This is a genomic window from Streptomyces sp. NPDC034099, from assembly GCF_055575415.1.
Map to the genome: position 1 here is coordinate 901928 of NZ_JBVISR010000001.1, position 172813 is coordinate 1074740.

Annotated in this window: 171 protein-coding genes, 1 rRNA gene and 5 pseudogenes (1 of these 177 only partly in view); 72 read left to right on the plus strand and 105 right to left on the minus strand. The window is 71.3% G+C overall.

The genetic code is table 11. The annotated features are described in order from the left end of the window. A protein-coding gene (locus ACZ56V_RS04270; RefSeq protein WP_468939026.1) for a hypothetical protein crosses the window boundary here: on the minus strand, positions 1 to 11 show its beginning. The gene continues 658 nt to the left of window position 1, outside the view; the window shows 11 of its 669 coding nt (coding positions 1-11); the start codon lies at positions 9 to 11; its stop codon lies off the left edge, out of view. After that, positions 1 to 591, minus strand: coding sequence for a hypothetical protein (locus ACZ56V_RS04275; RefSeq protein ID WP_468939029.1), 591 nt, complete (start codon positions 589 to 591; stop codon positions 1 to 3). Before ACZ56V_RS04275 ends, ACZ56V_RS04270 begins: the two co-directional genes overlap by 11 nt. 26 nt (positions 592 to 617) lie before the next feature. Further along, entirely contained in the window at positions 618 to 1859 is a 1242-nt protein-coding gene (locus tag ACZ56V_RS04280; RefSeq protein WP_468939032.1) for a putative T7SS-secreted protein, read from the minus strand. After that, entirely contained in the window at positions 1856 to 2167 is a 312-nt protein-coding gene (locus ACZ56V_RS04285; protein WP_468939034.1) for a WXG100 family type VII secretion target, read from the minus strand. The genes ACZ56V_RS04280 and ACZ56V_RS04285 overlap by 4 nt, the downstream gene beginning before the upstream one ends. 145 nt (positions 2168 to 2312) lie before the next feature. Here ACZ56V_RS04285 and ACZ56V_RS04290 point away from each other — a divergent pair, with 145 nt between their 5' ends. Next, a complete protein-coding gene (locus tag ACZ56V_RS04290) occupies positions 2313 to 2993 on the plus strand; it encodes a hypothetical protein (protein WP_468939037.1) in 681 nt (226 codons plus the stop codon). Positions 2994 to 3071: 78 nt separating this feature from the next. On the opposite strand, the gene ACZ56V_RS04295 is transcribed toward ACZ56V_RS04290, so the two are convergent. Next, positions 3072 to 3374, minus strand: coding sequence for a WXG100 family type VII secretion target (locus ACZ56V_RS04295; protein ID WP_016326975.1), 303 nt, complete (start codon positions 3372 to 3374; stop codon positions 3072 to 3074). A 286-nt stretch (positions 3375 to 3660) separates the two neighbouring features. On the opposite strand from ACZ56V_RS04295, the gene ACZ56V_RS04300 reads away from it, so the two are divergent. Beyond that, a complete protein-coding gene (locus ACZ56V_RS04300; protein WP_467382526.1) occupies positions 3661 to 8235 on the plus strand; it encodes an FtsK/SpoIIIE domain-containing protein in 4575 nt (1524 codons plus the stop codon). A 75-nt stretch (positions 8236 to 8310) separates the two neighbouring features. Here ACZ56V_RS04300 and ACZ56V_RS04305 read toward each other — a convergent pair whose 3' ends face one another. Both ACZ56V_RS04305 and ACZ56V_RS04310 read right to left on the minus strand, forming a co-directional pair. Further along, the gene (locus ACZ56V_RS04305) at positions 8311 to 10026 is read right to left on the minus strand and encodes a serine/threonine-protein kinase (RefSeq protein ID WP_468939043.1); all 1716 of its coding nucleotides are present in this window, start codon (positions 10024 to 10026) and stop codon (positions 8311 to 8313) included. Positions 10027 to 10118: 92 nt separating this feature from the next. Continuing rightward, complete coding sequence (locus ACZ56V_RS04310; protein ID WP_104632399.1) at positions 10119 to 10967, minus strand: menaquinone biosynthetic enzyme MqnA/MqnD family protein; 849 nt, start codon at positions 10965 to 10967, stop codon at positions 10119 to 10121. A 292-nt stretch (positions 10968 to 11259) separates the two neighbouring features. On the opposite strand from ACZ56V_RS04310, the gene ACZ56V_RS04315 reads away from it, so the two are divergent. Both ACZ56V_RS04315 and ACZ56V_RS04320 read left to right on the plus strand, forming a co-directional pair. Beyond that, positions 11260 to 11463, plus strand: a complete 204-nt coding sequence (locus tag ACZ56V_RS04315; protein ID WP_003974443.1) for a cold-shock protein — start codon at positions 11260 to 11262, stop codon at positions 11461 to 11463. A gap of 100 nt (positions 11464 to 11563) precedes the next feature. Then, a complete protein-coding gene (locus tag ACZ56V_RS04320) occupies positions 11564 to 12208 on the plus strand; it encodes a class I SAM-dependent DNA methyltransferase (protein WP_467382530.1) in 645 nt (214 codons plus the stop codon). 34 nt (positions 12209 to 12242) lie between these two features. Here the strand turns inward: ACZ56V_RS04320 and ACZ56V_RS04325 are convergent, their stop codons facing one another. Both ACZ56V_RS04325 and ACZ56V_RS04330 read right to left on the minus strand, forming a co-directional pair. Next, entirely contained in the window at positions 12243 to 14171 is a 1929-nt protein-coding gene (locus ACZ56V_RS04325; RefSeq protein ID WP_398912159.1) for an AMP-dependent synthetase/ligase, read from the minus strand. 225 nt (positions 14172 to 14396) lie between these two features. Next, positions 14397 to 15683, minus strand: coding sequence for an acetyl-CoA C-acetyltransferase (locus ACZ56V_RS04330; protein ID WP_468939050.1), 1287 nt, complete (start codon positions 15681 to 15683; stop codon positions 14397 to 14399). A 127-nt stretch (positions 15684 to 15810) separates the two neighbouring features. On the opposite strand from ACZ56V_RS04330, the gene ACZ56V_RS04335 reads away from it, so the two are divergent. Further along, on the plus strand, positions 15811 to 17103 hold the full coding sequence (locus ACZ56V_RS04335) for a 3-oxoacyl-ACP reductase (RefSeq protein WP_468939053.1): 1293 nt from the start codon (positions 15811 to 15813) through the stop codon (positions 17101 to 17103). Continuing rightward, complete coding sequence (locus ACZ56V_RS04340) at positions 17103 to 17975, plus strand: MaoC family dehydratase (RefSeq protein WP_468939055.1); 873 nt, start codon at positions 17103 to 17105, stop codon at positions 17973 to 17975. Before ACZ56V_RS04335 ends, ACZ56V_RS04340 begins: the two co-directional genes overlap by 1 nt. Here the strand turns inward: ACZ56V_RS04340 and ACZ56V_RS04345 are convergent. From ACZ56V_RS04345 to ACZ56V_RS04395, 11 genes are all read right to left on the minus strand, one after another. Further along, positions 17960 to 18649, minus strand: a complete 690-nt coding sequence (locus ACZ56V_RS04345; RefSeq protein WP_398912155.1) for a TetR/AcrR family transcriptional regulator — start codon at positions 18647 to 18649, stop codon at positions 17960 to 17962. The two genes, ACZ56V_RS04340 and ACZ56V_RS04345, sit on opposite strands and share 16 nt — an antisense overlap. 71 nt (positions 18650 to 18720) lie before the next feature. Beyond that, the gene (locus ACZ56V_RS04350; protein ID WP_356368124.1) at positions 18721 to 20043 is read right to left on the minus strand and encodes a dicarboxylate/amino acid:cation symporter; all 1323 of its coding nucleotides are present in this window, start codon (positions 20041 to 20043) and stop codon (positions 18721 to 18723) included. A 72-nt stretch (positions 20044 to 20115) separates the two neighbouring features. Beyond that, positions 20116 to 20217 carry a putative leader peptide gene (locus ACZ56V_RS04355; RefSeq protein WP_309546884.1) on the minus strand — a complete coding sequence of 34 codons (102 nt, stop codon included), beginning with the start codon at positions 20215 to 20217 and terminating at the stop codon, positions 20116 to 20118. A gap of 138 nt (positions 20218 to 20355) precedes the next feature. After that, on the minus strand, positions 20356 to 20655 hold the full coding sequence (locus ACZ56V_RS04360) for a DUF4229 domain-containing protein (RefSeq protein WP_076975721.1): 300 nt from the start codon (positions 20653 to 20655) through the stop codon (positions 20356 to 20358). Positions 20656 to 20744: 89 nt separating this feature from the next. Beyond that, positions 20745 to 21269: a GNAT family N-acetyltransferase gene (locus ACZ56V_RS04365; RefSeq protein ID WP_398912154.1), complete on the minus strand. Its 525-nt coding sequence runs from the start codon at positions 21267 to 21269 to the stop codon at positions 20745 to 20747. 16 nt (positions 21270 to 21285) lie between these two features. Beyond that, positions 21286 to 21924, minus strand: a complete 639-nt coding sequence (locus ACZ56V_RS04370) for a UdgX family uracil-DNA binding protein (protein ID WP_398912153.1) — start codon at positions 21922 to 21924, stop codon at positions 21286 to 21288. A 183-nt stretch (positions 21925 to 22107) separates the two neighbouring features. Then, complete coding sequence (gene mqnE / locus ACZ56V_RS04375) at positions 22108 to 23271, minus strand: aminofutalosine synthase MqnE (protein ID WP_087789939.1); 1164 nt, start codon at positions 23269 to 23271, stop codon at positions 22108 to 22110. A gap of 44 nt (positions 23272 to 23315) precedes the next feature. Beyond that, positions 23316 to 23774, minus strand: a complete 459-nt coding sequence (locus ACZ56V_RS04380; RefSeq protein WP_007443788.1) for an Lrp/AsnC family transcriptional regulator — start codon at positions 23772 to 23774, stop codon at positions 23316 to 23318. Positions 23775 to 23841: 67 nt separating this feature from the next. After that, positions 23842 to 24492 (minus strand): UbiX family flavin prenyltransferase, encoded by a 651-nt coding sequence (locus tag ACZ56V_RS04385; RefSeq protein ID WP_398912152.1) that lies wholly within the window; start codon positions 24490 to 24492, stop codon positions 23842 to 23844. A gap of 113 nt (positions 24493 to 24605) precedes the next feature. Then, complete coding sequence (mqnP, locus tag ACZ56V_RS04390; RefSeq protein WP_468939063.1) at positions 24606 to 25511, minus strand: menaquinone biosynthesis prenyltransferase MqnP; 906 nt, start codon at positions 25509 to 25511, stop codon at positions 24606 to 24608. Beyond that, positions 25508 to 26965 (minus strand): menaquinone biosynthesis decarboxylase, encoded by a 1458-nt coding sequence (locus ACZ56V_RS04395; protein WP_398912150.1) that lies wholly within the window; start codon positions 26963 to 26965, stop codon positions 25508 to 25510. The genes mqnP and ACZ56V_RS04395 overlap by 4 nt, the downstream gene beginning before the upstream one ends. A gap of 87 nt (positions 26966 to 27052) precedes the next feature. Between ACZ56V_RS04395 and ACZ56V_RS04400 the strand changes: the two genes are divergently transcribed. Further along, positions 27053 to 27358: a PLD nuclease N-terminal domain-containing protein gene (locus ACZ56V_RS04400; RefSeq protein WP_398912149.1), complete on the plus strand. Its 306-nt coding sequence runs from the start codon at positions 27053 to 27055 to the stop codon at positions 27356 to 27358. A gap of 219 nt (positions 27359 to 27577) precedes the next feature. Here ACZ56V_RS04400 and ACZ56V_RS04405 read toward each other — a convergent pair whose 3' ends face one another. Next, positions 27578 to 29356 (minus strand): protein kinase domain-containing protein, encoded by a 1779-nt coding sequence (locus tag ACZ56V_RS04405; RefSeq protein ID WP_468939066.1) that lies wholly within the window; start codon positions 29354 to 29356, stop codon positions 27578 to 27580. Positions 29357 to 29424: 68 nt separating this feature from the next. Beyond that, on the minus strand, positions 29425 to 29832 hold the full coding sequence (locus ACZ56V_RS04410; RefSeq protein ID WP_104633570.1) for a VOC family protein: 408 nt from the start codon (positions 29830 to 29832) through the stop codon (positions 29425 to 29427). Between the two features lie 90 nt (positions 29833 to 29922). Here ACZ56V_RS04410 and ACZ56V_RS04415 point away from each other — a divergent pair, with 90 nt between their 5' ends. Continuing rightward, positions 29923 to 30939 carry a helix-turn-helix transcriptional regulator gene (locus ACZ56V_RS04415; RefSeq protein WP_467382542.1) on the plus strand — a complete coding sequence of 339 codons (1017 nt, stop codon included), beginning with the start codon at positions 29923 to 29925 and terminating at the stop codon, positions 30937 to 30939. Between the two features lie 7 nt (positions 30940 to 30946). On the opposite strand, the gene ACZ56V_RS04420 is transcribed toward ACZ56V_RS04415, so the two are convergent. Both ACZ56V_RS04420 and ACZ56V_RS04425 read right to left on the minus strand, forming a co-directional pair. Next, a complete protein-coding gene (locus ACZ56V_RS04420; protein ID WP_467382544.1) occupies positions 30947 to 31309 on the minus strand; it encodes a DoxX family protein in 363 nt (120 codons plus the stop codon). Next, positions 31306 to 31830 carry a cupin domain-containing protein gene (locus tag ACZ56V_RS04425; RefSeq protein WP_398917676.1) on the minus strand — a complete coding sequence of 175 codons (525 nt, stop codon included), beginning with the start codon at positions 31828 to 31830 and terminating at the stop codon, positions 31306 to 31308. Before ACZ56V_RS04425 ends, ACZ56V_RS04420 begins: the two co-directional genes overlap by 4 nt. Positions 31831 to 31910: 80 nt before the next feature. Here ACZ56V_RS04425 and ACZ56V_RS04430 point away from each other — a divergent pair, with 80 nt between their 5' ends. Then, positions 31911 to 32774: a LysR family transcriptional regulator gene (locus ACZ56V_RS04430; RefSeq protein WP_468939072.1), complete on the plus strand. Its 864-nt coding sequence runs from the start codon at positions 31911 to 31913 to the stop codon at positions 32772 to 32774. Here ACZ56V_RS04430 and ACZ56V_RS04435 read toward each other — a convergent pair. Continuing rightward, positions 32771 to 32899, minus strand: a complete 129-nt coding sequence (locus tag ACZ56V_RS04435; RefSeq protein ID WP_467382689.1) for a hypothetical protein — start codon at positions 32897 to 32899, stop codon at positions 32771 to 32773. The genes ACZ56V_RS04430 and ACZ56V_RS04435 overlap by 4 nt on opposite strands. A gap of 323 nt (positions 32900 to 33222) precedes the next feature. Beyond that, a pseudogene (locus ACZ56V_RS04440) lies at positions 33223 to 33417 on the minus strand (serine/threonine protein kinase); the annotation flags it as partial. Positions 33418 to 33827: 410 nt separating this feature from the next. Between ACZ56V_RS04440 and ACZ56V_RS04445 the strand changes: the two are divergent. Beyond that, positions 33828 to 34733, plus strand: a complete 906-nt coding sequence (locus tag ACZ56V_RS04445; protein WP_468939075.1) for an alpha/beta fold hydrolase — start codon at positions 33828 to 33830, stop codon at positions 34731 to 34733. Between the two features lie 196 nt (positions 34734 to 34929). Then, positions 34930 to 36168, plus strand: coding sequence for a hypothetical protein (locus ACZ56V_RS04450; RefSeq protein WP_468939078.1), 1239 nt, complete (start codon positions 34930 to 34932; stop codon positions 36166 to 36168). Between the two features lie 2 nt (positions 36169 to 36170). Here the strand turns inward: ACZ56V_RS04450 and ACZ56V_RS04455 are convergent. Next, a pseudogene (locus ACZ56V_RS04455) lies at positions 36171 to 36784 on the minus strand (O-methyltransferase). Between the two features lie 42 nt (positions 36785 to 36826). Here ACZ56V_RS04455 and ACZ56V_RS04460 point away from each other — a divergent pair. Then, positions 36827 to 37582 carry a TioE family transcriptional regulator gene (locus ACZ56V_RS04460; protein ID WP_467382552.1) on the plus strand — a complete coding sequence of 252 codons (756 nt, stop codon included), beginning with the start codon at positions 36827 to 36829 and terminating at the stop codon, positions 37580 to 37582. Positions 37583 to 37742: 160 nt separating this feature from the next. Beyond that, positions 37743 to 39146 (plus strand): condensation domain-containing protein, encoded by a 1404-nt coding sequence (locus tag ACZ56V_RS04465; protein ID WP_398917662.1) that lies wholly within the window; start codon positions 37743 to 37745, stop codon positions 39144 to 39146. Here ACZ56V_RS04465 and ccsB read toward each other — a convergent pair. From ccsB to hemL, 7 genes are all read right to left on the minus strand, one after another. After that, the gene (gene ccsB / locus ACZ56V_RS04470) at positions 39128 to 40270 is read right to left on the minus strand and encodes a c-type cytochrome biogenesis protein CcsB (RefSeq protein ID WP_468939083.1); all 1143 of its coding nucleotides are present in this window, start codon (positions 40268 to 40270) and stop codon (positions 39128 to 39130) included. The genes ACZ56V_RS04465 and ccsB overlap by 19 nt on opposite strands. Beyond that, entirely contained in the window at positions 40267 to 42003 is a 1737-nt protein-coding gene (gene resB / locus ACZ56V_RS04475) for a cytochrome c biogenesis protein ResB (RefSeq protein ID WP_398917658.1), read from the minus strand. The genes ccsB and resB overlap by 4 nt, the downstream gene beginning before the upstream one ends. Positions 42004 to 42006: 3 nt before the next feature. Then, positions 42007 to 42777: a cytochrome c biogenesis CcdA family protein gene (locus ACZ56V_RS04480; protein ID WP_052839381.1), complete on the minus strand. Its 771-nt coding sequence runs from the start codon at positions 42775 to 42777 to the stop codon at positions 42007 to 42009. Between the two features lies 1 nt (position 42778). Continuing rightward, positions 42779 to 43435: a TlpA family protein disulfide reductase gene (locus ACZ56V_RS04485; RefSeq protein ID WP_398917656.1), complete on the minus strand. Its 657-nt coding sequence runs from the start codon at positions 43433 to 43435 to the stop codon at positions 42779 to 42781. A 66-nt stretch (positions 43436 to 43501) separates the two neighbouring features. Further along, on the minus strand, positions 43502 to 44803 hold the full coding sequence (locus ACZ56V_RS04490; protein ID WP_468939087.1) for a polysaccharide deacetylase family protein: 1302 nt from the start codon (positions 44801 to 44803) through the stop codon (positions 43502 to 43504). Positions 44804 to 44984: 181 nt separating this feature from the next. Then, on the minus strand, positions 44985 to 45686 hold the full coding sequence (locus tag ACZ56V_RS04495) for a histidine phosphatase family protein (RefSeq protein ID WP_398917652.1): 702 nt from the start codon (positions 45684 to 45686) through the stop codon (positions 44985 to 44987). After that, entirely contained in the window at positions 45683 to 46999 is a 1317-nt protein-coding gene (hemL, locus tag ACZ56V_RS04500; RefSeq protein ID WP_468939090.1) for a glutamate-1-semialdehyde 2,1-aminomutase, read from the minus strand. The genes ACZ56V_RS04495 and hemL overlap by 4 nt, the downstream gene beginning before the upstream one ends. Before the next feature lie 307 nt (positions 47000 to 47306). Between hemL and ACZ56V_RS04505 the strand changes: the two genes are divergently transcribed. Then, positions 47307 to 47933: a hypothetical protein gene (locus ACZ56V_RS04505; protein WP_171987336.1), complete on the plus strand. Its 627-nt coding sequence runs from the start codon at positions 47307 to 47309 to the stop codon at positions 47931 to 47933. Positions 47934 to 48256: 323 nt separating this feature from the next. Continuing rightward, positions 48257 to 48928 (plus strand): SCO family protein, encoded by a 672-nt coding sequence (locus ACZ56V_RS04510; protein WP_468939094.1) that lies wholly within the window; start codon positions 48257 to 48259, stop codon positions 48926 to 48928. Between the two features lie 70 nt (positions 48929 to 48998). Here the strand turns inward: ACZ56V_RS04510 and ACZ56V_RS04515 are convergent, their stop codons facing one another. The 4 genes from ACZ56V_RS04515 to ACZ56V_RS04530 form a co-directional block, all read right to left on the minus strand. Further along, positions 48999 to 49724 carry a cation efflux transmembrane domain-containing protein gene (locus tag ACZ56V_RS04515; RefSeq protein ID WP_468939097.1) on the minus strand — a complete coding sequence of 242 codons (726 nt, stop codon included), beginning with the start codon at positions 49722 to 49724 and terminating at the stop codon, positions 48999 to 49001. Next, entirely contained in the window at positions 49724 to 50059 is a 336-nt protein-coding gene (locus ACZ56V_RS04520) for an ArsR/SmtB family transcription factor (RefSeq protein WP_468939100.1), read from the minus strand. The genes ACZ56V_RS04515 and ACZ56V_RS04520 overlap by 1 nt, the downstream gene beginning before the upstream one ends. Before the next feature lie 169 nt (positions 50060 to 50228). Continuing rightward, positions 50229 to 51491 (minus strand): tyrosine-type recombinase/integrase, encoded by a 1263-nt coding sequence (locus ACZ56V_RS04525; protein WP_468939370.1) that lies wholly within the window; start codon positions 51489 to 51491, stop codon positions 50229 to 50231. Position 51492: 1 nt separating this feature from the next. Then, positions 51493 to 51774 carry a helix-turn-helix domain-containing protein gene (locus ACZ56V_RS04530; RefSeq protein ID WP_468939103.1) on the minus strand — a complete coding sequence of 94 codons (282 nt, stop codon included), beginning with the start codon at positions 51772 to 51774 and terminating at the stop codon, positions 51493 to 51495. A 420-nt stretch (positions 51775 to 52194) separates the two neighbouring features. Between ACZ56V_RS04530 and ACZ56V_RS04535 the strand changes: the two genes are divergently transcribed. From ACZ56V_RS04535 to ACZ56V_RS04555, 5 genes and pseudogenes are all read left to right on the plus strand, one after another. Then, positions 52195 to 52431, plus strand: a complete 237-nt coding sequence (locus tag ACZ56V_RS04535) for a helix-turn-helix transcriptional regulator (RefSeq protein ID WP_468939106.1) — start codon at positions 52195 to 52197, stop codon at positions 52429 to 52431. A gap of 146 nt (positions 52432 to 52577) precedes the next feature. Continuing rightward, complete coding sequence (locus ACZ56V_RS04540; RefSeq protein ID WP_468939109.1) at positions 52578 to 53834, plus strand: DUF3631 domain-containing protein; 1257 nt, start codon at positions 52578 to 52580, stop codon at positions 53832 to 53834. 207 nt (positions 53835 to 54041) lie between these two features. Continuing rightward, a complete protein-coding gene (locus ACZ56V_RS04545) occupies positions 54042 to 54848 on the plus strand; it encodes a DUF2637 domain-containing protein (RefSeq protein ID WP_468939373.1) in 807 nt (268 codons plus the stop codon). Positions 54849 to 54962: 114 nt separating this feature from the next. Further along, positions 54963 to 55622, plus strand: coding sequence for a plasmid mobilization relaxosome protein MobC (gene mobC / locus ACZ56V_RS04550; protein WP_468939111.1), 660 nt, complete (start codon positions 54963 to 54965; stop codon positions 55620 to 55622). After that, positions 55619 to 57327, plus strand: a pseudogene (locus tag ACZ56V_RS04555) (relaxase/mobilization nuclease domain-containing protein). Before mobC ends, ACZ56V_RS04555 begins: the two are co-directional and overlap by 4 nt. On the opposite strand, the gene ACZ56V_RS04560 reads toward ACZ56V_RS04555, so the two are convergent. The 3 genes from ACZ56V_RS04560 to ACZ56V_RS04570 are packed head-to-tail and all read right to left on the minus strand — an operon-like array spanning position 57328 to position 59035. Then, positions 57328 to 57873: a flavoprotein gene (locus tag ACZ56V_RS04560; RefSeq protein WP_468939114.1), complete on the minus strand. Its 546-nt coding sequence runs from the start codon at positions 57871 to 57873 to the stop codon at positions 57328 to 57330. 53 nt (positions 57874 to 57926) lie between these two features. Beyond that, entirely contained in the window at positions 57927 to 58157 is a 231-nt protein-coding gene (locus ACZ56V_RS04565) for a DUF397 domain-containing protein (protein ID WP_468939117.1), read from the minus strand. After that, on the minus strand, positions 58154 to 59035 hold the full coding sequence (locus ACZ56V_RS04570) for a helix-turn-helix domain-containing protein (protein WP_468939119.1): 882 nt from the start codon (positions 59033 to 59035) through the stop codon (positions 58154 to 58156). The genes ACZ56V_RS04565 and ACZ56V_RS04570 overlap by 4 nt, the downstream gene beginning before the upstream one ends. A gap of 183 nt (positions 59036 to 59218) precedes the next feature. On the opposite strand from ACZ56V_RS04570, the gene ACZ56V_RS04575 reads away from it, so the two are divergent. Both ACZ56V_RS04575 and ACZ56V_RS04580 read left to right on the plus strand, forming a co-directional pair. Beyond that, on the plus strand, positions 59219 to 60541 hold the full coding sequence (locus ACZ56V_RS04575; RefSeq protein ID WP_468939122.1) for a hypothetical protein: 1323 nt from the start codon (positions 59219 to 59221) through the stop codon (positions 60539 to 60541). Positions 60542 to 60560: 19 nt separating this feature from the next. Next, positions 60561 to 61277, plus strand: coding sequence for a 2'-5' RNA ligase family protein (locus ACZ56V_RS04580; protein WP_468939124.1), 717 nt, complete (start codon positions 60561 to 60563; stop codon positions 61275 to 61277). On the opposite strand, the gene ACZ56V_RS04585 is transcribed toward ACZ56V_RS04580, so the two are convergent. Then, positions 61255 to 61698, minus strand: coding sequence for an ATP-binding protein (locus ACZ56V_RS04585; protein WP_468939127.1), 444 nt, complete (start codon positions 61696 to 61698; stop codon positions 61255 to 61257). The two genes, ACZ56V_RS04580 and ACZ56V_RS04585, sit on opposite strands and share 23 nt — an antisense overlap. 285 nt (positions 61699 to 61983) lie before the next feature. On the opposite strand from ACZ56V_RS04585, the gene ACZ56V_RS04590 reads away from it, so the two are divergent. The 5 genes from ACZ56V_RS04590 (at position 61984) to ACZ56V_RS04610 (ending at position 65479) form a co-directional block, all read left to right on the plus strand. Further along, positions 61984 to 62412 carry a DUF6415 family natural product biosynthesis protein gene (locus tag ACZ56V_RS04590; protein ID WP_468939130.1) on the plus strand — a complete coding sequence of 143 codons (429 nt, stop codon included), beginning with the start codon at positions 61984 to 61986 and terminating at the stop codon, positions 62410 to 62412. Next, entirely contained in the window at positions 62409 to 63110 is a 702-nt protein-coding gene (locus ACZ56V_RS04595) for a hypothetical protein (protein ID WP_468939133.1), read from the plus strand. Before ACZ56V_RS04590 ends, ACZ56V_RS04595 begins: the two co-directional genes overlap by 4 nt. 146 nt (positions 63111 to 63256) lie before the next feature. Beyond that, positions 63257 to 64375 carry a radical SAM protein gene (locus ACZ56V_RS04600; protein ID WP_468939136.1) on the plus strand — a complete coding sequence of 373 codons (1119 nt, stop codon included), beginning with the start codon at positions 63257 to 63259 and terminating at the stop codon, positions 64373 to 64375. Beyond that, the gene (locus ACZ56V_RS04605; protein ID WP_468939139.1) at positions 64372 to 64584 is read left to right on the plus strand and encodes a hypothetical protein; all 213 of its coding nucleotides are present in this window, start codon (positions 64372 to 64374) and stop codon (positions 64582 to 64584) included. Before ACZ56V_RS04600 ends, ACZ56V_RS04605 begins: the two co-directional genes overlap by 4 nt. Before the next feature lie 85 nt (positions 64585 to 64669). Continuing rightward, entirely contained in the window at positions 64670 to 65479 is an 810-nt protein-coding gene (locus tag ACZ56V_RS04610) for a protein kinase family protein (RefSeq protein WP_468939375.1), read from the plus strand. A gap of 117 nt (positions 65480 to 65596) precedes the next feature. Here the strand turns inward: ACZ56V_RS04610 and ACZ56V_RS04615 are convergent, their stop codons facing one another. Both ACZ56V_RS04615 and ACZ56V_RS04620 read right to left on the minus strand, forming a co-directional pair. Next, entirely contained in the window at positions 65597 to 66850 is a 1254-nt protein-coding gene (locus ACZ56V_RS04615) for an MFS transporter (RefSeq protein WP_468939141.1), read from the minus strand. Continuing rightward, positions 66847 to 67998: a PLP-dependent cysteine synthase family protein gene (locus tag ACZ56V_RS04620; protein ID WP_468939144.1), complete on the minus strand. Its 1152-nt coding sequence runs from the start codon at positions 67996 to 67998 to the stop codon at positions 66847 to 66849. Before ACZ56V_RS04620 ends, ACZ56V_RS04615 begins: the two co-directional genes overlap by 4 nt. 837 nt (positions 67999 to 68835) lie before the next feature. Here ACZ56V_RS04620 and ACZ56V_RS04625 point away from each other — a divergent pair. The 4 genes from ACZ56V_RS04625 (at position 68836) to ACZ56V_RS04640 (ending at position 71614) form a co-directional block, all read left to right on the plus strand. Beyond that, positions 68836 to 69237 carry a DUF6153 family protein gene (locus tag ACZ56V_RS04625; protein WP_468939147.1) on the plus strand — a complete coding sequence of 134 codons (402 nt, stop codon included), beginning with the start codon at positions 68836 to 68838 and terminating at the stop codon, positions 69235 to 69237. Positions 69238 to 69357: 120 nt separating this feature from the next. Next, entirely contained in the window at positions 69358 to 69999 is a 642-nt protein-coding gene (locus tag ACZ56V_RS04630) for a DUF305 domain-containing protein (RefSeq protein ID WP_468939150.1), read from the plus strand. 92 nt (positions 70000 to 70091) lie between these two features. Next, on the plus strand, positions 70092 to 70991 hold the full coding sequence (locus ACZ56V_RS04635; protein ID WP_468939152.1) for a F510_1955 family glycosylhydrolase: 900 nt from the start codon (positions 70092 to 70094) through the stop codon (positions 70989 to 70991). An 80-nt stretch (positions 70992 to 71071) separates the two neighbouring features. Beyond that, positions 71072 to 71614, plus strand: coding sequence for a DUF4396 domain-containing protein (locus tag ACZ56V_RS04640; RefSeq protein WP_468939154.1), 543 nt, complete (start codon positions 71072 to 71074; stop codon positions 71612 to 71614). Between the two features lie 66 nt (positions 71615 to 71680). On the opposite strand, the gene ACZ56V_RS04645 is transcribed toward ACZ56V_RS04640, so the two are convergent. After that, positions 71681 to 72091, minus strand: coding sequence for a four-helix bundle copper-binding protein (locus ACZ56V_RS04645; RefSeq protein WP_468939156.1), 411 nt, complete (start codon positions 72089 to 72091; stop codon positions 71681 to 71683). A gap of 147 nt (positions 72092 to 72238) precedes the next feature. Next, complete coding sequence (locus tag ACZ56V_RS04650) at positions 72239 to 73672, minus strand: MFS transporter (protein ID WP_468939159.1); 1434 nt, start codon at positions 73670 to 73672, stop codon at positions 72239 to 72241. 209 nt (positions 73673 to 73881) lie between these two features. Here ACZ56V_RS04650 and ACZ56V_RS04655 point away from each other — a divergent pair, with 209 nt between their 5' ends. Together ACZ56V_RS04655 and ACZ56V_RS04660 are read left to right on the plus strand one after the other, a co-directional pair. Next, complete coding sequence (locus ACZ56V_RS04655; protein WP_468939162.1) at positions 73882 to 74529, plus strand: TetR/AcrR family transcriptional regulator; 648 nt, start codon at positions 73882 to 73884, stop codon at positions 74527 to 74529. Between the two features lie 284 nt (positions 74530 to 74813). Beyond that, a complete protein-coding gene (locus tag ACZ56V_RS04660) occupies positions 74814 to 76250 on the plus strand; it encodes an MFS transporter (protein WP_468939164.1) in 1437 nt (478 codons plus the stop codon). A 106-nt stretch (positions 76251 to 76356) separates the two neighbouring features. Here the strand turns inward: ACZ56V_RS04660 and ACZ56V_RS04665 are convergent, their stop codons facing one another. The 3 genes from ACZ56V_RS04665 to ACZ56V_RS04675 form a co-directional block, all read right to left on the minus strand. Continuing rightward, positions 76357 to 76602, minus strand: a complete 246-nt coding sequence (locus tag ACZ56V_RS04665; RefSeq protein ID WP_468939167.1) for a hypothetical protein — start codon at positions 76600 to 76602, stop codon at positions 76357 to 76359. A 760-nt stretch (positions 76603 to 77362) separates the two neighbouring features. Beyond that, on the minus strand, positions 77363 to 79624 hold the full coding sequence (locus ACZ56V_RS04670; RefSeq protein ID WP_468939170.1) for a heavy metal translocating P-type ATPase: 2262 nt from the start codon (positions 79622 to 79624) through the stop codon (positions 77363 to 77365). A gap of 89 nt (positions 79625 to 79713) precedes the next feature. Next, complete coding sequence (locus ACZ56V_RS04675; protein ID WP_468939173.1) at positions 79714 to 79992, minus strand: heavy-metal-associated domain-containing protein; 279 nt, start codon at positions 79990 to 79992, stop codon at positions 79714 to 79716. 177 nt (positions 79993 to 80169) lie between these two features. Between ACZ56V_RS04675 and ACZ56V_RS04680 the strand changes: the two genes are divergently transcribed. The 4 genes from ACZ56V_RS04680 (at position 80170) to ACZ56V_RS04695 (ending at position 83934) form a co-directional block, all read left to right on the plus strand. After that, positions 80170 to 81126, plus strand: a complete 957-nt coding sequence (locus ACZ56V_RS04680; protein ID WP_468939176.1) for a hypothetical protein — start codon at positions 80170 to 80172, stop codon at positions 81124 to 81126. A gap of 28 nt (positions 81127 to 81154) precedes the next feature. Next, complete coding sequence (locus ACZ56V_RS04685) at positions 81155 to 81436, plus strand: metal-sensitive transcriptional regulator (RefSeq protein ID WP_468939179.1); 282 nt, start codon at positions 81155 to 81157, stop codon at positions 81434 to 81436. 514 nt (positions 81437 to 81950) lie between these two features. Further along, complete coding sequence (locus tag ACZ56V_RS04690; protein ID WP_468939182.1) at positions 81951 to 82706, plus strand: DUF5131 family protein; 756 nt, start codon at positions 81951 to 81953, stop codon at positions 82704 to 82706. Between the two features lie 100 nt (positions 82707 to 82806). Further along, entirely contained in the window at positions 82807 to 83934 is a 1128-nt protein-coding gene (locus ACZ56V_RS04695) for a three-Cys-motif partner protein TcmP (protein WP_468939185.1), read from the plus strand. Between the two features lie 540 nt (positions 83935 to 84474). Here the strand turns inward: ACZ56V_RS04695 and ACZ56V_RS04700 are convergent. Continuing rightward, the gene (locus ACZ56V_RS04700; protein WP_468939187.1) at positions 84475 to 86994 is read right to left on the minus strand and encodes a hypothetical protein; all 2520 of its coding nucleotides are present in this window, start codon (positions 86992 to 86994) and stop codon (positions 84475 to 84477) included. Between the two features lie 872 nt (positions 86995 to 87866). On the opposite strand from ACZ56V_RS04700, the gene ACZ56V_RS04705 reads away from it, so the two are divergent. Continuing rightward, positions 87867 to 88925 (plus strand): CHAT domain-containing protein, encoded by a 1059-nt coding sequence (locus tag ACZ56V_RS04705; protein ID WP_468939189.1) that lies wholly within the window; start codon positions 87867 to 87869, stop codon positions 88923 to 88925. Between the two features lie 694 nt (positions 88926 to 89619). Here the strand turns inward: ACZ56V_RS04705 and ACZ56V_RS04710 are convergent. The 3 genes and pseudogenes from ACZ56V_RS04710 to ACZ56V_RS04720 form a co-directional block, all read right to left on the minus strand. Beyond that, positions 89620 to 90021: pseudogene (locus tag ACZ56V_RS04710) on the minus strand (helix-turn-helix domain-containing protein); the annotation flags it as partial. A gap of 297 nt (positions 90022 to 90318) precedes the next feature. Then, positions 90319 to 90993, minus strand: coding sequence for an HD domain-containing protein (locus tag ACZ56V_RS04715; protein ID WP_467382564.1), 675 nt, complete (start codon positions 90991 to 90993; stop codon positions 90319 to 90321). Between the two features lie 94 nt (positions 90994 to 91087). Beyond that, positions 91088 to 91561, minus strand: a complete 474-nt coding sequence (locus ACZ56V_RS04720; protein WP_467382566.1) for a hypothetical protein — start codon at positions 91559 to 91561, stop codon at positions 91088 to 91090. A gap of 84 nt (positions 91562 to 91645) precedes the next feature. On the opposite strand from ACZ56V_RS04720, the gene ACZ56V_RS04725 reads away from it, so the two are divergent. After that, on the plus strand, positions 91646 to 91987 hold the full coding sequence (locus ACZ56V_RS04725) for a PadR family transcriptional regulator (RefSeq protein ID WP_467382568.1): 342 nt from the start codon (positions 91646 to 91648) through the stop codon (positions 91985 to 91987). After that, positions 91984 to 92682 carry a permease prefix domain 1-containing protein gene (locus tag ACZ56V_RS04730; RefSeq protein WP_468939194.1) on the plus strand — a complete coding sequence of 233 codons (699 nt, stop codon included), beginning with the start codon at positions 91984 to 91986 and terminating at the stop codon, positions 92680 to 92682. The genes ACZ56V_RS04725 and ACZ56V_RS04730 overlap by 4 nt, the downstream gene beginning before the upstream one ends. Positions 92683 to 92955: 273 nt before the next feature. On the opposite strand, the gene ACZ56V_RS04735 is transcribed toward ACZ56V_RS04730, so the two are convergent. Together ACZ56V_RS04735 and ACZ56V_RS04740 are read right to left on the minus strand one after the other, a co-directional pair. Then, entirely contained in the window at positions 92956 to 93927 is a 972-nt protein-coding gene (locus ACZ56V_RS04735; RefSeq protein WP_468939196.1) for a COX15/CtaA family protein, read from the minus strand. Further along, complete coding sequence (locus tag ACZ56V_RS04740) at positions 93924 to 94547, minus strand: TetR/AcrR family transcriptional regulator (RefSeq protein WP_468939199.1); 624 nt, start codon at positions 94545 to 94547, stop codon at positions 93924 to 93926. Before ACZ56V_RS04740 ends, ACZ56V_RS04735 begins: the two co-directional genes overlap by 4 nt. Before the next feature lie 84 nt (positions 94548 to 94631). Between ACZ56V_RS04740 and ACZ56V_RS04745 the strand changes: the two genes are divergently transcribed. Next, positions 94632 to 95333: an NAD(P)-dependent oxidoreductase gene (locus ACZ56V_RS04745; protein ID WP_468939202.1), complete on the plus strand. Its 702-nt coding sequence runs from the start codon at positions 94632 to 94634 to the stop codon at positions 95331 to 95333. A gap of 163 nt (positions 95334 to 95496) precedes the next feature. Here the strand turns inward: ACZ56V_RS04745 and ACZ56V_RS04750 are convergent, their stop codons facing one another. From ACZ56V_RS04750 to ACZ56V_RS04775, 6 genes are all read right to left on the minus strand, one after another. Beyond that, the gene (locus tag ACZ56V_RS04750; protein ID WP_468939204.1) at positions 95497 to 95979 is read right to left on the minus strand and encodes a DUF5994 family protein; all 483 of its coding nucleotides are present in this window, start codon (positions 95977 to 95979) and stop codon (positions 95497 to 95499) included. 5 nt (positions 95980 to 95984) lie between these two features. Next, positions 95985 to 96197 carry a hypothetical protein gene (locus tag ACZ56V_RS04755; protein WP_468939378.1) on the minus strand — a complete coding sequence of 71 codons (213 nt, stop codon included), beginning with the start codon at positions 96195 to 96197 and terminating at the stop codon, positions 95985 to 95987. A 5-nt stretch (positions 96198 to 96202) separates the two neighbouring features. Next, positions 96203 to 96790: a DUF5994 family protein gene (locus ACZ56V_RS04760; protein WP_468939207.1), complete on the minus strand. Its 588-nt coding sequence runs from the start codon at positions 96788 to 96790 to the stop codon at positions 96203 to 96205. A gap of 213 nt (positions 96791 to 97003) precedes the next feature. After that, positions 97004 to 97831 (minus strand): YhjD/YihY/BrkB family envelope integrity protein, encoded by an 828-nt coding sequence (locus tag ACZ56V_RS04765; protein ID WP_468939380.1) that lies wholly within the window; start codon positions 97829 to 97831, stop codon positions 97004 to 97006. 218 nt (positions 97832 to 98049) lie between these two features. Next, positions 98050 to 98277: a hypothetical protein gene (locus tag ACZ56V_RS04770; protein WP_467382580.1), complete on the minus strand. Its 228-nt coding sequence runs from the start codon at positions 98275 to 98277 to the stop codon at positions 98050 to 98052. Between the two features lie 38 nt (positions 98278 to 98315). Next, complete coding sequence (locus ACZ56V_RS04775) at positions 98316 to 98753, minus strand: Asp23/Gls24 family envelope stress response protein (RefSeq protein WP_468939212.1); 438 nt, start codon at positions 98751 to 98753, stop codon at positions 98316 to 98318. 347 nt (positions 98754 to 99100) lie between these two features. Between ACZ56V_RS04775 and ACZ56V_RS04780 the strand changes: the two genes are divergently transcribed. The 3 genes from ACZ56V_RS04780 (at position 99101) to ACZ56V_RS04790 (ending at position 102328) form a co-directional block, all read left to right on the plus strand. After that, the gene (locus ACZ56V_RS04780; protein WP_468939214.1) at positions 99101 to 100384 is read left to right on the plus strand and encodes an ice-binding family protein; all 1284 of its coding nucleotides are present in this window, start codon (positions 99101 to 99103) and stop codon (positions 100382 to 100384) included. A 242-nt stretch (positions 100385 to 100626) separates the two neighbouring features. Then, positions 100627 to 101244 carry a DUF5819 family protein gene (locus ACZ56V_RS04785; protein ID WP_468939382.1) on the plus strand — a complete coding sequence of 206 codons (618 nt, stop codon included), beginning with the start codon at positions 100627 to 100629 and terminating at the stop codon, positions 101242 to 101244. Beyond that, entirely contained in the window at positions 101234 to 102328 is a 1095-nt protein-coding gene (locus ACZ56V_RS04790; RefSeq protein ID WP_468939217.1) for an HTTM domain-containing protein, read from the plus strand. The genes ACZ56V_RS04785 and ACZ56V_RS04790 overlap by 11 nt, the downstream gene beginning before the upstream one ends. A gap of 52 nt (positions 102329 to 102380) precedes the next feature. Here ACZ56V_RS04790 and ACZ56V_RS04795 read toward each other — a convergent pair whose 3' ends face one another. From ACZ56V_RS04795 to ACZ56V_RS04805, 3 genes are all read right to left on the minus strand, one after another. Further along, entirely contained in the window at positions 102381 to 102761 is a 381-nt protein-coding gene (locus tag ACZ56V_RS04795) for a thiol-disulfide oxidoreductase DCC family protein (protein ID WP_467382588.1), read from the minus strand. 199 nt (positions 102762 to 102960) lie between these two features. Next, complete coding sequence (locus ACZ56V_RS04800) at positions 102961 to 103134, minus strand: hypothetical protein (protein ID WP_191854923.1); 174 nt, start codon at positions 103132 to 103134, stop codon at positions 102961 to 102963. A gap of 34 nt (positions 103135 to 103168) precedes the next feature. After that, entirely contained in the window at positions 103169 to 103525 is a 357-nt protein-coding gene (locus ACZ56V_RS04805; protein ID WP_467382590.1) for a PRC-barrel domain-containing protein, read from the minus strand. Positions 103526 to 103866: 341 nt separating this feature from the next. Between ACZ56V_RS04805 and ACZ56V_RS04810 the strand changes: the two genes are divergently transcribed. Next, positions 103867 to 105102: a PP2C family protein-serine/threonine phosphatase gene (locus ACZ56V_RS04810; RefSeq protein WP_467382687.1), complete on the plus strand. Its 1236-nt coding sequence runs from the start codon at positions 103867 to 103869 to the stop codon at positions 105100 to 105102. 216 nt (positions 105103 to 105318) lie between these two features. Here the strand turns inward: ACZ56V_RS04810 and ACZ56V_RS04815 are convergent. After that, a pseudogene (locus tag ACZ56V_RS04815) lies at positions 105319 to 105420 on the minus strand (PAQR family membrane homeostasis protein TrhA); the annotation flags it as partial. 169 nt (positions 105421 to 105589) lie between these two features. Further along, positions 105590 to 105793 carry a cold-shock protein gene (locus tag ACZ56V_RS04820; protein ID WP_356367851.1) on the minus strand — a complete coding sequence of 68 codons (204 nt, stop codon included), beginning with the start codon at positions 105791 to 105793 and terminating at the stop codon, positions 105590 to 105592. A 208-nt stretch (positions 105794 to 106001) separates the two neighbouring features. Between ACZ56V_RS04820 and ACZ56V_RS04825 the strand changes: the two genes are divergently transcribed. The 4 genes from ACZ56V_RS04825 to ACZ56V_RS04840 all read left to right on the plus strand — a co-directional run bounded on the left by ACZ56V_RS04825 (position 106002) and on the right by ACZ56V_RS04840 (position 108729). After that, positions 106002 to 106805: an alpha/beta fold hydrolase gene (locus ACZ56V_RS04825; RefSeq protein WP_398917635.1), complete on the plus strand. Its 804-nt coding sequence runs from the start codon at positions 106002 to 106004 to the stop codon at positions 106803 to 106805. Continuing rightward, a complete protein-coding gene (locus ACZ56V_RS04830; protein WP_467382593.1) occupies positions 106805 to 108076 on the plus strand; it encodes a PP2C family protein-serine/threonine phosphatase in 1272 nt (423 codons plus the stop codon). The genes ACZ56V_RS04825 and ACZ56V_RS04830 overlap by 1 nt, the downstream gene beginning before the upstream one ends. Continuing rightward, positions 108073 to 108411: an STAS domain-containing protein gene (locus tag ACZ56V_RS04835; protein ID WP_468939224.1), complete on the plus strand. Its 339-nt coding sequence runs from the start codon at positions 108073 to 108075 to the stop codon at positions 108409 to 108411. Before ACZ56V_RS04830 ends, ACZ56V_RS04835 begins: the two co-directional genes overlap by 4 nt. Positions 108412 to 108558: 147 nt before the next feature. After that, on the plus strand, positions 108559 to 108729 hold the full coding sequence (locus ACZ56V_RS04840) for a hydrophobic protein (RefSeq protein WP_398917629.1): 171 nt from the start codon (positions 108559 to 108561) through the stop codon (positions 108727 to 108729). Positions 108730 to 108802: 73 nt separating this feature from the next. On the opposite strand, the gene ACZ56V_RS04845 is transcribed toward ACZ56V_RS04840, so the two are convergent. From ACZ56V_RS04845 to ACZ56V_RS04865, 5 genes are all read right to left on the minus strand, one after another. Continuing rightward, positions 108803 to 109312, minus strand: coding sequence for a copper chaperone PCu(A)C (locus tag ACZ56V_RS04845; RefSeq protein ID WP_468939227.1), 510 nt, complete (start codon positions 109310 to 109312; stop codon positions 108803 to 108805). Then, positions 109309 to 111588 (minus strand): heavy metal translocating P-type ATPase, encoded by a 2280-nt coding sequence (locus tag ACZ56V_RS04850; RefSeq protein ID WP_468939230.1) that lies wholly within the window; start codon positions 111586 to 111588, stop codon positions 109309 to 109311. The genes ACZ56V_RS04845 and ACZ56V_RS04850 overlap by 4 nt, the downstream gene beginning before the upstream one ends. Beyond that, positions 111588 to 111842 carry a hypothetical protein gene (locus tag ACZ56V_RS04855; protein WP_398917622.1) on the minus strand — a complete coding sequence of 85 codons (255 nt, stop codon included), beginning with the start codon at positions 111840 to 111842 and terminating at the stop codon, positions 111588 to 111590. Before ACZ56V_RS04855 ends, ACZ56V_RS04850 begins: the two co-directional genes overlap by 1 nt. A 325-nt stretch (positions 111843 to 112167) precedes the next feature. Further along, positions 112168 to 112764 carry a sigma-70 family RNA polymerase sigma factor gene (locus ACZ56V_RS04860; RefSeq protein ID WP_356367842.1) on the minus strand — a complete coding sequence of 199 codons (597 nt, stop codon included), beginning with the start codon at positions 112762 to 112764 and terminating at the stop codon, positions 112168 to 112170. Positions 112765 to 112917: 153 nt separating this feature from the next. Next, the gene (locus tag ACZ56V_RS04865) at positions 112918 to 113688 is read right to left on the minus strand and encodes a hypothetical protein (protein WP_398917620.1); all 771 of its coding nucleotides are present in this window, start codon (positions 113686 to 113688) and stop codon (positions 112918 to 112920) included. A 256-nt stretch (positions 113689 to 113944) separates the two neighbouring features. Here ACZ56V_RS04865 and ACZ56V_RS04870 point away from each other — a divergent pair, with 256 nt between their 5' ends. After that, positions 113945 to 115063, plus strand: coding sequence for an MFS transporter (locus ACZ56V_RS04870; protein WP_468939385.1), 1119 nt, complete (start codon positions 113945 to 113947; stop codon positions 115061 to 115063). Further along, positions 115060 to 116112, plus strand: coding sequence for a sugar ABC transporter permease (locus ACZ56V_RS04875; RefSeq protein ID WP_467382603.1), 1053 nt, complete (start codon positions 115060 to 115062; stop codon positions 116110 to 116112). Before ACZ56V_RS04870 ends, ACZ56V_RS04875 begins: the two co-directional genes overlap by 4 nt. Here ACZ56V_RS04875 and ACZ56V_RS04880 read toward each other — a convergent pair. After that, on the minus strand, positions 116064 to 117287 hold the full coding sequence (locus ACZ56V_RS04880; protein ID WP_468939235.1) for an acyl-CoA dehydrogenase family protein: 1224 nt from the start codon (positions 117285 to 117287) through the stop codon (positions 116064 to 116066). The two genes, ACZ56V_RS04875 and ACZ56V_RS04880, sit on opposite strands and share 49 nt — an antisense overlap. A gap of 110 nt (positions 117288 to 117397) precedes the next feature. On the opposite strand from ACZ56V_RS04880, the gene ACZ56V_RS04885 reads away from it, so the two are divergent. Both ACZ56V_RS04885 and ACZ56V_RS04890 read left to right on the plus strand, forming a co-directional pair. Further along, positions 117398 to 119140: a CoA transferase gene (locus tag ACZ56V_RS04885; protein WP_468939237.1), complete on the plus strand. Its 1743-nt coding sequence runs from the start codon at positions 117398 to 117400 to the stop codon at positions 119138 to 119140. Next, positions 119137 to 120819, plus strand: coding sequence for a class I adenylate-forming enzyme family protein (locus ACZ56V_RS04890; RefSeq protein WP_468939240.1), 1683 nt, complete (start codon positions 119137 to 119139; stop codon positions 120817 to 120819). The genes ACZ56V_RS04885 and ACZ56V_RS04890 overlap by 4 nt, the downstream gene beginning before the upstream one ends. A 127-nt stretch (positions 120820 to 120946) precedes the next feature. Here the strand turns inward: ACZ56V_RS04890 and ACZ56V_RS04895 are convergent, their stop codons facing one another. Genes ACZ56V_RS04895 through ACZ56V_RS04905 form a run of 3 tightly spaced genes read right to left on the minus strand, consistent with a single transcriptional unit; the run spans position 120947 to position 123257 of the window. Beyond that, a complete protein-coding gene (locus ACZ56V_RS04895) occupies positions 120947 to 121798 on the minus strand; it encodes a metal ABC transporter solute-binding protein, Zn/Mn family (protein WP_468939243.1) in 852 nt (283 codons plus the stop codon). Further along, complete coding sequence (locus tag ACZ56V_RS04900) at positions 121756 to 122625, minus strand: metal ABC transporter permease (RefSeq protein WP_398917606.1); 870 nt, start codon at positions 122623 to 122625, stop codon at positions 121756 to 121758. Before ACZ56V_RS04900 ends, ACZ56V_RS04895 begins: the two co-directional genes overlap by 43 nt. Continuing rightward, positions 122622 to 123257, minus strand: coding sequence for a metal ABC transporter ATP-binding protein (locus ACZ56V_RS04905; RefSeq protein ID WP_398917604.1), 636 nt, complete (start codon positions 123255 to 123257; stop codon positions 122622 to 122624). Before ACZ56V_RS04905 ends, ACZ56V_RS04900 begins: the two co-directional genes overlap by 4 nt. Positions 123258 to 123394: 137 nt before the next feature. Here ACZ56V_RS04905 and ACZ56V_RS04910 point away from each other — a divergent pair, with 137 nt between their 5' ends. Both ACZ56V_RS04910 and ACZ56V_RS04915 read left to right on the plus strand, forming a co-directional pair. Further along, positions 123395 to 123874, plus strand: coding sequence for a DUF4396 domain-containing protein (locus tag ACZ56V_RS04910; RefSeq protein ID WP_468939246.1), 480 nt, complete (start codon positions 123395 to 123397; stop codon positions 123872 to 123874). A gap of 64 nt (positions 123875 to 123938) precedes the next feature. Continuing rightward, positions 123939 to 124586, plus strand: coding sequence for a precorrin-8X methylmutase (locus tag ACZ56V_RS04915; protein ID WP_467382614.1), 648 nt, complete (start codon positions 123939 to 123941; stop codon positions 124584 to 124586). 29 nt (positions 124587 to 124615) lie between these two features. Here the strand turns inward: ACZ56V_RS04915 and ACZ56V_RS04920 are convergent, their stop codons facing one another. Beyond that, a complete protein-coding gene (locus ACZ56V_RS04920) occupies positions 124616 to 125398 on the minus strand; it encodes a cobalt-precorrin-6A reductase (protein ID WP_468939249.1) in 783 nt (260 codons plus the stop codon). 303 nt (positions 125399 to 125701) lie between these two features. Here ACZ56V_RS04920 and ACZ56V_RS04925 point away from each other — a divergent pair, with 303 nt between their 5' ends. The 3 genes from ACZ56V_RS04925 to ACZ56V_RS04935 are packed head-to-tail and all read left to right on the plus strand — an operon-like array spanning position 125702 to position 128767. Beyond that, complete coding sequence (locus tag ACZ56V_RS04925) at positions 125702 to 126421, plus strand: hypothetical protein (RefSeq protein WP_467382618.1); 720 nt, start codon at positions 125702 to 125704, stop codon at positions 126419 to 126421. 7 nt (positions 126422 to 126428) lie between these two features. After that, positions 126429 to 128021, plus strand: a complete 1593-nt coding sequence (locus ACZ56V_RS04930) for a hypothetical protein (protein ID WP_398917594.1) — start codon at positions 126429 to 126431, stop codon at positions 128019 to 128021. After that, positions 128018 to 128767: a TIR domain-containing protein gene (locus tag ACZ56V_RS04935; protein WP_398917592.1), complete on the plus strand. Its 750-nt coding sequence runs from the start codon at positions 128018 to 128020 to the stop codon at positions 128765 to 128767. The genes ACZ56V_RS04930 and ACZ56V_RS04935 overlap by 4 nt, the downstream gene beginning before the upstream one ends. 111 nt (positions 128768 to 128878) lie before the next feature. On the opposite strand, the gene ACZ56V_RS04940 is transcribed toward ACZ56V_RS04935, so the two are convergent. Then, the gene (locus ACZ56V_RS04940) at positions 128879 to 129676 is read right to left on the minus strand and encodes a macro domain-containing protein (RefSeq protein WP_468939254.1); all 798 of its coding nucleotides are present in this window, start codon (positions 129674 to 129676) and stop codon (positions 128879 to 128881) included. A 248-nt stretch (positions 129677 to 129924) separates the two neighbouring features. Here ACZ56V_RS04940 and ACZ56V_RS04945 point away from each other — a divergent pair, with 248 nt between their 5' ends. After that, entirely contained in the window at positions 129925 to 131400 is a 1476-nt protein-coding gene (locus tag ACZ56V_RS04945; RefSeq protein ID WP_467382622.1) for a macro domain-containing protein, read from the plus strand. 158 nt (positions 131401 to 131558) lie between these two features. Here ACZ56V_RS04945 and ACZ56V_RS04950 read toward each other — a convergent pair whose 3' ends face one another. The 5 genes from ACZ56V_RS04950 to ACZ56V_RS04970 form a co-directional block, all read right to left on the minus strand. Continuing rightward, a complete protein-coding gene (locus ACZ56V_RS04950; RefSeq protein ID WP_468939258.1) occupies positions 131559 to 132077 on the minus strand; it encodes a hypothetical protein in 519 nt (172 codons plus the stop codon). 59 nt (positions 132078 to 132136) lie between these two features. After that, positions 132137 to 132649: a RipA family octameric membrane protein gene (locus tag ACZ56V_RS04955; RefSeq protein ID WP_356367805.1), complete on the minus strand. Its 513-nt coding sequence runs from the start codon at positions 132647 to 132649 to the stop codon at positions 132137 to 132139. Continuing rightward, positions 132646 to 133989, minus strand: a complete 1344-nt coding sequence (locus tag ACZ56V_RS04960) for a transferase (protein WP_468939261.1) — start codon at positions 133987 to 133989, stop codon at positions 132646 to 132648. The genes ACZ56V_RS04955 and ACZ56V_RS04960 overlap by 4 nt, the downstream gene beginning before the upstream one ends. A 101-nt stretch (positions 133990 to 134090) precedes the next feature. Then, complete coding sequence (locus tag ACZ56V_RS04965; protein ID WP_468939264.1) at positions 134091 to 134744, minus strand: CE1759 family FMN reductase; 654 nt, start codon at positions 134742 to 134744, stop codon at positions 134091 to 134093. After that, entirely contained in the window at positions 134741 to 135844 is a 1104-nt protein-coding gene (locus tag ACZ56V_RS04970; protein ID WP_467382629.1) for an LLM class flavin-dependent oxidoreductase, read from the minus strand. Before ACZ56V_RS04970 ends, ACZ56V_RS04965 begins: the two co-directional genes overlap by 4 nt. Positions 135845 to 135962: 118 nt before the next feature. Here ACZ56V_RS04970 and ACZ56V_RS04975 point away from each other — a divergent pair, with 118 nt between their 5' ends. Together ACZ56V_RS04975 and ACZ56V_RS04980 are read left to right on the plus strand one after the other, a co-directional pair. Next, positions 135963 to 136301 carry a YnfA family protein gene (locus ACZ56V_RS04975; protein ID WP_356367797.1) on the plus strand — a complete coding sequence of 113 codons (339 nt, stop codon included), beginning with the start codon at positions 135963 to 135965 and terminating at the stop codon, positions 136299 to 136301. 55 nt (positions 136302 to 136356) lie between these two features. Beyond that, complete coding sequence (locus ACZ56V_RS04980; protein ID WP_468939268.1) at positions 136357 to 137139, plus strand: SDR family NAD(P)-dependent oxidoreductase; 783 nt, start codon at positions 136357 to 136359, stop codon at positions 137137 to 137139. A 21-nt stretch (positions 137140 to 137160) separates the two neighbouring features. Here the strand turns inward: ACZ56V_RS04980 and ACZ56V_RS04985 are convergent, their stop codons facing one another. Beyond that, a complete protein-coding gene (locus ACZ56V_RS04985; RefSeq protein ID WP_398917577.1) occupies positions 137161 to 138354 on the minus strand; it encodes an RtcB family protein in 1194 nt (397 codons plus the stop codon). A gap of 204 nt (positions 138355 to 138558) precedes the next feature. On the opposite strand from ACZ56V_RS04985, the gene ACZ56V_RS04990 reads away from it, so the two are divergent. The 3 genes from ACZ56V_RS04990 (at position 138559) to ACZ56V_RS05000 (ending at position 141787) form a co-directional block, all read left to right on the plus strand. Next, positions 138559 to 139431, plus strand: coding sequence for a DUF3558 domain-containing protein (locus ACZ56V_RS04990; protein WP_468939271.1), 873 nt, complete (start codon positions 138559 to 138561; stop codon positions 139429 to 139431). A gap of 117 nt (positions 139432 to 139548) precedes the next feature. Continuing rightward, positions 139549 to 140427 carry a DUF3558 family protein gene (locus tag ACZ56V_RS04995; RefSeq protein ID WP_468939274.1) on the plus strand — a complete coding sequence of 293 codons (879 nt, stop codon included), beginning with the start codon at positions 139549 to 139551 and terminating at the stop codon, positions 140425 to 140427. Positions 140428 to 140515: 88 nt separating this feature from the next. Beyond that, complete coding sequence (locus ACZ56V_RS05000) at positions 140516 to 141787, plus strand: DUF2637 domain-containing protein (protein WP_356367787.1); 1272 nt, start codon at positions 140516 to 140518, stop codon at positions 141785 to 141787. Positions 141788 to 141854: 67 nt separating this feature from the next. On the opposite strand, the gene lysS is transcribed toward ACZ56V_RS05000, so the two are convergent. Further along, entirely contained in the window at positions 141855 to 143603 is a 1749-nt protein-coding gene (lysS, locus tag ACZ56V_RS05005) for a lysine--tRNA ligase (RefSeq protein ID WP_468939278.1), read from the minus strand. A 153-nt stretch (positions 143604 to 143756) separates the two neighbouring features. Between lysS and argS the strand changes: the two genes are divergently transcribed. Further along, entirely contained in the window at positions 143757 to 145517 is a 1761-nt protein-coding gene (gene argS, locus ACZ56V_RS05010; RefSeq protein ID WP_468939281.1) for an arginine--tRNA ligase, read from the plus strand. Positions 145518 to 145553: 36 nt separating this feature from the next. Here argS and ACZ56V_RS05015 read toward each other — a convergent pair whose 3' ends face one another. The 4 genes from ACZ56V_RS05015 to ACZ56V_RS05030 form a co-directional block, all read right to left on the minus strand. Next, a complete protein-coding gene (locus tag ACZ56V_RS05015; RefSeq protein ID WP_468939284.1) occupies positions 145554 to 146396 on the minus strand; it encodes an arylamine N-acetyltransferase family protein in 843 nt (280 codons plus the stop codon). Between the two features lie 49 nt (positions 146397 to 146445). Then, positions 146446 to 147690, minus strand: a complete 1245-nt coding sequence (locus ACZ56V_RS05020) for an aminotransferase-like domain-containing protein (RefSeq protein WP_468939287.1) — start codon at positions 147688 to 147690, stop codon at positions 146446 to 146448. A 78-nt stretch (positions 147691 to 147768) separates the two neighbouring features. Continuing rightward, positions 147769 to 148671, minus strand: coding sequence for an SAM-dependent methyltransferase (locus tag ACZ56V_RS05025; RefSeq protein ID WP_467382647.1), 903 nt, complete (start codon positions 148669 to 148671; stop codon positions 147769 to 147771). Between the two features lie 123 nt (positions 148672 to 148794). Then, complete coding sequence (locus tag ACZ56V_RS05030) at positions 148795 to 150186, minus strand: helix-turn-helix domain-containing protein (RefSeq protein WP_468939291.1); 1392 nt, start codon at positions 150184 to 150186, stop codon at positions 148795 to 148797. Positions 150187 to 150398: 212 nt separating this feature from the next. Here ACZ56V_RS05030 and ACZ56V_RS05035 point away from each other — a divergent pair, with 212 nt between their 5' ends. After that, positions 150399 to 151133 (plus strand): DUF4232 domain-containing protein, encoded by a 735-nt coding sequence (locus ACZ56V_RS05035; protein ID WP_468939294.1) that lies wholly within the window; start codon positions 150399 to 150401, stop codon positions 151131 to 151133. Between the two features lie 49 nt (positions 151134 to 151182). Here the strand turns inward: ACZ56V_RS05035 and hemB are convergent, their stop codons facing one another. Next, complete coding sequence (gene hemB, locus ACZ56V_RS05040; protein ID WP_104633521.1) at positions 151183 to 152175, minus strand: porphobilinogen synthase; 993 nt, start codon at positions 152173 to 152175, stop codon at positions 151183 to 151185. Positions 152176 to 152287: 112 nt separating this feature from the next. On the opposite strand from hemB, the gene ACZ56V_RS05045 reads away from it, so the two are divergent. Both ACZ56V_RS05045 and ACZ56V_RS05050 read left to right on the plus strand, forming a co-directional pair. Further along, the gene (locus ACZ56V_RS05045; RefSeq protein WP_398917557.1) at positions 152288 to 152749 is read left to right on the plus strand and encodes a MarR family winged helix-turn-helix transcriptional regulator; all 462 of its coding nucleotides are present in this window, start codon (positions 152288 to 152290) and stop codon (positions 152747 to 152749) included. An 81-nt stretch (positions 152750 to 152830) separates the two neighbouring features. Next, a complete protein-coding gene (locus ACZ56V_RS05050; RefSeq protein ID WP_398917555.1) occupies positions 152831 to 153241 on the plus strand; it encodes an SRPBCC family protein in 411 nt (136 codons plus the stop codon). On the opposite strand, the gene ACZ56V_RS05055 is transcribed toward ACZ56V_RS05050, so the two are convergent. Continuing rightward, the gene (locus ACZ56V_RS05055) at positions 153238 to 154221 is read right to left on the minus strand and encodes an NAD(P)-dependent alcohol dehydrogenase (RefSeq protein WP_398917553.1); all 984 of its coding nucleotides are present in this window, start codon (positions 154219 to 154221) and stop codon (positions 153238 to 153240) included. The genes ACZ56V_RS05050 and ACZ56V_RS05055 overlap by 4 nt on opposite strands. A 115-nt stretch (positions 154222 to 154336) precedes the next feature. On the opposite strand from ACZ56V_RS05055, the gene ACZ56V_RS05060 reads away from it, so the two are divergent. Next, entirely contained in the window at positions 154337 to 155023 is a 687-nt protein-coding gene (locus ACZ56V_RS05060; protein WP_468939300.1) for a TetR/AcrR family transcriptional regulator, read from the plus strand. Between the two features lie 42 nt (positions 155024 to 155065). Here ACZ56V_RS05060 and ACZ56V_RS05065 read toward each other — a convergent pair whose 3' ends face one another. From ACZ56V_RS05065 to ACZ56V_RS05085, 5 genes are all read right to left on the minus strand, one after another. Then, positions 155066 to 156763 (minus strand): bifunctional uroporphyrinogen-III C-methyltransferase/uroporphyrinogen-III synthase, encoded by a 1698-nt coding sequence (locus ACZ56V_RS05065; RefSeq protein ID WP_104633515.1) that lies wholly within the window; start codon positions 156761 to 156763, stop codon positions 155066 to 155068. Continuing rightward, entirely contained in the window at positions 156760 to 157719 is a 960-nt protein-coding gene (gene hemC / locus ACZ56V_RS05070; protein ID WP_356367763.1) for a hydroxymethylbilane synthase, read from the minus strand. The genes ACZ56V_RS05065 and hemC overlap by 4 nt, the downstream gene beginning before the upstream one ends. Next, entirely contained in the window at positions 157716 to 159455 is a 1740-nt protein-coding gene (locus tag ACZ56V_RS05075; RefSeq protein WP_468939305.1) for a glutamyl-tRNA reductase, read from the minus strand. Before ACZ56V_RS05075 ends, hemC begins: the two co-directional genes overlap by 4 nt. Further along, positions 159452 to 160222: a redox-sensing transcriptional repressor Rex gene (locus ACZ56V_RS05080; protein ID WP_104633512.1), complete on the minus strand. Its 771-nt coding sequence runs from the start codon at positions 160220 to 160222 to the stop codon at positions 159452 to 159454. The genes ACZ56V_RS05075 and ACZ56V_RS05080 overlap by 4 nt, the downstream gene beginning before the upstream one ends. A 274-nt stretch (positions 160223 to 160496) precedes the next feature. Continuing rightward, positions 160497 to 160802: a glutaredoxin family protein gene (locus tag ACZ56V_RS05085; protein ID WP_467382660.1), complete on the minus strand. Its 306-nt coding sequence runs from the start codon at positions 160800 to 160802 to the stop codon at positions 160497 to 160499. Between the two features lie 120 nt (positions 160803 to 160922). Between ACZ56V_RS05085 and ACZ56V_RS05090 the strand changes: the two genes are divergently transcribed. The 3 genes from ACZ56V_RS05090 to ACZ56V_RS05100 all read left to right on the plus strand — a co-directional run bounded on the left by ACZ56V_RS05090 (position 160923) and on the right by ACZ56V_RS05100 (position 164479). Next, complete coding sequence (locus ACZ56V_RS05090) at positions 160923 to 161873, plus strand: HAD family hydrolase (RefSeq protein WP_398917524.1); 951 nt, start codon at positions 160923 to 160925, stop codon at positions 161871 to 161873. 314 nt (positions 161874 to 162187) lie between these two features. Further along, positions 162188 to 162982, plus strand: coding sequence for an ECF subfamily RNA polymerase sigma factor, BldN family (locus ACZ56V_RS05095; RefSeq protein ID WP_356367754.1), 795 nt, complete (start codon positions 162188 to 162190; stop codon positions 162980 to 162982). Positions 162983 to 163231: 249 nt separating this feature from the next. Next, a complete protein-coding gene (locus tag ACZ56V_RS05100) occupies positions 163232 to 164479 on the plus strand; it encodes a DUF5667 domain-containing protein (RefSeq protein WP_467382662.1) in 1248 nt (415 codons plus the stop codon). A 216-nt stretch (positions 164480 to 164695) separates the two neighbouring features. Here ACZ56V_RS05100 and ACZ56V_RS05105 read toward each other — a convergent pair whose 3' ends face one another. The 10 genes from ACZ56V_RS05105 to rrf all read right to left on the minus strand — a co-directional run bounded on the left by ACZ56V_RS05105 (position 164696) and on the right by rrf (position 172655). Continuing rightward, entirely contained in the window at positions 164696 to 165763 is a 1068-nt protein-coding gene (locus tag ACZ56V_RS05105) for a lysophospholipid acyltransferase family protein (RefSeq protein WP_468939310.1), read from the minus strand. A 14-nt stretch (positions 165764 to 165777) separates the two neighbouring features. Beyond that, positions 165778 to 166839 carry an NAD-dependent epimerase/dehydratase family protein gene (locus ACZ56V_RS05110; RefSeq protein WP_467382665.1) on the minus strand — a complete coding sequence of 354 codons (1062 nt, stop codon included), beginning with the start codon at positions 166837 to 166839 and terminating at the stop codon, positions 165778 to 165780. 164 nt (positions 166840 to 167003) lie between these two features. Continuing rightward, positions 167004 to 167102, minus strand: coding sequence for a 30S ribosomal protein bS22 (locus tag ACZ56V_RS05115; protein WP_003948845.1), 99 nt, complete (start codon positions 167100 to 167102; stop codon positions 167004 to 167006). Positions 167103 to 167211: 109 nt separating this feature from the next. Continuing rightward, positions 167212 to 167424 carry a helix-turn-helix domain-containing protein gene (locus tag ACZ56V_RS05120; RefSeq protein WP_398917688.1) on the minus strand — a complete coding sequence of 71 codons (213 nt, stop codon included), beginning with the start codon at positions 167422 to 167424 and terminating at the stop codon, positions 167212 to 167214. Between the two features lie 129 nt (positions 167425 to 167553). Next, positions 167554 to 168369 carry a phosphatase gene (locus tag ACZ56V_RS05125; protein WP_398917516.1) on the minus strand — a complete coding sequence of 272 codons (816 nt, stop codon included), beginning with the start codon at positions 168367 to 168369 and terminating at the stop codon, positions 167554 to 167556. A gap of 280 nt (positions 168370 to 168649) precedes the next feature. Next, entirely contained in the window at positions 168650 to 169822 is a 1173-nt protein-coding gene (locus ACZ56V_RS05130; protein WP_468939315.1) for an acetoin utilization protein AcuC, read from the minus strand. After that, the gene (locus ACZ56V_RS05135) at positions 169773 to 171011 is read right to left on the minus strand and encodes an MFS transporter (RefSeq protein WP_468939318.1); all 1239 of its coding nucleotides are present in this window, start codon (positions 171009 to 171011) and stop codon (positions 169773 to 169775) included. The genes ACZ56V_RS05130 and ACZ56V_RS05135 overlap by 50 nt, the downstream gene beginning before the upstream one ends. 23 nt (positions 171012 to 171034) lie before the next feature. After that, on the minus strand, positions 171035 to 171751 hold the full coding sequence (locus tag ACZ56V_RS05140; RefSeq protein WP_468939321.1) for a VC0807 family protein: 717 nt from the start codon (positions 171749 to 171751) through the stop codon (positions 171035 to 171037). Between the two features lie 76 nt (positions 171752 to 171827). Next, the gene (locus ACZ56V_RS05145; protein WP_398917508.1) at positions 171828 to 172475 is read right to left on the minus strand and encodes an HAD family hydrolase; all 648 of its coding nucleotides are present in this window, start codon (positions 172473 to 172475) and stop codon (positions 171828 to 171830) included. Positions 172476 to 172538: 63 nt separating this feature from the next. Then, positions 172539 to 172655, minus strand: a 5S ribosomal RNA gene (gene rrf, locus ACZ56V_RS05150). Positions 172656 to 172813: the final 158 nt, after the last annotated feature.

Consider the following 172813-nt stretch of genomic DNA (forward strand, 5'->3'; position numbering starts at 1 on the left):
TCAGTGCTCATCTCTACCTTCGCTCTCGGACCGTACGACGGTGTCTGCTTCCGGGTGGAACTTCGCCGCGAAGGGGTAGGGTCCGTAATGCGGATAGTGCGCCGGTACCCCAGCTCCCCCCCGGCGTGCGATGTGGGCGATCTCCCGGTATTTTCGCGCTCTTGCCCTCAGGTTCTGGCGCACCGGATCGCCCCAGTGGCTCATGGCGCTCCGCAGGAAGAAGAAGAGCTGGGCACCGACCACGGCCGCTGCTACCGCCAGATAGACGGTGCGGTTGGCAGCCGTCTCCCAGTACTGAGCCACACCACCCCAGTACAGGACGGCGCCCAGGCCCACGAAGGCCAGGGGAACGCCGTGCGCGAACCCTGCTCTGAACATGTCCTCTTCGTCTTCGTGGCGGCTGCGCAGAAGCGCGAGCACGGCGTCGTCGTCCAAGAAGTCGAAACGGAGCTCGTCCCCGGCCCTCTCGGCCGCCTGCCTGGCCTCCGGCACGGCAGCGATCACCGAGCCGCGGACCAGGGTGACGACGTCCCCGCCCCGGCGGCCGATGAACTCCCACGCGCCCAGGTCGCGATTTTCACTCGTGTCCATGTGGCCTCCCTCGCCGTTCCATCTCACTAAGCGGCCAAAGCCGTCTTGAACGCCTTCGGCGAGACACTCGGTACGGGGCCCGGCGACGGCGACGGCGTGGGACCGGCCGGGGCAGGTTCCTGGTAGCCCGTCTTCTCACCGTTCTCACCGCTGAGCATTCTGTTCAAGGCGCTCGCGAGTCCGGTTCCCTTGATCACGGCGGTGATCTTCTTGCCGTCGATCAGCTCCTTCCGGGCCGTCCTGCCGAGCACCTTGTTGACCAGCGACACGCTGACTCCATTAAGGAAGTTGTGCCCGATTCCGTCGACCGCGTCCAGACCCTTGAATGATCCCCAGGTCTTCAGTTTCCCGAACGCCTTGAGTTTCGCCAGTCCCTTGAGACCGGTGAGGGCCCGGAACCCCTTCAGCGCCCCTAGGCCGGGCAGTACACCGAGCGCATCGGCACCCAGTTTCAGCCAGTCAACCTTCCCCCCGCGCACACTCATGTCGTACGCGTGTCCTGCGAGGGCGGCAGCACTGGTCAGTACGGCGAGCGCGGCGAAAATGGGTGCCAGGAACTGCAGGGGTGGGACGAAGGCGCATATCACCGCGAGCACCGACAGCACGGCCGAGATGTTCGACAGCATGTCTGCCCAGTCCGCAAGGAAGTTCATGAATCCGCCAGGATCCCGAACGGCATCATGATGCACGATGTTCTTGATGTGACGAGCAGCCTTGTCACCTGCGTCGTCATAGATGTCTCGTGCATCTTTCACGGCCTTGCGTGCACTTCCGATGTCATGCAGGGCATCGGCCCGCTTTTTCACCCACCGGTCATACTCTTCCTTCTCTGCCGCCGGTATGTCGCCTAGGGGATGCTTGTCAGTGATCTTCTTGACTTCTCGGTCGGCCAAGTCGTGCTCCTCCTTGGCCGCGCGATAGTCACTCAGCGCCTTATCTGCTTTCCGCTGAGCGCGCCGCATCTCACTGGCGAACTTGTCGGAACTGCCCTCGCTCACATCTTCGCCGATGGCTTTGGCGGCCTCGTCATAGCGCTCGAAGGACTTCTTCAGCTTGTCCGCAGTGCCACCGGCCAGTTCATGGAATCCCTTGCCGGCTTCGCTGTCCCACCCCTCCACGGAAGCAAGGGCGTCGATGACGCGTGACTGTTCGTCGATCATCTCAGCCATCTTGCGCAACTTGCGACCGAGTTCCGCCACTTCCTCCGGATCTCCCGGCGTCGGGTCGTCGTGCCACAGAGGGGGCCAGTCGGCGTCCGTCCTGCTCATTTCGCCCCCTTGTTCTTGGCCTTGGCTTCCCTGATGGCCTTCGCCAACTCCTGGTCTATCTGGTCGTACGCCTTCGCAGCGGTGGCCGTGAACTCGGCCAGAGATTCAAGTTCCTTCATGAGTTTCTTCCGAGTCTTCTTCCAGGTGTCTCCGAATTCCTCGAAGGCATCCTTCAGCCCGCCATGACCAACCGCGTGCCCGTAGTCTTCCGCCGGATTGCCGTTCCGCTCGAACTCACCATGGATCTTGCCTAGATCACGTGAACACTTCTTGATCGTGGCAAGATCTGCCTTGATATGGTCCCCCATGAGTTCTTCCTCTCTGTGACGATATCGGTGAAATACCCCAAGTAGGGGTGCGATTGGGGCCGTTCCCACTGCTCGTGACGACTGGGACCCGATACGCTCTCGTGAAAGTGAATCCGTCCCGCGTAGAGCTTAAGGAGACCCTGCCGTGACATCCAGGAGCGAGCAGCGCGTGATCGCGGACCGCCTCGGTGTTCACGCCGAGGCCTGCGAGTGGTGCACGATCGACAAGGTCCCACAGCCACCGACGGACGTGCTCAAGACCGCGGGCAACCCCCGGCTCCGCCCCGGAAGGCTGCGGCCGCTGGGCATGGTCGGAGCGGCACTCGCGGTGGTGTTCACGCCCCTCCTCATGGTGTTGACCCTCCTGTCCAATGCGGAGGAAGCGCTCAAGCGGGCACTCGCCACCAAAGAGGAGAAGGAACGACTGCGGGCCAAGGACGAGGACGACAGACGTCGGGACGCCATCACCGCCGAGCGCGGGTTCGACCAGGTCTTCGACGGAAACTGGCACGGCAGTGCCGGTCGGTTCCTGCTGCGCTGGTACAGCCACTCCACCCACCATCAGCGACTGGTCGTCGTCACCGACGACGGCATCGTCCTCGCGGCTCCGCCTCAGCGCGTCACCATGGGCAGGGAGAAGCGGATGGAGATCGTCGCTCGTCTCCCCACCGCCGAGGCTGTGCTGGTGGACCCCTTCAATGGTGAGTTCGACACACGCATGGTGCTGATCCGCTTCCGGGACGGCTCCTGGCTGCGCCTCGACACGGAGGAGCCTCGCAGCAGCCTCCACACCTACCTGCTCCGCCAGCCCCTGGCCGACAACTGACGTTTCCCTCTGGCGCCGCTGCGTCGCGAGGGACGCCCGGCGCATGGGCTCACGCCACTGCGCCGGGCGTCCAGGGCGCTACTTGCTCCGCGCCTGCTTGGCCAGTTCGTCGTCGATCTGCTCGAACTTGTCGGCCGCCATGGTGAGGTAGTCGCCCATGCCGTCGAGGCCGTCGAGGGTGTCCTTGGCACCGCGGGTGAACTCGTCGAAGTTGTCGTCGAAGGCCTTGGAGGAGGACTTCGTGACGTAGCCCGACTCGACCAGGTTCGCGATGTACTTGCGGAGCCCGTCGAGCTTCTCCTGGAGCTTTTCCTTCTCCTTCACGACATGCTTGGCGGCATCCCGCATGTCCTGATATGTGATGTCAAGGTCTTTGGGCATGAAGCCGCTTCCTCTCACAACGCCGCAGGGCCAGCCCCCGTGGCTCCTCGTTTGCGGATCGAACCGGCGCACCGGTCACACCGGTCGGATGTAACGACCGGTGTGATCGTCCGCTCTTGAGGCAGCAGCTTACGGGGGAGGCCACTGATGTCACATCCCTGCGTTGCCAACGGGAACGTCCGGTCACCGCCCTGTTGCAGGACCGCGACACCCAGCGGATATCGTCGCCTGGACTGTGAGCCGTGGTGTGGAAGCGGCCGCAGGGGCTCGCCTGGGGAGGACAAGCGTGCGACTGACTCTGACCGTCGTCGATCCGTACGGCGGGGGCTCCGCCGACGTCGTGCTCGACGCGGACCCCGAGTCCACCGTCGGGGACATCGCCGAGGAGCTGGCCAAGCAGGTCGGGGTCGCGGGCGCGCAGGTCATTCCCATCGGGCATCAGGGCCAGGCGGGCGCCGGCGGTGCGCCGCTCGTCTACGTCGACGGGTACGCCGTCGATCCGTCCGCCACGGTCGTCGGGTCGCCGTTGCGCGAGGGCGCGGTCGTCAGTCTGCAGGATCCGTCGGGGTGTCTGCCCGGGGAGCCCACCGGGCTCGTGGAGTTGCGGGTCGTCGGCGGGCCGGGGGCCGGGTTCGTGCACCGGCTCGGGGTGGGGAAGTACGACATCGGGAGCGGTCCGGCCGCGTACGTCCGCATCGAGGATCCCGAGGTCGACGCCCGCGCCCTCACCCTCTCCGTCGCCACCGACGGGACCTGCAAGGTCGCCGTGCACGGGGACAAGGAGGGCGTCACCCTCGACGGGGAGCCCGTCAAGGACCGGGACGGGGACGACTGGCCGCTCGGGGGGCAGATAGCGGTCGGGAACTCGCTGGTCGAGCTGGCCCGGTACGCGCCGCCCAATGCCGCGCTCAAGTGGTCCGAGGACGGGGTGGGACTGGATTACAACCGGCCGCCCCGGCTGCGTCCGGCCGAGCGGCAGACCAACTTCCGGCTGCCCTCTCCGCCCCGCGAGTACGAGGCCCGGCCGCTGCCCTGGCTGATGGCGCTGACGCCGCTCGTGGGTGCCGTGGTGGCCGTGGCGGTGTTCGGGCGCTGGTACTACCTGATCATGGCGGGGCTCAGCCCGATCCTGCTGTTCGCCAACTACTTCAACGACAAGAAGCACGGGCGCAAGTCCCATGCCAAGCAGGTCAAGGAGTACGAGGAGCAGAAGGCGCGGATCGAGAAGGACGCGCAGGACGCGCTGGTCGCCGAGCGGGACGACCGGCGGCAGGCCATTCCCGACCCGGCGGTCGTCCTGTCCATCGGGACCGGGCCGCGGACGCGGCTGTGGGAGCGACGGCGGACCGATCGTGATCACCTGTTGCTCCGGGTGGGGACCGGGCGACTGCCGTCCGAGGTCGTGCTCGACGACCCGGAGCAGGACGACCACCGGCGCCAGGTCACCTGGAAGATCGAGGACGCGCCCGTCGCGCTGTCGCTGCGCGGCCTCGGGGTCGTCGGCATCGCGGGGCCCGGGGACTCGGCGCGGGCTCTGGGGCGGTGGGCCGTCGCGCAGACGGCCGCGCTGCACAGCCCGATGGACGTGCAGTTCTACGTGCTGAGCGAGAACTCCGCGCAGAGCGAGTGGGACTGGGTGCGGTGGCTGCCGCACGCGCGGCCCTCCGGGGGCCAGGACGTCAACATCCTCATCGGCACCGACGCCGAGACCGTCGGCGCCCGCATCGGCGAGCTGACGCAGATCCTCGACGCCCGCAAGAAGGCCGCCGAGCAGAAGGGCGGCGGCGCGCAGGGATCGAGTTTCGCCGATCCGGACATCGTGGTGGTGTGGGACGGCTCGCGGCGGTTGCGGTCGCTGCCCGGCGTCGTACGGCTGTTGCGCGAGGGGCCGGCGGTGTCGATGTTCGCCGTCTGCCTCGACGCCGAGGAGCGGTTCCTGCCGGGCGAGTGCCAGGCGTTCGTCGTCGCCGAGCCCAAGGCCGAGGAGGACGGGGGCCGGCGGCAGGACGAGCAGCAGCCCGCGCGACAGGTCGCCGGAGGGTTCCCGTCCTTCCAGGCGTGGCACGCCAACTCCCCCGCCGAGACCGAGCAGCGGGCCCGTACCGAGAAGCTGCGGCTGCGGGTCGAGGAGGCGGGGGTCGAGCGGATCACGGACGTACGGCCCGACTTCGTCACGCCCGCCTGGTGTCTGCGGCTGGCGCGTTCGCTGTCCGCGCTGCGCGACATCAGCGGCGAGACCGAGGACTCGGCGCTGCCCGGCTCCAGCCGGCTGCTCGACGTGCTCCAGCTGGAGCCGCCGACGGCCGACGCGATCGGCGCGCGGTGGCGGATGGGCGGCCAGTCGACGATGGCCGTCATCGGCGAGTCGTACGACGGACCGTTCGGCATCGACATGCGCAAGGACGGGCCGCACGGCCTCATCGCCGGTACGACCGGTTCCGGCAAGTCGGAGCTGCTGCAGACCATCGTGGCGGCCCTCGCCGTCGCGAACACGCCCGAGAACATGACCTTCGTGCTCGTCGACTACAAGGGCGGGTCCGCGTTCAAGGACTGCGTGAAGCTGCCGCACACCGTCGGCATGGTGACCGACCTCGACGCGCACCTGGTCGAGCGGGCGCTGGAGTCGCTGGGGGCCGAGCTGAAGCGGCGCGAGCACATCCTCGCCGCCGCCGACGCCAAGGACATCGAGGACTACCAGGATCTCGTCAGGCGCGATCCCTCGCACGCTCCGGTGCCCCGGCTGCTCATCGTCATCGACGAGTTCGCCTCCATGGTGCGGGACCTGCCGGACTTCGTGACCGGGCTCGTCAACATCGCCCAGCGAGGGCGTTCGCTCGGCATCCACCTGCTGCTCGCCACGCAGCGGCCCAGCGGTGTGGTCTCCCCCGAGATCCGCGCCAACACCAACCTCCGGATCGCGCTGCGCGTGACCGACGGCGGCGAGTCGTCGGACGTCATCGACTCGCCCGAGGCCGGGCACATCTCCAAGAACACCCCGGGCCGCGCCTACGTGCGCCTCGGCCACTCCTCCCTGGTCCCCTTCCAGTCGGGGCGCGTCGGTGGCCGTCGGCCCGGCGCCGCCGACCCCGCCGCGCTCGCCCCCTGGGTCGGCCCGCTGGGCTGGGAGGACCTGGGCCGGGCGGCGCTGACCAAGCCGAAGACCGAGTCCCGCGAGGACGACGAGATCACCGACCTCAAGGTGCTGGTCGACGCGGTGCGCGAGGCCAACCGGACCATGGGCATCCCCGCCCAGCACAGCCCCTGGCTGCCGGCGCTGGACGAGAAGCTGCTGCTGGACGAGATCGAGGTCCCGGCGCTCGCCGGTGCCGCCCCGGGCAAGCTGCCGCCCGCCCCGTACGGCATCGAGGACCTGCCCTCCGACCAGGCCCGCCGCCCGGTCGTCGTCGACTTCGCGAGCTTCGGGCACCTGATGATCGGCGGTGCTCCGCGCAGCGGCCGTTCCCAGGTGCTGCGCACCATCGCGGGGTCGCTGGCCCGCACCCACTCCACCGCCGACGTCCACCTGTACGGCATCGACTGCGGCAACGGCGCCCTGAACGCGCTGACCCGGCTGCCGCACTGCGGCGCGGTCGTGGGCCGCAACCAGACCGAGCGGGTCGTACGGCTCGTCAACCGGCTCAAGGGCGAGCTGTCGCGCCGTCAGGACCTGCTGGCGGACGCCGGGTTCGCGGACATCGGTGAGCAGCGGGCCTCCGTGCAGGAGAGCGAGCGGCTGCCGCACATCGTCGTGCTCCTCGACCGCTGGGAGGGGTGGGTGCCCACCCTCGGAGAGGTCGACCACGGGTCGCTGACCGACGAGTTGCAGACGATGATGCGCGAGGGTGCCAGCGTCGGCATCCACCTGGTCCTGACCGGTGACCGCACGCTGCTCGTGGGCCGCATCGCGACCCTCACCGAGGACAAGTACGGCCTGCGGCTGGCCGACCGCAGCGACTTCGCCTCGCTCGGCATCCCGACCCGCAAGGTGCCCGAGGAGATCCCGCCGGGCCGCGCCTTCCGCAACGAGGCGGGTACGGAGACGCAGTTCGCGCTGCTCTCCGAGGACACCACCGGCCAGGGACAGGCGGCGGCGATCTCCGCGATCGGCGAGGCGGCCACGGCGCGCGACGCCGATGTCCCGCGGTCCCGGCGTCCGTTCCGCGTCGACAGCCTGCCCAGCCGGATCTCCTTCCCCGAGGCCTGGGAGATGCGCGACCCGGAGGCGTCCCGTTCCAAGCTGTGGGCGCTGATCGGCATCGGCGGCGACGAGATCGTCGGCTTCGGCCCCGACCTCGCCGACGGCGTGCCGTCCTTCGTCATCGCGGGACCGGCCAAGTCGGGCCGCTCCACGGTGCTGATGAACGTCGCCCAGTCGCTCCTCGCCCAGGGCACCCGCCTGGTCGTGGCGGCGCCCCGCCAGTCGCCGGTGCGCCAACTGGACGGCACGGAGGGCGTGCTGAAGGTCTTCACCGGGGACGACATCGACGAGGACGAGTTCGAGGAGCTGATCGACGGGGCGAGCCCGGAGCAGCCCATCGCCGTCCTCGTCGACGACGGCGAGATCCTCGAGGACTGCGACGCCGAGAGCCAGATGAAGAAGATCGTCTCCCGGGGAGCCGAACGCGGCCTCGCCCTGGTCATCGCCGGTGACGAGGAGGACGTGTGCAGCGGCTTCTCCGGCTGGCAGGTGGACGCCAAGAAGGCCCGCCGCGGCATCCTGCTCTCCCCGCAGGAGTCCTCCAGCGGCGACCTCATCGGCCTGCGCGTCTCGCGCCAGATGGTCGGCGGCCAGGTCACGCCGGGCAAGGGCATGCTGCACCTGGGCGACGGGGAGCTGCGCACGGTCGTGGTGCCGGGCTGAGCGGGTGGAAGGCGGGGCCCTCGCGTCCCACGGGCGGGGGCCCTCACCGCGGTCCTCGCCCTCCTGCCGCCCCGGCTACTCGATCTTCGACAGCCGTGCCTCCGGCCGGCCCGACTCCTCGCTCTTCGAGGCGTAGTCGAGGTCGTCGCCGACCGGGGTGAAGGTGACGGTGGTGGGGGCGGGGTTGCAGCCGTCGTGGTTGCCCTCGGCGCCGACGGACCCGGCGACGATCTGCTTCTCCGTCACCTCCTTGAGGGTGATCACGTCGACGCAGACGCCGCCCAGCGGGTCGGTCTGGTGGAGCCTGCCCAGTTCCTGGCCGGCCTTCGCCTGCTTGATGGTGATCCGGAAGGTGCCCAGCGGCAGCTTGCCGTCCAGGGCGGCGGCCTGTCCCTCCCAGGTGCCGACGTAGCGCGCGGGCAGCCCGCCGGGGGTGGCGGCGGGCGGCTCGTGGGAGCCGTCGTCGCTGCCCGCGTTGTGCCCGTCGTCGCCCGAGCCCGGCAGCAGGTCCAGGACGAACACCGAGCCCACCGTCACCGCCGCCAGCGCTCCCGCCACCGCCAGCGCCACGGTGCAGCTGATCCGCCGCCCGCGTCCCTGGGCGCCCCGCGTCGAGGTCGCCGCGACGGAGAGGGCGAGCCTGCCGGACGGGTGACCCGCGCCCGGCTCCGGATCCCTCGGGCCGGGAACGGACGCGGAGGAGGGGGACGCCGGGGACGGGGGCGACGTCGACGGCGCCGTGGGCGTCGGCATCACCGGCGGGGGGCCGAAGGCGCCGGCGGTCGTGGGTGTCGCCACGCCCTCCCCCGGCCTCTGCGAAGCACCGGCCCCGTCCTCTGCGCCCGCCGTGACCGACGGCCGGCTGAACCCCACCGGGCCCGACGCCTCGCCCTCGGACGCCTCCAGGTTCAGCAGCTGTACGGCGCTCCGGCTGACCCGCTCGACCAGTGGCCCCGGCAGCCAGCCGCCGCTCACCAGGCGGGCCGCGCCCTCGGGGGCCAGGCGCCGGGCCACCTCACCGGGGGCCGGGCGGGCGGCCGGGTCCTTGGCGAGGCAGGAGGCGACCAGCTCGCGCAGTTCCCCGTCCAGGCCGTCGAGGCTCGGCTCCTCGTGAACGACCTTGTAGAGGAGCGCGGCCGAGGAGTCCCCGGGGAAGGGCGGCCGCCCCGTCGTCGCGTACGCCAGCACGGCGCCCAGCGAGAAGACGTCCGCCGCCCCGGTCACGCCCTTGCCGAGGATCTGCTCGGGGGACATGTAGCCGGGCGAGCCGATGGACACGCCCGTCGAGGTCAGGGAGGCGGTGCCCTCCGTGGCGCGGGCGATGCCGAAGTCGATCAGGAGGGGGCCGTCGAGGGTGAGCAGGACATTGGACGGCTTCACGTCACGGTGGACGAGGCCCAGCTCGTGCACCGCGGCCAGCGCCTCGCCGAGGCCCGCGCCGAGCGCCCGTACCGAGTGGGCGGGCAGCGGGCCGCCGTCCGCCACGGCCGCCGTCAGGGACGGACCGGCCGCGTACGCCGTGGCGACCCACGGCACGCGCGCCTCGGGGTCCGCGTCCAGTACGGGCGCGGTCCAGGCGCCGCCGACCCGGCGCGCGGCGGCCACCTCGCGCCGGAACCGGGCCCGGAACTCCTCGTCCAGCGCGAAGTGCGGGTGCACGATCTTCACCGCGACCGTGCGGCCGCCGGCGCTGCGCCCCAGGTAGACCCGGCCCATGCCGCCGGAGCCCAGCCGGCCGAGCAGCCGGTAGGGCCCCACCACGGTGGGCTCGTCGACTTCGAGCGGCCGCATGGCGTCCACCCCTCCCCCGTACGCCGATACCTGTCAGCAGGGTAGTGGGCCCCCTGCGGAAGGCCCCGGGGACAAGGTGCGCCGACTGCGGATCAGGGCCGCAGCAGCTCCACCTTCACGTCCGCCGGGAAGCCGGTGGTCGGTCCGACCCGGCGGGCGAACTCGGTGACCGCCTCCAGCTGCGGGGCGCCGAAGCGGAAGTCGAGCGTGGTGAAGTACTTCGCGAGGGTCTGCTCGTCGAAGGCCTCCCAGCGGGCGGCCTGCTCCGCGACCTTCTCCACCTCCTCCAGGGAGAGGTTGCGGGAGGCGAGGAAGGCCTCGTGCACCTTGCGGGTGATGACCGGCTCGCGCTCGGCGTAGTCCCGCCGGGCCGCCCAGACCGCGAAGACGAACGGCAGGCCGGTCCACTCCTTCCACAGGGCGCCCAGGTCGTGCACGTCGAGGCCGTAGCGCGGGCCGTCGATCATGTTGGCGCGCAGGGCCGCGTCCCCGATGAGGACGGCCGCGTCGGCCTCCTGCATCATCAGGCTCAGGTCCGGCGGGCAGGTGTAGTAGTCCGGCTGGACGCCGAAGCGTTCCGCCAGGAGGAGCTGGGCGAGGCGTACGGAGGTGCGCGAGGTCGACCCGAGGGCGACCCGGGCGCCGTCCAGGCGGTCCAGCGGGACCTGGGAGACGATCACGCACGACATCACCGGGCCGTCGCAGCCGACGGCGATGTCGGGGAAGGCGACGAGGTCGTCGGCGTTCTTGAGGAATTCGACCAGGGTGACGGGACCGATGTCGAGATCGCCGCGCACCAGCTGCTCGCTGAGCTTCTCCGGGGTGTCCTTCGTCAGCTCGAAGTCGAGGAGCGTGCCTGTTCTCGCGAGCCCCCAGTACAGGGGCAGGCAGTTCAGGAACTGGATGTGGCCGACGCGCGGCCGGGTGCGAGAATTGTCCACATCGCGAGGCTAGCCCTCCCCCGAGGTCCCCCCGTCGCCGACCCCCGGCGTCAGCCGAACGGCGCAGGTGTTCAAACGTCCGAGTGAAGTGATCTTGACCTCTGTTGCGCTCGGGGGCCTGCGTGCTACGCTCACAGCAAGTTGCAGTTTGGTTTCCCTTGCAGTACAGAGCCTGCGGAGCATGTGACCGCGGGCTCTCGTCGTTCTCAGACGTATGCAGTTGTGCAGCATTCAAAGTCTTCACACTTGCTGGTTCTGGAGCAGGGCAACCCTTTGGGCCCAAGGAGGGCTTATGGCTACCGGAACCGTGAAGTGGTTCAACGCCGAAAAGGGCTTTGGTTTCATCGCCCAGGAAGGCGGCGGCCCGGACGTCTTCGTCCACTACTCCGCGATCAACGCTCAGGGATTCCGTTCCCTCGAGGAGAACCAGCAGGTGTCCTTCGACGTCACGCAGGGCCCCAAGGGTCCGCAGGCGGAGAATGTCACTCCTGTCTGATTGACAGCAGTACCCAAGGAGCCCCGCGCCGTTCTCGGCGACGGGGCTCCTGCCCTTTCCGCCCGCCCCGGCTGTCAGTGGCCGCCACTAGGGTCCGTCCATGACCACCGACCCCGCCTTCGTGGCCACCACCCGGACCTTCTACGACGCCGTCGCCGAGGACTACCACGCCCGGTTCCGCGCCGTGCTCGACGACAGCCCGCTCGACCGGGCGCTGATGGGCGCCTTCGCCGAGCTGGTGGGGCCCGAGGGGCAGGTGGCCGACCTCGGCTGCGGGCCCGGTATGGTCACCGCGCACCTGGCCTCGCTGGGCCTGCGGGTCTTCGGCCTGGACCTGTCCTCCTCGATGCTGGCGATCGCGCGCCGCGAGCACCCCGGGCTGCGGTTCGAGCAGGGGTCGATGCTGGACCTCGACCTGCCGGACGGCGCCCTCGCGGGGGCGGTCTCCTGGTACTCGTCGATCCACACGCCGTGGGAGAGGCTGCCGGACCTCTTCGGCGAGGTGCGGCGCGTGCTGGCCCCGGGCGGGCATCTGCTGCTGGGCTTCCAGGTCGGCGACGAACCCCTCCACCACGACCGTCCCTGGGGCCATCCGGTCGCCCTGGGCTTCGAACGGCGGCAGCCCGAGCAGATGGCTCAGCTGCTGGAGCAGGCCGGCTTCACCGTGCTGTCCCGGACGGTGCGTGTACAGGAGGCGAGCACGTCCTCGCAGGTCCCGCAGGCCTGCCTCATCGCCCGCCGCTGACCACCGCCGGCCGCCGACGGCCACCGACGCCGTCCTACCCCTCGTACAACCCCTCCACCGCCGCCGCGAAGTCCCGCATGATCACCTCGCGCCGGAGCTTCATGGAGGGGGTCAGATGGCCCTCCCACTCGGTGAAGTCCCTGGGCAGGACGGCGAAGCGGCGAATGGACTCCGGGCGGGAGACCAGCTTGTTGGCCTCGTCGACGGCGCGCTGGAGCACCGCGTGGACTTCCTCGTCGTCCACCAGCAGCTCCGGCGGGACCGGGTGCTTGCCGTTCATGCGGCGCCAGTGGCTGACGCCGTCGGGGTCGAGGGTGAACAGGGCGGAGACGTAGGGCCGGCGGTCGCCCAGGACGATGCACTGGGAGATCAGGGGGTGGGAGCGCAGCCAGTTCTCCAGCGGGGCCGGGGCGACGCTCTTGCCGCCCGCGGTGATCAGCAGCTCCTTCTTGCGGCCGGTGATGGTCAGATAGCCCTCGTCGTCCAGGCTGCCGAGGTCGCCGGTGGCGAACCAGCCGTCGGGTGCGGCCTGGACGACGCCGCCGGCCTGCGGGTCCCAGTAGCCGTGCAGGACCTGCTCGCCGGCGACCAGGATCTCGCCGTCGGCGGCGATGCGGATGCGGGTGCCGGGCAGCGGCCAGCCGACCGTGCCCAGGCGCGGCTTGAGCGGGGGCGTGACGGTGGCCGCGGCGGTGGTCTCGGTGAGGCCGTAGCCCTCGAAGATCTCGATGCCGGCCCCGGCGTAGAAGGCGGCCAGGCGGCGGCCGAGCGGGGAGCCGCCGCAGATGGCGTACTTGACCCGGCCGCCCATGGCGTTGCGGATCTTCCGGTAGACGAGCGGGTCGTAGAAGGAGCGGGCGGTCTTCAGGCCGCGGCCGGGGCCGCCGCCCGCGCCGGTCTGGCGGGCCTCCTTGGCCTCGCCGTAGCGCACCGCCACCGAGACGGCGCGGTCGAAGGCCGAGGCCCGGCCGCCGGACTCGGCCTTGGCGCGGGCGCTGTTGAAGACCTTCTCCAGCATGTACGGGATGGTCAGCAGGCAGGTGGGGCGGAAGGCCGCCAGGTCGGGGAGCAGGTCCTCGGGCTTCAGGCTCGGCGCGTGGCCGAGGCGCACCCGGGCCCGGACGCAGGCCACGGCGACCATGCGGCCGAAGACGTGGGACATCGGCAGGAAGAGCAGGATCGAGGGCTCCTCGCCGGTCTCCGCCTTGAAGACGGGGTAGAGCAGCTCGATCGCGTTGTCGACCTCGGCGAAGAAGTTGCCGTGGGTCAGCACGCAGCCCTTGGGGCGGCCGGTGGTGCCGGAGGTGTAGATGAGGGTGGCCAGGGTGGACGGGCCGAGCATGCCGCGGCGCACCTCCACCTCCGCGTCCGGCAGTCGCGCGCCCAGCTCCGCCAGCCGCTCCACGTGCCCCTTCTCCATGACCCACAGGTGCCCCAGGTCGGGTATGCGGTCCAGCTCGGGTCCGAGGGCGGCGGCCTGCGCGGTGGTCTCGGTGACCAGGGTGACGGCGCCGGAGTCCTGGAGGATCCAGCGGGTCTGGAAGAGGGAGGAGGTGGGGTAGATCGGGACGGTGACCAGTCCCGCCGCCCACGCGGCGAAGTCCAGCAGCGTCCACTCGTACGTCGTCCGCGCCATGATCGCGATGCGGTCGCCCGGCATCAGCCCCTCGGAGATCATGCCCTTGGCCACCGCCAGCACCTGCGCGGCGAACTCTGCCGCCGTGACGTCGCTCCAGTCGCCCTCCCGCGACCTGCGGCTGAGGACGACCTGGCCCGGGACCGCCGCCGCGTTGTCGAAGGGCAGGTCGGCGAGGGACCCGCGGGGCACCGGCGGCGCGAACGGCGGTACGTACGCCTCCCGGACGGCCCCGTCCAGCATCCGCGTCTCGGGCGCCACCAGGGTGGGGCCGGGTGAGTCGGCGTAGGCGGCGGACGCGGCGAAGGACGGAAGCGGGGTGGACACGGGCGGCTCCTGGGACGTGCAGCAAAGACACTGCTTCTGCTGTCGCTGCTCTGCTGCATGACGTACGTGCCTCGCGCGCCGAGGCGTTCATCGCCGGTTCCGCGGACAGGGGTGTTACCGGCGGTCAGTGACGGGATCGTACGGGCCCCACGTGAGGAGTTGGTGCGCGTTCGGGGACGGTCCCGCGCCGGACGTGTGCAGTCTTGGGGGTTACCTGAGGGTAAGTCACGTTCTTTCCAGTATGGCCGTGACGCCCTGGCCGCCCGCCGCGCAGACGGAGATCAGGCCGCGCCCCGGTCCTTCCCGCTCGGCCAGCAGGGTGGCCAGGGTCGCCACGATCCGGGCGCCGGTCGCGGCGAAGGGGTGGCCGGTGGCGAGGGAGGAGCCGGCCACGTTCAGGCGGGCCCGGTCCACGGGGGCCAGGCCGCGCTTCTCCCAGGCGGCCAGCGTGGCCAGCACCTGGGACGCGAACGCCTCGTGGATCTCGACGAGGTCGAAGTCCCCGGTCCCGAGCCCGGCCCGCTCCAGCATCCGCGGGACCGCGTACGCGGGCGCCATCAGCAGCCCGTCCTCGCCTCCGGCCACGTCCCCGCCGACGAAGTCCACGGCCGCCGTCTCGTACGCGGTGAGGTAGGCGAGGGGTTCGATGCCCCGGGCCTCGGCCCAGTCCTCGCTCGCCAGGAACACCGTCGCGGCGCCGTCCGTCAGGGGCGTGGAGTTGCCCGCCGTCATGGTGGGATCGGGGGCGTCGAGGCCGAACACCGGCTTGAGCGCGGCCAGTTTCTCCACAGTCGAGCCGGGGCGCAGGTTCTGGTCGCGGGCCAGGCCGCGGAAGGGGATCACCAGGTCCTGGAAGAGGCCGCGTTCGTACGCCGCCGCCAGCCGCTGGTGGCTCGCGGCGGCCAACGCGTCCTGTTCCTCACGGGAGATGCCCCAGGCCCGTGCGGTGACCGCGGCGTGCTCGCCCATGGACAGGCCGGTGCGCGGCTCGGCGTTGCGGGGGATGTCGGGGACCAGGTGGCCCGGACGGATCCTGGCCAGCGCCTTCAGCCGGGCGCCGGTGGACTTGGCCCGGCGGGCCTCCAGCAGGATGCGGCGCAGCCGGTCGTTGACGCCGAGCGGCGCGTCGCTCGCGGTGTCGGCGCCGCCCGCGATCGCCGACTCGGTCTGACCGAGGGCGATCTTGTTGGCGGCGGCGATCACGGCCTGGAGTCCGGTGCCGCAGGCCTGCTGGATGTCGTAGGCGGGGGTGCGCGGGTCGAGTGCCGAGCCGAGGACCGTCTCGCGGGCGAGGTTGAAGTCCCGGCTGTGCTTGAGGACCGCGCCGGCCACGAACTCGCCGACCGCGCCCGGCTCCTGGAGGCCGTGCCGCTCGACCAGGCCGTCGAGGGCCGCGGTGAGCATCTCCTGGTTGGAGGCGGTGGCGTACGGCCCGTCGGAGCGGGCGAAGGGGACGCGGGCGCCGCCGAGGACCGCGACGCGGCGCGTGGACTGCGCTGCCAGAGGGCTCATCTCGACCTGCTCCTCACCCGTGACATAGGCTTACCTCCGGTAACCTTACTCCAGAGTAAGCAGTTGTGTGCAGGACCGGCCTCTGGAGGACCTGCTGGACACGTCGCAGTCGTTGGGGAGACAGGACATGGCCGACCGCTATCTCAGCTTCACCGGCACCGCACCCGGCCGTTTCCTCACCCGGAGGCTGGGCCTGCCACAACCCGCCGAGCTGCGGCGGGACGCGCTCGACGGCGGCCTGCTGCACCTCACGGCCGGCACACCGGACCCCGGCCTCGCGCCCGTCCTGGACCGCACGGGCCTGCCCCGGGACGAGGACGGCCGGCCCGCCGCCGTCGTCCTGGACGCCACCGGCGTACGGGACGTCGACACGCTCGCCGAGGTGCACGCCGCACTGCACCCCGTCGTACGGTCCGTCGCCGCGAGCGGCCGCGTGGTGGTGCTCGGCGCCCCGCTCGACCCGGCCGACCACCACCAGGCCGCCGCCCAGCAGGCGTTGGAGGGGTTCACACGCTCGCTCGGCAAGGAGATCGGGCGGGGCAGGACGGTCAACCTCGTACGGCTCACCGACCCGGCACCCGCCGAGTCCACCCTCCGCTTCCTCCTCTCCCCCGCCTCCGCCTACGTCAGCGGCCAGGTGATCGAGGTCGGGACGGAGGGCGAGGGCGCCGCCCCCGACGACTGGGCCCTCCCCCTCGCCGGGCGCACCGCCCTGGTCACCGGCGCCGCACGGGGCATCGGCGCGGCGGTCGCCGAGACGCTGGCCGGGCAGGGCGCCCAGGTCGTCGTCCTGGACGTGCCGCAGGCCGAGGACGCGGCGCGCCGGGCCGCCGAACGCCTCGGCGGCACCGCCCTCGCGCTGGACATCACGGCCGCCGACGCGGGCGAGCGCATCGCCGCCGCGCTGCCCGGCGGGCTCGACATCCTGATCCACAACGCGGGCGTCACCCGCGACCGGCGCCTGGTCAACATGCCCGCCGAACGATGGAGTTCCGTGCTCGACGTCAACCTGGCGAGCGTCCTGCGCACCACGGACGCGCTGCTCGCGGCGGGCGCCGTCAACCGGGGCGGCAGGATCGTGGCGACGGCCTCCATCGCCGGGCTCGCGGGCAACGCGGGCCAGACCAACTACGGCGCGAGCAAGGCGGGGATCGTCGGCCTGGTCCGCTCGCTGGCGCCCCGCGCGCTCGCCGGGCACGGGGTGACGGTGAACGCGGTGGCGCCGGGCTTCATCGAGACGAAGATGACGGCGGCGGTCCCCCTCTTCATCCGCGAGGCCGGGCGCCGCATGAACTCCCTCGCCCAGGGCGGCCTGCCCGTCGACGTCGCCGAGACCACCGCCTGGCTCGCCCACCCGGCCTCCGGCGCCGTCAACGGCCAGGTCGTACGGGTCTGCGGCCAGAGCCTGCTGGGGGCGTGATGACCACCGCGGCCCCGACCACCAGCACCCTGACCGGCGTCCCCGCCCTCGCGCCGCTCCTCGCCCGCGGCGCGCTGCTGTCGCCCCTCAAGCGCCCCCGCCCGGACGCGGACTTCCCCCGCACCCGGCTGGTGCTGCCCGGCCTGCGCGTCGACCTCGCGCGGCTCGCGGCGTACGAGCGGGTGTGCGGGTTCGCGACCGGCGCGGACGCGCTTCCGGTGACGTATCCGCACGTGCTGGGCTTCCCGATGGCCATGCGCCTGATGAGCGCCCGGGACTTCCCGCTGCCCCTGCTCGGGCTCGTCCACACCTCCATCGGCATCACCCGGCGCGCCGCCATGCCCGCCACCGGCGCGTACGAACTCGCCGTGCACGTCGAGGGGCTGGCCCCGCACCGGCGCGGCACCGAGGCGTCGGTGGTCACGGAGCTGCGCGCCGGGGCCGACGTCGTGTGGGAGTCCCGCAGCACCTACCTGGCCCGGCACCGGACCACCGCTCCGGCCGCCGCCGGGGAAACCTCCCCGGAAGACCGGCAGCCCCTCCCCACGCGCGCCGAATGGCGGCTGGCCGGTGACGTCGGACGCCGCTACGCCGCCGCGTCCGGTGACCGCAACCCGATCCACCTGCACCCGCTCACCGCCCGCCTGTTCGGCTTCCCGCGAGCCATCGCGCACGGCATGTGGACCGTGGCCCGGTGCCTCGCCGAGCACGGGACACCGGACGCGGCCGTGGTGCGCGCGGAGTTCCGGGCACCGGTGCTGCTGCCGGGGACGGTGGCGTACGGGGCCGAGGACGGGCGGTTCGAACTGCGCGGCGCCCGCGACGGACGGCTCCACCTGTCCGGCGGGGCCGGGCCCTATCCGGCGGCCTGAGCCACCGGCGCCGGGTCCGGCACCGGGTCCGGCTCCTCCGGCGGGGACCACGGCCGCCCCGTCATCAGGTCGCCCAGGCCCGCCCAGGCGAAGTTCATCAGGGTCGCCGCCGCCTGCTTCGCGGTGACGCCCTCGGTGGCGCCCGCCCAGTCGGCGAGCGACTCCGCGGCGCCGACCAGCGCCTCGGCCAGCCCGGCGACCTCGCCCTCGGGCAGATGCGGGTCCCGGTGCGCGTCCCGTGCCGCGGCGGCGATCAGCTGCGTCACGAACGCGACGATCTCCTCGCGCATCACCGCCACCTCGGCCGCGAACCGCTCCCCGTGCGTACGGGCGTGCAGGTGCAGCACCCGCCAGGCGTCCGGGTGCCGCGCGGTGTGGCTGAAGAACGCCCGCAGCCCCGACCAGAGCTGCCCGTCCGCGGAGAGCCCCGGACGCACACCGGCCCGCACCGCCTCGGTGAGGGCGCGGGCCTCGCGGTTGATGCAGGCGCTGAAGAGGTCGTCCTTCGAGTTCAGGTACAGATACACCAACGGCTTGGACACGCCCGCCAGTTCGGCGATCTCGTCCATCGACGCCGCCATGTACCCGCGCCGCCCGAAGACGCTCACGGCGGCGTCCAGCATCTGCTGCTCACGGACCGCACGCGGCATCCGCTTGGTCTTCCCAGCACCCATGCGAATCAGCGTACGGTCCGTGCGGCGGTGATCAGGACGTCAGCACGGCGCCGACCCCTCGATCACGACGGTCAGGCGGCGACCGGAACCGGCTCCGCGTCCTGCTTCTCCCGCTCGGGCTCGTCGATCGGCGAGGCGTGCGCCTCGTCGTACGCCTTGCGGTCGAGCAGCCCCTCGCGGGCCGAGACGATGACCGGCACGAGGGCTTGGCCCGCGACGTTGGTGGCGGTGCGCATCATGTCCAGGATCGGGTCGATGGCGAGGAGGAGGCCGACGCCCTCCATGGGCAGGCCCAGGGTGGACAGGGTCAGGGTGAGCATGACCGTGGCGCCGGTGAGGCCGGCCGTGGCGGCGGAGCCGACCACCGAGACGAAGGCGATCAGCAGGTAGTCGCCGACGCCGAGCTGGATGTCGAAGATCTGCGCGACGAAGATCGCGGCGATCGCCGGGTAGATCGCGGCGCAGCCGTCCATCTTGGTCGTCGCGCCGAACGGCACGGCGAAGGACGCGTACTCCTTCGGGACGCCGAGGCGCTCGGTGACCTTCTGGGTCAGCGGCATGGTGCCGACCGAGGAGCGGGAGACGAAGGCCAGCTGGATGGCGGGCCAGGCGCCCTTGAAGAACTGGAGCGGGCTGGCCTTGGCGACGGTGGCGAGCAGTGTCGGGTAGACCACGAACATCACGAGGGCGCAGCCGACGTAGATGTCGGCGGTGAAGGTGGCGTACTTGCCGATGAGGTCCCAGCCGTAGGTGGCGATGGCCTTGCCGATGAGGCCCACGGTGCCGAGCGGGGCGAGGCGGATGACCCACCACAGGGCCTTCTGGAGGAGTTCGAGGACCGACTCGCTCAGGTTCAGGATCGGCTGGGCCTTCTCGCCGAGCTGGAGGGCGGCGATACCGGCGACGGCGGCCATGAAGACGATCTGCAGGACGTTCAGCTCGGTGAACGGCGTGATGACGTCGGTCGGCACGATGCCGGTCAGGAAGTCGATCCAGGAACCGGTGTGCTCGGGCTTGGCGCCGTCGGCCGGGGTGAGGCCGGTGCCGGAGCCGGGGTTGGTGACCAGGCCGATGACGAGGCCGATGGCCACCGCGATCAGCGACGTGATCATGAACCAGAGGAGGGTGCGGGACGCCAGGCGGGCGGCGTTGTTGACCTTCCGCAGGTTGGTGATCGAGACGAGGATCGCGAAGAAGACCAGCGGTGCGACGGCGAGCTTCAGCAGGCCGATGAAGGTGTCACCGACCTTCTCCAGGGTGGTGACCAGCCACGATATGTCCTGGCTGCGGGCCAGCCAGCCCAGCAGGACGCCGAGGACGAGGCCGGCGAGTATCTGGGCCCAGAAGGGCACCTTGAGGTACTTCGTAAAAGAAGACGGTGAAGACACGGACATGCTCCGTAGGGGGACGGGACGCGGGATGGGACGCGCTGAGCTGACGTGGGGACGACTGGTGAGGGGGGAACGTCAGGGGCGACAGTTCGCGGACGCGCACCGGCAGAGGTCCACGTGCAGGCGCGCCACGAGCGCGAGGCGCTGTGGTGTGGTGGGCGCGGCTGCTTGCTTCATGCACACGACTTTAACACCCATGCTTTGAGACACTCAAAGCCATACTTTGAGAGGCAGGAGTGCCCTAATGCCCGCAAAACGCAAAGCGCCCCGGTTTCCGATGAATTCGGAAGCCGGGGCGTACGTGTGTGACGGACGTTACGAGGTCTGGCCCTGCGCCCGCGCGGTGTCGTCGGCGCCGTCCTCCTGGCCGCGGTTGGCCTCCAGGTTGGCCTTCATGCGGGTCACCCGACCCGCGACCTGGACCGAGGCACGGTCTCGCTCCTTGCGCAGCGCGACGTAGCTGATGGGGGCGGAGATCAGCAGGGAGAGCAGCAGGATCCACATGCCGTTGGAGTCGCCGAGACCGCGCGGGAAGACTCCGGCGTAGACGAGCCCCCAGACGACTACGAGGCAGCCTGCGAAGATCCCGAGGCGCATCAGCGTGTAGCGGAGCATCTCAATCCACTCTTCCGTTTCTGGCACAAAGAGGCACTGCCCAGTGAAACATGCCGGGCCGTCGATCTTGCAGGGGGGTCGGACGGCGGTCAGCCCAGGGGCAGCAGCATGAAGACGTCGTCCCGGTCGTCGCCGGGCGCGACCCGGATCGCACCGGGGACCCGGCCGACCTCCTTGTAGCCGCAGGACTCGTAGAACCGCTCCAGGCCGAGCCCGCCGCGGCAGGTGAGCCGTATCGCCTCGATGCCGTCGCAGGCGCGGGCGGCGTCCGCGGCGGCGGCCATCAGGTCCCGGCCGTAGCCCCGGCCCTGGTGGCGCGGGTGGACCATGACCGTGTAGAGCCACAGCCAGTGCCGCATCAGGCGGTGGGTGTTGAGGGCGAGGAACGCGGTGGCGGCCAACTGCCCCTCTTCGTCGTGGCCGACGAGCAGGCGGGTGCGCCCTTCGGCCATGCCCGTCATGTGCTTGACCAGCTCGGGGCGGATGTCCTCGCGCGTCACCGGCGGCACGAAGCCCACGGAGCCGCCGGCGTTGGAGACGTCGGTCCACAGGTCGAGGACGCCGTCGCGGAGGTCGGGGGTGACGGCCGGATCGAAAGTGAAAGTAAGGGACACCGGGCCATAGTAGCCATTACCCGAGTGCTCGTGCGGCGGTTTTCAGGTCCGAGACCAGTCCCCGGTAGGCACCCTCGCGGTCGTCGGACCGCAGCACGGCCGACGGGTGCACGGTCGGTACCAGCCGTTCCGGCCGCCCGTGGATCTCCTCCTCCAGCACCGTGCCGCGCACCCGGGTGACCCGGAAGGAGGAGCCGAGCAGCGCCTTCCCGGCCGTGGCGCCCAGCACCACGATCAGCTCGGGCTCCACCTGTGCCAGTTCGGCGGCCAGCCAGGGGCCGCAGGCCGTCATTTCGCGCAGGGTGGGCGCCTTGTGGATACGGCGCTTGCGGGGCTCGGCCCGGGTGAACTTGAAGTGCTTGACGGCGTTGGTGACGTACGCGTCCGCCGGGTCGAGGCCGGCGTCCGCCAGCGCCCGGTCGAGGAGGTGCCCGGCGGGGCCGACGAAGGGCTTGCCCTGCCGGTCCTCCTGGTCGCCGGGCTGCTCACCGACGAGCATGAGGCGGGCGGTCGCCTTGCCGGCGCCGAAGACGGTCTGGGTGGCGTCGCGGTGCAGGGGACAGCCTCGGCAGTCGGCCGCCGCCCGGCGCAGGGCGGGGAGGCCGCCGCGTGTGGGAACGAAGGGTCGTGCGGTGTAGTCGTCCTCGGTGGCCATGGGGGTGCGGGTACCCGCCGTGGACGGTTCGGATCCGATGCCGGGTGCGGGTGGTCTGTGGCTGGTCGCGCAGTTCCCCGCGCCCCTTTCAGGGGCGCGCAGTGCACGCACCTCAAGGGGCGCGGGGAACTGCGCGACCAGCCCCCACCGGCCCGCACCCGGCGAACAACCGAACCGCCCGTGTCAGACCCGCATCGGCTGCGGCGACTCCCGCCGCGCCGGGTCGGGACCCTCGTACTCCCGGAGGATCTCGTACCGCGTGTTCCGCTCGACCGGCCGGAACCCGGCGTCGCGGATGAGGTCCAGCAGATCCTCACGCGTCAGCTTGTTCGGCGTGCCGAAGTCGTCCGCGTCGTGCGTGATCTTGTACTCGACGACCGAGCCGTCCATGTCGTCCGCACCGTGCTGGAGGGCCAGCTGGGCCGTCTGGACGCCGTGCATGACCCAGAAGACCTTGACGTGCGGGACGTTGTCGAAGAGGAGACGCGAGACGGCGAAGGTCTTCAGGGCCTCCGCACCGGTCGCCATCTGCGTACGCGCCTGGAGGCGGTTCCTGACCTTGCCGTCCTTCATGTCCACGAAGTCGTGCTGGTAGCGCAGCGGGATGAAGACCTGGAAGCCGCCCGTCTCGTCCTGCAGCTCACGCAGGCGCAGCACGTGGTCCACGCGGTGGCGGGGCTCCTCGATGTGACCGTAGAGCATGGTGCACGGGGTCTTCAGGCCCTTCTCGTGGGCCAGGCGGTGGATGCGGGACCAGTCCTCCCAGTGGGTGCGGTGGTCGACGATGTGCTGCCGCACCTCCCAGTCGAAGATCTCCGCGCCGCCGCCGGTGAGGGACTCCAGGCCGGCGTCGATCAGCTCGTCCAGGATGTCGGAGGCGGACATCCCGGAGATGGTCTCGAAGTGGTGGATCTCGGTGGCCGTGAACGCCTTCAGCGAGACGTCCGGCAGCGCGGCCTTCAGTTCGCGCAGCGAGCGCGGGTAGTAGCGCCACGGCAGGTTCGGATGCAGGCCGTTGACGATGTGCAGCTCGGTGAGGTTCTCACCCTCCATCGCCTTGGCGAGCTTCACCGCCTCCTCGATGCGCATCGTGTACGCGTCCTTCTCCCCCGGCTTGCGCTGGAAGGAGCAGTACGCGCAGGAGGCGGTGCACACGTTGGTCATGTTGAGGTGGCGGTTGACGTTGAAGTGGACGACGTCGCCGTTCTTCCGCGTCCGCACCTCGTGCGCGAGGCCGCCGAGCCAGGCGAGATCGTCCGACTCGTACAGCGCGATGCCGTCCTCGCGGGTCAGCCGCTCACCGGAGCGGACCTTCTGCTCCAGCTCGCGCTTGAGCCCGGCGTCCATGCGATACCTCTTTCTGAGACAGACGGGTCAACCGTACGCCCCGGCTACTGGACCTCTTCCGGCAGCTCGCCCACCCGGTTCTCCCACTTGGTGGAGAGAACGATGGTGGTACGGGTCCGGGACACGCCCTTGGTGCCCGACAGCCGCCGGATGATGCTCTCCAGGCCGTCCACGTCGGCGGCGCGCACCTTCAGCATGTAGGAGTCGTCGCCGGCGATGAACCAGCAGTCCTCGATCTCCCGCAGCTCCTTGAGGCGCTGGGCCACGTCCTCGTGGTCGGCGGCGTCGGAGAGCGAGACGCCGATCAGGGCGGTGACGCCGAGGCCGAGCGAGGCAGCGTCCACGGTGGCCCGGTAGCCGGTGATGACACCGGCCGCCTCCAGCCGGTTGATGCGGTCGGTGACGCTGGGTCCGGAGAGTCCGACCAGGCGCCCCAGCTCCGCGTAGGAGGCCCGGCCGTTCTCCCTCAGGGCCTGGATGAGCTGCCTGTCCACCGCGTCCATGCGATCGAAGCCTTCCACTGAAGAATTCTGAAGATGTGGGTAACAAACGTGTGGGGGGAGGTGGTGCTCAGGTGGTGGGGCGGGCCCCGCCGAGGTCACCGCGCCAGCGGCGGTAGAGGTCGTGCCCGACGCCCGCCGCGTCGAGGACGCGTCCGGCGACGAAGTCCACCAGGTCCTGGATGTGCGTCGCCCCCGCGTAGAAGGCCGGGGAGGCGGGCACCACGCTCGCGCCGGCGTCGTCCAGGGTCACCAGGTGCCGCAGCGTCCGGCCGTCCAGGGGGGTCTCCCGTACGGCGACGACCAGCCTGCGGCGCTCCTTGAGGGTCACGCTCGCGGCGCGCTGGAGCAGGTCCTTCGACAGCCCGAGCGCGACACCGGCCACGCAGGCCGTCGACGCGGGCACGATCAGCATGCCCTTCGTCGCGTACGACCCCGAGGACGGCCCGGCCGCGAGGTCGCCCGCGCTCCAGTGCCGTACGCCCGAGACGTCCGCGTCGAAGGTGTCCGGTTTTCCGTCGGCTCCGCGGGCCAGCCATTCGCGCAGGTCCTGCTGCCAGTGGGCGTCGCGGAAGGGGATGCCGGTCTCGTCGAGCAGGGTGAGCCGCGAGGCCCGGCTGACCACCAGGTCGACGCTCTCGCCGGCGGCGAGCAGCGCACGCAGCACGGCGGCGGCGTACGGGGTGCCGGACGCCCCGGACACCCCCACGATCCAAGGCACGCGCTGCGAATCTCCTGGGTTCACATCTTGAGCCTACCGGTGGACGGGGCAGTCCTCAGGACCGGTCCGCCGCCTCGGGATCGGCGGGGAGCCGAAGCGTGTCGGCACCGTGCTCAGACGCTCAGGCCCCGCACGAGCAGATCCAGCAGGGCGCACACGAACAGGGCGATGCCGATGAAGCCGTTGACCGAGAAGAACGCCCTGTTGAGGCGGGACAGGTCGGTGGGGCGCACGATGGTGTGCTCGTAGAGGAACGCGCCCGCGACGATCAGCAGACCGAGCCAGAAGAAGACACCGGCGTCGGTGGCGACGGCGTACCAGGCGAACAGGGCGGTGGTGACGGTGTGGCAGGCGCGGGCGCCCCAGATCGCGGCCGGGACGCCGAAGCGGGCCGGGACGGACTTCACGCCGACCTGCCGGTCGGTCTCGACGTCCTGGCAGGCGTAGATCAGGTCGAAGCCGCCGATCCAGATGCCGACCGCGAGGCCGAGGATCACGGCCTCCCAGGACCACTCGCCGCTGATCGCCAGCCAGCCGCCGACGGGGCCCATGGCCTGGGCGAGGCCGAGGATGGCCTGCGGGAAGTTCGTGAACCGCTTGCCGTACGGGTAGACCACCATCGGGATCACCGCGATGGGGGCCAGGGCCAGACAGAGGGGGTTGAGCAGGGCCGCCGCGCCGAGGAAGACGACCAGGGCGATCAGCGCGCCGGTCCAGGCGTGCTTGACCGACATGGCACCGGTGACCAGTTCGCGGTGGGCGGTGCGCGGGTTGCGGGCGTCGATCTCGCGGTCGATGATCCGGTTGACCGCCATCGCGAAGGTGCGCAGGCCCACCATGGCGACGGTGACGAGGAGCAGCCGGCCCCAGTGGATGTTCTCGTCCCACAGGTACATCGCGGTCAGCGCGGCGATGTAGGCGAAGGGCAGCGCGAACACCGAGTGCTCGATCATCACCAGGCGCAGGAACGCCTTGGTGCGCCCCGGCTGCTGCGGCAGGGCGGCGGAAGCCGACGTCACAGTCCGTACTCCTTCCAGCGGCGGTCGACCTTCGCCGCCGTCTCCGGGTCGGACAGCACCATGTCCGGCCACCCCCCGTCGCGCGTGTACCCCTCCTCGGGCAGCTTCTTCGTGGCGTCGATGCCCGCCTTGCCGCCCCAGAACTGCTGGTAGGAGGCGTGGTCGAGGTGGTCGACCGGGCCTTCCACGACGGTGAGGTCACGGGCGTAGTCGGTGTTGCCGAGCGCCCGCCAGGCGACCTCGTGCAGGTCGTGGACGTCGCAGTCGGAGTCGACGACCACGATCAGCTTGGTCAGGGACATCATGTGCGCGCCCCAGATGGCGTGCATCACCTTCTGGGCGTGCTTGGGGTACTTCTTGTCGATCGAGACGATCGCGCAGTTGTGGAAGCCGCCGGCCTCGGGGAGGTGGTAGTCCACGATGTCCGGGACGATGATCTTGAGGAGCGGGAGGAAGAAGCGTTCCGTGGCCTTCCCCAGCGGGCCGTCCTCCGTCGGGGGGCGGCCGACCACGATCGACTGGAGCAGCGGGCGCTTCCGCATCGTCACGCAGTCGATCTTCAGGGCGGGGAAGGGCTCCTGCGGGGTGTAGAAACCGGTGTGGTCGCCGAAGGGGCCCTCGGGGAGCATCTCGCCGGGCTCCAGCCAGCCCTCGATGACGACCTCCGCCTGCGCCGGGACCTGGAGCGGGACCGTCTTGCAGTCGACCATCTCGATGCGCTTGCCCTGGAGGAAACCGGCGAACAGGTACTCGTCGATGTCACCGGGGAGGGGCGCGGTGGAGGCGTACGTCACGGCGGGCGGGCAGCCGAAGGCGATGGCGACCGGCAGCCGCTCACCGCGACGGGCGGCCACCTGGTAGTGGTTGCGGCTGTCCTTGTGGATCTGCCAGTGCATGCCGATGGTGCGCTTGTCGTGGCGCTGGAGCCGGTACAGACCCAGGTTCCGGATGCCCGTGTCCGGGTCCTTGGTGTGGGTCAGGCCCAGGTTGAAGAAGGAACCGCCGTCGTCCGGCCAGGTGAAGAGGGCGGGGAGCCGGTCCAGGTCCACGTCGTCGCCGGTGAGGACGACCTCCTGGACGGGGGCGCTGCCCGGCTTCACCTTCTTCGGCGGTACGTGCGTCATCGTGCCGAGCTTCCCGAAGGCCTCGCGCACGCCGACGAAGCCCTGGGGCAGCTCGGGACGGAGCAGTCCGCCGATCTTGTCCGAGATGTCGGAGTACGACTTGAGGCCGAGGGCCTTGAGCAGGCGGCGGTCGGTGCCGAAGACGTTCATCGCGAGGGGCATGTCGGAGCCCTTCACGTTCTCGAAGAGCAGCGCCGGGCCGCCCGCCTTGTTCACCCGGTCGACGATCTCCCCGACCTCCAGGTACGGATCCACCTCGGCCTTGATGCGCTTGAGGTCGCCCTCGCGCTCCAGCGCCCTGAGCAGGGAGCGAAGATCGTCGTAAGCCATGCGGTCCAGTATCCCCGAGCGGCTACCCTGGCCCTGTACCTGGGGGCCCTGACACGTCCCCACCCCTCGCTTGAGCTGGAGAGGCCCATGCTCCGGGTGCTGATGTTCCTCGTGCCACTGGCACTGAGCGTCTACGCGTTCATCGACTGCATCAGCACGAAGGACGCCGACATCCGCCACATGCCCAAGCCGCTGTGGGCGATCCTCGTGCTGCTCTTCCCGCTGGTCGGCTCGATCTCCTGGATCATCGCCGGAAAGAAGCGGCAGCCCGCCGGCTCCTCGCCCTGGCAGGGCGGCGGGCGGCGGCAGTGGGTGGCGCCGGACGACAACCCCGACTTCCTGAAGTCCCTGGAGAAGGACGACGAGAAGGACAAGGACGGGGACAAGGACTAGGGCCTGTCGTTTGGATCATGCCGGTGTCGCGGGGCGTGACACGCGCATCTGCGGCGTTGTCGTCGGTTGCCAGGGCTCCGCCCTGTCGCCCTCCTCCGCCTTGCAGCTGCACGCACCACGCCCCGCTCGGCTGGGCTGAAAGCGCAGTAACTCTCAGCCGACCTGATCCAAACGACAGGCCCTAGGACGCGGAACGCGGGTGACTTCCCGTCAGCCGCATCACGCGAGCTTCGCGACCCGGGCCGGGCTCAGTGCCCGGTCGAAGGCCCGTACGTCGCGGATGGCGCCGGGGAAGAAGTCGCGGGGCTGCCCGTCGAAGGAGGCCCGCCCGATGATGAAGGCGCCGGTGGCGGGCGCGGGGCCGGTGTCCTCGACGACCGCCTCCTCGACACCGTTGACGTACAGGCGCAGCTTGCGGACGCGGCCGTCGCAGACGCCGGTCAGGTGGGTCCAGACCTGCGCGGCGGGAGCGGTACGGCCGACGGCGCGCAGGCCGGGGCGGGAGAAGGCCCAGCCCTGGTCCTCGCTGGAGTACTGGAGGTAGAAGCCGCTGGCGTCGGCGCTGTCCTGGCTGACGGCGGTGGCGAAGGTGCCCGGCAGGACGGAGAGGCGGACCCAGGCGGCGACGGTGAAGCTGCGGCCCGCGCCGGTCTGCAGCACCGGGCCGTCGGTCACGATCTGGCTGCCGGTCCCGTCGAAGGCGGCGCCTTCCCCCGCGCCCTGCCAGGCGACGCCGGTCACGGTGCCGTCGTGGCCGCCCGCGGTGTCCCGCGCGACCTGGCCGGAGGCCTCGTCGAGGGGCCACAGCCCGACCGGTCCCGGGGGCGGCGGCGACGCGGAGGAGGGCGACGGCGAGGGTGCGGCACCGTCCGGCGCGCCCGACGCGTCCGAGGCCGCCGGGCGGTTGAGCCAGAACCCGGTCCCGACACCGAGGGCGGCGAGCGCGCCCGCGCCGGACAGCAGGAAGGCCCGGCGACCGCGGCGGCCGCCGTCCCCGGTCGCCGTCGGGCGTACGTCCGCCGGTGCGGGCGTCGCCGCGTGCGCGGGCGGACGGGTGGGGTCGACGCGGGTCCGCGCATGCGTCGGGGGCGCGGCGGGCGGCGGGACGATCCGGGTGGGCACGGCGTCCGCGCGGGTCGGACGGACGGCCGGCGTCCACTGCTGGGCGTGCGGCAGGGCCGTCGCGCTCTCGCCGCCCAGCGGGCCGATGCGGGCGAGGATCTCGCGCGGGGCGGGCCGGTGGGCCGGGTCCTTGGCGAGGCAGTCGGCGATCAGGGAACGCAGCGCCGGGTCGGCGACGGCGTCCACGTCCGGGGCGTTGTGCACCACGCGGTAGAGCAGCGCGGGCGTCGGTCCGGCGCCGAAGGGGTTGGCGCCGGTCGCCGCGAAGGCCAGCACCGCGCCCAGGCAGAACACGTCGCTGGCCCAGGTGACCTCGTCCCCGTTGACCTGCTCCGGGGACATGAAGCCCGGGGAGCCCGCCATGTGCCCGGTGCCGGTGAGGGAGTCGGCGTCGACGCTGCGCACGATGCCGAAGTCGATGACGCGCGGCCCGTCCTCGGCGAGCAGCACGTTGGAGGGCTTGAGGTCGCGGTGGACGAGGTGCGCGGCGTGGATGGACACCAGCGCCTCGGCCAGCCCGGCGGCCAGTGTGAGCACCGCCTGCGGTTCGAACGGCCCCCGCTCGGCCACCGCCTGCTCCAGGGACGGTCCGGCGATGTAGCTGGTGACCAGCCAGGGCAGCGGCGCGTCCGGGTCGGCGTCGACGACCGGGGCGGTGAAGGCGCCGCTGACCATCCGGGCCGCCTGGACCTCGCGTCGGAAGCGGTCGCGGAACTCAGGCCGGCGCAGCAGTTCGGCGTGCACCACCTTGACCGCGACGAGCCGGCCTCCCGGGGACCGGCCGAGGAAGACCCGGCCCATGCCGCCCACACCCAGCCGGCTCAGCAGCCGGTACTCCCCGACGGAGCGCGGGTCGTCCGGCTCCAGCGCTGACACAGATCCCTCCCGGTCGCTCCCCGCGTGCGGTCCTCGCCCCTGCGGGCGGGTCCAGCATAGGGGGGCGGTCAGCGGGCGACGTCGGCGAACTTCTCGACGGCGGCCGGGGTGACCGGGGTGAAGAAGTTGACCAGGTTGCCGTCGGGGTCGCGGAAGAGGAGCGCGCGGTTGCCCCAGGGCATGGTCGTGGGCTCCTTGACGAACTCCGCCACGAGGCCGGTCAGGTTCCGGTGCACGGCGTCCACGTCGTCCACCAGGAACTCGATGATCACGCTGCGGTTGGCGGCGGGGTGGGCGGAGCCGGGGGCGAAGAGCGGCACGGTGCGGGTGCTGCCGATCGCGAGGGTGCCCGAGGGCGTGCGCAGTTCCGCGAAGTCCTCGGTGGCCCAGGTCGCGCGCAGCCCGGTGGCACGCTCGTAGAAGTCGACGAGGCGGGCGACGTCGCCCGTGATGACGCGGATCGAGACGAGATTCATCGGTTCACTCCTGTTCGGCGGGTGCTGTCCCCCTCACGCTAGGAGCAATACCGGTCACAATCCGGCCGGTATCGGCGGCAGACTTGGGGCATGTCCCGTCCCGTGTCCCGTGTGCTCACCCTGCTCGAACTGCTCCAGGCGGGCGGGGTGCGCACCGTGGCCGAACTCGCCGACCGGCTCGGTGTCGGCGAGCGCACGGTGCGCCGGTACGTCGACCACCTCGTCGACCTCGACGTCCCGGTGGAGTCGGTGCGTGGCCGCTACGGCGGCTACCGGCTCGCCCCCGGCCACCGCATGCCCCCGCTGATGCTGACCGACGACGAGGCGCTGGCCGTACTGCTGGGCCTGGTCGCCGGGCGGCGGACGGGGATCACCGCGGCGGCGGGCACGGCGGGCGAGACGGCGGCGGCGAAGGTCCGACGGGTGCTGCCGGAGCGGCTCCGCCACCGCCTGGACGCGGTGCTCGACTCCCTCACCTTCACGACCGCGCCGGCCGGGTCCGCCGCCCCGGAGGCCGCCGTCCTGCTTCCGATCGCCGACGCGGTGCGCCATCACCGGCCGGTGGCGATCCGGTACACCGGCGGCCGCGGCGGGGGCGGCGAACGCACCGTGTATCCCTACGGGCTGGTCGCGCACGCGGGCCGGTGGTACATCACGGGCCGGGACCTCTCGGCCGGTGCGGAGCGCACGTTCCGCCTCGACCGCGTCAGCGGCGCGAGGATCCTGCCCGGCACCTTCGAACCGCCGCCCGGACCGGGCCCGGCGGAGCGCGTACTGACCGCGCTGGCCACCGCGCCCTACCGGCACGCCGTGACGGTGCGGATCCAGGGCACGGCCGAGGAGATCCGCACCCGCCTGCCGCCCGGCGTGGCGATCGTGACCGCGGATGACGGCGGGGGCGACGCCTCCGGGAGCGGAGGGCCGGGCGGTGACGAACCCTGGTGCCGGGTGGAGATGCGGGTCGAGCGGCTCGACTGGGTGCCGGGGGTGCTCGCCTCGCTGGACCGCCCGTTCGTCGTCGAACGGCCGGACGAGCTGCGCGGTCTCGTCGCCGACCTCGCGGGCCGGCTCCTGGAGGCGGCCCGGCACACCCCGCCGCATGGCTGACGCCGGGTCACAGCCAGGTCGTGGCGAGCCCGACGGTGACCGCGGCGGTGGCCAGGAGGGTGAGGTTGAGGGCGACCCGCCGGTCCCCGAGGCGCAGGTGGACCCCGGTCGCGCCGATCTGCAGGACGACGAACCCGACGGCCGCGGCCAGGGCCAGCCAGGGCGCGACGCCGGTCAGCGGCGGGAGGACCAGCCCGGCCGCGCCGAGCATCTCGGCCATCCCGACGGCGCGGACGGCGGGCATCGGTGTGCTGTCCACCCAGGCCATCATCGGCCGGAGCCCCTCCCGGCTGCGCAGCGCCTTCAACGCGCCCCCGTACAGGTAGAAGGCGGCCAGGAGCCCGGCGACGATCCAGTACGCGGCGGTCACGACTCCGCGCCCGGGGCGAAGTCGGTGGCGGGCTCGGTCGCGTAGCGGCTCATCGTCCGCAGGCCCTCCCGCGGGGTCGGGGTACGGCCGTCGGCGTAGAGCTCGCCGAGGTCGCGGAAGTACTGGACGTACAGGTCCGGCGTGAAGGTGCTGAGCATGCGGGCCGGTTCATCGGTGGTGTTGGCGAAGGTGTGCGGTGCGCCGGGCGGGACCATCACGAGCGTGCCCGCCGCCGCGTCGACGTCCTCGTCCCCCACGGTGAACCGCACCGTGCCGGAGATGACGTAGAAGCCCTCGTCGTGCCGGGCGTGGCGGTGCTGGGGCGGACCGGGGGTGTGCGGGGCGAGCACGGACTCGGCCATGCCGAGGCGGTGGCCGGTGTGGCTGCCGTCCTCCAGGACGCGCATGCGGGTGGTGCCCAGCAGGATCGTCTCACCGTCGTCCGGTCCCACCACGGAGACGGCTGGGTCCGCGCCCGGACGGGGCGGCTGGGGCTCACTGCTGAGCGGTGCGTCGGTCATGGCCCGATTCCACCGCCGGAGCACCGCGAGGGTCCAAGACCCGTTCCGCGCACGCGATACCGCACGGGTATCGTCGCAGGATGGACCGGTTGGAGCTGCGTACGCTGCGCTACTTCGTGGCGGTCGCCGAGGAACTCCACTTCGGCCGGGCGGCCGTCCGGCTGCACATGAGCCAGCCGCCGCTGAGCCGGGCGATCAGGGCGCTGGAGACGGAACTCGGCGCCACGCTGCTCCACCGCACCTCCACCGGCGTCACCCTCACCGGGGCGGGGTCGGTGCTGCTCGACGAGGCCCGCGCCCTGCTCGACCGGGCCGACCGGGTACGCGCGCGCGTGGCCACCGCGGCCGGTGCCGCGACCCTCACCGTCGGCATCCTCGGCGACAGCGCCGACCCGGACGTGGTCCGGCTGGCCGACGCCTACCGCCGGCGCCACCCGCACGCCGAGGTCACCGTCCGAGAGACCGACCTGACCGACCCCACCTGCGGGCTGCACGCCGGACTGGTCGACGTGGCCCTCACCCGCGGCCCCTTCGACCCGACCGGCCTGACCACGCGCACCTTGCGCGCCGACCCGGTGGGCGCCCTGCTGCGGGCCGACGATCCACTGGCCGGACGCGCGAGCCTGACCCCGGCCGAGCTGGCCGACCGCCGCTGGTTCCGGTTCCCGGAGGGCACGGACCCCCGGTGGCAGGCGTACTGGCACGGCGGGGAGCCGCGCACCGGGCCCGTGGTGCGTACCGTCCGCGAGTGCCGGCAGGCCGTCCTGTGGAACGGCACGGTCGGCATGACCCTCGTCGGCCACGTCCCCGCCGAGGGGCTCGCCGTGGTCCCGCTGACGGGCCTGCCGCCGAGCCCGGTGGTGCTGGCCTGGCCGCGGACCGGCCCGAACCCACTGGTCCGCTCGTTCGTCCGGACCGCGATCGCGGCGTACGACACTCCCTAGGTGCGCGTCCAGCGCTGGGCCGCCGACTGGTCGCAGGCCTTGTTGCGCACGCCGGTGCCGCTCATCGCGCCGACGGTGACGCAGCCGCCGGTCGCGACGTTCTTGAGGGTGCCGCCGGACCCCACCCGCCACTCCTGCCCGGTCCGCCACCACGACCGGGACGACGGCGAAAAGGACGCGGTGGCGGTGTCGCCGTTCGGACCGGCCCGGATCCGGCCGCCGGGTGGCCGCGGACTCGCGTCCGGGCACGGACTCGGGTTCGGGTTCGGGGAGGTCCGCCTCCTCCGGCAGCTTCGTGACGATGGCCGCCCGTTCGGCCAGCCGCTCGGTGAGGGCCTCCCGGCCACGGCGGCGGCTCGTACGGCCCGTGCCGCTCGGCGGTCTCCGGCAGTTCGGCGGCGGTGGGGCGGCCCTCGTGGTCCTTGTCGAGGCAGGCGGCGACGACGTCGGCGAGTTCGGGCTCCAGGTCCCGCAGCGGCTGGAGGTCGGGCTCCTCGTGCACGATGCGGTACAGCACCGCGTGCCCCGACTCGTCGCCGAGGGGCGGACGGCCCGACGCCGCGTACGCCAGCACCGGCCCCAGCGCGAAGACGTCGACGACACCGCTGGACGCGCGACTCCCCGAAGCCTGTTCCGGCGACATGTACGCGGAACGCGCAGGAGCCGACCGCCTCGGCGACGGCCCGGTGGATCCGGCCCCGGATCGACGCGGGCGAAGTGGCCCCGCTCCCCATGCCGTTGCTGGAGACGCTGATCCTGGGGCCTGGTCGTGGCCGTCGCCCGGCGCCGCCTGTCCGGGGCCGGGACGTCGACCTGGACGAGGCCGCGCGGACCCTGCCGGAGCGGATCTGGCGGTCGGTCAGCGCAGACGGGACGTAGGGCGGGAGCGGTTGTCCCCCGGGGGAGCTACGGACAGGTGTCCACCGCGGGGTGACGATCCGGGACCGGCGGATCCATAGAGTCCTTCTCAGTCGCCGAGCACGACAGGCCGACCGAGAAGGCTCCTCCCGACACCGCGTCCCCACCCCACCCTTGCCCGCTGGAGGCCCCCCCATGTTCCGCACCCTCGCCAAGGCGACCGCCGTGATCGCCGTCGTCTGCACCGTGGCCGGCGCGGGACTCGTCCTCCACGAGGAGTACGGCGACAACGACTCCGACGCGAAGGACACCACCGCGTCGGCGGGGGCCTCCTTCACCGGTACGAAGAAGATCCGCGTCGACGGCCACTCGGTCAACGTCTCCTGCTCCGGCCACTCGGACGCCGACCGGCCCCTGGTGCTGCTGATGCCCGGCGGCGGCGAGGGCCTGGCCGACATGGCCCCCTTGCAGAAGTCGCTGAGCGAGTCGGACCGGGTCTGCTCCTACGACCGCCTCGGCGAGGGCGGCAGCGACAAGCCCGCCCCCGACGCCCTGCAGACCGCCAACGACGCCGGGGTCCTGCTCACCAAGCTCCTCGACCGGCTCGCGGGCGACCGCACGGTCGTCCTGGCCGGGCACTCCCTGGGCGGTTACCTCGCCGCCCGCTACACCCCCGACCACACCGACCGCGTCAAGGGCCTGGTGCTCCTGGACGCCACCGTCCCCCACCTGACCCGCGACATGAACCGCACCATCCCCGCCGACGTCACCGGCCCGGCGGCCCAGGTTAGGGACGGCGCGATCGCGGCCAACGAGGGCCAGAACCCGGAGCGGTTCGTCATCGCCGACGGCCCGGTCCACTCCGCCGGGGACATCCCCGTCGAGATCCTCAAGCACGAGTCCCAGTACGCCGAGGTCCCCGACTACGGTCCCGCGCTGGAGAAGATGTGGGCCAAGGGCCAGCAGGAGTGGCGGCAGCTCGCCACCGACGCCGGGCTCACCACCGCCAAGGGCAGCGGCCACTACATCCACACCGACCGCCCCGACCTCGCCCTCAAGGCCGTCCAGAACGTCACCGCCCGCGCCGCCGAGGCCCACTGACTCCCGCCGGGCGAACACCGCCCCACAAACCGGCCCCGGGCCGTGGCTTCCCCCTGCCACGGCCCGGGGCCTCCGTCGTATTACCGGAAGCCGATCCGGTGCCGGGGTTGCCGGTCTCTGTCCTTGCTGACGTGGCGGGGCACGGACACACTTGGCGGGCGGCGGGAACCGCCGCGAGGGCGAGAGGCGGCGGGGCGTGAAGCATGTGCCTTTTTTCCGGTGGGTCGTCGCCGTGGGTGTGCTGCTGATCGGCTGCTCGGCGGGCCTCTACAAGGCCACGGACTACCCCGAGTTGAAGCAGGTCGACCTGACCGTCCTGCGCGAGGAGCCCGACGGCACGTGCACGGTGCGCTGGACGGACCCCTTCGATCTCGTCGAGCGCACGGGACCGTACCAGTGCGACCCGGAGCGGGATCCCGTGCTCAAGGCCCCGGACTACGAGCCGGGAACCGACCTCGGTTGGGAGACGGGCTTCGTGCTCGCCGAGGGCCCGGACAAGGGGGCGTTGCATTCCCTGGACGAGGACGACGACATCGGCGATTCGCTCGACGTGGCCGACGAACTGCTGCTCGTCGGACTGCTCTTGACGGTCGTCGGCCTCTTCGGCGGGAACATCCGCTCGCTGGCGCGCCTGAGCGGCATGAACCCGGCGGTCGTGCGCCGGGCCGAGCAGCTGAGGGAAACGGCGGTTCGGACCGCGCAGGACCATGCCCGAGCCGTGGAGGCTGTGCGCAGGGCGTGGAGGCCGCTGCACGACGAGCTGGTGCGGGAGCGTATCGGCCGGCTCCCGATCGCCGAGCTGCCGGGGGCCGCGGCGGATCACCTGCCGGTGACGGAACTGGAGCGCAACGGCATCGGCAGCGTGCGGGACGTTCTCGATGAAGGGGCATGGGGTGTGGCCCACGCGTCGGGCCTGGGGCGGCGCGAGGCCGAGAAGGTGTGGGCGGCCGCACGGCGGGCGGCAGACGAGGTGGGCCAGGACACCACGCTGCGGCTGGACGCGGACCGGCCCGATGCGCGCACCGCGGAACTGCTCAACGCGCTTCGGGTACTGGTGGAGGCCGGACCTGCGGCGCGTGACGCGGCGGAGGCGGGCGACCGGCTGGCCGCGGCCCTGGAGGAAGGACTGTCCGATGCGGCGCCCGCCGCCGGATGGAGGCAGATGCTGAACGCGGGACCGGAGGAACGCCGGTGCGTGCCGAGGGCCGTGGCCGAGTTGCGCAAGCTGCTCAAGGAGGCCGAGCGGGAGGGTCTCGCCGAGCGGTTGAACCAGACATCCGTCGACCTGTTGAGAGTGGCGGACGACGATCCGGTCGGCCTGTCCGCGCGGGTCGACTTCGCCATCCGTCCCCAGGAGTACTACGCCCTCCTCTCGGAAGTGGCTGACGACGCCCTGCGCACGACGACCGAGCCCGGCACCGACCGCAACCGCTGATCTCACCCGACGGGGCCGCCCGCCAGCCGGGTGCCGACGATCGCGGCCAGGTCCGGGGCGAGGCGGAGTTCCGTGGAGTGCAGGGCCGGGTGCTCCAGCCAGTGCAGCCGGGGCCGGTCGGGGGCGCCGTCGAAGCGGGGCGGCCAGGTGGTGGCGGGGGTGAAGTCGTCGACCACCAGGGTGCCGCCGGGGGTCAGCAGACGGGCGGGGTCGGCGGCGCCGTCGCCCTTGGCCCGGCCTCCGCCGTCCAGCACCAGCAGGTCGTACGGGCCGAGTTCCTCGACGCGGCGCCAGTCTCCGTGGAGGATCTCGACCTCCGGGTGCTCCCGGAAGACCTCCCGGGCGACGCCGACCCGCTCCGCGTCGCGTTCGACGCCGACCAGCCGGGTTCCCGGGCGGGCGCCGGAGGCCGGCCAGGCCAGGCCCACGCCGCAGCCCGTGCCGGTCTCGGCGATGGTCCGCGGTGCTCCCGCGGCCAGCAGGTGGAGCAGGCGGCCCTGTTCGGGCGGCACGAGTGGGCGAAGCCGTGCGCACGGGCCGCCGCCACGGCCCGGACGACCAGCGCCGGCAGGGTGCCGTCGCCGTCCCGGTAGGCGTCCGTCCCCCGAAGCGACATGCCCGCATCATGGTTCCGCCGTCCCCGCATAGGCTGCGCCGGATGAGGAACGGCGAGCGGCGTCTGCGCACCGTCGACCTGGCCCGTACGGCCGGACTGTCGACACAGCAGGTCCGCAACTACGAGGTCGCCGGTGTCCTGCCCCCGGCCGGGCGGACCGACGCCGGGTACCGGGTCTTCGGCGAGCGGCACCGGGACGCGCTGCTGACGTACCGGGCGTTGCAGCCGGGCTACGGGGCGGTGACGGCGACGCGGGTCATGCGGGCGGTGCACGACGGGGACGTGGCCGCCGCTCTCGCCCTGGTGGACGCCGCGCACGCCGCGCTGCACGAGGAGCGGGTGTCGCTGCGGGCCGCCGGCGAGGCGCTGGAGGCGCTGACGGGCAGCCGGGAAACCGCCGCGCCACCACCCCGTTCCGGCGACGGGCCGCACGGGCTGCGCATCGGCGAGGTGGCCGCCCTGATCGGCGTACGGACGTCGGCGCTGCGGGTGTGGGAGGAGGCGGGGCTGCTCGTGCCCGGGCGGGAACACGGCACCGGGTACCGCGTGTACGGGCCCGCCGACGTGCGGGACGCTCGGGTGGTGCGCGCACTGCGCCGCAGTCACCACCTCTTCGACCGGATCCGGCCCGTCCTCGAGGACCTGCGGCGGGCGGGGAGCAGCGAGGCGCTGCGGGCCGCGGTCGAGGCACGCGGACGGGCCCTCACGGCGCGGACGCGGTCGATGCTGGCCGGTGCGGGCGCCCTGCACGCGTACCTGGACCGGAGTGACGAGTGGAGACCGGAGACCCAAGGGTGAAGGCCGCACGGGGGAAGGGTGAAGGGCCCCCCGCCCCGGGGCCGGATCGGCGTTCGAGAGGCCATCCGTTCCGTTGAACAGTGCCGACACACCAGGTGCGCGGTCGCGGAGACGGCATTCCCTTGGTCGGGTCTGTACATCTGCGAACGGAGACCTCCTCGTGCGAATGACCGACATCCAGCGTTGCGAGATCCGGCCCGGACGCCTCGTCGAGTGGACGCTCAGTCCCGCGACGCTCGACACCGCCGCGGCGCTGCCCGAGGACACGCGGCCGCCCGCGTACATCCAGGAGTCGCACATCCGGACGGCACGGTCGGTGCGCGAGGACGGGCTGTTCGTGCCGACCTGGCTCGGCGCGGCCTTCGACATCCCGGGCCCGGTCGACCTCGACGTGCTCCAGGAGGCGCTGCGCGCCTGGACCCTGCGGCACGAGACGCTGCGCAGCGGGTTCCGGTGGGGCGGCGAAGGCGGGGACACGATGCGCCGGTTCACGCTGGACCCGGACGCGGTGGCCCTGCACCGCGAGGACGTCGGTGACTTCCCGGACGCGGCGGACCTCGCCCGGCACCTCCAGGACCGCTTCGACCTGGTCGCGGACGCGCTGCGCTGGCCCAACCTCATCTACACGGCGGTGGTCCGCGACGACGGCGTCAGCGTCTACATGGCCTTCGACCACAGCAACGTCGACGCGTACTCGATCTACCGCATCCCCGCCGAGGTCGGCGAGCTGTACGCCGCGGGGGTCGCGGGGCGGACCGTACCGCGGCCCCGGGTCGGCTCCTACGTCGACTTCTGCGAGGCCGAGCGGGCGGACGCGGACCGGATCGACGGCGGCCACGACATCGTCGCCCGGTGGCGGGAGTTCATCCGGCGCTGCGACGGGCGGCTGCCGTCCTTCCCCGTCGACCTCGGCGTCCGGCCCGGAGGCGCGCTGCCCGAGCAGCGGCTGCTGCGGGAGCCGTTGGTGGACGCGGCCGACGCCGCCGCGTTCGAGGCGTACTGCCGTCCCTACGGCGGCAGCCTGGTCGGTGTCCTGGCCGCGACCGCGCTGATCGTCCACGAGATCGGCGGCGAGCCGGTCTACCGCACCGTGGTGCCCTTCCACACCCGGTCGCGCTCCCAGTGGGCGGAGTCCGTCGGCTGGTACGTGGGCGGCGCGCCGATCGAGGTCCCGGCGGACCGGGCCCACGACTTCCCCGGCGCGCTGCGCACGGTCCGCGCCGAACTCCAGGCCAACCGGCGGATGTCCCGCATGCCGATCGACCGGGTGCTGCGCCTGCTCGGCACGGACTTCCGGCCGACCTCACCCGACCTGTACTCGATCGTGTCGTACGTCGACGCCCGTGACGTGCCCGGCGCGGACAGCTGGCCGGACCGGACGGCGTACGCGTTGCTCCGGGTCTCCTACGGCGACCAGGTGTGCGCCTGGGTGACCCGGCTCCCGGAGGGCCTGTGGTTCGCCAGCCGCTACCCGGACACCGACGTCGCCCACAAGAACCTGCGGCTGTACGTCGAGCGGCTGCGGGACGTCGTCAGGAGCGTCGGTCAGAAGCCCACCGACTGAAGGGCGCCCAGGCCCACGTCCGCGTAGGAGTGCTTGCCGGAGACGAAGATGTTGACGCCGTAGTAGTTGAACAGCCAGCAGCCGAAGGCGACCAGGGCCAGGTAGGCGGCCTTGCGGCCCTTCCAGCCGGCGGTGGCGCGGGCGTGCAGGTAGCCGGCGTAGGCGACCCAGGTGATGAAGGACCAGGTCTCCTTGGGGTCCCAGCCCCAGTAGCGGCCCCAGGCGTCGCCCGCCCAGATCGCGCCCGCGATGATCGTGAAGGTCCACAGCGGGAAGACGGCGGCGTTGACGCGGTAGGCGAACTTGTCGAGGGAGGCGGCGGCGGGCAGCCGGTCCAGGACGGAGCTGGCGAAGCGGCCCGGGGTGCCGCCGGAGGCGAGCTTGTTCTCGAAGCTGTCCTTGAAGAGGTACAGGATCGTGGCGACCGCGCCGACGTAGAAGACCGCGCCGCAGAAGATCGCCGTGGAGACGTGGATGTACAGCCAGTACGAGTGCAGGGCCGGGACGAGCTGGTCGCTGGCGGTGTAGAGGACCGTGACGGCCAGGCCGAGGTCGAGCAGGACCGTGGTGGTCAGGGGCAGGCCGAGCCAGCGGACGTTCTTCTTCAGGGCGAGCAGCGCGAGGTACACGCCGACGGCGACCGTCGTGAACGTGATGTTGAACTCGTACATGTTGCCCCACGGCGCCCGCTCCACCGACAGGGCGCGGGTGAGGACGCCGCCCGCCTCGATGGCGAAGGCGAGCACCGTGAGCGAGATGGCGACCCGCCCGTACAGGTCGCCCTTCTCGGTGCCGCCGTGCGCGCCGGGACCGTCGGGCACGTCGCGGGTGCCGCTCGCGGACCGTACGACGACCGCGGGGCGCTCCAGTACGGCGGTGCCGCCGGCCTTCTTCACGGTGACGGCCGGACCGGCCTTGGCGCCGGCCTTGGCCGCGGCCGTCTCGTCGGTGAGCGCGGCGGCGGTGCGGCCGACCTTGCTGCGGCTGCCGAAGAGCCACTCGGCGATGTACGCGAAGAAGGCCAGTGTGTAGACGGCCATCGAGGAGTAGATCAGCGTGTTGCTGACGTTCGCGAGATGCTCGTTGGTCGCGGCGGCCAACTCGGTTGCGGCGGCGAGAGTCACTTCTCAGCCCCTTCGGCAGGTACGACGTGGGTGTCGGGGGAATCGGGGGTGTCGTCGTTGTCGGGAGCGTCGGAGGAGTCGGGCGCGGCGGGTGCCCGGTCGTACAGGACGCCGGCGAGGTCGCCCAGCTCCTCGGGGACCTTCGCGGACTCGCTGCGGCCGAGGCCGGCCATCTCCACGACGGTGACGCCGTCGGCGCCGCGCACGGCCCGCACCCAGACGCGGCGGCGCTGGATGAACAGGGAGCCGGCCAGGCCGAAGATGGCGACGACGGCACCGCCGAGCGCCCAGCCGCTGCCGGGCTGCTCCGTGACCTGGAAGCCGGCCCACTCCTGGACGCCGTTGAAGGTGACCGAGCCGGCACCGTTCGGGAGGGTCATGGTGTCGCCGACCTTGAGCTGCTGCTTGAACAGCTTGCCGTCGGAGCCCTTGAACTCCTCCAGGTTGGTCTTGTCGAGCTGGTAGACGCTCTGCGGGATGCCCGCGTCGACGCCGAGGTCCCCGTGGTAGGCGGAGAGCGCGAGCATCGGGTTGAGCAGCGCCGGGAAGGTGGAGAGCATCGTGCTGCCCTTGCCGCCGTAGGTCGGCAGGAAGAACGCGTTGAAGCCGAGCTGCTCCTTCTCGCCCTTGGCGTTGCGGTAGCCGTCCATGACCTTGACGGCACCGGAGGAGGTGACGTTGCCGTCCAGCGGCAGCAGGGCCACCGCCTGCTTGTCCATCACCACGTCGCCCTTGGCGTCCTTGACGGTGAGGATGGGGGCGTAGCCGTGGCTGACGAGGTACACCTTGGAGCCGTCGATGTGCAGCGGCTTGTTGACCTCGACGGTCTTCGACTTCTCGGCGCCGTCGGCACCCTCGCTGTAGGTGACCTTGGCCTCGTAGATGCGCGGGGTGCCGCGGTTGGGGCCGGTCGCCTCGTAGGTGCCGTGGAAGTCCTTCAGGGTGAAGCTGAAGGGTGCCAGGTCGTGGTCCGCGTCGAAGAGGTTCCCGGACTTGAAGTCGTCGTACTGGGTGAGGGTGTTGGAGAAGCCGTCGCCCTCCAGGACCAGCTTGTTGCCCTCGTACTTGAACAGCTGGCCCCAGGCGAAGGAGGTCAGCAGCACGATCAGCGCGATGTGGAAGGCGAGGTTGCCGACCTCCCGCAGGTAGCCCTTCTCGGCCGCGACGGCGTCCCCGGCGGCGTCCGCGCGGAAGTGGCGCTTCTTCAGCAGCTTCAGCGCGGCCTCGCGGACCTCCTCGGGCTCGGCGCCGGTGCGCCAGGTGGTGTAGGCGGGCAGCCGGTCCAGGCGCCGGGGGGCGCGGGGCGGGCGGCCGCGGAGCTGGCCGACGAACTGCCAGGTGCGCGGGACGATGCAGCCGATGAGGGAGACGAACAGCAGGATGTAGATCGCGGAGAACCACACCGAGCTGTAGACGTGGAAGAGGCCGAGCTTGTCGTAGACCGGCGCCAGGATGTCGTGGTTCTGGCGGAACTCCTCGACCTTCATGGCGTCGATGCCGTCCTGCGGGATCAGCGACCCCGGGATCGCGCCCAGCGACACCAGCAGGAGCAGGATCAGCGCGACGCGCATCGAGGTGAGCTGGCGCCAGAACCAGCGGGCCCAGCCGATCACGCCGAGCGAGGGGAGGTTCGGGGCCTCCTCCGCGGGGGCGGTGGACAGCTGGGAGCCGGCGGCGCCGAGGTTCTGTTCCTCGTCGGTCGTCGGGGTCTTGCCCGCGGTGGTGTTGCTCATCGGTCAGATCCCTACAGTGAAGCCGTTGGACCAGGTCTGCATGTCCTGCACGATGCTGTCCCACGCGCCGGTCAGCAGCAGCACGCCGGTCGCGATCATCATGGCGCCGCCGATCCGCATCACCCAGACATAGTGGCGCTTGATCCAGCCGAAGGCGCCGAGCGCCTTGCGGAAGGCGATCGCGGCGAGCACGAAGGGCACGCCGAGGCCGACGCAGTACGCGACGGTCAGTATGGCGCCGCGGCCGGCGGTGCCCTGGTCGGCGGAGAGCGCGAGGACGGACGCGAGGGTCGGACCGATGCAGGGCGTCCAGCCGATGCCGAACAGCGCGCCCAGCAGCGGCGCGCCGACCAGGCCGGTCACGGGGCGCTTGTGGAAGCGGAACTCGCGCTGGGTGAACCAGGGCATGAGGCCGACGAAGAAGACGCCCATGAGGATCATGAGCACGCCGAGCACCTTGGTCAGGGTGCCGCGTTCCTCCTGGAGCGTGGAGCCGAAGTAGCCGAAGAGCGCACCGCTGGAGACGAAGACGGCGGTGAAGCCGAGGACGAAGAGGGAGGCGCCGGCGACCATCCGGCCGCGCCGGGCCTCGCCGAGGTCCGTGCCGGTGACGCCGGTCACGTAGGAGAGGTAGCCGGGGACGAGCGGCAGGACGCAGGGCGAGAAGAAGGAGACCAGGCCGCCGAGCAGCGCGATGGGGAGGGCCACGAGGAGGGCGCCGTTCAGCACCGTGCCGTTGTAGCCCTCGGCGGCGAGGGTGGTCACTGCGGACACGTCACTTCTCCGGCTGGAGGTACGGGGCGAGCATCTTGCGCAGCTTCTCCTCGCTGAGCGCCTGGAGCGTGCGCGCGGCGACCTTGCCGTCCCGGTCGATGATGAGCGTGGAGGGGACGGCCTGGGGGTTGAGGGTGCCCTTCTCGAAGCGGAGCATCAGCCTGCCCGCCGGGTCGTACAGGCTCGGGTAGGTGACCCCGTAGTCCTTCTCGAAGGCGCGGGCCGGGCCGGTGGAGGTGTCGCGGGTGTTGATGCCGACGAACTGGACGCCCTGGTCCTTGACGTCCTGGTACACCTTCTCGAAGTTCTTGGCCTCGGCGCGGCAGGGCGGGCACCACGAGCCCCAGACGTTGAGGACGACGACCTTGCCCCGGTAGTCGGCGACGTCGAGCTGTCCCCCGTCGACGGTCTTGCCGGACAGCTCGGGGGCGTCGGCGCGCTCGCCCTTCTTCGCGGTGGCGATGCCGTCCGAGCCGGTGATGAAGCCCGTCTGGCCGCCGCCGCCCGAGGTGCCGCCGGAGCTGCACGCGGACACCAGCAGCGCCGCGGCGGCCGCGCCGACGGCGGCCCGGACGGCCCGGCTACGGGCGCGGACGCGGGCGTCGGCGGTGCGGTTCGAGCGGTTCGAGCGCAGGGGGGCGCGGCTGGCGGCACTCATGTGAAAAGTTTCGCATGTCCGTTCCGAGGATCTTGCGCACCCCCCTCGCGGCCGGAAACCCGCATTTCAGGCGGCGTTCCCGGAGGGTGTCGAGCCCGCGGAGGAGGTGTCCTTGAGGAAGGCGTTCCAGCCGCCGGTGGGCCGCTGCCCGACCTCGACGGTCCGCAGCTTGGCGAGCACTTCCGGCTTCTGCACGTCCATCCAGCCGCTGAACTGGCGGAAGGAGACCAGCCGGATGTCCTCGCCCTTCTCCTTCTCCCGCGCGATGTGCTTGAGGGCGTTCTCCACGGCGTCCATGTAGATGCCGCCGTTCCACTCCTCGAAGTGGTTGCCGATGAAGAAGGGCGCCCGGTTCGTCTCGTACGCCCGCTTGAAGCCGGATATGTACGCGTTCGTGGCCTGCTCGCGCCAGCCCGGGTAGTTGTGGGCGGGGGCCTTGGTGGAGTTCACCGACTGGTTGGCGAGGATGTTGTAGTCCATCGAGAGGACCTCGAAGGAGTGGCCGGGGAACGGTATCTGCTGCAACGGGAAGTCCCAGATGCCGTCCTTCTTCACCGGCCACACCTGGCGGCCGCCGGGCGAGGAGGCGTCGTAGCGCCAGCCCAGCTCGCGGGCGGTGGGCAGCAGGTTGTCCTGGCCGAGCAGACAGGGCGTGCGGCCGCCGACGAGTTCCTTGTCGTAGTCGAAGGGCAGGGCGGGCAGGTCGGTCCAGCCGCTGTTGGTCTTCCACTCCTTGACGAAGGATTTCGCCTGGTCGATCTCGCTGCGCCACTGCGCGGGCGTCCAGTTGCCGACACTGCCGCCGCCCCCGCAGAAGTGGCCGTTGAAGTGGGTGCCGATCTCGTGGCCGTCCAGCCAGGCACGGTGGACGTTCTTCAGCGTCGCCTTGATGTGCTCGTCGGTGAGGTAGCCGATGTCGGAGGCGCCGCGCGGGTTGTTCGGCGGGTCGTAAAGGCGCTTCTTCGACTCGGGCAGCAGGTACAGGCCCGAGAGGAAGAACGTCATGTGCGCGCCGTGCTCCTGGGCGAGGTCGAGGAAGCGCGGGAAGAGTCCGTTGCCGACCTCCCCCGCCCCGTCCCAGGAGAAGACGACGAACTGCGGCGGCGTCTGGCCGGGCTCCAGCGGCACGGGCGCGTCCGGCTGGTGCGGCTGCTTGCCGGTGTACGAGGTGGAACCGTCGCCGATGGGCTTCGCCGGGGCCTTGCTGCTGCCGGAGGGCGACGGTTTCCCGGCGTCCCCGGCCTGGTGCGAGCCGCCCGACGCGGAGTGGGAACCGGTGCCGCAGCCCGCGAGCCCGGCCGCCGCCGCGGCTCCCGCGCCGAGTCCGAGTATCCCCCTGCGGGTGAGAGTGCGGTTGGAAGTGCGCATCGCAACCTCGTTCGTCGCGTCCTTGGTGGTCACTGGGTGAGAGGACGCGACGAACGGGCGGGTTCCGTAAATTTGTGCGGGTTGGGTAACAGCCGACCGCGGCCGGCGGCCCACAGGAACGATTCCGCGGCGGCGGAACGGACCGGGTGGAGCGGACCGGGGTGGTGCGGCCGTCAGCCCCTCAGGCCCCGTACGCCTTTCCCTGCCCCTTCACGGGCCTGGCCCCCGCGAGGAGGTGGGCCGGGACGAGGTCGCGGGCGGGCTCGGTGTAGCCGACGGACACGATCCGGTCGCCCCGGTAGGTGAACGTCGTCAGGGACGCCAGCGTGCACTGCCGCTTGCGCGGGTCGTGCCACAGCCGCCGCCGCTCGACGTACGACCGCAGGATCCAGATCGGCAGCTGGTGGCTGACGACCACGGCCTCGTGCCCGCGGGCCCGGTCGCGGGCGGCGTCGATCGCGCCCTTCATCCGCACGACCTGGTCGACGTACGGCTCGCCCCAGGACGGCTTGAACGGGTTGACCACGTGCTTCCAGTTGGCGGGCCGGCGCAGGGCGCCGTCGCCGATGCCGAAGGTCTTGCCCTGGAACACGTTGGCGGCCTCGATGAGCCGCGTGTCGGTGTCGAGGTCGAGCCCGTGCGTCTTGGCGATCGGGGTCGCCGTCTCCTGCGCCCGCTCCAGGGGGGAGGCGACGACATAGGTCACGTCGCGGGGCGCGAGGTGCTCGGCGACCCGCTCGGCCATGCGCCGGCCCAGCTCGGAGAGGTGGTAGCCGGGGAGCCGCCCGTAGAGGACGCCGGTGGGGTTCTCGACCTCGCCGTGCCGCATGACGTGGACGACGGTCAGTTCCTCGTCGCGGTCGTGGGTGTTGTTGTCGCTCATGCCGTCGCCTCCGCGGCCGCGCGGGCCGCCGCCGGAAGGGCGTCGGCGATGCGCTGGACGGCCCGCTCGTCGTGGGCGGTGGACACGAACCAGGACTCGAAGGAGGACGGCGGCAGGTAGACGCCGCTGGAGAGGAGGGAGTGGAAGAAGGCGGTGAACCGGAACGACTCCTGCGCCTTGGCGTCCTCGTAGTCGCGCACCGGCCGGTCGGTGAAGAACACGGAGAACATGTTGGAGGCCGTCTGCACCGTGTGCGCGACGCCCTCCTTGGCGAGCGCCTCGGTCACGAGCGACTGGATCCGCGCGGACACGGCGTTGACGGTGTCGTACGCGGCGTCGTCGAGGAGCCGCAGCTGGGCCAGCCCGGCGGCGGTGGCGACCGGGTTCCCGGAGAGGGTGCCGGCCTGGTAGACGGGCCCGGCCGGGGCGAGGTGCGCCATGACGTCGGCGCGCCCGCCGAACGCGGCGGCGGGGAACCCGCCCCCCATCACCTTCCCGAAGGTCATCAGGTCGGGAACGACCCCCTCCACCCCGTACCACCCGGCGCGGCTGGTCCGGAAGCCGGTCATCACCTCGTCGGACACGAACAGCGCGCCGTTGGCGGCGCAGGCGTCCTTGAGCCCCTGGTTGAACCCGGGCAGTGGCGGTACGACGCCCATGTTGCCGGGCGACGCCTCCGTGATCACGCAGGCGATCTCGCCGGGGTGGGCGGCGAAGGCGGCGTGCACGGCCTCCAGGTCGTTGTACGGCAGCACGATCGTGTCGCTCGCCTGGGCGCCGGTGACGCCGGGGGTGTCGGGCAGCGCGAAGGTGGCGACCCCGGAACCCGCGGCGGCGAGCAGCGAGTCGACGTGACCGTGGTAACACCCGGCGAACTTGATCACCTTGGTGCGCTGCGTGAACCCGCGGGCGAGCCGGATGGCGGACATGGTGGCCTCGGTCCCGCTGGACACGAGCCGCACCTCCTCCAGCGGCGCGACCCGCTCGACCATCGCCTCGGCGAGCGCGACCTCGCCCTCGGCGGGCGTACCGAAGGACGTACCGCGGGCCACGGCCTCCTGCACGGCGGCGATCACCTCGGGGTGCGCGTGCCCGAGGATCATCGGCCCCCAGGAGCACACGAGGTCGACGTACTCACGCCCGTCCGCGTCCGTCAGGTACGGCCCGGTGCCGGACACCATGAACCGGGGCGTGCCGCCGACGGCGCGGAAGGCGCGCACCGGGGAGTTCACGCCGCCGGGCGTGACGGCCGCCGCGCGGTCGAACAGAGCCTGCGAGGCCGGTGCTTCGTATGGATATGCCAGTTCGCTCATGACCTGCGACTTCTCCGACCTTCTCGACCTTCTCCGACGTATCGGACCCTGCGCGGCGTCAGGTTGCCCAGGGTGACTTCGACAAGGGTAGACAACCGCCCCGAACGCCGTGCCGTCTGCCAGACTGGGGCCCATCCACGCAGCTCACCGGGACGGCGCGGGCGCGGCTCCCGGCCGTCCCGCACACACATGACGGACATATGTTTCAGCGCACGTTTCGGCGAGCGGCCGTGGGGGAGGTCACTGACACGATGATCGGGTTGCGCGGCGGGGGCCACGCGTCCTAGAAAAGCAGTCGGGTGGAGATATGCATCGCGGTGGCGGACTGGGCGAGGGGACCGATGACCTGGGTCCTCGACGTGCCCGGCGGGGAAGGCACCGACGCGAGGCGGAGGAAGCGTCCGAAGCACGTCAGACACACGGCACACCGGGTGAGCCCGACCGGCTCGACGGGCGGGCCGGCCGGCTGGGGGCGGGGAGCAGGAATGGTGGTCGGGTGGGGGTGACCTACAAGTACTTCGGCGCGCCCGACGGCGCGACCGCGGCCCGCGTCCCGATCTCGATGCGCCCCGAGGAGCTGGGCGGCGACGAGCTCGGGATGAACGGCATGTTCACCAAGATCAAGCCGGAGACCATGGCCGCCATGGTCCTCACCGGCATCGAGGGCGTCCCCCTGCACAAGGTCCCCCCGCTGGAGCTGGTCGTCCTGCACCCCGACTACGCGGTCGTGAAGCTCCCGATGACCGTCGTCGACCCCCTGCGCGGCATCGGCGAGGAGGCGGTCGGCGCGGCGGCCTTCATATGGTCCACGGTCCCGGACCGCGGCGGCCCACGCGACGCGTTCAACGTGTACCAGCTGCTGCACGAGTGGCAGGACTTCAGCCACCGACTGCACGAGGCAGGGCACCAGCCGTACTGCCTGGTGTGGCCCTGAGCTGTGGTTTCGTGAGAGTCGGGCGGGGTCTTCGGGCCTCGCCCTTTTGCGTGCCGGGGAGGGGGCGTCAGGCGGCCAGGGCACATTGAGGGCACATTGGTTTTGCCCGGGGCGCCGATGTGCCCCGGGGAGAGGCGGGGGTGCGGCGAGGTTCCGCATCCATGTCCGTTAGCTTGTTGCTTCGGGCGTGTCCTGACCGTCCTTGTTCGAGCGCCGGTGCGCTGTGGAACACACGGGGACGACGCCTGCGACCTGTTGTATCTGGAGCTGCCGGTGGCGGAGCCCATCCGCGGCCGAGTCCGAAGAGAACTGAGAAGCCGACCATGCAGCACCGCACGCGTCCGATCCGCCTGACGGCCGCCGCTCTTGCCACCGCCGCCGCTATGCTCCTGGCCGGCTGCGGCGCCTCCGAAGAGCACCACGCCGACGGGGAGCCCGCGGCCGTGGTCTCCCAGGCGGACGACTCCCCCTACCGGGGCACCGCGCTGGACAGCGGCTTCACCAAGCCCGACCTGGCACTCACCGACACCGCCGGCAAGCCGTTCGATCTGCGCAAGCAGACCGCCGGCAAGACGACGCTGATGTTCTTCGGCTACACCAACTGCCCTGATGTGTGCCCCACCACCATGGGCGACATCTCCCTCGCCCTGTCCAAGCAGCCGAAGACGGTCAAGGACAGCGTGGAAGTCGTCTTCGTCACCACCGACCCCGAGCGCGACACCCCGAAGAGTCTGGGCAAGTGGCTCAAGACGTTCGGGCCGAACTTCACCGGCCTGTCCGGTGACCTGGACAAGGTGAAGAAGGCCGCGTTCAGCCTCGGCATCTCCGTCGAGGAGCCCAAGAAGCACCACGACGGCACCGTCACCTCCGACCACGGCGCCCAGGTCGCCGCCTTCCTGCCCGCCGACGACATGGTCCACGTCGTCTACACCGCCGGCACCACCAGCGACGACTACGCCCACGACCTGCCGCTGCTCGTCAAGAGCACCCGCTGACCACGAGAAAAGGGCTCCGTCTCCCGCATCACGCGGGGGCCGGAGCCCTCTCTCGTTCGACCGATGCCGGTCAGCAGCAGTCGCAGCCAGGGCCGCAGCTGCCGCAGGCGTCCGCCTCGGCCTTGCCCGCACCGGCGCTCACGGCAGCGGCGTTCGGCGCGCAACAGCCCTTGCCCTGCCACGCCTCAATGCCCTCCTTGACCGCGATGGCGGCGATGACGAGGGCGGCGATCGGGTCGGCCCAGGACCAGCCGAGGGTGGCGTTGAGGACCAGGCCGACCAGCAGCACCGCGGAGAGGTAGGTGCACAGCAGGGTCTGCTTGGAGTCCGCCACCGCCGAGGCGGAGCCGAGTTCGCGCCCGGCCTTGCGCTGGGCGTAGGACAGGAACGGCATGATCGCCAGGGACAGGGCGGCGATGACGATGCCGGGGATGGAGCGCTCGGCCTCACCCGTGCCGGCCAGCGCGCGGACGGCGTCGAAGGAGACGTAGGCGGCGAGCGCGAAGAAGGAGACGGCGATGATCCGCAGGGTGACCTTCTCGCGGGCGTCGCGCAGGTCGTGGTCGCGGGCGGAGAACTGCCAGGCGACCGCCGCGGCCGAGGAGACCTCGATGACCGAATCCAGGCCAAAGCCGATCAGCGCAGTGGAGGAAGCCATGGTGCCGGCGGTGATGGCGACGACCGCCTCGATCACGTTGTAGGTGATCGTCGCGGCCACCAGCAGCCGTATCCGCTTGGCCAGGACGTCACAGCGGGCCGGGGGCGGGCCGAGGGACAGGGAGACGTCCGCTGCCATCAGCAGCAGCCCTTTTCGTCGGCATCCACGCAGGTCCTGTCGGCCTCGACGGCGACCACAGCGGTGCGCAGGTCGTCCAGCGCGTGCCCCAACCGCTCGTCCGCCAGCTCGTAGCGCACCCGGCGTCCCTCCGGCACGGCGACGACCAATCCGCAGTCCCGCAGACAGGCCAGATGGTTCGACAGCCGGGTGCGGGAGATCTCCAGCAGGTCGGCCAGCGTGGCCGGGTGGGCCGGCTCCTCGCGCAGAGCGAGCAGGATGCGACAGCGGATCGGGTCGGCCAGCGCCCGCCCGAACCGGGTCAGCGCATCAAGGTCGGTGGCGAGACTCAGCATGGACGTCACGATACACGAACGCCTGAATCCAGGGAATCCTGGATCATCCGGAGGCTCCTGCCGCGCCTGGCCGCAAGTGCTCAGACAGCTCGTGCGCTTAATGGTCGCCGCCCCGGCTCAGCGGCCGGGAATCACCCGGACGGCAACACCGGCCGCACCCGGGCCTGCCTCACCGCGTAGCGGCCGCGCTGCGGGTGGCTGCCAAGGCATCGTCGATCGCCTTGCGCGTGCGGGTCTCGCTGGACGGCAACAGGTGCGTGTACGTCCGGAGCGTGAAGCCCGGGTCTGAGTGGCCGAGGTACTCGGAGAGCGCCTTGATGCTCTCCCCCGCGTCCAGGAGCACGGAGGCATACGCGTGCCGGAGGGCGTGCATGCCGTCCTCCGGGGCCGCCTGGAGGTACCTCGCCCCGCGCTCGCGGGGAGGGATCACGCCGGCGGCGACCAGGGCTCGCTTCCAGGCGCCCATGTTGAAGACGCTGCGGTTGTACGCTCGGCCCTTCTCGTCGACGAAGAGCAGCCGGAAGGTCTTGGGCTCGCCGTCGGGCTTCGCCCAGGGCAGCGTGACCGCCGTCGGCGGGAATCGCCTCATGTGGGCCTTGAGGGCAGTGGCCAGCTGAGCCGACAGCGGCACTGACCGGATCCTGTTGCCCTTGGGCAGGGCGAAGACGGGCTTCGTGCCGACGAGCCGCACCTGGCGGTTGACGTGGATCCAGCCGCCCTTGAAGTCGATGTCCTCCACGGCGAAGCCGAAGATCTCTCCCTGCCGCAGGCCGCAGCCGAAGGCGAGCTTGCCGCCGGCCCGGAAGCGTTCGGGCAGCCCGGCGATGACCGCGCGCACGCGCTCCAGGGACCAGGGGATGATCTTCTTCTTGGTCGCGGTCGGCAGCTTGACCGACTTCGACTTGCACGGGTTCTTCGGCAGCAGCCCGTCCTCCACGGCCATGCCGAGGATGCTGGAGAGGATGTCGAAGATGCCCTCGATCGTCGACACCTCGAAGCCGCCATCCTGCAGCGTGCGAATCCAGCCCTGAATGACCGAGGGCTTGTTCAGGGACCGCAGCTCGCGCCGGCCGAGGTGGGCGACGATGTGGTTGCGGACGGTGGCCTCGTAGCGGAGGGCCGTGGTCGGGCCGACCGAGTGCGCGTCGAGCCACTTCTGGGCGTAAGCGCCGAGCGTCTGCTTCGTCTCGGCGGGAACGACGTAGCTGCCGCTCCGGATCTCGACGTCGACCTCGGCCGCCCGCTTGTCGGCTTCGGCCCTCGTGTGGAAGTTCTCCTTGCGCTGGTGGTTGTCCAGGTCCCGGTACCGGACCTGCCAGCGCTTCCCGGTCCCGTGGTCAGAGGTCGGGACCATCCGCCGGGTGCGGCTCTTGTGCTCGCTGCACTGGGTCTCGTCCGGCTTGGGATGGGACTTGTGCCAGCGGTCGTACACATCAGCCAAGGAGGACCCCCTGGGCACGGCAGCAGAGGTCTGCTTCGGTGTGGCGAGGGTGGGCGGGGCAGACGCCGGCAGGCAGCAGAGCCGTCGCACGAACACCGAGGGCTTCGGCGATCACGACGAGGTCGTCGATGTCGCAACGTCGGTGGGCGCGCTCGGTGCGGCTGAGCGCGGTGTTGGTCATCGGGCGGCCCATCGCGGTGCAGTGGGCAGCCAGTTGATGCTGGGTGAGGCCGAGCGCCAGCCGCGTGCGCTCGATGGCGCGGGCGGTATGCAAGCCGGCGGGGCCTATTTCGAGAGGTCGAGTTGCCATAACAGGTAGCTGTAACTTGCAGCCGAAGCCTTTGGCAAGAGTTGGTTCTTAAACTCTACAGAAGTCGCGTCCCGCCGGATCAATAATTCTCCCGACCAATTCATGACACACGGCACCGGAAGGCTGCGCCACCGATTCCACGCGCCGGAAGCGAGCGCAGTGTAGCTGACTGCACCCCTCACCGATGGGTCACCACCTGGGCTTACGAACAGCCCGTCACCCTGGCACCGATTTTTTGGTCAACCGCCAATTCACCCTTACGGTATTTCCTCCCGTGCTCACCAACGGGAACTTCTGGCGTCTTCTAGAACCAACTCTGGACTTCTCCGCCCAGGATGTGGCTGTGTTGTCCACGCAGTTGTCCGAAACCGAAAAGGGAGCCCTATGCCGAGCCTTTCCCCCCGCCCTGCCCACACCACTGCCGACGCCAACCGACGCGGCCCCCTCGCCACCCCGGCGGAAGTCGCCGAGTACCTCGGGGTGCCGGTCAAGACGCTCTACCAGTGGAAGTACCGGGGCATCGGCCCGAACGTGCACAAGGTCGGCCGCCACCTGCGCTACCGCTGGGCCGAGGTGGACGCCTGGCTCAACGCCCAGGCCGCGTACGACCTCGCCGTCTGAGACCACCCCACAGGGAAAGCGAAGCGGCTCCCGGCGAGCCACCGCCGGGAGCCGCGCGGTCCCTGCCCTCATCGCCCCTTGCCAAAAAACGATCTGTCTCGGTGAGTCCGGACCTTGCCCGTCCGGCCCACCAGGGAGGAACGCCTGTGGACGAATCTACGACCTCTCCGACCCCCACCGCACCCGCCAGCCCTCTGCCTTGGCCACCCGTGGCCGTCCCCGGCCAGGGCGATGCGACCGAGCCCCCGTCCTCCGGGGGTGACCAGCCGGACAGCGCCAACGAGGGCGCAGCACTGCTGGACGAGCTCCGGGCGGCGATCGCCCGATACGTCATCCTGCCCAGCGGTGACGCGCTGACCGCCGTCACGCTGTGGGTGGCGGCCACGCACATCCAGCCGGCACTGCAGCACGCACCGCGCCTGGCGGTGGTCGGACCGGCGAAGCGGTGCGGCAAATCCCGCCTGCTGGACGTGATCACGGAGACGGCGCACGACCCGTTGATCACCGTGAACACCAGCCCTGCTGTCGTCTTCCGCGCCATCGGTGACGACCCGCCCACTCTGCTGGTGGACGAGGCCGACACCATCTTCGGCAGCGTCAAGGCCGCAGAGAAGAACGAGGAACTGCGCGGCCTGCTCAACGCCGGCCATCAGCGCAACCGGCCCGCCCTGCGGATCTCCGGTCCCGAGCACAAGACGCGGAAGTTCCCCACCTTCGCCATGGCGGCGCTGGCCGGCATCGGCGCCCTGCCGGACACCGTCATGGACCGGGCGGTGGTGATCCGCATGCAGCGCCGCAAGGACGGAGAGCGCGTCGAACAGTTCCGCTCCCGCCGCGACATCCCAGCCTTGCACGCTCTGCGGGACCGCTTGGAAGCATGGCTCCGTCCGCTCCTGGACACCGCCGAGGACCTGGTACCGCGGATGCCGGTACAGGACCGCGCGGCGGACACCTGGGAACCGCTCGTGATCGTCGCGGAGCTGGCGGGCGGCACCTGGCCCGAGGACGCGCGCGCAGCCTGCGCGGCCATGTGCGCCGCCGAGGCGGACAAGGACGACGAGTCCAATCTCAAGACCCGCCTGCTGCAGGACATCCGGCGCGCCTTCGCCCGCGGCGGCGACCCGGACATCATGCGCACCCGGGACCTGCTGGAGGAGCTTCTCAAGGACCAGGAGGCTCCGTGGGCCGAGTACGGCACCACCGGCCTCAGCCCACGTCATCTTGGGCTCCTCCTGAAGGACTTCGACATCAAGGCCGCCACCCTCCGCTTCGAGGGCGGCAGGCAGGCCAAGGGCTTCGCACGCCTCCGCTTCACCGACGCCTGGGCGCGGTACTGCCCAGAGGAGTCCGCCTCCGAGAACGGTGACGAGAGCGCCCGGACAGGCCCGGACCCGCACCCGTAAAGACTCGTCGCACCCGTCGCATCGCAGGTCAACCCCGTGACGGGTGTCGTCGCTGCGACGAGTCGTCTCGTACCACGACGATCACCCGTACCTGCTCTGACCAGCCGTGCGACGGGTGTGACGGGTCCGCCACCTCTCTGCCCACCAGCCCTTCCCGCTTGGAGCACCCGCTTGCCTGTGCGCACCACCGCGAGCCCAGTACCGATGATGACCGCCGCGATCCGCCTGGGGGTCGCTCTGGTCGGCACGATCGGTTTCGCTCTCTCGTACGACGCCCTGCGGCAGATGGCAGTGGCCATCCACATCCGCGGAGTGCTGACGTACGCCTTCCCGCTCGTGATCGACGGGTTCATCGCCATCGGCGTCGCGGCTCTGCTCATCCTGCGAGCCGCCCCCTGGCGATCTCGCCTCTACGTCTGGGCCCTGGTTGGCATCGCCACCATCACGAGCATCTGGGCGAACGCCCTGCACGCCGTCCGTCTCAACCAGGAGAGCGACGCCGCCGGGCTCCACCTGGACGACGTCACCGTCGGCGCCCTGTCGGCCATCGCCCCGCTCGCGCTCGCCGGAGCCGTCCACCTGGATCTCGTCATACGCCGTCATCCCACCGGACGCCACTCGACTGAACCGGTCGGCGCTCAGCGCCACACTCACGTGGAGAACGTGCTGCGGCCCGCTCTGAGCAGCGACACGGCCGATGCCTCGAAGGGCGCGGCACAAGCACGGCCCGGAGTTGTGGCGGAAGACATCGCGGACGTGGCGGACCCTCCGGCCGAAGTGGCGGAGGCGCGTCAGCCCCACAGCCCGATCAAGGGCCGGCAGCCCAGCGTCTCCACGGAAACGCTCCTGGCTCTCGGCCGCGCCGCGCCTCTGGGCCGCCAAGGACGTATCTCCCGCCGCCACGTCGAAGCGGCGATCCGAGCGCAGGGACACCCCGTCGGCAAAGACCGCCTCACCGAGATCACACGCCGCCTGCAGGCCGAACTCGACCGTAGGCCCGAGCGCGTCTCCTAGCGCGCTGACCCGGTCGGTACCGCCCGGCATCGCGCTGCTCAGCGAGTGGACAGAGGGCGGATCCGACCACCCCAGGCACTTCCCGTCCGCCGACTCCTAGTAAGGACTGCCCCTATGCGTGAAACCCGGCGTGAGCTGCCCCTCGGACAGCGGGAGATGACCACAAGCGTCACCCAGCCAGCAAGCGTCACCCAGCCAGCAAGGTATGCCGTTGGACCGTCCAAGGGGCGGTCCAACGGGAGTTCCGCCCCGGGGGTGGCGGAGACCCACGGGCGCCAGGGGGCACCCGAGGAAGGACAACGCATCCAGGCCACCCCCATCGTTCTGCCTCGTGCCGCCGAAACCGCCGCCCTGCATCGCATCGCCCGCCGCCGCAAGCGCAAAGACACCCAGCGCAAGGAACGCGTCGACGTGCGCTACAGCGTCGAAGAGAAGAGCGCCATCCTCGCCAAGGCCCGCTCTCTCAACATCGCCGGCGCCCACTACGTCGGCGCCGTCGTCATGGCCCACATCCACGGCGACCTCGCCCTGCCCGGCCAGCGCACCCCGCTGGACGACTACATCGACGAGCTGACCGCCCTGCGCGAGCAGATCGCCAAGATCGGCAACAACGCCAACCAGATCGCCCGGAAACTCAACTCCGGCGGCCATCCACACCCTGGGGATACCGCCGCCCTCGCCCAGACCGAACGCACCCTGAACGCGGTCCGTGCTGCCATCAGCGAGATCGCGGCAGCGGCAAACCAGACCGTCACCAGGAAGGCAGCCCGGTGATCGCCAAGATCAGCAGCGGCAAGGACACGGCCGGCCTGATCCGCTACTTGTTCGACACCAAGAAGGCCAAAGACCACACCGACCCCCACCTCGTCGCTTCCTGGGACGGCTTCGCTCCCGACCCCGGCCGCACCGACGACTTCACCGCCACAAAGAGGCTCCTGGTGGCCGACCTCGACCTGCGCGTCAAGCAAGCCCGCCGACTCGGCCGCGCACCCGAACGACACGTCTGGCACTGCTCCCTCCGCGCCGCCACGACCGACCGCCACCTCAGCGACGAGGAGTGGGCCGACATAGCCCGCCGCGTCGTGGCCGCCACCGGTCTCGCGCCACAAGACGACCCGGACGGCTGCCGCTGGGTCGCCGTTCGCCATGCCCCCGACCACATCCACATCGCCGCCACCAAGGTCCGCGGCGACCTGAGCACCGCACGCCACTGGAACGACTACCTCACCGCCGACCGCGAACTCGCCGTCATCGAGAAGGAATACGGCCTCTTCCAAGTCGCTCGCGGAGACCGCACCGCCGCCAAGCGCCCCACCCGCGCCGAACAGGAAAAGGCACACCGCCAAGGCCAGGAGAGGCCGGCTCGCGAACGCCTGCGCGCCATCGTCCGCACCGCCGTGGCCGTCACCACCAGCACCGACGAGTTCATCCGCCTGCTCAGTCACACCGACGGCGTGCTGGTCGAAGTCGTGTACTTCGCTTCTGGCGACGTACGCGGCTACAAGATCGCCAGCGAAGACACCACCACGGCAGGCAGGCAACCGATCTGGTTCTCCGGCTCCGAACTCGCGCCGGACCTGTCCTTCCCCAAGATCCGAGCACGCCTGGAGGCCACCGACTCGCACCCGCCAACCGGCCGAGCAGGCACAGGCCCAATCCGTGGCACCAGGCAACCACGGCCGCCGAACGCATACCCCACCACCTCACCGGACACGACGATCGAGCCTCCCAGGCCCACCTCGCCGCCTTCGGTGAAGCCCTCGACGCCCTGCCCCTTCTCGCTCCCGCACCCATCCGCGCCCAGCTCCGCGAGGCAGCCTCCGCTTTCGAGCGCGCCACCCGATCCCGCGTCCAGGCCGAACACCATCACGCCCACACCCTGCGAAGCGCCGCACGGGCGATGCTCCGCGAGCCCGCCCCCGGGGACGGCACGGCTCTGGCGATGCTCCTCGATGCCGCGATCCTCGTCACCGTCGCGGCCACTCGCTGGCACCAGCTCCGCCACCACGACCAGCAGGTCACCGCCGCGCAGCAGGCCCTTCTCCACCTCCAAGCCGCCTACGACGAGGCAGCAGGCGCGCCCCTGACCGCTCTTGTCCAGCATCGACCGCACCAACAGGCGGCGAACCGGTACATGCGCCACATCCGCCGGGCCCTGCCCGAGCACGCGGAACAGGTCCTGTCAGATCCCGCTGTCGACGCCCTCACCGCCGCACTCGCCGAAGCGGAAGCACTCGGCCACAACCCGGAGCGACTCCTCAAGCAGGCGGTCGATCAACGAACCCTGGACGACGCCCGCTCCCCCGCCAGGACCTTGATCTGGAGAACGCAGCGCCTTATCGCACGACCCGCGCCCAGCGACCGTGCAGTACAGGACCGCAGCACAGTGCAGGCCGATAGGACACCACAGCCCAGCACGCCGGCCCACGAAGCATCCGCGGTCTCGCCCCCTCCACCCCCGCAAGTACGGAGGCGCTGATCACGACCGCAGGGACAGCCTGGGGGCGAGCAGCTCCAGCACTTCCTCCCAGCGATAGCGGTCGGCCCCACCGCCTGTCTTGGGCCGGTGAGGCTCGTAGGAGCCGATCAGGACTCCCATCTCGCGCAGCACGCCCAGATTCCGGCGGTATGCAGGGTGGGCGGCCTGGGCGGAGTTCAGGTACGGCAGCACGGCGACGGGAACGCCCATGGCGGGTGCCTCGCACAGGATGCCCAGCGCGAGGTTGTCCGAGATCCCGGCGGCCCACTTGTTGACCGTGTTGAAGGTGGCCGGGGCGACCGCGATCGCATCCGCAGCCCGGCTCGGGCGTGGCTCGCCCGGTGATCGCCAGGCTGAGCGGATGGGGCGGCCGGCCTGGGCCTCGATGGTCGCCGCGTCCAGGAAGCCGAGTCCCTGCGGTGTGGCGACGACGCCGACGTCCCAGTGCCGCTCCTGTGCTGCCGTGATCAGTCGGCCGACGTCGGCGGCGACCCCGGCCGCGCAGACCACGATCTGGAGGAACGGCTTGTCGTGCTGGTCACTCACGCGGGCACTCCCGTTGGCTGTTGACAGCGTGCACGTGTGGATTGGGCAGGGTCTCAGCCGACGCGAGACTCGCCGTCGGTGTAATGGCCCAGCAGCTCATCCAGGGCGGAGCGGCTGAGAATCACCGGTGACAGGTCGAGGTCTTTTGAGTCGCGTACCGCTGCGTACACACCGAGGTCGGCGATCTCGACGCAGTCGTTGGCGCCCCCGCTGTAGGAGCTCTTGCGCCAGCGCGCCTTCTCAAGTTCCGCGGCGTGGGGGCGGCGGGGCGGGGTCGTGCTCACGGTTCGAGCTCCTCGGCGGTGCGGGTGAGGTGGGTACGGGTCTCGGCCGGGCTGAGGGCGGAGGCCCTGAGCTGGTCGAAGATGTCGTTGTAGTTCTGGATGTCGCTCTCGGACTCCAGGTACACGGAGTTGTTGGGGTTCTCCAGCCAGACCAACGGGGCCGTGGGCTGGGGGAAGGTGAGGATGACGAAGGGGCCGTAGAGGCCGGGATGGGCGCCGAGGGCGAACGGGAGGAGCTGGATGGTGATGTTGCGCTGCTCGCCGGCCCGGACAAGGTGGGCGAACTGCTGGCGCATCACGGCGGGAGAGCCGATGACTCGGCGGAGGACGGCTTCGTCCAGGACGGCCCACAGGTCGGTGGGACGCTCGCCGGACAGGCGGCTCTCCTGGCGTTCCATCCGTACCTTGACCAGGGCGTCCACCTGGTCAGTAGTGAGTTCGGGACGCATCTGGGCGATGACTGCGCGGGCGTAGTCCTCGGTCTGAAGCAGCCCGGGGACGAGCAAGGGCTGATAGTTGGCCAGCGCGGTGGCACCTGCCTCAAGGGCGAGATACCCGTCGTAACGGGTCGGGGAGAGAACCGTGGAGTACTTGCGCCACCAGGGCTTCTGCTGCTCCTTGTCGGCACGCACCAGGTCGAGGATGTCGTCACGCAGCTCCGTGTCCGTGACGGCGTAGCAGTCGAGGAGAGCGCGAACCAGTACAGGGGTGGTACCGCGCTCGCCGGTCTCGATCCGGCTGAGAGACCCCTGATTGACCTCGATTCGCTCCGACACCTCGGTGAGGGTCAGGCCGGACGCCTCCCGTAACTCGCGCAGCCGTGTGGCGAGCTGGCGTCGGTAGACCGACTGAGGGACCAGCTTCCTCTTCAGAGCCATGGAGGCAGTCTGTCCATCCACCCGTTGGCAGACAACCCGAACGGGCCAACTTAGCCAGACATATTGCCTAGTTGCGCTTTGCGTCGGCAGTCTTGCGTAGGACATCCCGTACGCCGCACGGTTCGGCGTGCGTGCCGTTCGCCGAGAATCCCCTGGTTTCGCCGACGTGTTGGGAGGTCTTCCATGCCCCGGAACACGCTGCTGCGGCAGTTACTCGAAGAGCGCCACCTCACGACTTACACGGCATTCGAGGTGCAGTTCTCCCGCGCGGCCAAGAACCTGGCCAAGCAGGCGGACGACCCTCGGCTGGCCTCAGTCGCGGTCTCATCGCGGCAGTTCGACCGATGGATGAGTGGGGAACTGAAGCAGCTTCCCCGCCCCGACACGTGCCGCATCCTGGAGGTGCTGCTGGGCAGGGCCGCTCGCGACCTGTTCGCGTCGGCCTCGACCTATCCGCCGGCCGCCCGAGAACCACTGCCTGCGGACGTTCCAGCTTCTCCCCAAGTCGGCCCGCCGGCCCACGATGAAGACCCGGCGGAGATCGTCGCCCGAGCCCGCCAGCTGGCCTGCGGCAACGTCGACCAGACCACTCTGTCCTTTCTCGCCTCCCGGGTCGAGGTGATCACCGAGCGGTACGAGAAGGACGGACCGGATGGTCTGTGGGGACAAACGAAGAGCCTGCACAGCATGGCGCACACCCTGCTCGCCGGTCAGCAACCTCCATCCGCACGCAGGGAACTGTTCCGGGTCACCGCACGCGCCGGCGGGCTGCTCGGCTACATGGCGGTGAACACCGGCGCGTTCCCCCTGGCGGAGGCGTACTGCGCCGAAGCGCTGGAACTGAGCCGGGCGATCGGCGATCTAGACACCGAGATGTGGGCCTGCGGCACCCAGTCCTTCGCGGCGTACTACGCAGGCCGTTACGACGAGGCCGACGCGCGGGCCGCCGCCGCGGTGGACCGGGCGCAGAACCACCCGCAGGCCATCCGGCTGCTGGTCAATGGACGGGCCCGGGCGCTCGCCAAGCTCGGTGACCGGTCCCAGGCCGAGCGGGCCATCGGGCGGGCTCTGGAGCTCTCCGACCGGCATGACGTGCCCCTCGGTCTGACCTCCTGCATCTCCTTCTCGCCGTATGGGCGGGCCCGCACCTTGGCCAATGCGCTGACCGCCCGTGTCGCTCTGCAGGACACCGGGCACGTGCTGCGAGACGCCGAGAACCTCGACGACCTGGTCGAGAAGTCCGACTCCGCGTGGAGCCGCTCGCTGGTCCGCCTCGACGTGGCCACCGCGATACTTCAGCAGCGGGCACCGGACGTGGAACACGCCATGTCCCTCGGGCAACAGGCGATCACTCTGGCCAGCCCGCTGCCGATCAGCTCGGTGCGGCAACGCTCCCGGGATCTGTACGAGCGAGCAGCCCCTTGGCGGTCCCGGCCGGCGGTGCGCGAGTATGGCGAACAGCTCCGCGTTTGGGGCTGTCAACGTCCGCCTGCTGAGGCGGGGTGATCACGGAGGAGTTCGCCGGGTGTCTTGGTCGCACGTCCAGCTCAGCGCCGATCCCGCAGCTTTCCCTGCCCACCCCCCGGCCGACCTGAGCGACCCGGCGGTGATCGCGGCGCACGACCAGGCCGCCTTCGACGCCGTGGAGACCATGGTCGACCACTGGGACCGGCCCGGCTGGACGGCACAGACCCGGGCGTACTACTGGATGCTCACCTTCCCCAACAGCCCAGCACTGGCCGACCTCGCTCTTCGCTGCCGGCAGTACCTCGCGCCGCTCGGCCTGGACCCGGTTCCCGACGACGGGTTGCACATCACGCTCACACGCGTCGGTTCCGCCGCAGCGCTGCCGCTGCCCCGTCTCGATGACGTCATCAGCGCGGCGGCCCCGCTTCTCCCGGCGGCCTTCGGCCTGCGGGCGGTCCCGCTCGCGGGTTCTCGGGGAGCCGTACGCCTGACGGTCGCCCCTTGGGGCCCGGTACTGGCGCTGCACTCGGCCCTCAGCGAGTCCATGGCTTCGCTGGGGCTGGCACCCCGCAAGCCGACCGCGCTGTTCCGCCCCCACCTGAGTCTGGCCTACAACAACCGGCCACGCCCCGCTGCCCCGGTCATCAAGGCCGTCACCCCCCTCCGGGGGCTCGCACCAGTCGATCTGCACGTCCAGGAAGTGCAGTTGGTGGAGCTGCGACGCGAGGACCGCGTCTATCGTTGGGACGTCGTCAAGAGCCTGCCGCTCGGCTGACTGCCGTTTTCCCGCGCGGCAGGACGGCAACGACCGCCTTTCCGACGGCGGTGGTCTCCACGTACCACCGACGTGCCAGCGACTGCACCAGCCACAACCCACGGCCGGACTCGGCAAGCGGATCCGCAGCCGTTTCCGACAGGTGCACACGACCGTCGTCAGGCTCCGGGTCGTGGACCGCGACGACGACCTGATCTCCGTCGATCTCGATGGTCAGGCAGTCGGGGCCGGCCGTCGTGTGTCGCACGGCGTTGCCCACCAGCTCGGATACGACCAGCGCCGCATCGTCTACGCAAGGGACGACCCCGGCCAGCACACTACGAACCCGATCACGGGCCGGGCCGAGGGGTTCGTACCGACCGGCCAGGTCCACCCAGTGCGTGTGCGGACTGTGAACTGCCGGACTTGAGTCGTTCAGCATCGCGGTCGCTCTTCCGGTCGTACGAAATGGGCGTGACCCAAAGATTCCGCTTATCCGCAGCGCGTCTCCACGCCGTCCGACCGACGCTTCTCCGCCGTCCGGACGGCGGGGAGACGGCGTAGCGACGGCGTGGAAACGCTCCTCCCGCGACGGGAGCCTCGAAGCCGATGGTCAGCCCTTCCAGGGTCGTCCGGATCGCCGACGTCGCGTAGAGGAGATCACCGTGCCCGCCCCCGTACGAGCTACCTACCGACTACGCCTCGCTGTGCCAGAGGAGTCGGGGCGATGACGGCCACCACCCTCCGCCCCGGTTGGTCCCATCCCGTGCGAGCCGCCGTACCGCCCTTCACCGAGGCCGGCTTGAGAAGGGTCCTGGAGAAGGTGCAGCGCTGGGCCCCGTACGTCGACGGCTGGCTGCTCGATGACGTGGCAGCCGTCCTGGACGACTACACGCCCACCGAACACGAGGTCGACGAGCACGCGCAGCGCCTTCGTGGTCACTTGATGCGACTCGTCCACCTCGCCGTGGTCTCCCGGGTGGCCGAGACGGACCAGCAAACAGCGGTCCTCGTCGAGCGCGGGCGCACCATCCGGTCCGAGGAAGTGCCAACGGATCACCGCCGGGCCGTAGGACACATCCGGCGCATGGCGTGGACGCTCGACGAACTCCTCGAACGCCTGGTGGCCCACCAGTGCCTTACGGAGGCGCCGTGACCTTCCCGCCCCTCCGCCTCACGTACAACCCGCGCGCTGCCGAGTCGAACGACGGGAGCCTCCCCCTGGTCCCGTACATCACCCAGAGGGAAGGGGAGGACGCAGCGCCGGACAACCTCGTCATCTCGTATCACTCCTCCGGCCCGCGGCTGTACTACGCGGACGAGGACCCCCGGGACCGAGACCCGCGAGGCGTTCTCTGGGCCCGGTGCGGGTGGAACCCTGTCGATGCCGAAGGCCGGATCTCCGGTGAGCCGCAGTGGAAGCTGATGCACCCCCACCGGCAGATGGTGTGCATGCAGACGCTCACCTGCCAGGTCTGCACGGGTCCCGCCCGCACGCCCCTCGGCTTCATCTTTCTCGCCGGCCCTCGGGATCACGATCCGAGTCGGCCGAGCATCCTCACCAACCAGCCTCCGGTGTGCCGCAGGCACACCCGTGCCGCCGCGAGGCTTTGTCCACACCTGGAGGACGGCCCGACGGTGTTCCTGGCCAGGAGCGCACCCCTGTACGGCGTGCACGGCACTTTGTACGGCCGGAGCGAGGGCGGCGTGAAGGTCGTCGCGCAGCCGGATGCGCCCTTGCCGTACGGCCATCCGAACATCGGGACGTTCCTCGCCTCGCAGTTGGTTCGCCGCCTCAAGTCGTTCCGTGTCGTCAGCATCGACGAGCTGCTCAACGACCTGGCCGCTGCCTAGTAGATCCCCATGTCGGGGCCCTCCAGCCTCACCGGCCGGCCAGCCGAAGGACAGGTGGCCGGTGAGCGGGGCGGGTCCGAGGAGTTCCCCCGACTCCACCTCTGCACGGACCCGCCCCACCCCCTGCCAAACGACATGGAGGCAACGTGCACCAACTGATCGCCAGTCCGTTCCTGGGCCAGTACCTCCTCCTCCGGCCCGGTCACGCCAAGGGAGTGGCCCTCCCCGAGTCCCGTTTCGAGGAACTGCGCACGGCGGTCGCCGAGGACCGGTCGGCCCCGGCCTGGCTCGCCGAGGCGACCACGGCCGCATGGCAGACGCCCATGCCCACCGGGCCCCTGCAGGACACCCTCATCGTCCGCGAACGCTCCGCCTACGGGTACGCGAAGGCGTCATGGGAGATCAACCTCGGCTGTGACCACGACTGCGGTTTCTGCTACCTCGGCGAGAAGCGGTTCGAGGGCCTGGACTGGGACGACAAGACGCGCCTGCTCACGATGCTGCGAGACGCCGGGGTCCTGTGGCTTCAGATTACCGGCGGCGAGGCGCTGATCGACCCGCAGTTCGCCGCCGCGTACGAGTACGCCACCGGACTCGGGATGATGATCCAGGTCTCGACGAACGGCAGCCAGCTCCACAAAGCGAGGATGCAGGAGCTGTTCGCCCACCTGCGGCCCTACCGACTGACGGTCAGCCTCTACGGGGCGACCGGGGAGACCTACGACGCCGTCACCCGCAACCGCGGTGCTTTCGACCGGTTCACCCGCGGCCTGGACGCCTCCCGCGCGGCGGGACTGCCCGTCCGGATCAACATCATCGTCGCCGAGGAGAACGCCCAAGAGGTGGACGACATGGTCCGCCTGGTGGAAGACCGCTGGGGCTTCCCGTACCAGGTCTTCACCAACATGTCCCCCACGATCGACGGAGAGGCGAAGCCGCTCGCCTCACAGGCCCAGAAGTACGTCCGCGCCCGCCGTGTCTTCACCGGCTGCAACGCCGGTCACACCTTCTTCCACGTCGACCCGCACGGCATCGCCTCGGTCTGCAAGATCGGCCGCGACCCCAGCGTGAACCTCATGACGGAGGGCCTGACGGCCCTCCCCCGGCTCGGCGGCATCGCCGAGTCCCTCCAGCTCCGCACCGGTGGATGTTCCGGCTGCTCGAAGGTCGGCACCTGCAGGACATGCCGACCGCTGGCCAAACTCCACCAGGAGGCGGGGGACAACCGATCGCTCTACTGCCAACACGGAGGTTACGGAGCATGACTCCCACCAACGCCACCCTGACCCGGCCCGCCCCGGTCCCGGTCACCATCGGCCTGCGCCCGCCCACACAGGCCACCGGCACCCTGCCCGTGCCCATCTCCGCGCCCCCGGTTCCTGAGGGCACGTTCCAGATCATCGGCGACCTGGACGTCGACGTCGCCGAGTCCGCCGGATGCAGCTGCTCGGCCGGCGACGACCAGCCCTACTAGACCGGGGCTCCGCCCCAGCACGCTGCCCCGGCCGTACGCTGGCCGGGGCAGCTCACCGCTCTCTCCGAGGAACCGCGCCGTGTCCATGATCCGCCGCCACTTCCACGACCTTCCCGTGGAGGTACGCCAGGCCATCGCCGACAAGGCGGGCCCCGTTCACGCCGCCCGCACCGCCGACGGAGGGCTGAACTCAGGCATCGCCGCCTTTCTCGACACCGATCACGGCCCGGTCTTCGTCAAGGGCATCCCCACGGACCACCCACAGGCCCCCGCCCAGCGTCGAGAGGCCGCGATCAACCCACATCTCCCTCGCGCCTGCCCCCGCCTGTACTGGCACATCGAGGTGGCGGACTGGGACCTCCTCGGGTACGAGGTCCTTCCGGGACGGCACGCCGACTACACGCCGGGCTCCGCCGACCTGCCCCTTGTCTCCGAGGCCCTTGCGGAACTCCAAGAGACCACCGTTCCCACGGACATCCACATCAAAGCCGCCGAACAGCGCTGGGCCGCATACGCCCCACCCGGAACCGCCGCTCTTTTTGCCGGTGACACCCTCCTGCACACCGACCTCGCCCCGCACAACGTGCTCGTGGACGACCGTGCCCACATCATCGACTGGGCCTGGCCCACACGCGGCGCAGCCTGGATCGACCCCGCCATCCTCATCCTGCGGCTCCTCGAAGCCGGACACACGCTCGTCGAGGCGGACGCCTTCGCCCACCGCTGCCCCTCCTGGCACACCGCACCGGCAGAGGCCAAGGAGGCGTTCGCCGCCGCCAACGCCGCGGCATGGGAAGAGATCGCCCGCGCCGATGCCGCACCGTGGAAGGCCGCGATGGCCGACCACGCGGCGACCTTCCACGGTCACCTGCACACGCTGCTCGGGAACAGGTAGAGCGCGAAAGCGGCGCAAAGCCCTCGATCGCGGCCTGTCCTGCCCCGGCGCCAGTCGTGTGCCGAATCACGCGGCTTCACGCGTTAGTTGGAGGGAGGACGCTGGCAATGAGGCCCGTCAGACGGCTGTGAGCGGTGTCTCCGTCCTCGCGATCAGACCGCCGCCGCGTGCAAGGGCGGCGACTGATGCCGCGCATCCGAGTCCGGCGGCAGTCAGAGAGCCCCAGGTCAGCCAGTAGGCGTCATGGCGTTCGGCGAAGTCCCACAGCGCGCCCGTGGTGAGGTTGCCGAGGGTGATACCGAGCCCCGAGACGGTGTTGTACAGCCCGTAGTGGGTGGCCACCAACTGATTGCCGGAGAGCAGGACGACCGTGTCCATTTCGAAGGGGTAGACGATGGCGCTGCCGACGGCGAGCAACGCCACGGCGACGAGCAAGGCGGTCAGTACTGCGGCCGGGGCATCGGGCGGCGTGACAGCCAGCGGGAGGAAGGCAAGTCCCATGGTGGTCAGGCCGCGTACGAGGGCTTGGGCTGGGGTCCAGCGTCGCTTCGCCCAGCCGGTGAGCCGGAGTTGCCCGATCACGGCGACCGCGGCGGAGATGACGAAGAGTCCGCTGGTCGCCCAGGTGCCCTTCGCACCGAGGACGTCGGCCGCAGCCAGGGGCAGCGCCAGGTAGACCTGGAAGGTGAGGACGTAGGAGCCGATCATCGCGAGGGCGAAGAGGAGAAAGGGCCGGTTGGCCACGACCGTGCGCCACTGCGTCAGGACGTTGCCCGGCGTCGCGCCGGGGGCATCGCCACGGCGTGCGGGCAGGGCACGCCACTGCAGGACGGTCAGCAGGGTGAAGATCGCGGCTGCGACCGTGCAGACGAGCCGGAAGTCGGCGGCCAGCAGAGCCAGGCCCACCAGGGGGCCGAGAAGCATGCCGGCCTGGTAGTAGACGTTGAAGGTCGCGAAGGCGTCCACCCGCCGCTCGCCGGCTTCGGCAGCGAGGTAGGCCCGTACGGCGGGATTGAACAGGGCACCGGCGAAGCCGGTGGCCGCCGAAGCGGCGACAAGGGCGGGCAGGTTGTCGACCCAGCCGAGCAGGCCGAAGCCGACGGTGCGGAGCAGGCAGCCCGCCATGATCGGGGCCTTGTAGCCGTAACGGTCGGCGATGGTGCCTCCGATGAGGAACATGCCTTGCTGGGAGAAGTTGCGCACGCCCAGGACGAGTCCGACGGCCCAGGCCGCCAGCCCGAGCCCGCCGGCCAGGTGAGCCGCCAGGTAGGGCATCAACATGTAGAAGGCGAGGTTGATGGCGAACTGGTTGGCCATCAAGAGCCGGATCGGGGCAGGGAACGAGCGGGACTGCCGCCACAGGTGTTTCATCGCGCGACTCCTACGGTCCTGTCTCCCACGTCCTGTGCGCCGGCGGGAGCCAAGGGATCGGTGACGTGGGTGCAGCGCGTCCAGCGGGTCACCACCCGGTCTCCCGGACGGACGACTTCCTCGGGTTCGTCGGCGGGTGGGTCGTCGAGCAGGCCGTGCTCACGGCAGTAGGCGTCGTCGAAGACCGTGCCGACGTAGCGCTGCGGGCCGTCGGGGAAGATCGCGACGATCCGGTTCTCGGCCGGCAGGGTGTGCGCCGCCCACCGGGCGACGAGCGCGACCGCGCCGACGCTCCAGCCCCCGGTGGCGTAGTGGTCACGGGCCAGCCTGCGTGCCGACCACACCGCTTCCGGCGCGGCAACCCAGTGGACCTCGTCGAACAGGTCGTAGGCGACGTTGCGCGGATGGATGCTGCTGCCCAGACCCCGCATCAGACGGGGTGCCGCGGGCTGTCCGAAGATGGTCGAGCCGCAGGTGTCCACCCCCACGACCCGCAGGCGAGGGAAGAATCCACGCAGGACGGAGGCGACCCCGGCGGAGTGGCCACCCGTGCCGACGGACACGACAAGCGTGTCGATCCGGCCGAGCTGGGCGACGAGTTCGTGGGCGAGCGGAGCGTACGCGGCCACGTTCTCCGGGTTGTTGTACTGATCAGGGCACCAGGCGTCGGGATGGACAGCGAGGAGTTCTTCGACGCGCTGACGACGTGCGCCCTGCCAGCCTCCACAGGCGAGCGGGGTGTCGACGACGTCCACGACGGCCCCGTAGGCCGTGAGGAGTCCCGTCATCAAGGGCTCCATGCCCGGATCGGTGACGACGGTGACCGGATGACCGTAGGTTGCGCCGGCGAGAGCCAGGCCGAGACCGAGCGTGCCGGAGGAGGACTCGACGATGCGGGCGCCGGGCAGGAGCTGTCCGCTCTCTCGGGCGGCGCGCACCATGTGCAGTGCGGTGCGGTCCTTGATGCCGCCCGGGTTGTGGCCCTCGATCTTGGCCCAGAAGCCGCGCCCCTGGGTGGTGAAGGGAGCACCGATGTGGAGGACGGGCGTGTTGCCCACCAGGCCGGCGGGAGTGTGCGTCGGGCGCTTGGCTTCGGGGAGCGGCTGCGTCGGCGCAGCCAGGACAGACGTGCAGGTCAGGTGTTTCATGGCGTGGTTCTCCGGCGGCCGGTGCCGTGAACAGCGACAGGCCGCGTGTAGAGGGAGGGTGGAGGTGATCGACTGGTGGGCCGCGGCCGGGTGAAGTGCCGCGATACGTGGTCGATCAGGTCCGCCACACGCCGAGACGGGACCGCTTATGTCCCGTGGACGAGCTACTTGGCCGGCGAGCCGATGGGTCCTCGCCGCCCCTCGGGGCCGACGGCTGGGTGCGGGAGCGTTCAACGCCAAGGACATTGAGGGCTGGGCCATCGGCGAGGGGGATGTCGCGCGAGGGCTGCACCGTGGGTTCGTCCAGATCACAACACTGCGGCTGGTGATCATGTGTCGGCGCGCTCTGCAGCAGAGCGGTCTCCGCGTCGGCCGGTTCCGGTGCGTGCCCACGGAACGCTCCTGCGCTGTGAGCGGTTTCGGCCCGTGCCATCCCGGTCGTGGCCGGTCCATGCGCGCAGGCCAGCAGGTGCACCAGCACGGCAAGCAGCACCACCAGCGGCGCCGCGGTGCGCGCCACGGGCCGAGTGCACGGCAGTACCGACCAGACAGACATCGATACGGACTGTAACGGCTTGCATGCATGCGGTCGTTGTGTGCCGCCGGCCGCCTGAGGTCCGGGTGACACGCTCTCCGGGTTGGGCGCCGCTGGGACGTCCGCATATGCGGGTTGAGGCGGGCTCGGCTTCACGGCACATACGAGTGCCGCCGATCACCGGATCGGGTGAGTCCCCTCGCCACCTGGGCGAGTGGCGTGCCCGGAGACGCCGGCGGGGGCAGCCCCCGATCACGCCGTCACACCTGCCGCTTCCACGAGGGGCCCGTACCATGGGTGCCGTGACCAGGAGCCCCCGATCAAGCAGCCGCCCTGCCGGGCGGCTGTTCGTGCTGCTGGTGATGGCGGTGCTGGCCGGCGTGCTGGGCATGCATGGCCTCGCCCCCGGGGCGGCGCCGGCTGCGCAGAAGGGCGCAGGCCACGACATGGTGATGGCCGCGGCGGACGGCGTCCCGCACGCGGACGGGGGATGTACGCACACGGATGGCGGGTCGAGCCATCTCGATCACGCCGACGGGACATGTGCGGCTGCCGGCACGGGTTCGGCGTACACGCCGCCCGCGCTGACCGGCGCCCTGCTGGACGCGCGGCCCGCCCCTGCCCCCGCTGCGGCGTTCTCCGGGTCGCCGCATGACGGCCGGGCCCCACCCGATCTTTCCGAGCTGCAACTCCTGCGGATATAGAGCGGCCCGCTCGGTACCCCTGTAGCCGGTGCCTCCCGGTGACGGGTGCCGTGCTTTCGCACGCCCTGACATCCCTTCCCACCGCGCGCCGCGAACGGCGCGTCAAGGAGTTGCACCACCATGATCCGCAAGCGTTCCCTCGTCCGCCGTACCGCCGCCGTTGCTGCCGCGGGTGCGGCAGCACTCGTCCTGGCCGCCTGCGGCGGCAACGGCGACGGCGACAGCTCGGCTGGACACGACGGCCACAACGCCACCACCTCCTCGTCCGCCCCGGCATCGGCATCGGCGTCGCAGGGACAGCACAACGCCGCTGACGTCGCCTTCGCGAAGGGGATGATCCCCCACCACCGCCAGGCCGTAGAGATGGCCGACCTCGCGCCCGACCGCGCGCAGTCGGCCGAGGTGAAAAAGCTCGCCGCAGACATCAAGAAGGCCCAGGACCCGGAGATCAAGACGCTCTCCGGGTGGCTGACCTCCTGGGGCGAGGACGTGCCCGCCGAGGGTGCCATGGACCACTCCATGCATGACATGGGCGGGATGATGACGGCCGAGGAGATGACCGAGCTCGAGAACTCCTCGGGCAAGGCGTTCGACACCGCCTTCATGGAGATGATGATCAAGCATCACGAGGGCGCGGTCGAGATGGCGAAGACCGAGCAGGCCGACGGCGCCTACGGACCGGCCACCAAGATGGCCGGCGAGATCGTCAGCTCGCAGAGCGCGGAGATCGAGCAGATGAACGGACTGCTCGGCAAGGGCTGATCGCTCAAGTCGGTGCGGGGTGGACGCCGAGGCGTCCGCCCCGCACCGGCCCACCCACCCTCACGCCCTTCTCCCCGCCTGGACCTCACACCATGATTCGCATACCGCGGCACCGTTCGCGTGCCTTGATCCTGCTCGCGGCCACCGGCCTGCTCCTCGCCTCCTGTTCCGCCACCGACACCACCGGAACCGGCGGAGACGGGGCCGCTCCCGACCCGGGGACCGGCCACCTGCACGGCCTGGGCGTCGACCCGGCCGACGGCACGGTCTACGCCGCCGGCCACCACGGCGTCTTCCGCCTGGAGGGCAGCACCGCGACCCGGGTGGCCGACCGCTATCAGGACACGATGGGCTTCACCGTCACCGGCCCGTCCACATTCTTGGCCAGCGGTCACCCCGGCCCTGCCGAATCCGGCACTCGGCCCGCCCATCTGGGTCTGATCCGCAGCACGGACGCCGGCCGCACCTGGCAGACCGTCTCCGCCGAAGGCGACGCCGACTTCCACGCGCTGGAGGAGGCCGGTGATGCGCTGTACGGATTCGACAGCCTGAGCGAGAGGGTGTGGGCCAGCACCGACGGGGGCCGCACCTGGGCCAAGCGCGCGAAGGTGGCGGCGCTCGATCTCACCTCCCACCCGGGCAGCGCGGCCACCGTGTGGGCAGCCACCGGCACGGGCCTGGCCCGCAGTGATGACGGCGCGCGGACCTTCCAACCCGTCTCGTCGGCGCCCGGACTGGTCGCGGTGGAGGAGCCGGAACCCGGCAGGCTGCTGGCGCTCACGGCCGACGGCCGCCTCGTCACCAGTCGCGACGGGCGGACGTGGACGGAGCAGGGCCGCTTGCCTGCGGGCAGGGAGGGCAGGGTGCTGACCGCGGTGACCGCGCAGCGTCTGCTGGCGGCGGACAGTGCCGATGCCGTCTACGAGTCCGTCGATGGCGGGCGCACGTGGAAGCTCCTCCAGCACCCGACAGCGAGTTCGGATCATCCCTAGCCAGATACCCCCGGGGGGTATATGGTTTCTGTGATGGGGCCGCCAGGGGCCTTGCGGGACATAGAACGGGGATGAAGATCATGGACCACAGCACGCACCACTCCGGTACCGCACACGACCACGCCGCCCATGCGGGCGGCCACGGCGAACACAAGGGGCACGGCGGGCATCACGGCGGGCAGGCGCACGGCACCACGTGGGCGACGGCCATGAAGGCGACGCTGCACTGCCTCACCGGGTGCGCCATCGGCGAGATCCTCGGCATGGTCATCGGTACCGCGCTGATGTGGGGCAACGTGCCGACCATGGTGCTGGCCATCGCCCTGGCCTTCGTCTTCGGCTACTCCCTCACCCTCTTCGCGGTGGTGCGCGCCGGGGTGTCCATGAAGGCCGCGGTCAAGGTGGCGCTGGCCGCCGACACCGTCTCCATCGCCGTGATGGAACTGGTCGACAACGGCATCATCGCCCTCGTCCCCGGCGCGATGGACGCGCACCTGTCCGACGGCCTGTTCTGGTACGCCCTGCTCGGCGGCTTCGCCGTGGCGTTCGTGATCACCACGCCGGTCAACAAGTGGATGATCGGCCGCGGCAAGGGCCACGCCGTCGTCCACGCCTACCACTGAACCGCATCACCACAACGCCGGGCCGCCCCCAGAAACCTGGGGGCCGCCCGGCGTTGAGCAGCCGAGTCAGGCCAGATTCGCCAGCAAATCGTTGCACGCCTGCTCGCAGCGCCGGCACGCTTCGGCGCAGACGCGGCAGTGCTCGTGCATGTCGGCGTGGGCGGCACACTCGTCGGCGCACGCCTTGCAGACGGTGGCGCAGGCTTGCAGGACGGCGCGGGTGACGTTGGCGTCGTAGCCCGTGTGCCGGGACAAGACCGATGCGGTGGCGTTGCAGACGTCGGCGCAGTCCATGTCGGTGCGGATGCACTTGGTCAGATCGCCGACCATGCCCTCCGACAGACAGGCGTCGGCGCACGCGGTACACGCCTGAGCGCAGGCGAGGCACTCCTCGATGCACCTGGCCATCGCTTCCTGGTCCACGCCACCCAGGTCTGCGGGGTAGGTGCGGAGCATGTCGTTGACGGATGTGCTCATGGGGCCGCTCCTGTTCTGCTGCTGACGGAGCACCGGACAGCGTCCGTTGCGCGGTGCCTGCCGGGTATCACCCGACCGCGCGCCGCAAACGGTCACCGCCTCGCGCACTCCGAGGAAGAACATCGGCTTCACGGGGCGAGACAGAGGTCAGTGCACGTGCGGTCCGCCCGTCATCCGGGGCTTGCCCTGCGGCACGAGCGGCAGGGCCACGACTGCGGTCACCGCGGCCACGGCCGCGCACAGCGTGAAGGCGTCGGTGAATCCGCCGGCGGATCCCCGTTCGAAGCCGGAGGCCGCGACGGTGGAGACGACTGCCACGCCGACCGAGCCGCCGACTTCGTGGAAGGTGTTGACCACACCGGACGCCAGCCCGGCCTCCCGGTGCTCGACCATGGCAAGCGCTGTGGTGGTCGCGGTGACGAAAACCGCGCCCAGACCGAGGGCAGCGACGACGAAGCCCGGCAGCAGCACGGCGTACACGCTGTCCGTGTTCGAGAGCCGGGCCAGCGACACGGTTCCGGCGGCGGCGATGGCCATGCCGCCGCCGGCCGTCGCACGGCTGCCGATCCTGCCGACCAGGCGGGAGCCCAGGTGTGCGCCGACGCCGGTGGCGACGGCCACGGGCAGGAAGACCAGTCCGGTCCTCAGCGGGCTGAAGCCGCGCAGGTGCTGGAGGTACACCGACCCCAGGAAGAAGTAGGCGATCAGCAGCGCCGTGGCCATGAGCATGAGGAACGCCCCGGCGAGGACGGGCCGCCGGGTGAACATACGCAGGTCCATCAGCGGAGCACGACTGGTTCGCTCGACGGCGGTGAACAGTGCGTAGGCTGCGAGGGCGCCGGCCAGCGGGAACAGGGTGGACGGGCTCCCCCAGCCGGAGTCTCCCGCTTCCACCAGGCCGTAGATCAGCGCGCCGGTTCCGGCGGTGGCCAGCAGGGCCCCCGGGAGGTCGAGCCGGGCCGGTTGCGGGGCACGGGCCGCCACGACGCCGGGGAGGGCGGCCAGGACGACGAGTCCCACGGGCACGTTGACATAGAAGACCCATGGCCAGCCCGGCCCGTCGGTGAGCGCCCCGCCGAGCAGGACACCGGCGGCGGCGCCGGACCCGCCGATGGCCGCCCATGCGCCGAGGGCCTTGGGGCGTTCGGGGCCGTGGAAAGTGGTCGTGACGAGGGAAAGTGCGGCGGGAGAGAGCAGTGCCGCGCCGCCCCCCTGGGCGATGCGCCCGCCCAGCAGGACCGCGGCGTTGCCCGCCAGGCCGCAGACCAGCGAGGCAGCCGTGAACAGGGCCAGTCCGACCAGCAGGGTCCGACGGGCGCCCAGCACGTCCGCGAGGCGCCCGCCGAGCAGCATGAGACCGCCGAAGCAGAGGGTGTACGCGGTGACGACCCAGGTCAGTGACTCACGGCCGAGGTCGAGGTCCGCGGCCATGTCGGGCAGCGCCACGTTCACGACGGTGACGTCGAGGATCAGCATGAACTGCGCCAGGCAGAGGAGAGCCAGAGCGACCCACCTGTGTGGATGGGCGTGAGGGTCGGCGTGGCCCGGTGGGTGCGAAGCGCCGACGGTCGGGTGCGTCATTTTGAGTCCTTGGATGAGGCCCGACGGATGAGGCCCGGGCGGCGGAGGACGAGGCGAAGGAGCTGTGGAGTCGGTCACCGACGCGCGATGCGTGCGGACGGCAGTGACGAACCGGCATGCCGCAGGGTGTCCACCGTCCGCGAGTTGAACTGTACTGTGCAGTTCATGTGAACTCAACCGTTCAGTACAGGCAGGTGTAGGCTCGGAACATGGACACGGAAGGGGCCAAGCAGCCGCCGAGCGGGCCTCGCGCCGCCCTCAAGCGACAGGCCATCGTGCGAGCCGCCCGTGAACTTTTCCTCCAGGACGGCTTCGGCATCGGCATGGACACCATTGCCGCAGCGGCGGGCGTCTCCAAGGTGACGGTCTACAACCACTTCGGCAGCAAGGAAGCGCTCTTCACCGCGGTGATCGCGGGTGCACTGGACGACTCCTTGTCCGGGGAGCCGTCAGCCACGCTCGCCAAGCTCGTCGAGGCCGACGACCTCCGCCCGGCCCTGCTCGACGCCGCGCGACGGTGGGTCCACTCGGTGCGCACCAACGACGACGTCACCGCGCTGCGCAATCTGGTCGCCGCCGAGGCGCGCCGCTTTCCCGAGCTGGGCCGGGCCTGGCAACACCACGGGCCGGAAGGCCATCACCCCGCCGCCGCCCAGGCCCTGCGCGCCCTCGCCGACCAAGGCCGCCTGGTCATTCCCGACCCGGAAACGGCGATCATCCAGCTCTACGCACTCCTGATCTTCCCCCACCTGGTCTTCGGCACCTACGGCACACACATCGACGAGGACCTCACCGACCGCCTCATCGTGAGCGGCGTCGACATGTTCCTGGGCCACTACGGCCCCCGCCCCGCCTGACGGACACTCGCCCGACATCCACACAGGACCGGACCCGCGCCGACCTGACGCCCGGGTTGGCCCCGGAAGCCTCGCACCCACCACGGCTTGCTGCGGCATGCCCGCAGACGGCGCCCCAGTGACATCCCCGCCCCCGGACTCTCCTGCCGGGCCTGGATGACCTCGCACACAGCGTGCCCCAGAACAACAATCCCCTTCCGGAATACCCCAGGGGGGTATATCGTTCGGTCGCGAGACAGAGATACCCCCTCGGGGTATCTGGATTCAGTGGGAGGGAACGAGCGATGTCAACCGTCGATCCACGGCGCTGGTGGGCACTTGTAGTGCTGGCCGCCGCGCAGTTCATGGTCATCATGGACACCTCGATCATCGGGGTGGCCCTTCCGGAAATGCAGCGCGACCTGGGCTTCTCCCAAGGTGACCTGCAGTGGGTCTTCAACGCCTACGTCATCGCCTTCGGCGGGCTGCTGCTGCTCGGCGGTCGCCTGTCCGATCTGCTGGGAGCCCGGCGGGTGTTCGCCGGCGGATGGGTCGTGCTGATCGCCGGCTCCGTCGTCGCCGCCGCCGCGAGCACCGCCTGGGTGGAGGTCGTGGGCCGTGCCGTGCAGGGCGTGGGCGGCGCGCTGATCGCGCCTGCGTCCATGACGCTGCTGATGATGCTCTTCGGCCACAACCCGAAGGAACTCGGCAAGGCGCTGGCCCTCTACGGTGCCGCCGCCCCCGCCGGTGGCACCGCGGGCGTCTTCCTGGGCGGCGTGTTCACCGAGTGGGCGAGCTGGCCCTGGGTGTTCATCATCTACGTCCCCATCGGCATCGCGACCCTGGCCGCCACCGGGCTCCTGCCCGCCGTCGCACCCAGCCGCGGTGCGGTCGACGTCCTCGGCGCCGCCTCCGTCACCGCCGGCCTGGCACTCGCCGTGTTTGCCGTGGTCCGCGCACCCGAGGTCGGCTGGGGCGCCACAGAGACGGTGGTGGAACTGCTCGGGGCCGCTGTGCTGCTGACCCTCTTCCTCGTCGTGCAGAAGTCGGTGAAGACGCCACTGATGCCGCTGCGCGTCTGGCGCACCCCGGGCCTGGGCGTCTCCAACCTGGCGATGACGCTGCTGGGTGCCGCCTGGATCCCGATGTGGTACTTCCTCAACCTCTACCTGCAGCAGGTCCTCGGCTACGGAGCCTTCGCCAGCGGTGCCGCCCTGCTGCCGATGACCGGCCTGCTGATGGTCTTCATGACCCTCATCACCGCCCGCCTGCTGGGCCGCTTCGGTGCCAAGCCGCTGATCTCGGGCGGCCTGTTCGTCCTGGCCGCGGGCCTGGTCTGGCTGGCGGCGGTCGAGCCGACCGGCACGTTCGTGGTCGACGTTCTGCCGGCCTCGCTGGTCGCCGCGACCGGCATGTCGCTGGCCTACATCCCGGCGATGATGTCGGCGATCTCAGGGGTGCCGCAGGAACAGGCCGGTCTGGCCTCCGGCATCGTCAACACCACCTACCAGGTCGGTTCCGCACTCGGCCTCGCCGCCCTCACCGCCCTGGCCACCTCCCAGGGAGCGGACAAGATCGGCGACCTGCCCGCCCTCACCGACGGCTTCAGCGCCGCCTTCATCGGCGCCGCGGCCGTCGCCGCCGCGGGTGGTCTGCTGACGGCGGTGCTGATGCGGGGCCGCCCGGCATCGCCCGGCGCTGAGGAGCCCTCGGCCGCGAACAGCGCGTCCGTCAACGCCTGACCCATGGGCTGCGGGTGCACCCTGGCAGCCGACGGGACCGTTCCGCACTGACGATGTCGGTGCGGAACGGTCCCGTCTTGTCTTCCCGCTCGCCGCTCGTGGGCGGTCAGGTGCAGCAGTCGCAGCCGGGGCGGCAGCCGTAGGCACCGCCCGGCGTCGGCGGCCGGGCCGCCAGGGGCGCGGAGGGCGCGCAGCAGCCCTTGCTCTGCAAGGCATCGCGGCCTGCCATGAGGGCAATGGCGGCGATGACAAGGGCGGCGATCGGATCGGCCCCGGACCAGCCGAGTGTGGCATCGAGGACCGCCCCGCCGCCGAGCAGCTCAGGGGCGTGCTCGAAGAACTCGGTCTGCACGAAACCACGTTCACCATCCGGACCATCGCAGACCAGGCGGAGGTCGAGCGGCTCGGCCTCACTGGCTCGTCGACCATCCTCGTCGACGGCCAGGACTCCTTCACTGAGCCCGGCCGCGCAGCCGGGCTCACCTGCCGGGTGTTACCGCACCCCGGACGGGCTGGCCGGACTCCCCGCCACCGGCCAGCTGCGCCAGGTCCTGGCCGACGCCTCCTGAGCCGGCCGGGGGGGCTACGGGGCCGGCTGGAGAGGGGAGCGGAGCGCCCTAACGGGCGGTATCCACCGTCCAGGCCACCGACTTCCACACCACCGGCCTTGAGTAGCTAGGCGGGAGATCCACACCCGACTTGGTCGACGCCCTCGCCGACGACTGGGTCCTGGGCGAGGTGCACGTCTTCGGCGAGGGCGACTTGCCCGCCGCCTGTGACGCGTCACCCAGACTCTGCAGCGATGGCCAGTGGCCGCTCCCACGATGACTGGGCATACGGGGCGGGGGTATGGACGCCATATGGAAGCGAAGGGCATTGCTCAGTTGGCAGCCAGGGCGACCAGGGTGTCGTCATGCGGGACGTGGTGCGGAGTCGGCACGGCGCAGGTGACGTTGGTCCGGCAGGTGTTGGGGGTATGTCTGCGCGCGCAGATCACGCTGGGCAAGTACTCGGGAGCCTGCGCGGGGTGACGCCTGCGGGCCCGAAGCGGGAAGGCAGAAGTGGGGGAGGGCGGGCCATCAGGCCCGCCCTCCCCCACTTGGGAAGTGTTCTCAGCTCGCGGCCTTGAAGCCGCGCAGGCGAAGGGAGTTGCCGACGACGAAGACGGAGGAGAAGGCCATGGCCGCCCCGGCGATCATTGGGTTGAGGAGCCCGGCCGCGGCGAGCGGCAGGGCGGCGATGTTGTAGGCGAAGGCCCAGAAGAGGTTGGACTTGATGGTGCCGAGTGTCTTGCGAGCGAGGCGGATGGCGTCGGCTGCCGCGCGCAGGTCGCCGCGGACGAGGGTGAGGTCGCCGGCTTCGATGGCGGCGTCGGTGCCGGTGCCCATGGCCAGCCCCAGGTCGGCCTGGGCGAGCGCGGCGGCGTCGTTGACCCCGTCGCCGACCATCGCCACCGAACGGCCCTCGCTCTGGAGGCGCTTGACGACATCAACCTTGTCCTCGGGCATGACCTCGGCGATGACGTGCTCGGGAGCGATCCCGACCTCCGAGGCCACCGCCTCGGCGACGGCCCGGTTGTCGCCGGTGAGGAGGATCGGGGTCAGACCCAGGACGCGCAGCCGGGTGATGGCTTCGGCACTGGTCTCCTTGACGGCGTCGGCGACCTCCAGGACCGCCCGCGCCTCGCCGTCCCAGGCAACCGCGATCGCGGTGCGTCCCGCCGCCTCCGCTTCGGCCTTGGCGCGTGCCAGGTCGACGGGCAGGTCCATGGCCCACTCAGCGAGGAGCTTCTCGCGGCCCACGAGGACGGCGTGCCCCTCGACGATGCCCTGCACGCCGAGACCGGGGACATTGGCGAAGTCCTCCGGGACGGGCAGAGTGCCCGTGCGGGCGGCCGCTCCGGCGGCCACTGCCTGCGCGATCGGGTGTTCGGAGGCGTGCTCCAGGGCGCCGGCCAAGCGCAGTACGTCCGTCTCGTCGGTGCCCTCGGCGGTGTGCACGGCGAGCAGGGTCATGCGGCCGGTGGTGACGGTGCCGGTCTTGTCCAGGACGATGGTGTCGACCTTGCGGGTGGACTCCAGGACCTCGGGGCCCTTGATGAGGATTCCGAGCTGGGCGCCGCGCCCGGTGCCGACCATCAGCGCGGTCGGCGTGGCCAGGCCCAGGGCGCAGGGGCAGGCGATGATCAGAACGGCGACGGCCGCGGTGAACGCGGCGGTCAGCCCCGCGCCGTTGCCGATCCAGAAGCCGAGGGTGGCCAGGGCGAGGGCGATGACGACCGGGACGAAAACGCCGGAGATGCGGTCGGCGAGCCGCTGGGCGGCGGCCTTGCCGTTCTGCGCGTCCTCGACCAGCTTCGCCATGCGGGCCAGCTGCGTGTCGGCGCCGACCCGGGTCGCCTCGACGACCAGCCGGCCGCCCGCGTTCAGGGTGGCGCCGGTGACCGCGTCGCCCACGCCGACCTCGACGGGCACCGACTCGCCGGTGAGCATCGACGCGTCCACTGCGGAGGTGCCCTCGACGACCGTGCCGTCGGTGGCGATCTTCTCGCCGGGGCGGACCAGGAAGCGGTCGCCCACCGCCAGTTCCCCAGTGGGGATCGTGCGTTCACTGCCGTCGGGGCCCAGTACGGTGACGTCCTTGGTGCCCAGTTCCAGCAGGGCCTTCAGCGCGGCGCCGGCCTTGCGCTTGGAGCGGGCCTCGAAGTAGCGCCCGGCGAGGATGAAGGCGGTCACCCCGGCCGCCGCCTCCAGGTAGATGTTCCCGGAGCCGTCGCCGCGGGCGATGGTCAGCTCGAAGGGATGGGTCATGCCGGGCGTGCCCGCGGTGCCGAGGAACAGCGCCCACAGCGACCACAGGAACGCCGCCGACGTGCCCACCGAGATCAGGGTGTCCATGGTGGCCGCGCCGTGCCGGGCGTTGGTGAACGCGGCCTTGTGGAAGGGCCAGGCCGCGTACGTCACCACGGGCGCCGCCAGGGTCAGCGACAGCCACTGCCAGTTGGCGAACTGCAACGCCGGCACCATCGCCATCGCGATCACCGGGACCGCCAGCACCACCGCCGTCACCAGCCGCTCCCGCAGGGGGCGCAGCTCGTCGGCGGTCTCGGCGTCCGCCGGCCCGGACTCGGCGCCGGTGCGCACCGGTTCGGGTTCGCGGGCCGTGTACCCGGTCGCCTCGACCGTGGCGATCAGCTCCGGGACGGACACGTCACCGGCGTAGCTGACCTTCGCCTTCTCCGTCGCGTAGTTGACGGTCGCGGTGACCCCGTCCATCCGGTTGAGCTTCTTCTCGATCCGGGCGGCGCACGAGGCGCAGGTCATACCGCCAATGGCGAGTTCTACCTCGGCTGTGTCGGGGACCGTGGTGGCCATCAGTGCTCCTCGTGCTGATCGGCGAACAAGGGGAAGAAACGAAAGAGGGGGCCGGGCCCGCGTGCGGGCCCGGCAGGTGTGCGGACGCTTCAGGCGGCGCGGCCGGTGAGCTCGTAACCGGCGTCGTCGACGACCTTGGCCAGCAGCGCGTCGTCGGGCTCGTCCTTCGTGGTGACGCTGACCTGGCCGGCTTCGAGATCGACGTCGACCGCCAGGACGCCGTCCAGCGCGCCGATCTCCTTGGTGAGCGTGGCCTTGCAGTGGCCGCAGGTCATCCCGGAGACGTCGTAGACGGTGGTGGTGCCCGCCGTGGCCGTGGCCGAAGTGGTGCCGGTGGAGCAGCTGCCGTCGGGGGTGCAGCAGGACATGGGTTCCTCCTAGACAAGGCGATCACGTACCCCTGGGGGGTACCCTGGCGCCATCATGTATACCCCCCCTAGGTATGTTTGGCAAACATTGACAGAGCCACTTGCGTATACCCCCCAGGGGTATATAGTCGGCGTCAAGTTCAGCAGAAGCGCGACGCCGACAAGAGAGGGCACGTCATGAACACCGGCGTGAAGATCACCGTTTTCGCTGCCGCGCTCGCGGCCACCTTCGGTACTGCCTACGGGGTCGGCGCGGCGATCGACCCCGCCGCCGGAGACCAGGAGCCGGCAGCGCACGCAAAGCACGACCGCCCGGCACCGTCCGGCCACGGCGGCCACGCGAACGCCGCCCCCGCGGGCCTGCAGATCTCCGAAGCGGGATACACCCTGGACCTCAAGACACCTCGCGTAACCGCAGGTGAAGAGAGCGAACTCCGCTTCGCCATCCGCGACCAGGACGGACACCAGGTGACGTCCTTCCGGCGCGAGCACGGCAAGGAGCTCCACCTCATCCTCGCCTCACGCGACTTGGTCACCTACCGCCACCTGCACCCCACGCGAGCAGCCGACGGCACCTGGAGCACCCCCGTCGACCTGCCCGCCGCCGGCACCTACCGCGTCTTCGCCGACTTCACCCCGGACGCCGAAGGCGCCACCAACCTCACCCTGGGCGCGGACCTCGCCGCCTCCGGCGCCTACAAGGCCGCAGCCCTGCCCGAACCCGCCGCCACCACAACGGTCGACGGCTACACCGTCACACTGAACGGCGCCCTGTCCCCCGGCAAGGCGGGCGAGCTGACCCTCAGCGTCAGCCGCGACGGCCGCCCGGTCACCGACCTGGAGCCCTACCTGGGCGCCTACGGCCACCTGGTCGCCCTGCGCTCCGGCGACCTCGCCTACCTCCACGTCCACCCCAACGGCGAACCCGGCGACGGCACCACCAAGCCTGGCCCCGGCATCTCCTTCACCGCCACGGCGCCCAGCGCCGGGACGTACCGCCTGTTCCTCGACTTCAAGCACAACGGCGCCGTCCGCACCGCGGCCTTCACCGACCACACCGGCAAGTCGACTCCCACCGACGCGCCGAAGCCGGCAACCGGCGAAGAGCACACCGACAGCAACCACCAGCACTGACCCCGCGAGAAGAAGGGAGAAGAGGCCGATGGCCAGCTACAGCAATCGAAAAGAGGACGTACTCAAACGACTGCGGCGGATCGAAGGGCAGGTCCGAGGTCTGCAGCGCATGGTGGAAGAAGACACCTACTGCATCGACGTCCTCACCCAGGTCTCCGCCACCACACGCGCCCTGCAGTCCTTCGCCCTGCAGACGCTCGACGAGCACATGGACACCTGCGTACGCACGGCCGTGGCGGACGGCAGTGAAAACGGCGACATCAAGCTGAAGGAAGCCAGCGACGCCATCGCCCGCCTCGTGCGCTCCTGACGAAACAGGCCCATGCGCGATAACCGCACGTTCAGAATGGCCGATGGAGCGGAACTCGTCGGTCGGCAAGGCGCCTCGTTCGAGATGCGGATCAGCACCCCCTCAGACGACAACGGGTTCTTCAACCATCGGTGAGGGTGTCGAGGACAGCGTCGTCGGGCCCGCCATCCTCGCTGTGGTCCTCCACGGTCGGCAGACAGCCGGTGTCCTCGGCGGCCTTGTGCACGCTGACGCCCGCGGCGATGCGGAAAGGTCCGCTGCTTCATGTGCTCGCTACTGATCCATCGCCCGGGGTACATCCGGCCGGGACACAGTCGCAGGCCGACCTTCCCTTCAGAGGAACGGCACCGATCGACTCTCGATCCCAACACCCCCTTCACAGAACACCTGTTCGAAGTGAAGTATGGGGGCGATCGCGTGTCAGTTCGGCACGTCGCTCGTTAGGCAGCGCAGTCGAAGCGCCGGGTGGGAAAGACGCTGATGACCGGCGTCCACCCACTACGGGAGGGGACCCATGGGCGATCGCAGCACAATCGAGTGGACCGAGGCGACCTGGAATCCCACCACGGGATGCGACCGGATCTCCCCCGGGTGTGACAACTGCTACGCCTTGACGTTATCCAGGCGTCTCAAGGCCATGGGTGTTGCCAAGTACCAGACTGACGGGGATCCCAGGACATCCGGCCCGGGCTTCGGCCTCCGCCCTCACCCAGACGCATTGGCCATTCCCCGCCAGTGGAAGGCCCCACGGATGGTCTTCGTCAATTCCATGAGCGACCTCTTCCACGCCAAGGTCCCCCTGGACTTCGTCCGGCAGGTCTTCCAGGTGATTGCCGAGACTCCCCAGCACACCTACCAGCTACTGACCAAGAGGGCCCGCAGGCTGCGGCGCGTTGCCGACGAACTCGACTGGCCCTCGAACCTGTGGATGGGCGTCTCCGTCGAAGACGCAGAGCGCCTGGATCGTGTCGACGACCTTCGACAAGTTCCCGCTGCCGTGCGCTTCCTGTCCTGTGAGCCTCTCCTCGGTCCGCTTACCGGTCTGCAACTGGACGGCATCGGCTGGGTTATCGCCGGAGGCGAGTCCGGGCCCCACCATCGCCCCGTACGAGAGGAGTGGTTGGTGGACATCCGCGACGCCTGCAACCACGCCGGAGTGCCCTTCTTCTTCAAGCAATGGGGTGGCCGCAGCCCGAAGTCAGGGGGCCGCGAACTCGACGGAGCGACCTGGGACGAGATGCCACCCCGACTGCCTGTCGCAGCCCATTAACGGCCAAAGTCCAGCAGACGCCGTACGCACTCTGGTGGCATATGGCAACGATGTGTGACCCTCTCCCCAGCGAGGCCGACGGGAGCAGGGGGGACCGAAGGTGGCCGTACCGAAGGATGCCGTGTGGGAACGCGATCCACACACGGCGGCCAAACATGACTTACTCAAGCAGTACTTGGCCGCATGGGCGCCGATTCTGCTGTCACGACTCGACGTGATCACTTACGCCGAAGGCTTCGCGGGTGCCGGCATCTACAAACAGGGCGAGCCCGGCTCCCCGGTCATCGCCTACGAAGTCTTCGCCGACGCTCTGCACAGGTTCCCGAAACGTATGCGCGTGATCCTCATGGAGGAGGACACCCGGCGCGTCAAAGAGTTACAGCGTCAGATGGAGCTCGCCCGCTCCCGGCAAACGGACGACATCACCAAACGAATAGCGGTCGACGTACATCACGGTGATTTCCACCCGGCCCTCCTGGAGAAGCTGCGGGGCATCGGAGGGCTGGGGAAACCCCTCTTCGTCCTGCTGGACAGCTTCGGCGGACCCGACATCCCCTTCTCGCTCCTCCAAGAGCTGGGGCGCCATCCCAGCACCGAAGTGATGGTGACCTTCGAGCCCAGCTTCCTCACCCGGTTCGCCGAGAAGCACGACGGTCACCGCCAGCTCGGCGACCAAGCCTTCGGGAGTCCGGAGTGGCAAGGCGTCTTCCAGCAGGCCCCCTCGGGCAAGTTCACGTTCCTGCGCGAGCAGTACCGGAACACGTTGCGCCAGGCCGGCTTCACGCACACGCTGTACTTCGAGATGGTCGACGAGGGCGGCAGGATGCTCTACCTGATCTTCGGCACCCAGCACGAACTGGGGCTGGAGAAAATGAAAGACGCCATGTGGAAGGTGGACCCTTCCTACGGCGTCCGCTACCGCGACCCCAGGGACACCCAGCAGCAGATGCTTGATCTCGTATTCGAACCGGATACGGCCCCGCTGCGACGGATCCTGCACGACTTCATCTCCGAAGCACCCGACGGGCGAACTATCCCAGAGCTCAAGCGATATGCCCTCTTGGAGACCGTCTACCGGCCCGCCCAAGTGATCGAGGCCGTCCGTCAGCTGCGTGAGACGGGCGCCGTGGCGACGGAACCCCGTGCCATCAACGCCAAGACGAGAGTGAGCCTGGCGGCGATGCCGCCCACTACCCGTCCGTCAGCCGAGCAAGGTGCCCTCTGGTGAGAGGCCGCGAGGGCACATCCAGGGCACACGAGCCTGGGAAACGGCGTTGACCCGTGAGAACTACCGAAAGGTGTTTTCCCAGGTCAACGCACATTCCCGTGCGAAACACCAGGTCAGCACTCTCCCACCCCCAATCGCTGCACTAGTGGAAAGGCACAGCTCTCCGCCACCAGCACGGTCCGGTTCTGACGAAGACTCAGATTTTCTCGTGCTGCGGATGGCCGCCGCCGGCCTATGCCAGCCAGGCCGGTAGGACGGCAGGCGGGAACCCCGGCTGCGGGAGCTGGCCGTGGTCCGTGCGTCGCGGTACCGGTCCGGGCGGGCGCAGGCTGCGAACACGCGAGAACTGGCGAGGTGTCCCGTCCCTCCGAAGGTTGAGCGTTCTCGCCGAACTTTGACTGCCTCGGTCGGGTCATTCCGCTCTCGGCACGTGGCTGAACCAGCCGCATGACCGCCCGGTCACGCGACTGGTTAGGTGGGCTCCTCAACTGCCTTGAAGAGCCCGCTGGCGGTGGCCGGTCTCGGGTTCTACCGCGCCGGTCAGACCTGAAGGATCAGCGCTTCCACCTGTTCGAGCGTCGTCACGCTGGCCTGGGCCGCGGCCCGGGCCTTCGTCAGCTTCTCCATCCACTCGATCCGCTGCTCGGCCGGGAGCGCGTCCTCTCCGAGCTGGACTCGCAGGCGGTGCGCCTCTTCGAAATCCGTCATCAGGGTGTGGGCGGAGTCCACGGCCTGCTGGTAGCCGCTCTCGACGAGTTCCACACGAGCCGGCAGCTCGCGGCGCAGCGTGGCCAGCTGGTCGTGCGGGTCGGCCGGCGGAGTGCCGTGCACGCTGGCAGTGGGATCCGTGCGGGTCCCTGCCGTGGGGGACGTGGTGGTACTTCCAGGGCTGCCTGGGGCCGGGCGGCTGAGCTCCACGGGGAACGTCTCGTCGAACCAAGCCTTGTCGGCGACGTAGCGGGTGGGGCGGCCCTCGACGTCAGGAGCGATCACCATCCCCGCGGTGATCGGCGTCCGGCCCTCCACCCAGTGCCGCTCCCCATAGCAGACCAGAGGCTCACCGCCGTCCGCCTCGGGCGGCTGCGTCGCGTCTGGGTGCTCCAGCACGGCCTTCGCGAACGCGAGGAGGAGTGCCCGGCTGGTGTTCGGGGCGCTGGTTGCCGTGTACGCCACAGTGAGGGCAGCGAGAGCGCTCTTAGGGGTGCGCCGCACACCCTTGCGTCCGTCGCCCGCCTCGCTGCCCTGGCCAGCGGTGATGAACGGCTGCGGAGCGTGGATCAGCGCCGGCGCCATACGCTGGACGAGGGCTGCCCAAGCGGTCGCGTCGCCGGCCTCTGCCCCGAGGAGAAGCACCTTGAGCGACCGCGGGTCTTGCCCAGCGCCCTTGGCGGTCTCCGGGACGCCGAAGAAGCCGAGCGCGGAGAGGATGTTGCCCCGGTGCAGGAACAGCTGGGCGATGGCGGCGGACCACAGGCGGGTACGTGCCTCTGCAGTCTTCGCCTTGGTCTGGCTCCACGCCGGCTCCTGCAGCGTCCCCCTGACAATCGGCCAGAAGCGCCCCGTGTCGCGGACGGTGCGTGCGTTCGTCCGCTTCGGCGCCTCAGGCGGGATCTCGGGGAACACGAGCGCGGTGATGGCGCGCACCGCGATGTCACGGAGCACGGTGGGGGAGACGTCATCGCCCGCGGGCACGAGCGGCACAAGCGGGTCGAGCGGTCCGTTGGCCGTCAGCGCATCACGCACCCCAACCAGATCGAGGAGGTCCGCGCCGCGAGCGTCGGGGAACGCCTCGGCGAGCGCTTCCGCGAGGAGCGATTCCCTGGCGTATGCGTCGACGAGCGTCGCGAACAGGGCGATCAGGCGCGCATCCTCGTCGTAGGGCTGGATGCCGCGCAGGTGGTCGTTGACGTTCAACGTCCGCAGGACGTGTTCCAGCGCCGCCGGCTTGGTGCAGCCGATCACGATCTCCGCGGAGACCGTGGCGATCTTCCCGGCCCGGACCGACGGGTCGGTCGCCTCCGTCTCCGGCTTGGCGGCGGCCTCGTTGAGCCGGTCGGACAACCGGTTCAGGATCTCCCGCTGGCCCAGCAGTAGCAGCTCGGGATCGGCCTTCTTGCCCTTCGGCATGGGCAGGAGAGACTGGGGCATCCCCGTGACCAGGTGTTCCGGACGCACACGGAAGATGTTGAGACGGGCCAGTGCGCGATTGTTCCCGGTCACGGCGGCCAGCCGCCACAGCTTCGACACCGTGCCGTCGGGACGGGTGATCTGCCACTGCTGCAGGACGTTCATGCCCTTGGAGAGCTGACCCGCGTCCACGAGGGACTCGGCCAGGTCGTAGCCGCGGGTCTTGCCGGCACGCTCCAGATTCTCGGCGGCGTACCGCTGCATGTGGACGGCCAACTCGTACGGCTGCTCGGCGAGAGCGAGCGCCGCCTTCGGCTCCCCGTCCTCCTCCGCGGCCCGGACCACAGGACGCGGCCGTCGGCCGCCGAGGGCGGTGAGGAGGGCCTGGCGCCCGTCTTCGAGTTCCCGCACGCGACGCTCGGCGTCCTCGTGCTTCTGCGTGGCCGCCGCCAGGGCCTGCGCGGCGTACGTGTCGTCGCCGGCCGCGCGGCGGCAGCTCTCCCGCTCCTTCTCCGCAGTCTTCTCGGTCTTCCTGGCCTCGTGCAGCGCCAGCTCGGCGGCGATGAGGTCCTTGACGCGCTGGCTGGCCTCAGCGGCGGGCGGCGACCAGCAGTTGACGGTGCGGTCGTTGAGGTCCCACGGGACTACCGCAGCGCCATGGACGTCACACATCAGCAGGAGTACCTGCTCGTCCCCGGCCTGCACGAGACGGTAGGCCGAGGGCTTGAGCACCTTCTTGTTGTTCCGGCTGGCGATCAGGCCCTTGATCTCAGTGTCCGGGAGAGCGGTGGCCAGCCCCTCGGTGATCGCCTGCCGAGGAGGGGGCACAACCCCGTGCTCCGCGCAGGTGTTGTCGATGGCATCCGCGAGGCGGCCACCGTAGGTGTCGGTGCCGATGCGCGGGAAAATGCCGTCTGGTCGTTTCGCGACCATGGTGTTTGTCCTTCCACCCGGGCGTGCCGGGCGAACACAAAAGCTCCCGTCTCTCGGGAGCGTGTCACGCGCCCGAGCGCCGAAGCCTCGTGCCGACGAGGAACGGGCTGACACCCTGCAAGAGAGTGTGCGGCGGTCCTCGCCCCGTACGGCCCACCTGCCAACGTCCGAAGGGCGATCAGCCCAACAACGCCTTGGTGGCGTCTGGACATTTCGCAGCTTGCTCCTGCTCCGCCGACGGCGGCATGAGGCGGACGCCGGTGATGAGCCACCGACGTGCACCACGGAATCTGCCACGTGCGCCCGCGCAATGCCGAACTAGTACGGCGTAGTTTCACTAGGTCAGGTGAACTAGCAACCAATTGAGCTACTCGCAGGCCGATTTGAGGTATTGCACGACGACAACGGAGCCGCGCCAGATGGCAAGTTCGGCGAGTTTTGACCTGCGGGCCGTCGGTGTGAGCAACTCCGACCTGCGCGGTACCCCTGGCTCAGCCGGCACGCAAGGCGGTCAAAGCTCGGTGAGAACGTTCACCTTCGGTGAGACGAGACAGCGAGTGTCGAAGGTTGGGTCCTGCCAAGACACGGAGAAACACCTGGTACCGGGCCATTCGACCGACGGACGGGAGAGGCCGCCGTCCGCGAGCAGGGCGAACTCGCCGAACGCATACTCCTGGACATCCTGCGCGGCAAGGAGACCGACCAGGACGTCGTCGTACCTACCCAGCTCGTCATCCGGGGCAGCACGGCATCACCGCATTCGTGATCGCGACCGCGCCATGTTCGCGCGCGAATCGAAGAGGCGGTTGGGGAGGGCGATGTCAGTGGTCGTCCGTAGCCTGGCGGTACGAGAACCTCGGGAGGCTACGGGCATGAATGCGAGCTACTACCGCAGTCAGCTGGAACGCAAGAACAAGGCACGCACTGACGCGGAGAAGAAGGTCGGCGAGTATCGCCGTAAGGAGGCCGACAAGCGCGCCGCCGCCGCGAAAGCTCGCGCCTCTGCCGCGAAGTCGAAGAACGCCAGCACGGTGCGGAGCAAGCTCCGGGAAGCGGACCGATACGAGGACCAGGCGAACACTGCGGCTCGTGACGCTGCGTCCTGGAGCACCAAGGCCGCGAAGTACGGAAAGGAAGCAGCAGACCTGCAGGTCAAGCTGGCAAAGGCAGAGGAGGCCGAGCAGAAGGCAGCCGAGCGGGCGCGTCAGCGTGAGCAGAAGGAGGCCGAGCGCCGGGCAACGGCCGAGCGTAAGAAGATCCAGGGCCGCCTGGCCACGACCGAAGAACAGGTCGGCATCGTGTTGCGGCAACTGCGGGAGCCGAAGCCGGAAAAGCTGCGCGTGCTGATGCTGGGTGCCGCATCGGAAGGCGACTTGCGGGTAAGCCGCGAGCAGGCGCGTATCCGGACAGCGGTCGAAAGAGCCCTGCACCGCGACCTCGTCGAGTTGGACGTCCACCCCGCCGCTACGACAGAGCATCTACTCGACGGCCTCACCAGGTTCCGCCCCCACGTGGTGCACTTCTCCGGCCACAGTGACACCAATCTGATCGTCTTCGAGCAAGACCTCGACGAGCCTCACGAGGGCGCGATCGTTACAGATCGGGCCTTCGCAAGCGCCATCAAGGCCACCGACGACCCGCCGCTGCTGGTCCTGTTGAACTCCTGTCACTCCGCCGCCCAGATCAAGAACTTGGTCGAGGCTGTGCCCTTCGCCATCGGCATGGCTGACGAGATCGGCGACGGCGACGCGATCACGTACGCCGCTCGGTTCTACGCCGCTGTCGCCGACGGTCAGTCGGTCCGGGCAGCGCATAGCCTGGGCCGAGCGGCCGTGGAACTCGCTGGTTTGCCGGACCACGAACTGCCGACCCTCGCATGTGCCGCAGACGTCGACCCCAGCACCACCTTCCTGGTCAAGCCGCCTCAGTGATCGGCCGTGCCTCACGAAGTGGGCGGCGCTTCAGCTGCGGCTGGTGGACTACCCGCGCGAGGGCACATCCAGGGCACATGAGCCTGGGAAATGACGCAGACCAGTGAGAACTACTGCGAGTAGTTTGGCTGGTCAGCGCACATATCGCCAGGAAACCCCAGGTCAACACGCCGCCCCTCCCATTCGCTGCACGAGTGGCAGGACTTCTCGCACCGGCTGCACGAGGCGGGGCATCAGCCCTATTGCCTGGTGTGGCCCTGAGCTGCGGTTTCGTGGGGTTTGGGCGGGGTCTTCGGGCCTCTTCCGCGACCACGTGGGTCGACCACTCGCGCTCGATCACATCGGTCGCCGCATAGTCTTGAGCGCCGTCGGCGGGGCACCAGCAACAGCCGCGTATTTCTCAGCATGGCAACACGGCAAGTGTCATCCTGAGCCATGGCGACTGAGTGGAGCTCTTGGAGTCCGGACTGGCGCAGACCGGACTGCCTTGTCCACTGCGGGGGTTGGTCAGACGGGCCCGCTGCTCGTGGGTCGAGATGGGCGGCACGCGCTCGGGTAGTCGGTTGATCGGGACGCGCGTCGACGTGGGCCGCGCCTTAGCGGATCATGTGCCTGCGCCAGACGACGAGCGGCTGTACATGCTGGGCGGGGCGCACAAGTCCCGCGACCACGAGAACTGGTTGCCGCCTACGCCGTCGGCGACCAGTTCCCGTACGGCTGGGCGGCGTACGTCCTGTGCCGCGCAGCCCCGGGCGATGCGCAGTGCCTGGTAGCCGTCAGCGAGTCTGCCCTGCTGACTGCAGGCGCGGGCAGCTTCCACCCAGAGCGCGGCCCGTCGCTCGGGGACGGGGATGTACCGCCGCACAAGGCGTCGAGCGGTTTGGAGGGCGATTCCGGCATCGCCGAATGAGTCAGCCGCGCTGATCTCGTGCAGGGCTGCGTTGGTCGGGCTGACATTCGCCCAGGCGTCCGGCCGGTCGAGGACGACGTGGCGGGCCACCTCCTTGGCCTCGGCGAGGAAGTCCTCGGTGGTATCGCGGTCGCCGTTTCTGCTGGCGGCGGTCGCTCCGCGGAGCAGCAGCAGGCCGACGCCACGCGCTGACCGGCCCGGTCGGATGACCATCCGACCGCCACTCGGTCACAACGTGCGTGCGGCCGCCGCGCGCCGGGTCCCGTGGGCGGCGGCACCGACGGTCGGCACCGCAACCGCGGAGACCACCGAGGACACGGGGAGTCGAAGTCCGGAAGCAGGCCGGCCGGCCCAGCGGCCGGGACGACGCACGGCCGGCCGTGCGGAGGAGTTGGCGTTGCAGCAGGCGACCAGGACAGCGGGGGCCATACCGATCAGCGGCCCGGAGCCGGCCGGACACGCGGCCGGAACGAGCATCCGTGCTCACGTCCGCGACTGGTAGCCGTCGTAGTCGTTCCAGGAGGGTGGCTGGGTCATCAGTTGTTCCCAGGTGGGCCAGGCTTCCTTGGTCTTCTGACGGACAAGCTCGCCCGGCATGCTGAAGGGCGGGGCCTTGTGCGGTTTGTCGAGTGCCTGACCGACGATCGTGTCGTAGAGCACGGCCGCGCCGTGCAGGCGGGGCAACTCGGCATGGACGCGGTCGACATAGCCGTCCGGAAGGGCGTGTTCCCCATCAGGGCCGAGGTCATATCCGGCACCGACAGTGACCAGTGCGATTTCCGGGCGCTTACGGGTGGCGATCTCGTAGTGCAGGTGCAGGGCGACAGCGTCCCATACGATGTCGATCTTCTCGGGTGACAGTCCCTGGTCGGTGAGGAAGCGGGCGGCCAGGTCGGCCCCGTCGATATCGAAGCCCTGATCACCGTTGCCCTCGGCGCTGAGCCCGGAATCGTGCAGAAGGCACCCCAGGAACAGCAGTTCGTCGTCATAGTCACGGTCGGGTCGCAGACCTTGCCGCTCGCCGACGAAGCGCCCGTAGAGATAACTGCGCATGCTGTGGTTGAAGATCGCAGGGTCCTCGATGCCTTTCACGTAACGCACCGCTTTGAGCGCAAGGTCGGTGCGGGGGAAAGGGAGCTCGCCGTAGGCGTTGTCCATCGGTCAGCCTTCCTGGGCCGGTGAAGAGGGGGTTGGCTTACTCGGGCACGGTTTGGGGCGGGTTGCGGCGTGGCCCGTATCGCGCGGAAGGGAGTCACCCGCCCGTGGTGGAGCCGGGGCGGACGATCATCAGGACGACGACGATCGCCCAGAGGACATTGAAAATGCCGGTGAGCATGGCCAGGCGTACCGCCATGGGACGCGCAGCTTCCTGGGTGGGCACGTTCTGGGCCAGGGCGAGCAGGCGTCGCTGGCCGGGCAGGACGGCCAGCGCGAGGATGGCCGCGGCGATCACGGTCAGCGCCAGCGATGCGATCAACCAGGTGTCGGAGAGGACACCCATCCAGGCGCCCGTGGCAATTCCGAGTACGGGCACCGCGAGACCGGCGACGGCGTAGCCCCGGCAGATCCGGTGCAGCATCGAAGCGATTCCGGCGGACCGGATGCCCTGTTCGTCGCCGCCGAGTGCCCCTAAGGCGTAGCGCGGGAACATCGATGCGGCCACGCTGATCGAGCCGACCGCCAGGATCGCTGCGAGTACGTGTACGGACAGCAGCAGCTTGGTCACCGCGGGGCCTCCGAGCCAGAGCGCGAATATGTTGGCTGCCAATACATACACTGTCTATGGCACGTTTGGGTAGGCTGCCTACTCATGAAGGCGGACGCGGTGCGAGGGCACCTGGATGGGCTGTTGCTGGCCGTGCTCGAGTCGGGCCCGCTGCACGGGTACGCGATCATCGCCGCGGTGCAACGCCGCAGCGGGGGCGTGCTGGAGCTGCGCACCGGCACGATCTACCCTGCCCTGAACCGACTGGAGCGGCTCGGGCTGCTGAGCAGCAGTTGGCAATCCGCCGGCGACCGGCGTCGTCGGTGTTACGAGCTCACCGAAGTGGGGCGGCGTACTCTGGCCAGCGAGCGGACGGCATGGAGCGAGTTCACTGCAGCGATCGGCTCGGTTCTGAACCCGGTCGTCCCACCCGGGTTGGCCACGTGAACGCCACCGGCCGGCAGCCCGACCTCATCGGGGACTACGTGGCGGCCCTGACAGCCGCCCTGCACGGGCCGGCTCGGGCCAAGGCTCGGATGATCGAGGAGATACGCGACGGCCTCGCGGACACGGTCGCGGCCCACACCAGTGAGGGAATGCCCTACCAACAAGCCTCTCAGCAAGCAGTACGCGAGTTCGGAGCCTTCGACCTGCTCGTGCCGGCCTGTCAACGGGAACTGACCATCGCACAGGCCCGACACACCGCTCGGGCAGTCGCTTTCACCGGCCCATTCCTGATCGCGTGCTGGCATCTGGCCTGGACCGCCGACCGTGATCAGTCCTGGCAGCTGCCGAGCACGGCCCAGCTGTTGGCCGTTCATCTGGCCGGTGTAGCGATCATCGCCGCGCTGGTCGCCGCAGCGACGCTGGCCGCCACCGGCCCCCTCGCACGCCGGCTGCCTGCGTCGCACCGAATGCCACTAGTGATCGCGTGGGCCGGTACCACCGCCAGCGCCGCCATGGCGGTGACGACGCTCGCGCTCGCCACCGCCTCCGCCCTGGCCGCGAACTGGCCACTGCTCACGTTCGCCGGTGCGCTCGCAGCTGCCTCGCACGCCGCCGTCGCAGCTTCGGCCCGTGCCTGCCGTCACTGCGCCCGCCTGCCCGCCGTACAACCCGACGTCCTCCGGCTGCACGACTGACGTCGCGTCCGCCCCGAGCCGCGCAGGGCACCGGGGGCGCGGTGCCCAACTCGCCCTCGGAGCATGCCTCCTGCGGCTGTCACCAGTGCGGTGTACCGGTAGGCGCCACCGTCGCACAGAGCACGCGTCCACCGACGAATGGCCACCTTCGGGGGCCTGGGTGCCTCGGCCGTCCGGCCTCTGCGCCAACACACATCGGCCGTCCTTCGGACAGGCTCCAACAGGCCAGGGAATGACGAGGATCCCGCTCGATCGCGGTGATCGGCGGCCTCGTCAAAGGGGCTTGAGCCGACTCGGCAGGACACTGTCGGGCGACACGGGTCCGGTCGTGCTCAGGTGGGTCCAGGCTGCTGCGACGAAGATCAGTCCCGCGCCCAGCATGTGCAGTGCGACCAGCACCGGGGGCACCCCGGTGTGGTACTGGACATAGCCCAAGAGGCCCTGGGCCGCGATGAGCGCGACGAGCACGATGCTGCCGCGCCGCACCGGTTGCGGAGCGCGGAGGGCGCGGGCGGTGAAGGTGGTGGCGAGTGCGAGGCCGAGCAACAGGTAGACCAGATCGGTGTGTACCTGGGTGAGTGCGGACGGGGCGAAGGGCAACCGGGCTGCCTTCGGGTCGCCGGCGTGCGGTCCGGTTCCGGTCACCAGGGCCCCGACGACGACGACGGCACTGACGGTGGCCAGCAGCCCGCCGGTGAGCAGCCGTAGTTCACCGCGAACTGTCGCAGCACGTGGGCCGGTGCCGTCTCGTGTACGGCGAAGCAACGCCGTGGCGGCGAGCAGGATCGGGAACGAGACCAGGAAGTGCAGTGTCCGGACGTAGGGGTTGAGATCGGTAAGGACCAGGATTCCGCCGATCAGCGCCTGAGCGGGTACCACCAGCGCCTGCGCCCCGGACAGATATCGCCACGCTGCAGGAAACCCGGGCCGGGCCCGGAAGGTCACGGTGACCAGGGCGACGGCTGTCAGCATCAGGACGACGCCGAGCAGGCGGTTGCCGAACTCGATGTGGCCATGGAGGCCCATCGCGGGCGTGGTGACCAGGGAGGCTTCGGTGCACCGTGGCCAGGTCGGGCAGCCGAGCCCGGAATCGGTCAGCCGCACCACCCCACCGGTGACCAGGAGCACCAGATTGAGCCACAGTGACGTGGCCGCCAACCGGCACACCGTCGCAAGATCAGGACGAGCCGAGGACATGTGGCCGCGGTTGGTTTCCGGACTTGCCTTGGACATGTCCTGCTTCACCGGGTGCTCGATGCCTCGTCGAGAAGCACGGCCGTGACGAGCGTGTGCTTGAGCCATGCCTCGTAGGCGTCGTGGGACCAGCCGGAGTCCAGGACGAGGCTGTCGTGGACGCCCGCGCTCATCAGGGCTACGGCGATGTCCGCGGCCTGGGGATGGACGCCGCGGCCGCATCTGCGAACGCGCTCGATGACCACACCGACACCGGCCCTGTTTCGTCGCGCCCCTTCTGCTTGAGTGGCCGCGATGTCCGGGGCGACCGCGGCGCCGGAACTCAGCATGGTGACGATGTCTCCACACCGCTCCCGAACCTGGCGGGCCGCCCTGGCCAGCAGCCCGAGCAGTTCGACCGGGTCCGACGTCCGCGCCGTCTCAGCCATCAGGTCCGGGAGCCCGGCCTCCTCGTCCATCAGATCGACAAGCCCGGTGAGGACACCGGCCTTGGAACCGAAGTGCGTGTAGATGGTCTGGGGCGATACGCCGGCTTCCTTCGCGATGACGCGAACGGGCGTGCGGGCGTAGCCCTGTTCGGCGAACAGCCTGCGCGCGGCGGTGAGGATCGTGCGCAGCGTGAGCGCCTCGCGTCGATCACGGAGCCGGACGATCCCCGGCAGGTCTGACATGTATGCTCCCGGCGTAGAACACTGTTCCAGTGAATGGAATGTTGTTCCTGACTCTATCAACTGACGATGGTGAGGAAGCAGCGCATGAAGCTCGCAATTTTCGGGGCGAACGGTCCCACCGGACGTCTCGTCACCCGACAGGCACTCGCCGAGGGGCACACGGTGACAGCCGTGACCCGACGGCCCGACAACTTCCCCATCAAGGATTCACGGCTGCGGGTGGCGGGTGCGGACGCGCTCGACACGGGAGTGGTGGACGAGGTGGTGGCGGGACACGACCGCGTCATCTCGACCCTTGGTGTCCCGTACACCCGGGAGCCGGTCACGGTCTTTTCGCAGAGTGCGCGCAACATCGTGGCGGCGATGAGCGGACACGGGTTACGGCGGCTGGTGTGTGTGACCTCGATCGGCGTGCATCCGGAACTCGCTCCCGAGGAGAAGTTGTTCTTCCGTAAGGTGGTCGGGCCGATCCTGCTGTCGATGGGTCGTCCGCTCTACGAGGACGCACGCCGCATGGAAGAAATCGTGCGGGCCACCGATCTCGACTGGACGATCGTGCGCCCATCGGGATTGTTCGACGCCACGGCAGTCACGGACTACCGCATCGCGGTCGCGCCACAGCGACTGGCCGGAATGTTCACCTCCCGCACCGACCTGGCGGACGTGTTGCTGCGCGAGACCACGGAGGACCTGCACGTGGGCGCCTGCATCGAGGTGATCACCACTCAGGGCACCCCGAACTACGCCAAAGTGTTCCTCAAAGAGGCGCTGCGCATCGGCAAGTGATCCCGCGGCGGCGACAAACCCTTTCGGTACCAGGAGTGGCAAGCTGTATCGCAGCAGTGTGGAGGGGCCGTCAGGCGGCCAGGGCGCATTGAGGGCGCATCGGCTTTGCTGGGGTGCCGAGATGCCCAGGGTGGGGCGGGTCCTGCTGGATCATCGGCCGGCCTCACTCCGGCGACGTCGGCGCGCTTCGGGTGGCGATGAGTATCTGTTCCGCCCGGGTGGTGTTGTCGCTCCGGACGGCCTGGGCCATCGCGGCGCGAGCCGCCTCGGGAGCCGTCTCCGGCGGAACCACCAGCAACGAGAAGACGTCCCGGTCGCCTCGGGTGACGAGAACGGTGTCATCGCCCACCGCGAAGGAGTCGATGTGTACCACCCGGCCGTCCACGACGATCCGCGTCGGGAGCCCGTCCCAGGCACCCGCGTCCAGTCCGACACGCGTGATCGGGCCGACATGGCCGGTGAGGGCGTCCACCAACGCGGGCAGCTCGCCACGGACGTCGCGCGACCGTGGCCACCACGCACCGTCGAGCACACCTTCTCGCGACTCCGTGGTCCGCAGCCGGAGCAGCGCGTATCCGGGCCGTACGTCCTCGTGAACGCCACCCGGCAGGTGCCGGGCAGCCGAGGAGGGGTCGGAGCCGGTCATGAGAATCACCTGTTTCCCGACGTACCGATCCCGCTCGCTCCCTCCCGACCGCGCGCCTTCCGCGGAGCGGGTGATCCCGGTCTCGGAACAGCCGGGCCGGGGTGGCCGTAGTGGAAGGCGGCGATGCGTTCATCGTGCTGGGCGTTGAGCAGGTGGATGACGAGCACGCCCAGGGCCACCGCCGCCAGGAGCACGATCACGGTGACGAGGATTCCCATGGTGGTCACATCCCCTTCGCCTGGTTCGGTACGCCGGCGGTGGCTCCGGGGATCCGTGGACGCGGGGCAGGGTCGGCCACGTGCCCACCTTCGGAGTTCCAGACCGCTTCCGACGCGCGGTCGTCCTTCGCGGCAGTCCGCAGGTTTTCCGCCGCCGCCACGAGCCGGCTCGCGGTCGACGTGCCCAGGGGGTCGCTCCCGGCGGCCATCAACCACGCGGCCGAAGCAGCCGGCGTCGACGGCGGAATCACCAACAGGTTCCAGCGACCCACGCGGTAGGAAAGCAGCAACAGCTCGTGCGGGTCCTGCTCGGCCAGGAACCAGCCGACCTTCACCACATGCCCGGCCACGGGCACCTTGCGCGGAATGGCGGGCCAGTGAACCGGATTCACGGTGACCCGGGTGATCCGCCCCCACAACGGATCGAGCAAGGCCAGCAATGAGGGGAGTTCCGCCGCGAGATCACGGGAGCGGGGCCACCAGGCGCCGTCCAGCAAAGCGGGTGCGGAACCTGCGGGAGCCAGCGACAGACGCGGGGACGAGGTGGTGAACCGGTCTTCGGATGTCGGCGGGAGGGAAACGGTCGCAGTCATGGCGCGAGCCCTGCCCCCGGGCCGATTACCACCGGCCCGGTGTCATCGATCGCCGAAAACGACACGAGCGTGGAAGCCGGTGTACGAAATGCCCTCGGTACCTTCAGCCTACTCCCAGGGCCGTCCGCACGGACCGTGGAGCCCGCACGGGTTCTCCTCCGGACTCCGGCCCAACCGGCGGCCCAGGCAAACTGACCGGCTGCGGAGCCGTTCTCAGCTGCGCCGTTTCCGTGGGGGCGTCAGGCGTAGGAGTTCCTCATGCAGCAATCGGCCGACCAGCGCGCCGCCGAAGACGACGACACCCACGCCGACCAGCCAGGATTGAATGACCAGGACGGTGCCGACGAGACCGTAGGTGACGGCGTTGGAGGCGATCAACGGCGAGAAGACGACGCTGGAGAAGACCCTCAGGCCGAGCAGACCGATCACGGTGGCCACCGCGCCCGGCAGCAGGGCCCGCCAGCGGATCCGGCCGCCGAGCAGCAGGTGCTGGGACCACCAGAGGAACAGAACAGCGCTCAGCGATGCGACAACCCCTCCTGCCAGCGGTTTCGGCCGCAGCGTGGTGGTGGCGGAGAGGAAGAGGTATCCGGTGAGAACGCCGATCCAGAGCAGATGCCGCCACCTGGCCCACCAGCGGGCCGGTGGCAGGTCCCAGACCTTCTCGTAGCCGGTCTGCACCGCCGCGCCGAAGGAGAGGCCGAACACGGCAAGGGCGGCGATACCGAACACGGTCGTGCTCCGCAGCGCCTGCCCGGGTCGGGTGAACAACTTCTCGACCTGCTGTCTGGAGGCAGTCGAGACGCCGAGCCCCTCCCCCAGCCACTGTGCGAACCCCCGTCCACGCTCGGGATCGGCAGAGGAGACGATGATCAGCAGAGGCACCAGCGTGAGCAACCCCAGCGCCGCAAAGCCCAGCGAACGCGACCCCAGCTCAATGCCCTTGCTCCGTCGCCATCCACGCCCGACCGGTGAACGACTGATGGCACGGCGCAGCCGCCCGAACCATGGTGCACGGTCCGCGGCAGGAGAAGGCTTCATCATGTCTGTCGACTACCACGGTCGATACCGTCACCGGGCGAGGGCACGACGGGACGCTTCACCCGACCAACGTCACGTCCCGGCGATCCGCACCGGGCTGACCACCAGCCACCAGCCGGCCTTCGCGCCTCTCGACGACGCGCCGCTCAGGCATCATCACGGCGGCTTCGCACCGCGCTCCTCACGGAGAGCACCCGTGCGCCTCCCGTCGCCACCGGTCACTGCCGCCAGTCTCCCCGGACCCGGCGCCGGTCCCCGCGGATCCGTTCCCGCCGGTCCCGGCGACGAACGAGGTCGCCCGGCTCAAGGTCGCCCTCCATCAACCGCCCGACCGCGAAACCGACGGCGCCCAGCCCCAGCACCAGCAGGAACGCCCAGGCGTCCCCGAAATAGGCGGCGAAACCCAGCGCCATTCCCGTGATCAGGCCCACCACGGCTCTGCTCATCACGTGCTCCTTCGCCTACGCCGGCCCTTCCACCTCGGCTACTGGACGCGCTGCCCCTCTTCCTCCTCCTCTTCCTCCTCCTCATCGGGCAGTTTCACGTCGCTCACCGTGATGTTGACTTCGACGACTTCCCGACCCGCCATCCGCTCCACCGCCGAGACCACGTTCTCGCGCACCTCACGGGCCACGTCCGTGATCGGGACGCCGTAGTCGACGACGATCTCCAGATCAACGGCCGCCTGCAGCTCTCCCACCTCGACACTGACTCCGCGGGTGGCGGACCGGCCGCTCCCGGCACCAGGCATCCGTTCCCGCATGGATCCCATCGCGCGGGCGGATCCGCTGCCCAGGGCATGGACGCCGCGCACGTCCCTCGCCGCCATTCCGGCGATCTTCGCCACCACTACATCCGCGATGGTCGTCCGGCCGCGAGACCCGGGCGCTCCACCACGCTTGACGCCGGTGTTCTCAGTCATCGGGACAGTCCTCCCTCACGATGCCCACACGGCACTCTCCTCCAAATGTACGCCTTTCATATCTTTTGCTCCACCGGGCGATCGGGTCTCCGTCCACCCCCTCGGCACGGACTGCACCGCGCTCCGGAATATCGAATCCTTTAGCCCCCATCACCCAACCCCGTCGGCATAAGTATTAATTGCAGAATAGTTGCGTGCATTGGGGTTCTGAATATTCAACCGGGCACGACTCGCCTGCAATCAATCCCACTAGGGCACATTTCTGCGTAATATGCCACCAATTCTCAAGCTTCCCGGCAGAAAAGGCCCGGTAGCTCACGGCCCCTCCACAGGAAATGGCCTCTCAAATGAAGCTGAAGATCCCGCAGGCGGCCAGGCGCCGCTCTTTGACCGGATGGCTGACCACAGGACTCGCTGCGACGGTTGCCGCCGTGATGGTCGCCGTCGTACCGACGCCTGCCGAGGCGATCGCCACGCCCGTCCCCCTCGGCACGGCTGCCAGTTTCTCGGTTCTGGCAGGCTCCGAGGTCACCAACACCGGCCCGTCACTCCTCAGTCAGGATCTCGGCGTGAGTCCGGGGACGGCCATCTCGGGGTTCCCGCCGGGCCAGGTACTCGGCGCCGTGCACGCGGCGGACCAGGTAGCCAACGACGCCAAGAGCGACCTCGTCACGGCATACAACAACGCCGCGAGCCAGGCCACCGACTTCGCCCTCGCGGCGGGAATCGGTGCCGGCCAGACCCTGCTCCCCGGCGTCTACACCGCTTCGTCCGGTGTGGGCCTCACCGGTGACCTGATCCTGGACGCCGGCGGGAACCCGAACGCCGTCTGGGTCTTCCAGATCCCCGAGGCGCTGACGACGGCCTCCTCCAGCCGGGTGCTGCTCACGAACGGCGCCTCGGCGTGCAACGTGTACTGGCAGGTCGGAAGTTCGGCCACGCTCGGCACCAACTCGACGTTCGTCGGCACCCTCATGGCGCTCACCTCGATCACTGTGACCACGGGGACGAACATCGAAGGCCGGGCTCTCGCCCGCAACGGCGCCGTGACGCTCGACAACAACAGGATCTTCCCGGGCAACTGCTCGACCACGACCTCCGGCACCACGTCCGGGACCACCACCGGCACGACGACCGGGACCACGACGGGCACGACGACCGGGACCACGACCGGGACCACGACCGGTACGACCACCGGCACCACCGTCGGTCTGATCGGTGGCGGCCTCCTGGGCGGGCCGCTCGTCACCGGCGGGGGCACCGTGGGGTCCACCTCCGGCAACACCGCCGGCAACACGGCGGGCAACACCGCCGGGAACACCGGTGGCAACAACGTCACCGCCGGAAACACCTCGGGCAACACCGGCGGCCACGAGGGCAAGCCCGGTGGGCCCGGCCACGGGGACAACCATGGCGGCAAGCCCGGTGGTGGCCACGGGGACGACCATGGCGGCAAGCCCGGTGGTGGCCACGGAGAGGGTCACGACGAGGGCGGCAAGCCCGGCAAGGAGCACGGAGGAATGCCCAGCAAGCCGGACCACGGCTACGGCATGGGATCTGACGAGTTCCCCGGCAGCTACGGCTACGGCGACGCCCCGAAGACCGAGGAACACGAGGACGCCAAGGGCTAGACAGCCCATCGAGCTGCGATGAGTCCCTTCACCGGATGACGGCGCGCTGCGGAATCACATCGATTCCGCAGCGCGCCTCCGGTGCGTCCCCAGATGCATACCGATCGCGGGCAGAAGACATGAAGGCAAGGTGGACGGTGTCCAGCCGAATCGAACCAGCGGATGTGCAGGACCTCGGGCCGTGCGACTCCGGTCCGCCGCGGGAACGCCACGACGAACCGGGCGCTTCCGAATCACGGCCGGTGGGCGTACGACTACTGAAAACGGTCCTGCATACGACCGTGTTCCTCTGCCTGGCCGTGACTCTGGTCCACGTCGTCCTCGTCTTCTTCCACGTCGCACCGCCCAACCCCGTCTCTCGGCGGTACAGCCAGCAGATCGACGCATGGGTCTACCCCCTCTTCGAACAGAACTGGCGGCTTTTCGCACCCAATCCCGATTCCGTCAACCGACAGGTCCTGGCGAGAACCGCGCACGCCGGCCCCGATGGATCGATGCAGGTCAGTCCTTGGTTCGACCTCTCGGCCGTGGACAGCGAGGCCATCGAACACCAGGCGTTTCCCAGCCACACGGCGCAGAATCTGCTGCGTCGCGCCTGGGCCGCTTACGCCGAAACGCACGGGAAGGACGACACCGCTCGCTCGGAGCGGGCCGCGATGCTCCAGAAATACATGAACAACATCGCCTCGGAGCGCATCGCCGAACACCGCGGCGACGGTGGCCGCGACATCGACTTCATTCAGCTCCGGGTCGTCACTCTCCCCGTCGCGGCGCCCGGCTCCAACGCAGCGGACAGCCCACCGAAACCTGTCGAGAACCGACTCCTGCCCTGGTGGAAGGTGACCTCTCATGGGAAGTGAACGGCTGCGCAAGCTCTCCGCTGCGGCAATCACGCTCGTCACCGGCCGACCGGTATCCCTGTACGCCACGTCGGTGCTGCGCATCGGCTACGGACTGCTCTACCTGGTCTTCCTGCTCCGCGAGTTCCCGCACCGCCACGAGATCTGGGGTCCGGACTCCCCGTGGACACCCGCGCTGGCCGCGCAGCTCTTCGACCAGACCGGGTGGTACAGCTTCCTGCTCCTGTCGGACAACCGGGCCTACTTCGAGCTGTGCTACGGGCTGGCCCTCATGACGTCCGCGCTGTTCATGCTCGGCTGGCGGACCCGGGCCACGTCCATGGTGTTCGCCGTCGTGGTGACGTCGTTCCACGCCCGGTCGATCTTCATGACGGACGGAGGCGACAACCTGGTCCTCCTGATGTCCCTCTACCTCGTGCTCACCGCGTGCGGCCGACGCTGGTCCCTGGACGCACGCCGCGAGCGGCGCAAGGCGTCTCGCGCGGCCGGTGCGGCGGCCCGTGCGAAGAGTCACGGCCCGACCGCTCGGCAACTCCGTGACGCCCGCGTCACCTTGACCACCGTGGTGCACAACTGCGGTGTCTTCGTCATCGCGGCCCAGGTCTGCTTCCTGTACGGATCAGCCGGCCTGTACAAGGTCCAGGGATCGTACTGGGCCGACGGCACGGCACTCCACTACGTACTGCACCTCGAACTCTTCCAGCCCTGGCCCGCGCTCTCCCTTTTCCTGGACCAGTACCCTCTCGCGATCGCGGCCATCAGCTACCTGACCGTGCTCACCCAGGTCGCTTTCCCGTTCGTGCTGTTCGGCAGGCTCAAGTACCCCGTCCTCGCAGTCCTGCTGGGCATGCACGCCGGCATCGCGGTCCTGCTGGGGCTGCCGGTCTTCTCGGGCGCCATGATCATCGCGGACGCCGTGTTCCTGCCCGACCGCTTCTACACCTCACTGCCCCGCCTGGGGCGCCGTACGGCACGGCGGCTCGGCGTACGGCTGCCGCGGCCCCGCGGAGAGACCGGGGTGGCCGCGGGTGGCGCCGTGCCTCCGCAGGTCAACTCCGGGAGCCCCGGCATGCACCTGCGGTGACGGTCGGCGGAAGGGCGGAAGGGATGACACCGACGGTCCGCCGGGGCCACCGTCAGCGACGGCCTGCGGGGAGGGCGCAGGCCGCGGTTCCGCCCGGCAGGCGGTCGCGGTTGTTCGCGACGATCCGGTAGACGCCGTGCGCGACCCAGCGGAACGGCGGCAGGGTGAGCAGCGCGCCGAGAACGGCCCACCCCTTGCCTGCCCGCAGCAACAGCCTGGCCACCGCCTGCGCACCGCCGTGCACGGTCCCGTCGGGCGTGATCCATAGGGCCTCGTACTCGGCCTGACTCTGAGTGGCGCCCAGAGAGGCCAGGTCAGCGAACTGCCACGGCGTGATGGAGCAGTCGGGTCGTAGCAGGCGTTCGAGGAAGGTGACTGACGTCGTACAGAATCGGCAATCACCGTCATAAACCAGCACAGGTCGGGTCCGCATGACGGCAATCCTGCCTCACCAGGGCAGTCGGCCGGGGCAGGCCGCCCCCATGGCGCTTCCGACGGTCCATCGTCACGAGCCGACGCGGCTGGGTTTTCGGCCTCACGCTCGCGATGCGGCGGGTGAGGTGTGAGACGGCCACGGCCCGTTGATCGACCGCTGGTGGCCGGGGTTTCCCGGTCCGGCCACCTCAAGAGTCTCAGCGCAGCGTGCGCTGGTGTCGGCCGGAGCGCCGAATGTGCACGCCCAGGTACACCAGGGCCGCGACGAACACCACGATCCCGATGACCAGCAGGTAGAACAGCCCTTCGGCGACGACGCCGATGAGGCCCAACACGATTGCCGCGATGACAAGAAGCAGGAAGAGCGTCATGACGAAAGGCACCTCCTCGATTCGATGAAGCCGGTCAGCGGCGGGCGAGTTGCCGCTCACCGTTCGCGCCGGGCTGGTAGGGCAGGCCGTAGTGCGCGAACAGCGCCGCCTCGTCCTCGACGGGCAGCACGTCGTCGGTGCCGATCGCCGGGCACTTCTTCACCAGCGACCGGTCGTAGTCGACCCTGACGTAGCCCGGCCCCACGACCGCGCCGTGCAACGGGACGAAGACCAGGTGGCGGCGGGTGGGCAGCCCGACCTGGACGGTGGCCATAGCGGGCTCGTCGGTGCTGGTGTCCACGTAGACAGCCTCCAGCGCGCCGATCTTGCGGCCACCCGCGTCGATGACATCGTGAGTGCGCCACTCACGGATGTCCGCACTGTGGATCATTCCTGGGGTTCCCTTCGCACGGCGGTGTACCCGGAGAGGGCACTTCTCAACGTGCCCGAACCAGCCCTCGTGACACCTTCGATCGCAGGCGGGCGCGGACCGCTGCCGTGGACCAGGACGACCGTGACATCCGCCCCGTCCGTTCGAGTGGCCTTGACGCCTCCGATGTGGCGGCCGTGGTGGAATATGACTGCCCGCATCGGCCTGGCACCGGCATTCTCGGCACCCTGGACGAGGCCCGGAGCACCATCGAGCAGCAGGGAGTCGGCGTGAGCGGAGGCGTGCCGGGCAGCGACAGCGAGCCGATGGCCTCTTCTGTGAGCAGTGGCCAGGGTGGAACCCTGACCCTGGCAGGGGTGCTGGCGGCGGCGGAGACCGCTGCACCGGTGGAGTCCCTGGACGTGGTCGCACGGATGCTCAGGGAGCATCTCGGGGCCGTGTCGGTCTCGTTCCTGATCAGCGACTTCACGGGCGGTTCGGTCGTACGGCTGGGGGCCGCGGGAAGCGTCGATACCGGCGAGCCCGCCCGCCGCATCACGCTGCGGGGCACCCTCTACGACGACGTGATCCGCACCCAGCAGCCGCGCGTGGAGGAAACGGGCGAAGACAGGCGAGTACGCGTGGTCGCCCCGGTGACCAACCGCGGGGATGCCATCGGGCTTCTCGAACTGTTCCTGCCCGCGGCACCGGACGCCCAGGTGATGCGGGAGATCGGCGAGAGCGCGCATGCCCTGGCGTACATCGTCATCGCGAACCGGTCCTTCACCGACGTCTATCAGTGGAGCCGCCGCACCAAGCCGTTGAGCCTGGCGGCGGAGATCCAGCACCGGCTGCTGCCGGCGTCACTGGCGTGCGAGGCGGCACAGTTCGCGGTCGCCGGGGCCCTGGAACCCGCCGACCACGTCGGGGGCGACACCTTCGACTACACGATCGACCGGGACGCGGTGCAGCTCTCCGTCACCGACGCCATGGGCCACGACGTCGACGCCGCACTCCTGGCCACCCTCGCCGTGGGTGCCCTGCGCCGGGCCCGGCGGGCGGGCGCCGACCTCGCCGAACAGGCCCGCCAGGCCGACCGGGCCATGCGCGAGCACAGCCCGGGCTACGTCACCGGACAGATACTGCGGATCAGCCTGGCCGACGGCGGTACCGAGTTCATCAACGCCGGGCACCCCTGGCCGCTGGTGATGCGGGACGGGCAGGTGCGGCAGATCACTCCGCAGGTCGATATGCCGTTCGGTTTCCAGGTACCGCACGCCTACCGTGTCCAGCCGCTGGATCTGCGGCCCGGTGACCGGCTGGTGATGCTGACGGACGGCATGCTGGAGCGCAACGCCGGCAGCGTCGCCCTGCCGGACCTGATCGTCCGCACCCGCCCACTGCATCCCCGCGAAGCCGCCCGCGCCCTCATCGCTGCCGTCGTCGACGCCAATCAGGGACATTTGGAGGACGACGCGACCATCATGTGCCTGGACTGGCACGGCACCGAGAGGGTAGGACGGGACGCCGACACGGGTGCCGACCTCGCCGACGCCTCCGCCCCGTCACGGACAGGGCGGACCGCTCCCAGGCGATGAGCCGACTGCCCGCCTCGCTCGGATCCCCGAGCGCTCCGACCAGAACCTCGTCCGTCTCGTCCCCGCCCTCACGAACGCCTGGGTCGCGTGGAGACCGCACCCCTCGCCCCCGACGTCTGAACTACGTCGCACTCGGCAGCGGCCAGGGGTGTCCCCCCGGCCCGCCCGGCGGGACGCGATCGAGCGGCGTGCCGCAGGGAGTGCATACACCCGCCGTTATGGTCGCGAGGCGGCGAGGGAGACGGCGACGTAGTGCGCGGTGAAGGCCGCCACGGTCAGGGCGTGGAACACCTCGTGGAAGCCGAACACGGAAGGCGATGCCGGCCACCGCACCCGTCCACACGGGGCACTCGCGGACATCGCGAGCACTCTCCCGCCGTGCGGGCGAATGATCTGTCGACCGTCCGGCAGGGCCACCCTGGTCACCCGCCACGCCGGCGGGACGGCGGCCGGACCACCGGCCGCCTCGCCGGGTCAACCCGCCGGGTCAGCCTCGGACGATGTTCTGCGCCTGCGGGCCCTTCTGCCCCTGCCCGATCTCGAAGGTGACGTGCTCCCCTTCCGTCAGCTCGCGGTACCCACTGCCGCTGATCTCGGAGTAGTGCGCGAAGACGTCGGGGCCTCCGCCGTCCTGCTCGATGAAGCCGAAGCCCTTTTCGGCGTTGAACCACTTCACGGTGCCGCTGGCCATACTGTCGATCCTTCATTCATTCCCGGGAACAGCCCTGCATCCGAGCGTGCCCCAGCTCCTGGGCAACAGGAGCCGGGACTTCGTGTACCCCTTTCCGTCCCGCCTATCCGGCACAGATGTGAAATCGGCATCGGGCGGAAGCTACGGCGGCCTTCCGGTGATCGACGGCCGGACGGAGGAGCGGGCCGGTACCTGAGAGAGTGGGGGTATGGATATCGAACGCCGAAACAATGTCACCGTCACCGGCAACCCTCGGGGCCGGGCCGTGGTGCTGGCTCACGGGTTCGGCTGCGATCAGAACATGTGGCGTCTGACCGTGCCCGCCCTGGCCGAGGACTACCGGGTGGTGCTGTTCGACTACGTCGGCGCGGGCCGCTCCGACCTGTCCGCGTTCTCGGAGAACCGTTACGCCTCGTTGGACGGTTACGCCCGTGATGTGGTGGAGGTGTGCGAGGCGCTGGATCTGCGCGACGCGGTGTTCGTGGGCCACTCGGTCAGCGCGATGATCGGCGTGCTGGCCACCGGAATGGCCCCGGAGCGCATCGGGGCGCTGGTGATGGTCGCCCCGTCTCCGCGGTACATCGACGACGCGGGTTACCGGGGCGGGTTCAGCACCGAGGACATCGATGAGCTGCTGGAGTCCCTGGAGTCCAACTATCTGGGCTGGTCGGCGGCGATGGCACCGGTGATCATGGGGAACGCGGACCGGCCCGAACTCGGTGAGGAACTGACGAACAGCTTCTGCGCCACCGACCCGGACATGGCACGGGTCTTCGCCCGCACCACGTTCCTGTCCGATTCGCGGGACGACCTGAAGGCCGTGACGGTGCCGACACTGATCCTGGAGTGCACCCAGGACGTGATCGCCCCGCGGGAGGTCGGGGCCTTCGTCCACCAGACGATCGCGGGCTCCAAGCTGGTCACGCTCGACGCCACGGGGCACTGCCCGCACCTTTCCGCGCCCGAGGCCACCAACGGGGCGATCACCGACTTTCTTGCGCGCCTGCGGTGATGTGCCGCAACGGGCCGGAACCCGACTGCGAGAAGGGGTCGACCCCGTCATTCGCCGCCCTGCTGGAGGACAGCGCCGAGGAGCTCTACGAGAACGCGCCCTGCGGATATCTGTCCACCCTGATGGACGGCACCATCGCCAAGATCAACGCCACCCTGCTGCGCTGGCTCGGCCTGAAGGCCGATGCGGTGGTGGGCCGGATGCACTTCACCGACCTGCTGACCGTGGGCGGCAAGCTGTACCACGAGACGCACTTCGCGCCCCTGCTGCGGATGCGAGGCGAGATCAGCGGCATAGCCCTGGAGATCAAGCAGGCCGGAGGCGGCCGTATACCCGTGCTCGTGTCCTCCGTCGTCAAGCACGGCGAGAACGGCGAGCCCATGCTGATCCGCACCACGGTCTTCGACGCCCGGGACCGCCGTGCGTACGAGCAGGAACTCCTGCGGGCCCGTAGAGCAGCCGAGCAGGCGCACCAGCAGGCGGAGGCCGACCGGGCCCGGCTGCAGGACGCCCTCGCGGTACTGCAGCAGTCACTGCTGCCCGCCACCCTGCCGGCGGTGCCGGGGATGGAAGCGGCTGCCCATTACCGCACCGCCTCTCCGGACCGGCTCGGCGGCGATTTCTACGACCTCTTCGCCATCGAGGGCGACCGTTTCGCCTTCTTCCTCGGCGACGTGTGCGGCAAGGGCCCACAGGCTGCCGCCGTCACCTCACTGATCCGCTACACCCTGCGGGCCGCGGCCCTGCACGACCCCGACCCGGTGAGCGCCCTGACGACGCTCAACCACGCGCTCCACGAGCGCTACACGGGTGACGACCCGCGCTATTGCACCACCGTCTTCGGCACCCTCGAGCCTCACCCCACGAGGGGAGAGGTCACCGTCCGCATCGCCTCCGGCGGCCACCCGCCGGCGCTCGTCCTGCGCGCCGACGGCAGGGCCGACTTCCTCTCCACCCCCGGCGGACTCCTCGTCGGCGTCCTGCCGACCGCACCCTTCACCGCCGCCGCCACCACGCTCGGTCCCGGCGACGCCCTTGTGCTGTACACCGACGGCCTGACCGAGGCCCGCACGGGCGAAGACCGTGCCTCCCTCTACGGGGACGAGGCCCTGCTCGAGTTCGCCGCCCGTCACGCGGGCCGGTCCGCGCAGGCCGTCATCCGCGCGTTGACGGACCTGCTGGACGACTTGGGTGAGGGCCTCGACGACGACACCGCCCTCCTCGCCCTCGGCGTGCCCGCCTCACTCTCACAGACAAGAAAAGCCGCATGAGCCCGCTGAGGATCACCACCCACGACGCCGCCACCGGTCCCGTACTGAGCATCTTCGGGGACCTCGACTACGCCACCGTCGCCCAGCTGCGCGAACGGCTCACCACCCTCACCCTCCAGCCGGGCCAGCGCCTCGTCCTCGACCTGGCCGGGCTGACGTTCTGCGACTCCAGCGGCATCACCGCCCTGATCGCGGCCCGCAACCACGCCGCCGCCTTCCACGCAGACATCGCGCTCGCCGCCGTTCCCGCCCACACCCTCCGTGTGCTGCGCATGGTCGGCCTCGACCAGATCTTCCCCCTTCACCCCGACAGCGACGCCGCCACTCGGCCCTGAACCACGAAGGACGGTGTGCTGAGTCCGTCGGTCGGCGCGGCTGGAGCAACCGAGTGCGATGGCCGTAGAAGTGGTGAAGGAATCCGGGGGATTCGGCCGTGTGTTCCGTCTTTCGGCGGGCACGAGGAGCGGCGGAGGTTGATAGACATGGTTCCCCTGCTTCTCGTTCTCCTGCTTGCCCTCATCCTCTTCGGCGCCGGCTTCGCGCTGAAGGCACTGTGGTGGGTCGCAGTGATCGTGCTGGTGGTCTGGCTGCTGGGCTTTGTCGTCCGTTCCGCCGGCAGCGGGGGCCGGCGGGGCCGCTGGTACCGCTGGTAGGACAAGCAGCGCAATCGGACGGTGCCGGCCGGACAGGATCCACGTCAGCCGCTGCGGCGTGCGTCGCGCGTCGTCAGGATCCGGGGCGGACGACCACCGCCAACACCTCCACGCGTCCGGCGTGTTCGAAGCGGAGCGTGAAGGGCACCAGGTCGCCCGTCTCCCAGCGGGCCGCGGCCGGGACGGTCACGTCGCTGCTGTGCGGCGACATGTCGAGGGTGCCGTAGGCGGGGATCGGCAGAGACTCGGCAGCCTGACGGTAGGCGGCGCCGCCGGGGGTCATCCGGTGGCTGCTGAGGGAGATGCCCCCGGTGACGTCGGACGAGGTCACCTCCAGCAGACGGTCCCGGGCGCCGCCGGTGTTGCTGATCCGGAAGAACGCCGCTGTCTGTGGCACTCCCAGGGACGGGAGGAAGAGCCGTGCGTCCGTGACGCCGATGCGTGCGGGGGTGCCAGCGTTGCCCGTGGCGGTCCAGACCGCGAGACCGCCCAGGGCCAGCACGCAGGCGCACACCGGTGCCAGAGCGGCCAGGGCGGTGTCCGCGAGCCGGCGCCGGGTGGGCGTCCAGGCGGAGGGCGTCATCGAAGGCTCCCGCCAGGGGTGGACGGACGGCTGCGGGCCGGTGACGGCTGCCAGGCACGCAGCCGCAGGCTGTTGCCGACCACGAGCACGGAGCTGACGGACATCGCGGCGGCGGCCGGCATCGGGGTGAGCAGACCGACCATGGCCAGGGGCAGGGTCACGGCGTTGTAGCCGAAGGCCCACAGCAGGTTGACGCGGATCGTGGCCAGCGTGCCTCGGGAGAGGCGGACGGCGTCCGCGAGGGCGTCGATGTCTCCGCGGACCAGGGTGACGTCGGCGGCTCCGATCGCCACGTCGGTGCCGGTGCCCATGGCGATGCCGAGATCGGCTCCGGCCAGGGCGGCGGCATCGTTGACGCCGTCGCCGACGACGGCCACCCGGTAGCCCTCGTCCCGCAGTCGGCGGACCAGGCGGGCCTTGTCCTCGGGGGCGCACCGGGCGTGTACGTCGTCGATGCGCAGAGCGGTGGCGACGGCGCGGGCGGTCGCCTCCCGGTCTCCGGTGGCCAGCACCGGCCGTACGCCCAGGCGCCGCAGCCGGTCCACGGCCCGGTAGCTGCCCGGCCGCAGCACGTCCCCGATCTCGATGAGCGCCTCGGTCACGCCGTCGACGCGGACCACGACCGGCGTGCGGGCGGCCTCCTCCGCGGCGGACAGGGCCTCGGCCAGCGGTACGGGCAGTGCGTCGTCGGGGGCCAGGACCTCCACGAGCCGTCCCTCGGCCCTGCCGCGCACGCCGCGCCCCGGCAGGGCGGCGAAGTCGGTCACGTCCGGCAGCGTCTCGGCCGGCGTGGCGCGTCGGGCGTAGGCCGTGACGGCCTGTCCCAGGGGATGCTCGGAGCCCTGCTCCACCGCGCCCGCGAGCCTGATCGCCTGCTCCTCGCCGATGCCTCGGGGCGCGGCCGTGACCCGGGCGACGCTCATGTGCCCGGAGGTCAGCGTGCCGGTCTTGTCGAGCACCACCGCGTCGATGTGCCGCAGTCCTTCCAGGGCCCGCGGACCGCTGACCAGGACGCCCAGTTGAGCGCCACGGCCGGTGGCGGCCATCAGGGCGGTCGGGGTGGCGAGGCCGAGGGCGCAGGGGCAGGCGACGACCAGGACGGCGACGGAGGCGGTGACCGCGGCCTGCGGGTCGGCGCCCGCGCCCAGCCAGAAGCCGAGGACGGTGGCGGCCAGGGTGAGGACGACGGGTACGAAGACGCCGGCGACCTTGTCGGCGAGGCGCTGGGCCCGCGCCTTGCCCGCCTGGGCCTCGGTCACCAGGTGGGTGATCCGGGCCAGTCGGGTGTCGGCGCCGACCGCGGTGGCCCGCACCGCCAGCAGGCCGCCGACGTTCACCGAACCGCCGGTCACGGCAGCGCCGGGCTCCACCTCGGCCGGCTCGCTCTCCCCGGTGACCAGGGAGAGGTCGACGGCCGAACTGCCCTCGACGACCGTGCCGTCGGTGGCCACGCGTTCCCCGGGCCGTACGACGAAGACCTGGCCCACCCGGAGATCCTCGATCGCGACGAGACGCTCCCCCGTGTCGTCGCGTACGGCGACCTCCTTGACCGCCAGTTCCGCGAGCGAGCGCAGGGCCGCTCCGGTGCCCCGACGGGCCCGCGCCTCCAGGTACCGGCCCGCCAGGACGAACAGGGGGACGCCGACGGCGGCCTCCAGGTAGATGTGGGTGACGCCGTCCGACGCCGTCGGCACCAGGCTGAAGGGCATCCGCATGCCCGGGTCGCCCGCGCCGCCGAGGAACAGGGCGTAGGTGGACCAGGCGAAGGAGGCCACGACACCCAGCGACACCAGGGTGTCCATGGTCGACGCCGAGTGCCGCAGCGCCCGCGCCGCCCGCTGGTGGAAGGGCAGGGCGGCCCAGACCACGACGGGCGCGGCGAGTACGAAGCACAGCCACTGCCAGTTGCGGAACTGCCAGGCGGGGACCATGGACAGGACCAGCACGGGGACGGCGAGCAGGGCCGTGACCACCAGCCGGTCGCGTTCCCGCCCGTCTTCCGTGTCCGCCTCGTCACGGTCCTGGCGTCGTCGCTCTTCGGGCGGCTCGGGGAGGGCCGCGGTGTATCCGGCCTGCTCGACGGCGGCGACGAGCTGCTCCGGGAGCACTTCGGGCGGATGGTGCACACGAGCCCGCCCGGTGGCGAGGTTCACGCTCGCGCGGACGCCGTCCAGTTTGGCCAGCTTCTTCTCCACCCGCTTCACGCAGGCCGCGCAGGTCATGCCGCCGACCGCGAGGTCGGTCACCTCCTGCACGGATGCCGGTTCAGCGGTCATCAGTGCCCGCCTCCGTGGTTCATGCCGCCCGTGTCGCCGTCCTCCGGGGCCGTGCCGCCGCCCTCGTGGCCGTCCCGGGTGATCCCCGGACCGTGCAGGCCGGGTGCGACCGGGCCGACGCCCCGGCCGACGGCGTAGGAGGCGGCGAACGCCAGGAGCAGCAGGACGAGGAACCCGCACAGGGCGGGCGGCGGCAGGACGCGGTGCACCGGGGCGGCGGGCGCGCCGGAAGCGGATTGCCGTGTCTGCGCCATCTGCCGACTCTCCCGATCGCCTCGCGCGCACGGCTTCCGCTGGTCCGAGCCGCACCGGTACAGGAGTCGGGGACGTCGGCGCTCGAGTTCCCCGGGACGAATGTGACGCCTGTCACCGGACGGAACGGAGGGACCTACGAGCGGAGGCACCTCGGGGCAGAGGGCCTTGGAGCGGACGCCGCCCGGTCACGCCCGCCCGCGAGGGTTCCGGCCGATGCCCGTCGCGCCGCGGGCCGCGGGCATCGGGCATCGGGCATCGGGCATCGGGCATCGGGCATCGGGCATCGGGCATCGGGCATCGGCCGGAACGGTGCCCGGTCGGTCGTCAGGCCGCGGCACCCTCCAGCGGGTGCCGGGGTGCGGACTCGTCCGCGACGCGCTCGGCCAGTGCGGTCCGGGCGCGGGACACCCGGGAGCGCACCGTACCGACCGGGCACCGGCTCACCTCGGCGGCCTCGGCGTACGGCAGACCCAGCAGCTGGGTCAGGACGAACGCCTCACGGCGCTCACCGGGCAGCGCGTCGACCAGCTCCCACAGGGCGATGCCCTCGTCGAAGCCGGGCAGCCCCGTCGGCTGGGCGCGTTCGGCGGCCGCCTGCCAGTCGTCGGTGCACGCCGTCCGAGGACGGCACGCGGCGCGGCGCAGGCTGTCGACGACGGCCCGGCGGGCGATCGACAGCAGCCAGACGCGCGCCGAGGAACGCCCCTCGAACCGGGGCAGTGCCGTGAGAGCGCGCAGGAACGTGTCCTGGGTCAGGTCGTCCGCCGCCTGCACGTCGTCGGCGAGGTACGCCACGTAGCGGCGCACGTCGCGTTGCAGCGCCCGGACGAAGCGGTCGACCGCCTCGAGGTCGCCCGCGGCGGCGGCGAGCGCCCAGGCGGTGACCGTCTCGTCGGTCACGGTGGGCAGGGCAGGGGTCATGGTCCTCTGGTCCTTCCTGGGTCCCGCGCGCGCCGGTCCGGGCACGGCACGGTGACCGGCGGCGGACGCACGGGTGAGGGGAGAAATCCCGTCGCGCGGTGGCGCGGACGGGAGACCGCCGCCGCGCGGAGGGCGGTGGCGGTGATCCGGCTGTCAGGCGACAGCGGTCTCCCCGGGAGGACCCCGGGTGGTGAGGACGTGCACGAGCAGGAGCCGGCGCAGCCGCCACCTCGGCCGCGGAGCCGGCCGGAGAGCGGGCGGAGCAGGAAGCGGGCGGAGTACGGCCAGGACCAGCCGCAACGGCACGAACGCGCGGTCCGCGCAGGCGCGGACCGTCTTGAAGACCGCGCTCTCCCCCTGGGCCAGCCAGAGTCCGCACAGCAGGGCGGCCAGCAGGTGGGCGGCCAGCATGCCCCAGGAGGGCAGGCCGGCCAGGTGCGCCATGTCCTGCATGCCGCCCGTACCGGCCATGGGCTCCATGACGTGGCCCATCGACGCCATGCCGTCGGCGCCGTGGGTGCTCAGGTGATCCGCGTGGGGCAGGCCCGCGGCTGCGGCGATGTCGTAGGTCCGGGCGGCCTGCGCGGGTGTCGGGTTCGGGCCGCAGAGAAACCGGTGGGCCCACTCCAGCAGGGAGTGCGAACCGTCCGGTGCCGCGGCCGGGCGGCCGCCGGACTGGGCGAGCGTGAAGGCGACGTGCAGGCCGGTCTGGGCGGCGACCGTCAGGACGGCCACCGTACGGCGGCGGCGCTCGTGGGCCCCGAAGGCCCAGCCGACGGCCCCGACGGCCAAGGCGCCGGAGAGGAGCACCCACCAGGGCAGCCCCTCCCCGGACATCAGCACGTGTCCGAGGGCGGCGAGCAGCACGCAGACGGCCGCGAACATCGCGGCCCTCGTCGTGCGGAGACACCACCCAGCGCCCATGGCGGCTCATCCTCGCATTCCCGGCGCGCCGTCACTCAGGGAAGTACGAGAAGTTCCCGGACCCGCGACCCGACCCCCTCCCGGTGATTCACGTCACGCCAACCCCCGGGAACTCCGGGAGAGTTGCGCCCGACTGCCTGCCCAAGGAGGTGCGTCCGTGACGACGGGACAGACACAGCGGGCCGGGCGGGACGGGGCGGGCCCGGCGGCCGGGGAAGGCGCGGCGAGGGCTCTGACCCCGCTGCTGACCTGCGCCATGGCCTTCTCGATGATGCAGCTGTTCCTGCTCGGGGCGCTCGGCCCGCGGCTCGTGGCCGACCTCGGTGTCTCACCGACGGTGCTCGGGCTGACGACCACCGTCGGGTTCGCCACGGCCGCCGTGCTCTCCCCGGTCGGCGGCCGGGTGGTGGACCGGGTGGGTCCCCGTCGCTGCCTGGTGGCCCTGCTCGCCGTGGCCTCCCTCTCGCTCGCGCTGATCGGCGCGGCTCCCGGCTCCGGCTTCCTGCTGGCCGCCGTCGCGCTCGGTGGGCTGCCGCAGGCGCTGGCCAACCCGGCCACCAACAAGGCGATCCTCGCCGCCGTACCGCCCGAACGGCGCGGCTCGGTGACCGGAATGAAGCAGTCGGGGGTGCAGCTGGGGGCGTTCGCGGCCGGGCTGCCGCTCGCGGCGCTCGCCGGTCTCACCGGGTGGCGGGGCGCGGTGTGGACCGCCGCGGGCGCCGCGGTGGTGGCCGCCGGCTGGGCGGCACGCGCGTTGCCCGCCGACCCGCCCGCGAAGCCCACCACGGCGGTCCGGGTGCCGCGCGGGATGGTCGCGTGGCTGATGGTCTTCTCGCTGCTGCTCGGCTGCGGCATCGCCTCCGTCAACACCTATCTGTCGCTGTACGGCACCGAGCGTCTGGGGCTCGGTGCCACGGCGGCGGGGGCGCTGGTGGCGGTGCTCGGCGTCTCGGGGATCGTGGGCCGGCTGGGCTGGTCGAAGGCGGCGGGGCGGCCCGAGCGGGCGGTCTGGCTGCCGGGTGCGCTCGCCGTCGGAGCGGTGGCGGCGGCCCTGCTCCTGGCCGGCTCGGCCTCCGTCGGCCCGCTGGTGTGGGGGGCGGCCGCGGCCGTCGGGGTGTTCGCCGTGGCGGCGAACGCGGTGTCCATGGTGCTCGTCATGCAGCGCGCGGCGCCGGGCCGGGCGGGCCAGGACTCCGCGCTGGTCTCCGCCGGGTTCTTCGCCGGGTTCGCCGTCGGTCCACCGCTGTTCGGGATGCTGGCCGAGGCGGGCCGGTACGGAGGCGGATGGCTCCTCGTGGCGGCCGAGTTCGCGGGCGCCGGGGTGGTGGCGCTGCTGTGGTCCGCGCGGGAACGCCGGTCGGGCGTCCGGTCGTGAGAGCACGGGCGGAGGGGGCCGCCCGCCCGGACGGGGAACGGCGGGCGGGCGGCGCGGACACCGCACCCGGGTGGGCCGCCTCGGCACTCGACTCCGTTCTCGCCAGGGTCGCCCGCACCCGAGCCGAAGCCGGTGCGCGGTTCCCGCTCTACGCGGACCCGGACTCCGGCAGGTGGAGGACCACGGCGCGCGGCTCCTGGACCGGCGGGTTCTGGGCGGGACTGCTGTGGCTGCTCGCCCGGCACACCGGCGCCCCCTCCGACCGGGAGGCCGCACAGGCGTGCACCGCCCGTCTGGCCGACTGGGCCGAGGCGGACACCTCCACCCGCGGACTGATCTTCTGGTACGGCACCCTCTTCGACGAAGACGACGGTGGCGCCCGGGTCCGGGTCCGGGACGTGGGCGCCCGGGCCTGCCGGGACGCCTTCGATCCGCAACTGGGCCTCGTGCCGTGGGGTTCGGCGTTCGGCGGGCCGGGGACGACGGCCCGCGTGGACGGCGTCCCCGGCATGGTGCCGCTGCTGGCCACGGTGGACCCGGAGGCCGCCGGCTCACATCTGCGCCGCCACCTCGACCTGTGCCTGAGCACCCGGCCGCCGTCCTGGTCGTGGCTGCGCACCGGGGCGACCGGCTGGACCGCCCGTGCCGACCCGCCGCCCGGCTGGAGCCGCGGTCCGGCGTGGCTGCTGCTCGCCGTGGCCGAGGGTGCCCCGCTCCTGGACGACGGTTCGCTCGCCCGGATCACCGACGCGTTGGCGCCGACCCGTTCCGTGCCGCTCGCCGACCTCGCCCGCCCCGACGGCCCCCTCGACACCTCGGCGGCCGCCGTCACCGCGCTGGCGCTGCTGCGCCTGGGTCACCGGGACCGGGCCGTCACCGTCCTCGACACTCTCGTCGACCGGTACCTGACCGCCGACGGCCGCCTCCTGGACGGCTGTTACGACCTCGGCGCCGGAACAGCCGTGCGCCACGAGCTGATCTGGGGCGACTTCTTCCTGGCCTACTCCCTCGCGGAACTCACCGGCCGCGTGTCCGGGCATCCCGGCTGAACCGGCTCCGTCCGCAGCACACGCCGCGCCACGGAGGCGATGTGCAGTTCGTCGGGTCCGTCGAGAATGCGGGCCGCGCGCCCCGTGCGGAACAGGGCGGGCAGCGCGGTGTCCGGGCCGAGCCCCGCCGCGCCGTGGACCTGTATCGCCGCGTCGGCCACCAGCTGGAGCGTGCGGGCCGCGGCTACCTTGGCCAGCCCCACTTCCACGTGGGCGTCGACGCCCGCGTCCAGCCGGGACACGGCCTCGTGGACCAGCGGCCGGGTCGTGCGCAGGGCGAGCAGTGACTCGAAGACGTGGCGCTGGACGAGTTGCAGGTCGCCGAGGGGGCCGCGGGAGCGGGCGCGGGTGACGGCGCGTTCCCGCATCAGCTCGAAGGCACGGCCCGCCTGACCGAGCCAGCGCAGGCAGCGCAGGGTCCGGCCGAGCTGGAGCCGTTCGGCGGCGACGGAGAGGGCCTGGCCGCGTGCGCCGACCAGGTGGTCGGCGTCCACCGCGACACCGTCGAGTGCGATCTCCGCCTGTCCGGCCGCGCCGAGCACGGGCAGTTCGCGCACCACCCGGAAGCCGGGAGCGGCGGTCGGGACCAACAGCAGGGAGAGGCCGTCCCGTTGCGGGGGCCGGCCGTCCGTGCGGGCGAGGACGGTGACGAGGTCGGCGGTGCCGCCCCCGCTGACGAACCACTTGCCTCCCGTCAGCCGCCAGCCGTCCCCGGTCTCGACGGCGCGGGTGGCGGTGAGGAACGGGTCGGTGCCGGGAACGTCCGGCTCCGTCATCGCGTAACCGGCCCGCAGCTCCCCGGCGACCAGCGGCGCCAGGTAGCGCTCGCGGACGCGCGGGCTGCCGTGCCGCCCCAGCATGAGTGCGTCCAGCAGGGCGGCCGACCCGAGGGCCGCCGGCCCGTGATCACTGGCTCCCTCCACCTCCGCGACATGGGCGTACGCCCGCAGTCCGAGCCCCTGACCGCCCAGTTCGACCGGGAGGGGCAGCGCCCACAGGCCCTGGCCCTTCGCCTCCCGGCGCAGCCGGTGCAGGGTCCGCGCCGCGTCCGGGCCGCCGCTGTCCAGGACCCCTTCGCAGGGCACGACCCGGTCGCGGACGAAGGTACCGACCCGCTCCTTCAACTCCCGCACGTCCGACGGGCACCGCGGGTCACCGAGCGTCTCGTCCAGCACGTCTCCCCCACCTTCCAGGGAACTTCGGCTCTCGCCGGTCCGACTGTGTGTTCGTGGAACCGGTCGGGGGTGATCGCCCCCGGGTTCCCGCGCGTCAGGAAAGGAGAGGCATGGCACCACAGGCCACACCGCCCATCGCGCGGCCGTCCCGGCCCCTCGACGGACTCCGTCTGGAAGCCCCGGGAACCCCGGGACCGGCGGGCGGACTCGTCGCGGAGCACCTGCGGCTGCTCGGCGCGGCGGAGACCGGACGTCCCGGTGAGCGCATGACGCTCGCCGGCGCGGAGTTCGGCGGCGTCACCGCCCACGTGACGTGGGGCGACCGGGCCGTGGACGAGGCGACCGCACAGGCGGTGACGGGCATCATGGGCGTGCACGGCCGCCGGGACGGGGCGCCTCGCGGGCTCGCCGCCGACTACGCCACCACCGCCGCCGGTGTGCTGACCGTGCAGGGCCTGCTGGCCGGGCTCCTCGCCCAGGCGCGCGGCTCGCAGGTGCGGCGCAGCGAGGTCAGTGTCGAGCGGGCCGGGCTGCTCGCCGTCTCGCAGTACCTCGCCGCGGCCGGAGCCGAGGAGGCCGAGGCGGCGGAGATCGCGCCGGGCGGGCCGCCGTTCACCTCGGCCGACGGCGTCGTCTTCGAGCTGGAAACCCTGGACCCCGGCGCGTGGGCCGCGTTCTGGCGCGCGCTCGGCGCACCGGCGGACGCGGTACGGCACGGCTGGCGGCCCTTCCAGTTCCGGTACGCCACGGCCTGCGCACCCGTTCCGCACGAGCTGCACGCCGTAGCCGGCCGGCACGGCTGGGAGCGCGTCCGGGAAGCCGCGCGGTCCTCCGGTGCCGAGGTGTGCGCCCTGCACTCGCTCACCGAGCGGGCCGCCGAGTACGACGGAGCCCCGCCCTGGACGCTGACGGCGCGCGACGCGTCGTACTCCGGCTCCGGCGCACCGCCGGACACCGACGCCCCGCTGGCCGGGCTGACCGTCCTGGAGGCCGGCCGCCGCATCCAGGCACCGCTCACGGCGCATCTGCTGGGGCTGCTCGGCGCCGAGGTGGTGCGGATCGAGCCGCCGGGCGGTGATCCGCTGCGCGGTGTGCCACCGGCCTGCTCGGGCGTCTCGGCCCGCTGGCTGGCGCTCAACCGGGGCAAGAGGGCCGTCGAGGTGGACATCAAGTCCGCCGGGGACCGGAAGCTGCTGCGCGCGATGGCGGCGGAGGCCGACGTGTTCCTGCACAACTGGGCGCCGGGCAGGGCCGCCGCGCTCGGCCTGGACCACGAGGACCTGTCCGCCGCCAACCCCGGGCTCGTCTACGCCTACACCAGCGGCTGGGCCGGCCGGCTGCCCGGGGCGCCGATGGGCACCGACTTCATGGTGCAGGCCCGCGCCGGGGTGGGTGAGGCGGTGCGGCCGGCCGACGAGCCGCCCGTCCCGTCCCTCATGACCCTGCTCGACGTACTCGGAGGACTCCTCGGGGCCGAGGCCGTCCTCGCGGGGCTGCTGCTGCGCCGGCGCACGGGAGCCGGTGTGCGGGTGGACTCGTCCCTGCTCGGCGCGGCCGACGTCCTGACCGCCCCGGCCCGAAGCCGTGCGCAACGGGGCCTCGACCCACGGCAACCGGCCGGGTTCCGCAGGCCCGTGCCCACGGCCGACGGCTGGATCGCCCTGCCCGACCACGCGGCCGTCCCGCCCGACGCGCGGCACCTCTCCACCGCCGAGGCCCTGCGGCGGCTGCACGAACGCGGCACGGCCGCGGTACCGGTCGTCACCGACCTCGCCGACCTGCTCTCCTCCGGCCCGATCAGCCGCGACGCCCACGGCTCCCCCGCCGTCCCCGCCCCCTGGAGGTTCGCATGACCGTCGCCCTGCACGACCTGCTGCCCGCCGCGCTGCGCCGTACCTGGGCGGTCGACGGCACCTGCCCCGACCTGGACCTCTACAGCCTCTACCGGGCCCGGCAGATCGCCGACCCGCACCGCACGGCGGTCCTCGACGGCAAGGGCAGGCTCTGTTACACCGCGCTGGACCGCAAGGCCCGATGTCTCGCCGCAGGACTCTCCGGCCTCGGGATACGTCCCGGTGACGTCGTCGGCGTCCAGCTGCCCAACGGCCGCGACGCCGTCGTCGCGGACCTGGCACTCGCCGCCCTGGGCGCGGTGGCGCTGCCCTTCCCCGTCGGGCGGGGCGGGCGCGAGGCGGCGTCGCTGCTGCGCAGATCGGAGGCGGTCGCGGTGATCGCGGCAGCCGAGCACCGGGGCAGCCGTCACGCGGCCGACCTGCTGGCGCTGACGGGTGGGCTGCCCGCCCTGCGTACGGTCGTCGCCGCGGAACCTGCGGGCACCGCGCCGCAGGGAGCCGTCCCGCTGTCGGAGCTGCTGCGCACCGACCCGAAGGCGTTCGTGCCGGCCCGTCCCGATCCCGACACCGCCGCCCGCATCCTGGTGTCCTCCGGGTCGGAGTCCGAGCCGAAGATGGTGGCCTACTCGCACAACGCCCTGGCCGGCGGCCGGGGGAACTTCCTCGGCTCCCTCATCCCGGACGGCCGCCCGCCGCGCTGCCTCTTCCTCGTACCGCTGGCCTCCGCCTTCGGCAGCAACGGCACTCCGGTCACCCTCGCCCGGCACGGCGGCACCCTGGTCCTGCTCGACCACTTCACCCCCGAGGCCGCGCTGGAGGCGCTCGCCGAGCACGAGCCGACCCATGTCCTGGGCGTACCGACCATGATCCGCATGCTGCTGGACCGGATCGCGGAGGGCGGACACCCGCAGCTCACCGCGCCGACCGCCGTGGTCGTCGGCGGCTCGCCCCTGGACGAGGCCACCGCGTCCGAGGCCCGCCTGGCCTTCGGCTGCCCGGTCGTCAACCTCTACGGCTCCGCCGACGGCGTCAACTGCCACACCGGGCTGGCGCACGGCACCCCCGACGCCGCCGGGCGGCCCGGCGTCGCCGCGGGACAACCCGACCCCCGGGTCGCCGACATACGGATCGCGGTCCCCGGAACGCGTGAGCTGCGGGAGGTCGGCGGGGGCACGGTCGGTGAGATCGTCGCCCGTGGTCCGATGACACCGCTGTGCTACGTCGCCGCGCCCGACCTCGACACCCGCTACCGCACCGAGGACGGCTGGGTGCGCACCGGGGACCTGGGCCTCATCGACGAGGACGGCACGCTCCGGGTCGTCGGTCGGCTGAAGGACGTGGTGATCCGGGGCGGGGCCTACATCAGCCCCGCCGAGGTCGAGGTCGAGCTGGCCGCGCATCCGGCGGTCCGGGACGTGGTGTGCGTCGGCGTGCCCGACCCGTTGATGGGCGAGCGGCTCGCGGCCTGCGTCGTGCCCAGGGACGACGCGGCGCCCACGCTGGACGCCTTGTGCGCCCACCTGGACGCGCGAGGTATGGAACGGCGCAAGCACCCCGAGCGCCTGCTGGTACTGGACGAGCTGCCCCTGACCCCGGCCGGCAAGCCGGACCGAGCGGCGCTGCGGGAACGATGCGCGCCCGGGACGGAACGGCCGCAGCCCCTGGCCCCGGCCGGCTGACCCACCGGACGACGGAGGGCCGCCGGGGGGGATACCCCGTGCGGCCCTTCACCTCCTCCTGGTACGGCAGTTCACCGCCCGTCACCGAGCCCGCGACCGACGCCACCACCTCCCGCCCCTCCCCCGATCAGGAGGCGTTCATCGCCTTCTCCAGCGTCGTCGCCGCGTTCTTGTAGACGGTCAGCAGATCCAGGTCCTCGTCCGGGTAGTTGACGATCCCCACCTGGCGCGCGCCGGAGTCGGGCAGCACGGTGCCGGCCGCCATGTGCACGTTGTCGAGCACGAGTTGCGGCTTCTTGCCGGAGAGGTCGGACAACTGCTGGGCGGTCACCGCCTCCGGCCCGTACGTGCCGACGACCTGCGCTCCGGCCAGTTTCGCCGACCAGGTGGCGAACACCTGAGCGACGGCGGTGGGTGCCTTGCCGTCCGGCCAGGCACTCTTGAGGTCCTTGTGCAGCTTGCCGTACTCGGCGTCGAACGAGGTGATCCACTCGGCGGCGGTGGCCTCGGTGCCGAACATCCCGCCCAGCCGGGTCACCTCGGCCTTGACCTTGTCCGCGTCGTTGTCGAGGTTGACCTCGACGAGTTCGGCGGCGCCGCCGGCGGCCTCCTTGAACTTCTCGGCGTACGGCTCGAAGGGCGCGTACAGCACGAAGTCGGCGTCCGCCACGGCCGCGAGATCGGAGGGCTTCGGGTCGTAGTCGGGAGCGTGCTGCACCGACTCCGGGACGATGACCTCGACGTCCCGAGCGCCCGCGGCCTTGGCGAAGGCGCCTTCCCAGCTCGTCGTGGCGACCACGACCGGGCTGTCCTCACCGGCCGCGTCGCCGTCCGCTCCGGATGAGGAGGCTGGGGAGCCCGAGGAGCCGGAGGAGTCCGACGTATAGCTGTCGCCGCCGCAGCCGGTGGCCGTCAGCAGGAAGGCCGCGCTGAAGCTCAGTGCGAGGAGGGGAGTGATGCGGACGCGGGTGCGCGCCATGAGCTGATTCTCCGTTCGGGGACGAGGTGGACGGCGAGGACGACCACGCCGGCGGTCAGGACGAGGACGGGGCCGGGAGGCCAGTCGAACCGGAGGGCGATCAGGAAGCCGGACAGGTTCACGACCACGCCGATGCCGACCGCCCACGCGGTGATGGACAGCAGGGAGCGGCCCAGCCGCCGGGCGGCGAGAGCCGGGAGCAGCGTCAGCGCGTCGACGAGGAGGGCGCCGGTGAGCTTGATGGCTCCGGCGACGGACACCGCGACCAGGACCAGCAGCACGAGGGTGAGCCGGTCGACGCGCACGCCCGAGGACAGGGCGAGTTCACGGTCGTGGAGCAGGAGGGCGATGTCTCTGCGTCGCCACCAGAAGAGGGCCGGCACGACGACGGCCGGCACGGCGAGCAGCCACAGGTCGGCGGTGCCGACCGACAGTATGGACCCCCAGAGCAGGGCGAAGGCGCCCGCCGCGTTGACGCCGGAGACGGCCAGCAGGAGCAGGGCGGCGGCGATCGCGAGGCTCATCAAGAGGCCCATGGCGCCGGACAGGCCGTCCGGCGTACGGGCCAGCGGAGCGACTCCGGCGCCGGCGAGTGCACAGGCCACCAGGGCGCACAGCATGGGGTCGAGCCCGGTCAGCAGGCCGACGGCGATGCCCAGGAGGGCGACGTGCATCATCGCGAACCGCACCGGCATGATGTCGAGGCCGACGATCACGACGCCGATCACCGGCAGTCCGACCGCCGCCACCAGCAGGGCGACACCGGCTCGTTGGACGGGCACGAGGTGCAGGAGCTGGCCGACGTCGGCCGCGGCCAGGGCGCTCACCCGGCCTCCCGCAGCCGGCCCGCGGCCATCTCCAGGACCCGGTCGCAGCGTTCGGCCAGAGCCCGGTCGTGCGTGACGACCACGACGGTCACCGGCAGGGACAGCAGTACGTCGGCCGCCTCCTCCTGCCCGGAGAAGTCGAGGGCGGCGGTGGGCTCGTCGGCGAGCAGCACACCGGCCCCGGCCGCCACGCAGCCGACCGCCCGCGCCAGGTACATGCGCTGGAGCTGGCCGCCCGACAGGGTGTGCAGCGGCCGGTCCGCGAGGTGCCCGACCCCCAGCTTGTGGGCCGCCTCCAGCGCCTCCGTGCGGGCACCGCCGCTGGCCAGCAACTCGCGGGCCAGCAGCGGAAAGCGGCCGGCCGCCGGTTTCTGCGGGATCCACGCGCACGCCCGTCGCCGCCACGCCCACTCCGCGGCGCTCCCGGTGTCCCGCCCGCCGACCAGGATCCGGCCCGTGAACTGCCGGTGCAGCCCCAGCACGGCGCGCACCAACGTGGTCTTGCCCGACCCGTTGGTACCGGTCAGCGCGACGCGCTGCCCCGGCGCGACGTCGAGATCGACCTCGCGCACGGCCTCGACCCTGCCGTGCCGGCACACGACGCCGGACAGCCGGACATCCAGCCCTTCCATGCCACCTCCCCGCCTCCCCACACCAGTCGGACGGGAGAGGCGGTCAGTTCCCGCAGCACCCCGACCGCGACACCTGACAGGGCAAGGGCTGCGTTCCCTCTGGACCAGATACCCCCCTGGGGTATATGTTTCCCGTCATGGATCACCACGCGCACCACCACTCCGGTCATGGGCACGGGCACGGCGCCACCTGGGCGATCGCGATGCGGGCGACGCTGCACTGCCTCAGCGGGTGTGCCGTCGGCGAGATCCTCGGCATGGTCGTCGGGACCGCGCTGATGTGGGGCAACGTGCCGACCATGGTGCTGGCCATCGCGCTGGCCTTCGTCTTCGGCTACTCCCTCACCCTCTTCGCGGTGGTGCGCGCCGGGGTGTCCATGAAGGCCGCGGTCAAGGTGGCGCTGGCCGCCGACACCGTCTCCATCGCCGTGATGGAACTGGTCGACAACGGCATCATCGCCCTCGTCCCCGGCGCGATGGACGCGCACCTGTCCGACGGCCTGTTCTGGTACGCCCTGCTCGGCGGCTTCGCCGTGGCGTTCGTGATCACCACGCCGGTCAACAAGTGGATGATCGGCCGCGGCAAGGGCCACGCCGTCGTGCACGCCTACCACTGAACCGCGGCGTGGGTATGCTCCCCGCCGTGGCCGTCCGCCGACCGAGAGCAGCGAGAAGAGCACTGTGACCCCGTACGACTCCGCCGAGTACGAGTACGAGAAGGACGGCGCGGCCATCTACCGCCAGTCCTTCGCCACCATCCGCGCGGAGGCCGACCTCTCCGGCCTGCCCTCCGACGTCGGCCGGGTCGCGGTCCGGATGATCCACGCCTGCGGCATGGTCGACCTGGTGCGCGACCTGTCCTGGTCCCCCGGCGTCGTCTCCCGCGCCCGCGAGGCCCTGAAGGCCGGTGCGCCCGTGCTGTGCGACGTACGGATGGTGGCCAGCGGTGTGACGCGCGCACGGCTGCCCGCGGACAACGACGTCGTGTGCACCCTGTCCGACCCCGCCGTCCCCGAGCTGGCGGCCAGGCTCGGCACCACCCGCAGCGCCGCCGCCCTGGAGCTGTGGCGCGACCGGCTGGACGGGGCCGTGGTCGCCGTCGGCAACGCGCCCACCGCGCTCTTCCGGCTCCTGGAGCTGATCGACGCCGGAGCGCCCCGCCCGGCCGCCGTCATCGGCGTGCCCGTCGGCTTCGTCGGCGCCGCCGAGTCCAAGGACGCGCTGGCCGCCCACCCCTCGGGCCTGGAGCACCTCGTCGTACGGGGCCGTCGCGGGGGCAGCGCGCTCGCCGCCGCCGCGATCAACGCGATCGCCAGCGAGGAGGAGTGACCGCGGCCCGCCGACGGCCGGGTGGGTGACTAGTACGGGAGTCGGCGCCCGGCCCGGGCCTCCCGGACCCACCGCGCCGCCTGTTCGGGTCCGGCCACGACCGGCACTCCCGCGGGCACCGGCGGCCTGCGCACCACGACCACGGGCAGCCCCGCCTCACGGGCGGCCGTCAGCTTCGGTGCGGTCGCCGCTCCTCCGCTGTCCTTGGTGACCAGGACGTCGATCCGGTGCCGGCGCAGCAGCTCGCGCTCCCCGTCGAGGGTGAAGGGGCCCCGGTCCAGCAGGACCTCCATGCGGGGCGGGCAGGGCGCCTCGGGCGCGTCGACGGACCGGACGAGGAACCACGGGCCGGCCAGACCCGCGAAGGCGGCCAGGCCCATGCGGCCGGTGGTCAGGAAGATCCGTCGGCCGAGGGCGGGCAGCAGTGCGGCGGCTTCCGTCAGGGAACCGGCCTCGTGCCAGACGTCCCCCTCGCCCCGCCGCCAGCCGGGCCGGCGCAGCGCGAGGAGGGGGACCCGGGCGTTGGCGGCGGCGCGCGCCGCGTTGAAGGTGATGGTGCCGGCGAAGGGGTGCGTGGCGTCGACGAGCAGGTCGACGGTGTGTGCGCGGAGCCAGGCGGCGAGTCCCTCGGCGCCGCCGAAACCGCCGACGCGCACCTCGCCCGGCGGCGTCCTGGGCGCGGAGACCCGTCCCGCCAGGGAGTTCGTCACCCGCAGCCCCGGCAGCGGCCCGGCCGGTCCCGCCGGACCGGCCGCCAGCAGTTCGGCGAGGCGGCGGGCCTCCGAGGTACCGCCGAGGATCAGCACGTGCACGGCGGTTCCGGCTCCCTCCCCGCGGTTCTCGCTGTCGGTCGCGTCGAGCCAAGCACATCCTCCGGCCGAGAGGGAGCCAGGGAGCCGGGCAGCGGACCCTCCAGGCCCACCGGCATGCTCCTGGGCGCGAGGGACCCCGCTCCCGGCCATACCGGAAGCCGATCGGAAGCGCATCGGAACTCCAGAAATCTGGTTCCGGAAGCGCCGCCACTGGTCGGATCGGTCGATGCACATGGCACATCGGCCCACTCGGGGCGCGTGCCGTATCCGCCCGGCCGGATACCGGCGGCAATGAGGTGACAGATGAGCAGTACACGCGTCCCGTCCGGCGCCCGGGGTTCCTACCCCGCACCAGGGCTCGCACTCACGCCCGGTCCCGTACGCAACCAGGCCCTGACCGTGATCGCGATCCCGTTCGTCCTCATAGTCGTGCTGGCCGTCGTGCTCGCCACGACCGGCCCGGACGACGGGGTCCCCTCCACCGACGGGCTCTACGGCAGCGGAGCGCTGCCGGACTGGGGGTCCGACACGACCGACGACGACACGGCCGACGACGGCACCGACCCGGACGGCTCCGGCGGCCTGACGGGCGGGGACTCGTACCCCTGGGACGACGGCACCGGTGAAGGGACCACAGACGGCACGTACGACGACGACACGTACGGCGACACCGAGACCCCCACGGACGACACCACGACCGACGACACCGCCACCGACGGGGCCACCACCGACGCGTCCGGGCCGGAGGCGACCGTGACGGCGTACTTCGACGCCATCAACAACCGCGACTTCTCCGCCGCGTGGGAGCTGGGCGGCAAGAACCTCAACCAGGACTACGACTCCTTCGTCGCCGGCTTCGCCACGACCCAGCGGGACGACGTCACCGTGACCGGCACGTCCGGCGACGACGTCTCGGTCACGGTCGTGGCCTGGGAGACCGACGGCACGCAGACGACGTACGTGGGCACCTACACGGTCGGCGGCGGCGTCATCACCGCGGCCGACATGCGGGAAGGGAACTGAGCCAGCCATGACCACCCACGCCGCCCCGCCGCCCCCGGACGCGACCAGCAACGCCACCCGCCTGATGTGCGCGGGCACCTACCTCGACCCCCTCTACCGCAAGGGGGTCATCCGGGAGCTGCTGACCCACCGCTACCGCGTGGTGGCCCCCTCCTACGGCTACGACGCCGCGCCCGTCCTGGCGCACGCGCTGGCCGCCCACAACCTGCGCCGCAACCAGCTGATCGCCCTCGGGACGGGCGCGGTCGTGGTCGCGCTGCTCATGGCGGCGGACGTGCTGGGCGGCTGGACGGCCGCCCTGTTCGTCTTCTGGCTCGCCTGGGCCACGATGTTCCTGCGCCGGCTCGCCATCCTCCAGACCCTCGCCGAGCACCTGGCGCCCCCGGCGGACGACCGCACCGGATTCGACGGCTCCCACCCGATCACCTCGCGGCTCACCCCGGAACTGGTCGGCAAGATCAACCGCGAGCAGGCCTCGGACACCGTGTACTACGGCGGCTACAAGCCGTTCGTCGGCGCCGGCCACTCCATCAAGCGGTGGGCCAACGCGGAACTGCTGCTCGGCGTCCCGAAGTCCCGGGCCGGCGCCTTCGGCCAGGGCCTGCTCAACGGGCACGTCCCCGCCCAGCACGGTCCCGCGGACGACCCGGACGGCACGGACGGCACCGGGCGGACGGAACGCAAGCCGATCATCCCGTTCACGGTCGAGGACATCACCACCCGGGTCTGCGAGGAGATGCTCGCGGAACTGCGCGACAAGCCCGCGCCGAGCGACCGCGTCGAGCTGCTCTCCGTCGACCGGCGCCGGTTCACCAAGGCGGTGCGGACCGCCGAGGGCAGCGACCCCGTCGCCGTGCTCCTGGACCCGCCCGACCCCGGCCGGCCCGACCACCACGCGGGACACTGGCGGGAGGACTACGACGCCCGCCGCGAGTACCTGTGCGTGCGCATCGGCGCCTGGCAACAGGAGCTGGTCACCTCGGTGTTCATCGGCTTCGACATCAAGGGCAGCACCCTGCACACCGAGTTCTACACCTACGTGCTCGGTCCCCTGCCGGAGAGCTTCCACCTCGCCGACCGGCTGCCGGCCGCGATCGACGGCAAGCTCATGCTGCGCATCGCCTGGGACGTGACCCGCAGCGCCCCCGGCGAACTCCTGCGGCTGATCGCCAACCCGCTGCGCGAGCGGCTGCCCAGCCGCTTCGGCACCGACACCGTACGCAAGCTGGTGGGCCAGCCCGCCGACACCAGCGAGTTCCGGCTCGGCCGCTACGCCCTGACCGCGGTGGACTGCGGCGCCCTCACCAGCGTCCGCGAGCTGGCGCCCAACCGCGACTTCCACCACTTCTTCCAGGAATCGGACACGATCAAGTACATCCAGATCATCGAGCGCCACCTGCTGCAGATCGTCGGCGACTTCCTGCGCGACCACGACGTCGACACCCGCGAGCACGACGCGAACCAGACCAACATCCTCCAGCAGAACTTCGGGGCCAACAGCACCAACAACTTCGGCGGCAACCAGAGCGTCGGCAACACCAACACCACCCAGACCTTCGGGAACAACTCCGGCGTCACCAGGGAGGCACGGCAGGCATGAGCGGGCAGCAGTTCCACGGCAACAGCTTCGGCCAGGGCAGCACCAACAACTTCGGGGGCAACCAGAGCGCCGGAAACACCGACACCACCCAGACCTTCGGCGACAGCTCCCCCATCCACGCCGCGCCGCCCGCGCCGTCCACCCCGCCCGCCCAGCCGTACGCCGACGGATGGCGGCGCCAGGCCGCCGCGGGGCCGGGGGACGCCGAGCGGGCCCGCAGCGTCTTCGTCGTGCACGGCCGCGACGACCAGGTGCGGCGCGAGATGTACGAGCTGCTGCGCCGCCTCGACCTGCGGCCCAAGGAGTGGGAGGACCTGGTCCGGGCGACCGGCCAGGCCTCGCCCTTCCTCGGCGACGTGGTCGCGGGCGCCCCCGCGCAGGCCCAGGCGGCCCTGGTCCTGCTCACCCCGGACGACGTCGTCACCCTCCACCCCGAGCTGCGCGGCCGCAACGAACCCGACTACGAGACCCGGCCGGTGTGCCAGCCGCGCCCCAACGTCCTGATCGAGCTGGGCATGGTGCTGATGGCCTACCCGGAGCGCACGCTGATCGTCGAGGTCGGCGGGGTGCGGCCGATCGCCGACATCGCGGGCCGCAACGTCATCCGCTTCGACGGCTCCGAGACGGCGCTCGGCAAGGTCGTGGAGCGGCTGAAGCTGGCGGGGTGCACGGTCAACGACACCGGCTCCGACTGGCGCCAGACCTACCCGTTCAAGCACCTGTCCGCCTACCACCGCCGGCCGTAGCCGTCCGGCGGATCCGGCGCCGCTCGGGGGACCGGCGCAACCGGCCCCCGGGGCACGTCCCGTCACGGCGGTACGTGTCCCGGGGGCCGGCGCCGTCCCCGGGCCCGGGCGCTACGCGGCACCGCCCGAGCCGGCCGCCGCCAGCACCCCGAGGAACGCCGCCACCTCCGTCAGATCGACCCGCTCCAGCTCGGCGGGGCGCAGCACGACCCGCAGTTCGCGGCAGATCACCCGCTCCCGGGAGTGGGTGATGAAGGACAGCAGTATCAGGCGCAGCAGGCTCTCCTCGTCGAGCCCGTCCAGCCGGGACAGGCCCGAGCCGATCAACGGCACGGCGACCCGGTCCAGTTGGCCGTGCCGGTAGACGGCGTCCCACACCCGGCCCAGGCTCAGCCACAGCTCCTCGGTGCTGGAGCGCGCCACGCAGTCGTTGCCCAGCCGGCTGTGGGCGACCCCGAAGACCAGTCGCGGCCTGCTGCCGAGCACCGCCACCGTGCCCACCGGGTAGCGGTCGAGCTTGCCGTACGGCTTGTCCGCGCGCGTCTCCCGGGCCACCGGCACGGCCGCGCCCAGGGCGGCGTCCAGCTCGTCGTCCAGCCGCCGCACGTCACCGCCGTACCGGCGCTCCAGCAGTTGCCCCTGCACGCTGCTGCCGCTGATCACCACGCCGTCGCGGACGTCGGTGTCGAAGGTGTCGGAGAACCCGACGACGAGGTGGGCGGACTCGTCGAAGAGGTCGCCAGGACCGACGGTCACGGACATCCGCGGCCGCCCGAACTCCTGGCACACGACCACCGTGGGCCTGCTGCGCACCACGGCCCAGCCCAGGCACAGCAGCGCCGACGCCGCGGCCACCGGCGCCGGGCCGGGAAGGGCCCCGGGCCACAGCTGCCCCACGAACTGCAGCACCGCCGACACCCCGCCGAAGGCCGCCATCACACTGCCCGCGAACAGCCGCCGGGTCCGCGCCCCGCCGAACGCGCCCCGACGGCCCCCGCGGCTCAGCCGCCCGCTCCCCCGCGGCGGACGGACGACCGGACCGGTCCCGCGCGAACCGACCGAAACCACAACTCCCCCAAACGGACAATTGATACGCTGCCGAAACCTCCCCCGCGACCACCGGTCGGGAGAGGGCGAAGCGAGTGGAGACCACTTGTATGGCGCGCATCCGTGTGAGCGTCCTGGGCCCGGCCAGGCTCGAAGTCGACGGCGTACCCGCCCGGTTGACCCCGCTGACGACACGGCTGCTGGTCCGCCTGGTGGCGGCGGACGGCGAGCCCGTCCCGGTGCGCCGGCTGCACCGGGACGTGTGGGCACTCGACGGCGAGCAGCCGCACGCGGCCCAGCGCCATCGCAACGAGGTGCAAAAACGCGTCCTCGAACTGCGCCGCGCCCTCGACCCCGCGCAGCGCGGTGACGGCGCCCGGGTGCTGCGCACCGAGCAGCTGCTGGCCGGCCCGGCGCCCGAGACGGCGTACCGGCTGGTGCTCGCGCCCGACGAGCTGGACTGCGCGGAGTTCACCGAGCTGGTCGACTCCGCGCTGCTCGCGGCCCCCGCGTCGGCCGCCGACCGGCTGGCCGCGGCGCTCGCGCTGGTGCGCGGCCGTCCGCTGGCCGAGGCGGGCGACGAGGACTTCGCCCGGCCGCTGGTGCGCCGGCTCACCGCGCTGTACGAGACCGCCCGCCGCCAGCTGATCCGCAGCCGGATGGACCTGGGCCGTCACGACCTCGCGCTGCCGGTCGCCGAACGGATGGCCCGGGAGCGGCCGGACGACCAGGACGTCGCCGAACTGCTCGGCGCCCTGCGGGCCCGGCTGCGCGAGCGGCACGGACGGGAGCTGCTGCGGCAGCCGTTCCCCGGCGCCGGCGACCTCGTGGTGGTGCGCGGCGACCTGTTCGACCAGGAGGACGCCAATCTGGTGGTCGGGTTCACCGACACCTTCGACACCGCCACCGAGCAGGACCTGGTGATCAGCCGGGAGAGCGTCCAGGGCCAGCTGGTGGAGCGGCTGTTCGGCGGCGAGCGCAAGCAGCTGGACGACCGGATCCAGGCCGGGCTCAGGGCGTTCAGGCCGCTGCGCACCGAGCGGGTCCAGGACAAGCCGCGCGGCCGCCGGGTCCGCTATCCCCTCGGCACCACCGTCCCGCTGACGGTGGGCGGCCGCCGGGTCTTCGCCGTGGCCTACTCCCGGCTCGGCAACGACCTCGTGGCCCGCTCCGGACCGGCCGACCTGCGGGCGAGCCTGGACACCCTGTGGCCGGCCGTCGCCCGCTACGGCATGTACCGGCCGGTCGCGATCCCCCTGATCGGCTCCGGTCTCGCCCGGATCGTGGAGCTGGACCGCACCCGGCTGCTGCTGATGATCGTGGAGAGCTTCGCGGAACACTGCCGCCGCGATCCGGCGACCGCCCCGGAGCTGCGCGTCGTGATCCGCCCGGCCGATCTGGAACGGACCGATCTGTCGGTGCTCGGCACCTATCTGCGCACCGCGCGGCTCCCCGGTCCCCGCGGCGACGCGGGCTCCGGCACCGGCTCCCGCACGGGCGCGGGCACCAGCGCCGACGTCGGCGCCGGCACCGGGGGTCAGGACACCGGCGCCGGCGACAGCGGTGGGGCGTACGGCCGCCGGTGACGTCGACATGCCTCCACGGCACCAGCGATCCCGCTTCCGGAACCAGCGGCGCACCGCTTCCGAACCGCTTCCGATCAGGCTTCCGGCGCTGATCGGGCGCCGGTCCGCGGCCGGTCGGCGGCCGGTCGGCGGCCGGTCGGCTGCGCTGGTGGCGCTTCCTACCGGGATGCCGCGCGGGCGGCCCCGTCCGGCCACACGACGTCGACGGGGATTCCCGCCTTGCGGGCCGCGAGCACCACGTCGGCGGTGCCGCCGCCCCGGCCGCTGGGCGGTTCGCCGTTCCACACGGCCACCAGCCGGTCGGCGCGTTCCAGGAGCAGGGCGTTGGCGGCCTCGTACGCCTGCCGGTCGGCCCTCTCACGGGGCAGTACGACGACCTCGTCGGCGGCCTCGACGAGGCGGTCGAAGAGCGGGGCGCCGCCCGGCTCGACCGTGCTGTGCCGGTAGTCCCGCGAGGGGACGACGACGACCAGCCGCCCGCCGGCGGCCAGTACGGCTTCCGCGAACAGCGAGTCGGCGCCCTTGGCGATGCAGGAGAGCCCGACGAGCGTCTTGTCGGAGCCCGGCCCCTGGCCCCGGTCCCGGTAGCGGTCCAGCAGTTCGTCCAGCGCGGCCCGGACCACGGGGACGCTCTCGTCCGTCAGGTCCATGTGCCCGGTCACCGCGAGGGCCGTCACGGTCTCCCCCTCGGTCGGTGGCCTGGTGGCAGGCCCCGGATCCTACCGCTGCCCGCGGCTCACCGGGCGGCGAGGGCGCAGAATCCCATGAGGTAGGAGACGGCGAAGACGACCGGCACCCACTGCTCGACGTAGGTCAGGGGCAGGTACCGGCGCCAGTCCCGGCCCTCGCCCAGCGCGCCCCACTCCGCCCGGCTGTACGCGAACGCCGGGAGCCGCTCCTCGAAGGCGCCGATCACCGCGTACTTGGCGCGGTTGAGCTGCCGGTACGAACGCACCATGACGTACCAGGCGGCGCACTGCACGAGCAGGATGACCAGCCCGGCCAGCAGCAGCGGGACGGACGCGTCGGCCAGGGCGCCGGCCGACACCGCGGCCACCACGGCGACGACCGCGCTGTTGAGCGACAGGAAGAACGTGTTGGTCAGGTTCCGCCGGGCACTGACCCGGTCGGCCATCTCCACGCAGAGCTTGTACTGGTCGAGCACCGCCTGCCGGTAGCGGTCGTCGGCCACCGAGTACTCGGACGGACCGACCTCCGTGTTCCACAGCGCGTCCCCGGTGTCGCTCATGCCGCGCGGTCCCTCCCGTCCGCCCGGCGTTCGAGTGCGGTGAGGCGCACCATGGCGGGCCACATGGCGCGGTCCAGAGAACCCACGAGCTGGTCCTCGAGCGGTGAGGGCCGGCGCAGGGCGGTGAACTCCGGCGCCCAGTCCGGCCCGAAGTGGATGACTCCCCGGACCCGGGACGACAACGCGCGGCTGGGCCGGTACGCGGGCAGCACGCCGGGTGCCAGGTCGCCCGCGAGCGCGCGGAACTCGTCGTACGCCCTCTCCTTCATCGGTACGAGCAGCAGCAGCCGCTCCGGGGGCAGGATCCGCATCGCCTCGCGGATCTCCCAGAGCGTCCCCGCTCCCTTCCCGAGCACGATCACGACGAGGGCGGCGCCGCGCATCATCGCGCTCACCGGGGTCTGCCAGTCGTCCAGCGGCAGGTACATCCGCCGGGCACCGGCCCGCGGCACGCGCTCCCCGGGCGCCCCCACGCCGACGAGGGGGCCGGCCCAGGAGAGGGCGTCGGCGATGCGCTCCTCCTCGCCCTGGCCCGTGCTGACGGCGGCGGCCAGCCAGGCGCCCACCAGGGGGATGCGATGGGGGCGCGCCAGCCGCCGGTCGTCGCGGAAGGAGCGCAGGTACAGGACGTACCGGCGTCCGGCGAGGTCGTCCGGGGAGGAGATGACGGTGTCGTAGTACTGGGCGCCGGTGCGCAGGATCGTGTTGCCCATGCCGATCAGGACCACGGTCTGCACGAGCAGGACGGCGATCGCGAGCGGCCCCCACCACGGGTGGTCGTCGGTCGTCACGATGTCCCGCGCGGCGAGCAGGGCCAGGCAGAAACACTGCGAGCCGAGCCCGCAGACGACCGCGCCGAGCACCCCCGTCGCGCCGAACGGGATCCAGCGCCTGCCGGGCCGCGGCTCGCCGAGCGGCTCGGCGGACTTCAGCAGCCCGTGCTCGGCACGGTGGCGCCGCGACGCGGACAGATCGAGCTGGGCCGCGCGCCGCACCCTGCGGCCGCTCGTGAACACCTGGAGGCCCAGGAAGTAGAGGAGGGCGGGCTGCCCGGCGGGACCGAGCGAGCCGCTGCGCACGACCACGTAGTAGGAGGACCCCTGGAGCAGGACACCCGCCGCACACACCACGGTCCCGCCGGCCAGGTGCCACGACGCCGGCTTCCTGCTCGTGGCGTAGAGCACGGCCACCGCGGCCACGCCGCACAGCACCGCCGCCTGCGCCGGCCCCCAGACGACGGCCACCAGGACGGACACGGGGAAGACCCCCACCGCCCACCGGGGGACCGGGAGCTCGGGCGACCGTTCGGACTCTCGCGACACGGGCTCGGGTCTGCTCATCTCGGCCACACCGTAGTGAGCCGCCGACCGGGCCCGACGGGTTCCCGACCGGCATCACCCGATCCGGTGAACCGGGCTGTGCGGGCCCGCCGAAGGCCGCGCTACGGTGCCGGACTCGGGCCCGGGACGCTGAGCGCGGCGAGCCGCTCCGCGAAGGGCGTGACCTCCTCGAAGGAGTCCCGCTTCGGCGGCGAGGTGCGCCCCTTCGCCGGCCCCGACAGCCCGGCCATCAGCGCCGCCAGCTCGGTCGCGGCCCGCTCGATCCGGGCGTCGAGCCCCTGCGCGCCCCAGTCCTCGGAGGCGGCGTACACCCCGGTGGGGACGACGACCGCCCTCAGGTAGGCGAAGAGCGGCCGCAGCGCGTGCTCCAGCACCAGGGAGTGCCGGGCGCTGCCGCCGGTCGCGGCGATCAGCACCGGCTTCCCGGTGAGGGCGTCCTCGTCGGTGACGCTCAGCGCGTCGAAGAACGACTTGAACAGTCCGCTGTACGACGCCGAGAACACCGGCGTGACGACGATCAGCCCGTCGGCCGCCGCGACCTCGGCGAACGCGTCCGCGAGCGCCGGTGCGGGGAAGCCGTTGGTGAAGGTGTGCGCGATCTCCACGGCGAGGTCGCGCAGCTCGACCACCCGGACGTCGGCCGGAGCGGGCTCGGGCGCGGTGGCGGCCGGGGCGGCGGCCGCGGCCAGCCGGTCGCCGAGCAGCCGGGTGGACGACGGCACGCTCAGCCCCGCGGAGACGACGACGAGCTTCATGCGCGTACTCCTTCCTCGGTCGGGGCGCCCTCCCGGGAGGCCAGCAGGGAGGCGTGGGTCGGCGCGTCCGGCACGTCCGCCGGGCGGTCCTTCGCGAACTCCTCGCGCAGCACCGGCACGACCTCCTCGCCGAGCAGGTCGAGCTGCTCCAGGACGGTCTTCAGGGGCAGCCCGGCGTGGTCCATCAGGAACAGCTGGCGCTGGTAGTCACCGGCGTAGTCGCGGAAGGCGAGCGTCTTCTCGATCACCTGCTGCGGCGAGCCGACGGTGAGCGGGGTCTGCGCGGTGAAGTCCTCCAGCGACGGCCCGTGCCCGTAGACCGGCGCGTTGTCGAAGTACGGCCGGAACTCGCGGACCGCGTCCTGCGAGTTCTTCCGCATGAACACCTGGCCGCCGAGGCCGACGATCGCCTGCTCGGGCGTGCCGTGCCCGTAGTGCGCGTACCGGGCCCGGTACAGCTCGATCATGCGCTGGGTGTGGTCGGCGGGCCAGAAGATGTTGTTGTGGAAGAAGCCGTCGCCGTAGTAAGCGGCCTGCTCGGCGATCTCCGGGGAGCGGATGGAGCCGTGCCAGACGAAGGGCGCGACGCCGTCCAGCGGCCGCGGGGTGGACGTGAAGCCCTGGAGCGGCGTGCGGAACTTGCCCTCCCAGTTCACCACGTCCTCGCGCCACAGGCGGTGCAGCAGGGCGTAGTTCTCGACGGCGAGGTTGATGCCCTCGCGGATGTCCTTGCCGAACCAGGGGTAGACCGGCCCGGTGTTGCCGCGGCCCATCATCAGGTCCACCCGGCCGTCGGCCAGGTGCTGGAGCATCGCGAAGTCCTCGGCGATCTTCACCGGGTCGTTCGTGGTGATCAGGGTGGTGGAGGTGGACAGCACCAGCCGCTCGGTGCGGGCCGCGACGTAGCCGAGCATGGTCGTCGGCGACGAGGGCACGAAGGGCGGGTTGTGGTGCTCGCCGGTCGCGAAGACGTCGAGCCCGACCTCTTCGGCCTTGAGCGCGATGGCGACCATGGCCTTGATGCGCTCACGCTCGGTCGGCGTACGGCCCGTGGTCGGGTCGGGCGTGACGTCGCCGACGGTGAAGATGCCGAACTGCATGATCGCTCAACCTCCAGGTTGTTTAGTGTTCAACTATACCCCTGGAACGGAGCACCTCCGACCGTTATTCCGCAGCTCCGCCGACCGGCGTGGAAGCGGTGCATGCGAAGCTGCCCGCATGCTCGTGCTCCGCTCCGCCGCCCTGTTCGTCGTCGCCGCCCTGTTCGAGATCGGCGGCGCCTGGCTGGTGTGGCAGGGGGTGCGCGAGCAGCGCGGCTGGCTGTGGGCCGCGGGCGGGGTCCTGGCCCTGGGCGCCTACGGCTTCGTCGCCACCTTCCAGCCCGACGCGCACTTCGGCCGCATCCTCGCCGCGTACGGCGGGATCTTCGTGGCCGGGTCGATCCTGTGGGGCGTGGTCGCCGACGGCTACCGCCCCGACCGCTGGGACATCGCGGGGGCGCTGGTCTGCCTCGCCGGGATGTCCCTGATCATGTGGGCCCCGCGCAACGGCGGCTGACCACGGCGCTGACTAACCTGGGCGGCGACCCGCACCACCGACCGAGGAGCAGCCCATGGCCACCGCAGCCGCCGCCCCGTCCGCCGCCTCCCGTATCGCCGTCGTCACCGGCGCGAGCAGCGGCATCGGCGCCGCGACGGCCCGGCAGCTCGCCGAGGCCGGGTACCGCGTGGTCCTCACCGCCCGCCGCAAGGACCGCGTCGAGGCGCTGGCCGAGGAGATCCGGGCGGCCGGCCACCAGGCGACGGCCTACCCCCTGGACGTCACCGACCGGGCGGCGGTCGACGAGTTCGCCTCGGCCTTCAGGACCGTCGGCGTCCTCGTCAACAACGCGGGCGGCGCGCTCGGCGCCGACCCGGTGGCCACTGGCGACCCGGACGACTGGCGCCGCATGTACGAGACCAACGTCATCGGCACCCTCAACCTCACCCAGGCCCTGCTCCCCAAGCTGGAGGCGAGCGGCGACGGCACGGTCGTGGTCGTCTCCTCGACCGCGGGCCTGTCCACCTACGAGGGCGGCGCGGGCTATGTCGCCGCCAAGCACGGCGAGCACGTCCTCGCCGAGACCCTGCGCCTGGAGATCGTCGGCCGCCCGGTCCGCGTCATCGAGATCGCGCCCGGCATGGTCAAGACCGACGAGTTCGCCCTGACCCGCTTCGGCGGCGACCGGGACAAAGCGGCCAAGGTCTACCAGGGCGTCGCCGCCCCCCTGACCGCCGACGACGTCGCCGACACCATCACCTGGGCGGTCACCCGCCCCGCCCACGTCAACATCGACCTCCTGGTCGTCCGCCCCCGCGCCCAGGCCTCGAACACCAAGGTGCACCGGGAGGGCTGACCCCCGACGCCGCCCCGGGCGTCAGCCCTTCACGCAGACGACCTGCTTCAGCTTCGCCACGACCTCCACCAGGTCGCGCTGCTGGTCGATGACCTGCTCGATCGGCTTGTAGGCGCCCGGGATCTCGTCCACCACGCCGGAGTCCTTGCGGCACTCCACGCCCCGCGTCTGCTCCTCCAGGTCCTTGGTGGAGAAGCGCCGCTTGGCGGCGTTCCGGCTCATCCGCCGACCGGCGCCGTGGGAGGCGGAGTTGAAGGACTTGGCGTTCCCGAGGCCCTTCACGATGTACGAACCCGTGCCCATGGAACCGGGGATGATGCCGTAGTCACCGGAACCCGCGCGGATCGCTCCCTTGCGGGTCACCAGCAGGTCCATCCCGTCGTACCGCTCCTCGGCGACGTAGTTGTGGTGCGCGCTGATCTCCGGCTCGAAGACCGGCTTGGCCTTCTTGAACTCCTTGCGGACCACGTCCTTCAGGAGCGCCATCATGAGGGTGCGGTTGTACTTCGCGTACTCCTGCGCCCAGAACAGGTCGTTGCGGTACGCCGCCATCTGCGGGGTGTCCGCGACGAACACCGCGAGGTCGCGGTCGACCAGCCCCTGGTTGTGCGGGAGCTTCTGGGCGACGCCGATGTGGTGCTCGGCCAGTTCCTTGCCGATGTTGCGGGAACCGGAGTGCAGCATCAGCCAGACAGAACCGGTCGTATCCGTGCACACTTCGACAAAATGATTGCCCGATCCGAGCGTCCCCATCTGCTTCCCAGCACGCTCCAGCCGGAACCTGACCGCCTCCGCCACCCCGTCGAAGCGTGCCCAGAAGTCGTCCCACCCGGCCGTCGCCAGTCCGTGGAAGCGGCCCGGGTCGACCGGGCTGTCGTGCATGCCCCGGCCCACCGGAATCGCCTGCTCGATCTTCGAGCGCAGCCGGGACAGGTCGCCCGGGAGGTCGTTCGCCGTCAGGGACGTCTTCACCGCCGACATCCCGCAGCCGATGTCGACGCCCACCGCCGCCGGGCACACCGCGCCCCGCATCGCGATCACGGAGCCGACCGTCGCGCCCTTGCCGTAGTGCACGTCCGGCATGACCGCGAGGCCCTTGATCCACGGCAGGGTCGCGACGTTGCGCAGCTGCTGGAGCGCGCCCTCCTCGACCGTCGCCGGGTCGGCCCACATCCGGATCGGCACCTTCGCGCCCGGCATCTCCACGTACGACATATCGTCCTCATTCCCCCGGAAAACATGCAGAAGTCTCAAAGCGCAAAACCGGCGCCAAGGGCAGCCAAAGGGACGGCTGACCGGCGTTCACGGCGGCGCGTGCGATACACATTGTCTCCAGTGGACGCCCCCGCGCGGCAAGCGAATAACCAGCGGGGACACTGGAGTACCGACCACAGCCACACCGGCGAGAGGAGCCGCACCGTGCAGCGGAAGGCCTACGTACCCGGCGTCGCCGCCCTCCTGGCGGCGTTGCTGGCCGGCTGCACCGGCGGCTCGGACGGCGGTGCCACCGCGGACGACTCGAACCCGGGCGAGCCCGGCGTCGCGACCGAGGCGGCCGAGCCCGGCAAGTACCGCACCCTTCCTGAGCCGTGCGGCGCCGTCGGCAACAAGACGCTCGACTCCCTGCTGCCCGGCATCGAGGAGATCACCGACGAGGAGCAGCGCGAGAAGGCGTACGCGGGCGAGCCGACGCTCGCGTACGACACCGACCGCAAGGTCGGCTGCCGCTGGAAGGTGGATTCCGCGCAGGCCACCGACCATCTCTTCGTCGGCTTCGAGCGGGTGGTGTCGTACGACAGCGCCGTGAGCGACGACAGCGAGGCCGAGCAGCTCTTCGCCCAGCAGGTGGAGGCCGCCGACCTGCCCGAACCCGTCGTCTCGGAGTCCGGTTCCGCCGAGGACTCCCCGTCCGGCAGCCCGTCGGCGTCCTCGGGGGACTCGGGGGACCCCGGGGAGCCGCCCGCCGGCGCGGGCGGTACGCCCTCGGCGTCCTCCTCCGCCTCCGCTTCCTCGTCCTCGTCGAGCGCGTCCTCCGACGCCACGCCCACCGACGTCCAGCCCCGGCTCCTGGACGACCTGGGCGACGAGGCGTTCGTGGACGACGCGCTCAGCAGCTCCGGTTCGACGGCGAAGCGGCGCACGGTGACTGTGGCGTTCCGCACGTCGAACGTCATGGTGACCATCGAGTACGCGGAGCAGTCGGCGACGCTCGGGGTCGTGCCGGACAGCGAGGAAATGCAGGACATGGCGCGGAAACTGGCCTCCCAGCTGGCGGATTCGCTGGGCGGTTGAGTCCCGGCGGGGTTCCCCCGCGCCCGCGCGCGGTGGTCCCGAAGCGGGACCGCACGATTTCTTCACCGCGTACCGTGGCCCCTCGGACCCGTTCCGAACGCAGGAACCACGAGTGCCATGAGTGAAGGAACCATGCAGCTACGAGCCCAGCGTGACCAGCGAGACCCGCATGCGAAGCGAGCGAAGCGACTCACCCGCGTCCTTGTCGGCGCGGCCGCCGTACCCGTGATGCTGGTGGCAGCCGGCTGCTCCTCGGACTCCGGCTCCGACGACGGCAAGGACAAGGCCGCGGAGGAGTCCGCCGCGTCCAAGTCCGCGAGCCCTTCCCCGACGGTGCGGGCGGCGGCGTTCCGGAAGCTTCCCGAGCCGTGCTCGGTGGTGACCGAGAAGACGCTTGAGGACCTGGTGCCGAAGGGCGACTCCGGCAAGGAGGGCACGTCCAACGACACGGCGTCGCGGGCCAGCTGCTCCTGGGACAGTCTCGACGACAACGGTGTGAAGGGTTCTCAGTTCCGCTGGCTGAGCGTGTCGATGCTGCGCTTCGAGTCGGACGTGACGCGCGGCGAGGGCGACAAGCTGGCGCACGACTACTACGAGAAGCAGCTCAAGGACGTGCAGAGCGCGGAGGGCGCGAAGAAGCTCACGACCACGCCGGTGAGCGGCACGGGCGACGAGGCCTCGCTGGTGCGCTACGACCTGAAGAAGAAGGAAGGCACCTTCAAGCAGCAGACGGTCGTGACCCGGGTCGAGAACGTCGTCGTCACGGTCGACTTCAACGGCGCGGGCCTGGCGGGCGACAAGACCCCGGACGCCGACGACCTGGCGAAGGACGCGCAGAAGGCGGCCAAGGAGGCGGTGGCGGCGGTGACGAAGGCCAACGGCGCCGCCGACGGCGGCAAGTCGAGCGCCACGCCGTCGCCCTCCAAGTCGGGCTCCAAGTCGTCCTCCGAGGAGTCGCCGAAGGCGCCGTCCAAGTCGTCCGCGAAGGACAGCTGACGGTCTCTTCGACCCACCGGCCACCCGTCCCCCGCACACATGTGCCACTCTGTTGCGCGCAACAACACGCAATGGGAGGGGAGTACGGGTGGCCGCGCCACTTCAGCTGACACGGACGCACCGTGTCCTCATCGGCATGGTCGTCTTCGGTGCCGTCGTCATCGCCGGCATCGGCTTCGCGGGTTCGTACGCGGCGGTGCGCGAACTGGCCCTGAAGAAGGGCTTCGGGAACTTCAGCTACGTCTTCCCGATCGGCATCGACGCGGGCATCTGCGTGCTGCTCGCCCTCGACCTGCTGCTGACCTGGATCCGCATCCCCTTCCCGCTGCTGCGCCAGACGGCGTGGCTGCTGACGGCGGCGACGATCGCGTTCAACGGCGCGGCGGCCTGGCCCGACCCGCTGGGCGTGGGCATGCACGGGGTGATCCCGATCCTGTTCGTGGTGTCGGTGGAGGCCGCCCGGCACGCGATCGGCCGGATCGCCGACATCACCGCCGACAAGCACATGGAGGGCGTCCGCCTCACCCGCTGGCTGCTCTCGCCGGTGCCGACGTTCCTGCTGTGGCGCCGCATGAAGCTGTGGGAGCTGCGCTCCTACGAGCAGGTCATCAAGCTGGAGCAGGAGCGGCTGGTCTACCAGGCCCGGCTGCGCTCCCGCTTCGGCCGCGCCTGGCGCCGCAAGGCGCCCGTGGAGTCCCTGATGCCGCTGCGGCTGGCCCGCTACGGCGTCCCGCTCGCCCAGACCGCCCCCTCCGGGCTGGCGGCGGCCGGCATCGAACCGGCCCTGCTCCCGCCGGCGCCCCGGCCGCAGGAGCCGGCCCCGCAGGCGGCCCCCGCGGGCGAGCAGCGGGCCGAACTGGTCGGCGCCCGGGAGGCGGAGCCGGTGCGGGAGGACGGGCCGGCGGTCGAGCAGAACCCGTGGCTGCACGCCCGGGACCCGCAGTCGGTCGAGTACCACGGCGACTACGACCCGACGTACGACCCGGACCAGTACGCCCAGTGGGAGGCGGAGCAGCGGCAGGCCGACCAGTACCGGCAGCAGTTCGAGGAGGAGCCGCCCCCGCAGGAGCCCGCTCCGGAGGAGACCGGCGGCTTCCCCATACCGGTCGGGCCGCACCGCACCCGCGAGCTGGGGGAGGGCGGCGGCGCGCCGGAGCCCGAGGGTCCGGGCGAGGACGACTACTACCAGGTCTTCAAGCAGTCGCTCAACAACGGCAGCGGCTACCCGACCCCGCGCGAGTTCGCGTACGACGTCGAGGCCACCTTCGGCGTCTCGCTCCTGGACGCCGACGCCAAGCGCATGGTCCTGCGGTTCCAGGAGCGCCACGGCGCGGAGCTGGAGGAGGAGCACATCGCCTGACCGCACCGCGTACGGCGAAGGGGCGCCCGGTCCTGGACCGGGCGCCCCTTCGCCGTACTGGCGGGTCCTACTCCCCGAGCAGGGTCCGCACCCGGTCCTGCCCCACCGCGAGCAGCAGCGTGGGCAGGCGCGGGCCGGTGTCGCGGCCGACGAGCAGGTGGTACAGCAGCGCGAAGAACGTCCGCTGGGCGGTCTTGATCTCCGGCGGCAGTTCCTTGGGCGTGGCGTCGGCGGGGAAGCCCGCCTGGACCTTGGGGACGCCGTAGACGTGGTGGGTGAGCCCGTCCAGGGACCAGTGGTCGGCCAGTCCGTCGAGCAGCAGCCGCAGCGACTGCCGGCTCGGCTCGTCGAGGGACTTGAGCAGCTCGGCGTCGGGCTCCTGGCGCACGATGGTGCGCTGGTCGGCGGGGACGTGGGTGTTGATCCACGCCTCGGCCTTGTCATAGCGGGGCCGGGCCTCGTCCAGGGACGCCAGCGGGTTCGCCGGGTCCAGCTCGCTGAGGATGCGCAGCGCCTGGTCCTCGTGCCCGGCGGTGATGTCGGCCACGGAGGCCAGCGTCCGGTACGGCAGCGGCCTGGGCGTGCGCGGCAGCTCACCGGCGGCCGTGCGGACGGCGCGCGAGTGCGCGGCGGCGTCGGCGGGGAGGGCCGAGCCGTCGGCGACCTTGGCGTCGAGGCGGTCCCACTCGTCGTACAGCCGCTGGATCTCCTGGTCGAAGGCGATCTTGAAGGACTGGTTGGGCCTGCGGCGGGCGTACAGCCAGCGCAGCAGCTGCGGCTCCATGATCTGGAGCGCGTCGGCCGGGGTGGGCACCCCGCCCTTGGACGAGGACATCTTGGCCATGCCGCTGATGCCGACGAAGGCGTACATCGGGCCGATCGGCTGCTTGCCGCCGAAGATCCCGACGATCTGCCCGCCGACCTGGAACGACGACCCGGGCGAGGAGTGGTCCACGCCGCTGGGCTCGAAGACGACCCCCTCGTACGCCCAGCGCATCGGCCAGTCGACCTTCCAGACCAGCTTGCCGCGGTTGAACTCGCTCAGCCGCACGGTCTCGGAGAAGCCGCAGGCGGTGCAGGCGTAGGTCAGCTCGGTCGAGTCGTCGTCGTAGGCGGTGACCGTCGTGAGGTCCTTCTCGCAGTTGCCGCAGTACGGCTTGTACGGGAAGTACCCGGCGGAGCCGGAGCTGCCGTCGTCCTCGGCGGCGGCGCCGGAGCCCTCGGCGGCCTCCAGCTCGGCCTCGTCGACGGGCTTCTGCGACTTCTGCGGCTGCTTCGCGGGCTTCTTGGTCCGGTACTGGTCGAGGATCGCGTCGATGTCCCGCCGGTGCTTCATGGCGTGCAGGATCTGCTCGCGGTAGACACCGGAGGTGTACTGCGCGGTCTGGCTGATGCCGTCGAACTCGACGCCCATCGCGTCGAGCGCGGCGACCATCGCGGCCTTGAAGTGCTCCGCCCAGTTCGGGTGCGGGGAGCCCTTCGGCGCCGGGACGGAGGTCAGGGGCTTGCCGATGTGCTCGGCCCAGCTCTCGTCCACCCCGGGGACACCGGCCGGGACCTTGCGGTAGCGGTCGTAGTCGTCCCAGGAGATCAGGTGCCGCACCTCGTACCCGCGGCGGCGGATCTCGTCGGCGACCAGGTGCGGGGTCATGACCTCGCGCAGGTTGCCCAGGTGGATGGGGCCGGAGGGGGAGAGTCCGGACGCGACGACAACGCTGGGTTTGCCCGGGGCACGGCGCTCCGACTCGGCGATGACCTCGTCCGCGAACCGGGAGACCCAGTCGGTGGTCTCTGTGCTCTGAGCCACGATCGGCACGTCCTTCTTTCTGCTCGGGCAGCCGGTACGGTCGCACGGCTGACCGCTCCATTCTCCCAGTACGGCCCGCTTCCGCGAAAACCGCTTTTCACCGCATGGGATACTCGGTTTCTGTACTACTTCCAGGAACCCGAGCAGAACGGCAGCCACTCCATGGCCTCGGTCACGTCCCTCACCGACTCCGTCCAGCAGCAGCTCGCGTCCGCCCTCACGGCCACCCGGCCGGAGGCCGCCGGCGCCGACCCGCTGCTGCGACGTAGCGACCGGGCGGACTACCAGGCCAACGGCATCCTCGCGCTGGCCAAGAAGGCGAAGGCCAACCCGCGGGAGCTGGCGGCCGAGGTCGTCGCCCACATCACCACCGGCGACGAGCTGATCAAGGACGTCGAAGTCTCCGGGCCCGGCTTCCTCAACATCACCGTCAGCGACGGCGCGATCACCCGGAACCTCGCCGCGCGGCTCGCGGACGGCGAGCGGCTCGGAGTGCCGCTGAAGCAGGACGCGGGCACCACGGTCGTCGACTACGCCCAGCCGAACGTGGCGAAGGAGATGCACGTCGGCCACCTGCGCTCGGCGGTCATCGGCGACGCGCTGCGCGGCATGCTCGACTTCACCGGCGAGAAGACGATCGGCCGGCACCACATCGGCGACTGGGGCACCCAGTTCGGCATGCTCATCCAGTACCTGTTCGAGCACCCCGGCGAGCTGGCCCCGGCCGAGGACGTCGACGGCGAGCAGGCCATGTCGAACCTGAACCGGGTGTACAAGGCGTCGCGCGCGGTCTTCGACGCGGACGAGGAGTTCAAGGAGCGGGCCCGCAAGCGGGTCGTCGCCCTGCAGTCCGGCGACAAGGAGACGCTGGAGCTGTGGCAGCAGTTCGTGGACGAGTCGAAGGTCTACTTCTACTCCGTCTTCGAGAAGCTCGACATGGAGATCCGCGACGAGGAGATCGTCGGCGAGTCCGCGTACAACGAGGGCATGCCCGAGACCGCCCGCCTCCTGGAGGAGACGGGCGTCGCGGTGCGCTCCGAGGGCGCGCTCGTGGTGTTCTTCGACGAGATCCGCGGCAAGGACGACCAGCCGGTCCCGCTGATCGTGCAGAAGGCCGACGGCGGCTTCGGCTACGCGGCCTCCGACCTGACCGCGATCCGCAACCGGGTCCAGGACCTGCACGCGACCACGCTCCTGTACGTCGTGGACGTACGTCAGTCGCTGCACTTCAAGATGGTCTTCGAGACCGCCCGCCGGGCCGGCTGGCTCGGCGACGAGGTCACCGCGCACAACATGGGCTACGGCACGGTGCTCGGCGCCGACGGCAAGCCCTTCAAGACGCGTGCGGGCGAGACCGTGCGTCTGGAGGACCTGCTGGACGAGGCCGTGCAGCGGGCGGCCGAGGTCGTGCGGGAGAAGGCGCGGGACCTCACCGAGGACGAGATCCAGGAGCGGGCCGCGCAGGTCGGCATCGGGGCCGTGAAGTACGCGGACCTGTCGACGTCGCCGAGCCGCGACTACAAGTTCGACCTGGACCAGATGGTCTCGCTCAACGGCGACACCAGCGTCTACCTCCAGTACGCCTACGCCCGGATCCAGTCCATCCTCCGCAAGGCCGGCGAGTTCCGCCCAGCCGCCCACCCGGAGCTGGCGCTGCACGAGGCGGAGCGCGCGCTGGGCCTGCACCTGGACGCGTTCGGGGACACGGTCTTCGAGGCGGCCGCGGAGTACGCCCCGCACAGGCTGGCCGCGTACCTGTACCAGCTGGCGTCGCTGTACACGACGTTCTACGACAAGTGCCCGGTGCTGAAGGCCGAGACGCCGGAGCAGGTGGAGAACCGCCTCTTCCTGTGCGACCTCACGGCCCGCACCCTGCACCGGGGCATGGCCCTGCTGGGCATCCGGACGCCCGAGCGGCTCTGAGTACGGCCCGGAGGTGAGGGCGGGGCCGCCCCGCCCTCACCTCAGCAGCGTCAGGCCGTCGGGTGCGTCGATGCCGAACTCCTCGGCCAGCACCCGGCGGGCCTGCGTGTCGTCGGACAGCTTCCGTTCGGTGACCGCGCCGTCGTCGGTACGCGTCACGGTGACGCGGTCGCCGTCGAGGAGCAGGTGCGCGTCCGGGGTGAGGCGCTGGACGTAGGGGCGCCGGGCGAACGGGGACCGCGGGTTCGTGGCGATGTGCCAGTTGATCACCTCGTAGTCGGACGGCTCGAACGGCTCCGGGGTGAACGCGTACTGCGCCTCCCAGCCGCCCGCCACGTGCGCCTGGAGCACCCACGTCTCCAGCGGCCCCCGGCGCGGCGCGTGCACCAGCCGATGCCGGCGCCCGGCGTCGTGGAACTCGGTGTCCGCCTGCAGCGGCACCGGTTCCAGCAGCGAGCCGATGGCGCCGAAGCCGACGTCGGCCAGATACGGCCGCGGGTCGCCGGGCAGCTCGGCGAGGAGGGCCATGTGGGTGCGCGGACGGTCCTCGAAGCGGTCGGCGCCGACGACGACCCGCGCGGTCAGCCGGATCACCCGGGCGCCGAGCGCCTCCAGGGCCGCCGCGAACAGGGTGTTGTGCTCGTAGCAGTAGCCGCCCCGCCGACGGCCGTGGACCAGCTTGGCCATCAGGTCGGAGAGGTCGAGGGAAGGGGCCCGGCCGCCGAGGGCGTCGAGGTTCTCGAAGGGGATGGCCCGCAGGTGGGCGAGCTGCACCCCGCGCAGGGTGGCCGCGTCGGGCCGCCGCCCGCCCTCCCAGCCGATGCGCTCGAAGTAGGCGTCGAGGGAGAAGGGCGTAGTCGTCCGTGCGCTGTCGGGCATGACCTCACCGTACGTGCGGCGACGGCGCCCCCGCCCTCGGTCATTGGTCCTACGACGGGAGCCGCGTCGCCCGGTGCGCCGTGCCCAGTCCCTCGCCCAGCCTGCGCAGCCCCTCGGCGATCTCGTCCGGTGCCTGCGTGACGAAGCACAGCCGCAGCGTGGCGCGGTCGGGCTCGCCGGCGTGGAAGGGGGCCCCGGGGACGTACGCCACGTCGTGCCGGACCACCTCGGGGAGCAGGACGGTGGTGTCGTACCCGTCGGGCAGCCGGGCCCACAGGAACATGCCGCCCTCGGGGCGGGTCCACACCGATCCCGCCGGGAGCGCGTCCGCGAGGCCCGCGAGCATGGCGTCCCGGCGCGTTCCGTAGACGGCGGCGACGCGGGCGACGTGGGCGTCCAGGTCCCGGTCGGCCAGGTAGCGGGCGGCGGCGAGCTGGTTGACGGTCGGGGTGTGCAGGTCGGCGGCCTGCTTGGCGACCGCGCAGGCCCGCAGCAGCTCGGCGGGCGCCCGCAGCCAGCCCAGGCGCAGGCCGGGCGCCATGACCTTGGAGAAGGAGCCCAGCAGCACGGTCCGGTCCCGGGCCCCCTCGTAGGAGGCGATCCACGGCACCCGCTCGCCCTCGAAGCGCAGCTCGCCGTACGGGTCGTCCTCGACGATCCACAGCCCGCACCGCCCCGCGACCTCGGCGAGGGCGGCGCGGCGGGCGGCGGGCACGGTGCGGCCGGTGGGGTTGGAGAAGGTGGGGACCGTGTAGAGCAGCTTGGGACGCTCGCGCACCACCAGTTCCTCCAGGGCGACGGGGTCGATCCCGTCGTCGTCCCCGGGCACCGCCACCACCCGGGCGCCCGCGAAACCGAAGGCCTGAAGCGCGGCCAGGTAGCAGGGGCGCTCGACGAGGACCGTGTCGCCGGGTTCGAGCAGCGCGGTGGCCAGGAGTGACAGGGCCTGCTGCGAACCGGTGGTGACGAGGAGGTCGTCGGCGCCGGTGGCCAGCCCGCGCGCCGAGGTGCGGGCGGCGAGCGCGGCCCGCAGGGCGGGCTCGCCCTCGGTCGTGGAGTACTGCAGGGCCCGCGCGGGCGTCTCGGCGAGGACGTCCCGGTACGCGGCGGCGATGCCCTCCGCGTCGAACAGTTCGGGGGCCGGCAGCCCGCCCGCGAAGTTGATCACCTCGGGGCGGGCGGTGACGGCGAGGATGTCCCGGACCGGCGAACCGCCGATCGACCGGGCCCGCGCGGCGAGCGGCGGCAGCGGAGCGGTGGCGGTGGCGGCGGGCGCGGTCTCAGTCACGGTCATGCGCGCAGCCTAGGCAGGTACGTGCCGCCTACAGGGAACTTTCCGCGATCCGGACACCCGTGCGACCCGCGACGGCCGTCAGCCCTTGGCGCCCAGCCCGCCGTACACGTTGATGTCCGCGTCCGTGACGTCGTTGATGTCCTTGTACCGGACCTTCTCGATGTCGTCCAGTTCGGCGAGGTACGTCTCCTCCGGCTGCTCCGGCACCGGCGCCGCGTGGTCCGGCCGCCAGTGGTGCACCGGCACGACACCGGGGTCGGCCAGCTCCAGTCCGCTCTCCGTGAAGAACCGCTCCACGTCCTTGCGGGAGCGCAGCACGAAGGTGAAACCCCGCTCGGTGTACGTCCGCTGGACCGCGCGGATGCTCTCCGGGTTGAGGTCGTCGGTGAGGTGGCTGAGGATCAGACGGCTGCCGGCGGGCAGCGCGTCGACCAGTTCGCGGACGATCGGGTACGCCTCCGCGTCCTCGACGAAGTGCAGGATGGCGACGAGGCAGAGCGCCACCGGCCGGTCGAAGTCGATGGTCTCGGCGGCCCGTTCGAGGATCCGCGCCGGACTCTTCAGGTCGGCGTCGATGTAGTCCGTGCGTCCCTCGGGGCCGCTGGTGAGCAGGGCGCGGGCGTGGGCGAGTACGACCGGGTCGTTGTCGACGTAGACCACCCGCGACTCGGGGGCGATGCGCTGGGCGATCTGGTGCACGTTCTCGGCGGTCGGCAGCCCGGTGCCGATGTCGAGGAACTGCCGGATGCCGTCCTCCCGGGCGAGCGCGGTCACCGCGCGCCGCAGGAAGTCGCGGTTGTGCCGTACGTCGAGGTAGCCGCGCGGGTTGGCGGCGAGCCCGGCGGCCGCGGCGTCGAGGTCGGCGGGGTAGTGGTCCTTGCCGCCGAGGAAGACGTCGTAGACCCGCGCCGGGTGCGCCTTGCTGCTGTCGATCCTCCTCCGCAGCTCCGCGGGGTCCTGGCTGAGGGCGTCACCGGGCATGCGCGTCCCACCTTTCGGATGTCACCTGACGAAGCGAACAGGTTTGGTGCTCAACAACCTATCTCCCGCCCGGACTTGCCGTTGCCCGATGCCGCCGGCAGGGCGCCTCCGGTCCGGCCCGTCTCAGCCGCCCTCGACCAGCTCCCAGGCGTCGCTGCCGAGGGGGTACGCGTAGGAGGAGTCGTCCCGGGAGGCGCTGGTGCGGAACGGCTTGCCGTTGTCGTCGATGCGCGTCGTGCCGTGCCGGCCGCCGCTGGACCACTCCAGTTCCAGCTCCCAGCTGACGTCGTGGCCGCTGGTGTGCGCGACGACCTGGAAGACCTCGGGGTCGGACTCGCTGACGCTGTACGGGAAGTCCCGCTGGCCCCCGATCGGCGTCGCGGTCGGGGTGCCGAGGTCGAGCGAGACGTCGAAGGCCGTGGTGTGCACCTGGCCGCCGCAGCCGTTGCCCATCACGTACTGGTTCCAGCCCAGCGCCGGGCCACTGCGCTTCACCCGGACGTGCAGGTCCTCCAGGACCACCGTCTGCGGGCCGGTGCCCTGCACGGTGAGGACGACCGTCTGCCGGTTCGCGGAGACCGCGTTGAGGGGGGTGGCCCAGCCGACGGCGTCCTGCTGGGGCGGGGGCTTGGGCACGTTCTTCGGGCTGCGGTCGACGAGGAAGGCGTGGTCGCAGGGCACGTCCCAGTAGTACGGGGTGGTCGACACGGTGAGCAGGGGCCCGTCGACGGGTGCCTCGCGGCTCGGCGTGGCGGTGGCCGGACGCGACGGTGACGCGGAGGGGGACCCGGACCGGGACGCGGAGGCGGAGGCGGACGGGGAGGACGTGGCGGCGCTCGCGCTCGGCGAGCCCGGCCCGGTCGCGCTCCCGGACACCGACGCGGACGTCTGCGCGACGGCCCCGGCCGGTCCGCGCCGGCCGTCGTCGTCCGGGCCCGACACGAGGTTGGCCACGAGCGCCACGGCGGCGCTGACGGCGACGACGCCGGTCGCGGCGTAGAGCGCGGCACGCGGCACCCGACGGCGGCTCTCCGGGACCGACGGCGGCTCCGACACCGACGAGGCCGACAGTGTCTCCGGAGCCGACGAGGCGGATGAGGCCGGCGAAGCCGACGAGGCCGGCGAGGCCGGCGAGACCGGCGAGACCGGCGAGACCGGCGACTGCGACGAGGCGCCGTCCGCGACCGGGCTCTCCGAGCCCTCGGCACCCTCTGGGCCGGCGTTGTCCCCCGCACCCTCCGCGTCCTCTCCGCCCTCGGTCTCCCCCTTCCGCACACCGCGCAGCGCGTCCGCGCGGATCCAGCGGCGGTGGAGTTCGAGCAGTTCCTCGGGCGTCGCCCGGCACACGCGGGCGAGACGTTCGACGGGCGCGAACTCGACCGGCACCACCTCCCCGCTGACGTACCGGTGCAGGGTCGAGCCGCTCATGTGCAACCGCTTGCCGAGTGCCCCGTAACTGAGCCCGGACCGCTCCTTCAGCTCCCGAAGCAGTCCCGCGAAGTCGTCCCCCGCCACCGTTCCTCCCTCTCCTCGCATCCCCGTACCGCATCCCAGAGGGACGTTGTTCCCGCAGGTCAGAGCGTTCCGGGCGTCCCACCGTCCCGCATGCTCCCCCATCGCTGGCGGCCGGGACGATCAGGACCGCAAGCTGTGGTCATCCAAGCAGCCGCTCCCGCCGAACGGTCGAGCGGCTCGCCCCAACTCTCGCATCCCATGGGGGACCTTCCATGTCCGCACGCCGCATCACCCGTACCCGTCTGTTCGCCGCCACCACGGTCGCGCTGGCCGCGCTCTCCCTCACGGCCTGCGAGGGCGACGAACTCACGGGCTCCCCGGCGCCCGACTCCGCCACCTCGGCGACGGCGGACGCGAACAACGCCCAGCCGGCGGGCAGCGCCAAGGGCGCCACCGGTGAGACCGGCTCCACCGGCTCCACCGGCTCCACCGGCTCGAAGGGTTCCGCCGGAAACGACAAGGCCTCGGACTCCGGCTCCGGTTCCGGTTCCGACGCCGCAACCGGAACCGACGACGGCTCCGACGGCTCCGACTCGGGCGTCCCCGGCGAGTGCTCCGCATCCGACGTACAGATCACCGCGGCGAACGCCCCCCGTCCGATCAACCACCTGCTGCTGACCGCCACCAACACCGGTTCGAAGACGTGCGCGCTGCCGCAGTACCCGGCGGCACGGTTCGGCGAGGCCCAGTCGGTGCCGCCGGTCGCGGAGTCCAGCAAGCCGCAGTCGCTGACGACGCTGGCCCCGGGCGAGTCGGGCTACGCGGGCGTACGGCTGTCCTCCGGCGACGGCAGCGGCGAGAACGGCTACGAGACGACCACCCTCACGATCCCCTTCGAGGACGGCTCCATCGCCACGGTCAAGCTGCCCTCCGGCGGCGTGTACGTCGACACCGCGCTGACGGTCACCTACTGGCAGACCGACGCGTCGAACGCGCTCGAGTACTGAAGGGGTGCGCGCACCGGCACCCCTTGTGTGAAGGGCCGCCACCGGTCGCTCAGCGCAGGGTGCGAGCGACCTCGGTTGCCCAGTACGTCAGGATGTTGCGCGCGCCCGCCCGCTTGATCCCGGTGAGGGACTCCAGGATGGCCCGGTCGCGGTCGATCCAGCCCTTCTCGGCGGCGGCCTCGATCATCGAGTACTCACCGGAGATCTGGTACGCGGCGACGGGCACGTCCGAGGCCTCGGCGACCTTGGCGAGGATGTCGAGGTAGGGCCCGGCCGGCTTGACCATCACCATGTCGGCGCCCTCCTCCAGGTCCAGCGCCAGCTCCCGCAGCGACTCGCGCGCGTTGGCGGCGTCCTGCTGATAGGTCTTCCGGTCGCCCTTGAGCGACGACCCGACGGCCTCCCGGAAGGGCCCGTAGAAGGCGGAGGCGTACTTGGCGGTGTACGCGAGGATCGCGACGTCCTCCCGCCCGATCTGGTCGAGCGCGTCCCGGACGACCCCGATCTGACCGTCCATCATCCCGCTGGGCCCCACGACATGGGCGCCCGCGTCGGCCTGGACCTGCGCCATCTCGGCGTACCGCTCCAGGGTGGCGTCGTTGTCGACGCGCCCCTGGCCGTCGAGGACCCCGCAGTGTCCGTGGTCGGTGAACTCGTCGAGGCAGAGGTCGGACATGACGAGCAGCTCGTCCCCGACCTCCGCCCGTACGTCACGCAGCGCGACCTGCAGGATCCCGTCGGGGTCGGTGCCCGCCGTACCGGCGGCGTCCTTCTTCCCCTCCTCCGGCACCCCGAAGAGCATGATCCCGGAGACCCCGGCCTCGACCGCCTCGGCGGCCGCCTTCTTCAGCGTGTCCCGCGTGTGCTGCACGACACCGGGCATCGCCGCGATCGGCACCGGCTCGCTCGCGCCCTCCAGGACGAAGGCGGGGAGGATGAAGTCGGCGGGGTGCAGCCGGGTCTCGGCGACCATCCGACGCATCACGGGGGTGGTCCGCAGCCGCCGGGGCCGGGTGCCGGGAAAGGATCCGTACGTCGTCATACCACCTACGCTACGCCCGCCCCGCCCGTGCCTTTGCCGACGACGAGTCGGCCCGGGCCGGCCCCGGACAACGCTTGACCTCAACCGGACTTCAGCTTCTACGGTCGGCGCCATGGACTACTCACACGGCGACGCCGAACTGATCCGCCAGCCCATCGGCTACTGGAGCTGGGCGGCGTACAAGGCCGTCGTCACCCGGACCCGGGCGGCCCTGGCCGAGCTCGGCACGACCCAGTCACAGTGGTGGGTCCTCGCCCAGGTCGGCCGTGCCGACACCCCGAAGACCCGCGCCGAGGTCTCCGGCCTCCTGCGGAACTACCTCGACGCGGGCCCGGAGGCGATGGAGTCGGAGATCGACGCGACGATCGCGGCGGGCTGGATCACCGAGACCGCCTCCGACGGCCTGCTCTCCCTGACTCCGGAGGGCAGGACGTTCTTCGAGAAGGCAGCCGCCCTCCAGGACGACCTGTGGACGGAACGCCACGCCGGAATCTCCGACGAGGAGTACCTGACCACCATGAAGGTGCTCCAGCGCTTCATCCGCAACACGGGCGGCCGGGCCTGGCACCACTGACCGGCACCACCGGGGGGGCGCCCGGTTCCGTGTCCGATTCCTTCAAGGCAACGGCGGTGGCGGCCCGCTAGCGTCACCGGCATGAACAGCACCGGCAAGGAGTCGCGCCACCTCGGCGTCCACATCGACCGCACCGCGTCCGACGTCTACGCCTACGCCTCGGACCCGGCCAACCTGCCCGCGTGGGCCCACGGTCTCGGCAGGTCCATCGAGCGGATCGCGGACGAATGGATCGCGGACTCCTCTCCCCTGGGCCGGGTCACGGTGACCTTCACCCCGCGCAACGACCTGGGGGTGCTCGACCACCACGTCACGCTGCCCTCCGGGGAGACCGTTTACAACCCGGTCCGCGTGATCGCCGACGGCACCGGGAGCGAGGTGGTGTTCACCCTCCGCCGGCAGCCTGGGACGACCGACGCCGACTTCGAGCGCGACGCGGACATGGTCACCGCAGACCTGGCGAGGCTCAAGGAGCTGCTGGAGTCCGACTAGGGCGTGGCGGCCGCCGGGGCCGGCCCGGCGACCCGCACGACGTGCTTGCCCCGAACGCCCCCGGCCTCCAGGGCCCGTTGGGCGTCGGCGACCCGGTCGAGCGGGTGGACGGTGTCGACGACGGGGACGAGGTCGCCCCGCTCGGCGAGCCGGGCGGCCTCGGCGAGCAGCGCGCTGTCGGGATTGCCGCTGAAGAAGCGGATGCGCCCCTTGCCGTGCACGGCGGAACCGAGCACCGTGGCGATCCCCGCGAGCGGCCGGTCGAAGTCGACGGTGACGGCGACCATCCGCCCGCCCGGCGCCAGCAGCCGTCGCACCCGGGCCTGCTCGGTGCCGACGGTGTCGAGGACGACGTCGAAGCGGCCGAGGGTGGCCGGCGGAGTCCTGCGGTGGTCCAGCGCCTCCTCGGCCCCCAGCCCCCGCACGAAGTCGAGGTTCCGCCCGCCCGCGAGCGCGACGACATGGGCGCCCAGCAGCCTGCCGACCTGCACGGCGACGCTGCCCACACCCCCGCTGCCGCCCCGCACGAGGAGCCGCTCACCGGGCTGCAACGCGGCCTTGTCCCGCAGCGCGGTCAGCGCCGTGGTCGCGCCCGCGATCAGCGAGACCGCTTCCTCCGGGGTGAGGTTCCCGGGCGCGGTCGCGATGTGCCGCCGGCCGACGGCGACGTACTCGGCCATGCTGCCGGTGCGCCGCCCCAGCAGCCCCCACACCCGCTCCCCCACCCGCACCCCGCGCACCGAGGCCCCGACCTCGGCCACCTCCCCCGCGAAGTCGATGCCGCACCCCTTGGGGAAGGCCCGCCCGGTCACCAGGCGCACCTTTCCGGTCCGGACGTGGAGGTCACCGCCGTTGACCGCGGCGGCACGCACCCGCACCAGCACCTCGTCGGGGCCGATGGCCGGCACCGGCCGCCGTCCGACGTAGAGCACCTCGGGGGGCCCGTAGCGGTCGAAGAGAACCGCCTTCATCTCACCCATGTCTCGTGATCCATTTCGCGTCCGGGAAGCGCGGAGGCGAGGTCCGCGTCCGCTGCTAGGCTCACGCTAGAGCCATAAGTGGACGAGGCCCTCCACTTACCCGGAAGTGAGAAACATGCCTGACCAGCCCTCTCACAAGCCGCCCGCTCCGGCGGCCGGAGAAGCCCCGGCGGAGCTGCGCGCAGACGCCCGCCGCAACCGCGAACGCGTCCTGGAGGCGGCGCGCGAGGTGTTCTCCGCCCAGGGTGTGGACGCCCCGATGAGCGCGGTCGCCCGCCGGGCCGGTGTCGGCGTGGCCACCCTCTACCGCCGCTTCCCCACCCGCTCGGCGCTCGTCACCGCCGCCTTCGAGGACCAGCTGGCCGTGTGCGCGACGGTGTTCGAGGAGGCCATGGCGGACCCCGACCCGGGCCACGGCCTGTACACCCTCCTCGAAAGGGTATGCACCACGGTGGTCACCGACCGCGGTTTCGAGACGGTCTTCATCGCCGGTTTCCCCGAGGCCCTGGACTACGACCGGGAACGCGCCGTCGCCGAGGAGCGCCTGTCCCTCCTGGTCCGGCGCGCCCGCGACGCCGGCCAGCTCCGCGAGGACTTCGACCCGGCCGACATCCCCCTGCTTCTCCTCGCGGTGAGCGGCCTGGCCGCCCAGCCCCCCGAAACGGCCCTCCCCGCCGCCCGCCGCCTCCTCACCTACCTCTTCCAGTCCTTCCAGGCCCACCCACCGTCCCGCCCGGGACCACTGCCACCGGCGCCGCCGGTGGACCTGGCGGGACTGCACCGTCCGCTGCCCGTCCGGTAAAACGACGGTGGGGCGCCCCGTACAGGGCGCCCCACGTCACTTTCAGGTCGAAGACCGCCGTCTCCGTGACCCCGGCCTCCGCTCGCTCGGCCGGGTCACCGGGTCCCCCGCCTCCAACGCCGCCGCCCGGCGCCGCAGACCGAAGTCGGCCAGGGCCTCCGCCAGCTTGAGGACGGACGGCTCCGGCGCCATGACGTCGACGCGCAGCCCGTGCTCCTCGGCCGTCTTGGCCGTCGCCGGGCCGATGCAGGCGATCACCGTGACGTTGTGCGGCTTGCCCGCGATGCCGACCAGGTTGCGGACCGTGGACGACGAGGTGAAGAGCACCGCGTCGAAGCCGCCGCCCTTGATGGCCTCCCGGGTCGTGGCCGGGGGCGGCGAGGCGCGCACCGTGCGGTAGGCGGTGACGTCGTCGACCTCCCAGCCCAGCTCGATCAGACCGGCGACGAGCGTCTCCGTGGCGATGTCCGCCCGCGGCAGGAAGACGCGGTCGATCGGGTCGAACACCGGGTCGTAGGGCGGCCAGTCCTCCAGGAGACCGGCGGCCGACTGCTCGCCGCTCGGCACCAGGTCCGGCTTCACACCGAAGGCGATCAGGGCGTTCGCCGTCTGCTCGCCCACGGCCGCGACCTTGATGCCGGCGAAGGCGCGGGCGTCGAGGCCGTACTCCTCGAACTTCTCGCGGACCGCCTTCACCGCGTTGACCGACGTGAACGCGATCCACTCGTAGCGGCCCGTCACCAGGCCCTTGACCGCCCGCTCCATCTGTTGCGGGGTGCGCGGCGGTTCCACCGCGATGGTCGGGACCTCGCTGGGGACGGCCCCGTAGGACCGCAGCTGGTCGGAGAGCGACGCCGCCTGCTCCTTCGTACGCGGTACGAGGACCTTCCAGCCGAACAGCGGCTTGGACTCGAACCACGACAGCTGGTCGCGCCGGGCGGGGGCGGAGCGCTCGCCGACCACGGCTATCACCGGGCGGCCGCCGTCCGGGGACGGCAGCACCTTCGCCTGCTTCAGCGTCTGGGCGACCGTGCCGAGCGTCGCCGTCCAGGTGCGCTGCCGCGTCGTCGTACCGGCGATCGTCACCGTCAGCGGGGTGTCCGGCTTGCGGCCCGCCGACACCAGCTCGCCGGCCGCCGCGGCCACCGAGTCCAGCGTCGTCGACACGACCACCGTGCCGTCGGAGGCGCCCACCTCGGTCCAGCAGCGGTCCGACGCCGTACGGGCGTCCACGAACCGTACGTCGGCGCCCTCCGCGTCCCGCAGCGGCACACCGGCGTACGCGGGCACACCGACGGCGTTCGCGACACCGGGGACCACCTCGAAGGGCACCCCGGCGGCGGCACACGCCAGCATCTCCTCGGCGGCGTACGCGTCGAGCCCGGGGTCCCCGGTCACCGCACGCACGACCCGCCTGCCGCCCCGCGCGGCCTCCATGACAAGATGTGCGGCATCCCGCACAGCGGGGGCGCCGACGATCGTTGACGCACCGTCAACAACCGTCAGCTGGGGCGCGCCTGTGCCCGGATCCGACGGATCGGTATCCGTGTGCACTTCCGACACGCCCTGCCTCGCATGCGTGCGTACGACGTCGAGCACCTCGTGCTCGGCGACGAGGACGTCCGCGTGCGCCAGCGCCTCGACGGCGCGCAGAGTCAGCAGTCCCGGATCTCCGGGTCCGGCACCGAGGAAGGTGACGTGCCCGTGTTCAGGACCGGCGGGAAGGGTGGTGGGGCTCACTGTGCTCGCTCCCCCATCAGACCGGCCGCGCCCTGGGCGAGCATCTCGGTGGCGAGTTCGCGACCGAGCGCCAGCGCCGCCTCGTGCGTCTCGGGCACGGGACCGGTGGTGGACAGCTGCACCAGCGTCGAGCCGTCGGTCGTGCCGACGACGCCGCGCAGGCGCATTTCCTTGACAATCTGCCCGTCGGCCAGAAGGTCGGCCAGCGCGCCCACCGGGGCGCTGCAGCCGGCCTCCAGGGCGGCGAGCAGGGACCGCTCGGCCGTGACGGCGGCCCGCGTGAACGGGTCGTCGAGCTCGGCGAGCGCGGCGATCAGTGAGGCGTTGTCCGCCGCGCACTCGATCGCCAGTGCCCCCTGGCCGGGGGCGGGCAGAACCGTGTCGACCGACAGGAAGTCGGTCACCTCGTCGATGCGCCCCACCCGGTTGAGCCCGGCGGCGGCCAGCACGACCGCGTCCAGCTCACCGCTGCGGACGTATCCGATGCGCGTGTCGACGTTGCCCCGGATCGGGACCGTCTCGATCTCCATCCCGTGGGTGCGGGCGTACGCGTTCAGCTGCGCCATGCGGCGCGGCGCCCCGGTACCGATGCGCGCCCCGCGCGGGAGGTCGGTCAGCTTGCGCGCGTCCCGGGCGACGACCACGTCCCGCGGGTCCTCGCGCTCCGGGACCGCGGCCACGACCAGGCCCTCGTGCTGCGCGGTGGGGAGGTCCTTGAGCGAGTGAACCGCGAAGTCCACCTCTCCCCGCAGCAGCGCGTCCCGCAGCGCGGCGACGAACACGCCCGTGCCGCCGATCTGCGCCAGGTGCTCGCGCGACGTGTCGCCGTACGTGGTGATCTCGACCAGCTCAACGGGCCGACCGGTCACCTGGCTCACGGCGTCCGCCACCTGGCCGGACTGGGCCATGGCGAGCTTGCTCCGCCTCGTCCCCAGCCTCAGTGCCTTCTCAGTCATGCCGGCCCTCGGTTCTTCTCAGTGGTGCTGTTCCCGGCGCGGGAGACGGAGGCCACCGTCTCCTGGTCGAGGTCGAACAGGGTGCGCAGCGCGTCCGCGTACCCGGCACCGCCGGGTTCGGCGGCGAGCTGCTTGACCCGCACCGTCGGTGCGTGCAGGAGCTTGTCGACCACCCGCTTGACGGTCTGGGTGATCTCGGCGCGGTGCTTGTCGTCGAGCCCCGGCAGCCGCCCTTCCAGGCGGGCGATCTCACCGGCCACCACGTCCGCGGCCATGCTGCGCAGCGCGACCACGGTGGGCGTGATGTGCGCGGCGCGCTGGGCGGCGCCGAAGGCGGCGACCTCGTCGGCGACGATCCGGCGGACCATGTCCACGTCGGCGGCCATCGGCGCGTCGGCGGAGGCGTCCGCGAGCGACTCGATGTCCACCAGGCGCACCCCGGCCAGCCGGTGCACGGCGGCGTCGACGTCGCGCGGCATGGCGAGGTCGAGCAGGAAGAGCACGGGCTCGGGGCGCGGCACGTCGGCGACCGGCTCGGGGCGGCGGCGCTCGGGGATGCGGCCGACGCGCGTCGCGGTCGCGGCGAGCGCGCCGATCAGCTCGGCCTCCGCCTCCGGACCGGTCCGGCCCGTCTCGCGCGGCCGGTCCACCGCCGTGCCGCCCGCGGCCCACGCCCCGTGCTGCTCCAGCGTCGCGGCGTCCATGCCGGCCACGGCGGCCTCGCCCATGACGGAGAAGCCGGACGGGACGGAGGACAGGTCCAGGGGGCAGTTCTCGTCGCCGCCGGCCGTGGTACCGGGGCCCGGCAGTGGCGTTTCCGCACCCTGCCGCTCCCCCCGTACACCGGCGGAACCGGCGTCGGCCGCTACGTCGGACTCGACGGCGGGCGCGCCGGTGCGGCCCGCCACGGTGGCGGCCACGGCGTCGGCCGTGAGGACCAGTCCGGTCGCACCGGTGCAGGAGACGGCCACGTCGGCACGTGTCAGCTCGACCGGCACCGAGTCCATCGGTACCGCGCGGGCCAGCACGTCCGTGTCGTCGCCCTCGGAAAGGATCTGTGCGAGCCGCTCGGCGCGCTCGAAGGTGCGGTTGGCGACCACGATCTCGGCGACCCCGGACCGCGCCAGCGTGGCGGCGGCCAGCGAGGACATCGAACCGGCGCCGATGACCAGGGCCTTCTTGCCCCGGGCCCACTGCTGGACGTCGGCTCCGGCGGACAGCTGCTCCAGGCCGAAGGTGACCAGGGACTGTCCGGCGCGGTCGATGCCGGTCTCGGAGTGGGCGCGCTTGCCGACCCGCAGGGCCTGCTGGAACAGGTCGTTCAGGAGCCGTCCGGCGGTGTGCAGGTCCTGGGCGCGGGCCAGCGAGTCCTTTATCTGGCCGAGGATCTGCCCCTCGCCGACCACCATCGAGTCGAGCCCGCAGGCCACCGAGAACAGGTGGTGGACGGCCCGGTCCTCGTAGTGCACATAGAGATGGGGAGTGAGCTCCTCCAGGCCGACCCCGCTGTGCTGGGCGAGCAGCGTGGACAGCTCGGCGACACCGGCGTGGAACTTGTCGACGTCGGCGTACAGCTCGATGCGGTTGCAGGTGGCCAGCAGCGCGGCCTCGGCGGCCGGTTCGGCGGCGACCGTGTCCTGGAGCAGCTTGAACTGGGCGTCCGCGTTCAGCGAGGCCCGCTCCAGCACGCTGACCGGGGCGCTGCGGTGGCTCAGCCCGACGACGAGGAGGCTCATGCCGGCATCACGGCGGGTACGTCCCCGTCGGGTCCCTGGTCGGTGGAGGGCTGCTGCTTGCGGGCGGCGACGGGCGGCACGGCACCGGCGTCGCCCATGGCCACCTCGCCCGCCTTGCGCTGCTCGTGGAAGGCGAGGATCTGCAGCTCGATGGAGAGGTCGACCTTGCGCACGTCGACGCCCTCGGGGACGTTCAGCACGGTCGGCGCGAAGTTCAGGATGGAGGTGACACCGGCGGCCACGAGGCGGTCGCAGACCTGCTGGGCGGCGCCGGCGGGGGTCGCGATCACGCCGATGGATACACCGTCGTCCTGGATGATCTTCTCCAGCTCGTCGGTGTGCTGCACCGGGATGCCGGCGACGGGCTTTCCGGCCATCCCCGGGTCGGCGTCGATGAGCGCGGCGACCCGGAAACCGCGGGAGGCGAAGCCGCCGTAGTTGGCGAGCGCGGCGCCGAGGTTACCGATTCCTACGATCACAACCGGCCAGTCCTGGGTCAGGCCGAGTTCGCGGGAGATCTGGTAGACGAGATACTCGACGTCGTAGCCGACGCCCCGCGTCCCGTAGGAGCCGAGGTAGGAGAAGTCCTTGCGCAGCTTCGCGGAGTTGACCCCCGCGGCGGCCGCCAGCTCCTCGGACGAGACCGTGGGCACCGAGCGCTCGGAGAGCGCGGTCAGTGCGCGGAGGTACAACGGAAGCCTGGCGACGGTGGCCTCGGGAATCCCTCGGCTGCGGGTCGCCGGTCGGTGTGCTCGGCCAGTTGCCACGGTGCTCCTGCGGGTAGAGCGGGGCTGTAGGCGGTCATACGTCCCTACATGACCGCCCCGTCGAATGCAGGCTATGTCTTTGTGAACGCGTGCACAAAGATGGTGTCCGATTTGCCCGGCCAACGTGACCGGGGTCACGCGCCCCCGGCGCACGGGACGGGAACCGGCGCGTACACGCCCTCGCTCCTCACTCATCGGGGGCAAAGCCGCACACACTCCTCACGATCAACGCCCCCGAGACCTGGTCGCCATCGATCCTAAGCGACCATACGGACTACTTGTACTGATCGGTCAGTGCCTTGCGCAGCCGTTCCTCGTTCACACGCCAGAAGGTGTGCTGCCGGCCGTCGATCAGCACGACCGGAATCTGTTCCCAGTACTGGTCGTGGAGCCCACGGTCCTCGGTGATGTCCTTCCCCTCCCAGGGGACACCGAGCTCGGCGCAGACCTTCTCGACGACGAGCTGTGCGTCATCACACAGATGGCAGCCGGGTTTGCGGATGAGGGTGACGAGATGGTTCTCGGAGTGCTCAGGGGACTGCGCGGGCTTCCGGCGGAAGAGGGGGCTCATGCCGGCCATTCTCGCGCGCGCGGGCGAACCCCGGGCCCGATGCCCTTTAACGGCACGGTCGCCCAGAGTTCACGGCCCGCGAACCTCTCGACTCCGAAGCATCCGAACAGACTGGCTATGCTCACGGGCATGGCCGCTCTTCGATGGCTCACTCCCCGTAGGCGCTCCGCCACGGCGCGGAGCGTGTTGGCAGGCGAGGCCTCGGCGGAGGCGGCGCGCAAGTCCGCGGAGGCCGCCGAGACCGCAGAGAGAACACGGGAAGCCGCTCCCGGCAGCGGCGCCGCGGAACCGGAGTTCCCGGTGCACGGCGACGAGCGGGCGGCCGCCTTCTTCGACCTCGACAACACCGTGATGCAGGGCGCCGCGATCTTCCACTTCGGCCGGGGCCTGTACAAGCGGAAGTTCTTCGAGACCCGCGACCTCGCCCGCTTCGCCTGGCAGCAGGCATGGTTCCGGCTGGCCGGGTTCGAGGACCCGGAGCACATGCAGGACGCCCGCGACTCCGCGCTGTCGATCGTCAAGGGCCACCGCGTCTCCGAGCTGAAGTCGATCGGCGAGGAGATCTACGACGAGTACATGGCCGAGCGCATCTGGCCCGGCACCCGCGCCCTCGCCCAGGCCCACCTGGACGCCGGGCAGAAGGTCTGGCTGGTCACGGCGGCGCCGGTGGAGATCGCCCAGGTGATCGCCCGCCGCCTGGGCCTGACCGGCGCGCTCGGCACGGTCGCCGAGTCGATCGGCGGCGTCTACACGGGCAAGCTGGTCGGCGAGCCGCTGCACGGCCCCGCGAAGGCGGAGGCGGTACGCGCCCTGGCGGCGGCGGAGGCCCTGGACCTGTCCCGCTGCGCCGCCTACAGCGACTCCCACAACGACATCCCGATGCTGTCCCTGGTCGGACACCCGTACGCCATCAACCCGGACTCAAAGCTGCGCAAGCACGCCCGCGAGCTGGAGTGGCGCCTGCGCGACTACCGCACCGGCCGCAAGGCGGCCAAGGTCGGCATCCCCGCGGCCGCGGGCGTCGGCGCCGTGGCGGGCGGCACCGCGGCGGCCATCGCGCTGCACCGCCGACGCCGCTGATCCGGCCGTCGGCCCAATCGGGATGACGTACCCCCAGCGCGGTCTCTCCAGTCCCCCGAACCCACATCGACCACAACACGCTCTGTAGTCACCCGGAATTCGAACCGTTCCGGTCACCAAGCGATCATTCTGGCGCAGCTGATCGAGCGTCAATCGGGCACAGAAGCGACGTAATCGATGATTTGAGCAACTCGGCGTAGCAGTGCCTGCACGAAGCGTTATTCTCCTCAGACGCATTCCGGTACCCCACCTTCGCTACGACGGGTGAATGGTTCCGTACTGCACGTGATGGAAGCTCTGCCTCTGGGAGTCCCGTGTACCCACACGTCGGGGTTGACGCCTCGGGCCTGGCTACGCTGCGCGCAACGGTCAAATCAGCCCATGACCTGTTGCGCGGCTTCGTCCCCACCGCGTACGCCGTCCCCGCCCTCGCCGCGGCCGCCGCGCCCGCCGGTCCGTGCTACGCACTGGCCGAAGGAAGCGCCGCCGTCGGCAGACGCGCGCGGTCGTCCTCGTCCGGGGCCGCCGCCACCACCCACCGCCGCCCCGCCGCGGACAGCGACAGCGCCCGCATGATGGAGCTGGTCGAGCGGGCCCAGGCCGGCGAGGCCGACGCCTTCGGCCGGCTCTACGACCAGTACAGCGACACCGTGTACCGCTACATCTACTACCGCGTGGGCGGCAAGGCCACCGCCGAGGACCTCACCAGTGAGACCTTTCTGCGGGCCCTGCGGCGCATCGGCACCTTCACCTGGCAGGGGCGTGACTTCGGCGCCTGGCTCGTGACCATCGCCCGCAACCTGGTCGCCGACCACTTCAAGTCCAGCCGCTTCCGCCTCGAGGTCACCACCGGCGAGATGCTCGACGCCAACGAGGTCGAGCGCTCCCCCGAGGACTCCGTCCTCGAGTCGCTCTCCAACGCCGCCCTGCTGGAGGCCGTACGACGGCTCAACCCGCAACAGCAGGAGTGCGTGACCCTGCGCTTCCTCCAGGGCCTCTCGGTCGCCGAGACCGCCCGCGTCATGGGCAAGAACGAGGGCGCCATCAAGACGCTCCAGTACCGGGCCGTGCGGACCCTCGCCCGCCTGCTCCCGGACGACGCCCGCTGAGAGACGCCCACCGAGGGCGCTCACCCTTCGCATTCTCCAAGTCACCATCGGTGAGGGTCTGTTGAGTCCGCGGTCCGAGCACCCACCGTCCGTAACCCAAGTACCGCGCCGCTCGTTGTGCGGGATGCAGGCTCCCTGTGGTCACTCCCTGGCCGACTCCGATCACCCGATCGGATGGATCCGGTCAGGGCGTGCAACCCTCAGGACCCCCTGGGGAGTCGACCGTGATGACGAGAGGAGGTGCCGCCAGTGATCGCGAACGTATCGGCACACCGGCGGGCGAACGCCTTCGCCCAGGCCCTGGAGGAGCAGTCGGACTCCGGGACGGCGGCCGAGCAGTCCGGAGGGCCGGCGACCGCCGGGGCCAGCGCGGAACCGACCGAGCAGGGTCATCTGGTGACCCTCGCCCATGGTCTGGAGACGCTGCCCCGGCCCCAGCTGGACCCCGAGGTCAAGGTCGTCCAGCGGGCCCAGCTCGTGGCCGCCTTCGAGGCCATGCTGCAGGAGGGCACCGCGAGCGGCGGGGCGGCGGACACGTCGGTACCGGAGCAGCGCCGGGCGCGCGGCACCCATCGGGCCGCTCCGCTGAGCAGGTTCCGGCCCCGCTCGCGGCTGGCCAAGGGCCTCACCGCGGGCGGACTGAGCGTGAGCGTGGCCGCCGGAGCCTTCGGCGGAGTCGCCGCCGCCAGTTCGGACGCCCTGCCCGGCGACTCGCTCTACGGCCTCAAGCGCGGCATAGAGGACTTCCGCCTCGGCCTCGCCGACGGCAACGACGAGCGGGGCCGGGCCTACCTGGACCTCGCCTCGACCCGGCTCAGCGAGGCACGCCGGCTGATGGAGCGCGGCCGCAGCGGCCCCCTCGACCACGAGTCCCTCGGCGAGGTCCGCCGCGCCCTGTCCGGCATGCAGCACGACGCCTCCGAGGGCCACCGTCTGCTCAGCGCGGCCTACGCCCTCGACCCGGACTCGCTGGCGCCCATGCAGGCCCTCTCCGCCTTCTCCCAGTCCCACCGGGAGACCTGGGGAGCACTGCGCGAGCGGCTGCCCGTGCAGCTCGGCGACGTCAGTGAGCAGGTGTCGTCGGTGTTCGACGCCATAGACGACGACGTGGCTCCGCTGGAGTCCATGCTGCCCAAGCCGCCCACCGAGGACGACGACAGCGGGGACGGCGGCCGCCCCGGCGGTTCCGGCTCGACGACCACCGACACCCCCGGCTCCGCTCACTCCTCGCCGCCCCGCACCGGGGACGGCGGCACGTCCGAGCGCGGGCGTTCCCAGTCCGGCCGGCCCAGCGAGTCCGCCGACTCCGGCGACGAGAGCGACGGCCTGCTCGGCGGCGGCACCGGCGGCCTGCTCGACCCGCCGAAGGACGACAGCGGCACCGCCTCCCCACCCGCGGGCGGCCACACCCCGCCCACGGAGCCGGACGTCACCCTCCCGCCCCTCCTCCCGGGCCTCCTGCCCGGCCTGGGCATCGAGGCGGAGGACGCGGACTGAGCGGTGGGGCGCCCCGGTACCAGGGGCGCCCCACCATCACGCAGCCCGCGCGTCGCACCTCAGAAGAACACCGACCTCCGCTGCACCAGCAGCTTGTAGAGGGTGTGCTGGAGCCCATCCACACCGCCGGTCTCGCACCGCTTCGCGGGCTTCGACCGGCTGCGCCGGACTCCGTCCGCCGGCTCACCGCACCCCGCCATCACACCCCGCTCCGCCTCAGAAGAACACCGACCTCCGCTGTACCAGCAACTTGTAGAGGGTGTGCTGGATCTGTTCCCTCACCTGGTCGGTCAGGTTGAACATCAGCACGGGGTCCTCGGCCGCCTCCGGCGCGTAGCCGTCCGTCGGGATCGGCTCGCCGAACTGGATCGTCCACTTCGTGGGCAGCGGCACCGCACCCAGCGGTCCGAGCCAGGGGAAGGTCGGCGTGAGCGGGAAGTACGGGAAGCCCAGCAGCCGCGCCAGGGTCTTGGAGTTGCCGATCATCGGGTAGATCTCCTCCGCCCCGACGATCGAGCACGGAACGATCGGCGCACCCTGCCGCAGGGCCGTGGACACGAAGCCGCCCCGCCCGAACCGCTGGAGCTTGTAGCGCTCGCCGAACGGCTTGCCGATGCCCTTGAAGCCCTCCGGCATCACCCCGACCAGCTCGCCCTGCGCCAGCAGCCGTTCGGCGTCCTCCGCGCAGGCCAGGGTGTGGCCCAGCTTGCGTGCCAGCTCGTTGACCACCGGCAGCACGAACACCAGGTCCGCCGCCAGCAGCCGCAGGTGCCGGTCGGCCGGATGGTGGTCGTGCACGGCGACCTGCATCATCAGCCCGTCCAGCGGCAGCGTCCCGGAGTGGTTGGCGACGATCAGCGCACCGCCCTCGGCCGGGATGTTCTCCACGCCCTTCACCTCGACCCGGAAGTACTTCTCGTACATCGGCCGCAGCAGGGACATCAGCACCTGGTCGGTCAGCTCGGCGTCGTAGCCGAAGTCGTCGACCGCGTAGTCCCCGGTGAGCCGGCGGCGCAGGAAGGACAGGCCGGCCGCGACGCGCCGCTCCAGGCCGCCGTCCGCACCGCCGTCCTCCACCGTCGGCGGGGCCGCGGGCGACGCGTCCGGCTCGGAGGCGGTGTCCTCGGCGGCGGTGCCCCGTACGGGCAGCGCCTGCACCTCACCCACCTGCCCCTCGTCGCCCGCCGGTGCCGACTCCGCCGAACCGCCCCTGCGCCGGCTCCCCGCGCCGCGGCTCCCCCGCGACCGGTCGTCGTCGAACGGAATGACCTTGGCGTCCGCCATCGTTGATGCGCTCCTCAGTTGGCGCTCTGCGTCGGGAGGTGACCGCTGCCCCGCAGGGACAGCTCCGCGATCCGGTCGACGGCCCCCGCGAGGGCCTCGGGCGGCAGCAGCCCGGCACCGCGGCCGCGGGCGAAGTCCGCGAACGCCCCGGCCGTCGAGTACTTCGGCCTGAAGCCCAGCGTCTCGCGCATCTGCGTGGTGTCCACCACCCGACCGTGGGTGAGCAGCCGGATCTGCTCGGGGGAGAAGTCCGTCATCCCCAGCGTACGCACGAGCGAGCCCGCCCAGGTGACCGCGGGCAGCAGCAACGGCACCGTGGGGCGGCCGAGGCGCCGCGAGCACTGGGAGAGCAGCAGCACACCGTCACCGGCGATGTTGAACGTCCCGCTGTTCAGCGTGGACCGCCGGGGCTCGTGCGAGCAGAGCCGCAGCACCTCGATCACGTCGTCCTCGTGCACGAACTGCAGCCGCGGGTCGTAGCCGAACACCGTCGGCAGCACCGGCAGTCCGAGGTACGAGGCGAGCGGCGTGTCCGCGGCCGGGCCGAGGATGTTGGCGAACCGCAGCACGGTCACCGACACGTCCGGCCGCCGGCGCGCGAAGCCCCGCACGTACCCCTCGACCTCGACCGCGTCCTTGGCGAAGCCGCCGCTGGGCAGGGACTTGGGCGTGGTGGTCTCGGTGCAGACGGCCGGATCGCGCGGGGCGGACCCATAGACGTTCGTACTGGACTTCACCACCAGCCGCCGTACCGTCGGCGACTTCTGGCAGGCGCCGAGCAGCTGCATGGTGCCGATGACGTTGGTCTCCTTCACCGACGTGCGGCTGCCGCTGCCCAGCGGCGTCCCCGTCACGTCCAGGTGCACGACCGTGTCCGCCCGCGTCTCGGCGAGCACCCGGCCGATGGCCGACTGCCGGATGTCCGCCTGGACGAACTCCGCGCCGCCCAGATGGTGCTCGGGCGCGACGGCGTCCACGCCGATCACCCGCTCCACCTCGGGATCACGCTGGACGCGCCGGACGAACCGCCCGCCCAGCTGCCGGGCCACTCCGGTGACGAGCACGACCTTGCCCAAGATCAGCGCCTTCCTTCCGCCTGCTCCAGCCCTGCTGCGGCCAACTTAGCCGGTAGGTGTTGCCCGGTGATGACCGACGGACGCGGCAGATGACGAAAACACGACTGTGGCCCCCCACCGGATGCGGTGGGGGGCCACAGGACACGCTGACGGCGCAGCGTCGCTTACTTCTTGTTGCGACGCTGAACGCGCGTGCGCTTCAGCAGCTTGCGGTGCTTCTTCTTGGCCATCCGCTTGCGCCGCTTCTTGATAACAGAGCCCACGACTATCCTCGCTCACTTCTCATCACTCGGTTGGTGAGCGCCATGGGCCCACACGACCTACGAGGGGCCAGCCTACCGGTCCGAGCGCTGAGGTTGTAATCGAGGGCCGTCAGGCCGTTTCCACCCCCACGTAGCTCTCGCGGAGGTACTCGTGAACCGCTTGCTCCGGGACACGGAACGACCGTCCCACCCGGATCGCGGGCAGATGACCGCTGTGCACCAACCGGTACACGGTCATCTTGGACACGCGCATCACCGAGGCGACTTCCGCCACGGTAAGGAACTGAACCTCGTTCAGAGGCCTTTCGCCCGTTGCAACCATGACACACCTGAACCTTCCGCACTCGACGGCCACCGGCTTCCCCTTCCGGTGACTCTTCGTCGCTGCGTGCTCACTCCCCAATGTAGGGGCGGGTGATGCGAATGGGGAAGAGGTGCACCCATCGCTTCCCTACCGTGACAGACACGCCCGATTGAGTACGTAGCGGGTAAGCGGTCGGTAGTACTCAGACCGCACAGCGTCATCAAGTGGAACGGCGACGGACACGAACCCCTCGGCCTGACCGACGAAGAGCGCGGGATCGTCCGTATCGGCCGGACCGATGGCCTCGAACCCCAGCTGACCTGCTCCGCAGACCCACCCGTGGTCCCCGATCACCAACTCGGGCAGCGGCCCGCCCCCCTCCGCCGCGGCAGCCAGCGCGGCCCGGACCGGCAGCGGCGAGTGCGTGTGTGCGCCGGGCTCACCACCGGCGCGCCCGGCACCGGGCTCCCGCACCAACGCGACTCCACGGACGTAGTCGAGGAGGTACGTGCGTAGACCGAACCGGGTCGTTATGTCGACAGAGCGACCCTGCGCCGGGGTGAGGACAGCACATCCCGCCGCCGACAGCGCCTCGGCCAAGGCGACGTAGAAACCGAGCAGTCGATGCGGATGCCCGGTGCCGAGCAGCACCGGGGCACGACGCCCGGCGACCGCCGCGAGCCGGTCGGCGAAGGCGTCCAGCGCCGCGAGGGTCCGGTCCGGGTCGATCACGTCCTGACCCGAGGTGTCGCGCGGATCGGCCGAAACCCCGCACCTCTCCGCCATCAGTCCCAGCAGCTCCAGTGGCCCCCAGGCCCGCAACGGATCGATCCCGAGCAGCACCCGGGGATCCCGCGCGGCGAACAACCGGTATCTCCGCAGACTCACCTCCCGTGAGGTCGCCACCGCCCCGGCCAGCCGAACATCAAGAAGATGAGCCCGAAGAGCTCCACGGGTCAGCACACCCCCGATGCTGCCGGGTCTTCCCGCGCGGGGAAGAGGAAACGGAAAAACCTACGCACGGTCGGCGTAACACCCGCCCCCCAGCTGCGGGCAATCGTGCCTCCCCCAGTGCCTGAACGGCCTGGGAGGTACCCCCAGGCGGCACGGGTGGGCGGTGGGGGCATCTCCCGCTCGAGCGAAGCCGGGAGTGGGGGAGGCACCCCGCAACGCCGGGCTGCGCACCCACCCCCGCCCAGCACCATCGCCGGGCAACCAGGAATCCGCCCCCGAGGAACCACCCCTACGCCAACAACCCCCGCAACGGATACACCGCCCGCCGAGCCGCCCACACCGCCTGGTCCAACCGATCCGCAGGGTCGTACCCCGTCTCCCACGAGGCGTACGACACCGGCCACCGCCCATCGGTCATCCGCTGCGGCCCCAGCTGCCGCGTCCGCGCGAACACCTCCTGCCGCCACCCCTCCGGAATCACCGTCTCCGGCTCCACCGGCCGCCCCGCCGCGATCCCCACCAGGTGGGTCCACGACCGCGGCACCACCTCCACCACCGCGTATCCACCCCCGCCGAGCGCCACCCACCGCCCCTCGGCGTACTCGTGCGCGAGGTCATGACACGCCACCTGCACCGCCCGCTGCGCGTCCAGCGACACCGCCAGATGCGCCAGCGGATCCTCGAAGTGCGTATCGGCACCGTGCTGCGTCACCAGCACCTGCGGCCGGAACTCCGCGAGCACCTCCGGCACCACCGCGTGGAACGCCCGCAGCCACCCCGCGTCCCCGGTCCCCGCCGGCAGCGCGACGTTCACGGCCGACCCCTCGGCGCAGTCCGCCCCCGTCTCCTCCGGCCACCCGGTCTGCGGGAACAGCGTCGCCGGATGCTCGTGCAGCGACACCGTCAGCACCCGCGGGTCCTCCCAGAACGCCGCCTGCACCCCGTCCCCGTGATGCACGTCGACGTCCACGTACGCGACCCGCTCGGCCCCCAGCTCCAGCAGCCGCGCGATGGCCAGCGCCGCGTCGTTGTACACGCAGAACCCGGACGCCGCGCCCGGCATGGCGTGGTGCAGCCCGCCCGCGAAGTTCACCGCGTGCAGCGCCTCCCCCCGCCACACCGCCTCCGCCGCCCCCACCGACTGCCCGGCGATCAGCGCGGCCACCTCGTGCATCCCCGCGAAGGCCGGATCGTCGATCGTCCCGAGCCCGTACGACCCGTCCGCCGATCCCGGGTCGGCCGACGCCGCCTTCACCGCGTCGATGTAGTCCTCGCGGTGGACGAGCCGCAGCGTCGACTCCCCGGCCGGTCGCGCCGCGACGACCTCCACCTCCCGGTCGAGCCCGAGGGCACCGACCAGACTCCGGGTCAGGGCGAGCCGGACCGGGTCCATCGGATGCTCCGGTCCAAAGTCATAGCCCGTTACTGCCTCGTCCCACATCAGCTGTGCGCGGCCGCTCATGACCGCCACCGTATCGGTCCGGTCGAGCCTCGAACGACCTGGCGTACACGACCGTCACCAGCACCAACACCATCGGCACGAGCATCGCCCCGCGATAACTCCAGGCGTCCCCCAGCGCCCCCACCAGCGGCGAACCGATCAGGAAACCGACGTAGTTGAACACATTGAGCCGCGCCACCGCGGCGTCGGACGCCCCCGGACGACCGTCCTTCTCCGCCGCCAGCCGCCCCGCCGCCGCGAACGTCTGCGGCACCAGCACACACAGCCCGAGACCCAGCAGTGTGAACCCGAGCATCCCCACCCAGGCCCCCGGCGCCGACGCCACCACGGCGAACCCGCCCGCCGCGACGACCGCCCCGCCCCGCACCACCGCCACGGCGCCGAACCGCCGCACCCCGAAGTCCCCGACGGCCCGCCCCACCAGCGTGGTCACCATGTAGACGTTGTACGGCACGGTGGCCAGCTGCTCCGAACTCCCCAGCACGTCCTGGAGGTACTTGGCGCTCCAGTTGGAGACGGTCGAGTCCCCGATGTACGCGAACGTCATCACCAGGCACAGCGGCAACAGCACCTTGAAGCCGACGCCACCGGCTCCGGTCCCGCCCGCGCCCGTGCCCTCCGCCCCGGCCCGTTCCCCGTCGACGTACCACCGGCTCCCCACCAGCGCGGCCGGCAACAGCAGCACCACGACCGGCAGATACGACACCCACAGCGCCAGGTCCCAGTGCGCGCCCGCCCACGCCAGCGAGGCCCCCAGAATCCCGCCCAGGCTGTACGCCGCGTGGAACCCGAGCATGATGCTGCGCCCGTACGCCCGTTGCAGGCTCACCCCGAGCATGTTCATCGAGGCGTCCAGCGCGCCCACGGCCAGGCCGAAGACGGCCAGGGCGACGGCCAGCACCGCCACCCGGTCCCCCGCCCCGACGCCGAGCAGCGCCAGCAGCACCACCGGCTGGGACCAGCGCAGCAGCCGGCTCGGCCGCACCCGCCGCACCAGGCGCTCGCTCACCACACTCCCGACACCGGCCAGGATCGGCACGGCGGCGAGGAAGGCGGGCAGCAGCGCGTCGGAGACGCCGTACCGGTCCTGGATGGCCGGGATGCGCGTCACCAGCAGCGCGAAGGCGACCCCTTGGGCGAAGAAGCCGAACGCGAGCGAGGCCCTGCCGCGCCGCAGCACATCAGTCATGGCGGCGAGCGTAGGGCCCCGACTTACCCGTGGGTAGATCCAACCAAAGATGAATTCTTCTCAGCTTCCAGGACCGTGTCGCCCAGGTCGGCCGAGTCGGCCTCGCCGACGGCGGATCCGATCATGTGGACCATGGGCCCCGCCCCCAGCGCACCGCTCACCACGAACGCCACGACCATCGTGACGATCATGACGACCGTCCCGAGCCACACCATCGTGTCGACAGGCAGCGTGTAGACCCCCACGACCCGCAGCCCGCACTCGCCGACGAAGGCGACGCCCCACACCGCCGAGAACCGCAGCTCCGCCCGCCTGAACGCCGACGACTCCCGCCGCAGCCTCCCCCAGGCCGCCTCACGGACCGCGTCCCCCTTGACCAGCCACGGCTTGAGCGTCGCCGTCATCATCGGCCGCCCGAGCACCACCGACCCCAGCAGAGCGAACCCCACCAGGCTGGTGATCGCGCTGTCCTTGACGAGCATCAGCCGGGCGTCGCCCGTTCCGAAGCTGAGCAGCAGCCCGGCCAGGTTGGCCAGCAGGATGAGCAGCGGCAGCGCGTTCACCTCCCGCTCCCTCAGCACGCCCCACCCGGTCCGCAGCACCGGCACGACACTGCTCCAGCCCAGCGCCGCGACCGCGCCCAGCCCGAACGCGCCCTTCAGCAGGTAGTACGACCCGACGGGTACTCCCACGTCCAGGAGCAGCGACACGAAGGTCCGAGACTTGCGAGGCTTGGTCATGCATTCAGCTTCGCGGCCGGGCAGGGGCCCGCAGTAGAAACAACCGTCCGGAACAGCGCATGACAAATGTCAGGCGTCAGCCGCGCAGCAGATCCACCAACTCCCCCATGTCACCGAAGAGCCGAGTCGCCCCGACGAGCCTGTCGGCGGGCGTCATCGCGGTGAACCCGTACACGTCCATACCGGCCGCGACTGCGGCCCGCACACCGAGCGGACTGTCCTCGACCACGACACATCGCTCCGGCGCCACTCCCATCCGCTCCGCCGCGTGCAGGAACAGATCCGGCGCCGGCTTCCCCCGCCCCACATCCTGGGAACTGAAGATCCGCTCGTCCTCGAACCACCGGTCCAGCCCGGTCTTCCGGTGCCCCACCCGAATCCGCTCATGACTCCCGGACGAGGCCACGCAGTACGCCACCCCGTCCGCGGCCAGCTTCTCCAGCACCCCGACGGCTCCGGGAACCGGCTCCAGCTCCCGCTCGAAGGCGGCGAACACCCGCCCGTGAAACACGTCGTCGAAGTCCGCGGGCAAACTCCGTCCCGTCCGCTCCAAGACGAGGTCGTGCACGCGGTGCATGGCGGCCCCCATGTAGTCCCGCAGCGAGTCCTCGTAGGACGTCGGGTGCCCCAGCTCGGTGAGATAGCCGGCAAGCAGCCGATTGGAGATCGGCTCACTGTCGACGAGAACACCGTCGTTGTCGAAGATAACCAGGTCGTAGCGCATACAGGGACCCTAAACGCAGAAAACCCCGCACCGTTCCCGGTGCGGGGTTTCCTCGCAATAATTGTTCGGCGGCGTCCTACTCTCCCACAGGGTCCCCCCTGCAGTACCATCGGCGCTGTAAGGCTTAGCTTCCGGGTTCGAAATGTAACCGGGCGTTTCCCCTACGCTATGACCACCGAAACACTATGAAACAGACAACCAACCGGTGACCAACACGGTCTGATTGTTCGTGGTTTCAGAACCAACACAGTGGACGCGAGCAACTGAGGACAAGCCCTCGGCCTATTAGTACCGGTCACCTCCACACCTCACGGTGCTTCCAGATCCGGCCTATCAAC

Bases quoted from the DNA above. Each gene is read 5' to 3' on its own strand.
- hemL (WP_468939090.1), bottom strand. From the start codon at position 46,999: ATGAGCGAACTGGCATATCCATACGAAGCACCGGCCTCGCAGGCTCTG.
- ACZ56V_RS04985 (WP_398917577.1), bottom strand. From the start codon at position 138,354: ATGTCGTACGTGGAGATGCCGGGCGCGAAGGTGCCGATCCGGATGTGG.
- ACZ56V_RS04635 (WP_468939152.1), top strand. From the start codon at position 70,092: ATGATTCGCATACCGCGGCACCGTTCGCGTGCCTTGATCCTGCTCGCG.
- ACZ56V_RS04445 (WP_468939075.1), top strand. From the start codon at position 33,828: ATGTTCCGCACCCTCGCCAAGGCGACCGCCGTGATCGCCGTCGTCTGC.
- ACZ56V_RS04755 (WP_468939378.1), bottom strand. From the start codon at position 96,197: ATGGGAATCCTCGTCACCGTGATCGTGCTCCTGGCGGCGGTGGCCCTG.
- ACZ56V_RS04780 (WP_468939214.1), top strand. From the start codon at position 99,101: ATGAAGCTGAAGATCCCGCAGGCGGCCAGGCGCCGCTCTTTGACCGGA.
- argS (WP_468939281.1), top strand. From the start codon at position 143,757: ATGGCCTCGGTCACGTCCCTCACCGACTCCGTCCAGCAGCAGCTCGCG.
- ACZ56V_RS04840 (WP_398917629.1), top strand. From the start codon at position 108,559: ATGGTTCCCCTGCTTCTCGTTCTCCTGCTTGCCCTCATCCTCTTCGGC.
- ACZ56V_RS05135 (WP_468939318.1), bottom strand. From the start codon at position 171,011: ATGACTGATGTGCTGCGGCGCGGCAGGGCCTCGCTCGCGTTCGGCTTC.
- ACZ56V_RS04685 (WP_468939179.1), top strand. From the start codon at position 81,155: ATGGCCAGCTACAGCAATCGAAAAGAGGACGTACTCAAACGACTGCGG.
- ACZ56V_RS04360 (WP_076975721.1), bottom strand. From the start codon at position 20,655: ATGCTCCGCTACACGCTGATGCGCCTCGGGATCTTCGCAGGCTGCCTC.
- ACZ56V_RS04795 (WP_467382588.1), bottom strand. From the start codon at position 102,761: ATGCGGACCCGACCTGTGCTGGTTTATGACGGTGATTGCCGATTCTGT.
- ACZ56V_RS04980 (WP_468939268.1), top strand. From the start codon at position 136,357: ATGGCCACCGCAGCCGCCGCCCCGTCCGCCGCCTCCCGTATCGCCGTC.
- ACZ56V_RS04460 (WP_467382552.1), top strand. From the start codon at position 36,827: ATGAGGAACGGCGAGCGGCGTCTGCGCACCGTCGACCTGGCCCGTACG.
- ACZ56V_RS04765 (WP_468939380.1), bottom strand. From the start codon at position 97,831: ATGAAGCCTTCTCCTGCCGCGGACCGTGCACCATGGTTCGGGCGGCTG.
- ACZ56V_RS04305 (WP_468939043.1), bottom strand. From the start codon at position 10,026: ATGCGGCCGCTCGAAGTCGACGAGCCCACCGTGGTGGGGCCCTACCGG.
- ACZ56V_RS05145 (WP_398917508.1), bottom strand. From the start codon at position 172,475: ATGCGCTACGACCTGGTTATCTTCGACAACGACGGTGTTCTCGTCGAC.
- ACZ56V_RS05020 (WP_468939287.1), bottom strand. From the start codon at position 147,690: ATGACCGTGACTGAGACCGCGCCCGCCGCCACCGCCACCGCTCCGCTG.
- ACZ56V_RS04705 (WP_468939189.1), top strand. From the start codon at position 87,867: ATGAATGCGAGCTACTACCGCAGTCAGCTGGAACGCAAGAACAAGGCA.
- ACZ56V_RS04935 (WP_398917592.1), top strand. From the start codon at position 128,018: ATGAGCGGGCAGCAGTTCCACGGCAACAGCTTCGGCCAGGGCAGCACC.
- ACZ56V_RS04495 (WP_398917652.1), bottom strand. From the start codon at position 45,686: ATGAGCGACAACAACACCCACGACCGCGACGAGGAACTGACCGTCGTC.
- ACZ56V_RS04790 (WP_468939217.1), top strand. From the start codon at position 101,234: ATGGGAAGTGAACGGCTGCGCAAGCTCTCCGCTGCGGCAATCACGCTC.
- ACZ56V_RS04650 (WP_468939159.1), bottom strand. From the start codon at position 73,672: ATGACGCACCCGACCGTCGGCGCTTCGCACCCACCGGGCCACGCCGAC.
- ACZ56V_RS04960 (WP_468939261.1), bottom strand. From the start codon at position 133,989: ATGAGCAGACCCGAGCCCGTGTCGCGAGAGTCCGAACGGTCGCCCGAG.
- ACZ56V_RS04285 (WP_468939034.1), bottom strand. From the start codon at position 2,167: ATGGGGGACCATATCAAGGCAGATCTTGCCACGATCAAGAAGTGTTCA.
- hemC (WP_356367763.1), bottom strand. From the start codon at position 157,719: ATGACTGAGAAGGCACTGAGGCTGGGGACGAGGCGGAGCAAGCTCGCC.
- ACZ56V_RS04830 (WP_467382593.1), top strand. From the start codon at position 106,805: ATGTGCCGCAACGGGCCGGAACCCGACTGCGAGAAGGGGTCGACCCCG.
- ACZ56V_RS04410 (WP_104633570.1), bottom strand. From the start codon at position 29,832: ATGAATCTCGTCTCGATCCGCGTCATCACGGGCGACGTCGCCCGCCTC.
- ACZ56V_RS05120 (WP_398917688.1), bottom strand. From the start codon at position 167,424: ATGGTTGCAACGGGCGAAAGGCCTCTGAACGAGGTTCAGTTCCTTACC.
- resB (WP_398917658.1), bottom strand. From the start codon at position 42,003: ATGAGCAACACCACCGCGGGCAAGACCCCGACGACCGACGAGGAACAG.
- ACZ56V_RS05035 (WP_468939294.1), top strand. From the start codon at position 150,399: ATGTCCGCACGCCGCATCACCCGTACCCGTCTGTTCGCCGCCACCACG.
- ACZ56V_RS04750 (WP_468939204.1), bottom strand. From the start codon at position 95,979: ATGACCGGCTCCGACCCCTCCTCGGCTGCCCGGCACCTGCCGGGTGGC.
- ACZ56V_RS05050 (WP_398917555.1), top strand. From the start codon at position 152,831: ATGAACAGCACCGGCAAGGAGTCGCGCCACCTCGGCGTCCACATCGAC.
- ACZ56V_RS04340 (WP_468939055.1), top strand. From the start codon at position 17,103: ATGACCACCGCGGCCCCGACCACCAGCACCCTGACCGGCGTCCCCGCC.
- ACZ56V_RS04770 (WP_467382580.1), bottom strand. From the start codon at position 98,277: ATGAGCAGAGCCGTGGTGGGCCTGATCACGGGAATGGCGCTGGGTTTC.
- ACZ56V_RS04740 (WP_468939199.1), bottom strand. From the start codon at position 94,547: ATGTCAGACCTGCCGGGGATCGTCCGGCTCCGTGATCGACGCGAGGCG.
- ACZ56V_RS04945 (WP_467382622.1), top strand. From the start codon at position 129,925: ATGGCGCGCATCCGTGTGAGCGTCCTGGGCCCGGCCAGGCTCGAAGTC.
- ACZ56V_RS04725 (WP_467382568.1), top strand. From the start codon at position 91,646: ATGAAGGCGGACGCGGTGCGAGGGCACCTGGATGGGCTGTTGCTGGCC.
- ACZ56V_RS04380 (WP_007443788.1), bottom strand. From the start codon at position 23,774: ATGGACGCGGTGGACAGGCAGCTCATCCAGGCCCTGAGGGAGAACGGC.
- ACZ56V_RS04895 (WP_468939243.1), bottom strand. From the start codon at position 121,798: ATGGCGCGCACCCGCGTCCGCATCACTCCCCTCCTCGCACTGAGCTTC.
- ACZ56V_RS04745 (WP_468939202.1), top strand. From the start codon at position 94,632: ATGAAGCTCGCAATTTTCGGGGCGAACGGTCCCACCGGACGTCTCGTC.
- ACZ56V_RS04845 (WP_468939227.1), bottom strand. From the start codon at position 109,312: ATGACGCCCTCCGCCTGGACGCCCACCCGGCGCCGGCTCGCGGACACC.
- ACZ56V_RS04660 (WP_468939164.1), top strand. From the start codon at position 74,814: ATGTCAACCGTCGATCCACGGCGCTGGTGGGCACTTGTAGTGCTGGCC.
- ACZ56V_RS05055 (WP_398917553.1), bottom strand. From the start codon at position 154,221: ATGGGTGAGATGAAGGCGGTTCTCTTCGACCGCTACGGGCCCCCCGAG.
- ACZ56V_RS04715 (WP_467382564.1), bottom strand. From the start codon at position 90,993: ATGGACAACGCCTACGGCGAGCTCCCTTTCCCCCGCACCGACCTTGCG.
- ACZ56V_RS04330 (WP_468939050.1), bottom strand. From the start codon at position 15,683: ATGAGCCCTCTGGCAGCGCAGTCCACGCGCCGCGTCGCGGTCCTCGGC.
- ACZ56V_RS04575 (WP_468939122.1), top strand. From the start codon at position 59,219: ATGCCCCGGAACACGCTGCTGCGGCAGTTACTCGAAGAGCGCCACCTC.
- ACZ56V_RS04345 (WP_398912155.1), bottom strand. From the start codon at position 18,649: ATGGGTGCTGGGAAGACCAAGCGGATGCCGCGTGCGGTCCGTGAGCAG.
- ACZ56V_RS04520 (WP_468939100.1), bottom strand. From the start codon at position 50,059: ATGCTGAGTCTCGCCACCGACCTTGATGCGCTGACCCGGTTCGGGCGG.
- ACZ56V_RS04280 (WP_468939032.1), bottom strand. From the start codon at position 1,859: ATGAGCAGGACGGACGCCGACTGGCCCCCTCTGTGGCACGACGACCCG.
- ACZ56V_RS04760 (WP_468939207.1), bottom strand. From the start codon at position 96,790: ATGACTGCGACCGTTTCCCTCCCGCCGACATCCGAAGACCGGTTCACC.
- ACZ56V_RS04615 (WP_468939141.1), bottom strand. From the start codon at position 66,850: ATGAAACACCTGTGGCGGCAGTCCCGCTCGTTCCCTGCCCCGATCCGG.
- ACZ56V_RS04485 (WP_398917656.1), bottom strand. From the start codon at position 43,435: ATGAGTGCCGCCAGCCGCGCCCCCCTGCGCTCGAACCGCTCGAACCGC.
- ACZ56V_RS04585 (WP_468939127.1), bottom strand. From the start codon at position 61,698: ATGCTGAACGACTCAAGTCCGGCAGTTCACAGTCCGCACACGCACTGG.
- ACZ56V_RS04545 (WP_468939373.1), top strand. From the start codon at position 54,042: ATGACCGCCGCGATCCGCCTGGGGGTCGCTCTGGTCGGCACGATCGGT.
- ACZ56V_RS04955 (WP_356367805.1), bottom strand. From the start codon at position 132,649: ATGAGCGACACCGGGGACGCGCTGTGGAACACGGAGGTCGGTCCGTCC.
- hemB (WP_104633521.1), bottom strand. From the start codon at position 152,175: ATGACGACGTACGGATCCTTTCCCGGCACCCGGCCCCGGCGGCTGCGG.
- ACZ56V_RS04640 (WP_468939154.1), top strand. From the start codon at position 71,072: ATGGACCACAGCACGCACCACTCCGGTACCGCACACGACCACGCCGCC.
- ACZ56V_RS04590 (WP_468939130.1), top strand. From the start codon at position 61,984: ATGACGGCCACCACCCTCCGCCCCGGTTGGTCCCATCCCGTGCGAGCC.
- ACZ56V_RS04865 (WP_398917620.1), bottom strand. From the start codon at position 113,688: ATGGGCGCTGGGTGGTGTCTCCGCACGACGAGGGCCGCGATGTTCGCG.
- ACZ56V_RS04925 (WP_467382618.1), top strand. From the start codon at position 125,702: ATGAGCAGTACACGCGTCCCGTCCGGCGCCCGGGGTTCCTACCCCGCA.
- ACZ56V_RS05105 (WP_468939310.1), bottom strand. From the start codon at position 165,763: ATGGCGGACGCCAAGGTCATTCCGTTCGACGACGACCGGTCGCGGGGG.
- ACZ56V_RS04885 (WP_468939237.1), top strand. From the start codon at position 117,398: ATGGCACCACAGGCCACACCGCCCATCGCGCGGCCGTCCCGGCCCCTC.
- ACZ56V_RS04905 (WP_398917604.1), bottom strand. From the start codon at position 123,257: ATGGAAGGGCTGGATGTCCGGCTGTCCGGCGTCGTGTGCCGGCACGGC.
- ACZ56V_RS04400 (WP_398912149.1), top strand. From the start codon at position 27,053: ATGCTCCGGGTGCTGATGTTCCTCGTGCCACTGGCACTGAGCGTCTAC.
- ACZ56V_RS04655 (WP_468939162.1), top strand. From the start codon at position 73,882: ATGGACACGGAAGGGGCCAAGCAGCCGCCGAGCGGGCCTCGCGCCGCC.
- mqnE (WP_087789939.1), bottom strand. From the start codon at position 23,271: ATGGACGCCGGGCTCAAGCGCGAGCTGGAGCAGAAGGTCCGCTCCGGT.
- ACZ56V_RS05060 (WP_468939300.1), top strand. From the start codon at position 154,337: ATGCCTGACCAGCCCTCTCACAAGCCGCCCGCTCCGGCGGCCGGAGAA.
- ACZ56V_RS04670 (WP_468939170.1), bottom strand. From the start codon at position 79,624: ATGGCCACCACGGTCCCCGACACAGCCGAGGTAGAACTCGCCATTGGC.
- ACZ56V_RS04355 (WP_309546884.1), bottom strand. From the start codon at position 20,217: ATGAAGCAAGCAGCCGCGCCCACCACACCACAGCGCCTCGCGCTCGTG.
- ACZ56V_RS05090 (WP_398917524.1), top strand. From the start codon at position 160,923: ATGGCCGCTCTTCGATGGCTCACTCCCCGTAGGCGCTCCGCCACGGCG.
- ACZ56V_RS04630 (WP_468939150.1), top strand. From the start codon at position 69,358: ATGATCCGCAAGCGTTCCCTCGTCCGCCGTACCGCCGCCGTTGCTGCC.
- ACZ56V_RS04295 (WP_016326975.1), bottom strand. From the start codon at position 3,374: ATGCCCAAAGACCTTGACATCACATATCAGGACATGCGGGATGCCGCC.
- ACZ56V_RS04645 (WP_468939156.1), bottom strand. From the start codon at position 72,091: ATGAGCACATCCGTCAACGACATGCTCCGCACCTACCCCGCAGACCTG.
- ACZ56V_RS04910 (WP_468939246.1), top strand. From the start codon at position 123,395: ATGGATCACCACGCGCACCACCACTCCGGTCATGGGCACGGGCACGGC.
- ACZ56V_RS05025 (WP_467382647.1), bottom strand. From the start codon at position 148,671: ATGCCCGGTGACGCCCTCAGCCAGGACCCCGCGGAGCTGCGGAGGAGG.
- ACZ56V_RS05015 (WP_468939284.1), bottom strand. From the start codon at position 146,396: ATGCCCGACAGCGCACGGACGACTACGCCCTTCTCCCTCGACGCCTAC.
- ACZ56V_RS04825 (WP_398917635.1), top strand. From the start codon at position 106,002: ATGGATATCGAACGCCGAAACAATGTCACCGTCACCGGCAACCCTCGG.
- ACZ56V_RS05140 (WP_468939321.1), bottom strand. From the start codon at position 171,751: ATGACCAAGCCTCGCAAGTCTCGGACCTTCGTGTCGCTGCTCCTGGAC.
- ACZ56V_RS04320 (WP_467382530.1), top strand. From the start codon at position 11,564: ATGACCACCGACCCCGCCTTCGTGGCCACCACCCGGACCTTCTACGAC.
- ACZ56V_RS04490 (WP_468939087.1), bottom strand. From the start codon at position 44,803: ATGCGCACTTCCAACCGCACTCTCACCCGCAGGGGGATACTCGGACTC.
- ACZ56V_RS04930 (WP_398917594.1), top strand. From the start codon at position 126,429: ATGACCACCCACGCCGCCCCGCCGCCCCCGGACGCGACCAGCAACGCC.
- ACZ56V_RS04415 (WP_467382542.1), top strand. From the start codon at position 29,923: ATGTCCCGTCCCGTGTCCCGTGTGCTCACCCTGCTCGAACTGCTCCAG.
- ACZ56V_RS04680 (WP_468939176.1), top strand. From the start codon at position 80,170: ATGAACACCGGCGTGAAGATCACCGTTTTCGCTGCCGCGCTCGCGGCC.
- ACZ56V_RS04315 (WP_003974443.1), top strand. From the start codon at position 11,260: ATGGCTACCGGAACCGTGAAGTGGTTCAACGCCGAAAAGGGCTTTGGT.
- ACZ56V_RS05130 (WP_468939315.1), bottom strand. From the start codon at position 169,822: ATGAGCGGCCGCGCACAGCTGATGTGGGACGAGGCAGTAACGGGCTAT.
- mobC (WP_468939111.1), top strand. From the start codon at position 54,963: ATGCGTGAAACCCGGCGTGAGCTGCCCCTCGGACAGCGGGAGATGACC.
- ACZ56V_RS04350 (WP_356368124.1), bottom strand. From the start codon at position 20,043: ATGTCCGTGTCTTCACCGTCTTCTTTTACGAAGTACCTCAAGGTGCCC.
- ACZ56V_RS04505 (WP_171987336.1), top strand. From the start codon at position 47,307: ATGCATCGCGGTGGCGGACTGGGCGAGGGGACCGATGACCTGGGTCCT.
- ACZ56V_RS04510 (WP_468939094.1), top strand. From the start codon at position 48,257: ATGCAGCACCGCACGCGTCCGATCCGCCTGACGGCCGCCGCTCTTGCC.
- ACZ56V_RS04775 (WP_468939212.1), bottom strand. From the start codon at position 98,753: ATGACTGAGAACACCGGCGTCAAGCGTGGTGGAGCGCCCGGGTCTCGC.
- ACZ56V_RS04425 (WP_398917676.1), bottom strand. From the start codon at position 31,830: ATGACCGACGCACCGCTCAGCAGTGAGCCCCAGCCGCCCCGTCCGGGC.
- ACZ56V_RS04430 (WP_468939072.1), top strand. From the start codon at position 31,911: ATGGACCGGTTGGAGCTGCGTACGCTGCGCTACTTCGTGGCGGTCGCC.
- ACZ56V_RS04395 (WP_398912150.1), bottom strand. From the start codon at position 26,965: ATGGCTTACGACGATCTTCGCTCCCTGCTCAGGGCGCTGGAGCGCGAG.
- ACZ56V_RS04855 (WP_398917622.1), bottom strand. From the start codon at position 111,842: ATGGCGCAGACACGGCAATCCGCTTCCGGCGCGCCCGCCGCCCCGGTG.
- ACZ56V_RS05085 (WP_467382660.1), bottom strand. From the start codon at position 160,802: ATGGCCGGCATGAGCCCCCTCTTCCGCCGGAAGCCCGCGCAGTCCCCT.
- ACZ56V_RS04605 (WP_468939139.1), top strand. From the start codon at position 64,372: ATGACTCCCACCAACGCCACCCTGACCCGGCCCGCCCCGGTCCCGGTC.
- ACZ56V_RS05075 (WP_468939305.1), bottom strand. From the start codon at position 159,455: ATGAGCCTCCTCGTCGTCGGGCTGAGCCACCGCAGCGCCCCGGTCAGC.
- ACZ56V_RS04690 (WP_468939182.1), top strand. From the start codon at position 81,951: ATGGGCGATCGCAGCACAATCGAGTGGACCGAGGCGACCTGGAATCCC.
- ACZ56V_RS04970 (WP_467382629.1), bottom strand. From the start codon at position 135,844: ATGCAGTTCGGCATCTTCACCGTCGGCGACGTCACGCCCGACCCGACC.
- ACZ56V_RS04570 (WP_468939119.1), bottom strand. From the start codon at position 59,035: ATGGCTCTGAAGAGGAAGCTGGTCCCTCAGTCGGTCTACCGACGCCAG.
- ACZ56V_RS04860 (WP_356367842.1), bottom strand. From the start codon at position 112,764: ATGACCCCTGCCCTGCCCACCGTGACCGACGAGACGGTCACCGCCTGG.
- ACZ56V_RS04820 (WP_356367851.1), bottom strand. From the start codon at position 105,793: ATGGCCAGCGGCACCGTGAAGTGGTTCAACGCCGAAAAGGGCTTCGGC.
- ACZ56V_RS04995 (WP_468939274.1), top strand. From the start codon at position 139,549: ATGAGTGAAGGAACCATGCAGCTACGAGCCCAGCGTGACCAGCGAGAC.
- ACZ56V_RS04335 (WP_468939053.1), top strand. From the start codon at position 15,811: ATGGCCGACCGCTATCTCAGCTTCACCGGCACCGCACCCGGCCGTTTC.
- ACZ56V_RS04800 (WP_191854923.1), bottom strand. From the start codon at position 103,134: ATGACGCTCTTCCTGCTTCTTGTCATCGCGGCAATCGTGTTGGGCCTC.
- ACZ56V_RS04975 (WP_356367797.1), top strand. From the start codon at position 135,963: ATGCTCGTGCTCCGCTCCGCCGCCCTGTTCGTCGTCGCCGCCCTGTTC.
- ACZ56V_RS04870 (WP_468939385.1), top strand. From the start codon at position 113,945: ATGGCCTTCTCGATGATGCAGCTGTTCCTGCTCGGGGCGCTCGGCCCG.
- ACZ56V_RS04700 (WP_468939187.1), bottom strand. From the start codon at position 86,994: ATGGTCGCGAAACGACCAGACGGCATTTTCCCGCGCATCGGCACCGAC.
- ACZ56V_RS04805 (WP_467382590.1), bottom strand. From the start codon at position 103,525: ATGATCCACAGTGCGGACATCCGTGAGTGGCGCACTCACGATGTCATC.
- ACZ56V_RS04965 (WP_468939264.1), bottom strand. From the start codon at position 134,744: ATGAAGCTCGTCGTCGTCTCCGCGGGGCTGAGCGTGCCGTCGTCCACC.
- ACZ56V_RS04890 (WP_468939240.1), top strand. From the start codon at position 119,137: ATGACCGTCGCCCTGCACGACCTGCTGCCCGCCGCGCTGCGCCGTACC.
- ACZ56V_RS04610 (WP_468939375.1), top strand. From the start codon at position 64,670: ATGATCCGCCGCCACTTCCACGACCTTCCCGTGGAGGTACGCCAGGCC.
- ACZ56V_RS04675 (WP_468939173.1), bottom strand. From the start codon at position 79,992: ATGTCCTGCTGCACCCCCGACGGCAGCTGCTCCACCGGCACCACTTCG.
- ACZ56V_RS04835 (WP_468939224.1), top strand. From the start codon at position 108,073: ATGAGCCCGCTGAGGATCACCACCCACGACGCCGCCACCGGTCCCGTA.
- ACZ56V_RS04275 (WP_468939029.1), bottom strand. From the start codon at position 591: ATGGACACGAGTGAAAATCGCGACCTGGGCGCGTGGGAGTTCATCGGC.
- ACZ56V_RS04620 (WP_468939144.1), bottom strand. From the start codon at position 67,998: ATGAAACACCTGACCTGCACGTCTGTCCTGGCTGCGCCGACGCAGCCG.
- ACZ56V_RS04515 (WP_468939097.1), bottom strand. From the start codon at position 49,724: ATGGCAGCGGACGTCTCCCTGTCCCTCGGCCCGCCCCCGGCCCGCTGT.
- ACZ56V_RS05045 (WP_398917557.1), top strand. From the start codon at position 152,288: ATGGACTACTCACACGGCGACGCCGAACTGATCCGCCAGCCCATCGGC.
- ACZ56V_RS04850 (WP_468939230.1), bottom strand. From the start codon at position 111,588: ATGACCGCTGAACCGGCATCCGTGCAGGAGGTGACCGACCTCGCGGTC.
- ACZ56V_RS04370 (WP_398912153.1), bottom strand. From the start codon at position 21,924: ATGGCCACCGAGGACGACTACACCGCACGACCCTTCGTTCCCACACGC.
- ACZ56V_RS04535 (WP_468939106.1), top strand. From the start codon at position 52,195: ATGCCGAGCCTTTCCCCCCGCCCTGCCCACACCACTGCCGACGCCAAC.